Raw genomic sequence first — 225,803 nt, 5'->3', positions numbered from 1 at the left:
GGCTGCCGCCAGGGTCTGGTTGTCTGCCTGCAGGGCGCGTGCCTTTACCATGGATACACTGATCTGCTGCTCGACAGGCAGCTCGCTCAGGTGTTCGAAGCCAGGCTGTTGGAGTGCTTTCAGAGCCTCCTTTGGCTGATTTTCCGCTAAAGCAATTTCACCTCTCAGGGTGCCGGCATATACCTGCGGTATAGGCTTCAATTGCTGCAGTTGAATGCTGCCCAGTATCTGCTTGGCCTGCGTGAAGTTTTGCTGCTTGTAGGCAATCTCGGCAGCGGAGAGGCGCAGCATGTTGGCCTTCTCTGATGTATCACTACCTGCCTGCTCAAGCAATTGCTGTATGTTGGCCTGGGGGATACGAGGCAGCTCACCCAATGTGTTGGAAGGCGAGCTTGCACAGGCGGCAAGTAGGCTAATAAGTGGAACGCTAACTAGCGTACGCAGGCGAACAGTCATGGCGTAATTCCTGGCGCAAAACAATTAATTGGCTGGATTGTAGCGAGTGCTGGTGAGCGGCGCGAATAGCGATTCCTCGAAACGCGTACAATGGAGGCCTTTATTGATACAAGAGTTTCATTATGAGCACTCCCGGCACGCTTTATATCGTCGCGACCCCCATAGGTAATCTGGAGGACATCAGTGCTCGGGCGCTTCGCATTCTGAAAGAAGTGTCGTTGATTGCCGCTGAAGATACGCGCCATTCTTCGCGCTTGTTGCAGCATTTCGGGATCAATACCCCTCTGGCCGCTTGTCATGATCATAATGAGCGCGAGCAGGGTGGGCGGTTCATCAACCGTTTGCTCGAAGGGGGAAGTGTTGCTCTGGTCTCCGATGCAGGAACACCCCTGATTTCCGATCCGGGTTTCCATCTGGTGCGACAGGCGCGTGCTGCGCAAATCCCTGTTGTGCCGGTTCCGGGAGCCAGTGCTGTCATCGCGGCACTATCAGCGGCCGGGCTCCCATCTGACCGGTTTATTTTCGAGGGCTTTCTGCCTGCAAAGGCCACGGCGCGACGAAGCCGCCTGGATGCCTTGAAGCAGGAAGAGCGGACCTTGATTTTCTACGAGGCGCCCCATCGGTTGCTGGAAAGTGTTGAAGATCTTGCTGCAATCATGGGAGGCGAGCGCATCGCTGTATTGGCCCGTGAATTGACCAAGACGTTTGAAACCATCAAGGACGCACCGCTTGGTGAACTGGTCGAGTGGATCCGATCCGATTCCAATCAGCAGCGGGGTGAGTGCGTTTTACTGATCTCGGGTTATGAGTCGCCTGACAAGGATTCTCTGCCCCCCGAGGCTGTGCGGATTTTAAATATATTGCTCGCTGAAATGCCTCTCAAACGCGCGGCTGCGTTGGCCGCTGAAATCACGGGAGAGCGTAAGAACATGCTGTACCAATTTGCCTTGGAGCAACAGAACAAGCATTAGGAAAAGATCAAGGTTGTTATACGCCTGGCATCTAGGTACCCTTGCGCCCGGAGAGTCGATCGGACAGTCGCTGCTCCCGCTGCGCAAGCAGCAGGAGGGGAGGAAAGTCCGGGCTCCATAGGGCAAGGTGCCAGGTAACGCCTGGGAGGCGTGAGCCTACGGAAAGTGCCACAGAAAATAACCGCCTAAGCGCGCAAGCGCCGGTAAGGGTGAAAAGGTGCGGTAAGAGCGCACCGCACGGCTGGCAACAGTTCGTGGCTAGGTAAACCCCACCTGGAGCAAGACCAAATAGGAATCCATAGGCGTGGCCCGCGCTGGATTCGGGTAGGTTGCTTGAGGCAGTCAGTGATGGCTGTCCTAGAGGAATGACTGTTCTCGACAGAACCCGGCTTACAGATCGACTCTCCACTCACTCTCCCTTCTCCTGCTTCACATCCTTACTGATAACTCTATCTGAGAAATTACTTTAACTAGTCGAGGCAATTAGTTGAGTTAATTTCCGTTTGTCGGAAAAGTATGTTCGTCACCGTTTCGCTAAAAGCCCCATAATTTCTGTAACTCCCTAGTCTGCAAGCCTTTTTGTGCCATGGCCTCGCCTTGACGGTGGGGGGAGCGCGTCAATATAGTGTGCCCGGTGGTACGAAGTGGTTAAAAGTGGGATTTAATGGTAGGGAAAGCCAGCCAAAGGAAGAAGCAACTTGTTCCGTGGAGCGAATGCCATCAGCCTTGACGCCAAGGGGCGCCTTACGATGCCGAGCCGGTATCGTGATGAGCTTCTAGAGCGCTGTGCCGGCCAGCTCATCGTAACGATTGATGCCATTGATACTTGCCTTTGCGTTTATCCCCTTCCCGAATGGGAAATCATCGAAAGCAAACTCCGTGAACTTCCGTCTTTAAGAGAAGAAACACGTCGTTTGCAGCGTTTGCTAATCGGTAATGCGGTAGACCTTGAGCTGGATGGGAGCGGGCGCTTTTTAGTGCCGCCCCGCTTGAGGGATTATGCTCGTCTGGATAAGCGCGCTGTACTGGTAGGGCAGCTGAACAAATTTCAGCTGTGGGATGAGGATGCCTGGAATGGTCTGTGTGAAAGCGACCTCAAGGCAATCAAGGAACCCGGCGGTTTGCCGGAAGAACTGCGCGATTTAATCCTGTGAATATGACCACTACGTTCAGCCATGTCACTGTCTTGCTCGACGAAGCCGTCGAAGCCCTGGCTGTGCGTCCCGAAGGCCTCTATGTCGATGGCACATTTGGCCGCGGAGGGCATAGCCGTGCAATTCTTGCACGACTTAAAAGCGGAAGCCTGCTTGGTTTCGACAAGGATCCCCAAGCGATCCAGTCGGGACAAGCACTGGCGGCCGAAGATGGCCGCTTTGTCATTGTGCAGCGAAGCTTTGCCGACATAGGCGAAGAACTGTTGCAGCGCGCCTGGATGGGACGTACGGATGGCGTGCTTCTCGATTTAGGCGTGTCCTCTCCTCAACTGGATGATCCCGAGCGCGGGTTCAGCTTCATGCATGATGGTCCTCTGGATATGCGTATGGATCCCTCTCACGGTATAAGCGCCGCTGATTGGATTGCAACCGCACCGGAAGATGAAATCACTCGCGTATTCAAAGAGTACGGCGAAGAGCGATTCGCCAAGCGGATGGCCAGGGCTGTGGTACAGCGCAGGGACGTCACACCCTTTACGCGTACGGCTGATCTGGCCCAGGTATTGACTGACGCGAATCCTGCTTGGGAAAAAGGCAAGCATCCTGCCACGCGAGCGTTTCAGGGTATCCGGATTTTCATCAATAACGAGTTGGGCGATCTGGAAAGAGGTCTGGAAGCGGCCTTTGAAAGCCTGGCCATAGGCGGCCGGCTCGTGGTGATCAGTTTTCACTCTCTGGAAGACAGAATCGTCAAGCTCTTCATGCGTCGCCTGGCTAAGGGTGAGGCCGATAAGCTTCCACGAAATCTTCCTATTCGTACGCAGGCTTTTGAGCCCCGCGCCTTGCTGGTAGGCAAGCCTGTATATGCCTCCGAGGCTGAACTGTCCGTCAACCCTCGGTCCCGAAGTGCAGTCATGCGTATTGCGGAGAAGCTGCGATGAGTAGTCTCTTTGTAAAGCGTCTGCCCAAGGGCAGTACGACCATGTTGGTTCTATTCATAGCCGTCCTGCTGTCCGCTGTTGCTGTCGCTTACAGCGCCCACTGGAACCGGCAGTTGCTTAATACCCTGTATTCCGAGTTGAGCGTTCGAGACAAGGCCCAGGCGGAATGGGGGCGTCTGTTGCTTGAGCAAAGCACCTGGACGGCTCACAGCCGCATCGAGGCATTAGCCAGCGATCAACTCAAGATGCGCATTCCTGATCCTGAAGAGATCAAGATGGTGGCGCCATGATGAAGCTGGGGGGCATTCAACATCCATGGCGATTTCGCCTGGTTGTCATTGGCTTGGCAGGTATGGTCGCCGCTATTGGCTGGCGTGTCGTTGACCTGCACGTCATTGATCGTGCCTTCCTCAAGGGGCAGGGAGATGCCCGAAGCGTCAGAACCATTCCCATTGCCGCCCACCGTGGCCTGATCACGGATCGTAATGGTGAGCCGCTGGCTGTCAGTACGCCTGTCAGTACAATCTGGATAAACCCTAAGGAGCTGGCCGGCGCCAAGGAAAAATGGTCGATTCTGGCGGAGTCTGTAGGTCAGCCTTACGGCGATTTGGCAAAGCGTCTGGAGCAGAATTCCAATCGAGAGTTTCTTTACCTGGTTCGGGGAATAACACCGGAGCAGGGCGAAGCCGTCATGGCTACGGTCAAGCAGCACAAGATTCCTGGTGTTTATGACATCGAGGAATTTCGCCGTTTTTATCCGGCGGGTGAAGTGGCTGCACATGTCGTGGGGTTTACCGACATTGATGATCGCGGCCGTGAAGGCGTTGAGCTGGCGTTCAATGACTGGCTGGCTGGTGTCCCAGGCAAACGGCAGGTTCTGAAAGACCGGCGAGGTCGGGTCATCAAGGACGTTCAGGTTGCAAAAAACGCTAAGCCGGGCAATTCGATTGCCTTGTCCATTGATCTGCGCCTTCAGTACCTTGCAAATCGCGAATTGCGCAACGCACTCGCGCAGTTTGGCGCAGTGTCCGGTAGCCTGACGATGGTTGACGTCAAGACTGGCGAGATCCTCGCCATGGTTAACCAACCTACCTACAATCCGAACAACCGTCGCAATCTGAACCCGGCCAGCATGCGCAACCGGGCCATGATCGATGTGTTCGAGCCAGGATCCACCATGAAGCCGCTTTCGATGAGCGCTGCTCTTGAAAGTGGACGCTGGAAGCCATCGGACACGGTGAATGTTTATCCTGGTTATCTGCAGATCGGCCGTTACACGATCAAGGACGTGGCTCGCAGCCAGGGCCCCCTGGACCTAACAGGTATTCTGATCAAGTCCAGTAACGTGGGTATGAGCAAGATTGCTTTCGATATCGGCGGCGAAACCATTTACAACACCATGCGCCAGTTTGGCCTTGGGCAGGACACTGGTCTGGGCTTTCCCGGTGAGCGTGTAGGCAATCTACCCAACTACCGTAAGTGGCATCCAGCAGAAACAGCCACATTGTCATATGGCTATGGTCTTTCCATCACCGCTATCCAGCTGGCGCATGCCTACGCTACGTTAGCCAATGATGGAAGTTTTATCCCGTTGTCCCTGACACGTGTTGAACGTTCCCCTCAAGGCTCCCAGGTGGTTCCTCAACAGGTAGCCAAAACCCTTCAGGGAATGCTGCAGCAGGTAGTTGAAGCGCCTACCGGTGTGTTCCGTGCTCAGGTGCCGGGATATCACGTGGCTGGCAAAAGTGGTACCGCCCGTAAGGCCGCAGTGGGTGCCAAAGGATATACACAGAATTCCTACCGTTCCCTTTTTGCCGGCTTCGGGCCGACCAGCAATCCGCGTATTGCCATGGTGGTCGTCATTGATGAGCCCAGCAAGGGCGGATATTACGGCGGCGTGGTCTCTGCGCCTGTTTTCAGCCGAGTCATGGCGGGTGCTTTGCGACTCATGAATGTTTCCCCCGACAATGTCGCTCCGCTGCCAGAGCAGGAGCAAGCCAGCGCTACTGAAGTATCCAGTGGAGGGCGTGGCTGATGATCTCTCTCACCCGGTTGATACCGCAGGCCAGTAATGATGTTTCTGTAAAAGCACTTTGCCTGGACAGTCGACGTATCCAACCAGGATCCGTTTTTTTTGCAGTACCTGGCGGAGTGCGTGATGGGCGTTTACATATTTCCGAAGCGATTGCCAATGGTGCCTCGGCAATCGTCTATGAGGCAGATCAAGCCCCCGATTTGCCTCCCGCTTCGGTACCTCTTGTGCCAGTCAAAGAGCTTGGCGCCGAGCTTTCAGCCATTGCAGGGCGTTTTTATGGCGAGCCCAGCGCTGCTCTTACGCTGATAGGCGTTACCGGTACCAATGGTAAGACCAGCGTGACGCAGCTAATCGCCCAAGCCTGTGATCGCCTAGGGCAGCGCTGCGGCATCGTAGGCACATTGGGGACAGGGTTTTGGGGAGCACTTGAGGCCGGTCGGCATACCACGCCGGATCCCTTTGCGGTTCAGGCAGCGTTGGCTGCACTCAAGGAGCAGGGTGCTCAAGCTGTTGCAATGGAGGTTTCTTCTCATGGTCTGGAGCAGGGCCGTGTGGCGGCTGTGCAGTTTGATGTGGCCGTGTTCACCAACCTGTCTCGAGATCATCTTGATTATCATGGCACGATGGAGGCTTACGCCGCCGCAAAGGCCAAGCTTTTCCAGTGGCCGTCTTTACGGGCACGTGTAATCAATTTGGATGATGAGCAGGGCTGTCGCCTGGCTGAAGTTGAGCATGCCTCTCGGCTTATTACGTTCAGCCTGGAAAATCCCGCCGCTACGCTGTATTGCAAACACATCGCTTTTAGCGATGCGGGTATCGAGGCGAGCCTTGTAACGCCACAGGGAGAGGCCAGGCTGGTCAGCTCATTGATTGGTCGCTTCAATCTCAGCAACTTGCTCGCAGCGATAGGGGCTCTGCTGGGTATGGGGTTCACTCTCAGCCATATCCAGCGTGTAATGCCTGAGCTTCAGGGACCCGTCGGGCGAATGCAGCGTCTGGGAGGCGGTACGCAACCACTGGTCGTTGTCGATTATGCCCATACTCCTGACGCGCTTGAGCAGGTTCTGGTTGCCTTACGCCCTCATGCCAAGGGGCGATTGATCTGCGTGTTTGGCTGTGGTGGCGATCGAGACAGTGGCAAGCGCCCGCTGATGGCTCGCATTGCTGAGCGGCTGGCCGATGCCGTTATCGTTACCGATGACAATCCTCGTACCGAGTCCAGCGCTCGAATTATCGACGATATTCGTGCCGGCTTTAATGAACCGGCGCGTGCCACATTTATACCCGCTCGCGACGAAGCCATTGCGTATGCCATTGGAGAGGCTTCCCGTGACGACGTAGTGCTCATTGCTGGAAAAGGGCATGAGGACTATCAGGAGGTCAACGGGGTCAGGATGCCTTTCTCTGATCTGGAGCAGGCCGCTCGCGAGCTGGTTGCAAGGGATGAAAGCCATGCTTAAACCAATGTTTCTCCAGGATTTGACCGAACCGCTTTCAGCTTCCCTGAAAGGTGGAAATGTAAGTTTTACAGCGGTCTCTACGGACAGTCGTACACTTGAGGCTGGACAGCTCTTTGTTGCACTTACAGGGCCTCGGTTCGATGGTCACGCGTATCTATCCAGCGTAGCGGCGAAAGGCGCTGTCGCTGCATTGGTAGAAAAAGCGCAGCCTGACCTGAACATTCCTCAGCTGATCGTCAAAGACACCCGTGTCGCCCTGGGGCAGTTGGGTGAGCTTAACCGGCTCTCGTTTTCTGGCCCTGTGGTTGCCGTGACAGGGTCAAGCGGCAAGACCACAGTCAAGGAAATGCTGGCTGCCATTTTGAATACGCTGGGCTCGACACTGGCAACTCAAGGCAATCTGAACAACGACCTGGGTGCTCCGCTGACGCTATTGAGGCTGGAGCAGAGCCATCAGTATGCCGTTATCGAGCTGGGAGCCTCACGCCTAGGCGAGATCGCCTATACCGTAGGACTGACCCATCCCCACGTCTCGATCATTACCAATGCAGGACGAGCCCATGTAGGAGAATTTGGTGGCGTCGAAAAGATTATCGAAGCCAAGGGTGAAATCCTGGAGGGGTTGGCAGCAAACGGCACTGCCATATTGAATCGAGACGATCAGGCCTTCGAAATATGGAGAAAGCGTGCCAAGGGGCGCAACGTTATCAGCTTTGGCCTGAATGACACGGCTATGTTCCGGGCTGCGAATATTGTTCGTGATGCTCGTGGCTGCCCTTCCTTCACGCTGCTCAGCCCGGCGGGTTCTGCTGACATTCAGCTAAATCTGCTGGGCGAGCACAATGTTGTCAATGCACTGGCCGCGGCCGCGGCTGCCCATGTCCTGGGAGTGGAGCTTGCGCATATTGTCCAGGGGCTTGAGGCGTTGCAGCCGGTCAAGGGGCGGACGGTAAGCAAGCTGGGTATCAACGATTCACGTGTTATCGATGACAGCTATAACGCCAACCCCGGCTCCATGAAAGCTGCTGTCGATGTACTGACAGGGTTTTCTGGCCGTACCGTTCTTGTCTTGGGCGATATGGGTGAATTGGGCGAATGGGCCGAATCTGCTCACCGCGAAGTCGGCGAGTATGCGAAAGGTAAGGTATCCGCTTTCTACGCCGTAGGTCCTTTCATGAAGCATGCCGCTGAGGCATTTGGGGCCGATGCACGGCATTTCGATGATCGGGCTGCGTTAATCGAGGCATTGCTTCTCGAGGCGGCTCCTGAATCCACATTTTTGATCAAAGGTTCGCGTAGTGCGGCGATGGATAACGTCGTTTTCGCGCTGTGCAATAAAGATGTTGAGGAGAAACACTGATGTTGCTGCTGTTGGCGGAGTTCCTGCAACAGTTTTACAAGGGCTTCGCGGTCTTTCAGTACCTGACCCTACGCGGCATTTTTGGCGTGTTGACAGCGCTCGTGCTTTCGCTTGCTTTGGGGCCGTGGATGATCCGTACCTTGCAGATACGGCAGATTGGTCAGGCAGTACGTAACGATGGCCCGCAGTCGCACCTTTCGAAGTCGGGTACGCCTACGATGGGGGGCGCGCTGATCCTGACGTCGATTGGTATCAGCACGCTGCTTTGGGCTGATCTTTCCAACCGATATGTATGGACCGTGCTAGCTGTTACATTCTTGTTCGGTGCCATTGGTTGGGTGGATGACTATCGCAAGGTAATCGAAAAAAATTCTCGAGGCTTACCCAGTCGGTGGAAATATTTCTGGCAATCGGTCTTCGGCTTGGGAGCAGCAATCTTCCTTTATGTGACAGCCAAGACACCTATCGAGACGACATTCATTGTCCCGCTGCTGAAAAACATCGAAATCCCGCTTGGGATTTTCTTCGTTGTGCTGACCTACTTTGTGATCGTCGGATCCAGTAACGCCGTTAACCTGACTGATGGCCTGGACGGTCTGGCCATTATGCCGACCGTAATGGTAGGTGGTGCCCTGGGTATCTTTTGCTACCTATCCGGTAACGTAAAGTTTGCTGATTATTTGCTGATTCCCTACGTAGAAGGCTCTGGTGAGCTAATCGTCTTTTGTGGCGCACTGATCGGAGCCGGACTGGGCTTTCTATGGTTCAACACCTATCCCGCCATGGTCTTCATGGGGGATGTGGGCGCACTGGCGCTGGGTGCGGCACTGGGCACCATTGCGGTCATCGTCAGACAGGAAATTGTGCTCTTCATCATGGGTGGGGTGTTTGTGATGGAGACCTTGTCAGTAATGATTCAGGTTGCCTCCTTCAAACTCACCGGTCGTCGTGTTTTTCGCATGGCACCGATACACCACCATTTTGAACTTAAAGGCTGGCCTGAGCCGCGCGTTATCGTCCGATTCTGGATCATCACTGTAATTCTGGTGCTGATCGGCCTGGCTACGTTGAAGCTGAGGTAAGACAACCATGAGCCTGATCGCTTCCGACCAGTTCCGCATTGTTGTAGGCCTTGGCAAGAGTGGCATGTCGCTGGTTCGCCATTTGGCGCGCCAAGGTGTTCCATTCGCTGTGGTGGACACGCGGCAAAACCCGCCTGAGCTGGAAACACTGCGCACCCACTATCCTCAGGTGGAGGTGCGCTGTGGTGAGTTGGATGCTGATTTTTTGAGCCGCGCCAGTGAGCTTTATGTCAGCCCCGGCTTGTCATTGCAGACGCCTGCAATTCAGAGGGCGGCGGAGCAGGGCGTCAGGCTCTCCGGTGACATTGAATTGTTTGCCCGTCTGGCCAAGGCGCCCATCGTTGCGATTACTGGGTCTAATGCTAAAAGTACCGTAACGACCCTTGTTGGTGAAATGGCTTGCAAGGCGGGCAAGCACGTCGGCGTAGGCGGAAACCTTGGCACGCCGGCGTTGGATCTATTGGACGACAATGTCGACCTTTATGTGCTTGAGCTGTCCAGTTTTCAATTGGAAACCTGTGAGCGGTTGAACGCTGAGGTGGCCACGGTATTGAACGTCAGTGAAGATCACATGGATCGCTACAGTGGTATGGCTGCTTACCATCTGGCCAAGCACCGGATCTTCAGAGGCGCACGTCAGGTGGTCGTCAATCGGGATGATCCCTTGTCTCGCCCGTTGGTGTCCGAGCAAGTCCCATGTTGGACATTTGGTTGTGGTCAGCCGGATTTCAACGGCTTCGGCCTGCGTGAGCACGACGGTGAGAAGTGGCTGGCTTTTCAGTTCGATCCGCTCATGCCTGTAAAGGACCTAAAGATTCGTGGCGCCCATAATCAGGCCAATGCCTTGGCTGCGTTAGCCTTGGGACATGCTGCCGGATTGCCTTTCGAGCCGATGCTGGAAGCACTTCGCGAGTTTTCAGGTTTGGCTCACCGTTGCCAGTGGGTAGGTGAGAAGGCTGGTGTGCACTATTACAATGATTCAAAAGCTACCAACGTAGGTGCTGCGTTGGCTGCTATCGAAGGATTGGGAAGCGATATCGCAGGCAAACTGGTGCTTTTGGCTGGCGGCGATGGCAAAGGAGCCGATTTCGAACCGCTCCGCAAACCGATAAGTGCTTTCTGCCGCGCAGTCGTTCTGCTTGGACGGGACGCTGAACGCTTGGCTGAATCCTTGAATACCGATATCACGATCGTTCATGTCTCCACACTAGAGCAAGCCGTCGAGAGAGCCGCAGCGTTAGCCGAGCCTGGTGATGCTGTTCTCTTGTCTCCAGCGTGCGCAAGCCTGGACATGTTCCGTAATTTTGAAGAGCGTGGGCGGTTGTTTGCTCAGGCCGTGGAGGCGCTTAATTGATGTTTTCCTTGCTGCGCCCTTATCCTTCGCCGCTCATCAGCCGGAACGGTGTTGATCTTGACTTTCCTTTGCTGGCTGGCTGTCTGGCCTTGCTCGGTTTGGGCTTGGTCATGATCACTTCCGCATCGTCGGAAGTAGCAGCCGCTCAGGCTGGAAACCCCCTCTATTACATGATTCGACACCTGATCTATCTGGCTATAGGTATCGTGGGTTGCGGAGCCACGCTCATGATCCCAATGGCTACCTGGCAGCGTTTTGGTGGAACTCTGCTAATTGCCGCATTCGCCTTGCTGATTATGGTGTTGATTCCCGGAATTGGCCGTGAAGTAAATGGATCGCTGCGCTGGATCGGCTTCGGCTTGTTTAACGTTCAGCCTTCCGAAATAGCCAAGGTATTCGTTGTGATTTACCTGGCCGGCTATCTGGTGCGGCGAGAGCAGGAAGTGCGACGTAGCTGGGCCGGTTTTTTCAAACCTTTCATTGTGTTGCTTCCGCTGGCCATGCTTCTGCTGCGTGAGCCAGACTTCGGGGCAACGGTTGTCATGATGGGTGCAGCCGCTGTCATGCTGTTTCTGGGTGGCGTAGGGTTGTTCCGTTTCATTCTGATGGTGGCCCTGGCTGTTCTGGCGGTGTTTATCCTGGTTCAGACCCAGGAGTACCGTATGCAGCGTCTCATCACCTTTACCGACCCTTGGGCTGATCAGTTTGGGTCGGGCTACCAGCTCACTCAGGCATTAATCGCTTTTGGCCGAGGAGGCTGGTTCGGGCTTGGCTTGGGTAACAGCATCCAGAAGCAGTTCTACCTGCCAGAGGCTCACACTGACTTTGTATTTGCCGTTCTGGCAGAAGAGTTGGGGCTTGTCGGAGCCTTGGCCACCGTCGGGTTGTTTCTCTTTGTATGCGTACGCGGCCTTTACATTGGCTATTGGGCAGAGCAGGCCAAACAGTATTTTGCAGCCTATATGGCGTATGGACTTTCCATGCTCTGGATTGGCCAGTTCCTGATCAATATCGGCGTAAATGTCGGGCTATTGCCTACCAAGGGACTGACACTGCCATTTTTAAGCTATGGCGGAAGTTCGCTGATCATCTGCTGCATCAGCATGGCATTGTTGCTTAGGATCGAGTGGGAAAGACGGACACTCATGAACGACGAGGAAGTTGAGTTTTCGGAAGAGGATTTTGCTGATGTCCGGTAATGTCCTCATCATGGCAGGCGGTACTGGGGGACACGTTTTTCCCGCGCTGGCCTGCGCCAGGGAGTTTGAAAGTCGGGGGTATACCGTTCATTGGCTGGGTACGCCTCGTGGTATTGAAAATGATGTCGTCCCGCAAGCAGGTCTTCCCTTACACCGTATTACCGTTACCGGACTGCGTGGTAAGGGTATGCAGTCACTGCTGAAAGCTCCCTTTCAGCTCAGCGGAGCCCTAATGCAGGCGCTCGGCATCATGCGTACTCTCAAGCCTGTCTGTGTGCTGGGTATGGGTGGCTTCGTCACGGGGCCTGGCGGTATGGCGGCTCGTCTGTCTGGCGTTCCTCTTATTATTCACGAGCAGAATGCAGTTGCCGGTACTGCAAACCGCTTGCTTGCGCCTATCGCAAAAAAAGTATGCGAAGGTTTTCCTGCCACGTTCGCCGCGTCTCCCAAGCGGTTAAGTACAGGTAACCCTGTTCGCAAGGAGCTTTTCCTGCAAACCGTACGGCCTTCTTTTGAAGGGCGTAGGGCCAATCTGCTGATTTTGGGTGGCAGCCTTGGTGCAGAGCCTATCAATAAACTTGTGCCTGAAGCGCTTGCTCAGGTATCCGCCGGCCTGCGTCCTAACGTGAAACACCAGGCAGGGCGGCAGCATGCTGAAGTAACACTGCAGCGCTATAGCTCCTCGAATCTTGATGCAGAGGTGATGCCATTCATCTCGGATATGGCTCAGGCTTATGCCTGGGCTGACCTTGTGATCTGCCGCGCAGGTGCACTGACGGTAAGTGAGCTTACGGCCGCAGGCTTGCCGGCATTTCTGATCCCACTGCCTCATGCCATTGATGATCACCAGACACGCAATGCTGAATTTTTGGTGAACGAGGGCGCAGCCCTTTTGTTCCCGCAGAAAATGACTGATGCGACGGCGATTGCCGCACAGCTAACTGAGGTTTTGATGCAACCCGAACGATTGACTGCCATGGCCACTCGTAGCCATGCCCTGGCTAAGCCTGATGCAACCCGAGCCGTGGTAGATGCCTGCCTGGAGGTGGCCAATGGTTAAATCCCAGAGCGCAATCCAGGCAGAAGTGCGTCGTATGCGTAGCATTCGGCGAATTCATTTTGTAGGAATCGGCGGCGTAGGCATGTGTGGAATTGCCGAGGTTCTGCTCAATCTGGGGTACGAAGTATCCGGCTCCGACCTCCGGGCTTCTCCTGTTACCGAGCGCTTGCAGCAATTTGGTGCCAAGATTTATATAGGTCATAGCGCCGAAAACCTTGAGCGCGTGGACGTACTAGTCGTTTCCAGCGCTATCAACAAGTCCAACCCTGAAGTGGCAGCCGCCCTGGAAAACCGTATTCCTGTGGTTCCTCGCGCTGAAATGCTGGCTGAGCTAATGCGGTACCGGCATGGAATTGCAGTAGCAGGTACTCATGGGAAAACCACAACGACAAGTCTGATTGCTTCCGTGCTGGCGGCCGAAGGCCTCGATCCTACCTTTGTCATCGGTGGTCGCCTGAATGCAGCGGGGACTAATGCTCAACTTGGAACCAGTCGTTATCTCGTTGCCGAGGCTGATGAAAGTGATGCGAGCTTTCTGCATCTTCAGCCTATGGTGGCGGTAGTAACCAATATCGACGCCGATCACATGGATACGTATGAAGGGGACTTCAGTCGGCTGAAGAAAACCTTTATCGATTTTCTGCATAATCTGCCCTTCTATGGACTGGCTGTATTGTGCGTTGACGATCCGGTCGTGCGTGAGATTATTCCTCAGGTTGCGCGTCCCACGGTGACTTACGGCACCAGCGAGGATGCAGACGTACGCGCAGTCGATATCCGTCAAAAAGGCATGCGTACCTATTTCACCGTACTTCGCAATGGTCGTGAACCCTTGGCGGTGTCTGTGAACATGCCAGGAGTACACAATGTACTCAACGCCCTGGCGACTATCGCCATTGCAACAGATGAAGGGCTTAGCGATGACGCCATCGTGGCGGGCCTGTCTGAATTCCAGGGAGTAGGTCGTCGCTTTCAGGTATACGGTGAACTGCCTGTCGAAAATGGCAGTGTGATGCTGGTAGATGATTATGGTCATCATCCCCGTGAAGTGGCTGCGGTAATAAAGGCCGTTCGTGGTGGTTGGCCTGAGCGCCGCCTGGTCATGGTTTATCAGCCCCATCGCTATAGCCGTACACGTGATTTGTACGATGATTTCGTGCAGGTCCTGGCTGATGCCAATGTATTGTTGTTGATGGAAGTCTATCCGGCAGGTGAAGAGCCGATTCCAGGTGCCGACAGCCGCCGTCTCTGTCATAGTATCCGTCAACGTGGTCAGCTAGACCCAATCTACATCGAGCGTGGTACCGAGCTTGCTCCTCTTATCAAGCCTCTCCTGAAGGCTGGGGATATTCTCCTCTGCCAAGGTGCTGGTGATATCGGCACTCTGGCTCCGCAATTGATAAAAAGCCCCTTGTTCAATTCTGACTTTCTGAGGAAGTCGCTATGAGCGCCATCCTTGATCCAATGTCGATCCAGCCAGCCGATTACGGTCGTGTTGCCGTGTTGTATGGTGGCAAGAGTGCCGAGCGCGAAGTTTCCCTTAATTCAGGGAAAATGGTGCTGGCTGCGCTGCAGGCTGCGGGCGTTGATGCGTTCGGTATCGATGTTGGTCAGGACCTGCTGCAGCGTTTGAACACTGAACAGGTAGACCGTGCCTTTATCGTCCTGCATGGACGGGGTGGGGAAGACGGTAGCATGCAAGGGCTGTTGGAGTGCCTGGGTATACCCTATACAGGAAGTGGGGTGCTGGCTTCCGCATTGGCCATGGATAAGCTGAAAACAAAACACCTCTGGTTGAGCCAGGGTCTGTCCACGCCTAAATACGCCGTTTTGTGCTGTGAGTCTGATTGTCGGAAGGCTGCTGAGGAACTCGGGTTTCCACTTATCGTCAAACCCGCCCATGAAGGTTCCAGCATTGGTATGGCCAAGGTGAACAGTGTTAATGAGCTGATCACTGCTTGGCAGTCCGCCTCGACGTACGATTCGCAAGTTCTTGTCGAACAATGGATTAGCGGTCCTGAGTTTACTGTCGCCCTGTTGGGCGATCAGGTACTGCCGCCTATTCGTCTGGGTACTACCCACGACTTCTATGACTATGACGCCAAATACCTGGCATCCGACACTCGCTATCAGGTTCCGTGTGGCCTTGATGAGGAGCGTGAGTTGGAACTCAAGGTATTGGCTCGTCATGCCTGTGAGGTCGTGGGGACTGCTGGCTGGGCGCGCGTTGATGTCATGCAGGATAAAGAGGGTCGGTTCTGGCTGCTGGAAGTCAATACAGTCCCCGGCATGACGGACCATAGCCTTGTTCCCATGGCAGCCAAGGCCGCAGGCCTTGATTATCAACAACTTGTCCTGACGGTTCTGGCAGGCACAATGGAGTCGAGGGGCTAACATGGTCACGACACTTCGTCATACACAACCTGGATTGGGTCGCACTCCACTTCGTGGCAAGGTACCACCGCGTGGTGCAAGCCGCCTGGTGGAAAAGGAGCCTGTCTCGGCTCGGCTGCCAAAGCCCAGCTTCAATCTCTTTAAGCGTGTGGCCTGGCCACTTCTGCTGGTAGGGCTTGGCTTCGGCACATATGAGCTGTCTCAACAGCTGCTGCCTTATGCGGATCGTCCAATCACAAAGGTGAATGTCGAAGGTGACCTGAGCTACATCAGCCGAGAGGCTGTGCAGCAACGTATCGCGCCCTATGCTGACGGGACATTCTTCTCAATCGATCTGGCCAATATGCGTCAGGCACTTGAGCAGATGCCCTGGATTGCCCATGCAGAGGTTCGCCGTGTTTGGCCGGATGAAGTCGCCATCCATCTTGAGGAGCAGCTCCCTGTTGCGCGCTGGGGGGACGAAGCCCTGCTGAATAACCAGGGCGAGGCCTTTGCACCTAAGGATCTGGCACATTACGACAACCTGCCACGCCTCTATGGGCCGCAACGTGCGCAGCAGCAGGTAATGCAGCAGTATCAATTGTTCAGTCAGATGCTGCGTCCACTTGGATTCACGGTTACGCGGCTGGAAATGCATGATCGGGGGAGTTGGTTCCTGACTACGGGTCAGGGCGTTGAATTGATTTTTGGTCGTGATGACCTCGTGGACAAGATGCGGCGCTTCGTCAAGATGTATGACCAAGTACTCAAGGATCAGATGGCCAATATTGCTCGCATCGACTTGCGTTATCCAAACGGGCTGGCGGTGGCGTGGCGTGAGCCGGTAGCTCCCACAACTGTAGCGTCAGCCCGTGCCGAATAAAGAATTGAGGAGAATTCAATAAACATGGCGAACGTGCAGAGCGGCAAGATGATCGTCGGACTGGACATCGGAACCTCAAAGGTTGTGGCCTTGGTGGGTGAGGTGTCTTCCGATGGTCAGGTCGAGATTGTGGGCATCGGCACGCATCCTTCCCGCGGTTTGAAAAAAGGCGTAGTGGTCAATATCGAATCCACGGTCCAGTCGATTCAGCGCGCAGTAGAAGAGGCCCAGCTCATGGCGGGCTGCCGTATTCATTCGGCATTTGTAGGCATTGCAGGCAACCATATCCGTAGCCTGAATTCCCACGGTATCGTGGCTATTCGTGATCGGGAGGTCAGCCCTGCTGATATCGATCGTGTTCTTGACGCAGCTCAAGCTGTGGCGATACCAGCTGATCAACGGGTCTTGCACACTTTGGCTCAAGACTATGTCATCGACAACCAGGAAGGTGTACGTGAGCCGCTTGGTATGTCCGGTGTTCGTCTGGAGGCTAAAGTCCACGTAGTGACCTGTGCCGTTAATGCTGCCCAAAATATCGAGAAATGTGTTCGTCGTTGCGGACTGGAGGTCGACGACATCATTCTTGAGCAACTGGCTTCTGCATATTCCGTTCTGACGGATGATGAGAAGGAGCTGGGCGTATGCCTGGTGGATATTGGTGGCGGAACGACTGATATAGCCATTTTTACAGAGGGCGCCATTCGTCATACGGCGGTTATTCCCATTGCAGGCGATCAGGTCACAAATGACATCGCCATGGCTTTGCGAACGCCTACACAATATGCGGAAGAGATCAAGATTCGGTATGCTTGTGCTCTGGCAAAGCTGGCGGGGGCTGGGGAGACCATCAAGGTGCCCAGTGTGGGAGAAAGGCCGCCTCGCGAACTTTCGCGTCAGGCATTGGCTGAGGTAGTAGAGCCGCGTTACGATGAGCTCTTCACGCTTGTTCAGGCAGAGTTGCGCCGCAGCGGATATGAAGACTTGATTCCGGCAGGGATCGTATTAACCGGCGGTACTGCAAAAATGGAAGGGGCAGTTGAACTTGCCGAGGAGATTTTCCATATGCCGGTGCGTCTTGGCGTACCGCAGACGGTCAAGGGGCTGACCGATGTTGTACGTAACCCAATTTATTCAACAGGTGTAGGCCTGTTGCTCTATGGGTTGCAGAAGCAATCCGACAATGTGCCGGTTGTCACCGGCGGATACAGCAGTGACGAACCCAAGAATTCAGTCCTGGAGCGTATAAAGCGCTGGGTCCAGGGCAATTTGTAATCTAATTCAATCGCGGCAGCAGTAGGCGAAAACCGAGAGGAAGAGAGGGGATTATGTTCGAGCTCGTAGACAATATTCCACAGAGCGCAGTCATTAAGGTCATCGGTGTAGGTGGTGGTGGCGGTAACGCCGTTAACCACATGGTGAAGAGCGGCGTGGAAGGCGTCGAATTCATCTGTGCCAACACGGATGCCCAGGCGCTAAAAAATGTGAGCTCTCGTACAGTGCTGCAACTTGGCCCAGGGGTAACGAAGGGCTTGGGCGCAGGTACGAACCCTGAGATTGGCCGTCAGGCAGCCATGGAAGATCGCGAGCGTATCGCGGAAGTTCTAGAAGGCGCCGATATGGTTTTCATCACTACCGGTATGGGTGGTGGTACAGGTACGGGTGCCGCCCCGATTATTGCTGAAGTTGCCAAGGAGATGGGTATCCTCACCGTCGCCGTGGTAACTCGCCCGTTCCCCTTTGAAGGTCGCAAGCGCATGCAGGTGGCTGATGAGGGTATTCGCTCCCTTTCCGAATGCGTCGACTCTCTCATTACCATCCCCAATGAGAAACTGCTGACCATTCTCGGCAAGGATGCCAGTCTGCTGGCCGCTTTCGCCAAGGCTGACGATGTATTGGCTGGCGCGGTTCGTGGTATCTCGGACATCATGCAGCGTCCTGGCTTGATGAACGTTGACTTTGCTGACGTCAAGACGGTTATGGGTGAGATGGGCATGGCCATGATGGGAACTGGTCATGCCAGCGGCCCGAACCGTGCACGTGAAGCGACTGAGGCCGCTATCCGTAATCCACTTCTGGAAGACGTCAACCTGCATGGGGCTCGCGGTATTCTGGTCAACATCACTGCAGGCCTGGATCTATCCCTGGGTGAGTACGCTGCAGTGGGCGAAATCATTGAAGACTTCGCTTCTGAGCATGCAACCGTCAAGGTCGGTGCAGTAATCGACCCGGAAATGCGCGATGAACTCCACGTTACCGTGGTTGCTACCGGTTTAGGCGCCCGTCTTGAAAAGCCGGTCAAGGTGGTCGATAACTCTACTCAGCAGGCTAACGTTGCGCCGCGTCAGGAGCATGCTGCCGTCAACTATCGTGATCTGGATCGCCCGACCGTCATGCGTAGTCAGAACCATACAAGCTCTGCTGCTGCAGCCAAGATGAATCCAAACGATGATCTGGATTATCTTGATATTCCGGCGTTCCTGCGTCGTCAGGCTGATTGAATAGATTAATCGATGCAATCTGTGTGATTGGTGGGAATTAATGGGTCGTTCTGTTATGATCGACCCATTATTGACAACTATTCGCGATCAGCGATGAACGGCAACTGTCATGATTAGACAACGCACATTAAAGAACACTATTCGCGCTACAGGCGTTGGCCTGCATTCGGGGGAGAAGGTATATCTCACTCTGAAGCCAGCGCCCGTAGACACCGGAATCGTGTTTCGCCGCATTGATCTGGACCCGGTCGTGGAAATCCGCGCCTGGGCTGAGTATGTAGGCGAAACCACGATGTCGACCAATCTCATTCAGGGTGGTGTCAAGGTCGGCACTGTGGAGCATTTGTTGTCTGCACTGGCAGGTCTGGGCATCGACAATGCGTATGTAGAACTGTCCGCCGCTGAAGTTCCAATTATGGATGGAAGCGCCGGTCCGTTCGTGTTCTTGATCCAGTCCGCTGGCATCGAAGAACAGGAATCTGCAAAGCAGTTCATTCGTATCAAGCGTGAAGTCAGCGTCGTAGACGGTGATAAGCGTGCGACGTTTGTACCGTTTGACGGGTTCAAGGTCAGCTTTGAGATCGATTTCGACCATCCAGTGGTCAGCGGTCGTACTCAGAAGGCTTCCGTAGATTTTTCCAGCACCTCCTTCCTCAAGGAAGTCAGCCGGGCTCGTACCTTTGGCTTTATGCGGGATCTGGAATTCCTGCGCTCTCATAACTTGGCTCTGGGCGGAAGCGTTGAAAACGCTATCGTTGTTGATGAGCACGGTGTACTCAACGAAGACGGTCTTCGTTATGAGGATGAGTTTGTAAAGCACAAGATACTAGACGCCATTGGCGATCTTTATCTGCTAGGCAAAAGCTTGATTGGCGAGTACCGGGGCTATAAGTCCGGGCATGCCATGAACAACCGCTTGCTACGTGCATTAATTGCTCAGCCTGATGCGTGGGAAGTTGTAACGTTCGAAGGCTCTAGCGATGCTCCTATTTCTTACATGCGGCCAGCTGCTGCGGTGTAAGGAACGCGTGTTAAAAAAGCCACCTTTAAGGTGGCTTTTTTATTCTTCTGTCTTTTTCGGCTGCGCTCTACTGGCCAGTCGCTCAAGCGCGGCGCGCAGTGAAGGGTCTGAGATACCTTCAGCCGTGGATAGCAGGCTTTCTGCAGCGACATTGGAAAGCTCGCGTCGCGGGCCTGGCTTTCGATTTGGATCAGGGTTGGGTTTGACCTTGAACAGTATCTTTTGAAGAGCTGTAAATTCTGAAGACTGCTGAAGCTGTCGAAGCAAGCGGCGCTGCTGGTAACGCAAACGTGTAGCCCAATGTCCATCCGTAATAATGAGCAGAAGACACCCGTCCTGCCAGGTTGCGACTTTACAGTGCTCGCGTGCTGCAGGTTGTAGCTGTGCATCGACTAGGCGTTGTAGGCGTTCGAGACGCTCTGCCTGATATAGTAGTGGTTTCAAGGGTTTGGCCTGCCGAAGCAAGGTGGCAGGCGCTACGGCAACAATAGGACGAAAAACCATGTGTGCGCACTCCAGACAGGGGTTGGCATGTTAACAGATGAACCTCATGAGTCGGATAAACCTATTCAGAAATCCGACCTTTGAGTGATGTCAACCTTTTCTCGTCGGCGTTTCCGAGTAGAATGCCCCATTGTCTTTTTGACGGCGCGGGCGATGGCACCGATCCGCCGCCCCCCATTTCTCCGAGTGGAAGACCCAAGTCGATATGTTTGCGCCTTTGTTAAAGAAACTCTTTGGAAGTAAAAACGAGCGAGAAGTAAAGCGCATGAGCAAGGCCGTACAGGCCGTTAATGCGTTGGAACAGCAGATTATTGGGTTGTCTGACGAGCAATTGCGTGCCAAGACGTTCGAGTTCAAAGAGCGCTTGGCGAAAGGCGAGACACTGGACGATATCCTGCCTGAAGCCTTTGCCGTAACTCGCGAAGCAGGCAAGCGCGTAATGGGTATGCGCCATTTCGACGTCCAGCTCATCGGCGGTATGACGCTTCACGAGGGCAAGATTGCCGAGATGCGTACCGGTGAAGGTAAGACATTGGTAGGAACGCTGCCGGTATATCTGAATGCCTTGTCTGGTAAAGGCGTCCACGTAGTCACCGTGAACGATTATCTGGCTCGCCGTGACGCGAACTGGATGCGCCCGCTGTATGAGTTTTTAGGGCTGACGGTAGGCATTGTCATGCCTTTCCAGCCGCCGGAGGAAAAGCGTGCGGCTTACGCAGCGGATATCACCTACGGTACCAACAATGAATTCGGCTTTGATTATCTGCGCGATAACATGGCGTTCAGTATCGAGGAGAAATATCAGCGTGAGCTGAATTTTGCCGTTGTCGACGAAGTAGACTCCATTCTTATCGACGAGGCGCGTACGCCACTGATTATTTCTGGTCAGGCGGAAGACAGCTCACAGCTGTACATCCAGATCAATAAGCTCATTCCTCGTCTTCAGCAGCACGTTGAGGCTGTGGAGGGAGAGGAGGAGAAGGAAGGCCATTACACCATTGACGAAAAAACACGTCAGGTGGAAATAACCGAGCAGGGGCACCAGTTCATTGAGGAACTGCTTACCCAGGCGGGTCTGCTGGCTGAAGGTGAAAGCCTGTACTCAGCGCATAATCTTTCTCTTCTCACTCACGTCTACGCAGCGCTTCGTGCACACAAGCTGTTCCACCGTAACGTGGAATATATTGTTCAGGACAACCAGGTCCTGCTCATTGATGAGCATACCGGCCGCACGATGCCCGGACGTCGTCTGTCCGAGGGCCTGCATCAGGCGATCGAAGCGAAAGAAGGTCTGCCTATCCAGGCTGAAAGCCAGACATTGGCTTCTACTACCTTCCAGAACTATTTCCGCCTGTATAACAAGTTGGCTGGCATGACCGGTACGGCGGACACCGAGGCGTTTGAATTCCGTCAGATCTATGGTCTGGACGTTATTGTGATTCCAACCCACAGACCGCTGGCACGTAAGGATTTCAACGACCTGGTGTATCTGACCCAGGAAGAGAAATATGCGGCGATTATCGCTGACGTCAAGCAATGCCAGGAGGCAGGTCGTCCGGTACTGGTAGGTACCGCGTCGATTGAAAGCTCCGAATACCTGTCTCATCTGCTGCAAAAGGAAGGTATTGAACACAAGGTATTGAACGCCAAATACCACGATCGTGAGGCTGAGATCATTGCTCAGGCGGGGCGTCCTGGCATGGTAACGATTGCTACCAACATGGCTGGCCGTGGTACAGACATCCTCTTGGGGGGTAACTGGGAAGCTGAAGTTGCAGCCCTTGAGAATCCTACTGAAGAGCAGATCGCTCAGATAAAGGCCGAGTGGCAGAAGCGTCACCAGCAGGTCATCGAGTCGGGTGGCCTGCATGTGATTGCCTCCGAACGCCACGAATCGCGCCGTATCGATAACCAGCTGCGTGGTCGTGCAGGCCGTCAGGGCGACCCGGGCTCCAGCCGTTTCTACCTGTCCCTTGAAGATAACCTGATGCGTATCTTCGCGTCTGATCGCGTGAAGAATTTCATGAAGGCGTTGGGCATGGAAGCAGGCGAGGCCATCGAGCACCGCATGGTAACCAATGCCATCGAGAAAGCTCAGCGCAAAGTGGAAGGTCGGAACTTCGATATTCGTAAGCAGCTGCTCGAATATGATGATGTCGCCAATGAACAGCGTAAGGTGATCTATCACATGCGTAACACCCTGCTGGAATCGCAGGATGTGGGTGAGACGATCAACGAGTTCCGCCGTGATGCGTTGGCGCAAACATTCAGCGCCCATATTCCACCGCAATCCTTGCCTGAGCAGTGGGATGTGGCAGGGCTTGAAGAAGCGATCTATAACGACTTCGGACTCAAGCTACCGATTCAGCAGTGGCTGGATGAAGACGACAAGCTGTACGAGGAAACACTTCGCGAGAAAATTCTCGAAACGCTGGTGGCGGCCTACCACGAGAAGGAAGAGATGGCAGGTGCCGAGGCTCTGCGCAGCTTCGAGAAGCAGATGCTGCTGCGTGTCATGGACGATCTTTGGAAAGATCACCTGACTACAATGGACCATCTGCGTCACGGTATTCACCTGCGTGGCTATGCGCAAAAGAACCCGAAGCAAGAGTACAAGCGCGAGTCCTTCAACCTGTTCCAGGAACTTCTGGAAAGCGTCAAGCGTGACACGATTCGTGTACTCTCTCACGTTCAGGTTCGTCGTGAAGACGCTGCCGAAGAAGAGGCGCGCATGCGTCATGAGGCCGAGGAGCTGGCCAAGCGTATGCAATTCCAGCATGCCGAAGCGCCTTCCATTGCGCAGCCTGAGGTACAGGTACCGGAAGAGGGCGAAGACACAGTCGTACCCCTTGAGCCTGCACGCAACGAGCAGAAAATAGGCCGTAACGAGCCTTGCCCGTGCGGATCCGGTAAAAAGTACAAGCATTGCCACGGCAAGCTGGACTAATGCCTGGCTGACGTGCACACGTTATGACCCTATCGCCGCGACCGGCTCAGCCGCTCGCGGCGTTTCATTGTTAGCTACAGGAGAAACCTCATGGCTGTTGGTCTCGGCCCGTTATCTACGTTACATCCTGTTCCAGGATTCGAGCTTGGTATTGCATCTGCCGGCATCAAGCGTCCTGGACGCAAGGATGTGGTTGTAATGCGTTGTGAAGAGGGTGCGCGGGTCGCTGGGGTTTTTACGACCAATGCATTTTGTGCCGCTCCGGTTGTTTTGGCGCGTAAACGATTTGCAGGTGATGTGCGTTATCTGCTGACCAACACAGGTAACGCCAATGCAGGTACCGGCGAGCCTGGAATGGCCGCTGCGGAACGTACCTGTCAAGCGCTTGCCGATTTGGCCGGAGTGGAAGCCTCAACCATTCTGCCGTTTTCAACAGGAGTGATTGGCGAGCCGTTGCCTGTCGAGAAGATCGAAGCTGCCCTGCCTGCAGCGCTGGCTGATCTTAAGGCAGACAATTGGGCCCAAGCGGCCAGCGGTATCATGACGACTGATACCCTGCCCAAGGGGGCGAGCCGGCAGTTTACCTTTGACGGGCAAACCGTCACCGTGACGGGCATCAGCAAGGGCGCCGGGATGATTCGTCCCAACATGGCTACCATGCTGGGCTACATTGCGACGGATGCAAAGGTGGCTCAACCCGTTCTGCAGGATTTGTTGCGTGACGCTTCCAATAAATCCTTCAATCGCATCACCATCGATGGCGATACCTCCACCAATGACTGCTGCATGCTGATCGCTACCGGCAAGTCATTGCTCCCCGAGATTGATAGAGCCGAAGGCGAACTGTTCGCACAGCTCAAACGAGCGATTTTCGAGGTGTCCATGGAGCTTGCCCAAGCCATCGTTCGAGACGGCGAGGGTGCAACCAAGTTTGTAACGGTGGAAGTTAACGGCGGCAAGAATCATCAGGAATGCCTGGACGTAGCCTATGCTGTGGCACATTCCCCACTGATCAAGACAGCATTGTTTGCCTCTGACCCCAATTGGGGACGCATTCTGGCTGCAGTTGGCCGGGCAGGCGTTCCGGAGTTGGATGTCAGGCTGATCGATGTTTTCCTTGGTGATGTCTGTATTGCTCAAAAAGGCGGTCGCGCCGCGACCTATACCGAGGCGCAAGGCGCTGAAGTCATGAGCAAAGAGGAAATTGGCATTCGTATTGAATTGGGTCGTGGACATTGCAGTGAGACGATCTGGACAACGGATCTGTCCCATGAATACGTGAAGATCAACGCGGAATACCGCACCTGACGCGAAACATTCCCGATTTATTGAGGAATCGTTTCATAACGCGCCTCTCTTGTGCTCCTATAGATGCATGATTGTGGATAAGGAGAGGCGCGTGTCTCTTACCCTGGTTATCGGTAACAAAAATTACTCGTCTTGGTCGCTTAGAGCCTGGCTGGTCATGGAGCTGTCCGGTGCTACCTATGACGAGCTCCAAATTCCGCTCTACACACCAGACAGCCGTGCGCGACTTAGACAGCACTCTCCTACCGGTAAGGTACCTGTCCTGAAGACCCCGGAAGGCGTCATTTGGGATTCTCTGGCAATTGCCGAGTATATGGCCGAAAACTACTCGCAAGCAGGACTGTGGCCGTCTGACGCTGCCGCGCGGGCAATGGCCCGTTCATTGTGTGCTGAAATGCACAGCGGTTTTTCAGCGTTGCGTAATCACCTGCCCATGGACCTGAAGCGCCGCCAACGGCTCGCGACAATACCTGCCGAAGCTGAAAATGACATCAAGCGTATCTGTTCCTTATGGGCAGAGTGCCGTGAGCGTTTTGGTGCAGAGGGGCCGTTCCTGTTTGGTCGTGCCAGTATTGCTGACGCTTTTTATGCCCCTGTCGCTACACGCCTGAGAAGTTATTCTGTGCCTCTTGCATCCGATGCTGATGGATATGTAGATGCCATTTACGCATGGCCTGCATTCCAACGCTGGTATGAGGAGGCATTGAAAGAGAAAGAGGTTATTTCATGAGTCGAGTTCACGTCGCAGCAGCGGTTATTCGCAATCCTCAAAGTGAAATCCTGATAGCAAAGCGATCAAAGGAGCAGCACCAGGGTGGTTTGTGGGAGTTTCCAGGTGGAAAGGTCGAGCCTGGCGAGGATGTTCAGGTCGCCCTGGCTCGTGAGCTGAGCGAAGAGTTAGGTATTCAGGTAGAGGCCTGCCGTCCATTGATCCAGGTTTGCCATGACTATACGGATAAGTCGGTTCTACTCGACGTATGGGAGGTCACTTCATTTGCAGGGGAGGCCAAAGGACTCGAAGGTCAACCGTTGGCTTGGGTACGGCCACGTGACTTGCCCGACTATGAATTTCCCGAGGCAAACATTCCTATCGTCAAGGCTGCCCGGCTACCACGCACCTATCTGATCACGCCAGGGGATCTTGAGCCGAAGGCGTTGCTTAATGGGCTTGCCAGAGCATTGGATGCAGGTATCGAGCTGGTTCAGCTGCGCACGCCTGCCTCATTCGATCCTCAATACCGTGACCTTGCAGTGGATGCGCAAGGACTCTGTGCTGGCCGTGCTCAGCTCATGCTCAAGGGGCCATTGGAATGGTTGGGTGACTTTCCGGCTGCCGGATGGCATATAACCAGCCAGCAGCTGCGCCGTTACGCTGACAATGGGCGACCTTTTCCTGAGCACCGTTGGCTGGCAGCGTCTTGTCATAATGCTGAGGAGCTTGAGCTTGCCAGGCAGATGGGAGTGGACTTCGTAACGCTTTCTCCTGTTCAACCTACCGAGTCTCACCCAGGAGCGCCGACGCTGGGATGGGGAGCCGCGGAAGCGCTTTTGAAGGCATTTAACCATCCTGCATATCTGCTAGGCGGCCTAGGGCCGGCTGACTTGTCCCGTGCCTGGGCGTCGGGTGCCCAGGGGGTAGCGGGTATCCGCGCTTTTTGGCCTGCGGACTGAACGTTGAGTTCCGGTGCTGATACGGTCACCGGAATCTATCTAACGAGGTCTGTCTGGCCCCGTTAGCTGAGAGGAGTCAGCCAGCGGGGTGGGCAGCAGTAGTTCACCCAGCTCGCTAGCTCGGCGAGCAATAACCTTTTGCTTGAATACTTCAAGAATTTCGACCAGTACTTCATCAAGATCCGTTTGTCCTCGAGGCAGAATTTCATCGAAGCTACGATCAGCAATACGGCTGGCCAACGCCTTAAAGTCTCTTGACTGCAGACCAACAACCGCCTCACGGATCAGGCGATTGACGATATCGGCAAGCGTATTGTCGAGAGACTTGGCGAGGCGATCGCCCATGGGAAGTCGCTTCAGGGATTTGATGTCCTCGTTTTCGGCTACTGCCGAGCTGATCAATTCGCTGACATAGCGATGCAGCGTAGCCTGGTTATGAGCATAGCTTTCATTGATCATGCGTTGTAACCGCGAGGCGGCCGCATCTATCAGCTGCTGTTTGCGTGGTCGAATGACATCGTCGATAACGCGGCTGGAAAAGTCGTCCTGCGTACGAAGCTCTTCCTGTATCTCGCCGAAGATTTTAATCATGACGCGATCGGAGATTTCCTCCATCAAGAGCTGATAGTAGTGATTAAGAAACTCGTAGAGGCGCCAATGACGAATGTCGATGAGGCCCAGCCGTTGCAGACGAATAAGCAGGGAGGCGACGCGCAAGGCTCTCAGGAGGCGGAAGCCACTCAGCGGAATGCAACCTAGAACGTCATACCAGTGAATAAAAGGGTAGTACCACCACTTGCCATGACACCGCTCTGCAATGGCAATCGCCCAGCTCAGCAGTACATCCAGAATGAAAAAAGCAACAAAGCAGAGATCGATTGTCTGGAAGTGTGCATGCACATAATGCGCATACCAGCCATGTGCAGTGGGGCTGGCCAGCTCAACCAGACGATTCAACGGGCCAATTGAATAAAGGCTATCAAACAGAATCAACGCCAGATTGGCGCATACCAATACGAGAATGAATCCATCCCAGGCGGCATGGAGTCCTTCGCGGCGACGTGTCGGTGGAATGGCGGTGGGATCAGCCATCATGATGTCCCGCTTTCTGAGCCGGCTTCCACAAGTGCTCGGCAATACCCTGACGCCTACCAATGATACGTGCGACAACAAACAGCAAGTCCGAAAGGCGGTTGAGATAAGCCATCCCTACACCTTCGAGCGGCTCGCTTAGGTTTAACGTCTGGCAACGCCGCTCGGCACGTCGAGCGATGCTGCGTGCGGTATGAGCCAACGCAACGGCGCGTGAACCGCCGGGCAGGATGAAGTTCTCCAGGGGCCCCAGCTCTTCATTCCAGGTATCGATCGCCTGCTCCAGTCGTTCGATCTCATCGTAGTCCAGCGCGCGATAATCTGGCATGGCCAACTCACCACCCAGATCGAACAGGCGATGCTGGCAGGGCGTCAGGACGTCAATGACGGAGGCAAGCTCGGGGATGTGAGCCTGCTGATCCTCCAGCTCTGCAAGCAGAACGCCTAGCATGCTATTGAGTTCGTCCACATCACCAATGGCCTCGATACGAGGATGATCCTTGCGGACGCGGCTGCCGTCTGCCAGACCTGTTTCGCCTGTGTCACCGGTTCGGGTGTAGATTTTTGACAGGCGATAGCCCATGTACAAGCTCCTTGGTATCAGTTGTTGCCTGCCTCCGGCTGATTGAGCGGCAAGCGCAGGGTAAAGCAGGTGCCTTCACCAGGTCTGGAATGGACCTCCATTTGACCCTTGTGGTTGTTGGTAATGATGAAATAAGACACGGACAAACCCAGTCCGGTCCCTTGTCCCACTTCCTTGGTGGTAAAGAAGGGTTCGAAGATCCGTTTGCAAATTGATTCCGGAATCCCGATCCCATTGTCCTCAACCTGAATTTCTGCCCAATCGCCTCGGCGGTATGTACGCAGCACCACACGGCCCGTTTCGCCTTCTTCTTCATCATCCCGTTGATGAATGGCCTGGGCCGCGTTCTTCAACAGATTGAGGAGAACCTGCTCAAGTTCATTGGCAATAACCGGTACGGGCCCCAGATCCGGATCAAATTCACATTGGATATTGAGTGCGCGGAAGTCGAAACCTTCTGCCAGGTCAAAATCATTGCCAGCAATTTCGATGGCCTGGTCGATCAGGGAGGGCAGGTCGCAGGCGACCATCTTGCGGTTGCTTCGACGACTGAAAGCCAGCATGTGACTGACGATTTTGGCGGCACGGCTTCCAGCCTGATGAATCCCATCAAGAAGGCGGGGGATTTCCCGTCCCTCCAGGTAGCAGTTCACATCCTCCAGTCCCACGCCGCACTCTGCTGCCTGATCGATATTCTTGGGAAGCTCTGGCGAAAGTCGGCGGCGGATATTCTGGACGTTATGCAGGATGGCACCGAGCGGATTATTAATTTCATGCGCCATGCCCGCAGCCAAGCCACCGACCGAGAGCATTTTTTCGGACTGCACCATCAGCTCTTCCATGTTCAGGCGCTGGGTGATGTCATCGATTCGGATGACGACTCCGCGTCCGGCACCGCCCATGAGTGGATAAAAGGTCAGCGTGTAATGTCGGGGAGCGTCAATCAGCGCCCAGGTGACACGCTCTACTTTTTCCACACGCATATGTTCGGCCGCGCGACTTAGCTGGGGAAGAAACGGTTTGATTGAGGGGAAGGCCAGAAAAATAGGTTGATTCAACGCCTCATCCAGATTGGTGCCTGAGAGGTTGGTTGCCTCCTGGTTCCACTGCGTCACATAGAACTGCTCATCGACAGCAATCAGTGCCGATGGCATCGAGTCGATGATGCTGTTGAGGTAATTTTGAAAGCCAGTGAGCTTTTTCTCGATCTTGCCCCGTACCTGAACTTCCAGTTCGAGCTTTCGGTTCGAGCGCCGTGTTTCTTCGGCCAAGGTTTGAGCCTGAAGCACTGCGGACTGGGCGTCATCACGGGCGCGTTTGAGCTGTTGCTCTCGGCCCTCGATGCGGGTCAGCATTGTATTGAAAGCATCTGCCAGCCGACCTATTTCGTCGTCACTACCCTTGCCAGCGCGCAGCGAGTAGTTTTCCTCGCGGGTAACCTGGCGAGACAGCTCTTCCAGCTGAAGGATCGGCCGGGTGATCAACAGACGAATCTGTCTGGCCACAACAAACCAGAGCAGGAGACTGAACACCAGAATGGCGATACTGGCGGTCAGCGTTCCGGTATAGAAGGCTCCGGGTAACTCGCTGCTGGCGACCAGCAGCAAATGGCCGGAGCGGCCATCTTCTTGAGGAAGCTCGATCAGCACATTCGTACGAAACTCACGCAAGCGCCAGTTTTCAAGGCTTGTGTAATGCGTAGGCAGCTTTAGCAACGTGCCATTTTGTATTTCGGCAAGTAGATGCCCGTCCTGGTTGTAAATGGCGGCCAGGCGGAGCGGGCTGTAATTGTCGAGTCGATGCAGAAGCGCTTCAGCCCGCTCCTTGGAGCTCAGCGCCTCCTGGCTCAGCGTGGGGATTGCCAGCAGCCTGCCAACCGTTTGCAACGCCTGGGGCGTCATGTTTTCCTGGGAAATCCAGTAGGCTGCAGAGATGAAGGTAATGTTAGCTACCAGCAACACAGCGCTTAACAGTACAAGAAGCGCAGCCAACAACTTCTGGCCAACCGGAAGATTTCTGAGTCGCTCGCGCAGAATCATGGCTTACATCGCTGCAATAGGATCGGAAAGGGTAGCCTGCGCTTAGTCTACCGGCAATCCATGGGTCTCCAGATGATCGATCAAGTGGCGATGGAGTTGCTCAAGGGCGCCCAGCTTGAGTCCATGGCGCTGGGCCTCTTGCAGTGCATGGCCAAGCAAAAAACTGATTTCCGTACGACGCCCATGAGCAACGTCCTGAAGCATCGATGAGGTGTTGTCGGCAGTCGCATCAATTACAGCCAGCACCGCTTCCTGAAGGCCAGGGGCAAGGTTTCCGTGCCCGACTGCCTCTAATAACGCGCCCAGCTCAAGGGTGAGGGCTTTGATCTCGCTAGCGTAGGCGTTGAGCTCACCATTACGGCATTTATGGAGCACCGTTAAAGGGTTGATGGCACAGTTGATGGCAAGTTTGCGCCAGAGTTGCCCCATGATTTCTATTGACCACTGGACCGGTATGCCCGCCTCGTTGAGCTCATCCAGCCACTCCGGTACATGATCGGGATGAGCCGGATCACCCAGCCAAGTGTGGCCTTTCCCAGCCTGGACGATGCTGAAATCGGACTCACGGAAGGCGCCTTCCGTGCTGCTTGCAAGTATGCAGCGAGCCCGCGGTATACGCTCGACTACGCGTTCCTGGCTGCCAATGCCGTTCTGCAGCAGAACCACTTCAGCGCCAGGAATGAGGCGGGATGCCACGGCTGCGACGGCGTCCTCCGCATCGTAAGCCTTGCAGGCCACCAGCAGGCGTCGGATGGGGGAGGTCTCTTGAGGTGTTTCGGCAGGTAATGGGTAAAGGCTGTCCTGCTCACCCTCACGTAAGGAGAGTCCACCGGCTGCCCGGTATTGGGCCAGGCGCAAGCGGTCTTTGAAGATCAGGCGTACCGGGATGCCTGCGCGAAACAAGCGCGCTGCCCATAACCCTCCCAGACTTCCAGCTCCCAGAATGTGCCAGCTCATGACGTTATACCTCGTTAGCAAAAATAGAAGGAACCCATGTTTCACGTCCGGGCAGGATGGAATTCCGGGTAATCGACCACAGTCGTTATAATGGCTGCCCCTTTTTGATCGTCAAGCCAGTCGCATCAAGTCAAGCGCCTGGCCTACATGGAGATATGACATGCCTTCTTTTGATGTAGTGTCCGAACTGGATAAACATGAAGTGACCAATGCGGTTGAAAATGCCATGAAGGAACTGGACCGCCGCTATGACCTACGCGGAAAGGGCTCCTTTGAATTCAAAGAGCTTACCGTCACGCTAACGGCGGAAGCGGATTTTCAACTTGAGCAGATGTTGGAGATCCTGAAAATGAATTTAGCCAAGCGCAAGATCGATGTGCAGTGTCTGGAAGTTAAGGATGCCTATGCCTCTGGCAAAAGTGTCAAGCAGGAAGTTGTACTGCGTGAAGGCATCGATAAGGAGCTTGCCAAAAAAATCGTTGCCACCATCAAGGACAGCAAGATCAAGGTTCAGGCCGCAATCCAGGGCGAGCAGGTCCGCGTGACTGGCAAGAAGCGCGATGAGCTTCAGGAAACCATTGCCATGTTGCGCGGCCAAGAATTGGGCATGCCGCTCCAGTTCAACAACTTCCGTGATTGATTCCAGCTTCTTTATGTAGTTTGTCTCAACGGAATCTTCGAAGTACCGGTACGTCGTACATGGCGTGACTAACGGCTATTGGCCGGTCATTTCCATTGATTTAAGGAGAATCCCACGATGGATTTCAGTGCGCAGTTTGATCGTCTACTCAGAGCTTCCGAAGCATGGTTGCCGATCCTGCTGCAGTATACTGGGCAGTTGCTGCTGGCCTTGCTGACCTTGGCCATTGGCTGGTGGGTTATCAACAAGATCACCGACAACATGGCCCGCCTTCTGAAGGCGCGCCGTGTTGACGCCGAACTGCTTGGCTTCGTTGGCAGCCTGGCCAATATCGTACTCAAGGTGCTGCTTGCTGTCAGCGTAGCCTCCATGATCGGTATTGCTACTACCTCATTCGTCGCTGTGATTGGTGCAGCAGGATTGGCTGTGGGGCTGGCCTTGCAGGGTAGCCTTGCGAATTTTGCCGGCGGCGTCTTGATTCTCATGTTCCGGCCTTACCGCGTCGGTGAATTCATCGAGGCGCAGGGCGTTATGGGTACTGTCGAATCGGTCCAGATCTTCCATACGATTCTGCTGACAGGCGACAACAAGACTGTAACCATCCCCAACGGCACACTATCCAACGGGATCATTACCAACTATTCGCGCCAGCCCAAGCGTAAAGTCATTTTCAACGTGGGTGTCGACTACGAAGCCAACTTGCAGAAGGGGCGGGAAATGCTGCTCAAGCTGGCCGAGGACGCTCGTGTCCATCAGGACCCTGCCCCTGAGGTCGTTGTCTCTGAGTTGGGTGATAGCGCCATTACCTTGTCGCTACGTTTTTGGACCAACAGCGGCGATTACTGGCCACTTATGTTCATGCTCAACGAGCGTGCTCGCGATCAGCTGGCTGAGGTCGGAATTGGCATTCCGTTCCCACAGCGAGTGGTCCATATGGTGTCGGAAAAGCCTGCCACCACCTGATAACAAAAAGCCCGCTTCTACGCGGGCTTTTTGTTATCCATTACGGCGTCGTGGGCTCCCCGGTGGGTTGTTGGCTCGATGTCTTGCGCTGCTGCAACCAGAGCACAACGATCAGCACAAGGGTGGGAATTCCTAATAGGGTTGTAATCATGAAAAAGGATACATACCCGACATGCTCAACCACGCTGCCCGAGTATCCACCCAGCAAGCGAGGCAGCAGCAACATCAACGAGCTAAGCAGCGCATATTGGGTGGCTGAAAAGCGTAGGTTCGTAAGGCTGGACAGGTAAGCGATAAAGGCCGAGGAGGCGAGGCCTGCACTGAAGTTATCGCAGCAGATGGCAACAACCAGAAGCATGGTATTGGCACCTGTTGTGGCAATCAGCGCAAAAAGCAGGTTAGTCAATGCAGAGGCCAGTCCGCCGAGAAAGAGGATCGGTAGAATGCTGATTCGAGCCGTCAGGACGCCTCCTGCTGCTGCGCCCAATAACGTCATCACCACGCCAAATACCTTGCTGACCATGGCAATCGTTTCCTTGCTATAGCCAACATCGATATAGAACACACCCGCCATGACGCCCATGACGGTATCGGACAGGCGATAGGTCGAGATCAACCCCAGCAGCATGAGCGCTTGCCAGCGATAGCGTTGGATGAATTCGCTGACCGGTGTCAGAACCGGGCCCATGAGCTTGCGGCCTGAGCTGGACAGGCACAGGGAGGCAATCAGCAGATACATAAGTCCACGGGGCCAGTAGCCACCAAAGAACGCCTGGCAGCCACCGGTTACAGCAATACACAGTACGATCAGCACGATGACCGAGACCGCCTGATGAGCAAAGTCAAAGCGGGGAACTTCGTTTTCGTTACTCGCACTCAGATGCAGGTCCATAGGCTGCCGAATCTTTTCCAGCAAATCCTTGATGGGCTCATAGATACGGCGTCCCCAAGGGGACACGCAGCCAATGATGAACAAAGCGTACAACATTGCACGAGGCCAGGCGAAATCGATGATGGCGTTGATCATAGCGGGAATCGAAATCAGCATGACCAAGACCAGGGCAACCGACAGCAGTTGATGGTTGAAGCCAAAGCGTGAATCGGCCAGGCCCATGGGAGCCGCCAGTAAAGGTTCACGAATCAGAAGGCTGGTCAGCAGACCCGGCAGTACCAGCAATGCAAAAAGCATATAAGTCGTCGCCCAGGCGGACTGGCTGTAATTCATCAGGCTGGACCCAAGCATTTCGGCCAGGAATAGTGCACCTGCACTCGCCAGAAGAGAGGCGATTCGGTAGCCGGTCATATAACAGGCAGCCAGAGCCGCCTGCCGGGAATCCTCTGCTATCTCCAGCCGGTAGGCATCTACTGCGATGTCCTGCGTGGCTGATGCAAAGGCCACCACAACGGCCAGGGCAATCATGGCACTCAAATGATATTGCGGGTTACACAACGCCATGCCCAGCAAACCCAGACCTATTAGGATCTGCGATAAGACCAGCCAGGAGCGTCGACGACCCAGACTGCCAATGACCGGCAGGCGCCACTGATCGAGCATGGGCGACCATACCCATTTGAAGGCGTAGGCAAGACCGATCCAGCTGGCATACCCGATGGTTTCACGCGAGACGCCAGCCTCCCTCAACCAGACGGACAGGGTCGAGAAAACCAGCATCGTCGGAAGGCCTGCGGCAAACCCCATCAGCAGCAAGGCCAGACAGGCAGGGGACTTGTACGTGGCGAGGGCTTCTCGCCAGAAGTTTCTGATCATGCGAACCGGTATTTACAAAAACACACACTCTACTCGCAAGCCTGAAGTGGATTCCACCTGTGCCGACGCATGTCCACCCGATCATTGTGAAAAATGATGCCTTCAGCCCGTAATCGCTGTCGTTGCTCGATACCCGAAAGGGAATCGGACGGTAAGCTGATTCGACCATCTGCCCCGATCACTCGATGCCAGGGAAGGGTGGTCCCTTCCGGCAGACGGGAAAGTGTCCGTCCCACCCATCGAGCCGCACGGCCCAAGCCAGCCAGTTCAGCTAACTGACCGTAGCTGACGACCTTTCCAGGCGGTATTTCTGCCATGACGCCGAAAAGCGCTGCCTGGCGAGTCTCGGGTGTGTCTGAATGTTGGAAAAGGGAGTGAGGCATAGGACTGAACTCGACGTATTTCAAAAAACAAGCAAAGAAATGCTGGGCCAGTGGAATTTGCTAATGAAAATCAGTCATATGCGCTTGGCGTGAAAAGGTTGCTCAACCTCACCCGCGATTATTTCTGCTTTCTTAACAAGGGCCGGACAAACATAACCGGTTCATATCTCTACAACGGCGTCTTTTATGTTGTCACGAACTCTCTTTTGCCTTGCCGCTTTTTCAGCCCTTTCCAGTACCGCTTTTGCGGACACGGTATGGCTGAAAAATGGTGACCGCTTGACCGGGACGATCAAGCTTTTAGACAGCAAGAAGCTATTGTTGCAGACCGATTACGGTGGCTCCATTCCCTTATCCTGGGACAAGGTGGCTACGCTGCAGCGCGATCAGCCCGTGCTGGTGCAGCGTGGTGAATACGAGGAGGATGTCGAGGTCAAGAGCCTCAAGCCTGCCGGCCAGGGTCAGGTCATTGTCGAAACGGCAGAGCAGGGCGCGCAGACCGTACCGCTGGCGAGCATCAGCCAGATTGTGCCACCAAAGCCGCTCCTGCATGACTTTACCTGGAAGGGCAACATCGATGCGGCATTGAATTACAAGCGTGCCGACAAGGATACAGACGACTACGACATCGACTTCAAGACTCAGGCTCGGCACGGCATGTGGCGTCATAATGCCCAGGGCAGTTACGACCGTGAAAAGAAGGACGGAGCGGTATCCACGGATAACTGGTCGCTTCAGTACGCGCTGGATCGTTTCTTCAATGAAAAGTTTTTCTGGCAGGGGCGGCTGTCTTACGACAGGGACAAAGTCGAAGACATCGCTCGCCAGCGTCACGTTGGTACAGGCCCGGGCTATCAGCTCTGGGATAACGAGCTGGGATCCTTCTCCCTGACAGCGCTGCTGGATCGCGCCGACTATCAATACCGCGATGGTGACAAGGACAGCTTCTACTCGGTATCCATGAAGTGGGACTACAACCGTTACGTATACGGACAGACGGTTCAGCTATTCACTACTGGTGAAGTAGGACGCCCGCTGGACAATACCGCAGACTTCAGCCTGGATACGGATTTAGGGCTGCGCTACAAGGTCACCAACTGGGCGTCTCTTAACCTGAAGGCGTCAAAGCAGCTGGTTAGCGGGGCCAAGGGAAGTCTCAACGAAACCCAATACAGCGCAGGGATCGGCGTAACGTGGTAACTGCTTGTGCTAGGGCGCCCCTGTGGCGCCTTAGCCAGCCAGTAGTCAGCTGACTCCTCATCAATCCATACCTTGTAACACTCCTTTCTATTGCGCAGAAGCCCGTGTCGCCTGGCCTTGAGTGTCTATTGATAGCGTGATTCCACACGCAAGGGTTGAATTAATCCCTGGTCAACGCCACCTTGGAGTTTTGGTAGGTTCGGCCTTGGAGGCCCCAAAGGACACTGCGATGCGCAAATTCCTGTTTCTGTTTTTACTGTTTCCCCTGTTGGAACTGGCAGTCATGATCAAGATTGGCAGTTCCATTGGAGTCGGTTGGACGTTGATCCTGCTGGTCCTGAGCACTCTCATTGGTATTGGCATGCTTCGGGTGGCCGGCTTCACGACGCTTTGGCGGGCTCGTATACGTATTGCCATGGGTGAAGTGCCTGAGAAAGAGATCATGCAGGGACTGACGATGGCCGTCAGCGGCTCCTTGTTTGTCCTGCCCGGCTTTATCAGTGATGTGCTGGCGCTGCTGGTGCTGTTACCCATTACACGCAAGTTGCTGATAGGGTCTGTAATGGCGCGGATCAATGTGCGCGGAGGCGGGCAGACTTATCAGCACAGACCGGGTGATTTTCATCAGAATCATCAGCGCCCCGAGGCCCCTCGCGTGATCGAAGGTGAGTACGAGCGGCGAGATGATAAGAAGCCGTTTAATCACTGAATTAGAAAAATTTTTTTGCTCTGCCCCTTGAAATGATTTTCTACAACCTCATGTAGCGGACACCGTAAGGTTCTTGCCATTGGCAGGCTGAATTCGCACCTTGCATTGCAGGGTGCACCCGGCGAAGCCGGTTAAAACAAAACAGCCGGTGGTCTTCACCGGTAATTGGAAACGCTTACATATTAGGAGATACGACTATGAAGCTTCGTCCTCTGCATGATCGCGTCGTGATCCGTCGCAGCGAAGAAGAAACCAAGACTGCTGGCGGCATCGTGCTGCCGGGCTCGGCTGCCGAAAAGCCGAATCGTGGTGAAGTCGTTGCGGTAGGAACCGGTCGCGTTCTGGATAACGGCGAAGTTCGCGCTCCAGCTGTAAAGGTTGGCGACAAAGTAGTATTTGGTCCCTATTCCGGCAGCAACGCCATCAAGGTTGATGGTGAAGAACTGCTGATCATGGCTGAGTCCGAGATCCTGGCTGTACTGGAAGGCTGATTGCCGATCCCTGTTTCCACCGAATTCGTTTAGAGGAAAAAGAACATGGCTGCTAAAGAAGTCAAATTCGGCGACTCCGCCCGCAAGAAAATGCTGGTCGGCGTAAACGTTCTGGCTGACGCTGTAAAGGCAACACTGGGCCCGAAAGGTCGTAACGTTGTTCTGGACAAGAGCTTTGGCGCTCCGACCATCACCAAAGATGGCGTTTCCGTTGCCAAAGAAATCGAGCTGAAAGACAAGTTCGAAAACATGGGTGCTCAGCTGGTCAAGGACGTTGCGTCCAAGGCTAACGATGCAGCTGGTGACGGTACTACCACTGCTACCGTTCTGGCTCAGTCCATCGTGAACGAAGGCCTGAAGGCTGTTGCTGCCGGCATGAACCCAATGGATCTGAAGCGCGGCATCGACAAGGCAACCATCGCCATCGTTGCTCAGCTGAAAGAACTGTCCAAGCCTTGCGCCGATTTCCGTGCCATCGCTCAGGTAGGTACCATTTCCGCCAACTCCGACGAATCCATTGGCAGCATCATTGCTGAAGCCATGGAAAAAGTAGGCAAGGAAGGCGTGATCACTGTTGAAGAAGGTTCCGGCCTGGAAAACGAACTGTCTGTCGTAGAAGGCATGCAGTTTGACCGTGGCTACCTGTCTCCTTACTTCATCAACAAGCCGGACACCATGTCCGCCGAGCTGGACAACCCGCTGCTGCTGTTGGTTGACAAGAAGATCTCCAACATTCGCGAAATGCTGCCGGTGCTGGAATCCGTTGCCAAGGCTGGCCGTCCGCTGCTGATCGTTGCTGAAGACGTTGAAGGCGAAGCGCTGGCTACTCTGGTCGTCAACAACATGCGTGGCATCGTCAAGGTTGCTGCTGTCAAGGCGCCTGGCTTCGGTGATCGCCGCAAAGCCATGCTGCAGGATATTGCCATCCTGACTGGCGGCACTGTGATCTCTGAAGAAGTAGGCCTGAGCCTGGAAAGCACCACTCTGGAGCACCTGGGTCAAGCCAAGCGCGTTGTTATCAACAAGGAAAACACCACTGTTATCGACGGTGCTGGCGTTCAGGTTGATATCGAAGCTCGCGTCAAGCAGATCCGTGCTCAGATCGAAGAGACTTCTTCCGATTACGACCGTGAAAAACTGCAAGAGCGTCTGGCCAAGCTGGCTGGCGGTGTTGCCGTGATCAAGGTAGGTGCGGCAACTGAAGTTGAAATGAAAGAGAAGAAGGCGCGCGTTGAAGACGCCCTGCACGCAACTCGTGCAGCCGTTGAAGAAGGCGTGGTGCCTGGCGGTGGCGTAGCCCTGGTTCGTTCCCTGCAGGCCATCGAAGGTCTGAAAGGCGACAACGAAGATCAGAACGTAGGTATCGCTCTGCTGCGTCGTGCTGTTGAAGCACCTCTGCGCCAGATCGTTGCCAACGCGGGTGGCGAGCCAAGCGTCGTGGTTGACAAGGTCAAGGCCGGTGAAGGCAACTACGGCTTCAACGCTGCGACCGGCGAATACGGCGACATGATCGAGATGGGTATTCTTGACCCCGCTAAAGTGACTCGTAGCGCCCTGCAGGCTGCTGCCTCTATTGGCGGCCTGATGGTAACTACCGAAGCCATGGTTGCTGATATCCCAGAAGACAAGGCTGCTCCGGCAATGCCTGACATGGGCGGCATGGGCGGTATGGGCGGCATGATGTAAGCCACCCAGCTACCTAGCTGAAAAAGCCCGGCCTAATGGTCGGGCTTTTTTATGGGCAATACTTAAAGCGCAGACGGGGCGGGAGCAGTCTTTTCTGGTGAAGTGGTCGGGCGGTAAAGCATTAATCGGTAAAAAGCCAGACACACCAACCAATCAAAAAGTGCCGTCCATATGTTATGGGAAAGAAAGTGAGCCCCTTGCATCATCCTTCCGATGGAAAAGATGCAGCCCAGCGCGAAGGCCGCAGCTAATGCGCCGCGTGCCAGCCGTGCACGGCGATCGCGCAAAAAGAAATAGAATGCAAACAAGGTAAAACCACTGGAAGCATGGCCGCCGGGCCAGCACAGATTGTTCTTGTTGGTCGCAGGGCGCTCTGACAATAACGGGGAGTAAACCTGGTCACCGCCATATTGAACCAGACTCCAGGGGCAGGGGACGTCGGTCAGCTTTTTCAGTGGCATGACAAGCGCTGTACACGTACCCATTGCAAGCACCAAGTATCCCAACGACTTGCGCCAGGGTTTCAGAGGTGTCCAGAAAAAGCTCAGGATCGAGCCTGCAATGGCAATAATACCGATCAGGATAACCAGCTGTTTGGCCCGATCATGCAGAACATCCTCAAGAAAGGCACTGTGTCGCCCAATAAACCCTGTGCCTGGATTATAGAATGCATCGGCCAGTGCAAAGTCGAGGCGTGTGGGCTCAACACTCAATAAAAGAATCATTACTGCCAAAGGCAGACCCAGAGCCCAGAAAAAGTTGAGCGGGCGAGAGTAAGCAGAAGCGTTCATGGGTATCCTAGAAGGAGAGAGGCAATTGTTTACAGGGAAGGCAGTTTCTATCTGAGCAGATGAAACAGGGCGCTCCTGTACAGTGCGCTGTGCCTTGTCATGCCCAGGTGAATGGGTAGTGAAAAAAATGTTAAACAGGCCTGCTGCGACCGCGCGAGGCTATGAGGTGAGTTCATGCGTATTCTGGTGGTTGAAGATAACCGCGATATCTTGAGTAATCTGATGGATTACTTGAGTCTCAAGGGATATACAGTCGACTGTGCCCAGGATGGGCTCTCAGGCCTGCACCTGGCGGCAACCGAGCATTATGATCTGTTGATTCTCGATATCATGTTGCCGGGAATCGATGGGTACACGTTATGCCAGCGCTTGCGTGAGGATGCCCGGCGCGATACTCCGGTTATCATGCTAACGGCGCGAGATCAGTTGGATGACCGTCTCAAGGGGTTTCGCTCTGGCGCAGACGATTACCTGATCAAGCCTTTCGCCTTGTCGGAGTTGGCTGCTCGGATCGAAGCGGTGATGCGCAGGACGCGTGGAGGAGGCAGGCGGCAGCTCCAGGTGGCTGATCTTGTTTATGATCTCGACACGCTGGAAGTTAGCCGTGGGGGTAAATCGCTCAAGCTAAATCCCATCGGTCTCAAGCTGCTTGCGGCGCTCATGCAAAAAAGTCCGCATGTGATTCGGCGAGAAGTCCTGGAAGAGACGCTTTGGGGAGATGACTGCCCTGACAGCGATAGTCTGCGCAGTCATATTCACCAGCTCCGCCAAGTTATAGACAAACCCTTTGAAACGTCCTTGCTCCATACGGTACATGGTGTGGGCTACCGCCTGACGAATGATAGCAATGGAGTATAAGCAGAGCCTTTTACGCCGGATCATCATTGCATTTGTGCTGATGACCGTAGTGGTGGGTGGCCTGTTCTCCTTTGGTATTGTCGAGGTCGTACACCTGGTTGAAGAACAGCTGATCTCCGAAGACATGAGCAACGAGCTGAATCGCATGTTGCGACGAGACATGCGAAACGGTGGTCAGCCGGTACTGGATCCAGGCATGAAGCTCTACTACGCGCCGGAAAATGAGCCACAGTCATTGCCGCCGGATTTGGTGGGGCTCAAGCAGGGCTTCAGTGAGGTTAAGGAGGGCGGTCGGTACTACTATGCCTGGGTTCGGTTCCAGGATGGGCGGCACTACATCCTTTTGCAGGATCAAAGTGATTTTGAGCGACGGGAAAAGGCTCTTTACCGGGTCGTGCTCAAGGGGTTTTTGCTCAGTGTGGCGTTGTCAGGCCTTCTCGGCTGGTTGCTGGCACGCCGAGTCATTGCTCCGGTCAGTCGTCTGGCTCGTCAGGTTCGGCATCGTGACCAGATGCTGCTGATGGCTCCCCCGTTGGCTCCGGATTATGCCAATGATGAAGTAGGGGAATTGGCAGCGGCGTTTGACGATGCATTAGGTCAGTTGCGTGATGCGCTTACCCGAGAGCAGTTGTTCACCAGTGATGTGAGCCATGAGTTGCGAACACCACTGATGGTAATTGCCACATCATGTGAGTTGCTGGCCGAGGATCCAGGTCTTGGTCCTAGAGGTAAGGCGCAGCTACAGCGAATGGTGAGCGCTACTGAGGAAATGCGGGATCTGGTGCAAACCTTTCTCCAGTTGGCCAGGGCACAGCGCGACGGGGCGGTCATTGCGCCTCGCAGTTCGCTCAGAACGATTGCCGATGAGCTGGTGCTGCAGTGGCAGGGAGCAATCGAGGCCAAGGGGCTAACCTTGAGGTATGAACCTAGGGGTTATGAACATCAGCAGACCTACAACGCCCCATTCCTGCGGTCTGTCATGAGTAATCTGCTGCGTAACGCACTTCATTACACGGATGCGGGTGAAATTCGCCTGACGTTGGAGGAGGCTGCTTTTACGGTGGAAGACACGGGCAGCGGCATTCCTGAAGCTCAACATGATGAGGTCTTCAAGCCCTTTGTACGAGGTAGTGCAAGACGTGGCGAGGGGTTAGGGCTTGGCCTCTCACTGGTCCATCGTATCTGCCAGTTGCAGGGATGGAAGGTTGCATTGACTAATCGTCAGCCAAACGGCTGCTGTTTCCGGGTTGAGTTGGCATTGCTTGAAAGCGGCAAAAACGATTGACGTAATTTTCACATGACCTTGACCCTGATTTAACGGTGCGCTCCATAAGGTGGCTTCATCTGACTTATGGAGTGCCGCCATGAAATCCACGATTGAGCTTCCCTTCTCCGAGAAATATGACCGCGCGCATGCCGAGCAGTACTTCAAGAAACACCAGGATGGCATGGCTCGCCGCTTGTCTCATTGGCGAGATGAGCAACTTGCCCGCCGCGCCCTGAGGTTGGCGGGACAGCCCAATTTAGTCCTGGATCTACCATGCGGCGCCGGTCGTTTCTGGCCGCTACTCGCGGAAAAACAGAATCGGGTCATTATTGGTGCTGATAACTCAGCGGATATGCTGGCCGTGGCATGTGCCTCCCAGCCCAAAGAGATAGTCCAGCGTGTGCGTACCTTGCAAACATCCGCTTTTGCTATCGATCTTCCTGATAACGCAGTAGACAGTATTTTCTGCATGCGCCTAGTGCATCACATTGCTGATGGTGCAGACCGTTTGGAAATGTTCAAGGAATTCAATCGTGTAACACGCGATACAGTCATTCTGTCATTATGGGTGGACGGTAATTTCAAGGCATGGCGCCGCAAGCAGCTAGAAGCCAGGCGGCAGCTCCGCAACAAAAGTACGGGTTATCAAAATCGCATTGTTCTAAATGCCGAGCAGGTCGAGCACGAATTCGTACAGGCTGGTTTCAAAGTCGAAAAGCATCTTGATTTCTTGCCGCATTACTCGATGTGGCGTGTTTATATTCTAAGAAAGGTCTGATTATGTCCGATATGTCTTTCCCACTGGGTACAACGTCGTCCAAGGGTACAGAGCGTTCCTTTGAAAACTGGTGGGGCATGTCGGGGGAGTGGGTCGAGGCGCCTAACGAGCGGCGGGGTGGAGAAAGCGGCGTCCAACGCATCCAGATCAATGACGGTACCATTGCCTATGTCAAGCGTCAGGTAGGGCATATCTATCGAAGTCTGCGTCATCCGTTTGGGCGGCCAACGGCCCTGCGTGAGCGAGATGCCTTGACTTCTATCGCTGCGCTGGGCGTGGGCGTACCGGAGCTCTTGTTTTGCGAGGCTCGACGGGATGAGCAAGGCTGGCGTGCGCTGCTGGTAAGTGCCGAACTCGATGGGTATATCTCGCTGGAAGATTGGTACGCCAGCGGTGCCCAGACGCGGTATGACCAGGCGACCCGCGATATATTCCTGAAACAACTCGGCGCTATGCTGGCTCGGCTGCATAAGGCGCGCTGGCAGCATGGTTGCCTGTATGACAAGCATGTGTTCTTGCGCGTCCGTGAAACACTAGGCGAGGTTGAGTTCGATGTTGCATTACTGGATCTCGAAAAATGCCGCCGTCGTTTCTCAGCGCGTCGTGCCGCTCGGCGGGATCTTCTGCAACTTAAGCGCCATTCGTCGCTCAGTCATGCGGACTGGCGGACCTTGGTCTACGGTTACCAAGCAGTATTTGGCAGGGTCATCAAAGGGTTGCAGCCATGAACTTAACAATCACAAGAACTTTGCTTTTAGTGGGTGCCCTCGGCGTTACAACAGTGGCGTTTTCGGCTTGGCACGAGCCGGGTGCAACGGTAGTCCAAGGGCATGAAGGAATCTCCTATTGCCAGACTCCGGCCAACGCACGAATGGTTAAAGCGGTTCCGTCCGATGAAAACCTCATGCTGTTCTTGTATGGGATGACCCAGCGCGCGGCAGGCGCTCATTGATATTTAACGCTGCGAAGTACGGGAAAAGGGTTTTTATTCATTCAGAGCTCGGGCATGCTGTGGATGTTTGATTTGATTACCTCGAGCGAAACCTATGGCTGATGGTATTTTTTCCCGGTGCAGCGTTCAAAGCCTTCTGGATACGGACTTTTATAAGCTCACTATGATGCAGGCTGTCCTGCATAACTATCCCAATGCGGAAGTCGAGTGGGCATTTAAATGCCGAAACAATGAAGATCTTCGACCCTACGAGGCCGAGATTCGCGCCGAGATCGAACGGCTTGCCGATATCAGTATCAGTGATGAGCAGTTGGCGTTCCTCGAGCGTATCCCTTTCATCAAGCCCGACTTTATCCGCTTTCTTCGCCTGTTCCGCTTCAATCCGCGCTATGTGCATATTGGTGTTGAGAACGGTGCGTTCAGCCTGCGCCTGCGAGGCCCGTGGCTGCATCTGATCCTTTTTGAAGTGCCGATCCTTGCGTTGATAAGCGAGGTGCGCAACCGCAATCGCTACCCTGAGCAGACCTTGGAGCAAGCCCGTGAGCAGCTCTATCGTAAATTTGAGTGGCTGAAGCAGGAAGCCAGTCCGGCCGAGTTGGCCGATTTCAAAATGGCGGACTTCGGGACGCGCAGACGCTTCTCGTTTCCGGTTCAGGAGATGGTGGTCAAGGCGCTGCGAGATGATTTTCCCGGGCGTTTCGTAGGGACCAGCAACGTGCATCTGGCCCTTAGCCTGGGCGTAACCCCCCTGGGTACCATGGCGCATGAGTGGTTCATGGCACACCAGCAACTAGGGCCAAGACTGATCGACAGTCAGATCGCTGCACTGGACTGCTGGGTGCGTGAATATCGTGGGCTTTTGGGTATTGCCCTGACCGACACTGTGACCATGGATGCCTTCCTTCGCGATTTCGATCTGTATTTTGCGAAGCTGTTCGACGGCCTGCGCCACGACTCTGGTGATCCACTGACATGGGCCGAAAAAGCGATCAGGCATTACGAAAGCCTGGGCATCGACCCGATGAACAAGACCTTAGTGTTCTCCGACTCGTTAAACTTGGAAAAGGCGCTGAATCTTTACCGTGCCTTGAAGGGCCGAATCAAGGTGAGCTTTGGTATAGGCACCAACTTCACGTGTGATTTGCCGGGCGTTGCGCCAATGAATATTGTGCTCAAAATGACATCCTGCAATGGTCAGCCCGTCGCCAAGATCTCTGATGTGCCTGGCAAAACCCAAAGTGAAGATCAGGATTTTGTTTATTACCTGAAGCACGTTTTTCGGGTTGCTTCCTGAGTGAAAGGCTTGATGGGTACGCAGTACCCATCAATGCAACAGCAAATGGTTATCCCACAGGCCGGAAGGCAGTTCGAGTGGCTTCATCACGATCTGTGTCTGTCTGCAGTCATAATGGCGGCAGCGGCCCTGACCTGAAGTCACGACAAACCCGCTTGCCGCTGCGCCTACGCCTGCACAATCTGGTAGAGGTGCGTCCAGCCGCAGCATGCCACTGTCCAGCTCCCAGATAAAAAAACGATTGCCTCGAGGGGCTGTCAGGGCAACCAGTCTCAATTCGTCATGTACCGCTACGCTTGCCGTGTATTGGACCATGGATTGACGCTGCGTCTCTGCCACCGGAAAGGCTTTGAAGGCTTCTCCGGGACGCTTGATTCCGAGCATGGCGGCTGCGTCGGTGGCTGCGCCCATATATTGCTGACAGGCCAGAATGGTGCCGTCCTTTGCAATGGCCAAGTGGCGAACGCTGTTCATCTGCAGGTCCAACGTCTCCTTGGAAAGGAGCTCACCTGAGCGGCTCATCAAGACCAGGCTGGGTTCCATGGCATCCAGGTTCATTTCTACCCGGCTTTCAGCCTCGGTGCGAATTCCCCCGTTGGCAACAACAAACGTCTCTCCATCCGGCATCCAGGCTACTTCATGGGGGCCCAGACCATGGGTGCTTAGCTCATGGGAGCGAATCAGGGCTCCATCACTGAAGCGATAGGCACTTAGCAGGCCACGGCCAGGGTCCGTCGTGTCGTTCTCGGTAGCGTAGAACCACGTGCCTTCTGCGTGGAAAACCCCGTGCCCATAGAAATGACGATTTGCAGGCGAGTCGAGCGTCTGGACAAGTTTTCCATCGCGCAGGTCGATTACATAGCTCTGCGTACCTGGGCGGCGAGCCACGAAGACAGCAAAGGGCTCGCTGGGGTGCGTGACGATGGCATGGCATCGTTGCGTAACCTCGGTAACGAAAACAGGCTTGCCGTTGAGGCGATAGCCCACGGCAAAGTGGCGGCCATCTACATCGTCCCGGGCAGAAAGCAGCAAGGGTTCCTGGGACCCTGACGTAAACGTCCAGCGACCCAGGCGTTGCAGGTTATGGAACAGACTACTCAACAGAGTGGACATGACGGATACCCAATGTCGTTACTCAATCACCGTCGTTGGCGTTGAACCCTAACTGGATGCCAAGGGCCTTGGCCAGCTCGCCTTCATGTAGACGATGTACGGTATTGAGGCTGTCATAAAAGGCGTTCAGTTTGGCGACGCCCGCCTCGTTACTAAGCCAGGACTTCAGCGGCTGTTGTTGCAGCTCTGCCAGCTGTTTGCTGCTCTCGGCATAAGCGGTATCGATTTTATCAGCCAAGGGTTTTTGTTCCTTGGGCAACAAGGCACGTAGCCCTTTACCGTCTACGCCATTCCACAGCGCCTGGGCGCCAGCAAGGCTCGCGGCAATACTGAGAAGCGACGATTCGCTACGCCAGGCTTCAGCCTGGTATGGCTGTGGAATACCTTTGCTTTGTCTACCCAGCGGAACGCCCAGCTTTTTCTTCAGGCTGTCTAGCGCTGTGACCTGTACCCGCAAAAGGTCGGCAATAGCTTCCTGAGCATCGGCATAGCGTTGATTCGGAAACTTGGAGAGCTGCGCCAGCATGCCATCCGTTTCCTTCCAGCGGGTAAGGATACGCTGTGCCAGCTCCTGCTGGTGCTCGGCAATGGCTGTCAGAAGCGGACAGTAGCGTGCCCTCTGTTCTGCATTAGCCAGTTCGATATTGCTGTCGAACAGAATGTATTCATACGCCGTCAGTCCCTGGACGACAACGCTGGCTTTGTCCAAGGTGGCCTTATCAACCTGAGGATTACTCTTGAGCAGCTGTTCCACCTGGCGGGCGACCAGGTTTTTCTTGTCGGGGTAGAACTGCACTTGCCAAGCCGTATTATTTTCGGCCAGCGGGCCGATCAACAATGGTTGCAGTTCGGCCCAGGCCTTTTGTGCGTTGAAAAAGGCTTCACGAGCCTTGCCAAGCTCTTCCTTGCCGGAGCAGAAGGCTACAGCGCTGCTCGCCAATGCCCGATCGGTCTCCACCCAGCGAGCGTATGCTGGTAGCAGGACCTGCTCGGCCAGGGCGGCGCTGGTCTGGGCCTGTTGATTCTGTGGCGAGCAGGCACCGAGTGCCAGGGCAAGCCCGGTTAGCAAAAGCCGAGGGCGGAACATGCAACGCTCCTTATAGCGAATTCAGAAACTCAAGCAGGGCAGCACGCTCTTCGGCGTTGAGCCCCAATACGTTTTGCTTGGCCGCCTCGGCTTCTCCGCCATGCCAGAGAATGGCTTCAAGCAGGTTGCGAGCACGACCATCATGTAAAAATTGCGTATGACCACTGACTTTTTGTGTCAGGCCTATTCCCCACAAGGGGGGAGTACGCCACTCACGACCACTGGCCAGAAATTCGGAGCGATTGTCGGCGAGTCCTTCGCCCATGTCATGCAATAAAAGATCGCTGTAGGGGTGAATGGTCTGATTGGCCAGTTCAGGGACCGCAGCGTTGGCAGCCGTCTGGAAGGTGGATATGTGACAGGCAGGACATCCCGATGCGTAAAACAGGGTCTTGCCTTGCAGCACGGAAGGCTTGTCGACTCCGCGTCTGACGGGAACCGCAAGGTTGCGCGTATAAAAGAGCACCATGCGGCGAATATTGTCGCTGACTTCCGGATCTCCCCCATTGGGTGCCTGCTTGCAGGCTGTCTGAGCCTCTGTGCAATCGTCATTGGGGACCAGGCTGGTCGTCAGACCCATATCGCCGGAAAACGCCGTGGCGTTCTGTTGGTCAAGTGTGGGCTGGCCTGCCTTCCAGCCGAAGCGGCCCAGCATGGTCTTCTGTTCAGCAAAGCTCCAGACCCAGTTGGCACGCCCGGAGATACCATCCCTGTTGTCATCATTGGGGTCAGCATTCTTGAGGATGTCACTTTCCGATATGGCTTCCAGAAGACCCAAACCAATCATGGGTGGCGCTACACGTGCGGAGAACTGGGCTTGTGGATGAAACGGACCGTACCCGAGACGTTCTATGCGCAGCGTAGGCTTTCGCAGGGTGATGACGGTGCCATCCTTGAATGTGACCGGTACGTCCGCGTAATCGAACCTGACCTTGCCCTCTGGCGGAACGCCAGGAATGGCATTGTCCTGTAGCTGTCCGCCATAGGTGGGTTCGGGTACAACGCCCAGTCTTTTCAGGGTCTCTTGGTCCTGCGGTCCGCCGGGTATGGATAGTCTGACCAACATGGTGAAGGCATTGGTTGCGTGTGGCCCCGGCGGATGACCGCGACCGTCGCTCAGGTGGCAGCTCTGACAGGCGTTGATATTGAACAACGGCCCCAGACCATCTCGTGCTGTTGTGGAGGAGGGCGCGATGACCCACGGATTGCGAAAAAAACTGTTACCTACGCTGAAATCCAGACGCTGAGCGGGCGTTAGGTTGTTAGAGGGAAACGAGAAGGCATTGGCGCTCTGGTCATTGACGCTGGTTGTACCCGCCGACAAGGCCTCGCCCGGTTCTGCGTGGGTAAAGTGCGGTGAGTCATCACAGGCACTGAGAAGCGAGACGAGAAGCGCCAGGGGGGGCAAACGAAGGGAAGCTAGTGTCATCAGAGCCAAACGGTACCGTTAAATGATCGACCTGAACGTATCGAAGCCACGGCAGGTAGGGCCTGCCGTGGCTTCGTAAAAACGCCGTGCCCTTGGGGCGGATCAGAATTCGTGATCGGCGTTATCGGGCTTCAGATCTTGGATGCCCAGCTTGGCCGCGGCCTGTTCGATGGCGCCGGTCTGCTTGACCAGGGCCTGAATGGCGTCACGGATCTTTTGCTGGTCGGCGGTGTTATCTGGAGCGATCATCTGGTCGTAATGAACACCGTCCTTCTCGGCACGATCAACAATGGCCTGCATCTTGGCCTGGGTATCGTCGAGATCAGCCTTGAGCGTGGCATCGGCTTGCGGGTCAGCCTTGGCAACCAGTTCGGAAAGGCTTGGGCCTTTCACCTCTGTACCGTCGATACGCTTGTACTGGCCCAGATAAACATTGCGAATGCCCAGTGCATCGTAATAAAGGGTGTGATGGGTATCGTCGCTGAAGCAGTCATGCTCGTCTTCAGTCGAGTTGGCTTCCAGAGATACCTTCATACGCTCGCCGGCCAGTTCTCCCAGCGACAGACTGCCCATGCCGAACAGCATCTTGCGAATACCGGAGTCTGCACTTTCCTGCTCCAGCGTCGCGCGGTAGTTATCAGGTACGCCCGGTTTCCACTGGCCAGCCATGTACTCAAGGTCGCTAACCAGGAGATCAGTTACCGCTTTCAGGTACGCGCGACGGCGATCGCAGTGACCACCCGTGCAGCCATCCCCTGCAAGATAATCCGTTGCGGGGCGGTTGCCTGCACCGGGGCCTGTCCCGTTAAGGTCCTGACCCCACAGCAGAAATTCGATTGCATGGTAACCCGTCGCTACGTTGGCTTCCGAGCCGGCCAGCTCATTCAGACTGGCCAGCTTTTCACCAGTAATGTCCTTGACGTCAACCTTGTCTTCACCAATCTGAATCTCTTCGTTGGCAATGATGTTGGCAGTAGCAGCCGGGTTACCGGTCGCATGTTGATAATCGGATGCAACATAGTCGATCAGGCCTTCATCTAGAGGCCATGCGTTGAGCTGACCTTCCCAGTCATCCACAACAGGGTTGCCAAAGCGGAAGGCTTCTGACTGGGAATAGGGCGTGCGCGCTGCCATCCAGGCCTCTCGAGCCGCCTTTAGTGTGGCGTCGGAAGGGGAGGCCAGGAAGGCATCGACGGCTTTCTGCAGATTCTGACCCGCTGTAAAGGCGTCGCTGAACACAGCCTCGGCAATGTCAGCGTAATTCTTGATCACGGCCTTGGCCGCGGCTTCATCCGGTTTCGCCGCCTGTGACGTTGTCGCTGAGGTGGCTGCAGGGGCTGCTGCTTGATTGGCGGGTGCCTGTTCTTTCTTGTCGTCACCACAGCCTGCCAGGGAAATGGCGATAGCGAGGAGGCTTACGCTCGCCCAATGCATACGGGTCATTCCGGAATCCTTTTCTAAAATAGGGTGCTCATTACATGAGCCTGGAGAAAAGCCGGATAATAATGCGAAAGATTTTCATTTTTGAAAACCCTTTTCGCCAGGGGTCAGTGCTTTACTGGCATAACCCGTGAAATAGGCAGGCCTTGAGTACGCGCCTCGATAAACGCGGGGATCTGATCGGCGGGAATTGGCCTGCTGTAGAAGTAACCCTGACCCTCGTCACAGCCTTGCTCCACAATGTAGGCCTCCTGCAGGTCGGTTTCCACACCTTCGGCGATAAGCTCTTTGTTGAGGCTTTTGCCCAGTTGGATGATGGCGCGTACTAGGGGAGCGTCGTCTTTTTCGTCGCTCAGATCCTGCACGAAACTCTTGTCGATCTTGATTTTGTCCAGAGGCAGTCGCTTCAGATAAGCCAGAGAGCTATAACCGGTGCCGAAATCATCCAGTGCTATCAGCGCGCCGACTTCTCTGAGACGACGCAGCGTTTGCACGGCAGTGTCCACATCTTCCATCAGTGCCGTTTCAGTAACCTCAAGCTCCAGCCGCTTGGGCGGAATCCCGTGGCGTAACAGGAGCGATTGTATAAACGCAGGCAGATTTTCCTGTTGTAGCTGCACAGCTGACAGGTTGATGGCCATGCGTAGGGAGGTGTAACCGCTTGCGTACCAGGTATGCAGTTGACTGCAGGCCTGCTCAAGCACCCATTCTCCGAGAGCTACGATGCTGCCAGTGCGCTCGGCCAGGGGAATGAATACATCGGGTGGAATGAATCCGTGGGCAGGATGATTCCAGCGCAATAGGGCTTCCACTCCACTGATCCGTTGGCTCGCATAGTCAATCTGAGGTTGGTAGACCAGATAAAGCTCCTGGCGTCTCAGGGCTTCACGAAGGTCCTTTGCCAACCCGCGCCTGAAGCGGATGTCCTGATCCACACTGGCCACGTAGAACTTGTAGCCGCTATGACCCTGGGTTTTTACCAGGGCCATCGTCTGCTCGGCACGCTGCATCAACTGGTCGGCGGTCTGGCCATCCTCCGGATATAGCGTGATGCCGATCGAAGCGCTCAGGTGGGCTTGATACTGTTCGACACTGAATGGCGAATCGAGTGCATCCAGAGCAGCATGGGCCAGTTCAGCGGCTTCGTCGGGTTGCCTGATCAGTTTGATGAGCGCAAAGCGATCCCCTCCCAGCCGCCCAAAACCGTCTACTCCCGGGCAGCCCGCCCGCAGCCGGGTTACCAGTTTGAGCAGAAGCCTGTCGCCTACCTGATAACCGTATTGCTCGTTAATGCTTTTGAAATCATCAAGGCCCAGGCACAGCACGGCTACGCTCAGGTTTTGTCGATCCGCCTCGGAAAGGGTCCACTCAAGCTGACCATGAAAGGCTTGTCGATTGGAAAGGCCGGTCAGCAGGTCATGCTGACTGATCCGTTGAAGGTTGCTGATGGCCTCTTCACGAAGCGCTGTGTTTTGCTCGATCGAGGCAAGTAGCTGGTTGGCAGTGTTTATCCAGCGGCCCAGTTCGTTCTGCTCATGTCCTTTGAGGAGGGGGAGAGGTTTGTGGCCTGGCAGACCGGGTTTGATCGCCGCCAGATGGTTGAGCAGTCGGGAAAGGGGGCGCGTCAGAACCCAGTGATAGACCAGATAAAGCGCCAGCACCAGAATCAGGACGCGAACCAGTAACGAGACGAGAATAAAGGCTGAGTTCTTTAAAAATTTCTGCCCGTAAGGGGCTGTGTCCACAGCGATGCGCAAGTCGCCATAATACTCTTCAACCGGTGGCTCGCCTGTAAGACGGATGCTGAAGCGCTGCTCTTTGTCAAAGAGCCTATCAGTAAGCAGGCGTGTCGAGCCGCTGAGCAGTGGGCGAGCGTGCTCTGATAAGGGCTGCTCGCCGGGAGTGCCAATGTAAGCCTCACGAATGGAGGGATGCTTGAACAAGCCACGGGTAACATGCTCGGCCATGGTGTCATCCAGGCGATACATGGCCTGGGTGGCAGGGTCCCTGAACATGGACAGCGTCTGGCGTGCGTCCGTCTGAATCTGATCACGTACCTGTCTGGCCTCATAGGCAATCTGTACGATGCCTAACAGCAGTCCGACGAGCAAGGCCGTTGGTAATGCTACAAGCAGCAGCTTCAACGACAGGCTATGCCGAATGCTCAGTTTCACTCCGTGCTCCTTTCCATGGATGGCTTTGCCATCCTATGTCTACTACAGGATGAAATGTGTAATAACCGAGTCTAGCTGTCTCTTCGCAAAAGTAGGCATGACTTAAAAACAAAACCCGGCGAAAAGCCGGGTTTTGTCGAGAGATACCAGGATCAGGCGGCGAAGTTTTTCGCTACGAAGTCCCAATTCACCGTGTTCCAGAAGGACTCGAGGTACTTTGGACGCAGGTTGCGATAATCGATGTAGTAGGCATGTTCCCACACGTCGATGGTCAGCAAGGGCTTATCACCCGAAGTGATGGGGTTGCCAGCACCGATGGTGCTGGCCAGCGCCAGGGAACCATCCGCCTTCTTGACCAGCCAGGCCCAGCCGGAACCAAATGTGCCGATGGCCGTCTTGGTCAGCTCTTCCTTGAATTTGTCAAAGGAACCAAATGCCGTTGCGATGGCATCTGCCAGGGCGCCCGTAGGCTGGCCGCCACCGTTAGGCGTCATGCAGTTCCAGTAGAACGTGTGGTTCCATACCTGGGCAGCGTTGTTGAAGATGGCGCCAGAGGACGTCTTGATGATGTCTTCCAGGCTTTTGCCTTCGTACTCAGTGCCGGGCACCAGGTTGTTCAGTGCGGTGACATAGGTCTGGTGGTGCTTGCCGTGATGGAACTCCAGCGTCTCGGCGGAAATATGCGGCTCGAGGGCGTTCTTCTCATAGGGCAGCGGCGGCAATTCGAAAGCCATGGTTATCTCTCCATAATGTTTCGTCAGGGCATTGCACGGCAATGGTCGACCGATCAGGCGCCGGTCTAACCTGCGGTAAGGCATTAGGCTCAATACCGCGGCGGGGGATCATAGCACTCGCTTCGTTAGCTCGCCATGTAACAAACCCGACAGAAGGTCTTATGGCTTGTAAAGGATGAGCTGTATGGCCGTGATCAGCATGACGGTTCCAATCGCCATATCGATCATGCGCCATACGCGCGGTCGGGTCAGGTAGGGTGCCAGCTGCGCCGAGCCGATTGCCAATGTGAAGAACCAGAGAGCAGACGCGCAGCCTGCACCGACCGTAAAAGCCAGTGGTGCCGGTTGCTGGTTGCCTAATGCTCCGAGAACCAGAACGGTATCCAGATAAACATGAGGATTCAGGAGCGTAACGGCCAGTGCAATGCCTAGCGTCTTGCCCAATGAGCGGGGTGCCGCCGCTGCGCTATGCAGTGACTGTGATGTGAGTGCTCGTCTGTAGGCGCAGGCGCTGTAATAGATCAGAAAGATAATACCAGCCCATTTGAAGGTGCTCATTAGCCAGGCATTCCCGGCCAGTAAGGTGGCCAGGCCAAACACGCCAATGGTTACCAGGCTGATATCGAAGAACAGACAAAGCGCGGCCACAGGCAGGTGATGTTCCCTGCGCAATCCTTGGGCAAGGATGAATGTGTTCTGCGCACCGATGGCTATGATCAGACCGCCCATGGTCATGAGTCCTGTCAGATAGCTCTGCCACATCTTATTGGCCCGCCAGCGTGAGTAGGGCAGCCATGGCGCGTGCTTGGTCCGCCTCTGCGACGAAGAGGTGATCATGGTAAAAGCCGGCGACTACATTGCAGCTGATGCCCTGCTGTGCCAAGGCGTTCGAAAACGCGGCAGTCAAACCAACAGCCTCCAGTGCGGAGTGAACGTTCAGGGTAATCCAGGCAGCTACGTAGGTATAGGAGAGCGCCAGGCGGTCAGCATCTTGCCTGGTCAGGACAACGGTCAGGCCTTCCTGCTCCCTGAAGGTTGCCAAGGGGATTACGTCCTGAGGCAACGTCTGTTCATGTAACGAACAAAACACGTATTGGCCTGGATTGAGCACAGGCTGCATTTGGCTCAGCAAAAGCGAAAGATCATGAATGGCGTGAGACATCAGTGTTCTCCAGAAAGGGATGGCCAGTCTGGAGAGAAAGCATGTATAAGAAAAACAAATAGTGCTGATCAGTCATTAGGAAAACTGATGTTTGATTATAAACTTTTGGCTGCGCTTGCCGCTGTCGTAGAGCAGGGCGGTTTTGAGCGCGCGGCACATGTACTGGGATTGTCCCAATCTGCCGTCTCACAGCGAATCAAGCTGCTGGAAGCCCGCATTGGGCAGCCTGTCATTGTGCGTACATCGCCACCCACCTCTACTGATGTAGGGCAAAGGCTTCTAAACCATGTTCAGCAGGTGCGATTGCTTGAACGCGACCTCCATAGTCAGGTGCCGGGGCTTGATGAAGCCAGGACGGTGGAGCGTTTGCGGGTCGCCATCAATGCCGACAGTCTGGCTACTTGGTGGGCGGCCAGTATCGGCCCCTTCTGTACCAGACAGGGGATCCTGCTGGATCTGGTTGTCGAGGATCAGGAGGTGGGACTCAAGCGTATGCAGGCCGGGGAGGTAGCCGCCTGCGTCTGTGCCAGTGCACGTCCGGTCGCCGGTGCCCGGGCGGTATTGCTGGGCGCCATGCGTTACCGGGCAGTCGCCAGCCCCGCCTTTCATGCACATTACTTGTCCGAGGACGTAACGGCTGAGCGCCTCGCTCAGGTGCCTGCAGTCGTCTATGGGCCGGATGATCAGCTTCAGCATCATTTCCTGGCACGGCTGGGCTTTACTGGTCATTTCGATCATCATCTATGTCCTTCTTCGGAGGGCTTCGTGAAAATGGTCGCCAACGGGCTTGGCTGGGGGTTGCTTCCCGAGCTGCAAACCCAGGCGGAGCGCGAGCGAGGCGAATTAATTGATCTGGTGCCGGGGCAGGTGATCGATGTGCCGCTGTACTGGCATTCCTGGCGTAACGGTGGTGATTTGCTGACGGCCTTGACTCGACATCTGGAGAGCCAGGCAGCCTGTTGGCTGGTAGCGACTTGACGGGGAGATCTGATGCGAATTCTGGTGACGGGCGCGAGTGACTACATTGGTGCACGCCTCGCCCTGGATCTATTGGCGGACAAGCATTTGGTGCGTATTCACGGTCAGCCGGGAGCTATGCTCGATGCCTTGGTAAAGCAGGGCGCTGAATATATCCCGGGGACCCTGACCGACACGGAGCAGGCGCGGCGCCTGTGTGATGATATCGATGCCGTTGCACATTGTACCGATGGCGTAGGCGATCTTTCGGCGCAGGCCATGGACGCCAGTTTTTCCTTTATCGAGGCCTGCCTGCATATGCGGGTCTCGCGCCTGGTCTATCTATCTTCCAGCCATGTTTACGAAGCGGGAGGGGAGGCGCTCAAGGAGGATGCCGTACCTGCCGAGCCGCGGACAGTCGAGGCGCAGCGGCGCTTGCAGATCGAGCGCCTGGTTTTTACAGCAGCAGAGTTCGGGTTGGACGTCATTGTGTTGCGCCCTGCCCAGATTATTGGGCTGCCTGATAACGCTTGGGCGCCAAAGCTTGTTCAGCTCAACCGTCAAAAACGTCTGCGTCAATTGGGTAACGGTCTCAATCGCTGGGACTTCACCAGCATGAACAGCCTTTGCACAGCCTTGGGTGTTGCACTTATGACCGAGCACCCAGACGCGCTGAACAAGGCTTTCAACTTGAGCGAGGGGCAATCTCAGCCGGTATGGGACGTGGTGAATTATCTTATGCGCCGTCTGAAACTACCGGTTCTGGGGCAGGCCACGGCTCGCATTCAGCCAAAGGTTCTGCTGCAAGATATGCTTGCTGCAATCAAATCCGCCAGAAAAGAACGTGAACCCGATCCTCTATACCTGATGGATCGCAATTTTACACTGGATATCAATCGGGCCTGCGATATCCTGGGTTTTCAACCCCAGACCACGGTCTGGAAAGCTTTGGATGAATATATTGAAAACCGCTCCGCAAGGCGATAACGCCAGACTGCCAGCGCTGTGATGGCATTTGTATACTAGCTTTTTGAGAGCAAGCCCCGTGCCTGTCGGCTCATGCTTTTTTCACCAATGAAGGTCCGCCATGCGAAACGATTCATTTGATGAACTCGACAATGTACCCAGCCTGACGCCTGATAAGGACCTTAGCGAAGACTTTGGGCATGCCAGCCACGGTCGGCATCATCGCCATGCGCCTGTGGAACAGGGGCGGGAAGTCGAGGCCCATGTCGCGGCTAATCCCCAAGAGCCATTACGGGCTTCGCGTGGAGCCAAACCGGCCCGCGTTCCGAGCACAGGTCCTCTATGGGCATTGATTGCGGCCATGATCATTGCGTTGGCGGGGCTGGGTTGGTGGAGCCATCAGCAAATTCAGCTCATGCAGGAGCAGGTCGTCGCGACCCAGGAGAACTTTGCACGAATCAGTGAGGAAGCTGCCGGTCGGCTTCAGGATATCTCGGGCAAGCTGGTTGCCAGCGAGTCAAATGGGACGTCCAGTCGAGAGTCCTTGTTGTTGCGGCTGAAAAATATCGAGACCAAGGTAGCAGACGTAGCCCGCCAGCAACAGGCGGCAGTGGATGCGCAAAGTGCCCTGGACAAGCGAATCGACCAGCTGGCCGCTGACTTCAAGACGCAGCAGGGCAACGCCTCAGATCTGAATGGCCGCGTAGCGGCGTTGGCTGATGAGCAGGCTGGCCTGAAAGCGGCGCAAGGGGATTTGAAACGTTTCAGTGATCAGATCGATTCGCTCACGGCGCAAAACAAGAGTTTGCAGGCAGATATCGCCGCGCTCAAGAAACGGGGCGACCCTTCTGGTGCTATCGAAAATCTGCAGCAGGATCTTCTTGTACTGCGCAGTGAGCTGGACTCACGTAGCAACAACAGTGGACCGGATTCCGCTTCGTTCGATGCGTTCAGGGCCCAGACCGTGCGCAATATCAGTACGATTCAGACCCAGCTGCAGAACCTTCAGCAGCAGATTAACACCCGCCGCTGACATTCTTCAGACATGAAAAGCCCCGCCAGAGCGGGGCTTTTTTTATTACAGCCGAGGGTAATCGATATAACCTACAGGGCTAGGCACGTAGAAGGTTTCCGGGTGAGGCTCGTTCAACATGGCCTGACGGGCAAAGCGCTCCGGCAGGTCAGGGTTGGCGATAAACGGAACACCAAACGCCACAGCGTCGGCGGTTCCACTTTCCAGCCAGGCATTGGCGCTGTCATGGGTGAAGCGTTCATTGGCGATAAAAACGCCGCCAAAAGCGTCCTTAAGTTGTGGACTAAGGCTGTCATCAGCTTCAGCCTCACGGGCGCAGATAAAGGCAATGCCGCGCTTGCCCAGTTCACGGGCCAGATAGCCGAAGGTCTCGGCCGGATTTTCGTCGCCCATGTCATGCAAGTCACACCGAGGCGAAAGGTGAACGCCTACACGATCGGCGCCCCAGACATCGATACAGGCATCGGTCACTTCAAGCATCAGGCGAGCCCGGTTTTCAATGGAGCCACCATATTGATCGGTACGCTGGTTGGTGCTGGTTTGCAGAAACTGGTCTAGCAGATAGCCATTGGCTCCGTGAACTTCTACGCCATCGAAACCCGCTTTTCTGGCGTTCTCGGCACCCTTGCGGTAAGCCTCGACGATACCGGCAATCTCTTTGGTTTCCAGGGCGCGCGGGACGACGTATTCCTGCTTGGGACGGACCAGGCTCACATGACCGTTGGCGGCGATGGCGCTTGGAGCCACCGGCTTTTCGCCCTGGAGGTAAAGCGGTGCGGAAATACGACCTACGTGCCAGAGTTGCAGCATGATGCGACCGCCTGACTTGTGCACGGCTGAAGTGATCTTTTTCCAGCCCTCCACTTGTTCGTCGGACCAGATGCCCGGGGTATTTGGATAACCCACGCCCATTGGATCGACGGAGGTGGCCTCGCTTAAAATCAGACCAGCCGACGCACGCTGCGCGTAGTACTCGGCCATAAGGTCGGTAGGGACGCGATTATCATCTGCGCGACAACGGGTCAGCGGTGCCATAACGAAGCGGTTCGGCAATTCCAGTGCGCCGATTTTGATCGGATCAAACAGGTTGGGCATGGTAACGACTCCGTAGGTGAATCATTGGCTGACAGCCAAGCCGCTTTTCCGGGCATGGCTAAAGGTCAACAGGGTCAGAATCAAGGCAATCAGGGCCAGTCCCCCGGCAGCCAGCGGAACGCTGGTCAGGCCCAGTCCATGGGCGATAACGCTTCCTCCCACCCAGGCGCCCAGCGCGTTGCCGACGTTGAAAGCGCCAATGTTCAAGGTGGAAACGAGGTTGGGTGCGTCCTTGCCAAAGGTGACCACGTTGATTTGAAGTGCGGGAACCGCTGCAAAGGCGCAGGCTGCCCACAGGAACAGGGTGATCTCGGTAGCGACCATGCTATGACTGGTCCAGGCCAAAAGGGATGACACGACGGCCATCGCGATGAAGATACCTATGAGCGTTGTGGACAGACGCCAGTCTGCAAGGCGTCCACCCAGGATGTTGCCGAGGGTAAGGCCTACACCGATCAATAGCAGCGTGCTGGTTACGCCATACTCTGACAGACCTGTTACATCAGTAAGCAGCGGTGTGATGTAGGTGAAGAGGGCAAACATCGAGGCAGAGAACATCACTGTCATCGAGAGGGACAGCCAGAAACCGGCCCCCTTCAGCGCCGCCAACTCACGGCGCAGGTCGGTTTTTTCCTGTGGCGCCTTGCCGGGCAGAACAAGCCAGAGACCTGCCAGCGCGAGGACACCGATGAGGGATACGGCCGCAAAGGTTGAACGCCAACCGGTTGCCTGTCCTAGTGCTGTACCTAGCGGTACGCCAAGAACGTTCGCCAGCGTAAGGCCTGTGAACATGAGCGCGACGGCAGAGGCCCGGCGGTTCGCTGGCACCAGACTGGCCGCTACCACCGAGCCGATACCAAAGAATGCGCCGTGGCAGAGCGCCGTGATGACGCGAGCCAGCATCAGGACGTTGTAGTCTCCGGCTAAGGCGCAGAGCACATTGCCAATGATAAAGATGCCCATCAGCACGAGCAGGGCCATCTTGCGTGGCCAGTTGGCCGTCACCATCGCCATGAAGGGCGCACCGATTGCAACACCTAATGCATACCCACTGACGAGCCAGCCAGCTGATGGGATGCTGACATGAAGGTCATTAGCTACATTGGGCAAAAGCCCCATGATCACAAACTCGGTGGTGCCGATGGCAAAGGCGCTAAGCGCCAGCACTAACAATGAAGCGGGCATCGCATCTCTCTATGGTAAGGCGGAAAAATCAGAGCTCTCGGCCCAGCTGCTCGACGAAGGCATTGATCACTGCTTCGTTACGCTTGTAGAAGACCCATTGGCCAACACGCCGGGTTGTAACGAGGCCGGCACGCTGAAGCGTGGCTAGATGAGCCGAGACTGTGGATTGGGAAAGTCCCGTTTTCTGATCGATAAGGCCTGCGCACACGCCAATCTCCAACGGGTGGTCCTGTTGGATGAAGTGTTTTTCCGGTTCACGCAGCCAGGCCAGAATGTCTCGTCGGACGGGGCTGGCTATCGCCTTGATCAGATCATCGATATCCATAATGTTCACATATCGGTTTATCGGGATAAGGCGAACCTTATATCGAAATGACACGATATACAATGTTGTTTAGCTACCTAATGTCTGATGCAGATACGCTGATTGTTCAAGAAGGTGCGTCGGCATCTGGTCGTACACTACCGTTTAGCGGTTTCGTCCAGAGAGGGGCACGTTTATCGACTAGTCTTGTGCGGTCGTTCAGCCGTTTCGCTGAAGCGAATTGATTATTCGTCCTGATACCGGTAAACCGCTCTTTCGCCATGGGTTCATTAGGACTTTCATGCGAAAGCATGACTGCTCATGGCTATTCTTTCTGTGAAAAGAGCTGTTTTCACAGGTCCGTTAGAAGTTGGAGAAGTTCATGGCGTCTATGAAGCGTCCTTTGATTCTGGCACTGGCCGGTGCGCTACTTGCAGGGTGTGCATCCAGTAGTCCTTACGAAAACCAAGGCGGTAGTGGCGGATCCCGTACCGCGACCTATGGCGGCCTGGGCGCATTGGCGGGTGCTGTCGCCGGCGCAGCCATCGATCATAACCATCGTGGCAAGGGCGCTTTGATTGGCGCAGCGGCGGTAGGCGCAGCGGCAGCGGGCTATGGTTACTATGCGGATCGTCAGGAAGCCGAGCTGCGTCGTCAAATGCAGAACACTGGCGTAGAAGTACAGCGCCAGGGTGATGACATCAAGCTGATCATGCCGGGCAACATCACGTTTGCAACGGATTCGGCCGATATCGCTGGCAATTTCTACAAGCCGTTAAACGATCTGGCGACATCCTTTAAGCAGTTCGATCAGAACAGTGTCGAAATTGTGGGCTATACCGATAGTACAGGTAGCCGTGCGCACAACATGGATCTGTCCAATCGACGTGCCCAGAGTGTAGCGAACTACCTCGTCGCTCAGGGTGTCGATGCTTCACGTGTTAGTACGCGTGGTGCCGGGCCGGATCAACCGATCGCGACCAATGCGACCGCTGATGGTCGTGCTCAGAACCGTCGTGTCGAGGTCAATCTAAGGCCGTTGCCTGGTGCAGTGACCCAGTAAATGCACCCTCCGTGATGCTACCGTTTAGCGGAATCTGGTAGCGTCACGGTTTGGTCAAGAAAATGGCGCTGTATTTTTGTTGTTCTGGATAATAACCTTATCGCCAAACCTCGGTTCTATTAGTGGCATGCAGTAGAGCCTTGCCGAGTGCTCGAAGGGAGGAGTTGTATTCAGTGCAGTACGAACTGAAAGGAGGCGACACGGAAAGTCCAGTTCCTAGTATCAATCAGGGGCCTGTACTGCTCGTTGTCGATGACCGGGTAGAAAACCTCATGGCCATGCAGGCACTGCTTGAAATAGAGGACTGGCGTGTCTTGACCGCCAACTCGGGTGAGCGTGCCTTGAGATACTTGCTCGATGAGCCTATAGATCTCGTACTGCTGGATGTGCAAATGCCCATCATGGACGGCTTCGAAGTCGCTCGGATGATACGCGGCAATCTGCGCACCCGCTTTACACCAATCATATTCGTCTCTGCCGAGGCTCACTCTTACGAGGCTGTTCTACGAGGCTATGCTACCGGTGCGGTGGATTACCTGCTCAAGCCGGTCGATCCCAACATTCTGCGGCACAAGGTGCGCTCCCTTCTCGAACATGAGCGCAATCGTCGCGAACTCCTGCAGCTGAGTCAGCAGCTGGAGCTTGCCAAGGCATTCAGTGACTCCCTGCTCGATAATGCGGCAGAAGGCATTCTGGTCGTTAATGAGCATGGCCTGATCACATTTGCCAATGCGGCGATTGCCCGCATGCTCAAGCGTCATATCAGCGATCTCGTGAATTCCGAGTTCATGGCTCACTTGAGCAATCCTGATTTAGGGGATAGCTGGGCCGACTCGACGTTCATGGAGCACTATGAAAGACGTGAAACCTATCGCCTGCATGATGCCAGTCTGTGCACATCCCGAGGCGGCATATTGCCGGTGACTCTTTCCTGTGCGCCCCTGCCGCGGATGCAGCGCGCCATGGTGATGATTGCACTCGACATGTCCATGATGCGCGAGCTGCAGGATCAACTGGAATCGCAGGCGGTTACCGATGCCTTGACCGGTTTGCTCAACCGGCGGGGCTTCAACCAGACCCTGGAGGCAGCACTGGCTCGTACGGGGCGTAACGGCAAGCGCATGGCCGTTCTCTACATTGATCTGGATGGCTTCAAGAAGGTGAACGACTCGCTTGGTCATGAGGCTGGCGACCGTGTGTTGTGCATGATTGCCGAACAGCTTAAAACCTGTATGCGTCCTTACGATGTACTGGCGCGTATGGGCGGTGACGAATTCACCGCATTGCTTGATACCCTGGATCATCCCGAGGATGCCGCCCGGGTCGCCGAAAAGCTGCTTGAGCTGATGACTAAAACGCACACTGTTGACGGTGTAGAGGTCAGCTTGGGCGCAAGCATTGGGATCGCGAGCTATCCCGAGTGTGGTCATAGTGTCGACGGATTGCTGCGCTCGGCCGATATCGCCATGTATGAAGCCAAGCGGGGTGGACGCCAGCAATACCGCTTCTTCTCGCCGGAGATGAATGGCCGTGCACGCTCGCGCCTCATGTTGGAGGAGAGCGTCCGCAATGCCATCGATAACAAGGATTTCGTGCTGGCTTATCAGCCTCAGGTATACCTGAAAAACGGCAAGCTGCGCGGCTTTGAGGCCTTGTTGCGGTGGGAGCACAACGTGGCGGGCAAGGTTTCACCGAACGTCTTTATCCCGCTGCTGGAAGAGACTCGGCTGATCAATCGCATCGGTGATTGGATCTTTCGCGAAGGCGCTATGAAGCTGCAAAGCCTGTCCGAAGTCTACGGCAACGGGCTTTTGCTGAGCATCAATTTGAGTCCTGTCCAGTTCGGCATGCCGCAGTTGGCTGAAAGCCTTCGGCAGATCATCGACAGTTATGGTTTGCGACCCGATCAGCTCGAGATTGAGGTAACCGAGACGGCTCTGATGCATGACATTGATTACACCCGTGCTCAACTGGCACAACTGCGCGCGCTTGGTGTTCGAACAGCCGTGGATGATTTTGGTACGGGGTATTCTTCACTGGCCTACCTGCGTCACTTCGAGCTCGATACCTTGAAGATCGACCAGTTGTTCATTGCCAATATGCTCGACTCGCCACGCGATGCTGCGATCGTCAGCACTATTCTTGAGCTGGGACGTAACCTGGGGCTTGAGGTCGTGGCAGAGGGTGTCGAAACACTGGAACAGCGGGAGTGGTTGCTTGAGCACGGTTGCGAGATCATGCAGGGCTTTCTGGTTTCCAAGCCGCTCAATTCCGATGTGACCCAGCATTTTCCTGATCGCGTGGACTGGAGCAGTCGTCGTCCCGACTACTCGCTATAGAAGTGTCCTTGCTCACACTCCTCATGTGGGCAGGGAACTCGCCGTTGTGATGGGTGCCGTATAAGCCATACCGTGATTGGATCAGGTCCGGTCGGGTCTATCGCTGCTCAGTCTTTTGGATAGAAGGCGCTCGCAAGAGGCTCATGTCAATACTGTGCGGCAAGGTCCTGGTGAGCCGGGCAAACTCTCAGGAGAGCTCATGCGCGCATTTATCCTAGCCCTCACAGTGGCCTTCAGTCCTTTTGTCTTCGCGGATTGGCAGGTTGAGTCAAGCTACTCTCGTGTCAGCTTTGTAACCGTGAAGCGCGGCAACATGGCTGACGTTCAATTTTTTTCCACCGTAACGGGCGTGATCGATCAGCATGGTAGTGCTCGATTGGCGCTTCCATACGAGTCACTGGACAACACCCTGGCGCTACAAACCGAGCGGATGAGAGAAACTCTGTTCAAGGCAGATCAGTATCCGGAAGCGGTCATTACCAGTCAGATCGATCTGCCTACCTGGGAGCAAATGCCGGTAGGAAGCATTCGCCAGGAAAAGCTGGACTTCGAGCTTGAAATCAACGGCCAGAAGCAGCGCTTGAAAGCGGATGTTTCGGTTACCCGAATCGGGGAAACATTGGTTCAGGTCAGTACTTTGCAGCCGGTGTTGATCAAGGCGATTGACTTCAGCCTGTTGGAAGGGCTGGACAAGCTCAAGGAAATAGCCAGTGTCCCCTCGATTACACCTGAGGTGCCCGTTTCTGTGCTGTTAACCCTTCGCCACGTGCCTACCCCTACCTGAGTGGCGGGCTTTTCAGGAGCGTCATCATGCCAGGTGCGGTGTATCCATGGCGCGAACAAAATGAATATGAGCTGCTGGTTGATGGCGGGTGTTTTTTTCCTGCCATGCTGGAAGCCATATCCAAAGCCCGGTATAGCATCGACATCGAACTCTATCTGGTAGAAAAGGGCTCGTGTGCAACTGCCCTGATGGAGGCCTTGATTGAGGCGGCGCATCGGGGAATACAGGTGCGTTGTCTTTTCGATGGTTTTGGTACGCTCAAGATGGACGACATGCACCGGACCCAGTTGAGCGAAGCAGGCGGTCAGGTACGTATCTATAATCCGGTAGGCCTCTGGCGTGGCTGGCGCAACTTGTACCGTGACCATCGCAAGCTCCTGATTGTGGACGAGTCGCAGGCCTTTGTGGGTGGAAGCGGGGCAACCAATGACTTCTGGACGCCAGGGGAGGAGCTTTGCCAGTGGCATGAAGTGATGGTGAGCATACGCGGGCCGTTGGTGTCCGACTGGATGAGCCTGTTCCAGCGCCAATGGCAAGCCTGCCATCAGCGGCATGCTTGGAAGCCCGAGGCCAGCCGTGGTCGTATTCTGGTTCCAAGACCGCCGCAGGCAACTTCGGGTCTTGGGCGGGTGGCCTATGCTGATGCTCGCCAGCATCGGGACATTGTACTGTCCCTGGTTCGAGCCCTGATTGTTGCCAAGAAGCGTATCTGGTTTGCTACGCCATATTTTCTACCGTCGTGGCGGGTCAGGCGAGCCTTGCGCAAGGCCGCTCAGCGAGGCGTCGACGTGAGGCTGATTCTGACGGGCCGGCATACGGATAATCCCCCCGTCCGTTTTGCCGGGCAGCGCTATTATCCGCGCTTGCTCCGGGCAGGCGTGAAGATCTATGAATATCAGCCGCGGTTTTCCCACCTCAAGATGGTTCAGGTCGATGACTGGGTCAGCGTAGGCTCATGCAATTTTGATTACTGGAATCTTCGGTTCAACCTTGACGCCAACCTGGAAGCCATTGACCCGACGCTGAGTCAGGCCGTCAGTGAGTGCTTTCTAGCGGACTTCCAGCAAAGCCGCGAAATCACGCTAAAGGATTGGCGCAACCGCCCTTGGTGGAAACGCCTGCGTGAGCGTCTCTGGGGTACGCTGGACCGTCTGGTGCTGACCGTTGTGAGCAAGCGTAAGTCTTGAGTAAAGCAAGCATTGCATTTTTTTAAAGCGATACACTACGCGCCTTGCAGTAAGGAGTGAGCGTAATGCTCAAAATAGAAAAACAACGATTCATTGGGCTTGAGTGGCTTCGCTTCCTGATGGGTCTTTATGTGGTCATCTACCACACCATTCATTTTTATCCCGAACGCAAAACCGTTCCGTTGCTGGACGAACTGACCAGTATGGGTTTTTTTGCGACCAGCACCTTCTTTGTACTTTCCGGGTTCCTGCTGGCGCATGTCTATCTCACTGATAACCAGATGCGAGAGCCTGCCAAGAGTTTCTGGGTTAAGCGATTCTCCAATCTGTATCCTATCCATATTTTCGCGCTGCTGTTTTCCATAGTCGTCGTAACCTGGATCGGCTTCATGGCCATACCGCCTGATGGAGCCAAGGCCAGCGTCCGGTTCGTGGTTTACGACACCAACGAGGTGCTGGCCCGAACCAATCCGGAACTGTTCCAGCACTACATGACCAATCTGGAGCTTGCATTCAATGGGCTGCTGCAGATTACGATGCTGCAGGCCTGGAATCCCTACTACCTCACCTTCAATGCGCCGCTCTGGTCCATCTCGGCGTTATTCTTTTTTTATCTGGTCTTTCCCTATGCGGCGCCGCGCCTGATGCGTGCGCGCAACAAATGGGGTGTGCTTGCCATCATAGGCCTGTGCTACCTGATTCCTCCTGTTCTGGTGATCTGGAACCAGGATTACGGTATGCCGTATACCGGCTTGCTACAACGAGTCCCGCTGCTGCGCCTGCCGGAGTTTCTGGCTGGCATCGTGGCGTATGGCCTCTTCCGTCAGCAAAGTGAGCGAGGCGCGCAGCCAAGCCGGACCATCCGCCTGGTGATGACCGGCTATCTGCTATTGAGTTTTGCAGTGGCCACCGCGCTGTTTACCCATGGCCCTAAATTCTGGTACTTCTTGCTTCATAACGGTCTGTTACTGCCGTCTCAATTGATACTGGTCTATCTCAGCGCATTGGCGCAGGAACCAAAGAGCGAATGGCTTAAACACTGGTCGCCTCGGCTGGGTGCGGCGTCACTGTCCATGTTCGCACTGCATGTGCCATTGTCAGGACTGTTCATGACGCTCGAGAAATGGATTATGGGTGACTTCCCGCTGTGCTTTAGCAACTGGAGCGCGTGTATCGAGGCTGCCGGTCACGTAGAGAACGCCATCGAGGTTTACGGACTCTTCCTGCTGTTTGTGATTTTCATCTGTGTGATTTTCCAGGAGCAGGCCGTGGCACCTACCCGGCGATGGTTGATCAGGCATTTGTTGCCCAAGGTAGAAAAGACCAGGCAACTGCCTACATAGCGCACAGGAAACTTTCAGGCGCCGGGTCTGCCAGGGAACTGCGGGTGGACCCTCTGCTCGAAGAACAGTCGAACCCACCTTTGGAAGGAGACTGCTATGGCGGCAAAGAAAATTCTCATGCTGGTAGGTGACTTCATCGAAGACTATGAAGTGATGGTGCCTTTCCAGGCGCTACAGATTGCCGGACACCAGGTGGATGCTGTCTGTCCAGGCAAGGCACCCGGCGATACTGTGCAAACCGCCATTCATGACTTCACAGGTGAGCAGACCTACAGTGAAAAGCCGGGCCATCGTTTTACGCTCAATGGGGACTTTGCCAAGGCACGTGTAGACGACTATGACGCTCTGGTCATTCCTGGAGGGCGGGCACCCGAGTATTTGCGCGTCAACGAACAGGTGCTTGAGCTGGTAAGGGGATTTTTCAAGGCTGACAAGCCCGTTGCTGCACTGTGTCATGGCCCCCTGATCCTGGCAGCGGCCGGCGTGCTCAGGGATGGCGTTGAGTGCAATGCCTATCCGGCGTGTGCGCCTGATGTCAAAGGGGGCGGTGGGACCTATATTGAATTACCCATGGACGGTGCTCATGTCAGCGGTAAGCTGGTAACCGGTCCGGTGTGGACCGCTCATGTGGAGTGGTTGCGCAAGTTTCTGGAGGTGCTCGGTACACGTATCGAGCCTTGAGTCAGTGGTGCAGATGCAATAAAGCCCGGATTTACCGGGCTTTATTGTTCATCCTAAAGGCTTAGGAGACTTCAACCGCCAGACTTTCAGCGATTTTCTTCTGCCAGATTTGCGGGCCGGTGTTATGCACGGACTCACCATTGCTATCGACCGCAACGGTGACCGGCATGTCCTTGACCTCGAACTCGTAGATCGCTTCCATGCCCAGCTCCGGGAAGGCCAGGGTCTTGGAGGCCTTGATCGCCTGGGCCACCAGATACGCTGCACCGCCTACTGCCATAAGGTAAACCGCCTTGTTGTCCTTGATCGCTTCAATGGCGATTGGGCCGCGCTCGGATTTGCCGATCATGCCGAGTAGACCCGTTTGCTCAAGAATCTGACGGGTGAACTTGTCCATGCGGGTAGCCGTGGTGGGGCCTGCCGGACCTACGACTTCGTCGCCAACCGGGTCGACCGGGCCAACGTAGTAAATGAAGCGACCCTTGAGGTCTACGGGGAGCGTCTCGCCCTTGTTCAACATATCGACCATGCGCTTATGCGCAGCATCGCGGCCGGTCAGCATCTTGCCGTTGAGCAACAAGGTCTCGCCTGGTTTCCAGGTCAATACTTCTTCCGGGGTTACCGTATCCAGGTTGACGCGACGTGCAGAAGGGCCGGCTTCCCAGACAATTTCCGGATAGGCATCCAGCGGCGGAGCTTCCAGGGCAGCGGGGCCAGAGCCATCCAGAATGAAATGGGCATGGCGTGTCGCTGCACAGTTCGGAATCATGCACACCGGCAGCGAGGCCGCGTGAGTCGGATAGTCCTTGATCTTGACGTCCAGGACTGTGGTCAAGCCGCCCAGGCCCTGAGCGCCAATACCCAGCTGGTTGACCTTTTCGAATAGCTCCAGGCGCAGCTCTTCGATACGGTTCTGCGGGCCGCGGGCTTTCAGCTCATGGATATCGATTTCCTCCATGAGCGATTCCTTGGCCAGAACCGCTGCCTTTTCGGCCGTACCACCGATGCCGATACCCAGCATGCCGGGCGGGCACCAGCCTGCACCCATGGTCGGAACGGTTTTCAAAACCCAGTCGACGATAGAGTCGGACGGGTTGAGCATGGCCATCTTGGACTTGTTTTCGGAGCCGCCGCCCTTGGCTGCAACATCAACCTCAACCTTGTCACCAGGAACGATGCTGTAGTGGATGACAGCTGGGGTGTTGTCCTTGGTGTTTTTGCGCGCACCGGCCGGGTCGGCCAGGATGGATGCACGCAGGACGTTTTCCGGCAGGTTATAGGCGCGGCGAACGCCTTCGTTGATCATGTCGTCCAGGCTCATTGTGGCGCCGTCCCAGCGCACGTCCATGCCAACCTTGACGAATACGGTCACGATACCCGTGTCCTGGCAGATCGGACGGTGGCCGGTCGCACACATGCGCGAGTTGATCAGGATCTGGGCCATGGAGTCGCGTGCGGCAGGGGATTCCTCACGCAGGTAGGCCTCATGCATGGCCTGGATGAAATCCACGGGATGGTAATAGGAGATGAACTGCAGGGCATCAGCAACGCTCTGGATCAGGTCATCCTGCTTGATCACGGTCATGTACGCGCTCCTTATTAGGCTATCAGTACTGCGCGGTTCTCGTGTCTCGTCCGTGGCGTCGTTTTGGAAGCAGGCGAAAGTCGTCTGATCACGAAAAGCAGCGTCCGGGCGCGCAGGTCCGGCTTCCAACACTGAGAAAAGAAGTCCAGACACCACGTCTAGGGTGTAGCCGACACGACAAAGGCGGGGCAGTATAGCGCTATGAGACGCTTGAGCGAAGCCGACCAGCTGATAAGGAAATACGTCACAGAAACAGGGTAAACTGCTGGCTAATTGCTATGCCATGGATCAGGTGTCGTCACCATGCGGGATCTTACTGTCACGCGCAGCATCAATGCGTTTGTCATTGGTCATCAGGTATTGCCTCTAGCCGTGGTTGTGCTGGCGTTGCTTCCGCTGCTGTTATCTACGGCTGCGGGGTTCTATTCATTTTCGATCAGCTCTTTTTTTGCCGACACGCTGGGCTTTCTGGCGGGAGTCGCCGTGATGACGGGGGTGATTGTCTGGGCCGGTGGCAAGCATCTGAAGGCCTTGCCGCTTGAGCCCTATATTATCGTCTCGATTCTGTTTCTGACGTATTCCCTGACCCATATCGTGCATTTGCGCGGTACCTTTCTGGTGTCTTATGTACTCGTATTGATGCTGGGTATTTTTCAGATACGACTGGGGGCGTTTGTACGCTGTGCGCTGCTGGCCTACGGTGCCTATGTAGGGTTGTGCTTATGGATAAACCTTGAGCCACAGGACAGCCGGACCGTCAGAATGATGATTGTCCAGAGCATCATATTAGCCATTGTTCTGGTTTCCATGGTGCTGTTTGCTCGCTACCACCACCGTATCCGCTACCAGCTCAACGCTCGGCGGGACGATCTGGAGCGGCATCAGGACAACCTGCGCCATGTGATGCGTCAGTTGGAAGCTCAGGTGATTACGGACGAGCTGACGGGGCTGCGTAATCGCCGTTATTTTCTGCAAATAGCCAGTGAGGCGCTTCATCGGTTGGGGCATGGCCGAATGCACGGGCTGGCATTGATCGACATGGATTTTTTCAAGCAGATCAATGATCAGTTTGGGCACGGAATAGGCGATCTGGTGCTTAAAACGTTTGCCGAGGTAGGCGAGGCCTGCTTGCGAGAGCAGGACGTCCTGGCGCGTTATGGCGGAGAAGAGTTCGTCCTCCTGCTGCCCTTTAGCGATCCGCAGCAGCTGGTAGTCTGCTGTGAGCGTTTACGTGAAGCCTTTTCAAGGACGGTTTTCGAGCACGCTGATCTGGGCACCCTGACCGTTTCGATCGGCATGAGCCTCATCATGACCGGACGTACCCTTGAAGAGTCGTTACTGCTGGCTGATCAGGCGTTGTATCGTGCCAAGCGTAATGGGCGTAATCGCTGTGAGGTTTCATGGGAGAGCTGACGTGCCTAAGCTTGAGGTAGGAGCATCGGTCTGGACAGTCGAGTCGGATCGCACTCTGCTCGACAGCCTGCTCGACGTAGGCCTGGCAGTGCCTTTCAGCTGTCGGGCGGGCAGTTGCCATGCATGTCTGGTTCGGTGTCTTGAGGGGCATGTTGCAGACGCGCAGCCGGAAGCGCTGCCTCCTGAACGGCGGGCCGAAGGATGGCGGCTGGCCTGCCAGTGCCGTATTGTAGGTGATGTTCGGGTATCGATCTTCAACCCTGAGGAAGATGGGATTCCTGCGACGCTGACGGCTGTCGATTGGCTAAGTGCAGATGTGGTTCGCCTACGTATGCAGCCGGAGCGGTATGTACGTTATCGACCGGGGCAGTCCGTAGTGCTCTGGCTCAACGGTATTGCTCGCTCCTATTCCATAGCCAGTTTGCCTGGCGAGGCACCTTGGCTTGAGTTTCACATCGATTGCAGCCGTCCGGGCCAGTTCAGCACTGCCGCACGCCGAATGAAACCAGGTGATCAATTGTGCCTGGGTGTATTAAATCCCAGTGCGCTGCACTATCCGGCGGAACAACCCGATTCTCCGTTGCTGCTGCTGGGCTCCGGCTCAGGATTGGCGCCACTTTGGGGCATTCTTCGTGAAGCGCTGGATCAGGAGCATGCTGGGCCGATCACGGTAGTACACCGCGCGCGTGAGGCGTCTGGGCATTACTTGAGGCCAGCATTGGATAGATTGGCCGCCGAGCAACGCACTCTGAATGTCGAGTACTTGGATGAAAAGGGGTGGGAGCCGTGGCTCAAGGCGTTGCGGCTATCCAGTCGGCGTACGGTCGCGCTGGCTTGTGGCAGTCCGGCATTTGTTGAGGCTGTGTCTCGTCGATTATTCATGGCAGGGCTTCCGCGGGGACAACTGCTGACAGAGACCTTTGTGTCCAAGGCTCTCTAGCATTAAAAAGCCGCCCGAAGGCGGCTTTTTTGTGAGCAATAATCAGACGAGCAGATCACCGACACGGTACATCTTCATGGTGTTGGTGCCGTCACGCTTGGTGTAGCTGTCGCCCTTGGTCAGGATGACCCAATCGCCACGCTCCACAATGCCGCGCTTGAGCAGTTCGTCTACGGCATTCTGGCTGACTTTGTCAGCCGGCATCGACTTGGGATCGAACGGAATGGTATAGACGTTGCGGAATAGTACGGTGCGCGCCTGTGTTATGCGGGATGAAGCAAACGAGAAGATTGGAACGGAGGATCGTAGGCGAGACATGATCAACGGGGTATAACCGCTGTCGGTCAGGCTGATGATGGCCTTCACGCCCGGGAAGTGGTTAGCCACATAGATGGACGCCAGCGCGATACTTTCGTCCCAACGGGTAAAGGTTTGCCCCAGGCGATGGCTGGACAGCTTGCTGGTAGGCTGCTTTTCTGCACCGATACAGATGCGGGCCATCGCCTTGACGGCCTCAACCGGGTACGCACCGGCAGCCGTCTCGGCGGACAGCATCACGGCGTCGGTGTTGTCGAGTACGGCGTTGGCAACGTCAGACACTTCGGCGCGTGTCGGCATCGGGTTGGTAATCATCGACTCCATCATTTGCGTAGCCGTGATAACCGCTTTGTTGAAGCGGCGCGCATGGGAAATGATGCGTTTCTGGATGCCTACGAGTTCGGCATCGCCGATCTCGACGCCCAGGTCACCACGGGCCACCATGACTGCGTCACTGGCCTGAATCAGACCGTCCAGTGCTTCGTCATTGGCTACAGCTTCGGCGCGCTCGATCTTGGCCACCAGCCAGGCCTTGCCACCGGCTTCTTCCAGCAGGCGACGGGCTTCATGCATATCTGCCGCATCACGTGGGAAGGACACCGCCAGATAGTCCACTTCCATGGAGCTGGCAAGCTTGATGTCTTCGCGATCCTTGTCGGTCAGGGCCGGTGCGGTCAGACCGCCGCCGCGACGGTTGATGCCCTTGTGGTCCGACAGCGGGCCGCCGATCAAAACGACGGTATGCAGTTCATTGGCCGTTACGCCTTCGACGCGTAGTACCACGCGGCCGTCATCGAGCAGCAGCTCATCGCCGACATGGCAATCGGTCACGAGGCCCGGATAGTCGATACCAACGACCTCCTGGGTACCGGCATCACGTGGATGGGCCGTGGACAGACGGAAGGTGTCGCCTTCCTTGAGCTGGATGCGCTTGTCAGTGAATTTGGCGATACGGATCTTGGGCCCCTGAAGATCGCCCAGCAAGGCCACATGGCGGCCATGCTTGGCAGCCAGTTCGCGTACCAGCTGACCCCGTGCACGGTGTTCATCCGGGGTTCCGTGAGAAAAGTTCAGGCGGGCCACATCGATACCGGCAATGATGAGCTGCTCGAGCACCTCAGGCGAATTGCTGGCTGGGCCAAGGGTGGCAACGATTTTGGTACGGCGATAAATCATTCAGGTTTTCCTTTCAGATGGTTTCAACCGTGATCGGCAATGAAACGGGCCGAATCTGACGTTTGGCTTCAAAGGCTACTGTGCATTGTAGCCTTGCTGAGCGTCCAGGCACATGAAAGGTTTCATCTCCGTGCAGCAATCCTGAAAAAGTAATGCTTGAATTAACCGGTGAGCTGCGCTTCAGGCCTGGACGAGCCTGCCGATAACCCGGCAACGGAGGATCAATCATGCGTCATATCTTATTTTCGCTCGTCGTCGTGTCGCTGGCCGGCTGTACGGGTGCGTCCATGAATCGTCATATGGACAAGGCTTACGATGCCTATACTGAAGGTGACTGCGATCAAGTCATGCTGGAGCTGTCCCAGGCCGAACGCAAGAGCCGGGCTCGCCCGTGGGTTCAGCCGGAGATTTCCATGCTGCGTGGTCAATGCCTTGAGCGGCAGCGTTTGTATGTCGATGCGGTGGAAACCTATCGCTTCATCGAGAGGCGTTACCCCAGCAGCGAGTATGCGTACCGGGCTCGGGCCAGAATCGATACGCTCACCCAGCTGGGGCTCGATGGTTCCAGACCGGTAATCGTTCAGCCGCAGCCGCTCAAGCCGGTGCTGGCCAAGTAAAGATGCCCTTTCGCATGCTTCTGGTTATGCTTGTGGTCTGATGGGTGCCGACTGGAGCGGCATCAGACTGCAATGACTTCCGGGATGGGTCCATGAAACAGAATCGTCATATCGAGCGCCATCAGTTACCGTACTTTCTGAAGGTGTTCAATCGTTTCACTGACAGGCCCATGGGCTATCTGGGTAATATTTCCCTGGACGGGATGTTGCTCATTAGCCAGCTACCGCTGCTGGTTGGGGCCAGATTCGAATTGCGTTTGAAGGTGCCGGGTCAGGACGGGCAGTTGCACTTCATTGACTTCGATGCCAACTGTCAGTGGAGCCGGGAAGACGTAACGCCAGGATATTACGATTCAGGCTTCTCGATCTCGGCGCCACCGCATGAGTTCACCGAGCTGGTGGAATCGCTGCGTAACTATTTCAGCTTTCACCCCATGCAGCAGTCCGTTTAGGCAGACGAACGCTGCAAGGCTTAGTCAGAGGGTTCCGGCACGTTTCCAGGTGAGATACTGATTGACCAGTTCAGGGCCTAGGGCGGCCGGACGTGTATCGATGAGCGCAACACCTTGGGCCGACAGGCGCTCGTGCAGCGACTCCCTGGCCTGGCGGTAATCCATGGCCCCACAATATTCCAGCGCATCCTCGTAGGTTTCTATCACCTGCTGCATCTTCGTATCCAGGATATCTTCACGCAGGCTGGCAATCAGCATGCGGTGCTGGCGACCGAGATGGCCAAGGGCAAGCCTTAGATCATCGTCATCTTCATCACGCAGGTTGGTGACCAGAACGATCAGTGCACGGCGACGCTGGCGGCTGAGAAGCTGCTGGGCGGCTGAACTGTAATCGGCAGGGGTCAGTGTAGGCTTGAGGTCATAGACGGCATTGAGCAGTCGGCCCAGCTGCCCATGGCCTTTGGCAGGCGCCACGTGCCGTGGTTGCTCATGAGCAAAGGTGCTGATACCTACGGCATCGCCCTGGCGAAGGGCAACGTGGGCCAGAAGCAGGCACGCATCCAGAGCCTGGTCGAAATGCGACAGCTCACCGTCCTGGCTACGCATACGCCTGCCGCAGTCCAGGAGCAGCAGGATCTGCTGGTCCCGTTCCTCCTGATATTCGCGGGCGATGGGCATTTTCTTGCGTGCCGTGGCTTTCCAGTCCATCTGCCGCAACGTATCGCCCTGGCGAAACTCTCGCAGCTGATGGAACTCGAGCCCCAGGCCTCGTCGAGGTTTCTGCCTGACACCCAGTTGACCCAGCCATTGCTCGCCTGCCAGAGGCGATGAGCTATAAAGGCGGGCAAAGTCCGGGTAGACCCGTGCGTCTCCAGGGTGCTCCAGCCGGTAACGGCGCTGCCAGAATCCCAGTGGGCTGGGCAGGATACAATCACAGGCCGGAAAGCGGATATGCCCTCGCTCCAGAGGCCTGATCCGGTAGTGCGCCTCGGTCTGCTGGCCGGGCTTTAGAGTCATCTCCAACGGTAGATGCTCGTGGGCCATGGAGGCGGGGATATGGTCGAACAGCGTGACGCAGCATTCGCGGGGATAGGAATGATGCAGCGTAAGCTGAACGTCGCTCCAGCGTCCCAATGATAACTGCCCGGGTAGCGTACGCTTCAGAATGGGAGGGGCTCGTCGATAGGCACTGACAGCATCGCCCCCGGCTATCAGCAAAAGCGCCAGCAAAGCGCCCCACCAGACAGCATGTAGCGTGTCAGCCACGGAGAGGCCCAGCGCCTCGAGCGTACCGAGGAACAGTGCTATCCCAAGCAGTCCGGTCAGGATCAGCAGAAAACGTCTGGAGGGCTTCATAAAGGCGCGAATCAGAGGCGAGGGGCTGGGGATTGATCAATGATCTGCCGCAGCACCTGATCAACTGTAATGCCGTCGATTTCAAGTTCTGCCGACAGTCTAATCCGGTGGCGCAAAACGGGCAGGGCACACTGCTTCACGTCATCGGGCAGAACGAACTCGCCACCCCGCAGCAGGGCTCGCGCACGCGCGCCGCGGAGCAGGGCGATAGAGGCACGAGGCCCGGCGCCCAGCATGATGCCGGGCCAGTTACGGGTTGAGCGTGCCAGCCGCACGGCATAATCCAGCACTTGATCGTCCACCGGCAGGTCCGCTGCAATTTTTTGCATGGCCATGATTTCCTTGGCTTGCAGTATTGGGCGCAGAGGCGTGACATCCAGCATGTCGCTGCGTGTGGAGCGAGTGACCTGTCTGACCAGGGCACGTTCGTCTTCTTCGCCGGGATAGTCGATATAGAGCTTGAACATGAAACGGTCCAGTTCCGCCTCTGGCAGCGGATAAGTGCCTTCCTGCTCTATCGGGTTTTGGGTGGCTAATACCATGAAGGGTTGAGGAACCGGCAGCGCTCGGCCTTCCAATGTAATTTGCCGCTCCTGCATGACTTCCAGCAGTGCCGCCTGGGTTTTTGCTGGCGCACGGTTGATCTCGTCGGCCAGCAAAAGGTTGGTAAAGGCAGGTCCCTTGCGTAGCTTGAACTGCTCCGTCGCCAGGTCATAGATGGCATGACCTGTGATGTCGCTGGGCATGAGGTCCGGTGTGAACTGAATACGTGCAAAACTGCCTTCGAAACAGCGAGCCAGCGCGCGAACCAGCAGGGTTTTGCCCAGTCCGGGTGCACCCTCGATCAAGACATGTCCTCCAGCCAGCAGGGCGGTCAGAACATCATCAATTACTGTGCTCTGGCCTATCAATGCCTTGTTGAGGGCTTGCCGCAGCGATTGAGCGAGGCTGCTGGCGCGTTGACGCTGTGCCGTATGATCAGGGGGCGTGGGAGTCGCAGTAGGCTCGGTCATGGCGTATTTCCTTGAGTAGGCCGCGAGGGGAGTGCACCGCGAGTCATAGTGCCTTCCTAATGCGTTGCAAATGTGCAACGCGGCGCGTGAAGTCGATTGGAGACAGTTTCTCTGATGTCAGCGGACGCATGCTCTGGCTGATCTCATGCGCAGACAAACGAGCCAGGCGGCCTAGAAGCTGCCATTGCTCGGCAACAGGGAGGCGTTCGAAGCCGGGATGACGGCGTCGGGCGTGCTGCTGAATATCTTTCTGCAGCAACGTGATCAGGCTGGCCAGCCCAGCATGTCGGCGAATGAATTCGGCGCTGGCCCGCAGGTGCTCACTCAGCTGACGGCGCCCGGTGGCGGGACTTGGTAGCAGGGGTCCCAGGCGCTGCGCTGACTGCCATAGCCAGAGCGCCAGAAGCAGGGCTGCGGCGGCCAGCGTTTCAGGAAAGTAGCGTGCCATGAGCGTAACAAGGCTTTCCTTGTCGGCGCGGTATAGCAGCGTGACGTCACTGTCCTGGGTGATATACCAGAGCAGCCAGGCATTGTCATATTCGCCTATATGGGCGTTTTGCCAGATCCAGGGGTCCGTCATGACGGTAATCAAACCGTTGCCCCATGGCAGCTGCATCATGTGCGTAGCGGCTTCGCTGTTGGCCCAGGACTGGGCCAGATTCCTGGAGTCGTACAGATGAAACTCATCATCGAAACCGATATAGGCTGGCTCCTTTTCGTTTTCCAGATAAAGCTTGGTCAACGGAGCCCATTTTTCGGCAGGAGCGGGTTCAGCGTCCTGCTGATCCGTCTCCTCATCCTCCAGGTCGCGCGTCAGCAACTGCTGCACACCGATGGCGTCAAGCAGGAAGTCGCCGCTTTTTTTGCTCTGCTCATCCCACAGCTGCTCGGCTACGAAAACGACATGTCCACCTCGGCTGGCCCAGTCCAGGACCTGCTGACTCTGGGCGGGTGACATACGGTCTCGTTCTGCAAGCAGCAGCAACGTATGGCCTATCGAAGGCAGCCCATTCAGCACCGTAAAAGAGTCACTGTGTTGAATGGTAATGGACCGCTCCTTCAGAAAGCGCTCGGCAGCCAGATAGGGGTTGTTCCGGGCCTCTGGACTGGGCCCTGCATCTTTCAGCGTCTCTGTCAGGGTGATGTACTTCCAGGCCCACAACCCGGTCAGCAGCAGGACGGCCACCATCAGAATAATCCACAGCGAATGCCGACGCGTCATGCAGACACCTGCGGACCAAACAGATGACGCCATTGGTGACAGAGCGCCTGAAGCGTTTCCTGGGAAGGCATGCGATGGCCATAGGCAAGCGCCTGCCATTGGGTCGTCACACCGTGCAGATAACCGACCACATCGGCGTTGGGTATTGATCTGCCAAGTTCAAGGATTTCGCCTTCGGTATGCGCCTCCTTCAAGGGCAGATGAAAGTCATGCAAAAGACGGCTCAGCAGGCCGCGATAAAGCAACCCCAGTGCGCTGCGAGGGTCGTGTTGCCAGAGACGCTCGGCTTCGCCAGGGATATCGGAAGGTAAACTGGTCGGGGCGACTTCCAGACCAAACAGCTGACGAGGCGTGTCGACAGGTCTGGCAGGTTTGGTGGCGATTCGCCGGGTAAAGAGGGTTAGCCAGACGCGGTAACGCCAGAGCAGCACGCCAAGCCCTGCAATCAGTAACGTCCATAACAGGATCTCAATGAAGCGGTCCGCATGGGCAATAAGTGTTTCGAGGTCCCGCCAGTGGAGGCCATTGGATGACGTCACCGAGGCCTTGTTTTTGTCCTGCTGGCCGACGTGCCATTCCAACTGGGTGCGCTCATTCCTGAAGGGCGGGCTCGCCAGTATGACGCCGATGTGCTGCCGGGCAACCTGACTGTTCAAGGGCTGGTTCAGCAGGCGAGGCGCATCCGGGCCGGCTGCTTCCTGAGGTGGCAGTGGGCAGATCGCTGCAGCTGACGGCTCATCTGCCAGGACGGGCGGCGGCGAAAGCAAAGCGCTCATGGCTCCGATCACAAGCAGCATGGGTATCGCACCTGTCAGGCGCTGGCGCAGGCGTCGAAAGGCCAGCTCAATGTCCCAGGCTTCCAGCGCTGTACGCCGGTTCAGATAAAGACTGAAGCCGCACGCCACATACACGGGCTCCCATACAAGCAGAACCAGTGCATATAGCAAATTTGTAAGGTGCTCCACCCAGAGCAGGCCATGAGCCTCGACATCGATCAGTTTGAACCAATCGAGTTGCTCGACGATCTGCGAGGGAATGAAGAGATAAATCAGGCCCAGAAGACCGAGATAAAGGGCCATTTCAATGTGCGCACCGGTAAGGGTCAACCAGAAGGCGGCCTGTGTATCTTGTTGCGTCAGGACCCGAACACGAGCCTGACGTGATGCGCCGGACAGGCCTTCAAGCTGCTGTACGGGTAATAGAAAGCTGCGCTTGGGCGTAAAACGTCTCCATAGAAGGCTGGGCAACAGCTGTACGCTCAGCAACCGTGGATAAGCCATCAGCGCTTGTCTGGCCGTAATCGTTTCGCCAAAGAGCGCTCGGGACAAAATATGCAGGGGTAGCCGCTCGAACAGTGGCTTCAACCACCAGAAAACCAGCATGGCGATGGAAGGATAATTCCAGAGGGCGGCGCTCAACAGGGCCAGAACAGGAAGGGTGAGCAGTGCCCAGCTGGTCATCAAGATATGCAGGTGTTCACGGGCGAGTCTCACGCCAAGATCCAGAGCTTCCCAAGGGCTACGGGGGCGGATAACCGCCTGGCTTTCACTCAGGCGCATGTCGATTTCTTCCTGCCAGCCCGAAATAACCTCCAACGGCCAGCCACAACAGCGCACCTGCGCTGTACTTGAGAGTAGGGCTGAGTGCAGCGCTTGAGGACCAATAGGCCTCGACAAAGGCGGCCAGCGTTAACAGTACAAAGACACCGGCAATCATGCCAACACAGGGTTTGGCGGCATGTCGCAGGGCATCGCTGCGGCGCAGCCGGCCCGGCGCCACCAGCGCCCAGCCCAGCTTCAGGCCTGCCGAGCCGGCCAGCGTAATCGCTGTCAGCTCAAATGCGCCGTGCCCTACCACGAAGGGCCAGAAGGTAGAGCCTGAGCCCAGTTGCGTCAGGTAACCTGCCACCGCACCGATGTTAAGCCCATTGAACAGCAGAAAGAACAGTGTCCCCAGGCCATACAGCAACCCGCCTGCAAATGTCTGAAAGGCGATTCCTATATTGTTGCGAATGTAATAGCCGAACATTTGCCAGTCCTGACTGCTGGCCCGCTCGGGCAAGGCTCCTATGCGCTCGGCATCCGGCCTGTACATACTTTCCATGTTGGCAACCTGGGCGGGGTCCAGCAGGCTGTAGACTAGATCAGGTATGTAATAGACCAGTAAACCCATTATGAGAAGGCTGCCATAGAAGAGGGCGCTTGCTACAGCGACCAGGCGCCATTCTGTCCGGACCAGTCGAGGAAAGTCTGCCAGCAGGAAGCCGAGCAATCGCTGCCGAATATTGCCCGGATGGCGATAGATGAGCTGGTGGCCACGCAGCGTCAGTTGATGCAGGTGCTCAATCAGCTGGGGGCTGTAGCCACGTGCCTGAGCAAGTGCCAAGTGCTGGCACAGACGACGGTAGCTAGCAATAAATGCCTTGCTGTGTTCCAGCGTTGAAGTCGGGGTGCGTTTTTCCAGCGCAGACAACTGCTCACTGAAGCGAGCCCACTCAGCCTGGTAGCGCTGTTCGAAAGGCGCCTGCCTCATCCGTGAGCCCCTAGCAGGGCTTGTGCAATTCGGTTCAGGCGCTCAGTGGCTTCGCTGCGGTCTACCCCCAGAGGCTCTGCCAGTAGTGCGGCCAGCTCGTCTCGACGGGATAGAGACAACTCGTTCTGACGCTCGGCAAACGAGAGAATGGCCTGCTGCTCTATTAACCCCAGCGCAAACGGGGGGGACAATGGAATGACGTCCTGTAAGGTAAAGCGCTCGTGTGGTTGCTCTTGGTGAACGACCAGGGTGCCTGCCACCAGATCTCCCAAGCGTTTGAAGCTGGGATGTAACAGGCTGCTCAGGATACCCATGGCATAGCCGAAGGGGAGAAGATCCACGACGCGCAACAGATTGCGTAGCAGCGAGCCGGACCAGCCCACCGGGGTGCCATCATCATTCAAAACGCGCAATTTCATGAGCTGCTTGCCTGGTGAGCGGCCCTGGTTGAGCACTTCAAACAGCACCATGTACCACCAGCTGATCAGAAATGTCAGCAGCGCGATCAAGCCAACCCCGACATGGCCCAGAAAGCCGAGCACAAGGTAGGCAAGCGCCATGATAGCGCCTCGAATAGCCAGGTCGATGGCATACGCCAGGGCGCGAGGTATGACGCTGGCTGGACGCAACATCAGGTCGATGGCTTCCGGGGTTTCGACGCGTAACAGCGTATCGAGTGGAAGTGGCATGGGTACAGATGAGCCTTCTCTAGTGTAGGTCGGCACAAGAGGTTGCTCGGCGTTCACATGGTGTCATTGGATGAGAACCCCTACGCAGACTGGAACGACAAAAATAACCAGTCGGCAGGCAAGCGCTTCAGCACATTATCACTCCTTTGATAAGGTCATCACCCACGCCTGGTGCGTCTGTGCACGTTAACGCAGCTTGGCTATCCTGACGCACGGCTTGGAATCCATGGGTATCATGAATTCAATGACATACATACGGTCGCAGCCTGCGACATGATAAGCCTAGCGACCCATCAGGCGTATAGGCAACTGAAAAATCCAGAGTGCTCGACTCGAGGCGCTGATAGCTAGGAGAGCTTTGTCGTGAGCCGCACCATATTCTGGTATGACTTCGAAACCACAGGAACCAATCCACGCTGCGATCGCCCACTACAGGTGGCCGGCTTGCGAACGGATGAGGACCTTAACATTGTTGGCGAGCCGCTCAACCTGTATTGCCGCTTGGGCGACGATATCCTGCCGCATCCGGCTGCCTGCCTGATTACCGGCATTACGCCTGAGCGCCTCGAACGCGAGGGGCTTCCCGAGGCCACCTTCATGGCCCACCTGCATGCTCATATAAGCCAGCCGGGTACATGTACGGCTGGTTACAACACGCTGCGCTTTGATGATGAAGTGACACGGCATAGCCTGTATCGAAATTTCTACGATCCGTATGCGCGGGAATGGCAGGGCGGGAATACCCGCTGGGATCTGATCGATTTGCTACGTGCGGCTTATGCCTTGCGGCCGGAGGGCATTGAGTGGCCTCAGGATGAGGGGCGGGTGACCTTGAAGCTTGAGCGTCTTTCCCAGGCCAACGACCTGGAGCATGGTCAAGCACATGATGCTCTGTCGGATGTACACGCCACAATACAGCTCGCTCGGCTGGTGCGTGACCGGCAGCCACGGCTGTATCATTTCTTGTATCAGCTCAGACACAAACGTTCAGTGTTGGAGCACATTACGTTACTTAAACCGCTAGTCCATGTTTCTGGACGGTTTTCAGCCGAGCGTAATTTTCTTTCCATTGTACTGCCGCTTTGCTGGCATCCTCATAACCGTAATGCGTTAGTTGTCTGTGATCTTCACTTTGACCCAAGCCCTATATTAGAGCTGGACGTTCAAACGCTACATCAAAAACTCTATACCCGGCGTGAGGACTTGTTAGCCAATGACGAACTGCCAGTACCGCTTAAACTTATCCAGATAAACCGATGCCCGGTGTTGGCACCTTTGGCTGTTCTAAGAGAGCAGGATCAGGAAAGACTGCAAATAAATATGCAGATGTACAAGCAACGTGCGGCTCTTTTACAAAGTAAGGCAAAAATATGGCGAGACAAATTGTCGCAGCTTTATCAAATAAAGGCTGAGAACGCAGTCTTTGATCCTGAACAGCAGCTGTACAATGGCTTTATATGTGAGAGCGATAGACGCTTATGTGATGAGATTCGAAGCTGTGACCCTATTAAGTTGGTAGATAAAAGGTGGTTATTCACAGACGAACGTTTGCCTGAACTTTACTTCCGTTATCGGGCCCGTAACTTTTCCCATACTTTGACGGCTGAGGAGCAAGGGCGTTGGCATTCATTCTGCCGTGATCGTTTGATCAATAGTGAATTGGGCGCACCCAATACACTATTCTCTTTTGAGGAAGCCTTGCATGCACTGGTGCAGACCGCCAGCGAATCACAGCAAGCCCTGCTAAATACATGGCGAGTACATGCGCAGCAGTTGAGAACTCGGTTCGGAGTTTAAAACCTTTAACTACTCATAAAAAACGCCAGCAATGCTGGCGTTTTTTATCTAACTGACGGATATCAGTCGAGCAGGGTGGCCCAGCTCTCGACATCATCGGCGCCCCACTTGGCTTTCCACTCTTTCAGAGTTTTGTGGTTGCCGCCTTTGGTTTCGATAACTTCCCCTGTATGCGGGTTCTTGTATTGCTTTACTTTACGTGCACGCTTGGTGCCGCTGCCTTGAGTGCTCTTGGCATTACCGCGAGTGCCACGAGTGTTTTTGGCATCAGTGTCAAGAATAGCGATGATGTCACGCAGGGACTTGGAGTATTCACCCATCAATGCGCGCAGCTTTTCTTCGAATTCCAGTTCTTTTTTCAGTTTATCGTCTTGGGAAAGATTACGCAGGCGCTCCTGCAGCTCTTTAATAGCTTCTTCAGTGGCACGGTATTCATTGATAAGGGACATACATTTACCTGCAATGCAAGGGCTGGTCTTTTTTAATGATAGTGTTGGCGTAACAACAAGTAAACCTACTATTAACTTTTTGCAAGCATAAAACAAGTTAATAAGGTTGATAATGTTCAACTAACATTAAAACTCAGGCGCGAGATTCGTCGCCGCAAGTCGATGGAAGCTGAAGTTTTCCGTGCGCAAGGCTAGAATGGCGGCCTCCGTTTTTTCGAGGTTGTTCTATGCGCACTTTTCGTCTGGTGATTGCCTGCCCGGACGGCGTAGGTATAGTAGCCAAGGTAAGTAACTTCCTGGCGACTTACAATGGTTGGATCAGTGAAGCCAGCCACCACTCCGATACCGAAAGTGGCTGGTTCTTTATGCGTCATGAAATACGCGCCGATTCTTTACCCTTCGATTTAAAGGGTTTTTATCAGGCGTTTGCGCCAATAGCCAAAGAGTTCTCCATGCAGTGGCGCATTACTGACTCTGCAGTTAAAAAGCGTGTAGTACTAATGGCCAGCCGCGAATCCCATTGTTTGGCGGACTTGCTTCATCGCTGGCACAGTGGCGAACTGGATTGTGAAATTCCTTGTGTCATTTCCAATCATGATGCATTGCGCAGCATGGTCGAATGGCATGGTATTCCTTATTTCCATGTGCCGGTCGACCCGACTGACAAGCAGCCCGCCTTTGCCGAGGTCTCCCGGCTGATCGATGAGCATCAGGCCGATACTGTGGTGCTGGCGCGTTACATGCAGATCCTGCCGCCGGATCTTTGCCAGCGCTATGCGCATCAGGTCATCAATATCCATCACAGCTTTCTGCCGTCCTTCGTGGGGGCCAAGCCTTACCACCAGGCCGCCAAGCGGGGCGTAAAACTGATCGGGGCAACCTGTCACTTCGTGACCGAGGAGCTGGATGCTGGTCCGATCATCGAGCAAGATGTGGTGCGTATCACCCATCGTGACAATGTCGAGGACATGGTGCGTCTGGGCAAGGATGTTGAAAAGATGGTGCTGTCGCGTGGTCTGCGCTACCACCTGGAAGACCGTGTGCTGGTACATGGCAACAAGACGGTCGTCTTCAACTGATAGGTCCTGAGGTCTTATGAGCGATCCTTTCGAGCGTGCAGTGGCTTTTCCTCCTCCCGTCCTGGGGGAGGGATGTACGCAGCGCTACGACCCGGATGCGCTCAACGAAGACAGCGGCACCGATTTTCCGGGTGCCGCTGAGCTCTGGCAGAATCTCTTGGCTGGCTCTACGTCTGGCGAAAGCGAATCAAGCGATTAAGCAAGGGACGTCCCGCCAGGTGAATGAACACCGGGGCGCCTGCTATGAGATAGAAGTAGTACGTCACGGCTCGCCAGATCAGAATAGCTGCCGCTGCTGTCGACTTGCCCACCATGGGTGTAAGCAGCGCACCTGATGCCAACTCTGCGCCTCCAGCGCCGCCGGGCAGCAGGCTTGCCTGTCCAGCGGTCAGGGCCAGCATCTGTATCAGAAAGGTCCACGCCCAAGGAATGACGGCTCCCAGACCGACCAGCGTGATATACAAGATGCTGTTACGTAGCAACCAATGCAGGGCTGTCAGGCCAAACACCGCCGCCAGAGTGGAGTGAGGCATCCGCAAGCTTTCCTTCAAGGCATTGCGGAAGCGCAGTACCTTGCGTCCCCAGCGCAGGCGTCGTGACTGTTTTACGCCCAGGCGCTTCATGATTCGTCCATTGCTGCGCAAAACGGCGCGATGAAAGCGTGCCAATCCGAACAGCAGGACGATAATTCCTGTCATCAGGGCAGCCGTGCCTCCCAGCAGCAAACCTACGTGGGGATTCAGCGCATGGAAGAGGGCATAAATCAGGATGCCGATCAGCGCACAGACGAAAAACAGCAGATCGCTGATATGGTCCACTGCAAAGACTGCGGTGGCTTGTGCCGGTCGTACGCCGCGGCGTGCAAGAAGCGCCATCATGGTAAACGGACCGCCTGCACCGCCAGGCGTGGCGCAAATGGCAAATTCGGTTGCCATCACAATGCCCAGGGAGCGAAGGTGAGTGGTGCGATGCAGGCGTCTGAGTAGCAGGCGCAGGCGAACCGCATTGACGTTCCAGCACAGCACTATCATGCCCAGCATGAGCAGCAGTAGATCAAGTGGAAAGTCCCATAGCTTGCCTAGTAGCCCGGTGCCGCCTAATAGAAGGGGAATGAGTGCTGCTGCCAGCAATGCACTGAGCAGCAGCCATACACCACGGCTCATGCCGCGAGACGCTCGTTGAAATAATGCCGGTTGAGCCAGTCGATTTTATTGATGGGGGTGCGTCCTTCTGCCATCAGGCGTTTAAGTAGCCCCAGCCAATAGTCTCTGGAAAATTCATGTCGCATATCGACAGGGTGTAGCCCCAGGCGAAGCAGGGGCGCTGATCGATGACGGCGAGCGGCTTGCTCGCTCATAAGCCAGGACATGCCTCTTCGCCATGGGCTTCTGGCACTCCATACCAACCCAGGCGCTTCTACCTGGCGATGGTCAGGTAGCAGATAAAAATGCTGAGGATCGCTGGTATACCGCAAGTCGGTCTGGCTCAGGGCACGACGTGTTCCTTCGCTCATCAACCAGGCTGGCGCCACAAACCCATGCAGAGGCCAGCCAAAGCGCTCAAACAGCGCAATGCCTTTCTCAAGACGCTCGCGGGCCTGTGCTTCATCAAGGGTGTAGAACTCACCCTCGTAGGTGTAAACCCTGCGCATGAACCAGTCACGCGGATTCGTGGGCGCTGGGGCATCATCACAGTGGAAGTAGCCATGAAGCGCCAGTTCATCGCCGCGAGCCAGACGCTGGTCCATGAGCTTGATGAAGGCTGGATGCTGATCGAGCGGGTTACGATGATGGAAATCGGGAACGACCAACAGCGTCATGGGCACATTGCCCAATGCGTCTACCGCCTCCACAAAGGGCTGATAATCTTTCCAGGTTTCTGGTGCCACATCATGTAGCACCAGCATGACATTGCGTTCAACCATGTGCAGCTACCGGCATTTCAGACGTACCCAGCACGGCATGATAGTGGGAGAGCAGGCCCGCAACTACTGTATCCCAGGCATGATGCGCCTCTACATGTTGGCGGGCCTGACGGCCCACGAGACGGGCATCGTCCTCGAAGAGCTCGCGTACGGTGGCCGCCATGGAAACTGGATCATGAGGTTGGCAAAGGCGTCCGGTATTGAAGGGAACGATTTCTGCCAGGGCGCCTGCCTTGACGGCAACAACCGGAATACCACAGGCCATGGCCTCGAGCGCCACCAAGCCAAACGTCTCCTGATGCCCTGCGTGCAGCAGCACGTCGCAACTGGCGACCAGGCGTGCAACTTCGGATGCCGGGCGAAAGCCATTCATGACCGTAACGTTGTCCGGTACATGGCTGGGCATATTCGAGCCCACTAACAGCAGGTGATAGGGCTTGCCCAACTGACGAGCAGTTTCCAGCAGGATGGGCAGATTCTTTTCCCGTGAACCGCGACCGGCAAACACCATCAGACGAGTAGACTCATCCAATCCGAGCTCGCGCTTGAAATGTGGGTCCCGCAAGGATGGATGGAACGTTTCAAGATCCACCCCTAACGGCTGCACATATACATTGCTCACGCCCATGCGCTCAAGCTTTTCGACCATGACCTTGCTCGGTGCCAGGACACGATCAAAGCTGCGGTACAGGCGTGCGATGTAGGTGCTCATGTTGCTGCCGAACCAGGTACCGAGCCGGTTGCTGGCCAGAAGCGGAAGGTCGGAGTGATAGAAACCGATAACGGGCACGTCCAGCCGGCGACCTGCGTCCAGTGCTGCCCAGGCCGTCATGTAAGGATCGCCCACTTCAATCAGATCAGGTTGCAGCTCGTGCAGTACGTTGCGCCACGGGCCGCGTCGGACTGGAAAGCGGTAGCCCTTTCCAAAGGGTAGGGGGGGCGATGGAATCTCGTAGATTCCGCCGTTTTGTCGATAGCTTTCTCCTGGAACAAGCACACTGTGCTGAACCCCAGGATAACGACGTAGACGGCGGTGTTTGGCATCAATATATGTGCGCACACCGCCGCTGGCAGGTGCATAAAACATGGTCATATCAGCAATATGCACGATGGAGCTTCCTCCGTTCGGCTTCTTATAAGAACCGTCTGAAACTACCGACATGAGCATTGTGGGTAAAAAGGATAATGCAGGCTCATGCGTTCAGATGTTCTCTCCCTGTGCCCATGAATGGACCATTACAGTAAAAAGACGTTCGCTAAGACCTTGTTCTAGAGCGAAAGCTTTCGCTTCGTTAGCTAAAGAACAAACACGACAGGGTCTCCCTGCGGCGCTACCGCAGGGAGACCTGAGCCAGAAAATAGAACGCGACGTCTTTCGAAGCGCCAAATATCAGTACGCGCTGGCGTGATCCAGCGTGCTGATATCCTCGGCGCTCAACTGAAGGCGGGTGGCCTCTGCCAACTCCTTGAGCTGGTCAAGCGAGGTGGCGCTGGCAATGGGGGCCGTGACGCTGGGACGTGCCATAAGCCAGGCAAGGGCCACACGAGCTGGGGTCGCATCATACTCCTCGGCCACTTCGTCCAGAGCCGACAGAATCGTAACGCCTCGCTCGGTCATGTATTTCTTCACGGAATCGCTGCGGGCACCCTTGATATCATCCTTGGTGCGGTACTTGCCGGTCAGAAAGCCGCTGGCCAATGAGTAGTAGCTGATCACACCCAGCCCTAATTCCTGTACCACAGGCTCAAGATTCTTTTCATAGTCCTCGCGCTCGTAGAGGTTGTAGTGAGGCTGAAGACTGATATAACCCGGAATCCCAAGACGCTGGGCGATCTGATGCGCTTCGCGTAGGCGCTCGGCACTGTAGTTGGATGCGCCGATAGCGCGGACCTTGCCTTGCTCGACCAGTTTGGCCAAGGCCTGCAGGGTTTCTTCCAGAGGCGTACCAGAATCGTCGATATGGGCCTGATACAGGTCGATATGATCGGTTTGCAGGCGCTTGAGGGAGTCCTCTACGGCCCGCTGAATATAGTCGGCGCGTAAACCTTTCTTACCGTCCCCCATATCCATACCGACCTTGGTAGCCAGAACGATCTGGTCGCGTTTACCGCTCTTCTTCAACCAGTTGCCAATGATGGTTTCCGACTCACCGCCCTGATTGCCGGGTACCCAGCGCTCGTAGACGTCAGCCGTATCGATGAAGTTGAGCCCGTGGTCGACCAGCCCATCAAGTAGAGTGAACGACTTGGCTTCATCAAGTGTCCAGCCGAATACGTTCCCACCCAAGGCAAGTGGAGAAACGTGCAGGCCGGATTGACCGAGTTGACGTGTGCTCATGGTGTTCTCCTTTTAACGACAATAGGACCGTCCGCTGCCAAGCGGCGAACAGACCTCAAAGGAGGTGTGACTAGAGTGAGCAGGGATCGTTCTGGACGCGGGCGTAAGGAAGGAGGCGCGAAGGGTGGGGCCCCGGTCATTGACCGGGGCCAAAGGCGCTACTGTGTCTGGGAGACGGCACGGTTGAGGGCACTAAAGAGGGCGCGGAAGCTGGCGGTTGTCAGGTTTTCATCAATGCCGATGCCATGCAACGGGCGGCCACCGTCCAGGCGAACCTCGATATAAGCCGCCGCCTTGGCATTGGCACCTGCACCAATAGCGTGCTCATGATAATCCATGACTTCGATCTGGACCGGTAGAGCTGACACCAGCGCCTCCAATGAGCCATTGCCGGTGCCTTGCCAATGCTGGGTTTCACCCTTGGCCATGACTTCAACGTTGACCGCACTGATACCGTTCTCTTCCTGCAAGCGGTGACGCTTGAGCTGGTAAGGCGAAACGGCCTTTAGGTACTCCTTATCAAGCAGGTCGTAAATCTGCTGTGCCGTCATTTCCAGTCCCAGGCGATCGGTTTCCTTCTGAACGACCTGGCTGAATTCGATCTGCATCCGACGCGGCAAGGTAATGCCATATTCCTGCTCAAGCAGATAGGTGATACCACCCTTGCCGGACTGGCTGTTAACCCGGATGACCGCCTCGTAGCTGCGACCAATGTCGGCGGGGTCGATCGGCAGGTAGGGCACTTCCCATAGGGTGTCCGGCTTCTGCTGGACGAAACCTTTGCGGATGGCATCCTGGTGTGAGCCCGAAAACGCGGTGTGCACCAGATCACCCACGTAGGGATGGCGGGGGTGAACCGGCAACTGATTGCATTCCTCGACCACCTTGCGTACGGCATCGATGTCGGAGAAATCCAGTTTGGGATCGACTCCCTGGGTATAAAGATTCAGAGCCAGTGTCACAAGGTCCACGTTGCCGGTGCGCTCGCCATTGCCGAACAGGCAGCCCTCGACACGATCAGCGCCTGCCATCAGGCCCAGCTCGCTGGCTGCAACGCCAGTACCGCGGTCGTTATGAGTATGGAGGCTGACAAGCACGCTGTCGCGACGATTGACATGACGGCAGAACCACTCGATCTGATCCGCATAGACATTTGGCGTGGCCGCCTCGATGGTGGCGGGCAGGTTGAGGATCAGGCGGTTCTGTGGGGTCGGCTGGAAAACGTCGATCACGGCATTGCATACTTCGACGGCAAAATCCGTTTCCGTGGAGCTGAATACCTCAGGTGAGTACTCGAAACGCCATTGCGTCTGCGGATTGGCATCAGCCAGGCGCTTGATGACACGACCAGCATTGACGGCAATCGCCTTGACGCCTTCCTTGTCCTGGTTGAAGACGATGCGACGGAAGCTGGGCGCGCAGGCATTGTAGTAGTGCACGATTGCCTGCTTGGCACCTTTCAACGACTCGAAGGTGCGCTCGATCAGGTCCTCCCGCGCCTGGGTCAATACCTGAATGGTAACGTCATCCGGAATGTGGCCGTTTTCGATCAGCTCACGGACAAAATCAAAATCGGTCTGCGAGGCTGATGGGAAGCCTACCTCGATTTCCTTTACGCCTACCTGCACCAGCGTCTTGAAGAAACGCATTTTCTTCTCGCTGTCCATTGGCTCGATCAGAGACTGGTTTCCATCACGCAGGTCCGAACTCAGCCAGATAGGCGCTTCGGTAATGGTCTTGGACGGCCAGGTGCGGTTGGGCAGGTCGATAGTGGGAAATGCACGGTATTTCTTGGACGGATCGTTGAGCATGGCCATGAGAATAATCCTTTAGTTCTTGTTTCTTTCCGCGACCGTAAGAGCGGCGCCATAGTTGAATTGCCGGTCTTTCATTGCTGGTGATGGCACTGGAAAGCACTGCGGCAAGTGAATTCGATGTGTGTCGAGTTCAGGGTCGCAGTCGCGGACTGACCAGACGCAGGCAGGCGTGTTGCCGTAGCAGGATGAGGGTATGTGAAGTAGTCATACCCTCAACACTAGTGAGGAATGCCTTGAATGGCAAGCATGTTTAAAAAATTGGTATAAATCATCGCCAGATGCTTTTTAAAGCAATAAAAAGTTAAAAACTAGGGCTTTGTTGGATTGTTTTTTGATGCGCGTAAAGGGTGTCCGAGCGATGGTTCGGATGTCTGGTCGCTTGGGAATATCAAACATGCGACCATAATGACTCACTGAGACTGGAAGCTGATACGTGATACCGCAGAGGCGCCCGCGACGTTTTGCCTGGCTTGGCTTGTTTGCCATGGCCATGGCCTTTGTCGCACCGGTGGTGTCCCAGGCTCTGGCAGCCCATCACGTCCACAGGCATGAGCATCATCACGATGGCATGACCCATTCTCTGGACAAGCAGCCGTCCGTATCGAATACCTCGCAGATTACACAGACGCCACACTGGGTGTATGTCTGGGAGAAATGTGGCTATTGCGATCTGTTGTTCAATAATCCGCCGCTTTCATCTGAATTCGTCATACGTCCGCCACGCACACTGTATGACAGCCCGGTGTACCTGGGCCTGGCTGCACGGGGCTTTGCGCGGCTGCCCGTTTTTATAGGGGCCATGACCCGGGCGCCGCCTGCATGTGTTTGAGCAACTCGATATTTTAGGTGCCTCGACGGCACGGTAATTCTGTTTTGTTCACGCTGGCGTCTGACGCCTGTAAGGTATTTTTATGCGTATTTTGTTGAGTCTTGTTGCTGCACTACTTCTCACGCCCTATGCCATGGCACATGAGTATGAAACGGGTCAGCTGCATATTGATCATCCTTGGTCACGCGCTACGCCTCCCGGGGCGCCCACCGGAGCGGTTTACTTTGTCGTGCACAATCATGGTAAGCAGGCGGATCGGCTGTTAAGCGCTGATTCGCCTGTCGCGGCTAGTGCTGAACTGCACACCACTATCAACAAGGATGGGATGATGGGTATGCGCCATATGGAGCAGGGGGCCGAGATCGTTTCCGGTGCCGAGTTGCGCCTGGAGCCTCAGGGTAATCACCTGATGTTGGTCGGGCTCAAGCAGCCTCTGGTTGCAGGGCAGCGTTTTCCGCTGACGCTGCATTTCGAGAAGGCAGGTAATGTTGAAGTGCAGGTAGCTGTTCAGGATGACGCGCCTGACGCCCATGAGCATCATCATCAGCACTGATTCTTTTCCTTCGAGTCTGCCTGGATAGCCCTGATAGGGAGTTCAGGCGGGTTAAAGGAAATAGAAATAGGTCGAGTAGCCGTCAGCTCCATTGGCGTGTCGGCAAAGGGATCAGTGTGAAGGCAGTGACAAAAGAGGCATGACAATGCCTCTTTTGTCATTAAGTGAGGTGATCACCTGACGGTGAGCGCCTTCGTAGTCTTGGTAGACAACAGGTGCCGGTCAGGCTTCCTGTTCGTGAACGTCCTGCTCGGAATGAGCTTTTTGTTCAGCGATCTTCTGCACTTCCGCTTCGTAGACCTTGTCCATGACGCTGGGACGTTTCCGCCAGGGTTTACGGTCAGGAGTCGATTGAGCCGCGTATGTGGTGATTTCACCACCATAGATGTTTTGAAAGCGCTGGGCCTGGCGTTCCAGTTCGGCGCGAAGTTCTTCTTTCGTCACTTTATTTAAATCTTCACTATTTGTTGTAGTCAAGGCGGTTGATACAAGCTCAGGGCGAGCGTGTATTGCTACTGACCGCACGAGTCGATGGCCAAGTTGAAAAGATTACTGAACGGCCATCAGGCTAAGCCCTATTTATATAAGGCCTAAACGGTCTTGTCACCTATTCTTAATGTATTGCGTTATTTGTCAGCCCCAATGAATGGGGCCTTTCGAAACACTTTTCAAGTATGGAAACGCTCCGAAACAGGGCCTTCCCGTCTGATCATGCCTGAAAGTGGTGCGCATCATCAGAGGAAGCAAGCGGTTAGAGCGCGAGCTAGAGCCCTTGTTCCCTGGTAGATGGAGAGTTGGCATTATTTTTTCTTGTCTATTTCACAAAGCATGGCGATGTGCCTGTAAGCCTTGACTCTTTATGCGCCCCGATGCGCCCGGGTAACGAAGCCTGAACACGTGTTTCACGACACCTGTTCGGGCTTTTTTTTTGGAGCGAAAAAATGCACGGTAAGGTGGTATCGATTGGCGCTTTATTCTCTACCGACGGCACTTACCGGCGTATGGGCCGGAATGCCCTAGCGGGTGCAGAGCATGCCATTGCCGAGCTTAATGGAAGCGGTCACCTGGACTTTGAGCTTCGCCTGCATCATTTCAACCCCGAAGGTAGACCAGAGCGCTACAGTGAAGGGCTGGCTGAGCTGCATGCACAGGGAGTTCGGCACATTTTCGGGCCTATCACTTCGGCTAGCCGTAAGGACATCATCCCTGATCTTGAGCAGCGCAACAGTCTGCTCTGGTTTCCATGCCCTTATGAAGGGTTCGAAAGCAGTGAAAATGTCTTATACCTTGGGGGCTGTCCTAACCAGACGTTGATTCCCCTGCTGCGTTTTGCCATCGAGGCATTTGGTGACCGAGCCATGCTGATTGGCTCCAATTACGTATGGGGCTGGGAAAGCAACCGTATTGCCCGCGAGATCATGGAGGCAGCGGGTGGCGTCACTTGCGGTGAGAAGTATTTCCACTTGGGCATCACTGCGTTCGGCGAGGTGATCGAGAGTTTACTCACCAGTCGGCCAACGTTCGTACTGAACAACTTGGTTGGCGAATCTTCTTATGCCTTTTTGCAGCAGCTGGACCAGGTGTGCGTCGAGCGTGATATGCGCCTGCCGGTGCTCAGCTGCAACTTTACCGAAGGGGAGCTGGCCGAGCTCGGACGCATGCAGGCCTTGCGGCTGTTTTCCTGCGGTCCTTACTTCGAGGCAGTGGACCCGGTGTTCAGCTTGCGCCAACGCCGTCGGCATGGGCCGCACCCTTATTCACACTATTACGCCTGTACCTACGCCGGAGTGTATCTGCTGGCGGAGGCCTGCCAGAGAGGCGGCAACGATAAACCAGCCGAAGTCTGTAAAGCCCTGTATGCCGCACCGGTGAAAACAGCGTTGGGCGACCTACAGGTATCGCCCCGCAATAACCACACCAGTCTGCCGTGCTACATCGCCGAGCTTGAAGACGAGCGATTCGTGATCCGGCATGTCGAGCCCGCATTGTGTGAGGCGGACCCGTACCTGACGGCAACTGACCTCAGCGTATTTCGTACCCGGCGGCATGCCGTACCGTCCCGCCATTTGAGGATCGTCAAATGACTCTGCTTAAGCGTCCCGATTTCGAGAATACCCGTTTGCTGCTGGTGGATTGTGATGAACGCGCCCAGGCGAGTCTGCAAAAAAGCCTGCAGCGTCTGGGTGTTGCGGCATCGGTCGTGGCGCAGGATGCCGAAACCGGCCTGAATGATGTATTGGCGCTGGTCGTGGAACTGGATCAGTTCGCCAGCCCCGTGCTGTTGGCCGAGGCGAATAGGCGCGCTCTGCCGATCATCGCACTGACCCAGCACGAGACGCTGTCACAGATTCAGCGTGCGCTGGAGTTAGGTGCGACTGCCATGTTGAACAAGCCCATCACGCAGGGCTCGGTTTACACCACGCTGATGATGGCCATCGGGCTGCGCGACCGGCTGCGTGATGAGCAGCAGAAAGTCGTAGGTCTGCAAGACAAGGTGGACAGCCGCCCTCTCGTGGCTCAGGCGCTGGCCTGGCTGATGGTCGAGCTGGAGATCACCGAAACCCAGGCCTACGAGCGTATCCGTCACCTTTCGATGCAAACCAACCGGAGCCTGGAAGAGATCTGCCTGGATCTGACTCAGGCGCATCGGCAGGATGCAAGGGAGGCTCGCTCATGACGGGCGTAGCCACTTTGTACCGTCGGCCCTCCGTCGTGATCGCATTGCTGTTCATTGTGGCAATCGTGCTGCTGGCTGTACTGGCACCCTGGGTGGCGCCCTATGATCCTTCTGAGCAGTTCATCGAGGGGCTGACCCTGGAAGGTGCGCCATTACCGCCGGACGCGACGTATCACCTGGGAACGGATCTGCTGGGCCGTGATCTGCTGTCGCGTCTGCTCTATGGCGCACGAACCTCGTTATTCATCGGCGTGCTGGCCAATGGAATCGCCGTATTGATCGGCACGCTGGTTGGTCTTGCGGCGGGCTTCATACGCGGTTGGCTCGGAACGACCCTGATGCGGTTTACCGACCTCATGATGGCCTTTCCAGCGTTACTGCTGGCCATCGCCTTGGCGGCCATCTTTCAGCCCAGCGTGTGGATTGTGGCGCTGGTCATCGCCATGGTGAACTGGGTGCAGATCGCCCGGGTGATCTATTCGGAAACCGTGGCGCTGTCTGCGCGGGATTTCGTTGAGGTCGAGCGTACCCTGGGTGCAAGCTCCATGCGCATTCTGTTCTCCCACCTATTGCCACATCTGGTACCTACGATTCTGGTCTGGGCCACGCTGGGCATCTCCACTACCGTATTGCTGGAAGCTACGTTGTCGTTTCTGGGGGTGGGGGTTCAACCGCCAACACCCAGCTGGGGCAACATCATTTTTGAAAGCCAGACCTACTTTACGTCAGCGCCCTGGCTGGTGCTGTTTCCCGGGGCGGCCATCGTACTGCTGTCGCTGTCGTTCAATCTGGTCGGTGACGCGTTGCGCGATGCCCTTGATCCGACGCTGAAGGGGAGAGGCTGATGTTGACCTTCATAACCCGCCGAGTGGCGTACGCATTGCTGATCCTGCTAGGGGTTACGCTGATTACCTATCTGCTCCTGTTCATGCTGCCAGCCGATCCGGCGCGACAGATCGCCGGGCGCAGCGCGACACCCGAGGTGGTCGAGAACATTCGCCATCAGTTGGGGCTGGATCTACCGTTCTACCAGCAATACTTCAACTACCTGAAAGGGCTGTTACACGGCGACCTGGGGCGCTCCTTTATCCAGCGCTCGGAGGTCTCTGAGCTGATCGGCTCACGTCTTGTGCCTTCGCTGCAGCTCATGGGGATGGGCATTCTGTTCGAGCTGATCATCGGGATCGGCCTGGGCATTATCGCCGCGCTCAAGCGGGATTCGTTTGCCGACCGCCTGCTCATGGCCTTTTCCTTCATAGGCGTGTCGTCCCCCCAATTCATCGCCGCCATGCTTTTTCTGTACTTCTTTGCTGTAAAGCTTGGCTGGTTTCCCATGGGCGGGTATGGCGAGTTCCGCCACATTCTGTTGCCTGCTCTGACGCTGGGGCTCCTGGGGAGCGGCTGGTACTCGCGGATGGTGCGTTCCTCCATGATCGAGGCCTTGCATCAGGACTTTATCCGGACGGCGCGGGCCAAGGGGCTGAGTCGTCTGCGCGTGGTGTTCCGCCATGTGCTGCCTAACGCCATCGTTCCAATCATTCCGATGATCGGGATCGACATCGGCATCTTCATGGGTGGGCTGGTGGTCGTGGAGTCCGTGTTCGGCTGGCCTGGCATCGGTCAGCTCGCCTGGCAGGCCATTCAGCAAGTGGACATTCCCGTCATTGTTGGCGTTACGACCGTTTCGGCCGTGGCGATTGTTGTGGGCAATCTGCTGGCTGATCTGGTGATTCCACTGGTTGATCCGCGTATCGATGTGAAAAAGCACTAACGACATCTAAAAAGAGGTAGGAGCATGAGAAGGAGCGCTTTATCCCTGGCCATTGCGGCTACGCTGTTCGCTGGCAATCTGCTGGCGGCCGAACCCAAGACGGGCGGCGAGGCGGTCATCACCTATCAGAACGATGTGGCGACACTGGATCCAGCCATTGGCTACGACTGGCAAAACTGGTCCATGATCAAAAGCCTGTTTGACAGGCTCGTCGACTACAAGCCCGGCACGACGGAGCTGGTCCCGTCACTGGCTGAACAGTACACCGTCTCCGATGACGGCACCGAATACACCTTTACGCTGAAGAAAGGCGTCAAATTCCATAATGGTCGCGACCTGAAGGCTGGCGACGTGAAATACTCGCTGGAGCGGGCCGTCAACCCGAAAACCCAGAGTCCGGGCGCCGGATTCTTCTCGTCCATCCAGGGTTATGAAGACATGACCTCTGGCAAGAGCCAGACGCTGAGCGGGGTCACGACGCCTGATGAATACACCGTCAAGATAAAGCTGAATCAGCCTAACGCTACCTTCCTGCACATCATGGCGATCAACTTCGCCTCGGTCGTTCCGAAAGAAGCGGTCGAACAGTGGGGCTCTGACTTCGGCAAGCATCCGGTAGGCTCCGGTGCCTTCGAGCTGGCCGAGTGGAAGCTGGGCCAGCAGCTGGTCTTCAAGAAGAACCCGAACTACTTCCATGCTGGCGTACCGTATCTGGATAGCATCAAGTTCGAGATCGGCCAGGACCCGACGGTCTCCCTGATGCGCCTGCAAAAGGGGGAAGTGGACATCGCCGGGGATGGTGTGCCCCCCGCGCAATTCCTGCAATTCAAGAATAACCCGCAGCAGAAGGAGCTGATGGTCATCGGTGACCAGTTACAAACGGGATACCTCACGCTGAAGACCACGCTGCCTCCGTTCGACAAACTTGAGGTTCGAAAGGCCGTAAACATGGCGATCAGCAAGGACCGGATCGTTCGCATCATCAATGGTCGCGCCAAGCCAGCCAACCAGCCACTGCCGCCTGCCATGCCTGGCTATGACGCTGCGTTCAAGGGCTATGCTTACGATGTGGAGGGCGCCAAGAAGCTCCTGGCCGATGCAGGCTTTCCCAACGGTTTCGATACCGAGCTGTATGTGATGAATACCGACCCGCAGCCACGTATCGCCCAGTCCATCCAGCAGGATTTGGCCAAGGTGGGTATTCGTGCACAGATCAAGTCCCTGGCGCAGGCCAACGTGATTGCGGCAGGTAGCGAGAAAGACAAGGCACCTATGGTGTGGTCGGGCGGTATGGCCTGGATCGCCGACTTCCCCGATCCATCGAATTTCTACGGCCCGATCCTAGGGTGCGAGGGGGCGGTAGCAGGTGGCTGGAACTGGGCCTTGTACTGCAACAAGGCGCTGGATGCCGAAGCGAAAAGGGCTGATTCGATGGCCAAACCCGAGCAGCAGGCCGAGCGGATTGCCTTATGGAAAAAGATCTTTACCGATGTCATGGCCGATGCGCCGTGGGTGCCGATCTTTAACGAGCAGCGCTTTACCGTGCGATCTGCTCGCATGGGAGGTGACGATGCGCTGTATGTCGACCCTGTCCACGTCCCCGTCAACTACGACTACATCTGGGTGAAGTGAATGTGCCAGAACTGCTTGGTTAAAACGATCCATAGCATCAACAGCCATTTTGGCTGGGACAACAGCTTCGAGCCAACGGCTCGGGTAGCGCCCGGAGCCGAACTGGAGTTTCAGTGCCATGACTCCTCTAACGGTTATTTCAATGCACAGTCGGTTGTCGCCGACGTATCTACGATGCCGTTCGACAACATCAATCCGGTTACCGGGCCGATTTTTGTCGAAGGGGCCCAGCCGGGTGATGTGCTCAAGGTGACGATCGACAGCTTCAAGCCTTGCGGCTTTGGCTGGACCGCGAACATTCCAGGCTTTGGCCTGTTGGCAGACCAGTTCAAGGAACCAGCGTTGGCCTTGTGGCACTACGACAAGGAGAGCCTGGCACCCGCTGCGTTCGGCCAGTTCGGCAAAGTCCCGCTCAAGCCGTTTGCAGGCACCCTTGGCGTTGCTCCGGCTGCGCCAGGGCCGCATTCGATCGTCCCGCCCCGTCGCGTGGGAGGCAACCTGGACATCCGCGATCTGGCCGCCGGCACTACCCTGTACCTGCCCGTGGAAGTGGAGGGGGCGTTGTTTTCAATAGGGGATACCCATGCAGCCCAAGGTGACGGTGAGGTCTGCGGGACGGCCATAGAGAGCGCCATGGACGTGGTGGTGAAGCTGGACCTTATCAAGTCCACTCCCTTGGCCGCACCGCGCTTCAGTACGCCAGGGCCGGTAACCCGTCACCTGGATGCCATGGGGTACGAGGCCTTTACCGGTGTCGCGTCTGACCTGATGGATGCGGCTCGTCAGGCGGTGAGTAGCACAATCGACTGGCTCTGCCGTGAACACGGCATGCCGGCCGAGCAAGCCTACATGCTGTGCTCGGTCTGCGGTGATTTGCGAATCAGTGAAGTGGTGGACATGCCGAACTGGGTGGTCTCGTTCTACTTCCCCAAAGTAGTCTTCAACTGAGGTAATGCCATGACTGCCGAGACACCCCGGCCTTTGCTGTCGGTCGAGCACCTGTCCATCGAGTTTGGCAGCAGGCGCGTCGTGAATGACCTCAGCTTTGCCCTGCACAGTGGCAAGACCCTGTGTATCGCCGGAGAGTCCGGCAGTGGTAAATCCCTCACCTCGCTGGCCATCATGGGGTTGCTGCCCAAGATGGCGCGATTGCCCAGCGGCGTTATCCTTTTCGAGGGACAGAATCTGCTGGATCTGCCCGAGCGGCAGATGCAGGCGCTCCGGGGTAAGGACATCGGCATGATCTTTCAGGAGCCCATGACGTCGCTCAACCCATTGATGACCGTCGGCCAGCAACTGGAGGAGACGGTACGTCGGCACGAGGCGGTGAGTCGTGGTCAGGCGCGGCAGCGTGCCCGTGAAATGCTCGACGCGGTGCGTGTACCCCAGGTGGAAAAGCGCCTTACGCAATATCCCCACGAGTTGTCCGGCGGGATGCGGCAACGGGTAATGATCGCCATGGCGATGCTCTGCCGTCCGCGGGTGCTGATTGCTGATGAGCCTACCACAGCCCTGGACGTCACCATTCAGGCCCAGATCCTTGAACTCATGCGCGAGTTACAGGACGAGTTTGGCACCACGCTGTTAATGATCACCCATGACATGGGCGTGGTGGCGGAAATGGCCGATGAGGTCGTGGTGATGAATCAGGGCGAGATGGAGGAGCGGGCACCGGTACGCGAGCTTTTCAGGACGCCCAAGGCGGCGTATACGCAAAAGCTTCTGGCGGCCGTGCCGGTACTGGGCACAGCCGCCAAACCTGAATCGCGAGCAACGCAGCCAGTAGTGCTGGAGGTTCAAGACCTCACCGTGCGTTTTCCGCTGCGGGGCGGCTGGTTCGAGGAAGCTCGCAACGTTCACGCGGTGGAAAACGTAAGCTTCAATCTGCACCAGGGCGAAACCTTGGGAATCGTAGGGGAGAGCGGCTGCGGCAAGTCCACGACCGGCAGAGCGCTCATGAACATGCTGAGTTACGAGGGCAGCGTGAAGCTCATGGGGCGGGAGTTGAATGGGCTTGTCGGCAATGCGCTCAAGCCGGTGCGGCAAGATATCCAGATGATCTTTCAGGATCCGTACGCCTCCCTCAATCCGCGCAAGACAATCCTGGATCTCGTAGGCGAGCCTTTGCTTATTCATGGACAAGGCGATCTTGCGGCCCGTAAGAGGCGTGTCGCCCAATTACTGGATCAGGTTGGCTTACCGGCTGAGGCAATGGAGCGCTACCCGCATATGTTTTCGGGCGGACAGCGGCAGCGTATCTGTATTGCCCGTGCGCTGGCGCTCAACCCTAAGGTCATCATTGCGGATGAGTCCGTATCGGCGCTCGATGTGTCCGTACAAGCACAGGTGCTCGATCTGCTGGAGCGCTTGCAGAGGGAATATCAGCTGAGCTACGTCTTTATTTCCCACGACATGGCAGTGGTCGAGCGTATCTGTCATCGTGTGGCGGTCATGTTTTGCGGTCAGATCGTTGAAATCGGTCAGCGTGATCAGGTGCTTGGAAATCCGCAACATGCTTATACGCGGCGGCTATTGGCTGCTGTGCCCATGCCGGATGTGGATCACCGCAAGGACTTTAAAAGCCTGCTCAAGGAAGTCGAAACGCCTGACCCTATCAAGCCACGTGGTTATCAGGCTCCCTTGCAACGTTATCGCGCGGTAGATCTGGATCATTGGGTTGCGGTTTAAGTCTTTGATTGACCTGAGGTTGCTGCTCTGGTGTCTGTACGCATATACAGTTATCTGGGTCATCAGGTATGTCGATTACCGTACTAGGGCGAAGCGAGCGGCTTCGCCATTTATTGCCCGAGGCGGACTCTCTGCGGATCAGCGGCTTTCAGTCTGCGGCGGGTCAATGGGAAGAAAACGCCATCTCGCTGGATAGGCTGGTGGGGTTGGGCGAGTCACCAATCTGGGTGGTGATGGTGGATGATGAAAGCCTGCTTGAGTTCGGGATCTATCCGGGAGATCGGCTAATTATCGATCGGGCAGTAGAATGCCGACCGGGACATCTGGTTATCATGGATGTGAACGGCCAGTATGAAATACGCCGACTCACGCATGATAACCAGGGCGGTCGCCTGCTGTTGGGTGGGCATCGTCAGGCGCGCCCAATCAATTACGGTCGCGATGAGCCTCTGGATGCGTGTGGCGTCGTAACCTTTGTGCTTAGCTATGTGGCACAACCGGCAACGTAATCAGCGTCGGCGCTGCCGTTAATCCACTGCTTCAACGCGCCAGCCACTTTTCCAGTTCTGCCACATCGTTTCCGGCGCCGGCTGCCCGGTTTTCGGCCAAGCGCCAATAGAGTTGTGCCATGGCAAGGTACAGTGCCTCGCTGGGACGGTCTTTTTGCGCAAAGGCAGCGATCTCTTCCATTTCTGCTACCCAACGGTAGGCTTTGGGGTACATGTCGGGCAGTTTCTCGTTAGCCCACTCGTAAAGCATCGGCTGGCTGCATTTGAGTTCATCGCGCAATGCCTGGCCGGAACCACTGCGCTCGGCAGCCTGCACCATGGCAGCGATAAGGCCGGTCAGCCCCTTGGTAATACCGGCATAACTCATCTTAAGTCCTGACGCGGCACCGATGGGTGCTTCCAGTACCTTCACCGGAAGGCCATAGTCGTTGAGCTGGGCAAATCGCGCGGCATGCTCGCCTGAGGCATAGAACGAGGGGCACGTTCGTTCAGGCGAAGGAGGCGTGCCAAAGATGGCCGCGTCGACGAAGGCACATCCTGCATCGGTAAGGGTCTGACCGACCTGCTCGACGGTGGCTGGAGCAATAGCGTTACAGTCTACATAAACGGTCTTTTTCATGCGGCCCAATAGGGGGGCCAGCTCTTGCGCCAACGGCAAGGCTTCGGACGGCGGCACAATGGAGAGCAGAATATCGGCTTCACCCAGCTGTTCCTGTTCGACCTCACGCAACCCTGCCGCTGCGGCGCGCTCGCGGGTAGCCACGCTGCGGCCAGCCAGGGTGGTACAGACATCCAGGCCGTGATCGCGCAAATAGCGGCCCACAGCAGCGCCCATGGAGCCTGGGGCGATCAGGGCAACAGTCAGCGTCATGGTTCATCCTCGTGGGTTGTTGTTTTCATTCCTAGCTGATCGGCCAGATCCTGCAAGTCACTGGCAACCAGATCCCAGCTGTCGGCTGGCTGTTCGATCGGACCTTTTGGTCCTTTTTCCAGAGGGCGCTGAATAAAGGCCGTCCGCAGACCCAGCTCACTGGCTGCCTGAAGGTCATTGTTATGGGCCGCACACAGCATGACTCGTTCAGGTTCAAGGCCCAGCAGGGTGCAGGCGCCGAGGTAACATTCGGCATCAGGCTTGTAGTGATTGAACAGATCCGCGCCGAATACCATGTCCCAGGGAAGGCCGGCGTGGCGTGCCATATTGACCAGCATGGCAACGTTGCCATTGGACAAGGCGCTGATGCTATAGCCCTGCTTGAGTCGAGTCAGACCGGGAACGGCATCCGGCCAGGGATTGAGGTGATGCCAGAGGCGATGAATCCAGTCCACTTCAGCCTTGATCAGGCCAACCAGTCCGTATTGGGGCAGCAGTTCCTCAAGCGCCACACGGTGCAGGTCGTCAAGCGGCGTCCAGGGTAGCGTTCGCTCGCGAATCTCATCCATCAGCGGGCCGTAGGCCTCAGCTCGCCAGGAATCGGCAAGGGCAGGCCAGTCGGCTTTAAGGCCGTTTTTCTCCCCAAAGGACTCAAGTGAGGCGATTAAACTACCCCTCCAGTCGACTACGGTGCCGAACACATCGAACAAAAGTGCGTGTACTGTCGTCTTCATTGCGAACTCATCGCCTGCGTAAGAAGTACCTACTGTCTTGACGGAAAGAGGTGCGGCGCAGTTCCCCAATCTGTGACTTAGGAAGACCATGAACCTTTGTGACTACACCCATTGGGTATTTGATATGGACGGTACCTTGACGGTTGCCGTACATGATTTCGCAGCCATTCGGCGTGCCCTGGAGATACCACCTGAGGCTGATATCCTCCATTACCTGGCCGCCTTGCCCGAGGCGGACAGCAAGGCCAAGCATGCCTGGCTGCTCGAGCATGAGCGGGAGCTGGCGACGGGTTCCAAGCCTGCCCCGGGGGCGGTTGAGCTGATCAGGGCGTTATGCGCGCGCAACTGCCGGATCGGTATCCTGACCCGTAATGCTCAGGAGCTGGCCTACGTAACGCTGGAAGCTATTGGTATTGCCGAGTGTTTCAATCGGGCGGAAGTGCTTGGGCGAGACGAGGCGCCACCCAAGCCGCATCCAGGTGGGCTGCAGCATTTTATCGAGCGCTGGCAGGTGCAGCCGAGCGACGTGGTAATGGTCGGCGATCATCGAATTGATCTGGAGTGTGGCCGCGCAGCCGGTACGCGTACGGTATTGGTCAACGCACCGGAGAATACCTGGCCAGAGCTGGCTGATGATCATGCCGTGGACTGTTTCGCACTGGCGCAGCGCATCGCGCGGGCTTGAGAGAGGGGTACCGATCCGATCGATCGGGTACCCGCCTTTGCAAGGTTATAAACGAGACGCTGTAAACGTATCGCAGCGCTCTACCGCACCATTGTCGAATCCGGTCCTGAACCAGCGGGCCCGTTGTTCGGAGGTGCCGTGGGTAAACGAGTCGGGAACGGCGCGCCCTTGAGCCTGCTCCTGGAGACGGTCGTCACCAATGGCATGGGCTGCGTTGATGGCTTCTTCAAGATCACCGGGCTCCAGCCAGTGTAGGCGTTTCTGGGCATGATTTGCCCAAACGCCAGCATAACAGTCGGCTTGCAGTTCCAGGCGAACGGATAACCCCTGCGCACCTTGGGCAGGCATGCCACGGCGCTCAGCAGCCTGCATTTTTTCCGTAGTGCCGACCAAGTCCTGCACGTGGTGACCGATTTCATGGGCAATGACATAGGCGCGGGCGAAATCCCCGGCTGCCGAGAAGCGGCGCTCCATCTCGTCGAAGAAGGAAAGATCCAGATAAACCTGCTGGTCAGCCGGACAATAGAACGGGCCGGTTGCGGCACTGGCGGAGCCGCAGGCCGATTGCACATGACCGTTGAAGAGAATCAGCTTGGGCTGTTGATAGTGTTCTCCATGGGCCGCAAAGATTTCGCCCCATGTGTCTTCGGTGTCGCCCAGGATGGCGCGGACAAAATCCACCTGTTTGGAGTTGGCGTCCGGCGCCTGGGTTTGCTGGGCTACCTGCGCTCCGCCGCCTGAACCTGTCACCATGCTCAGGACCTGGAGCGGGTCCTGGCCTGTCACCAGGCTGAACACCACGACCAGCAGAACCCCGCCAACACCGAGGCCACCGCCGATTTGCAGCCCACGGCCACCACCACCGGTGGCCTGTTCAACGTTGTCGCTACGCCGCCCTTTACCCCAGTCCATCTCATCGCCTCGCTTGAACGCTTTGTGGGTGAGACCACAGGCGTTTGGCAGAGTGCGCCAAAATGTTACGAAACGTGGTGACTCGAGCCCTCAGCCGTTTGGCGAACTCGCAGTTCGACCACACACTCGGAGCGAGACAGTAGGTGAACATGTCCACCTACCCGTACGGCACCTTGTTCATCTACAGAAACATCCATCTGGCTGAGGCGCCCGGTGAAACCGCCTTGATGAATAACGAAGGGCTTTCCAGCGCCTTGGCAGCCATGGCGGACCAGATAGGCCGCTGCTGCACCCGCTGCACTACCTGTCGCAATGTCTTCTACCAGGCCGGCATTATCCCAGCTGCGACCTTCGCCACGTTCTACATCCAGCACATATACGAATGCCGCGCCAATACCGTGCAAACGCGCCTCCAGATCCTGCGCTGCGATCCGTGCACGGCCCAGTTGGCTACCTTTGACCGGCAGGATCAGATAGGGAAGCCCGGTACTGACAACCATGGGCGGGTAATCAGCATCAAGGTCTCGTAGTCGTAGTGAAAAGGCGTGGGCAAACCACTGGCTCTGCGCCTGATCCAAATGGCATCCCCACTGGGCAAGGCCTTGGTCCATCTCGGCGTAATAGCCTGTTGCGGCGCGGTGGGTCATCAGGGTGACCGTTTTTTCCGAAAGCTCGACCCGCCAGGTCTCCTGCTCGGCCTGCCCGTGCTGATGGTGGAGCAGGGCGGCGACCCCAATCAGCGGATGGCCGGCAAAAGGCAGCTCTTCCTCCATCGTGAAGATACGTGCACCAAAGGTATTTGCCTGCGCCCGTGGCTCAAGAAAGATGGACTCATACTGGCGCAGCTCCTGGGTAAGTTTCTGCTGCGTACTGACAGGCAGGCCCGAGGCATCCGGGAAGATGGCTAGCCCATTACCCGCGAGCGGACGATTCGCAAAAACATCCACATGCCAGTAAACCAATGGCGACATAGGGGCTCCTAACAAGGGTTGGTGAGTCCACAAGGCTACGTGTACGCGACGGCTCATGCCAAGCCAGTAGTCGGTAGGGCTCATCTTTGTTTCATGGGGATGCCCGGCATCTCCATCGTGGAGAATATTCATGTTGAAAGGTACAGCGCTCATTGTTGGTGTGACGGGAATTTCCGGCTACAACCTGGCCAATGTGTTGATATCCAGTGGCTGGACGGTGTATGGCCTGGCTCGCAAGCCCTCAAACCAGGAAGGTGTCATTCCTGTGACCGGTGATCTGCTGGATGAGCAGTCGCTGACCGCCGCGTTGAAGGATCTCCCCATTACCCATGCCTTCTTCTGTACATGGACCCGCCGCGACACCGAGAAAGAGAATGTCGAGGCCAACGGTGCCATGATGCGCAACCTCTGCAAGGCGTTGGAAAACGCGCCTCTTCAGCATATGGCGCTGGTAACAGGAACCAAGCACTACCTGGGCCCATTCGAAAGCTATGGTCAGAATGCCGCCGAGACGCCATTCCGCGAGGAGCACCCCCGTCTGCCGGGTGAGAACTTTTATTACACGCTGGAAGACATCCTTTTTGAACATGCCAAGCGCCGCGGCTTCAGCTGGAGCGTGCACCGTTCTCACAGCATGATCGGCATGGCGCGTGGCAGTAATGCCATGAACATGGGTGTGACCCTGGCTATCTATGCAAGCATCTGCAAAGAGACCGGACGTCCCTTCGTATTCCCAGGCTCGAAGGTGCAATGGAATGGCCTGACGGATATCACCGATGCCGGCCTTTTGGCGCGCCAGATGGAGTGGGCAGCGTTGTCGCCCAGCGGACAGAACCAGGCGCTCAATACCGTCAATGGCGATGTATTCCGCTGGCGCTGGATGTGGACACAGATCGCGGACTTTTTCGGGCTGGAGGCCACGCCCTGCCGGGACGAGCGTCAACCGCTGGAAGAGCAGATGAAGGACATCGGACCGGTATGGGAGGAGATGGCGCGTCGCTATGAGCTCGTTGAGTCCGACGTAGGCAAGTTGGCTTCCTGGTGGCACAGCGATGCAGACCTGGGACGTGAAATCGAGTGCCTGAACGACATGACCAAGAGCCGAGATTTGGGCTTCCTGGGATACCACGACAGCCGAGCATCCTTCATCGACCTGTTTAATCGCCTGCGGGCCGAGCGGATCATTCCCTAACCGCTGGTCGCTGCACTTGCACCTCCCGAGTCTCCTGGTGCCAAACCCTAGGCACACACATACAAGAGCCAGGAGGTGCCCGATGAACAAGAAACTCGCTATAGCGGCGTTGGCAGGTCTGCTTTCCACGTCTGCCTTTGCTCAAACCGGCCCGACCGATCCGACATCCCCGACCGAGCCGGTAACACCCGGCCCCAGCGTGAACAGCAATGATGTGACACCAGGTGCCGACTCAGGCAGTTCACCCAACAATGGCAAAGGCGCGAGGACCACAACACCGGATGGCATGAACCATAGCACCGGCTCGAAGACAGGGCCTGACACGATGGATCATGGCACGCACCGTAGCCAGGGCAGCCATACCGGCACCGGAGCGGGCATGGGAATGGACAGCAACACTAACGGCACAGGTGCAGGCTCAACGCCGGGCATGGGGCCGGCTGCCAACACGGGCAAAAATCCCTGATGATAGCGTTGCGCCGATAAAGCCCGCCTGACGCGGGCTTTATCATAAGAGGGCTCAGGTGGTCAGGCGTATTGCCTCAAAGTGCTCGCTTGGGGACATGATCTGATCGCGTGCTGCGATCAAGGGCAGGTCGCGGCTACCCGGTGTAGTGCGGGCCACCAGGGCATAAAGCGTACTAACGGCATTGGCTACGGCTTCAGGCGTACTGACCCCACCCAGCAGATGCCCCAGCAGTACGGACGAAAACACATCGCCCATGCCATTAGGCAGTGGCTGCAGCTCAACGTAGGGGGTCTGTACCATCCATGCACTTCGAGCGGTCACCGCCAGTGTGCTGAGCTTGTCGAGTGGAAGATCCGGCGTTCGCAGACTCGTTATAACAATGGTGTCCGGGCCTGGGCATTCAGGCGTGCCGAGTAACTCGCGAGCGGCCTGGATAGCATGTTCTGTCGACGCCAGCGATGCTCCATACAGCAGCTCGAACTCGTAATGGTTGGGTGTAATCAGGCTGGCCTGCTCAATGGCCCGTCGACGCAAAAACTCAGGAATCCCCGGTCGTACGAAGACGCCGCGGCCCACGTCGCCCATTACCGGGTCGCAAAGGTAGTGCACGCCCGGCTTGTTCTTTCGGATCTCCTGTACCACGGACAGGATAACCTCACCAATGGCGGCGTCGCCCAGATAGCCCGACAGGACCGCATCACAGCGCGCGAGAATGCCGCGTGCTCTCAGCCCGTCAAGCACATCATGGATATGCTCAGGGGGAAAGACCTGCCCCTTGAACTCGCCATACCCCGTATGGTTGGAAAACTGCACGGTGTTGACGACGACCGGTTGAATGCCGAGCAATTGTAGCGGCAGGGTTGCCGCCGCATTGCCCACATGGCCATAGGCAACATGGGACTGGATGGAAAGTACCAGAGGAGGAGAGCCGAGCGTCTCAGAAGCCATAGGGTTGCAGATCCTTATCCAATAAAGGAGGCGTTGTACTGTTTATGAAAGGGACATGGGCCGTTAGTGCCGTGACACCACTTCATCCTTGCCATCCGTTTTGAGCCCCAGCACTTCATAGGCGTCCTTCCGATTACCTATCTCCATACCGGGAGAACCCAGGGGCATGCCGGGTACGGCTACGCCAAGCAGGTCAGGGCGCTGGCGAAGAGTCAGAATGTCGTGGGCTGGTACGTGTCCTTCAACAAACTTTCCGTCGATCACACCAGTATGGCAGGACGAAAATCGTGGCGGTACACCCAGCCGGGCCTTGAGTTCGCTCATGTTGGGTTCCATGTGATCGTGAACGGCAAAGCCGTTTGCCTCCAGATGCTTGATCCACTGGCTACAGCAGCCACAGTTGGGATCGCGGTATACGTCAATCGTCAAGGGTTCGGCTGCGTGAACTGTGCTGCCGAGCAAAGCGGCGAGTAGAACTAGGCGGCGCATGTAAAGGTCTCTTTCGGGTTGGCATACAGGCAGCATAAACTCACGGCCGCTCGAAGAGCAGGAGGCATTGGGTCTTTCGCTGTGCAAAGTGCTTCCACTTGTTAAGGACTGTTCAAAAGGCTCGTTGCTCTCTGGCTTTTTGAATGGATCTGTCTGGTTTGGCCCATGCGGCTACACCCCAAGGGAGAACAGGGGATGTTTTACACGCGTTTTGCTCGTGCGGTTCTGATCGTTCAGACACTGGTCTGGGCCGGTCTGGCGCTGGCCTATTGGTTCAGGCCCTATGAAATGACCAATGCCAGCGGAGTGCTGCTCATGGACTCCGCCTCGGTTACCGAAACCCAGGTCTTCTATGGCGGCCTGCAATTCGGTCTGGCATTGTTCACCGGCTTTGCAGTGTTCCGCCCTCAACTGGTACGGGCTGCCTTGCTGTTAATCGTCTTTTTGCAGTTGTCGACTGCCAGCGTTCGGCTTATTGGCGCCCTGTTGGCAGATGCGGGCGAGGCCAACTTCGACTGGTACAGCCAGCTTTACAAGATTGTCATCGCCATCCTGGCGATTGTAGCGCTGCGCCTTTTGGATCGCTGGAATCGCATGCTGGACGAGCGCTACGGAGATTACGAAGACGATTGAAACTCAGCTGGCGGAAGGCTGCGTTGCGGCCTGAGGGGCTGGTTGCAGCATCAGCCCTCCGGCCACGATCAGTCCGGCACCCGCCATCCAGAGTGCCGGGCCAAGCCCACCACTGAAATGGCTGCTGACAGCCGCCAGCAGAGGGCCCAATAGTTGGCCGCCTGCGAACGCAGCGGTTAGTAGACCGGCATTGCGGTGAGGCGTTTCTGGAGCCAGCTCACGGCTATGCTGCATCACCAGTTGCATGGAGGCCAGGAACGGTCCCCCACACAGCAGCACACCCAGAAACAGTGCGCTCATGCCGGGCAGCAGGCATAGCAAGACGCCAGCGGCCTGCAGCCACAGAGTCGCGATGAGCCAACGTCTTGTGGCACCGGGCCGCTGGCGACGAAAGCTGGCCAGCACCACACCCAGTGCGGCCGCCAAACCGAAGGCAGGCCAGAACAGATCAGCTACCCATTCGCCGTGGAAGCGCGCCGTAGCCATCTGGGAAAGAAATGTAGCCGGAACGATATAGCCCATGCCAACCAGGGCATAGGCGGCTGTCAGGCGGACCATGCGTGGCGAGATCGGCTTGGTTGATGTAACTGCATGAGCAGTAGTCGCCCGCGGCAGGGCTGGCAGTACAGCGATGGTCATCACCAGCGCCACCGCTGCATAGATCAGCCACAGGGTTGCCGAACCCTGGCCGTTCAGATTGGTGACCAGGGCCAGCAGGCCGCTCAGTACGATCCCTACGCCAGGACCAGCAAAGACCAGTGCGCCCAGTTTCGGCATGTTTGCCTGTGCCGCTACGCCCTGGCTGAGCCCGGTAACCATCACCAGCACCCAGGCACTGGCCAGGCCTGCGCCAAAGCGAAGCAGGGCATGGGGCCAGAACCCTTCGGCCCACACCGAGAGAAGGGTCAGCCCTACACATAACCACAGGCCGGCAACGAGCCGAAAGCGGGTCTGGCGAGCAAAGAAGGCGTCCAATGCACCTACCAGATAACCCAGGTAATTGGCAGCAGCCAGCAGGCCTGCGGCTGTCAGGTCTATCTGGCCTTCCGCAATCAAGTGCGGAAGCTGAGGCGTCAATGCGAAGCGGCCAATGCCCATCGCAACGGACAGGGCGACCAGGCAGGCAAGCAGGCGGTGCAGGGCGGTCATGAGTGGTCCCTATGTAGGTTCTTGATTGATGTATATAGGGTAGGGCTTGTTAAGTTTCTCTAAAACTGAATAAATAAGAATGGGTTGTTCACTTAAAGAGAATGGTTATGGAACTGGCTGAACTGCGCATTTTTCAGGCGGTGGCTGAAACAGGATCCATTGCCCGTGCAGCAGAGCTGTTAAATCGGGTGCCTTCCAATCTGTCGACGCGCCTGCGTCAGCTTGAAGACAAGCTGGGCGTGGATTTGTTTGAGCGCGAGCGTCAGCGGCTGCATTTGTCTCCGGCAGGTACGGTGCTGTTGGGATACAGCCAGCGATTATTCGCCTTGGCGGACGAGGCCCGAGCGGCCGTGCAGGATGGTGCACCGGCAGGCGCCTTTGTGTTGGGGTCGATGTACAGTACTGCCGCTATTCATCTTCCGGCCATGATTGCGGCCTACCATCAGCAGTATCCCAGTGTAGAGCTGCAACTGCAGACGGGTCCCAGCGGCGAGCTCATCGATGGATTGCTGCAAGGACGGCTGGATGCTGCGTTGGTTGACGGGCCTGCCCGGCATGACGGCCTGGAAGGCGTTCCGCTGTTCGAGGAGCCCATGGTGCTCGTGACCGGAGCTGATCATCCTCCGGTACATTCAGCAGCCGATGTGGCCGGGCGTCCTGTATTTACGTTCCGAACCGGTTGCTCTTACCGGTTGAGGCTGGAGGCCTGGTTTGCGGCGACAGGCGGTGCCATGGGGCCTATCATGGAAATCGAGTCCTATCACAGCATGCTGGCCTGCGTGATTGCCGGTGGCGTTGCCATGATGCCCAAGGCCATGCTGGATAGCTTGCCCGGGCGCGACCGCGTTGCGTGCCATCCGCTCGAGGCCCGTTTCGCCACGGCCACTACATGGCTCATGTGGCGCAAGGGACGCCAGGGTGCAAATCTCAAAGCGTGGATTGCCTTGCAGAGTGACGTGTCAAATGTGGCGGTTAAGTCTTTTGGTGCTTGAAATTCGTATGACGAATGCGAAACTGCACAGGCCGTGAACAAGAATAAAGGCGCGCTTTCTCATGCGCTTTGAAAAAAGGATTGAGAAAATCATATGATCAAAATCGCCATCGTCGGATTCGGCAAGATTGCCCAGGATCAACACCTGCCTGCCTTGCAAAAAAATCCTGACTATCAGCTCGTTGCTGTCGCCAGCCGTAATGCTTCTCTTGATGGCGTAGCTCACTACAAGACCCTTGAAGAGCTGCTCGACGCCGTGCCGGATTTGGACGCCGTCTCCCTCTGCGCACCGCCAGCCGTACGCTATGCACAGGCTCAACTGGCCCTTGCCCATGGCAAGCATGTATTTCTTGAAAAGCCGCCAGGGGCAACCCTCAGTGAGGTCGAGGCACTGTCGGAGCAGGCCAAGGCCGCGGGTAAGACCCTGTTTGCCAGCTGGCACTCCCGTTATGCTCAAGGAGTGGCACCGGCCAAAGCCTGGCTGGCCGACAAAACCATCAAAGCCGTGCAGGTCAACTGGAAAGAAGATGTACGCGTCTGGCACCCGGGGCAAACCTGGATTTGGGAGCCGGGTGGTATGGGCATTTTTGACCCGGCCATCAATGCCTTGTCCATCGTAACCGAAATTCTGCCCAGGCCGTTCTTTCTCAAACAGGCAGCGCTGCAGGTTCCAGAGAATTGCCAGACGCCGATTCGTGCGCAGCTGGAGTTCAATTATGAGCGCGGTGCAGCCATTCAGGCGGACCTGGACTTCCTGCAAACGGGGCCGCAGACATGGGACATTCATGTCGAGACCGATCAAGGCAAACTGACCCTGTCCAAGGGTGGCAGCCAACTCTACATTGACGATCAGCTTGAAAAAGAAGGTCCGGATGAAGAGTATCCCGGCCTGTATGCCCGCTTTGCCGAGCTGGTCAAAAGCGGTCAGTCCGATGTGGACGTCGCGCCGTTGCGGCATGTGGCGGATGCATTCATGTACGGCCGACGTGAGACCATCGAGCCGTTCCACGAAGATAAGCAGTGATAGTAGCCGGGCGGAGTAACCGCCCGGTCAAACCTTAGCGGCGCTCAAGCAGGACGCCGCTTTCCATGTGATGCGTCCAGGGAAATTGATCGAACAGGGCGCAATGCACAATACGGTGAGTATCCTGTAGCTGGGCGATGTTCTGAGCCAGCGTTTCCGGATTGCAGGAGATATAGAGGATACGGTCGAAGCGACGTGTTAGCTCGCAGGTGTCCGGGTCCATCCCCGCACGAGGCGGATCTACAAACACGCTTCCAAAGGCGTAGCTTTTAAGATCAACACCCGCCAAGCGACGGAACGGACGCACCTCATTGAGGGCCTGGGTCAGCTCTTCGGCAGACAGGCGCACGAGGGTCACGTTGTCGATGCCATTATCTGCCAAGTTTGCCAGTGCAGCATTCACCGATGACTTGCTGATCTCGGTGGCCAGTACTTTGCGAACGCGGGTAGACAGCGGCAGGGTGAAGTTACCGTTCCCACAGTACAGCTCAAGCAGATCATCGTCCCGCTCGCCAAGTACATCGTAGGCCCAGCCCAGCATCTTCTGATTTACCGTCCCATTGGGTTGAGTGAAGGCACCCTCTGGCTGGCGATAGTGATATTCGCGACCTGCAATAGTCAGCGTTTCGTTGACGTAATCCCGCCCGACCACGATCCGTTTGCCACGGGAACGCCCGACGATATTGACGTTCAGCTCGGCGGCCAAGCATTCCGCAGCAGTTTCCCAGGCATCGTCCAATGGCCGATGGTAGGCCAGGGTGATGAGCGCCTCCCCGGACAGAGTAGTCAGGAACTCCACCTGAAACAGCTTGAACGACAACGTCTCGCTCGCCTGCCAGGCAGCCTTAAGGCGTGGCATAAGCTCATTGATGAGCGGGCTTGCGATAGGGAAGTTTTCAATCAGGATAGGCGTGTGCTTGTCGCCCTGTTCGAACATGGCGTAGTGCCGTTCGCCTTCTTCACGCCATAGACGAAACTCGGCGCGCAGTCGGTAATTCGCAAGGGGCGAGTCGAATACTTCAGGTTCAGGTGCATCGAATGGAGCCAGCAGTTCGATGAGGCGATTCTTTTTCGCCATTAACTGCGTTGCGTAATCCGCAGGCTCGAAGGAGGGAACATTCATGGTCAGCTCAGTGAACGTAGTGGGCTTTTCAGCTAGGGTGGAGGCAAAGGCTGCTATTCAGCCATTGCCATTAGTCTGAGAATTTTCTCGGGCCGAAACCATAGGGAAAAATCCTAGGGCAACGGCTTGTCGCTACGCATCGTCCAGACTGATCAGGCAGTACCACTGCCTCACAGCGTAAAAAAGGGTGGGCCAGGCCCACCCTCATGCTCAACATCAGGCGTTGAACCAGCCTAATTTGATGACGAAGAGAATGGATAGGATGACCAAGGCAATGTTCAGGTCACGTGTGCGACCCGACAATAGCTTGATAACTGTCCAGGAGATGAAGCCGAACGCGATGCCATTGGCAATGGAATACGTCAACGGCATGGCCAGCGCCGTGATCAGAACGGGCGCAGCAGTGGTCAGATCATCCCATTCAATCTCGGCCAACCCCGAGGCCATCAGCACGGCGATGAAGAACAGCGCTGGTGCAGTCGCAAAGGCCGGAACGCTGCCTGCCAGCGGTGCAAAGAACAGGGCGAGCAGGAACAGACCGGCTACCACGACCGCCGTCAGACCTGTACGACCGCCAGCGCTGACGCCTGCAGCCGATTCGATGTAGCTGGTTGTCGTAGAGGTGCCCAGCAACGAGCCAAACATGGCCGCGCTGCTGTCCGCGATCAGAGCGCGACCCATCTTGGGCAGATGACCATCCGGGCCCATTAGACCGGCGCGCTTGGCCACTCCGATCAAGGTGCCGGAGTTGTCAAACAAGTCTACGAACAGGAAGGCGAATATCACGCTCACCAGACCGATATCCAGCGCGCCCTTGATATCCAGCTGTAGGAAGGTTGGCGCCAGCGAGGGCGGCATGGACAGCACGCCGCCAAACGGCGTCGCACCAATACCGATAGCCACGAGCGTGACGGCCAGAATACCGATCAGGACGGCACCTGTGACCCCACGGGCTTCCAGCGCCACGATCAGGAAGAAGCCCAGGACCGCCAGGATCGGACCGGGTTTCGTCAGATCACCCAGGCCTACCAGGGTGGCAGGGTTATCTACAACGATACCCGCACCTTGAAGGGCGATCAGTGCCAGGAACAGGCCAATACCGGCTGCAATTCCTGAGCGTAGCGCCAGTGGGATGCTGTTGATGATCCATTCGCGGATGCGAAAGACCGACAGGATGAAAAACATCAGTGCAGACAGGAATACCGCCCCCAGTGCTGCCTGCCAGGTATGCCCCATGTGAAGCACGACGGTATAGGTAAAGAAGGCGTTGAGGCCCATCCCTGGCGCCAGGGCGATGGGATAGTTGGCAATCATGCCCATGATGGCCGAGCCAATGGCGGCTGCCAGGCAGGTCGCAACAAATACCGCGCCTTTATCCATGCCGGTCTCGCCGAGGATGCTCGGGTTGACGAACAGGATATAGGCCATGGCTAGAAAGGTTGTAACCCCTGCCAGCAGTTCCGTACGCACATTCGTGCCATGGGCCTTGAGTTGGAAGAGTTTTTCCAGCATGGGAAAAGGCTCCGAATAAGTTGAAGTCAGCGAAGGGCGCGCATGATAGCAGGTCCCCAAGCCGATGTTTCCGTTCATGATCTTTCTGAAAGCGATAAGCAGACGAAGCCGCACTGGCGTGAACGCTTGATAATCATTATCATTTCACGAAATTTTGACATTTGTGAAAATAACGTGAAAAAAGGGCTCGTCATGCGAGAAAGAGATACTTCGGTAATCGGCCTTCCCTACAAGACGTCCATTGGCTTGGCCCTGGCGTCCTTATCGGGGCTGACTCATGGACAAACCGCAGAGCAGGCACCGCAGGAGCTGGACAGTCTGACCGTCACAGCTGATGCCGAAGGGGAGTACCAGACGCAAACGCTGTCCTCCGACAAGTACACGCAACCCTTGCGTGACGTCCCACAAAGCATCACGGTCGTGCCGCAGGCGGTTATCGAGCAGCAGAACGCCCAAACGCTTGAGCAGGTGCTCTCCAATGTGCCTGGTATTACGTTCAGCTCCGGTGAAGGCGCAGGTGGCGTAGGGGACAGCATCAATATCCGCGGCTTCAATAGCGGCAACTACGGTGGGTCGAACGTCTATCTGGATGGCGTGCGTGACTCTGCCTTTTACACCCGCTCCGAAATGTTCAATACCGAGCAGGTTGAAGTCGTCAAGGGCTCCAGCTCCTCGGCCTGGGGCGCGGGCGTCATTGGGGGCGCGATCAACATGGTCACCAAGACCCCCAGCCTTCATGAGTTCAACCGCGTAACGGCGGGTGTTGGAACAGCGGATTACAAGCGGCTTACCCTAGATAACAACCATGTACTCGACGAGGAGAGCGGCACTGCGTTCCGGTTGAATCTGGTTGGGCATGAGTCAGGTATCAACGGGCGTGACTGGATCGAGCGGGATCGGTGGGGGATTGCACCTTCGCTTGCTTTTGGTCTCAATACCGACACGCGCAATATCTTCACGTATGAACATCTGGAAGACACCGGTAATTACGATTACGGAATTCCAACGCTGCACGACGGAAAGAACCCCCGGCAGAGTGGCGGTCACCCAAGCCGGGTTCCGGGCGTCAAGTGGGATGGATATTTTGGCTACCGCAACCTGGATAAGGAAGACAACCGCATCGATCGCGCGACCTGGCGATTCGAGCATGACATCAACAGCAACGTCTCCTTCAGTAACCAGCTCTCGTTCAACCAGCTCCAGCGTAGTTACGTGGTAACGACTCCAGGAGGCGACCTATCGCTTCAAGCTGGCGGAAATGGCTCCCTGCGTCGTTTGCGCGGTCCGGCGCGGCATACCGACAACCAGACACTGAGTGACCAGGCGAACGTGACTTGGCGCTTCGATACGGCGGGTATCGAGCATACTCTCGTCACAGGCCTGGAATACACGCGGGAAGACCTTCGGTACAAGACGGGCAGCCTGCGCTATGGTGCCCAGGGCAACACCTTTGCCGTTGATCCGGCCAACCCGCCGTCCAAGTTCGTTGGTTCTCGTGAGGTCGCCTACACCGGCGAGATCAACGCCGAGTCGGAAACCAAAGCCTATTACCTGATTGATACCCTGAAGTTCTCACCGCAATGGCAGTTGGATGTTTCGGCCCGTCAGGATCACTGGAAGGCACGTACCACGCGTGACCGCACTCGCACCCTGAACACGACTACCGGTACGCTGAGCAACTGGACGGACGCAGCAAATGTCAGCCAGAAGGAAAAGCTCTTCAGCTACCGTGGCGCTCTGAGCTACAAGCCCGTGGATAACGGGACGTTCTACGTCAGCTATGGCAATGCCAAGCAGCCCGGTTCTATTCAGATTGCCGCAACTGGAAGCTTGGGAGAGGAGGGGCTTTCACCTACCAAGGGCAAGACGTATGAGGTAGGGACCAAGTGGGATCTGATGCACGAGCGATTGTCACTGACGGCCGCCCTGTTCCGTACGGATCTGGAAAGCACGCAATATGACAGTGACGACGAGCTGGGTAATGTCTTCAGCTCAAAATATCGCGTTGATGGTCTTGAGCTGGGTGCTTCCGGCAACATCACAGACAAGTGGTCGGTGTTCGGTGGATACGCGTATATGAAGAGCAAGATCCGCAGCTACAGCTCGGTTAACAGTAGCACCGACTTTGCCAACCCCAACGCCAGTGAGGAGGGAATTTCGCTGCCCAACACGCCGCGCCATTCAGCCAGCCTCTGGACCAGCTATGCTCTGCCGCATGACGTGACGATCAGCTATGGCGTCAACTATGTAGGGGAGCGCTACATTGCCTTGGGCCGTGCGCAGGCGATTACCAGCGAACAGCGTGTAAAGGTGCCGGATTATGTGGTGCATAACGCGGCGGTGGACTGGCAGGCGACCTCTGATCTGGCCCTGCGCCTCAACATCGTCAACCTGTTCGACAAGCACTACTGGCGTCAGTACAACGGCCGTGGCTTCGGTGTTCCAGGGGAAGGACGCGGTGCTCAGTTAACAGCCGAGTACAGCTTTTGACAGGGCGGCACCCCTCATTGGGCACTGACTCCCTGCTGCGTTACGGGCTGGAGGATCCGCGGCGACTTGCTCGGTTCCTCCTGCAGGGGGCCGAACGTGGTTTGCCCGAGGCGCAGGCGCGTCTCGGGCAGATCCTGCTTGATGGTAACGGCATTCAGCGCGACCAGGCGTTGGCGTTGCGGTGGTTCCGTATTGCAGCCCACCATGGTCATGCGGATGCCATGAACATGGTGGGGCGTTGTCTGGAACATGGCTGGGGGACGGCTGTAGATCTGGCAGCTGCCGCACGGGCGTATGCCCAAGCCGCGCAGCTTGGGCTCGACTGGGGATTCTACAATTATGCCAACCTGCTGGCGCAGGGGCGTGGTGTACCCAGGGATCGCGCCGCCGCATTGGAGCTGTACCGCCAGGCAGCCAGACAAGGCCACGCCAAATCAATGAACCTGGTGGGACGCTTTTATGAAGAAGGCTGGGGCGTACCCGTGGACATGGAAGAGGCTGCACGCTGGTATCTGTCTGCCGCACAGGCTGGCGACTTTCGAGGACAGTGCAGTCATGCAGCCCTACTGACCCGACAGGGGCGGGTGGATGAAGCGGTATCGTGGCTAAGGCAGGCCATGCGAACGGCCACACCCGGCTTTCTACAAAAAATAGCCGAGGCACTGGCGGTCTCCGACAGTGAGCCATTGCGTGCGCTGGCAGCTGAAATCAATAGCCGCTACGCCCGAATGCAGGAACCTTTGCCAGCGATGTCTTCCGGCAAGAAAGGCTTTTCATCGTCACCCTCGCTGTGCCCTGACATCTAAAGGAAGATTTTATGCTCGTACATATCCCCGGCGTATTTTCGCCCGAAGAGGCATGTGACATCGAACATGTGTTGCGGCAGGCGAAATGGGGAGACGGAAAGGTAACGGCAGGTCATCAGTCCGCCAGAGCCAAGCACAATATTCAATTACCCGAGGATGACCCGGTCTCTATCGAGCTGGGCAATCAGATCGTTCAGCGTCTGAGCCACCACCCTGTTTTCGTGTCGGCAGTCTTGCCACGAAAGGTGTTTCCTCCGTTGTTCAACTGTTATAGAGAAGGCGGGTCTTTCGGATTTCATATCGATAACGCCATCCGCGCATTGAAAGGGCATCCTGAGCGGGTCCGTACGGATGTCTCTGCGACACTTTTCTTCTCTTCGCCCGATACCTACGATGGCGGTGAGCTGATTATTCAGGACACCTATGGCGAGCAGCAGGTCAAGCTTCCTGCAGGTGACATGGTCATCTATCCTGCTACGAGTCTTCATCGGGTTGCGCCGGTGACATGCGGCGCACGTATCGCCAGTTTTTTCTGGACTCAAAGCCTAGTGCGTGATGATGGTCATCGCCGCTTGTTGTATGACCTGGATCAGGCCATACAGCGTCTTACCCGCGATGTGCCTGATCACGAGGCCCTGCTTGCACTGACCGGAACCTATCACAACCTGCTCCGGCAATGGGCCGACGTCTAACGCCTGTTCAGCGGACGTGGCGTGGTTGATGTCCCGTAACGGCATTCCCTGCATTGCGGGCCAGTCCAAGGCTGTCTATCACGCTTAACAAGCCTATTACGCCAATGACGATGAAGGCCGTGTGGAAATCGGTAAGCTGCGCTGTGGCATGATCGTTCCACTCCATGGAGGCCCTGAGCGCCAATGCGCCAATAGCCACGCCAATACCGGTCGAGAGTTGAAATACCGTACTGAACAGGGTGGAGGCGTCGCTCATCCTGGGCTTGGGGACGTCGGCAAAGGCAAGTGTATTGTTGGCGGTAAATTGCAGTGAGCGTGCCATGCCGCTTACGAATAGCAGGGTCAGAATAGCGGGCAGGGGCCAGCGCTCGGACAGCAGAGCGCAGAGCAGAAGCGTCACGGCGCAAACCAGACCGTTGACGATCAGGGTTCGCCGCAGACCGAACAGACGCATGACCGGTGTGGTAAACACCTTCATGAACAGGTTTCCGGCAAACAGCGCTAGTAGAATCAGACCAGCATGAAACGCATTGAAGCCAAAGCACAGCTGGAACATCAATGGCAGCAGAAAGGGTGCGGTGTTGATGCTGATACGAAACAGAGTGCCGCCATACAGCGACACGCGGTAGGTCTGAATGCCGAGGTTCGAAAGGTCGATCAGTGGATGTTCCTGCTGGCGCATATGCCAGACGGCCAATCCACCCAGCATGAGGCCTGCCAGTATCCATACCAGATTACTGCCCAGCGTATCGTGACCTTGACCGATTTGCTCCATGCCGAACATAAGCGTAAGGCAGGCACCGCTTACTAATAGAAAGCCAAACCAATCAAGTGGTGCCCGGCGCGTTTCGGTGCCGGTCGGAATCATTCGTAGGGCCAGAATAAGGGCGATCAGCCCCAGGGGCAGGTTAAGGTAGAAAATCCAGCGCCAAGACGTATAGGTGGTAATCAGTCCACCTAGCGGAGGGCCTAGTACAGGTGCGATCAAGCCAGGCCAGGTAATAAAGGCAATGGCTCTGACCAGATCCTTCTTTTCAGTGATGCGCAACACTACCAGACGGCCTACGGGCACCATCATGGCACCGCCAATGCCTTGCAACACCCGGGCGGCAATGAATTGCTCAAGTGTCTGAGCAATGCCGCATAGCAGCGAGGCCAGTGTGAAGAAGCCTATAGCGCTCGCAAAGACACGGCGGGCACCAAAGCGGTCCGCAATCCATCCGCTGATAGGAATGAACACAGCAAGCGCCAGAATGTAGGCACTGATCCCAACGTTAAGATCGACAGCCGAACGCCGAAAGGACTCTCCCATTTGTGGAAGTGCCGTTGCGATCACGGTAGCGTCCAGGTTTTCCATGAAAAAGGTGGCAGCTACCAGCAGGGCTACAGAAGTCGACTGGCGTTTGGAATAAGACATGAGAAAGGCATCAGGAAATGGATCAACAGCATCCTACAGATATCGTTAAGGACGGGGTATAGCCAATAAGATTGGAAAAGAAGAGAAAACGGTTAATTTCAGCGAAGCGGCTGATAAGTGTTAATGAAATTCCGAGAAAATATAGCTATCTGTTTGATTTCAAATGCCTCTTTTTCGGTTTGTTTGCTCGTTTATTCAACTGGGGTTGTCAGGAGGGCTGGAGGCCGCGCCATTGCTGAGGTTTTGCCCTTCAAAAACAGGTGCATTTGGTCGGGTTTTGATTTGTCAAGGAGGAGTTTTGAGTTACTGTATGTGTGTACAGTATCAAGGGTGTTCGTAATGCAGAATGATCTTTTCCACTCTGATGAAATCCTGCTTGAACTGAACCTGCGCCAGGAAAATGAACTGCTGCGTAAAGAGCTTGAGCAGCAGAAGCACACTATCGAAGGACTGAACGAGTCATACGCTGAGGCGCTGGCACGTATCGAGCAACTTCAGGCGCGTCTGGGGCTATGGTCGCCCAGCTTGCGTGGTCGTAAAACATCCAGAACGCTGCATCAAGCCGGCGTTTAAGTGACCTTGTAACCTACAGGGTCACCATAAATAACCAACTTACCTGTTGAACTGGGGCGTCACGGCAGAGCCTACGACGCCTTTTCTCTTAAAGCAAAGTAATACCAGCCCATAATATTAAGGCACAATGATATTCACAAACTTTGCTTATGACAGGCGAGCAGGAAGGAGTATGTCGTTGCAGTGGGCCGACTTATCTTGCGAGTAGTACAAACAAGGCTCGACTTTTGCCGGACGCTCTGGAATGGCGAGTTTAGCTGCATTATGAATGGCAGCGATTGATTCCATTCCTGCCGATCTCCTCAACGAAGGTAACAAACTGAACCGTTTGTTGTTTTTAGAACCTATGCTTTGCACTAAGGTATGCGTGTCTGACAGCAGGAGGTTCCATGATTCGCGCTTTGCTTGCCGTTGCGGACGGTAATGAGGATATCGAAACCGTTACGCTGATCGATGTACTGCGTCGTGCTGGCATCGAGGTACTGGTAACCAGTATCGAGGCGCGTCGCCAGATTACGCTGGCCAAAGGTACCCGCTTGATGAGCGATGTGACCTTACTGGAAGTGCAGGCCATGAGCTTTGATCTTATTGTCTTGCCTGGTGGCATGCCAGGCGCTCAACGGTTGGCCGACTGCACGGCGCTGCGCCATTTCATGCGACGGCATGTAGAACAGGGCAGACTCTACGGAGCGATTTGCGCTGCGCCTGCTGTCATTCTCGAACCCTGGGGGTTGGTCGAGGGTAAGCGTATAACCTGCTACCCAAGCTTTATCGAGCAACTCGAGCAAGGGCAATATGTCAACGAGCCCGTCGTAGTGGATGGCCGTTGTGTCACTAGCCAAGGCCCCGGTACAGCCCAGCTGTTTGCTCTTGAACTGGTCAATCAGCTTGTGGGTAAGGAACAACGCGACACCGTTGCAGAGGCGTTGCTGACACCCTTTTGATAGCACGTTCCGTGCGCCGTCGTGGGTCAACGGCGCACCTAGGCAGTGCCATCGGAAGCCGCACCTTGCCGGCCAATTGATGGCGTAAGTGCCTGATCATTGGCCGGCTCCGAAAGCGCTTTCATCACCGAGATCCCTTGGCCTGCGTCAATGGCCAGCCCAAACCGTATGGTGTCGATTACGCGCTGAACCCTTGCCGGGTCTGCCAGTTGTTCCGCTGTGATGATTCGGCGGATTTTCGAGCCTTTCTGGTCGGTCAGTACCAGCGTGACGCTGCCTTCCAGATTTTCGATCAGAAAATTGATACTGAAATCCGCCTCGAACGCTTGTGCAATGGATTGCAAGGGACTCATTGCCATAGTGCTTTTCCTCACTGCCTTCACGTACCGCTCAAACACCATGAAGGCTGTGCAAAAACCGAGCCTTCAGGCGAAGCCTTTTATATCTGTAGTGAATAACGGTTTCTGGTCGAGCATCGCACTGAGTCCTCCATCACATCTTGCCATGGGTTTGTGCTGAACCCTTGACGGAAGCTTTCAGTCGTATTCCTGAAATAGACATCCAATCGATGCCTTTCATGAAAAAAAGAGTGACCTCAGATCACTCCCCTTTACGACCGTGAGGCCTTTATGAATGCGACTCCTGCTCGCCAGCTTCGGCCCGACGCCGGTGCTGATACCCATACGATTTCCCTGATCATCAACGGTAAACAGCATGAGCTGGCCGTCGAGCCCTGGACGACATTGCTTGATCTGCTACGCGAACACCTGGACATGACCGGTACGAAGAAAGGATGCGACCATGGACAGTGTGGTGCCTGTACCCTGTTGGTCAACGGAACCCGCATCAACTCCTGCCTGAGTCTGGCCGTCATGCAGGACGGCGCTGAAATCACAACTATCGAAGGCCTGGCCAACGGCGATGAGTTACATCCCATGCAGGCAGCCTTCGTTGAGCAAGATGCCTTCCAGTGCGGTTATTGCACACCGGGGCAGATCTGTTCTGCCATTGGCATGATCAAGGAAGGCAAGGCGCAGACGCGTGATGAGATTCGTGAGCAAATGAGCGGAAACCTGTGCCGTTGCGGTGCTTACAACAACATTCTGGCGGCTATCGAGCAGGCCATGCCTGCCTGCAAGGGAGGGCCACGGGAATGAATCGCTTCAGTTATTCAAAACCCCAGCAAGTCACCGATGCCATCCAGCAGTTAAGTGACACGGGGCGGTTCATCGCCGGTGGGACCAACCTGCTCGACCTGATGAAGGAAAACGTGGCACGCCCTGACCAGCTGGTCGATATCAATGCGTTGCCCTTGCGCGAGATCGAAACGACGCAGGCCGGGGGCTTGCATATCGGGGCGTTGGTCAAGAACTCGACGGTTGCCTACCATCCTGATGTCGAGCGAGTGTATCCCTTGCTCTCTCAAGCCATTCTGGCGGGTGCCTCGGCCCAGCTGCGCAACATGGCGTCCACCGGGGGCAATCTGCTGCAGCGCACGCGTTGTTATTACTTCTACGATATCGGCACGCCCTGCAATAAGCGCGAGCCGGGCTCAGGCTGCGGGGCACTCAAGGGCCAGAACCGCATCCATGCCGTTCTGGGGCACAGCGATCAGTGTATCGCCGTCCATCCATCCGACATGGCCGTTGCGTTGGCTGCGTTGGAGGCCTCGGTTCATGTGTCAGGGCCTGAGGGTGATCGCGTGATTCCGATGAGCGAGTTTCACCGTTTGCCTGGTGATACACCGCATCTGGACATCAATCTGGGGCAGCATGAACTCATTACTGCTGTCGAGCTGCCTCCCAGAGGATTTGCCGAGAACTACGCCTACGTCAAGATCCGTGACCGAGCGTCCTATGCTTTTGCGCTTGTCTCGGTTGCAGCGGCGCTGGAACTCAACGGCGGCAACGTAGGCACAGCCCGTATTGCCTTGGGAGGTGTGGCCCATAAACCCTGGCGTAAACCTGAGGCTGAAGCATTGCTGGCAGGCAAGCCGGCTACCGAAGAGAACTTTCGGGCAGCTGCAGAATTGCTCATGCAGGGAGCCCAGGGGTTCGAGCACAACAGCTTCAAGATCGAATTGGCCAAGCGCGCCATTGTGCGTGCCTTGAGCGAGGCTGCTTCAGGAGTAAATGCCAAATGACAGCTTATCTAGGAAAGGCCGTTTCTCGGGTCGATGGGCCACTCAAGGTAACTGGCAAAGCCCTTTATGCCGGTGAGTTCGGTACAGCCGACCTCTGCACCGGTTATGTCGTCAACAGCTCGGTAGCCAAGGGCCGCATCCTGAGCATCGATACCCAGGCAGCGCTCAGTGTTCCGGGTGTTCTGGATGTCATTACCCATGAAAACCGTCCCGAGGTGGCATCGTATAACGAAAGCTACACCGATATGGACGCCGCAGATGGCAAGCACTTTCGTCCTCTCTATAACGACCGAGTCCTGTTCAACATGCAGCCGGTTGCGCTGGTGGTGGCAGAAAGCTTCGAAACTGCTCGCTATGCGGCTTCGCTGATTCGAGTGGATTACGATACCGAGCCGCATCAGGCTGACATCTACGCTCAGCGTGGCAATGCCCATAAGGCGCCTACGCCCATGCCGCCAGATCGAGGCGATGCCGATAGCGCCTGGGCGAGTGCACCAGTGAAGATCGAGGCGGAATACCATTCGGCCGCCGAGTTTCATAATCCGATGGAGATGCATGCCTCTACGGTCATTTACAACACGGATGGCAAGTTGACCGTCCATGACAAGACGCAGGGCGTACAGAACAGCGCTCAGTTCATTTCCAACATCTTCGGCCTGCCTGATGGAGATGTACGTGTCGTAACACCCTTTGTGGGTGGCGCCTTTGGTTCTGGTTTGCGTCCACAGTATCAACTGGTACTGGCGACCATGGCGGCGCTTAAGCTCAAGCGTTCCGTTCGTGTAGTGCTGTCCCGCGAGCAAATGTTCTCGTTCGGTCATCGCCCGGAAACCATCCAGCATTTCCGGCTGGCGTGTGATCAGGAAGGCAAGCTGGTTTCGACTATCCACGAAGTAGTAGGCGAGACTTCAAGCTTTGAAGACTTCACTGAGATGGTCGTGGTCTGGTCCGCTTCGCTCTATGGATGCCCCAACGTGCGACTGGATTACAAGCTGGCTCCCCTTGACCTCTATACACCGCTGGACATGCGTGCACCGGGCGCTGTGCTAGGTGTCTATGGCCTTGAATCCGCGATGGACGAGCTGGCCTACGCGGCCAACATTGATCCATTGGAGTTTCGTATTCGCAACTTCACGGATGTCGATCCTGCCTCCAACAAGCCTTACTCAAGCAAGGAGTTGCTCGAATGCTACCGCCAGGGTGCCGAACGGTTTGGCTGGTCCAAGCGTAGTCACGAACCACGCTCAATGCGCGATGGCAAGCAGCTGGTAGGGTGGGGAATGGCAACCGGTGTCTGGGAGGCCATGCAGAATCCCGCCAGTGCCAAGGCAGTGATCAACATCGACGGTAGCTTGGTCGTCTCCAGCGCTACAGCTGATATCGGTACGGGTACCTATACCGTCATGAGCCAGATCGCAGCGGAACTTTTCGGCCTGCCTCTGGAAAAGGTCACATTCAGATTGGGCGACTCGACTTTGCCCAAGGCGCCTCTGGAAGGGGGATCGTTTACCGTTTCTTCTGTTGGCTCTGCCGTTAAGCAGGCATGCGAAACCCTTCAACAGCAACTGCTCGATCAAGCCAAGGAAGAGGATCAATCGCCTTTCAGCAACCTTGAGTTGACCGACGTCGTTTTCGAAAATGGTGAAATTTGCATCAAGTCCGCACCTGCCGAGCGAATCAAGATCGCTGATCTCTTGAAAAAGGGGGGGACGCCAAGCATGGAGGCTTCCGCCAGTGCCTCGCCTAAGAAGGAGCGGGACGATTACACAACGGCTACCCACTCTGCAGTGTTTGTGGAGGTCAAGGTTGACGAAGACTTCGGTACGATTCAGGTCAGCCGGATGGTCAGTGCCATTGCAGCGGGGCGCGTCTTGAGTCTCAAGCCAGGACGAAACCAGATCCTGGGCGGAATGGTCTGGGGGATTGGCATGGCCATGCAGGAAGAGGGGATGCTTGATAAGGATCTGGCTCGCTGGATGAACCACAACATTGCCGAATACCATTTTCCGGTAAACGCCGATGTGCATGATCTGGATGTCATCTTTGTCGAAGAGCACGACGAGATTGTCAATCCGCTCGGCGCAAAAGGGATAGGCGAGATCGGTATTGTAGGGGTTGCGGCGGCCATCGCCAACGCGGTTTATCACGCAACAGGCAAGCGTATTCGCGATCTGCCAATTACCCTGGATAAGGTTTTCGAATAAAACGACTGATCAAAAAAGCCCGCCTCTGACAGGCGGGCTTTTTTATGGATACTGCTTTAAATCAACGCTGACTTTCTTCTTCGATCTGCGCTTTATACGCGACCGCATCGGCCTCGGAATGATAAATACCGACTAAATGGCCTTCCTGGTGAACGTCCCAGACAGATAAACCCAGTGAACGGGCTTCTTGAGACATATGGTTTTCGTCGCGTTCAGTCACTGTAACGGTCATTGTCTTTCTCCTTGGTTAAAAGGGCACGCAAGGCAGCTAACAACTCGATCATTGATCAATCAGGAAAAGAGACCAAGCTGATTGTTTGCAATAATCTGTTACATTTATAGCGACAATATGTCGCAGGTTCAACAGGCGGCACGTTCTTTTGCAAAAACACAGGCAATAAAAAACGCGTCTTACCTCTCGATAAGACGCGTTTTAGAGGTACCAGGCGATTTAGCCTTGCTGACCTTTTACCGGCTTGCCATCAACAGAGCCGTCTTCCAGCATGATCTGGTATTCCTTGCCATCGGTTTCCATCTGATACAGGCGGACCAGCAGGTAATCCCAGTTCTTCGCAAACCACAGTTCAGTCTTACGGTTGCTCTTGGTGGGATCTCGAACACGCTCGACCTTGATGGCATCAACCAGACCCACCTTGGTGCGCACGCGCTCCTCGCCAATTACGCGAAAGTCGTAAGTATCGATCTCATCACCATCGACCACCTGGTAGCTCATGCTTTTCTTGCCGTCTGCCACATCATGCTGCAAGAGCAGCTGGTAAGTGGACTTGTCCACCAGACCACGGTCCAGCGGCAGGTTGACCGAGTCGCCTTTTTCAGTGCCGGTGACTTTCTTCGCGGTCCAGTCAAAGGTCAGCTTGCTTTCACGGCTTTTACCCAGGCCATGGCGTGAATAGCTATAGCTCGTGGGCAGGAACGTGTCGCCTTCATAGCGGAACGTACTGGCTTCGGTCAGGCCCGCCACCAGCATGGAGGCACTGAATTCAAGTTTCCAATTGCCATCCTGCTGTTTTGTCAGGTGCCGCTCAGCTGAGCCACTCATGGGCATTTGCTTCCAGTCGGCGGTATAGCTGGCATCAAAGGGTTTAAGGTCGAACGCATGGGCGGGCAGGGCCAGCGCAAATGCGATCAGGCACAACAATCGTCGCATGGGATATTTCTCCTAGGATCGAATGACATGTCCGGTAGCCGGCAACGGCTGGGCATCCAGTTCAGCGCCTCGCTCAGTCAGCCGTAAGCGCCCTTGGGCGAACCAGCTGACAGCCAGAGGATAAATTACGTGTTCCTGTCCGTGAACGCGCTGGGCCAGGGTTTCCGCTGTGTCACCAGGATGAATGGGAACGACGGCCTGTACAACAACCGGGCCGCCATCAAGCTCTTCCGTAACAAAGTGAACACTGCAGCCATGCTCCAGATCGCCTGCATCCAGCGCACGTTGATGCGTACGCAGACCGGTATAGCGTGGCAACAGGGAAGGGTGAATATTGAGCAGCCGGCCTCGGTAATGGGTCACGAAGCGCTCCGTCAGGATACGCATGAAGCCGGCCAGGACCAAGAGGTCTGGTTCAAAGCGATCAACCAGCTCGACGAGGGCAGCGTCGAACGCCTCCCGATCAGCGAACTGTGTATGGTCAAGGACCTGCGCCTCGATGCCCGCTTGGCGAGCACGCTCCAATCCGTAGGCATCCGCCCGGTTGGAAACCACCGCGCGGATCTGGATGGGCGCCTCCGGGCTGGTCGAGGCATCGATCAGTGCCTGCAGGTTGCTACCGGCACCTGAGATCAATACCACGACATTACAACGTGCAGGCATCAATGTGTCTTCAGGTTGTTCAGTACAACGCGAGGAGCGCTTTCATCGCAGGCGGCGATCTGACCGATTACCCAAGGCTGCTCGCCCGCATCGCGCAACGTGTTCAGCGCCTTCTCAACGTGCTCCTGCGCGACGCAGATGACCATGCCAACACCGCAATTCAGCACGCGATGCATTTCTGTCTCGTCAACGTTGCCCTGCTGTTGCAGCCAGTCGAATACAACCGGACGTGTCCAGCTCTCCACGTCGATGACTGCCTGCGCGTTTTCAGGCAGAACGCGCGGAATGTTTTCAAGCAGGCCGCCACCAGTAATGTGGGCCATCGCTTTCACGGCGCCGGTGCCCTTGATCAGCTTGAGCAGGGGTTTGACATAGATACGCGTCGGCGCCATCAGAAGGTCGGTCAAAGGTTTGCCGTCGAGCTGGATGCTTTCGATATCCGCGCCTGCAACTTCGATGATTTTGCGGATCAGGGAGTAACCATTGGAGTGCGGGCCGGAGGAGGGCAGCGCGATCAGCGCATCGCCGGTCGATACCTTGGAGCCGTCGATGATCTCGGCCTTTTCCACCACGCCTACGCAGAAACCAGCCAGATCGTAGTCTTCACCCTCGTACATGCCGGGCATTTCGGCGGTCTCACCCCCTACCAGCGAGCATCCGGCCTGTTCACAGCCTTCGCCGATACCGGTCACTACCTGAGCCGCGACATCAACGTTCAGTTTGCCGGTGGCATAGTAGTCCAGGAAGAAGAGTGGCTCGGCGCCACAGACAACCAGGTCATTTACACACATGGCAACAAGGTCGATACCAATGCTGTCATGCTTTTTCAGATTCATTGCCAGACGAAGCTTGGTGCCGACACCGTCCGTACCTGAAACCAGAACCGGCTGCTTGTAACCGGCCGGGATTTCACAGAGGGCGCCAAAACCACCGAGGCCGCCCATGACTTCCGGGCGGGCAGTACGCTTGGCGACGCCTTTGATACGTTCAACCAGGGCTTCGCCTGCGTCGATATCCACTCCGGCGTCCTTGTAGCTCAACGAGGGTTGCTTGCTCATGAATCCAGGCCTTTTAAAAATGCTGCGAAACAGGCTATGCCGCGGGCACAGCTTTTGAGAGGCGGCGATTTTACCAGAAGCAATCGGGAAACGGCGCTTCCTGACGAGGCACTGTTGGTCATCGAATGGCCTTGTCAGGCTTATTCAGCTTTTATTCAGTCATAAAGGAGCCTTTTGGCATAAAGCGCGGTCTGATTTCACCGTGATGCTGCACATAACCTGCCCTCAGGCTTGCCGACGGGCAGGGCGCCTTTTAAGGTATGCCTCTTCGTTCCTGCTTGCCGAGACTCTACATGCGTCGTTTTGCCTTTCTGCTTACGCTCTGCCTACCCTTGCTGAGCCAGTCTGCTTCAGCAGCCTTGGTGGAAGGCCTTTATCAGGTGCGCGAGCCCGTTGCCTCCCAGCAGCCCTCAGAGCGCGACGCTGCGCTGGGGCGTGCCCTGCAGGATCTGGTGGTTCGTTTGACTGGCGATGCGAATGCCGCTCAGAGCCCTGCCTTATCCGAGTCGGTAAAAAGCCCTCAGCAACTAATTACCCAGTACAGTTACGATGCCGGCCCGCCAGCCGTGCTGGTCGTCAATTTCGATCCTGCATCCGTCAACCGTACCCTGACGCAGGCGGGGCTGCCTATCTGGGGAGCCAATCGCCCCTCTGTGATGACGTGGTGGTTGAACGATTCTGATGGTGGTAGTGCCCTGGTGGGTGACAGCCAACCAGCGGCAGCTCCTTTGCAAAGGGCCGCTCAGGACAGTGGCCTGCCGCTCGTCCTGCCCTTGGCAGACCTCAGTGAACAGCTGGTCGGTACTGCCGAAAATATTGATTCTGGCAAGCCAGATGCCCTGCGTGAGGCTTCTAAGCGTTATAGCAGTGATGTATTGCTGGCGGTTCATGCCAGGCAATCGGGTAGTTCCTGGCAGGCTCAATGGCGGATGTGGCAGGGGACCAACTCGGCCCAGGGCAATGCGCAGGGAGCCGATCTGGATGCCCTGGCCAATACCATCATGCATGAGCTAAGTACACGTCTGGCCAAGCAGTTCATTACCAAGCCAGGTTCTACACAAGCACTGACACTGGTAGTAGATGGGGCCAATTTCGAGCGCTACTCTCAGCTGCAAAAGCTGCTGGAGCCCATGGGTGCTCGGTTGCTCAAGGCAGAGAATGGACAGCTTCGCTATCAGCTGACCGCTAACCCGGATCAACTTCATGCACAGTTAGGCCTGGCCGATCTGGAGCAATCTTCTGCACCGGTCGATGCCAACGCGCCCGTTGCGGCACCGGACACCCAAGCTGCACCAGGCGCTTCACAGCCGCCCGCACCTGCGCCAGCACAACAGGTACTCTATTATCGCTGGCGTTGATCGGGTCCGCTAAAGAGAGACCTTACCGCAGGCCGATCATCAGACACTCCCAAGCCGCCTGGCCTTCGCCTAGCGGCTTTCTTTATGCACAAATTATTTAGCGAGAAACGAACATGACGACACGCCGCTGGTATGTCATTGGCGGACTGGCCGTTTTGCTGTGGCTGCTGCACTCGGTGCAGCCTATTCTGTCTCCCTTTCTGATCAGCATGTTACTGGCCTACCTGGGTGATCCATTGGTAGATCGGCTGGAGCGACTGGGGCTCTCCCGCACATTGGCCGTGCTTACGGTATATCTGGCCTTCCTGCTGGTTCTGCTGGGCATGCTGCTTGTCATCGTGCCCATGCTGGTCAGGCAGTTCATCCGTCTCTACGAGTTGATGCCTGCCATACTCGACTGGCTCCAGTTCACCGCATTGCCATGGATTCAGATCAAATTCGGTCTTGCAGACAGCTTCTGGCGCTTCGATCGTATCAAGGCGGTGCTGACCAGCCATCTGGATCGTACCGGTGATATCGTCGGTATCGTTCTTGCCCAGGCAACGTCTTCCAGTCTTGCTTTACTGGCCTGGATCGGAAACACGTTGTTGATCCCGGTCGTAAGCTTTTATCTGTTACGCGACTGGGATGTCATGGTTGGCAAGCTCAGGGGCCTGCTCCCGCGTCGACACGAAGGTTTGGTGGCTCGGCTGCTGGGTGACTGTCATGAGGTGCTGGGCGCCTTCCTGCGCGGGCAGTTGATGGTCATGCTTGGCCTTGGAATCATCTATGCCGGTGGGCTGATGCTGGTAGGGCTTGAGCTGGGCCTGTTGATTGGTCTGCTGGCGGGACTGGCCAGCATTGTCCCGTATATGGGATTTGCGGTTGGCATCACGGCAGCCATGGCTGCTGGATTCTTCCAGTTTGGCCTTGATTGGTATCCGCTGCTGGGCATTCTCGCGGTATTTGTCTTCGGACAAATGATCGAAGGCATGGTGCTGACACCGCTTCTGGTGGGTGATCGTATTGGCCTGCATCCCGTTGCGGTCATCTTTGCCGTTCTGGCGGGTGGTCAACTGTTTGGTTTCAGCGGTATTCTTCTCGCATTACCCGTAGCCGCCGTCTTGATGGTTCTGCTGCGTCATATCCATGATTTGTATAAACTTTCCGACCTTTACTCCAAACCCGGTCGACCTGAATCCAGCGAGCCGCCAGACACGGCATGAAACCGATACAGTTACCCTTGGGTGTGCGTCTACGCGATGACGCTACCTTTGCCAATTATTATCCCGGTGCAAATGCGGCGGCGCTGGGTTATGTCGAGCGCCTATGCGAGCTGGACGCAGGTTGGGCTGAAAGCCTTATCTACCTCTGGGGAACGGAAGGCGCCGGGCGTAGCCATTTGATGCAGGCTGCCTGCCTGCGGTTTTATCAGATGGGTGAGCAAGCCGTTTATCTGCCAATGGCCGAGCTTTCCGGGTATGGAACCGCACTGTTTGAAAATCTCGAACAGTGCGAGCTGGTTTGCCTGGATGATCTGGATGCCCTGGCAGGCAAGCGAGAATGGGAAGAGGCGATGTTTCATCTCTTCAATCGTGTGCGGGATGCTGGAAAGCGGCTCTTGCTGTCTGGCTCCAAGCCTCCACGGTCATTGCCTATCAAGCTTCCGGATCTCAAATCACGGCTTACCATGGCATTGGTCTTCCAGCTTCAGCCGCTGTCTGATGAAGACAAGCTGCGCGCGCTGCAGCTGCGCGCCTCTCGACGGGGTCTGCATCTGAACGAAGAAGTGGGACGCTATATCCTGACGCGTGGCTCACGGAGCATGAACTCCTTGTTTGATGTGCTTGAGCGTCTGGATCACGCCTCCTTGCAGGCGCGGCGCAAGCTCACCATTCCGTTCGTCAAGGAAATCATGGATTGGTGAGCCGCTACCTGTTTACGGCGCTGTAGCTAAGCACTTCAGCGGCGCGACTCCAGTTGCAGGGCTGTGGTTGCAAGGCGCTTGCCTAGCGCACGGCACAGCGTGATTTCATGTTCATCCAAGGCCCGCTTGCCATCGGTTCCGGCAAAGTGGCTGGCACCATAAGGTGTGCCGCCACCTTTGGTTTCAAGCAGGGCGCTTTCGCTGTACGGCAATCCGGTTACCAGCATGCCGTGATGGAGCAGAGGCAGCAGCATGGAGAGCAGCGTGCTTTCCTGACCACCGTGCAGACTTGCAGTGGAAGTAAAGACCGCGGCCGGCTTTCCTACCAATTCGCCTGTCAGCCATAAGCTGTTTGTGCCATCCAAAAAGTACTTCAGCGCCGCCGCCATGTTGCCGTACCGCGTAGGGCTGCCCAAGGCCAGGCCGCTACAATGCCGCAGATCATCAAGGCTGGCATATAGCGCGCCTTCCTCTGGGATTTCTGGTGCGGTTGCCTCACATACTGTCGACACACTCGGAACGGTCCTGATACGTGCCTCCAGGCCACCCATTTCTACACCTCGGGCAATCTGCTGAGCCATCTGGGCTGTAGCACCATGTCGGCTGTAATAAAGCACCAGGATATAGGAAGCACTCATGGCAGTATCTCCAGAACCTTTTCTGGCGGACGGCCAATGACCGCCTTGTCGCCTACGATGAAAATGGGGCGTTCAATCAGTTTCGGATGACTCGCCATGGCTTCAATCAGTCTGTCTTCAGAAAGAGTTTCATCCGCCAGGCCTAGCGCTTTGTATTCCTCTTCGCCGGTACGCAGAAGCTGACGAGCCGGGATGCCCAGTTTAAGCAGAATATCCTTGAGGTCTGCGGCGGTAGGGGGCGTTTCAAGGTAGCGAACCACATGCAGGTCCAGCTTTTTTTCCTGCAGCAATTCGAGTGCGCTGCGGGACTTGGAGCAACGAGGATTGTGGAAGAGTATCGATTCGCTCATTGAAAAGGTCGCATCGTTGTGGAGGTGACAGCTATTCTAACGGGCCTCCGGTGGTCTGAACGAGCATTGTGCCGGGTAATTGGATTCAAGACGATTCACGCATGGTTGAGGAAATAGAATGCGTCAGCGCCTGAGCGACACATTTGAATGGGGCCGTTTCCTGGTCAAACGCTTTCTTGGCGATCGAGCGCCCAACAACGCGGCGGCCTTGACCTACACCACCCTGTTTGCCGTTGTTCCCATCATGACGGTGACCTTTGCCATGCTCTCTGCCATTCCCGCCTTTCAGGGAACAGAAGAGCAGATTCAGATATTCATCTTTCATAACTTCGTCCCTTCGACCGGCGAGACCTTGGAGGAGCACCTGCGTGGATTTATCGAGCAGGCCCGCCACTTGACATGGCTAGGCGTCGCGCTGCTGGCAGTAACGTCCCTCACCATGCTGGTGACCATTGAAAAAACCTTCAATGACATCTGGCGGGTTTCCCAACCTCGTCGAGGCATGTCCAGTTTTCTCCTGTATTGGGCAATCCTCAGTCTGGGGCCTCTTTTGTTAGGCGCAGGCTTTGCAATCAGTACGTATATCGCGTCGCTGTCCATGATGTCCGGTCGGTATGCGGTCATGGGAACGGCCGTGCTGCTCAAGTTCATGCCGCTCTTCTTCAGCATGGCTGCCTTCACTTTGCTCTATGCCGCAGTACCAAACACGCGTGTTCCGCTCAAGCATGCGTTGGTTGGGGGTATCTTTACGTCAGTGCTATTCGAGGCGGCCAAGTCATTGTTTGGCTTGTATGTCATGTTTTTTCCGGGCTACAAGCTGATCTACGGCGCTTTTGCGACCATTCCGCTTTTTCTGGTCTGGATTTACGTCTCCTGGCTGATCGTTCTTTTTGGCGCTGAGTTGGTGTGCAACCTTTCTTCCTCCAAGCAGTGGCGCCGACAGCCAATCCCTACGTTTCTTGTCTTGCTGGGCGTGCTTCGTGTCTTTCTGGATCGGCAACAGACAGGCGCCTCGCTCGATCTTGTCGAGCTCCAGAAAAGCGGCTGGAAGTTGCCTGAGGATCAATGGCAACCCATTCTGGACTTTCTCAAGAAAGAGAAACTGGTGTGCCACACCAGTAGTGGAAGATGGGTGCTCTGCCGGGATCTCAACACATTCACCCTGACGCAATTGATGGAAAAGAGCCCATGGCATCTACCAGAAATCGATCGTCTTCCTGAGGTCGAGCGCTGTACAGGTGACTGGTATCCTCCTCTGATTGAAGCGCTTAAACAGCTTCATGAGCAACGTGAGCAACTTCTGGGCGGCAGTCTCGCCAAGTGGCTGAAACCTGAAGCCAAACCAGTATCTTCCATGGAGTCAACATGATTACTAAAGCGTTACGTGGCGGCCTGCTTGCCGTCAGTTTCTTGTTGGCAGCCTGTACGCCGGATTACGGAAATGACCAGTATGGCCATAAAATCGATAACGCTCAGCTGGACGGGCGGTGGTTGGTCATTAATTATTGGGCAGAGTGGTGCGGACCCTGTCACAAGGAAATCCCCCAGCTCAATGCCTTGGCCAAAGCCAATGCTGAGATAAGGGTGCTAGGCGTTAACTACGATCACCAGCAGGACGATGCACTGCGTAAGAGTGCAGAAACGATGGGTATTCAATACGCCGTCTTCCAAAAGGATCCTGCCAAGCATTTCGATCTGCCGGTCAGCAACGTCCTGCCAGCCACCTATCTTGTTGACCCCCAAGGCCGTTTCAGGGAAAGGCTTGTAGGGGAGCAAACGGCTGCGGTCATACAGGCACGTATCGCTGAGCTGGAGAAGCAGTCACCATGAGCAGTCAGGCAAGGCATATCCACGTCGACGGACGGGTACAGGGCGTCCGTTATCGAGAAAGTGCCCGGGAAGAGGCAGAGCGCCTAGGTATCACAGGGTGGGTAAGAAACCTGGACGATGGGCGTGTCGAGATAAAATGTGAAGGCGAGCCAGAAGCGCTGGAGCAGTTTCTGGCATGGCTTCGTCATGGCCCCGCACAGGCGAATGTCAATCAAGTCCTGGTTCAGGATCATGCGCTATTGGGGCTTGGTAACTTTACAGTATGGCGCTAACAGCCATATAGATGCTTACTGGCTGATGGTCTTGGGTGTTCCGGTTGCTTTGGCTAATGCAGTGACAAACTCATTTTGCAGCTCCGGATCATTGTGGGTCAGCTCGATCAGGTTCTGTTCCAGTTCGCTGGATTCTTCCTCCAGGCCTAGTTCAGACAAGCGCTTTACACGATGAACCCAGCGAGTCACATCGTCCTCTTCAAGATCATCGTAAATAAGCTCATGGGCCTCCAGAAGTTTGCTACGCAGGCTGCGGCTTACCGTTAACGTGCGCTCGGCTTTGGTCTGGTCTTCAGGGTCGATAACCGTGATGTCCAGCTTGCCAATGCCGCTGATGTCATGACCTGCAAAAGGGTCTTCCAGCAGGTTCAGACGCAAAAAGCCGTTTTGGTCGGTCAGCAGCTCATATCGAGCCTTGCCCGCCTTGACTTCAACGGGGCGCTCAGCCCAGGGAAGGCTGGTGTATTCGACGCGTTTATCGAGCTGCTTTTCATCAATGCTGGCCAGGTTCTGCTCGGAGCGCCCATTGGACGCCACGTTCATGAACGGGTTAAGGCCGTCCAGCCCATAGACGACCAGTCCATGGGTTGCGCTTTCAGGAAGACTGCCAAGAAGAGGCACATTGAGAATATTGGCGCCTATGCCTGCCACGAGTGTTACAGCTCCCAGCGGAACCTCATAAAGCTCCCGCCAGGGCTGATAAGGCGTATACCGATCGTAATGACGTGTTACTTCGAAATCAGTCACTTCATAACGATGTTGATCGAGTACCTTGATTCGTCGCTGTGGCAGTTCGAGCACTTCTTTTTCGCCAGCATTGATCTGCAGGCTGTGTTCGATCAATTTGCGATCGACACGCTCCTCATGCTCGCTGCGCTGCGGTAAATGATTAGCGCAACCAGAAAGCACCGTCACGCTGGCAAGCGTGACGGAAAGGAGAAAAAAAGGGCTTTTTACAGGCATGGCTTGGCTCAACGATTAATGCGTGCTTTCAAAAATGGCAGCAATTCATTGATCGGCACATTCTGGTTGTCCTGCTCGCGGCGTCCTTTGTACTCGTAAGTACCTTCAGCAAGGCCGCGATCACCTACTACGATCCGGTGAGGAATGCCGATCAACTCCATATCTGCAAATTTGACGCCGGGACTTGTCTTTTTGTCACGATCATCCAACAGGACTTCATAACCGGCAGCAGTTAACGCCTGATACAGTTGATCCGTTGCTTCCCGTACGCGCTCGTTTTCATACTTCAGAGGCACCAGTGCAATGTGGAAGGGAGTAAGCGCATCGGGCCACAGGATGCCGCGTTCATCATGATTCTGCTCGATGGCTGCCGCGACGACACGAGACACGCCGATACCATAGCAGCCCATAGTGAGCTTGACGGGCTTTCCTTGTTCGCTCAGGACGGTCAGGTTCATTGCTTCACTGTACTTGGTGCCAAGCTGGAAAATATGACCGACCTCGATGCCGCGTTTGATGACCAGGTTGCCCTTGCCGTCGGGGCTGGGATCGCCTGCCACCACATTGCGCAGATCAGCGACCTCAGGCAGCGGCAGGTCACGCTCCCAGTTCACTCCAAAATAGTGTTTGTCATCAATATTTGCACCTGCTGCGAAGTCGCTCATCATGGCAACCGAGCGATCGATGACGCAAGGCATCGGAAGGTTCAGCGGGCCTAGGGAGCCAGGGCCTGCGCCAATGGCTGCACGAACTTCCGCCTCAGTAGCAAATTCGAGAGGGGAGGCAACAAGTTCGAGATTGGAGGCCTTGATTTCGTTCAGCTCATGATCGCCACGAATGATGAGCGCAACGAGCGTGCCTTCTTCCACGCCATGTACGATCAATGTCTTGATCGTCTTCTCAATCGGCAGATTGAAGTTCTTTACCAGCGCCGCGATAGTTTTGGTGTCTGGTGTATCAACCAGGCGAAGCTCTTCAATAGCCGCGCCGCGTGAAGTTTCACGGGATAGCGCTTCAGCCTTTTCAATGTTGGCTGCGTAATCGGAGCTGTCACTGAAAACGATATCGTCTTCGCCGGAGCTGGCCAGTACATGGAATTCATGGGAGCCGCTGCCGCCAATGGAGCCGTTATCAGCCTGAACAGGACGGAAGTTCAACCCGAGTCGGGTGAATACGTTGCAGTAGGCCTGATACATCCGATCATAGGTCTCCTGTAGCGATTCCTGAGTCATATGAAAGGAATAGGCATCCTTCATGACGAATTCACGTCCACGCATCAGGCCAAATCGAGGGCGAATCTCATCGCGAAACTTGGTCTGTATCTGGTACATGTTGATTGGAAGCTGCTTATAGCTGTTGAGCTCGTTGCGCGCCAGATCTGTAATCACTTCCTCATGGGTTGGGCCTACGCAAAAGTCGCGCTCATGACGATCCTTGAGGCGGAGCAGTTCGGGGCCATATTGTTCCCAGCGGCCTGATTCCTGCCACAGCTCGGCGGGCTGAATGGCTGGCATGAGTACTTCCAGAGCGCCGGCCGCATTCATCTCTTCGCGTACAACAGTCTCGACCTTGCGTAATACACGCAGGCCCAGTGGCAGCCAGGTATAGAGGCCGGACGCCAGCTTGCGGATCATGCCGGCGCGTAGCAGGAGTTGATGACTGATGACAGTGGCATCAGAAGGCGTTTCTTTCAGGGTAGAGAGAAGATACTGACTAGTACGCATGAGGGCAGGTCTTTTCTGATCAGCGAAAACTGCATTGTACGGTGGGCTTTCTTAGCCGTACAGGCGAGAGGGGCAAGCACTAGAGAGAAGTAGATGTGACGGGAAAAGTAAAATGCCCGGCATGGCCGGGCATTTTAGGTATTGCTAATGAGTTCTGTATTACAGAATGCTCAGCGGGTACTCCACCATCAGGCGGAACTGGTTGGTATCACCGTCAGCATAATCGCTGTTGCCACGATGGAAGGCCTGACGCGCACGGATGGAAAGATCTTTAGCGGGGCCGCTTTGAACAACATACTTGGCCTCCAAGTCCCATTCGTGGTGCTTGCCGTCAGATCCATACAGTGAGCTATAGCTACCATCCTCGTTTCGAGTTCTATAACCAGTATCGTTGATATCGACATGGGAGCCATCTGCTCCCCAGCCTCTAGCATATCGAGTCATAAAGCTTAGACCTGGAACGCCATAGGAGGCTATGTTTATGTCGTAGCGGGCCTGCCACGACTTTTCACCAGGGCCGTTAAAGTCGGATACATGGATAGAGTTCGCCAGGAAAATCGAGTCCCCGCCACTGTTTTCCTCGCCAACACCTACGTAGTCAAACGGGGTGTCACCATGTACCTTCTGATAGGCCAGCGTAAATGTGTGGGCGCCCAAGGAATAGGCAGCAGCCAATGACCAGGTAGTGTTGTTGATAGCGCCGGCTTCTGCACGACCCTCATCCAGGGTGCGATAGATATTGAAATCAAATGTCAGTGCCTGCTGATCGCTCAACGGGAGCGCGTAGTTCAAATTACCGTAGTACTGACGCCAGATATCTTCAAATTCGGAGCCGTACAGGCTGGCAGTCAAGCCATCAGCCAGGTCATAACTGCCGCCAAGGTAGTCAACGCTATTAGCATCAAGACCTGTGTAAGCCGTTCTTAGAGGCTCGCGATTGCTTTGGCCGCGAGGTCCCGTGCCGGAAGTGAAGTGTCCCGCCTCAAGCTTCAGCCCTTCGATTTCACTGCTCAGCAGGTTAAAGCCTGTGGCTGTTTGCGGGAAAATACGTGAGCCACCAATAGCAAATACCGGAGAGGTAGGTGCCATCTGGCCATATTTCAATACAGTGTTGGATACACGCAGCTTAACCGCCCCGCCTACGTGCTCCCAATCGTCAGGTGATTTGCCGTCGTCGTGAACCGGAACGTTACCAGCTCCACCAAAGCGCTTGTCGAGTTTCAAACCAATATTGGCGAAGAGATCGACACCAAAGCCGACTGTGCCCTGTGTAAAGCCAGATTGGAAGTTGGTCAAAAGTGCATGTGACCAGTCACGGCCATCGCCCGCGCCGTTCTTGCCGTCATGATTGAAGTAGTAGTTGCGGTTGGTCAGCGTCAGGCTGCTGTCTTCTATAAAGCCTTTGGATTCTGACTGCTGACTGGCGAATGCCATCTGGGTCGTCCCTGCCGCTACGGCGAGGGCGATGACGCTCCACTTCATCACTTGCATTATGATTGCTCCTTTGGATTGAAATATCAGTCATCGTTAAACGTGACTGGTTGTTCTTGTTGGTGCCAACTTATAGCACTCTAGTGTCAGGCTTGAAAGTTCCCATCGAGTTTTTATGGGCGCTTTCTATAATTTTTTAGAATCAGAAAGATGCCTTATCAACCTCATCCGGATTGATAAGAGTTCCCCCTGATAAGATGCTCGAACGCTAAGCAAAGAGTGTGCACAAAGTGCCATCAGCACGTTATCGGGTAGATAATCAATGACTTGCACTCGGTACATGCACACTTTTGAGGCGCGCTCTTTCAGATGAAAGGCGTAGCTGAACTGCTTTGGTGCAAGGGCGTCAATGTCCGTCCCGTTTTTAGTTAGGAAGGTAACTATGTTTGATCTTGATGAGCGCCTTGGGGCGGATACTGTAGAGGTAAGCGATTTACCGTTGTGCAAGTTGCTTTTAATGAAGGATGCCAACTATCCATGGCTGATCCTTGTACCCCGGCGATCCAATATCAGCGAAGTATTTGAACTGTCGTTAGAGGATCAGATGCAACTGATAAAAGAGTCGTCATACGTTGCACAGCGTCTGAAAGACTACACCCATGCGGCAAAGATAAATGTCGCCACATTGGGAAACATAGTTAAGCAACTTCATATTCATGTAGTGGCTCGTTTTGAAGAGGATTTAGCGTGGCCGGGCCCTGTATGGGGTAAAAGGCCTGCAAAAGCCTATAGTGAAAGCGAGCTTGAAAAATGCCTGAGTGACCTCAAGTCCCTTTTTGCCGAAAAGTGGGAGGGTGACAAGCATGACGGTTGAAGAACGAATCAACGAGTTGGAAATGCGACAAGCGTTTCAGGATGATCTGATCCAGACCTTGAACGATATTATTGTCGAGCAGCAGAGAGTGCTGGATCGAATGAAGCTGCAGATCGAAGAGCTTGCGAGAAGGCAGGCTGAAATCGCGGTTTCGCAAGGAGCGGTCGAGGACGATGCTCCGCCACCTCATTATTGATGTTGATAAAGGCGGCTCCCAAAGGAGCCGCCTTTGAAGGGGTTAACGTGCAAACGATACTGTCACGTCTTCTGCCTGAAGCCCCTTGTCACGCTGAATAACAGAAAACTCGACACGCTGGCCTTCTACCAGGACGCGATGACCTTCGCCCCGAATAGCTCGAAAGTGAACGAAAATATCGTCCCCCTGATCACGTGAAATGAACCCGAATCCCTTCGAGGTGTTGAACCACTTTACAGTGCCTATTTCACGGCCCTCTGCAGGAAGTGCATCCTGAGCGTTGTGTCGTGTCTTCCTGTGCTTGTTATAGCTGCCTGTTTTGGACGATTTAAAGGCTGCAAACAGCTTGACTAGCGTTGCAATCATCGCAATCGGCAGGCTGATGCTGACCAGGGGCGGTAGGCCAGGAAAGGCATCAGGAACCAAAAGTTCTAGGGCTTGAAGGCATGCAGCTGCCATCAGCAGCGTTGAGGTGATAGTTTGCGTAGCTCCCTTATTTTTGCTGCTGACGGAAGGGGTCGTAATCAGCAAGAGAAGACCAAGAAAAGCCATGTGCAAGGCTTCATGATGATGAAAAAAGCTGGGTTTATCTGCTTGTAAAGAGGAAACCACGGCTATCGAAAGTGCAATCGCACCAGACGCAATGTGAACAAGTGTAAGCGTATTCAATGATATCACCTTGGAGAAATAGCAAGTCGATCGCTGTTGTTGCCTGAAACGCGTGGCTATGAATGATCGACCTATGCGCAGATACGCACAGCGTTATTTAACCGTAAAGGTGAAGGCTACTCAATCAATGGCCCGATGATGCCATCAGAATGAGAGGAAAAAATGAAAAAGCCCGGCGTCTGCCGGGCTTCTATCAGTTGGCCAGGAGGCTGCGTAGCATCCAGGCTGTCTTCTCATGCGTTTGCATGCGTTGAGTCAGCAGATCGGCTGTCGGCTCGTCGCTGACCTTATCTACAATCGGGAAAATTCCACGAGCGGTACGAACGACTGCTTCCTGGCCTTGTACGAGCAGGCGAATCATCTCCTGCGCCTCTGGAATGCCTTCCTCTTCCTTGATACTGGATAGCTTGGCATAGGCCGAGTAGGTGCCTGGTGCAGCGAATCCCAATGCGCGGATGCGCTCGGCAATATCATCAACTGCGGTAGCCAGTTCGGTGTACTGGGTTTCGAACATGGTATGCAGGGTGTTGAACATCGGCCCTGTCACGTTCCAGTGAAAATTATGGGTCTTCAAATACAGCGTGTAGGTATCTGCGAGCAGACGAGAAAGCCCATCTGCAATGGCCGCACGATCTTGCTCAGCAATTCCGATATTGATTTCCATACCGCTCTCCTTTGGCAGTGATGTTTATTTGAAACGGAGCCTAACACAGGCCCTTGGAAATGGAATGCTCGCAAGCACCGGTCAAGGAGGGCCTGATCGCTTGGGTTCTATAAAAGTCAGTCTAGGCTCTTAAAAGGCAGTCGGCTTGTCATAGGTCGGCTGCGTCAGGCTTGGTAATTGTTATAGAATCGCCTACTGACCAAGAGAAACCAGATGGGAATACAGTCTTTGGCTGGCTTTACGTTGCAGCAGTTCTGCGAGACGTGCCTGTGAATGATGCTTGCTCCCCATCTCTTAATTCCGGACTCAAGAGAAGCGAAACACAACCATGATGCGCAGCCATTATTGCGGCCAATTGAACGAGAGCCTGGACGGCCAGGAAATCACCCTTTGCGGCTGGGTTCACCGCCGTCGCGACCATGGAGGTGTTATCTTCCTGGATATACGCGACCGTGAAGGCCTCGCTCAGGTCGTGTTCGACCCGGATCGGGCAGAGACGTTTGCCAAGGCCGACCGTGTACGCAGTGAATATGTCGTCAAGGTAACGGGTAAGGTCCGTTTGCGTCCTGCGGGTGCGGTCAACCCGAATATGGCCTCAGGGGCTATCGAGGTGCTGGGTTATGATCTTGAAGTGCTGAACCAGGCCGAGACGCCGCCGTTCCCGCTGGACGAATATTCCGATGTGGGTGAAGAAACACGCCTGCGCTACCGTTTCATTGATCTGCGCCGCCCCGAGATGGCTGCCAAGCTCAAGCTGCGTTCGCGCATAACTTCCAGCATTCGCCGTTATCTGGACGAGCAGGGCTTCATGGATGTGGAAACGCCTATCCTGACCCGTGCGACACCCGAAGGCGCTCGTGACTATCTGGTGCCTAGCCGTACCCATCCTGGCAGCTTTTTTGCTCTGCCGCAGTCACCCCAGCTGTTCAAGCAGCTGTTGATGGTGGCGGGCTTTGATCGCTATTACCAAATTGCCAAGTGCTTCCGCGACGAAGACCTGCGTGCAGACCGTCAGCCCGAATTTACCCAGATCGACATCGAGACCAGCTTCCTCGATGAGAAAGACATCATGGGTATCACCGAGGGCATGATCCGTTCCTTGTTCAAGGAAGTGCTGGATCTGGAGTTCGGCGAGTTCCCGCACATGACCTTCGAGGAGGCCATGCGCCGTTATGGTTCAGACAAGCCGGACCTGCGCATTCCGCTGGAGCTGGTGGATGTAGCTGATCTGCTCAAGGATGTCGATTTCAAGGTGTTTGCCGGCCCGGCTAACGATCCCAAGTGCCGTGTAACTGCACTGCGCGTGCCGGGTGGTGCCAGCATGCCCCGTAAGCAGATCGATGATTACACCAAGTATGTGGGTATCTTTGGCGCTAAGGGCCTGGCCTATATCAAGGTCAACAACCGCGCCCAGGGTGCTGAAGGCTTGCAGTCACCTATCGTCAAAAACATTGCTGAGCCGAACCTCAACGCTATCCTTGATCGCGTGGGTGCGGTAGACGGCGATATCGTCTTCTTTGGCGCAGACAAGGCCAAGATCGTCAGTGATGCGTTGGGCGGTCTGCGTATCAAGCTGGGGCACGATCTGAACCTGCTGACCTGTGAGTGGGCGCCGCTCTGGGTCGTTGACTTCCCGATGTTCGAAGAAAATGATGATGGCAGTTTCTCTGCGCTGCATCACCCCTTCACATCGCCTAAGTGCACACCGGAAGAGCTCGAGGCGAATCCGGCGAATGCATTGTCTCGCGCCTATGACATGGTCCTCAACGGCACCGAGCTGGGTGGTGGTTCCATCCGTATCCACCGCAAGGAAATGCAGCAGGCCGTGTTCCGCTTGCTAGGCATTGACGCGGCGGAACAGGAAGAGAAGTTCGGCTTCCTGCTCGACGCACTCAAGTTTGGCGCGCCACCGCATGGTGGTTTGGCCTTCGGCCTGGATCGTCTGGTAATGCTGATGACCGGCGCGCAGTCTATTCGTGAAGTTATTGCCTTCCCGAAAACCCAGAGCGCTGCCGATGTCATGACTCAGGCACCTGGCGCAGTGGATGCCAAGGCGTTGCGCGAGCTGCACATTCGTTTGCGTGAGCAGCCAAAAGCTGAGTAATTGATCAACCGGGCAGCCGCAAGGCTGCCCTTTGTCAAAAAGTGATTTGGAGTTCGTTATGGCGGGTCATTCCAAATGGGCCAACATTAAGCACCGCAAAGAGCGACAGGACGCCAAGAAGGGTAAGATCTTTACCAAGATCATCCGTGAGCTGACCGTAGCTGCCCGTCAGGGTGGTGGCGTTCCGGCGGATAACCCGCGTCTTCGCCTGGCAGTGGATAAGGCGCTTACTGCCAATATGACACGTGACACCATCGATCGCGCCATTGCACGAGGGGCGGGCGCCAACGAAGGGGATAACGTTGAAGAGCTGACCTATGAGGGCTATGCCCCGAGTGGTGTCGCCTTGATCGTAGAGGCCATGACGGATAACCGCAACCGTACGGCCGCTGAGGTGCGTCATGCCTTTAGCAAGTGCGGCGGTAACCTGGGTACTGATGGCTCGGTAGCGTACATGTTCGAGCGCAAGGGACAGATCAGCTTTGCACCGGGCGTTGACGAAGATGCACTCATGGAAGCGGCGCTTGAAGCAGGTGCTGATGATGTAGTCACCAATGATGATGGGTCTGTTGACGTCTTTACCTCATTTAGCGACTTTATTGCCGTAAACGAGGCATTGACGGAAGCTGGCTTCAAATCCGAAGCTGCCGAGATTTCCATGATTCCGTCTACTACAACGCCGCTGGATCTGGATACGGCCCAGAAAGTGCTCAAGCTTATCGATATGCTGGAGGATCTGGATGATGTCCAGAATGTGTACTCCAATGCGGAAATTCCAGATGATGTCATGGCGCAGCTAGGCTAAAGGGCCTGATACCCCTATAGTGTCAGCGCGCAACAGGGGTGGCTGCTACTGGAAAGGTACAAGCCTCCTTAAAGCAGTCACCTTTCTCCCGCCTGGTCTGGGAAGGATATAGAGATGACCCTGGTACTAGGCATTGACCCTGGTTCGCGAATCACTGGATTCGGCGTAATCCGGGACACGGGTAAAGGGTGCGAATACGTAGCCTCTGGCTGTATTCGTACGGGTAATGGCCCTTTGTATGAGCGTTTGCAAATCGTCTACAGAGGGGTGCGGGAAGTCATTGGGCTTTATGAGCCAGTCACCATGGGCATTGAACAGGTATTCATGGCGCGCAATGCCGATTCTGCTTTAAAGCTGGGACAAGCTCGAGGTGCAGCCATTGTGGCCTGTGCCGAAGCGGGGCTTGAAATAGCTGAATACACAGCTACCCAGGTCAAACAAGCCATCGTGGGCTCAGGTGCTGCCGATAAGCAACAGGTCATGATGATGGTCATGCACTTGTTGAAACTAAAGGAGAAGCCCCAGATAGATGCTTCCGACGCCCTCGGGATTGCTATTTGTCATGCGCATACGCGGCAAAGTCTGACCCCTCATGGGCTTCTAGGGGCTCGCCGGCGCGGTGGTCGCCTGCGTCTTTAATAGGTATTTCTGTGATTGGACGTCTCCGCGGTTCTCTGGCTGAAAAACAGCCGCCGCATGTAATCATCGATGTCAATGGCGTGGGCTACGAGCTGGAAGTCCCCATGACAACGTTGTATCGCCTTCCGTCGTTGGGTGAGCCAGTTACCTTGCATACGCATCTGGTCGTGCGTGAGGATGCTCATCTGCTTTACGGCTTTTTTGAAAAGCGCGAGCGAGAACTCTTCCGTGAGTTGATTCGCTTGAATGGAGTAGGGCCAAAGCTGGCACTGGCGCTGATGTCTGGCTTTGAGGTGGACGAGCTGGTGCGCTGCGTACAGGCCCAGGATGCGTCTGCGCTGGTTAAGATTCCCGGCGTCGGCAAAAAGACGGCTGAACGTCTGCTGGTCGAGCTCAAGGATCGCTTCAAGGCATGGGAAAGCCTTCCGTCTATCGCACCGCTCATGATGGAAACGGCTGCCGGCAAGCCTGTCGTAACAGCTGAAACTGATGCAGTCAGTGCGTTAGTGTCGCTCGGATTCAAGCCGCAGGAAGCCAGTCGTGCAGTATCTGCCATCGCTGAAGAAGGCCTCAGTAGTGAAGACCTTATTCGTCGTGCCCTAAAAGGCATGGTGTAACCATGATTGAACCGGATCGTTTGATTTCTGCCGCGGGCCGAGATCGTGAAGAGCAGCAAGATCGTGCTATCCGTCCTCTGAGACTGGCCGAGTACATTGGCCAGCCGGTCGTGCGCGAGCAGATGAGTCTTTTCATCCAGGCGGCAAAGGGGCGGGGCGAGGCGCTAGACCATACGCTTATTTTCGGGCCGCCAGGGCTAGGCAAAACCACGCTCGCCAATATCATTGCCGAGGAAATGGGTGTTGCCATCAAAAGCACATCTGGGCCGGTAATTGAGCGGCCAGGAGATCTTGCTGCTCTGCTGACCAGTCTCGAGGCTGGAGACGTTCTTTTCGTAGACGAAATCCATCGCCTTTCGCCGGTTGTAGAAGAGGTCCTCTATCCAGCGATGGAGGACTATCAGCTCGATATTATGATCGGAGAAGGCCCTGCCGCGCGATCAATCAAGCTGGATTTGCCACCGTTTACATTGGTAGGCGCCACTACGCGTGCCGGAATGCTGACGAACCCATTAAGGGACCGATTCGGAATTATTCAGCGGCTTGAGTTTTATAGCGTAGAGGACCTTGCCAGCATCGTTACGCGTTCTGCCAAAATCCTGAATCTGACAATTGAGGCCGAAGGCGCTGTGGAAATCGCTCGCCGTGCCCGCGGTACTCCCCGTATTGCGAACCGGTTGTTAAGACGTGTACGCGATTTTGCAGAGGTGAGAGGGCAGGGACGAATCAGTCATACGATTGCAAGCCAGGCTCTGGATCTGCTGGATGTGGATGCACGCGGCTTTGATCACCTGGACCGAAGACTTCTACTGACGCTCATCGACAAGTTCGACGGCGGGCCGGTAGGGGTAGATAGCCTGGCTGCTGCAATCAGTGAGGAGCGTCACACCATTGAAGATGTCTTGGAACCGTATTTGATTCAGCAGGGCTATATCATGCGTACGCCAAGGGGTCGGATGGTAACCCGCCATGCTTATCTTCACTTTGGTTTGAACGTGCCCAAGCGTATGGGGCCAGGAACCGTGCCTGATCTTTTTGAGGAAGATAATAATTAATTGCAACTGCAAGTATTTCTGATTGGCAAATTGAAGGCTTGGTTCTAGAGTATGCGCGCGCAACATGTGACTCAGCCGTATTCGCTGCGGTGTCGAGTGTATTACGAAGACACCGACGCAGGAGGCATCGTCTACTACGTCAACTATCTCAAATTCATGGAACGTGCTCGTACCGAACGGTTGCGGGCGTTAGGCTTTGTTCAATCTCGCCTGGCGGAAGAAAACATCCTATTTGTCGTGCATTCATGTGAGGCACGTTACCATGCACCGGCTCGGTTGGATAACGAGTTGGAGGTCAGCGCTCGGGTTATTGAACTGAACCGGGCCAGCCTGCGCTTTCATCAGCAGGTGACTCGGCGAGACGATGGTGTTCTGTTATGCGAAGGGTATGTGACGGTTGCGTGTGTACGTTCAGACAACTTCAGGCCCAGGGCCATTCCTGAGGCCATGCGAACAGTATTCGCGAGCGATTCGGACTCAATTTAAGCAGGAGATTTAGCGTGGAACCAACTGTCGACCATTCCTCCATGTGGAGCCTTGTGAGCAATGCCAGCCTGGTAGTTCAGCTGGTCATGCTGACGCTGGTAGCGGCTTCGGTAACATCATGGGTCATGATTATCCAGCGTGCCAATGCCATCCGTGCAGCCAAACGTGCACTGGAGACTTTCGAGGAGCGTTTCTGGTCGGGTATCGACCTGTCCAAGCTTTACCGTCAGGCAGGCAGCAATCCTGACCCCGATTCAGGTGTCGAGCAGATCTTCCGTGCTGGCTTCAAAGAGTTTTCCAGGCTGCGTCAGCAGGCGGGGGTAGACCCTGACGCGGTGATGGAAGGCGTACAGCGTGCCATGCGGGTCGCCATTTCTCGCGAAGAAGAGAAGCTTGAGCAAAGCCTGCCGTTCCTGGCTACCGTCGGCTCCACCAGTCCGTATGTAGGTCTGTTCGGTACCGTATGGGGCATCATGAACTCGTTCCGCGGTCTGGCTACGGTACAGCAGGCTACGCTGGCTACCGTTGCGCCTGGTATTGCAGAAGCATTGATTGCAACCGCTATCGGTTTGTTTGCAGCGATTCCGGCCGTAGTGGCGTACAACCGGTTTGCTGCGCGCTCAGAGACACTGATCGGACGTTATTACACCTTTGCTGATGAGTTCCAGTCCATCCTGCATCGCAAAGTCCACACCAGCGACGAGTAATAGGTATCAACCATGTCCTCCAGGGGTAGACATAAGCGTAAGCCGGTTGCCGAAATGAACGTCGTACCTTACATCGATGTGATGCTGGTACTGCTGGTCATTTTCATGGTAACTGCGCCAATGATTAATCAAGGGGTCAAGGTCGACTTGCCTAATGCGGACAGCCAGCCCATGCCGCAGGATAACAACAAGCAGATCCTGACTATTTCTATCAAGGCGGACGGTACTTACTACTGGAATACAGGTAAGGAAGTCGAGACGGACCAGCAGCGTGACAGTGCCAGCGCTGTTGCCCTGCCTCAGTTGACGGAGCAGGTTACCAAGATCATGCGTGCAAGACCTGATACCCAGGTTTTCATCCGGGGTGACAAGGCTGTTAACTATGGGATAGTGGCAGCAGCCATGGGCGGCCTGCAGCAGGCAGGTGTACCCAATGTCGGGTTGATCACCGAGGCGCCTTGATGCAAGACCGTGAGCGTTCTCCTTCAGAGAGCTATTTCTGGCCTATCGTTTGGGCTGTGGCTCTCCATGTTGTCATTTTTGCTGCTCTGTTTGTGAGCTGGGCAATGGCACCGGAGCTGCCACAGTCCAAGCCAATTGTTCAGGCGACTCTGGTCCAGTTGAAATCCAAAAGCCCTGCTCAGGTGCAGACAGAGCAGAAGCTGGCTGGAGAGGCCAAAAAAACGTCTTCTCGCCAGTATGAAGTCGAGCAGATGGAGCAGAAGAAAGCAGAGCAGCAGGCCCAGGCCGCTGCTGCGGCGGCGGCAGCCGCCAAAGCTGCGGAACAAAAGAAAGCTGAGGACGCTCGAAAGGCGCAGCAGGTAGAAGCTGCCCAGAAAGCCGCTGAAGCCAAGGCCGAAGCGGCAAAAGCTGAGGCCGCAGCAAAGGCTGAAAAGGCAGCGCAGGAAAAAGCCGCCGCAGAGCAGCAGCGCAAATCTGAATTGGCAAAAAAACAGGCTGAGGAGGCTGCTCAGAAAAAGGCAGCCGCTGAAGAAGCTAAGAAGAAAGCAGCTGAAGAGGCCAAGAAAAAAGCGGCTGAAGCGGCAGAGAAAAAAGCAGCCGCTGAAGAAGCTAAAAAGAAAGCAGCTGAAGAGGCCAAGAAAAAAGCGGCCGAGCAGGCGAAAGCCAAAGCTGCTGAGGACGCCAAGAAAAAGGCAGCTCAGGCTGCCGCACGCAAGGCAGCAGAGGATAAGAAAGCACAGGCGTTGGCTGAGCTTCTTTCCGATGACACGCAGCGACAGCAGGCAATGGCTGATGAGGTAGGCGATGAGGTAGCGTCGAACTTTGATGACCTTATCGTGCGTCTGGTCAGTGAGCAATGGCGCCGCCCGCCATCTGCCCGCAACGGTATGAGTGTGGAAGTGCAAATTGAAATGCTACCTGACGGAACGGTAACCAATGCCAGTGTGACCCGGTCTAGCGGTGATTCTGCTTTCGATAGCTCGGCAGTGGCTGCCGTGCGCAACGTAGGACGCATACCTGAAATGCAACAGCTTGATCGCGCGACGTTCGACCAGCTTTATCGCAAGCGTCGCATTATCTTCAAACCGGAGGATTTGAGTCTGTGAATAACCTGATTCGTATCGTTCTGCTGGGATTCATGTTCCTGGTAGGCGCTGCCCATGCTGCCGACCCCCTGGTGGTATCCAGTGGCAATGACAAAGCCATCCCGATTGCAGTCGTGCCTTTTGGCTGGCAGGGTGGTCAACCACTGCCTGATGATATGGCCAATATCATTGGTAACGATCTGCGTAATTCCGGCTCTTTTGCTCCCATCGACCGGCAGAACATGCTTAGCCTGCCGACTCAGGCAAGCGAAGTGTCCTACAAGGATTGGCAGGCACTAGGGGTCAGCTATGTGCTGATCGGCAATATCGTGCCCAGTGGTGGTCGTCTGCAAATCCAATATGCACTGTTTAACATCGCTACACAGCAGCAGGTCATGACGGGTAGCGTAGGCGGGGGTACTGATCAGCTGCGCGACATGGCTCACTATATTTCCGATCAGTCATTCGAAAAGCTGACCGGTATCAAGGGCGCGTTCTCTACGAAGCTCCTGTACGTCACTGCCGAGCGTTTTTCCCAGAACAACACTCGTTATACCCTGCAGCGTGCAGACTATGACGGTGCTCGTTCCGTGACACTCCTACAGTCTCGTGAACCAATCCTGTCGCCTCGTTTTGCTCCTGATGGCAAGCGTATCGCCTATGTTTCCTTTGAACAGCAGCGTCCACGTATCTTTCTGCAGTACGTAGATACAGGTCGTCGTGAGCAGCTCACCAATTTCGAAGGATTGAATGGCGCTCCGGCTTTTTCTCCGGACGGTAACCGCCTGGCGTTCGTGCTGTCGCGCGATGGAAACCCTGAGATTTATGTGATGGACCTGAATTCGCGTCAGATTCGTCGCGTTACCAACGACTCTGCGATTGATACCGAGCCGTTCTGGGGGCGTGATGGGCAGACTATCTATTTCACTTCAGACCGTTCCGGAAAACCACAGATCTATAAAACCAATGTTAGCGGCGGTGGGGCAGAGCGCGTTACATTCGTAGGCAACTACAATGCGAACCCTAAACTATCTGCCGATGAAAAAACGCTGGTAATGGTGCATCGTCAGGAAGGTTTCACCAACTTCCAGATTGGTGCCCAGGATCTTCAGCGTGGCAGCGTCCGGGTGCTCTCCAACACCAGTCTTAACGATTCGCCTACTGTTGCGCCAAATGGCACCATGGTAATCTACGCGTCCCGCCAGCAGGACCGAGGCGTACTGATGCTTGTATCCATCAACGGACGTGTGCGTATTACGCTACCCACCACCCAAGGCGATGTTCGCGAGCCTTCTTGGTCCCCTTACCTGAACTGACGGCAATATAATCTGTTCTATACAAAACACTTTGCGGTTCTTTAGGAGTTAACGATGGAAATGCTGAAATTCGGCAAGTTCGCTGCTCTGGCTTTGGCCATGGCCGTTGCAGTAGGTTGTTCTTCCAAGGGTGGTGATGCTTCTGGTGAAGGTGCTGGCGCTGGCGCCGGTGCTGTCGATCCAAACGCAGGCTATGGCGCTAACGCCGGTGCCGTTGATGGCAGCATGAGCGACGAAGCCGCTCTGCGTGCTATCACTACATTCTATTTCGAATACGACAGCTCCGATCTGAAGCCGGAAGCCATGCGCGCTCTGGACGTTCATGCTCGTGACCTGAAAACTAGTGGTCAGCGTGTTGTACTGGAAGGCCATACTGACGAGCGCGGTACTCGTGAGTACAACCTGGCTCTGGGCGAGCGTCGTGCCAAGGCTGTTCAGCGTTACCTCGTACTGCAGGGCGTTTCTCCGGCTCAGCTGGAACTCGTTTCCTATGGTAAAGAGCGTCCTGCTGCTATCGGTCATGACGAGCAGTCCTGGGCTCAGAACCGTCGCGTTGAGCTGAAGAAGTAAGATCTATGCCGAAGCGCCTGTTTGTACTGACATCGTTGGCTCTGTGCACTTCCGTTGTATGGGCACAGGTACCGGTTCAGGAAGGGGGATATGGTGGGAGCGGTTCTACTCCCGGCTATAGCACCCAAGGCGCTGCCTATGCAGGGGATGGGGGCGCTAGCGCCCCTGTCTCTGCACAGGGGCAGCTCTTCATGCAATTGCAGCAGATGCAGGATGATATAGCGCGCCTGCGTGGTCAGGTTGAAGAGCAGCAAAATGAAATCAATCAGCTAAAACAGCAAGGACTGGAACGTTACCAGGACCTTGATCGCCGAATTTCTGCAAGTGCTTCTTCTGGAGCGCCAGCGAATGCCACTGGTGGTAATGATGCTGGTTCGTCTGCAGGGGCTATCAATGCGAACGCCGCACCTGTTCCGCCAGCTTCTCAGGCCAACAGCGAGCCTGGTGATCCCGCAAAGGAAAAGCTGTATTACGATGCGGCCTTTGATCTGATCAAGGCAAAGGATTTTGCCAAGGCAAGCCAAGCCTTTACAGCGTTTCTGCGTAAGTATCCCAATAGCCAGTATGCGGGAAATGCCCAATATTGGTTAGGCGAAGTCAATATGGCTTCCGGGGATTTACAAGCCGCAGGACAGGCGTTTGCACGCGTAAGTCAGGCTTACCCAAATCATCCCAAGGTTCCAGACTCTCTTTACAAGCTGGCTGGTGTTGAGCAGCGGCTTGGAAATCGAGACAAGGCTAAAGCAATGTACCAACAGGTCATTGCGCAGTATCCTGGATCGTCTGCCGCACAATTAGCCCAGCGTGATCTCAAAAACCTGCCCTAACGGCAGGTTTTTTCGTTAGAATTCGCCTCCCTTTTTTCGCAACGGAGGCGGACGGCCTGTATCGCTGTCACGCCCGTGGCCTACATGCAACAAAACACTCTGCGTATTACCGAGATTTTCTACTCGCTGCAGGGGGAAACACGAACAGCTGGCTTGCCAACTGTTTTCGTGCGCCTTACAGGCTGTCCCTTGCGTTGCCAATATTGCGATACGGCTTATGCCTTCAGCGGCGGCCAGATCATGTCGCTGGACGAAATCGTTGAGCGTGTCGCTCAGTATAAGCCTCGCTATGTGTGTGTAACAGGAGGCGAGCCGCTTGCCCAGCCAAACTGCTTACCCCTGCTAGAGCGCCTATGTGACGCTGGCTATGAGGTGTCACTTGAAACCAGTGGTGCGCTCGACGTCGCGCCTGTAGATCGGCGAGTCGTCAAGGTCGTCGATCTGAAGACGCCCGGCTCTGCTGAAGTCTCTCGCAATCTGTACGACAACATTGATCATCTTACGCCAAACGATCAGGTGAAGTTCGTAATTTGCTCACGTGAAGATTACGAGTGGGCTGTGTTTAAGCTGATTCAGTATCGCCTTGATGAGCGGGTGGATGAGGTGTTGTTTTCCCCTAGCCATCAGCAGGTTACCCCGCGTCAGTTGGCTGAGTGGATTGTAGAAGACAATCTGCCGGTACGCTTTCAGTTGCAGCTGCATAAAATTCTTTGGAATGACGAGCCAGGACATTGATATGAACCAGAAAAAAGCCGTTATCTTGCTGTCTGGTGGTCTGGATTCTGCCACGGTTGTCGCCATGGCTCGGGCTGAGGGCTTTGCCTGCTACACCATGAGCTTTGATTATGGGCAACGTCATAGAGCCGAGCTCAAGGCCGCTGAACGTGTGGCAACTCAGTTGGGTGTGGTCGAACACAAAGTGATCGGTCTGAACCTGAATGGTATTGGCGGCTCGGCGTTGACCGATAGCACTATCGATGTGCCGGAAGCACCTACCGAGGGTATTCCTGTCACCTATGTACCTGCCCGTAATACCGTTTTTCTTTCGCTTGCCTTGGGTTGGGCTGAGGTGCTCGAGGCTCAGCATATCTTTATTGGTGTTAATGCGGTGGATTACTCAGGCTATCCAGATTGCCGCCCTGAATTTGTTGAGTCCTTTGAGCGTATGGCTAATCTTGCCACCAAGGCGGGCGTTGAGGGCAATGGCTTTAAAATCATAGCACCGCTCCAGTTCATGTCGAAGGCTGAGATTATCCAGTGGGGCGTCGCGAATGGGGTGGACTACTCCCTAACCGTCTCCTGCTACAAGGCTGACGACGAAGGGCGTGCCTGTGGGCGATGTGACAGTTGCCGCTTGCGTGCGGAAGGATTCCGTGCGGCACACCTTGAAGACCCAACGCGATATTTTTAAAAAACTTGCGCTAGGGTATTGATTATCCAGAAGAAATCATTATTATAGCACTCGCTTTCGGGGTCGTTAGCTCAGTCGGTAGAGCAGTTGGCTTTTAACCAATTGGTCGTAGGTTCGAATCCTACACGACCCACCATTTTCCTCCCCTTGTTGTTTCCTTAGGTCGCCGCTTCCTGGCGATACACTCCTTCTGTCCCTTTAGCGTTTGGGTGTAGCGAGCATGTCGCAAATCTCGGAACGACTTCTGGTTCAAGCCCATCTCGCGGCTAAGCAGCCTAAAATTTTAAGTGCAGCTGAAACAGAGCATTTTAGCCATGCCATTGCGGCTGAGCTCAAGGCGCGTGACGCTGTTCTACTTGCGCATTACTACACCGATCCCATTCTGCAAGCGCTTGCCGAGGAAACGGGCGGGTGCGTGGCAGACTCGCTCGAAATGGCACGCTTTGGTAACCAGCATAAGGCCTCTACCGTCGTGGTGGCAGGGGTGCGTTTCATGGGAGAAACTGCCAAGATTCTCAATCCCGAGAAGCGAGTGCTCATGCCTACGCTGGAGGCTACTTGTTCGCTGGATATCGGGTGCGGAGCTCAGGAGTTCGCTGCGTTCTGCGATAAGCATCCCGAGCGGACGGTAGTAGTTTATGCCAATACTTCAGCTGCCGTAAAAGCCAGGGCAGATTGGGTTGTAACCTCTGGCTGTGCCCTGGATATCGTTGAGCACCTGATGGATAACGGCGAACCTATTCTTTGGGCACCGGACCGTCATCTAGGCCGCTACATTCAGCGGGAAACAGGTGCCGATATGCTGCTTTGGGATGGCGCCTGCATCGTTCATGAGGAGTTCAAGTCTTCTCAGCTGACTGATATCAAATCGCTCTATCCTGATGCTGCGGTTCTGGTGCATCCCGAATCTCCTGAGGCTGTGATCGAGCTGGCAGACATGGTTGGTTCAACCAGTCAAATGATCAAGGCTGCACAGACGATGCCCAACTCGACGTTTATTGTCGCAACGGATAAAGGCATTTTTTACAAAATGCAGCAGTTGTGTCCTGACAAAGTATTCATTGAGGCGCCTACGGCGGGTAATGGTGCTGCTTGTCGTAGTTGTGCGCATTGCCCTTGGATGGCCATGAATACCTTGGAGCGTACGCTGGCCTGTTTGCAGGAGGGTAGCGGTGAGGTTCTGGTTGATCCTTCCCTGATACCTAGGGCAGTAAAACCACTCAAGCGCATGCTGGACTTTACCCAGGCAGCAAGATTAAGGCAGACAGGAAACGCCTGATGGGCGTTTCCTGTCCTGTTTCCTATCACATAATTTCTTCAGCAGTTCGCTTTTGCGTAATTATTTCCTGCTGACGTGCATCTATCCGCGCCGCTAACTGAAAATTATTTGAAGCACGCTGTTTTGCAAATCCCAGCTGCTGTATGGCCTGATCATAATCACCTGTCAGGGCAAAGTATTCGGCACGGGCCTGATGGACCTCTATCAGCTGACCCGCTTGGCCGCGCACCTCTGCAGCCCGGTACCATACATCAGGGTCCAGTGGGCGCGCTTTGATTACCTTGTCCAGTAAAGCGCTGGCATCCTTGGGCTTATCGAGCTTAACCAGTAGATCGGCTTGTAGCATGTTGACCGCGAAGTTATCGGGGTACATTTCCATCATTCTCGCTACGCGCTTTTGTGCGTCAGGCAGCCGGTTATTGGTAATGTCGAGCTCGATCTGGGCCAGGTTGTATGTGACATCGTTTGGAGAGGCATCCAGCAAAGGCTTAAGCGTTTCGCGTGCTTCATTGAGCTGGCCGAGGCGAGTCAAGCCAACAGCAAGGCCGTAACGTGCTGCTTCCAACTTTGGGTTTTCATCCAACATGGCACGAAAGCGCTTGACGGCTATGCCTGGAGTTTCCTCGAAAAGCAGCTGAACCCTTGCGCGCATCAGTTGATACTGCAGGCTGTCTTCTCGTCCTCCTGCGGGATACTGATCTGCACGGTTACGAGTATCTGCAACGCGATCCTCTGTTACCGGGTGGGTAAGGAGAAACTCGGGTGGTCGCTGATCGTAACGGTATTGCCTAGCCAATCGGCTGAACATATTGGGCATGCCTCGTGGGTCATAGCCAGCCTTAGCCAAGTTGATCAGGCCTACCCGGTCCGCTTCCTGCTCGTTCTGACGAGAGAAGCGGAGCTGACTTTGTATGGCGGCTGCCTGTGTAGAGGCAATCGCTGCGATACCGGCATCACCACCGCCAGCAGCAGCGGCCACAATGCCGGCCAGCATGGCTGCCATCAACGGTAGTTGCATGCGCTTCTGATTTTCGACGCCTCGTGCAAAGTGCCGCTGGCTCAGGTGGGCTAATTCGTGCGCGAGGACGCCTGCATACTCGGCTTCGGTCTGGGCATACAGGAATAGCCCCCCATTGACGCCTACGACCCCACCGGGGGCAGCAAATGCGTTAATTTGTGGGTCTTTGATCAGGATGAATACGAGGCGATGATCTTGAATCTGGCTCGTCTCGGCCAGTCTATAAACACTGCTTTCCACGAACTGCTTGAGTTGTGGGTCGGTCAATGTCGTGACTTGCCCCCTGAGCATACTCAACCAGGTGCGGCCAAGCTGAAACTCCTGTTCAGGAGAGACAACTGAAGAGCTTGCATCCCCTAGCGACGGTAGATCAGTGGCTGCGGGAGCGGGTACAGCTATCAGGCAGGACAGACCAAGAAGGGCAGGGCGCAAAAATTTCATAGGGGCGCTCATGACTGCAAAACCCTTACTTTATCTGTCCCCACAGCTGCTGCCTAGCGATGAAAGGCTGTGAACGTTATCCTTGGGATTTATGGAGTTTTCTTATGAATGAATCCAGTACTTATACAGGGCCGTGTGATGCGGAGCTGGATGCCAGTGGATTAAGTTGCCCACTGCCATTGCTGAAAGCCAAAATGGAACTGAACCGCTTGGCCTCTGGCTCGATATTGAAGGTCACGGCAACGGATGCCGGCTCGCAGCGTGATTTCAGGACCTTTGCCCAGTTGTCAGGGCATGCATTGATCGGCGAGCAGGCCCAGGAAAACGTATTTCATTATTGGTTGCGCAAGGCATGAAGTGCAGGGAGGCAGAAGCCTCCCTTGGAAATCAACTATTCAGAGCCTGGGCCTCTGCTAGAACGTCTTCCACGTGTCCCGGGACCTTTACCCCACGCCATTCCCGGCGAAGAATCCCTTCCTTGTCGATCAGGAAGGTACTGCGGTCGACTCCCATATACTCCTTGCCGTACAGCTTCTTCAATTTGATCACATCAAATAGCGTGCACAGCGCTTCTGATTTGTCACTGATCAGATCGAATGGAAATGCCTGCTTGGCTTTGAAGTTTTCATGGGACTTGATGCCGTCGCGGGAGACACCGATTATCACGGTATTGGCAGCCTGGAATGCCTCGTAATGATCGCGAAACCCCTGGCCTTGGGTTGTGCAGCCCGGCGTGCTGTCTTTGGGATAAAAATACAATACAACCTGCCGACCCCTGAACGTGTCGAGCGACAGGTCCTTTCCGCCAGTAGCAGCCGCTATGAAATCGGGAACGGGTTGATCAACGGTAACTGTCATGTTCGTTTCTTCGCTTAGCTTACTGGATTACGGGTTCTGAGGTCGCCAGGGCTCGATCAGCGCGTCAAGGTTCAGTGCGTCCGCAAAGTCCAGGAATTGATCCCGTAACCAACTGATCTGAGTACCGGCTGGCAGAATGACCGTAATGGTCGCTGTCAGCATGGTGCCGCCTGTCTGGGGCGCCTGATAGGTATCGCAAACCAGGCTTTCTACCTCTATGCGATGGTCGGTAAAGAACTGGCAGAGTTCGTTGAGAATATCCGAGCGATAGGCCGCACTGACATAAACGACGTACGGTAGGGCTTGCGCTCGGTTTTCCAACGCTGCGCTACGTGTTACACCAATCGTGAAACCTTGTCGCTTTGCCAGAGCAGGTAAACTGGACTCCAGTCGAGCCAGGCCGTCCCAGTTGCCGGACACTTGAAGGATCAGTGCGCTGAATTCGCCGTGTCGGCTTAGGCGGCTGCTGACGACCGCGCAGCGGCTTTCCAAACACGTGCGATAGAGCACATTGGTTAGCTCCATAGGGTTGGAGCCCAGCGCACTGATAACTAGAAATTGCTCACGAGGCGGTGGTGTAGCAGACATTCAGTGTTTCCTGATGATGAAACCGGTAGACCGGCCAAAACCGAAGGGTAGCGAAAAGCGCGTTGTTGGGGAATGCCTTACCGGAGCTTGGCTTGTGCAAGGCTGGTAGCGTCAGTACCATTACGGCTCTCTTTTCTCGGCAGGAGCGGTTGCATGATCACAGGCAGTATGGTGGCGCTGGTCACGCCCATGGATGCACAGGGGCATCTGGACTGGTCCAGCCTGACCAAGCTGGTTGATTTTCATCTGACCGAAGGCACCAATGCCATCGTTGCGGTTGGAACAACTGGCGAGTCCGCCACTCTGGATGTAGAAGAACACACCGAGGTCATTCGCCGTGTAGTCAAACAGGTGGCTGGCCGTATTCCCGTCATTGCAGGGACGGGTGGCAATTCCACGCGTGAGGCGGTTGATCTGACGCAGGCGGCCAAGGATGCAGGTGCGGACGCTTGCCTGCTGGTTACGCCTTACTACAACAAGCCTACCCAGGAAGGCCTGTATCAGCATTTCCGGCATATCGCCGAATCCGTAGCGATTCCTCAGATCCTTTACAATGTGCCCGGGCGTACGGCCTGTGACATGTTGGCCGAGACGGTAGAACGGCTTTCGACAGTGCCGAATATCGTTGGTATCAAGGAAGCGACAGGCGATTTGCAGCGCGCCCGTGACATTCTGGATCGTGTGAGCAGCGATTTCATGCTGTACTCCGGTGATGATGCCACGGCTGTTGAACTGATGTTGATGGGCGGCAAAGGCAATATCTCTGTTACAGCCAACGTGGCGCCCCGTGACATGAGCGAACTTTGCGCGGCTGCCCTGCGTGGCGACGCCGAGACTGCTCGTGCGCTTAATGAAAAATTGATGCCTCTGCACAAGAACCTGTTCATCGAGTCCAATCCGATCCCGGTCAAGTGGGCGTTGCATGAAATGGGAATGATGCCTGAGGGTATCCGTCTTCCTCTGACCTGGTTGAGTCCGCGCTGTCATGAGCCGCTTCGCCAGGCAATGCGTCAGTCCGGTGTGCTGGCCTGATGGAGAATTTACGCATGAAGCGACTGGCTGGACTAACAACCCTTGCCGTAGTAATCAGCACGACCAGTGGGTGTGGCTGGCTATGGGGCGAGCACGGGTATTTTCGTGATCGCAGTAATGATTATCTGGAGTCGCGTCAAACGGCTCCGATGCAGGTTCCGACTGATGTTCAGGCCAAGTCCTTGCAGCCCCTGCTACCCATTCCCGCTAACGTAGCGGATACCCAGGACCATCCTGCAGAGTTCGAGGCTCCACGGCCTCAAGCACTGGCTGTCCAGGCTGATACGGGTAGCTATAGCCTGCAGCGCAATGGTAAGGCCCGCTGGATCGTCGCTCAAAAGCAGCCTGCCGAGATCTGGCCGGTGGCCAATCAGTTCTTTACCGATAATGGCTTCGTGATTGGTGAGGCACGTCCGCAGACCGGTGAGTTCACGACACGCTGGCAACCTTTGACCGACCTGACGACACCGTTGGCTCGCAGCTTGAGCACAGGTGGTGATATCGAGCCGGGCTCCGAAACACGTATTCGGGTGCGGATCGAGCCAGGGGTTTCCAGCAACACCAGTGAAATCTTTGTACAAAGCCAGATGCGCAAGACTGGCAGCAGCAGTGAGCCGAACTGGTCTTCTCGCTCTGATACATCGGCCTTCGATGCAGCCCTGCTGAATGAAATGGTAACCAGTCTGGCAAGTGCCGATACCCAAGGTGGTTCAGTATCTCTGTTGGCTGCTGGTTCCTACGATACGCCTGAGCGGGTCTCCTATACGAGAGATGGCAATGGCGACCCGATGCTGAGCCTGACGAGCGACTTTGATCGTGCCTGGTCCAGTGTCGGTCGTGCCCTGGAAGGCGCTAACATACGCGTTGACGATATGGACCGTAGCTTGGGGGTGTACTACATCAATCTGGCTGAGGGTGCACGCAAGCCCAACGAGGACAAACCTGGGTTCTTCAAGCGCCTGTTTGGTCATGAGCCCTCCAAGGAAGAAGAAAACGCTCGTGCCGAGCGTTATCAGGTTCGTCTGACCAATGTAGGCGATGCTGTTCAAGTCACGCTGGATAAAGACATCAACACCGTAGCGCCAGCCGATATGGCCGAGACGGTGCTGAAAAAGCTACAGACGAGCATGCAATATGCGCTTCGCGGTCCTGGGCAGCGGGAGTCGGGGGAATTCAACCCTGGTTCACAGCCATAACACCTACATACTGATCGATTGCGGTTTTCCGCTACGTGAAACGATAAGACGCCTGGCTCGCCTGGGCGTCGAACCTACACAACTCGATGCCATTCTCGTTACCCATGAGCATTCCGACCATGTTCATGGGGTCGAACTGTTATCGCGTCGTTATGGGATTCCGGTTTATCTGACCGAGGGTACAGTGCGCGGCTTACGCAAGCCTATTTCTGCTACAACGGTACTGGCAGCAGGCGATACGCTCGAGTTAGAAGCCATTGAGATCAAAAGCGTTCCTGTGTCTCATGATGCATACGATCCGACACAGTTCGTCTTCTTTGATGGCCGGCGTCGCTTGGGTGTGCTTACCGATCTGGGCGAGGCTACAACGACAGTACTGGAGTGTTATCGTGATCTGGACGCCCTGGTGATCGAGGCGAACCACGACCGGCAGATGCTGGATGAAGGTTTGTACCCCTATTTTCTGAAAGCGCGGGTCAGTGGATCACACGGTCATTTAAGTAATCAGCAGGCGGCCTCGCTGGTTTGCCGCTTGCAATGCGATGCCCTGCAGCATCTTGTGTTGGCGCATCTGAGTGAAAAGAACAATCGGCCGCATCTGGCTCGGCAAACGTTCGTCGACACCCTGGGGTGCGATGCGGACTGGCTGCAGGTCGCCGATCAGCACGAAGGTCTTGGTTGGCAGCTCATTGCCTGAGCCTTCGATTATTTAAAAGCGGAGCCATCATGGAAAAACGCACCGAACTCTACCGCGGCAAAGCCAAGTCTGTGTTCACGACGGACAACCCGGACCGTCTCATTCTTCTCTTTCGCAATGATACGTCTGCGTTCGACGGTCAAAAGGTAGAGCAGCTTGATCGTAAAGGCATGGTGAACAACAAGTTCAACGCCTTCATCATGCAAAAGCTTGAGGCAGCAGGGATTCCAACCCAATTCGATGCGTTGCTTGCGGACAATGAATGTCTGGTTAAAAAGCTCGACATGATTCCTGTGGAGTGTGTGGTTCGTAACTATGCTGCTGGTAGCCTAGTGCGTCGCCTGGGTGTTGAGGAAGGGCTGGAGCTTTCCCCGCCTACGTTTGAACTGTTCCTCAAGAATGATGCATTGCACGATCCCTTTATCAACGAAACCCATGTCTATGCATTTGGCTGGGCTACGCCTGAACAGCTGTCTCGCATGAAAGAGCTGACGTTCCAGGTGAACGACGTGCTGAAAAAGCTGTTCGATGACGCAGGGCTGCTGCTGGTGGATTTCAAGCTGGAGTTTGGTGTGCACCATGGCCAGATTGTGCTGGGCGATGAGTTCAGCCCTGATGGCTGCCGTCTATGGGATAAGGAAACCCGTAAGAAGATGGACAAGGATCGCTTTCGCCAAGGGTTGGGTGACGTTATCGAGGCCTATGAAGAGGTGGCTAACCGCTTAGGCGTACCGCTCTAAGGTTGGCAGGCGACTTTTGCAAACGCCTGATAATGGTAGAAATTTTGCATTCAAGGCTTCGCCTGACGCATTTCAGCTGTTATCATGCGCTGCATTGGAGAGGTGCCGGAGTGGCCGAACGGGACGGATTCGAAATCCGTTGAGTCAGCAATGGCTCCTAGGGTTCAAATCCCTATCTCTCCGCCATATTAAAAAGCCCCGCAGTTATGCTGCGGGGCTTTTTTATTTCTATACAGCTCAAATCAAATTATTTTCTTTTTTCCACGCCTCGAAGTGTTCGAGCTCAAGACGTATGTCTTCTCCTTTTTCAAGGGATTCTTGCATTGAGCGGATACGGATCAGGCGTTCATGCATGGCCTCCGGGATATCGAGACCTTCCTCCTGATGCGCTTTGATTTCATTTACACCTTCGTCCAATGCATTAGAAAGGTGTTGTTTCAGGTCAGCGATATTGTGGGAAGTCGTGTCGATCATGGGCGCTCCGGTAACGGGGTGTATTGCTCAGCCTAGGCGATAGGAACGAAAGCTGTGAAAAGCCAGGACGTCCATGCCTAGCGAGGCAGCCAAAGGGCAAAGAGATAGACTTGCCCTCTGGTTAATGGTGTCAAGGTTGCGCATTAGCTGGTGGTTGCTGATAGAGATCGAGTAGTTTCAGCGTGACACCGTTGGTCCAGCCAAAGCCATCCTGCAGTTTGTACTCACCACCGCCACCTCCCTGGCTTGAACCCTCCACATCATATTTCTCGACCAATTTGTGCTCTTTGGTGAACAGCGTCTGCACCTGATCAAGGAAACCCTGGCCGATGGTTCTGGCTAGATCCTGCTGGTCATAGCGGCGCAAGCCTTCTACGGCGATCCATTGAAGCGGAGCCCAGCCATTGGGAGAGTCCCACTGCTGTCCGTTATGGATTTGCGTAGTGACAAGCCCACCGGTTTTGACCAGATTCTTTTCAACAGTCAATGCGGTTTGCCGGGCTCTATCGGAATTGGCGATCCCTGCATAAAGAGGATAGAGCGTAGCGGCTGTGATCTGATCGCTGAGTTGATTCTTCTGCCAATCGTAGTCAGCGTAATAGCCCTTGTTGTTCCACAGGTGTTTCTCTATGGCAGCCTTTCGCGCTTCTGCACGCTGGCTGTAGCGTTGCGTACAAGTCGACATGGCGTTCTTTTCACAAGCAAGTGCAATTGTGGTTTCCAGATGATAGAGAAGGCTGTTGAGGTCTACCGGAACGATAGCGGTTGTACGGATAGTCGCGAGAGTTTTCCCATCACCCAGCCAGCGTGACGTGTAGTCCCAGCCACTTTCTGCCCCGGCTCGCAGGTCTTGGTAAACCTCATTGACCGGGCGATCAGCAGCCTTGGCTGCCGTTTCCTTGTCTTGCATGTAGGATTCCTGGCGAGGTGTATCGCTGGCATCCCAGTAGCGGTTGAATAGCGTACCGTCAGCCAGACGAACAACGTGCTGGGCAGCCTCGCCGGGCTTTAGTGTTTGCGAACCTTCCATCCAATAAGCGTATTCCTTTTGCAATTGCGGAAGGTAACGGCGATAGACTTCATCCCCCTCCGTCTTTGCCTCCAGCTCAACCATATAAGAGAAGAAGGGTGGCTGGGAGCGGCTCAGATAGTAGGTGCGATTGCCATTGGGGATATGGCCATAGGTATCGATCAGGTAGGCGAAGTTATCCAGCATCTGACGCGCCAACTTCGTTTGTCCACTCTCTACCAGGCCAAGCATGGTGAAGTAGGAGTCCCAATAGTACAGCTCGCGAAAGCGACCCCCCGGAACAACATAGGGGTAGGGTAGCGGCAGCATACTGCTATATGCCGGTACCTTCTCATAATGTCGCGTGAGTACAGGCCAGAGGTTATCGATATGTTCACGGATATCGGTACCTGTCTGAGGCTTTTGGGTTTCAGCAGCTCCTGATGGCTCGAAGTTGTCCGCCACAAAGCGTCTGAGATCAAAGCCAGGGTTGGCTCGTTGCGCCAAGTAGTCCGCCCGGATAGTGGCGGGAGGCCTTAGCGGTAGGGCATCGACAAAATGCTTTTGATCGTCGAACAACCATTGCTGCTGTACGGCTGCAAATAATTCCGGGTACGCCTGGTCTGGTGGGAGCGCCTGATGCTGTTGGGCATTTTGATAGCTCCACATCTCGGATCTGTCTGTAGCAGTGGCACAGGCACCCAACAGAACAACCGAAGCGGAAAAGGCCAGAAGCCGAGTGGATCGATAAGCGTGGCGGACGAGAGGAAATGTCATGGAAAACCCATTCTGATCATTCTCAACCATCGACCAGCTGATTATCCGGCAAGTTCGTCCAGTCAAGCTTTGTTTTTGTTCGGCTATTGAAAACGGTCAGGTTCATTTTGAAGTTTTGCCCGCAAATAGCCTTTTTCTTTTGCGGAGATTTACGCTTTTTTGATAAATGGCCAATTGCTATCAGGTAAGATAAGAAACCTTGTCTTTCGGTGTGCTTGACCGATGCATTTCTCTACTGTGAGTTATCGCTATTTGAAGGCCGGTACTATTTACCAGGTAGAAATTGACTCGCCTGCTTCTGGTCGCACTCAGGATATTTACGAGGCTGTTTTTCGTCATTTGGTCAATTTTGAAAGCGAGCCAATCATTGTGGCCATGATGCTCAACAATGGTGGGAAGGCTGTTATCCAGAACAAGCGCTTCGATCCTGAGATCAAGACGACTCATATGGTCTCAACTATCGAGACACTTGAAATCTGCATGGATTATGAAAACTGGGTAGAAGTCATTCTGTTGCCCTTGCCTAGGGACTGACTGCACCCATCACTTTCTACCCCTCTACTACCTGTCTTGTCGGGTATGGCTCGGACGTTATGTTGACGTCATGGGTTTGTTATATGGCATCCTCTGGCCTTCCAACCTTGCCGGGATGTGCCGATGAGTTCTACAGGTATCGTAATCGCTGCTGCACAGATCACGCCGGTTGGTCATGACATTCAAGCCAATGTCGAGCGCCATGTCCGTGTAATCGAACAGGCTGCTCGGCAAGGCGTCGACTTTCTTGTCTTTCCTGAACTGTCACTGACAGGGTATGAGCGGAAGACGGCTAGCCAGAATGCGCTGTTGCCCAACGACTCTCGCTTGGTGCCGTTGCGTAAGGTTACTGCTCAGACAGGCATATCAATCCTGGCAGGCATGCCGTTAAGTTCGACAGGGAAGCCGCTTATTGCGGCGCTGGTAATAGGTGCGGGGCGGGACGACGTGTTATATACCAAGCGATACCTGCACGAAGGTGAAGACCAGGCATTTCAGGCGGGAAGCGGTGGGCCACTGCTACTTCTTGAGAACGAGCGCATAGCCCTGGCCATATGTGCCGACACAAGTCACCCTGAGCATGCTGCGAGTGCGGCTCAGGCAGGTGCTTCTCTTTATGTCACCAGCGCCCTGATTACGCCAGGTGGTTTTGAAGCGGATACTGCGCAGCTAAGGTCGTATGCGCAGATTCATGGCTTTCCTGTCCTGTTGGCTAACCATGTAGGCGAAACCGGTGGCTGGCTTGCGACCGGACGTAGTACGTTCTGGCTGCCTGACGGTGAAATTGTTATCCAGGCGCCACATGACCGTGAAGCGCTCGTAATCGCGTCCCGTAATGGTTCTACCTGGCAGGGGCGGGTGGTACTGCTGAGTTGAGACTACACCGTTACGGATTGTTGAAATACTGTGAGGTAGCCGCTCAGTACGAGCTGCATGAGCAATTTAGCGACAGACGAAGACCTTGTTGCCAAGCATGAAGGAGCTTCCATGCGTATCTCTTTGTCCATTCTTGCGATTGTCACAAGCCTGGGTATGACACATTACACCTACGCTGATGAGGTGAAATGTCCCTATGATAAGCCTGTGATATTTGCAGGTCTCAACTGGGAGAGCGGTATGTTCGCCACTGAAGTGCTGCGCTTTCTGGTGGAAAAGGGCTATGGCTGCAAGACCGATGCGATTCCCGGCAATACAGTAACGATGGAAAATGCGCTGGCGCAAAACGATATTCAGGTAACAGGCGAGCAGTGGGCTGGCCGTAGCCCGTTTTGGCGTGAGGCGGAGAAGGCCGGCAAGGTGTTCTCGGTTGGAGAAACGGTCAAGGGTGCTACGGAGGGATGGTGGGTTCCAGAATATCTGGTTAAGGGCGATTCGGCTCGTGGGATTGAGGCCAAGGCGCCTGAGCTGAGGTCTGTAACGGATTTGTCGCGATACAAGGATCTGTTCAAGGATCCTGAATCACCCGACAAAGGCCGTTTCTATAATTGCCCGACTGGCTGGACCTGTGAAATCGTCAATACGCAAAAGCTCAAGGCCTACAAGTTAACTGACAGTTTTACGAATTTCCGTACTGGAACCGGTCCAGCCCTAGACGCAGCCATCAGTACGGCTATCCGCAGAGGCGAGCCGATCGTGTTTTACTACTGGTCGCCTACGCCGTTGATGGGCCGCTTCAAGCTGATACAGCTTGAGGAGCCACCGTTCAGTCAGCAAGCCTGGGAAACACTTTCCGACTCCAAGAATCCCAGCCCTCTACCGTCCCGCTCGCTCCCTGCGAAGATTACGATCGGCATCTCGAAAGATCTGCATGACCAGGCACCTGAGCTTGTACAGCTGTTTGAAAAGGTGCAAATACCGCTTCCATTATTCAACAACATATTGGCCGAAATGTCGGAGAAACATAAGGATGCCGATGCGATGAGCCTGGCGTTCTTCAAGGAACATCGTGATATATGGTCTGCCTGGCTTTCGGCTGATGCCGCGGCGCGGGTGGATGCCGCCTTGAACGCACAGTGAGTATTTATCCGTGACATCGTTAGCTACATGGCCCATGTACGTTACGCCTGAACCGGTACGCGAGGCCGGTCAGATCTTTATCGAGCGGGTCCTGGCGCATCTGGGTATTCAACAATGTGAGGAAGCGCCCGCTGATCTCATGGCGCAATGGTCATCACCGAGCCTGTTGTTATCTCAGAGCTGCGGCTATCCGGTGATGACGCGCCTGCGCGACAAGGTTCAGATCGTAGCAACGCCTTGTTATGAGCTGAGCGGCTGTGAAGGTGCTCAGCACCGCAGTTTTATCGTGGTCCACGCAGATGATGAGCGCAGTACCCTGGAGGCCTTTCGAGGTGCGCGTGTGGTCATCAACGCGCTGGACTCCAATAGCGGCATGAATTTATTAAGGGTGACAGTCGCGCCCATGGCTGAAAAGGGGCGATTCTTTGGTGAGGTCAAGGCCAGCGGTGCCCATGTGACAAGCCTGGGGTTACTCAGCCGCGGCGAGACGGAATTGACAGCTATTGATTGCGTCACCTGGGGGTACCTTGAGCGTTATGCGCCTGACACGTTAGCTCGCACACGAGTTCTTGCCCGCACGGAGCTGACGCCTGCGTTGCCGATCATTACCGCAGCGTCACGTAGTCTGGAAGAGGTACAGCAGATGCAGCACGTGCTGAACGAAATCCTGCAGGAGCAGCCTGCGCTGGCTGAAACACTGGCTATTCGCTCGTTTGTACCGGCCTCCCTTGACGATTATCGAATGATTCTTGCCCAGCGTGATCGAGCAATGGCCGCTGGATATCCCATTATCGCATGAGTAGCCGGACAGGCTTTTTCCTGTTTCGCTGTAGTTTTTATGAAACTGCAAAGGGCATCCAGGCTCAAAACAGCCGCTTCGATAGGTAACGACTTTTCGCGCCGGGCAGGCGTATGGATGCTAAGGACGCAGATCATGAACGCAAGAAATGGCCTGGCGGTAGGCCTTTTGGCGCTGGGGCTGGTTATAGGCAACGCGCAGGCAGCCGGTTGGTGTGAGTCTGGTAAGCCAGTCAAGTTCGCCGGTGTGAACTGGGAAAGCGGGATGCTTCTCACCGAGCTGATGTCGACAGTCTTGAGGGAAGGCTACGGCTGTAAGACCGATAGTATTCCAGGTAACTCGATTACGTTGGAGGCTGCACTTTCCTCTAATGATATTCAGGTTTTTGCTGAAGAGTGGATCGGTCGTAGTGACGTCTGGAATAAAGCCGCTGATGCAGGCAAGGTAGTAGGCGTTGGTACACCCATCAAAGGTGCGACGGAAGGCTGGTACGTGCCGCGCTATCTGGTGGAAGGCAAGAATGCCAAGGCTCCAGATCTCAAGTCCATCAGTGATCTGCCTAAATACGCCAAGCTGTTTCGCGATCCAGAGGAGCCTGGGAAAGGTCGATTTTATAATTGCCCAGCCGGCTGGACATGCGAGCTGGAAAATACCGAGATGCTCGAACGCTATGGATTGGCCGACACATTTACCAATTTTCGCCCTGGCACAGGGCCGGCACTGGATGCCGCAATCCTATCGGCCGTGAAGCGCAAGCAGCCCATCTTGACCTATTACTGGTCGCCTACGCCACTATTGGGGCGAGCGGATCTCATCAAGCTGGCCAGCAAGCCGGGAGATGAGAAAGCTATAACGGTGCAGGCTGGATTGTCCAAACCTTTTTATGAAAACGCCCCGGAGCTTGTTGCCGTTCTGGAAAAGGTCAACGTGCCGATTGACCTGTTGAATAAGGCGTTGGCAGAGCAGGCCGAGCATAAGCAGGACGCGCCTACCGCTGCCAGAGCTTTTCTGAAGGCGCACCCCGATGTCTGGCATGAATGGGTTGATGCTGCCGCTGCACAAAAAATCGAGGCCTCTTTGTAGGCTTTCGCAGGTCATGTGAGGGTAGGCCCTGTTTGAAGGGCCTACCTTTACCAAACGGGCATGTCTATGTTTCCTGACAATCTCACGTTTTCTATTGCTGACTGGGTCAATGGCTGGGTAGACGCTCTGGTCGCCAATTATGGCGATGTGTTCCGCCAGATCTCCGATGTGCTTCTACTGGCAATCGTCCGGCTTGAAGGCGCTCTCCGGACAACACCGTGGTGGTTGATTCTGCTGGTCGTGGCTGTTGTGTCCTACCACGCCACGCGACGTGTGATACCGGCTGCGGTCATTACCGGGCTGCTATTTCTCGTGGGCGCCATGGGGTTATGGGACAAGCTCATGCAGACCTTGGCGCTGATGCTGGTCGCGACACTGATTGCGGTACTGATCGGCATTCCCTTGGGCATTCTGTGTGCACGCAGTAACCGGCTGCGTACGGTGTTGCTGCCACTGCTGGACATCATGCAGACCATGCCTAGCTTTGTGTATCTCATTCCTGTCCTGATGCTGTTTGGTTTGGGTAAAGTGCCGGCTATCTTTGCCACTGTCATTTATGCAGCGCCACCGCTGATTCGTCTGACCGATCTGGGAATCCGACAGGTCGACAAGGAAATCATGGAGGCCGTCAATGCTTTTGGTGCCAATCGCTGGCAACAGCTGTTTGGCGTACAGCTCCCATTGGCCTTGCCTAGCATCATGGCAGGTATCAACCAGACCACTATGATGGCATTGTCTATGGTTGTAATCGCTTCGATGATCGGTGCACGTGGCTTGGGTGAAGAAGTGCTGGTCGGTATCCAGACGCTCAACGTAGGCAAGGGGCTCGAAGCAGGTCTGGCGATTGTTATCCTGGCGGTCGTGATTGATCGCATTACTCAGGCGTATGGTCGTTCACGCTATGAGGGCGAGCGATGAAAATTCAGCTCGATAACGTCTATAAGATATTCGGCCGTCGCGAAGCCGCAGCGCTTGAGCTGGTCCGCCAGGGCCGGGATAAGGATCAGGTGCTGGCGGAAACCGGGTGTGTCGTCGGAGTCAATGGGCTATCGCTGTCCATCGAAGCGGGCGAAATATTTGTGATTATGGGGCTGTCAGGCTCGGGCAAATCAACGCTGGTTCGGCATTTGAATCGCCTGATTGATCCCACCAGCGGTTCTATCCGAGTCGATGGCGAGAACATACTGGCCTATGACATGCAGCAGCTCAGGCATTTCCGGCGCCACAAGATCAGCATGGTTTTCCAGGGCTTCGGGCTGTTACCCCATAAAACCGTACTGGGTAATGTGGCCTACGGCTTGAAACTGCGTGGCGAAAGCCGGACTGCACGAGAAACGCATGCACAGCACTGGATTGAAGCGGTAGGGCTCAAAGGGTATGAGCGCAAATGGCCCCATCAGCTGTCAGGCGGTATGCGCCAGCGAGTCGGGCTGGCCAGGGCGTTAGCAGCTGACACAGAAATCATCCTCATGGACGAAGCGTTCTCGGCGCTCGATCCACTGATTCGTGCCGAGATGCAAGATCAGTTGCTGGAGTTACAGCAGCGCCTGCACAAGACCATCGTGTTCATTACCCACGATCTGGACGAGGCGGTCAGGCTGGGAAACCGGATTGCAATCATGCGGGACGGCCAGCTGATTCAAGTGGGAAGCTCGCAGCACATTCTCAACGAACCGGCAGACGAATATGTTGATCGTTTCGTTCGACGATATCGAAACCGGAGTATCTCCGGGGCAAATGTCTAGCTCAATGATTTGAAACAAAAACAAATCAGCGATACGACAAAAATTTCACATCTTTCTTTTGGCTATAGTTCAGGGTAACCGGGTGCCTTTGGTAACTCATAGGCGCCTTAACTCTCCTATTTTCTGAGAAAAAGGTTCATGGATTACCTCCAGCAGTTGATTTCGGATCCTACCGCCTGGGTTGCCTTGGCAACGCTGATCGCCATGGAAGTGGTGCTTGGTATTGATAACCTTATCTTTATTTCCATTCTGACCAACAAGCTGCCCGAGCAGCATCGGCAAAAGGCCAGGCGTATCGGAATAGGCCTGGCGCTGGTCATGCGACTGGGCCTTTTGGGAACGGTTGCCTGGATCGTTCAGCTCACCGAGCCGGTGATCGAACTCTTTGGCAAGGGCTTCTCATGGAAAGATATCATCCTGATAGCAGGTGGTCTCTTCCTGCTCTGGAAGGCAACCAAGGAGATCCATCACAACGTGGATCCTGACCCGGAAGGCGACCTATTCGAAGGTAAAAGCGGTGAAAAGGCCGTTACCCTTGGGTTTGCCTCGGCCATCGTCCAGATTCTCATGCTCGATCTGGTTTTCTCCATCGACAGCATTATTACGGCTGTCGGAATGACCGAGCATGTGCCCATCATGATCATCGCCGTTATCGTCGCGGTGACCGTCATGTTGGTTGCCGCTGATCCGCTGGCGCGCTTCATCAATAACAATCCCACGGTTGTCATGCTGGCGCTGGGCTTTCTGATCATGATCGGCATGACCCTGATCGCTGAAGGCTTTGGCGCTCATGTGCCCAAGGGATATATCTATGCTGCCATGGCATTCTCGGCCGTTATCGAAGGCCTGAACATGCTGGCTCGCCGCGCAAAGCGCAAGCGTTAGATCCTGTAGAACCGCGCGAGAGTTTCCTCGTCTTCCCGTAGTGCGTCTGTGACCGCTACGGGTTTTTTGTGCCTGCCGGAAGGGAGGGTTCCGCTGGCACGCATGCACCGTTGCACGCTGCCTGTCAGGCGCGTGTCGGGCATCGTATTAGGAAAAGTAAGGCGGGAATGGATCAGGCGCTGATGGCTTTGCGTGCACGTTCAATAACGGACTGCAGACGAGTCGGGCAGCTGTATTCCTCACGGTAAAGTCGCTGAGTATGGCGCGCAACGCCGAATTCATTGACGATGATGAATGAAAAGCCTTTCTTGCTGGGCGCAGCGATTACACAATCGAACGGAGCGAAAGCAGAGGAAAGCATTTGGATTGCGGTTTGAGTTTGCTGATGTGTATTCATAATCTTCTTTTAGTTGAATCACGTGACGCGCTTATGACAGCAGCGGCGTCAATTTGCTGCATTGATAACCTGCTTTAGCAAGTTTTTTGCCAACTTTTCCCATTAAGCTAAGTCGCTGAATGGAAAATGTCTCTTTTTCATGTGCTTCAAATTACTTCAGCACAGTGTTGTGTTTGCCGCTGCAGTGAACCATTTCAAGGCAAAGCTAAAGGACAATGAGCCGCTTTTGTGCGTTGGCCTCTTGTTTAGCACCTTCCTGCCGCAGTCATTGGGTTGCACCAGAGCGTTACAGCGTTTGGCATGCGCTTCGCACTTGCTCTCAGGTCCATGACCAAGCGGGAATAGCGAAATGAGCGAGACGAACGCAAGCGCGAACGACTATCCGTTAAGTGAAGTGCCTATGTCAGCCCGTCGGGGCATCTGGTCGACAACGTTGGTGCTGCTGGGCTTTACCTTCTTTACCGCGACGATGTTTGCAGGCGGTAAGATCGGCACGGCGTTCGATTTCAAGACCCTGCTGAGCGTGATTATGGTAGGTAATCTGCTGCTTGGTCTTTATGCCGCCTTGCTGGGATATATCGCGTATCGAAGCGGCCTTAATTCTGTTCTGATGGGCCGGTTCTGCTTTGGCGAAGTAGGAAGCAAGTTGTCTGATCTGGTGTTGGGATTCACGCAGATTGGCTGGTATGCCTGGGGCACGGCGACGGCGGCAGTCGTGCTGGGTAAGTTTCTGGGATTGCCCGAAGGCATTGTGCTGTTGCTGATGGTGATCTTCGGTTTTGGCTTTTGTGCCACAGCCTATATTGGCTACCGAGGCTTGGAGATCCTGTCTTATGTTGCTGTACCCGCCATGTGTGGCCTACTGGCATTATCCATGTGGGTTGCAACACGAAAGATCGGTGGGCTGGAAGGCCTGCTGGCCATACAACCAGTCAACACGATGGAGTATAGCACAGCGCTGACATTAGTGTTTGGCACATTTGTCAGCGGGGCGACACAGGCTACCAATTGGACACGTTTTGCTCGGACTGGGAGAGTTGCCATTCTGGCCAGCCTGGCTGGTTTTTTTATCGGCAATGGCCTGATGGTGCTGATCGGCGCCTATGGCGCCATTGTGTACCAGCAACCGGACGTGGTGGAGGTCTTGCTGCTTCAGGGTTTCTCGCTGGCAGCGATAGCCATGCTCATGCTTAATCTTTGGAGCACGCAGGACAATACTATCTATAACTTCGCTGTGGCGGGTTGTAATCTGGTTCGAACAGATCGCCGGCGAACCGTTACGCTGGTTGGCGCAGCAATAGGTACATTGCTGGCAGTGCTGGGCATGTACGATCTGCTGGTCCCCTACCTGATTATATTGGGAACCATTATCCCTCCTATCGGCGGCGTGATTGCAGCTGATTTCTTTTATCGTCATAGAGGGCGTTACCCCCTCTTAGCGACTGTTCATTTACCTAAATTCAATTGGGTTGGGCTTGCGGCCTATGGCCTGGGTGTTCTGGCAGCCTTTTTCTCCCCTTGGTTGGCGCCTCTTGTCGGCGTTGGTACTGCCGCGCTGGGGTACGTAATGCTGTGTGGCCTGGTGGGGGCCCGGCTATCGGTTGTCGCTCGCGCAGAGGCATAGGCTGGAATGTTCCAGATCACCTACTGTTATAAAGAATAAGTAGTCCTTTGCTTGAGGAGTCTGTCGATGAATGTCATCAATGCGCGGCTGCGTGGTCAGGAAGGGCTGTTTACTGTGCGTTTGCAAGGCGACCGGATCGCTGCAATCGAATCACAGGTCGCTTTTGTGAGCCCAACCAGCGCTGAAATACTGGATGCGCGAGGCAATCTGGTTATTCCGCCTTTCGTCGAGCCGCATATCCATCTGGATGCCACCCTGACAGCTGGGGAACCGCGGTGGAACATGAGCGGCACGTTATTCGAAGGCATTGAGTGCTGGGGAGAGCGAAAGGCGACTATTACCCACGAAGATACCAAGGCGCGGGCCAAGCAGACCATTAATGCCCTGGCGGTCCACGGTATCCAGCATGTTCGTACCCATGTGGATGTAACCGATGCCAGTCTGGCGGCTTTGAAGGCCATGTTGGAAATTCGGGAAGAAACAAGCCATTTAGTTGACATGCAAATTGTGGCGTTTCCCCAGGAAGGAATCGAATCCTATCCTCAGGGCCGAGAACTGATGGAGGAGGCCATTCGGCTGGGAGCCGACGTGGTTGGCGGAATCCCTCACTTCGAATATACCCGTGAGCAAGGGGTCGGTTCCGTCAAATTTCTGATGGATCTGGCCGAGCGCACAGGTTGTCTGGTGGATGTTCACTGCGATGAGACAGACGATCCCCATTCCCGCTTTCTGGAAGTGTTGGCAGAGGAGGCGCGTAGTCGTGGCATGGGCTCACGTGTCACTGCCAGCCATACTACTGCCATGGGTTCTTATGACAATGCTTACTGTTCAAAGCTGTTTCGTCTGCTGAGTCGTTCGGGTATCAGCTTTATATCGTGCCCCACCGAGAGTATTCACCTGCAAGGTCGCTTCGACACCTTTCCCAAACGGCGTGGCGTAACGCGTGTGAACGAACTGCTGGAGGCCGGTATGAATGTGTGCTTCGGGCAGGACTCCATTGTTGATCCATGGTATCCGCTGGGTAACGGCAACATTCTCAGGGTACTGGAGGCCGGCCTGCATATCTGTCACATGCTCGGTTATGAGCGCCTGCAGCATGCCTTGGATCTGGTGACGGTAAATAGCGCCAACGCCATGCAGCTGGGTGACCGATATGGGCTGGAAGTAGGGCGCCCGGCCAATCTGCTGATCCTGTCAGCCGATTCGGACTATGAAATGATAAGAAGCCAGGGGCTTCCACTGTTTTCTATCCGTGAGGGCAGGGTGTTAATGAGTCGTCGTCCTGCCGAGGTCAGTCTGGCAGAGTGATAAAACATGCGAATTCACTACATTTTCTAGCTCAGGCGAAGGGCTATGCTCAAAAATACACCCTGAGTCAAGGGGCAATGTTCAGGACTTGTGCACAAGCACTAATACGCTTGTCAAGCGCTTCGCTTAACCAGGCATAAAAATATTTAAAACGGTTATTTAGGTATAAATATATGATTTATAAGGATTTTTTTGATTGGTTAAAAAATGGACAGTTTAACGGAACCCCCCATTTCATCTAGCTTACAGGACATTTCCACCAACTTTTCTACAGAGTTATCCACAGGTTCTGTGGATTAACCCTGTAGACCGCATCACGCTTGGCTTCATCAAAATGCAAGAATTTTTTTGCATTATTTCGATTGGGTTTTTATGACCTATCGACACGGTCGCCGCCAAGTCATCTTAAATTCAGATAACGGCTAAGCAATGCGCGTAAGGCGGCTGGCTTTACGGGTTTAGGTAGAAAATCCAGCCCAGCCGAATGCACTTCACTGACACGATCCTGATGTGCATCTGCACTGATCACGATGCCAGGCAACGGCTTATCAAGCCGCGTGCGAAGCCATGCCATTAGTTGAGGTCCGGTATTGCCGTCATCCAGATGGAAATCCACCAGCGCTATCTGTGGCTGAATGCCTTGTGCCAGTAACGCCTCGCACTCCTGCTGATTGCGTGCCGTATGAACCTCGCAGCCCCAGCGGCTAAGAAGGCTCTGCATACCCGTCAGGATGCTTTCCTCGTTATCAACGCAAAATACCGGTGCGCCTCGAAGCGGTTCGCTGGTGTGTGCTCGTGTAGGCTGCAGGACAGGCTCAGATAGAGTTTGAGTCGCGACGGGCACCGAGACGCTGAATACACTGCCTTTACCTGGCCAGGAGCGTACCTCGATACGATGGCCCAGTACCTTGCAAAGACGATCAGCAATAGCCAGTCCCAGGCCCAATCCCTTCTCTGCGCGCGTCTGATGGCTGTCGAGTCGCTTGAACTCCTCAAAAATGACCTGACGCTTATCTTCCGGGATACCTGGGCCACGGTCCCATACCTCCAGTGTCACATGATCACCATGGCGGCGGACACCTAGCAATACATGCCCTCTGGCATAGCGGAAAGCATTGGTCAGGAAGTTTTGCAGGACTCGACGCAGAAGCTTGACGTCGCTTTCTACTCTCAGGCAACTTCCGCTCAGGTGGAAATCTATGCCTTGTTCTCGCGCCAGGGCACGAAACTCTACGCCCAGCGTATCGAATAGCGTGTTAATTGCGAACGTGCCAACTTCCGTATGAACCCGTCCGCTCTCCAGGCGCGAGATATCCAGCAGGTCGGCAATCAGGTCTTCCACGGAGCGCAGGGACGAATCCATGTTGTTAACCAGCTCGCGAGCATCCTTGGGTAACGCATCGTGGTGGGCGAGGGCGGCCGTAAACAGGCGGGCTGCGTTTAGCGGTTGCATCAGATCATGGCTGACGGCAGCGAGAAAGCGTGTTTTGGACTGGTTTGCTGCTTCTGCATGGGCTTTGGCCTCTGTCAGCGCCTGGTTAAGCTGGGAGAGCTCCCGGGTTCGCTCTTCCACGCGCTGCTCCAGCCCTTCGTTGGCTTCACGAAGGGCGCGCTCTGCTTCGCGAAACGCGGTGATGTCGGTAAAGCTCATGACAAAGCCGCGTCCCGGCATGGGTTTGCCACTGAGCTCGATTACCCGGCCATTGGGGAATTGTCGCTCAGATGTGTGGGCAATCCCTTGCCGCATTCGATCGACACGTCGTGCTACGTGCTCGTCAGGATCGCCTGGGCCACAGAGGCCCCGTTCTGCGTTATAGCGAATGATTTCGGCGATTGGACGCCCGACCTGGATCATGCCGTCCGGGTAGTCAAACAACTCCAGGTAACGTTGGTTCCAGGCCACCAGCCGAAGGGATTGGTCGACAACGCTGATACCTTGAGAAATATTTTCGATAGCGCCCTGCAAAAGCGCGCGGTTGAATTCAAGTACTTCGGACGCTTCGTCGGCAATGCGTACGACATCCTCCACATGCATGTCACGGCCTTCGATGGCAGCCTTTACCACCGCCCGCGCAGAGGAGGCACCAATCACACCGGCTAACAGACGCTCGGTATGGGCAATCCATTCTCCGTTGGCATTCTGGGCCGGATGAAAGGTCAGGCCCGTCTGGTCAGCGAAGCGAATAAAGCTCTGCCGAGCACGTTCATCGCCTACGAAGCGGGCAGCGAGTGCGCGAAGATCCTCTAGCTGCACTGCCAATAGCGACCGGGTATTCAGGCGCGCCGAGGTCATTTGCCCAATGAAACGGCCGGCCTGCCAGTGCTCGGATACTCGTGTCCTGGCCTGATTGGAAACCAGAAAGAAGAGGAGAAAATTTCCTGCTAAGGACAGCAGTACGCCTTGAGTCAGGGGTTTGAAGGGCAGGCCAAACGGATTGGCCGCCAGCCAGGCTAGCCCAGGAAAACGGTCGAGTGGCCAGCTCAGACTTTCTGCCATGACTGGCAGAACCAGGGTATAAGCCCAAAGAAAGGCGCCCGCTGCAAGTCCTGCAAATACACCTCTCCGGTTCGCCTGCTTCCAGTAGAGTGCTCCTACCATGGCCGGGCCCAGTTGAGCGATAGCTGCAAAGGCGATCTGCCCGATGGTAGCCAGGCTTGCCGTAGAGCCCAGCAGGCGATAGCAGAGATACGCCAACAGCAGGATCGCCACGATCGCAACACGCCGAATGGTTACCAGCCAGTGGCTGAACACCTCATAGGGGCGCTCTACCTTCTGCTTACGGAATAAGAGGGGCAGCAAAATATCATTGGATAGCATGGTGGATAAGGCCACGCTGGCGACGATCACCATACTGGTAGCGGCCGAAGCGCCACCAATGAAAGCCAGGAGCGCCAGGCCGGGATGCGCCTGTGCCATGGGCAGGCTTATAACAAAGGAGTCAGGTACGACCCCTTTGGGCAGATGCATCTGTCCTGCCAGGGCGATGGGAACAACAAACAGCGCCGCCAAGGCCAAGTAGCAAGGAAATACCCAGCGGGCCAGGTTCAGGTCACGCGCATCCGTATTTTCAACCACCGTGACATGAAACTGTCGTGGCAGACACATGACGGCCGTGAACGCTACTCCGGTTTGCACCAGCAGTGCGGGCCAGTCGAAGGTTTCCTGCCAGTATTTGGACAGCTCGGGCGCAATGCGTGCCTGATCGAAGAGGTCATCGAATCCATCATAAAGTCCATAGGTCACAAAAATCCCTACGGACAGAAATGCCAGGAGTTTGATCAGCGACTCAAAGGCAATTGCGAGCATCATGCCCCGGTGATGCTCGGTAACATCAAGGTTGCGAGTGCCGAACAGGATGGTAAATACCGCTAATGCCAGCGAGACGATCAAGGCGGTGTCCTGTGCACGCATGCCTATTGACTCGGCCCCTACACCGGTCAGCAGATTGACGCCCATGACAATGCCTTTGAGCTGCAGGGAGATATAAGGCAGCACGCCTACCAGGCAGATCAGCGTAACCACAACCGCCAGCGCCCGCGATTTTCCATAGCGGGAGGCAATGAAGTCGGCAATGGAAGTGATGTTTTCCTGCTTGCTGATCATGATCATTTTCTTGATCAGACGTGGCATGAATAGCAGGAGCAGGATAGGCCCTAGGTAAATCGGCAGAAAGGACCAGAGTTGGTCGGCCGCCTGTCCAACGGCGCCAAAGAATGTCCAGCTGGTGCAATATACCGCAAGCGACAGGCTGTAAACCCAGGCGCGTAACTTGGGGGGCAACGGCGTTTTACGTCTGTCGCCATAAAAGGCAATCGCAAAGAGCACCGCCATGTACAGCAGAGCAACGGCGGCGATCAGTCCGCTGGATAGGGTCATGCGAACTCCTGTGGAATTTTGTTGTGCAGGGCCTTTATAGGTGATTGGCCCTAGGCCTTCCGCTGCCAGATAGATTAGAAAGAGCTCGTCTCGAGTAGTGGGAATAACCTAGGGACTATTCTAATGCGCTCGTTGGGGAGCATGGCAGGCTTTATAAGTGTCTCATCAAAGCGACTGCTCCAAGGTCACTGAGACCAATGTCGCAGGTTTGGTTGAGCCAAGGGCTTCAGCCTGTTAGCGTGTCGCAGTGTTATCAAGGAGAGTGGCGCCATGTTCGAAGCGCATCCCATTACCTTGCAGCGAGGTGCTCTTCGTTTAGAGCCTATGGTGGAAAGCGACGTACTGGAACTGGTCAGCTTGGCTGATCTCAACCGGGACGAGTTGCATTACCTGAGCGGTCCACTACGACCGGACTGGTATAGGCACGCCATTGCCGAGCAGCGTGAAGGCAAAACTATCCCTTTTACCATCAGGCTGGCTGACAAGCTGGTGGGTACCACTCGCTTTTCAGAGTTTTTGCCTGCGCTACCTGCCGCTGAAATTGGCTGGACCTGGCTGGATCGGGAGCAGCATGGCAGTGGATTGAATGCCAACATCAAATACCTCCTGCTGCGTCATGCGTTCGAGAACTGGCATCTGGTACGTGTACAACTCAAGACAGCAGCCAGTAATCTGCGTGCGCAACGCGCTATTGAAAAGCTAGGGGCTGTACGTGAAGGACTGTTACGTAACCACCGACGGTTGGCCGACGGTCGGCTTGATGATACCGTCATGTACAGTATTACCGACCGTGAGTGGCCGACGGTAAAAGCCAGTCTGGAAGCTTCTTTTTCCTGAGGCTATCCGGATATAACGATGTTTGACTGACGTACGATGTAACGCGGTTGTTATCTTGGGCTGCAAGGATGGCTGTGGCCCGTTCCGGTTTCCCTTCTTCGAATAGGACCTCGTTCGATGTCCTCACAGTTCGCTCTATTGAAAAAACAGCGCTTCCTACCGTTTTTCGTAACACAGTCCCTTAGCGCCTTTAATGACAACGTCTATAAGCAGTCATTGATTCTGGCGGTGCTGTTTCACTTGAGCGTTACCGGTGACAGGCTGTTGCTGGTCAACCTGTGCGCCTTGCTGTTTATTCTTCCGTTCCTGCTGTTTTCAGCGTTAGGCGGACAATTAGGCGAAAAATATGACAAGGCGCGGCTCATGCGATGGCTGAAAGGCTCGGAAATCGTCATGTTGCTGTTAGGCAGTCTAGGCTTTTGGCTTAACAGCCTGCCACTGTTGTTATTTGTCCTGTTTGCCATGGGTACACGCTCGGCGCTCTTCGGACCTTCCAAGTACTCAATTTTGCCCCAGCATCTCGAGTCTCGAGAGTTAATGGGCGGTAACGCGTTGGTGGAGATGGGCACATTCCTGGCCATTTTGGGCGGGACGATAGGGGCAGGGGCCTTGCTCTCTCTCCCGGATTATTCCCAGGCCGTAGCCATAAGCGTCGTATTGATCGCTCTGGCTGGTTTTCTGGCCAGCCTGGGTATTCCATCCGCGCCGGCCGTCATCTCGCACCTGAGGTTGGACTGGAACATTTTCCGGCAAACATGGGTGATCTTACGTATGGGGCTGGGGCAGGCACCCTCGGTCTCTCGTTCTCTGCTGGGCAATTCCTGGTTCTGGTTTGTGGGTGCGGTATACCTTACCCAGATACCAGCCTATGCCAAGGACTACCTGCACGGTCAGGAAAGCATGGTTTCGCTGATCCTTACCTTGTTCTCGGTAGGCATTGCGCTGGGCTCTCTTCTATGTGGCCGGTTGTCCAAGGGGCATGTTGAGGCAGGTATTGTTCCGCTGGGTGCGCTGGGGTTATCTGTCTTCAGCGTCTTGCTCTATGCCGTCACGCCTGACATGGCCACTATCGCAGGGTCTTATGGCGGATGGGCAGCGCTGAAAGAATTTTCCATGTGGCCAGCGCTTGGGTGCATTCTGGGACTGGGGATCTCTGGCGGATTTTATATCGTTCCGCTCTATGCGCTGATTCAGGCACGCACGCCGCAGGAGGAGCGCTCTCGGGTTATCGCTGCCACCAATATTCTCAATGCGCTCCTAATGGTCTGCTCGGCCCTTATCACTATGCTGCTTTTGTCTGTACTCGAGATGACAGTTCCGGAGCTGTTTCTGGCGGTTGCGTTGATGAATATAGGCGTCAATGCCTTCCTGTTTGCAAGCGTGCCAGAATTCCTGATGCGCTTTCGCGCCGTGATAGGCGGTGGAGACCCTACGCGCAGCATCCGCGACTAGGCCCTAATGGCTCAGTTTAAGCCCGATCAAGCCACATAAAATAAGCAGCACACTGAGCAGCCGGATCGGACTGACGCTTTCGCCAAATAGAATGATGCCAGCAATCACCGTTCCTACTGCGCCAATACCCGTCCATATGGCATAGGCTGTACCAAGAGGAAGCTGCTTAACGGCCATGCCCAAGAGGCTTATGCTGGTCAGCATGGCGGCTGCCGTCAGGACAGTAGGAAGAGGGCGGGTAAAGCCTTCGGTGTATTTGAGGCCTATAGCCCAGCCTATTTCAAACAAGCCAGCCAGAAAAAGAATAATCCAGGACATAAAGATTCCAGGGTTGGTAAAGCGGGGCCGTCCCCGGATAGTTTCAGGCGATGAGGTCGTCCCCTTCGCGAACCGATGCGCTCTTGCCAAGCCCGAGCGCGCCGGTTTCGTTACATGCTCACTCTTTTGCAGAGGACTCGTCATTCAAGCGACGGAACCATGTGGCCAGCAGCGCTCCAGAAATATTATGCCAGACGCTGAACAAGGCACTGGGCACAGCCGCAAGAGGGGAGAAATGTGCTGTTGCCAGTGCTGCGCCCAGTCCCGAATTCTGCATACCGACCTCGATAGCCAACGTCTTGCGCTGCGCCAGAGGTAGCCCAAACACTTTTCCGGCCAGATAGCCAAGCATCAGTCCCAATGTGTTGTGCAGTACGACCACAGCCATAATCAAAAATCCTGACTCTGCAATTTTCGCCTGGCTGACAGCCACAACGGCCGCCACAATCAGCACGATGCTGATAACCGAGACCAGGGGCAACACCTCAACCGCTGCCCGTACCTTTGATCCCAGGAAGCGTTGGGCAACTAGCCCCAGCACAATCGGGAGGATAACGACCTGGACGATGGATAGAAAAAGGGCTGAGAACTTGACTGGTAGCCAGGCTGAAGCCAATAGCCAGATCAATGTAGGGGTCACCAACGGGGCCAGAAGGGTAGTGACGGCAGTGATGCCAACAGACAGTGCGACGTCCCCGCGTGAAAACCAGGTGATGACATTGGACGCCGTACCGCCAGGGCAACAACCCACAAGAATAACGCCTACCGCAATTTCCGGCGGCAATTGCATGACAAGACAAAGCAGCCACGCCATGCCGGGCATAATGATAAATTGAGCGATTACACCTAGAAGAACCCTAAGAGGTTTGCGAAAGACCTCCTTGAAATCCTCAGCTTTGAGCGTGAGCCCCATGCCGAACATGATCAGGCCCAGTAAGGGGACGATAGCTGGCGTTAAGGAACGAAACCCTTCAGGCCATATAAAGGCTAGAACAGCCGCCAGCAGGACCCACAAGGCAAAGGTATTGCCTGCAAAGCGGCTTAAAGCTGCGAGAGCGCCCATGATTATCCTTATAAAAATATGAGCCTTGGAAGTTGGGCGGCGCCCCGAGGCGCCGCACCTGATTAGAGCCCCTGCGGAATTTCTTCTCCACCCAGCGCTTCGACCAGCGACGGAATAAATTCGGCAAAGGTCATCATCATTAGAGTAAAGGTAGCATCCAGCTGCGCCATGGCATCATCGCCGCCATCCTGCTCGGCCTGCTCTTGAAGCAAGTCCTCAAAGCGCAGACGCTTGAGCGCGACCTTGTCATCGATCAACAGCGACAGCTTGTCCTGCCAAGCCAGGGCCAGCTTGGTCACCAGCTTGCCTGCGCCCAGGTGATTCTGAATTTCCTCACTGGTCAAGTCTTGCCCTTTACAGCGGACAACACCGCCATCCTCGTGACTATCGCGTAGCTCGCACTCATCCAGCAGATGGAAATCATTTGTGGCTGCTTGAGACTTGACCCAATCTGTAAAGGTTGCAGTCGGTGCCTGCTTGACCGACATCGGACGGACCGGAAGGGAGCCCAGCGCTTCACGAAGGGTGGAAAGCAAATCTTCTGCGCGCTTTGCACTGGAGGCATCTACCAGAATCCAGCCCTGCTTGGGCGCGATTGCTGCAAAGGTAGTCTGGCGGCGAATGAAGGCCCGTGGCAGCAGACTCATGACAATTTCGTCCTTTATCTGGTCACGCTCCTTTTTGTAAACCTTGCGCATCTGCTGCGCTTCGATTTCATCAACTTTTTCCTGCACGGCGTCTTTTACTACGCTGCCGGGCAGAATGCGCTCTTCCTTGCGAGCTGCGATCAGAAAGAAATCCTGGCTGACATGTACCAGAGGAGCGTCTTCTCCCTTGCCAAAAGGAGCAACGAAACCGTAAGTGGTCAGTTCCTGGCTGGCGCAGGGACGTGCAGGTTTGCTGGCCAACGCGGTTTCCAGGGCATCGGCTTCGAGTGATAAATCCTGGGTAAGACGATAGATAAGAAGATTACGAAACCACATGGCGTGACGATTCCCCAAAAAACGAAGCGCGCATTATTCCGCTGCCATGCTTCCAAGGCCAACCCCCAATTGATCATTGGCAACGATTAAAGGGCTTTAATGACAAACAGGCCGCTTTTTTGGGCGTAACGATACGGTCCTGCCTGCAAGGGCAGACCCGGGAAATGATCCAAAGGCTTGGAAATAAAGGAAAAGAACCTAAGCCTTTGGATCATTTGAAATTTTTTTCACTTGGGGGCTTGCCAGTCTCTAAAACCGTCCGTAGAATGCGCCCCACTTCGAGAGCAAACGCTTACGAAAGTTAAGTGGGTGATTAGCTCAGCTGGGAGAGCATCTGCCTTACAAGCAGAGGGTCGGCGGTTCGATCCCGTCATCACCCACCACTCTTGAAGTTACGCGCAGCGGTAGTTCAGTCGGTTAGAATACCGGCCTGTCACGCCGGGGGTCGCGGGTTCGAGTCCCGTCCGCTGCGCCATTTTTGCTTCATCTTGGGTTGCTTGATTGGGTTTTAAATCCTCTTGATGAACCCAGGAAGAACACTAGCGAAAGCTACGTGGGTGATTAGCTCAGCTGGGAGAGCATCTGCCTTACAAGCAGAGGGTCGGCGGTTCGATCCCGTCATCACCCACCATTTTGCGATATACGCAGCGGTAGTTCAGTCGGTTAGAATACCGGCCTGTCACGCCGGGGGTCGCGGGTTCGAGTCCCGTCCGCTGCGCCATATTAAGTTTATCGGGCCCACTGAACTCCCGATAAATTACGAAAAAGCGGCCTTGCGCCGCTTTTTTCGTTTCTACAGGTTTAGTCCCTTTCTAGCGGCTGTTTTCTGCTTCTATTAAGCATTCTTTGCTGGAAGTTCTTTGTACAGTTAGTTTCTTTTTAAAGATGTCTAGTCCGTATGTTCAGGGTTGTTTGATACGTCACGGACACAGACTGCTTTGTATTCAGTCACTATTCAGCGCTGAACTTATAAGCTACTAACTATTCTTATCATGCCGTAGCCAGTGGCAGTTAGGCCCTGATAAGCTCGCGGTTTTATCGAACGCGCTTCGCGCACGGACAAGGAAACAGCATGAAACAGCACCGGTTGGCAGCAGCAGTGGCCCTCGTTGGCCTGGTTCTCAGCGGCTGCGACTCACAATCACAATCCAAGGTTAATCTTGAAACTCCAGCTCAGAAAGCGTCCTACGGCATCGGCTTGAACATGGGTAAAAGCCTTGCTCAGGAAGGCATCGATGACCTGGATTCAAAAGCAGTGGCTTTGGGTATTGAAGATGCTGTGGGCAAGAAAGAGCAGAAGCTTACCGATGATCAGCTAAGAGATGCGTTTGCCGATCTGCAGAAGCGTGCAGAAGAGCGCATGACCAAGCTCAGCGAAGACAATGCCAAAGCAGGCAAGGATTTCCTGGAAAAAAATGGCAAGCGCGAGGGTGTTGTCACAACGGCTTCCGGTTTGCAGTATGAAGTGGTCAAGAAGGCAGATGGTCCGCAGCCCAAGCCGAATGATGTAGTCACAGTTCACTACGAAGGCCGTCTTGTTGACGGTACTGTATTCGACAGTTCCATCAAGCGTGGCAGCCCGATTGATTTGCCGGTGAGTGGCGTGATTCCGGGTTGGGTTGAAGCGCTTCAGCTCATGCATGTAGGTGAAAAGTACAAGCTGTACATTCCCAGCGAACTGGCCTACGGCGCGCAGAGCCCAAGCCCTGCCATTCCTGCCAACTCCGTGCTTGTCTTTGACCTGGAGCTGCTAGGTATCAAGGATCCAAGCGCTCAGGGCGACAATGGCCTGACGCAAGAGCCATCCGACGAGTCGGACGCTGCACAAGAGCAGGATACTTCCAAGAAGTAACATGCCGTTCTATTAAAAAGCCCCGTTCATACGGGGCTTTTTTGTTTTAGGAAACCTGTTTGTGAGGACGATGCTCTAATCTGGGTAATTATTTACCTATTCGCCAAACGCTCTATCAGACTGCCTTTGCGAGGCGGGGAGATCTCATGAAGCCACCCGTTGGATTTGATCGTTATCTGAGGCTTGCCCAACGTTTTCTTGTTCGGGGGCGCTTACCGGCATTGTTATTGGCCGTCGGGCGTAAGCTGGCCAAGCGAGATTTTCGGTTGGGTGCCGCCAAGGATACCTTGGGGCTCTTCCATTCCCTGCTACTGGCCTGGTGGCGTGGAGAATATCGGGGTATCAGTCGGCAGGCACTCTTGTCGGTAGTCGCAGCACTTGCTTATTTCCTTTCGCCTGTTGATCTGATCCCTGACTGGATGCTTACCTTTGGCTTCATTGATGATCTGGCAGTGCTGGCGTGGGTAAGCAAAACCTGGCAGAGCGAGCTTGATGCCTTTCGCGCCTGGAGAGATGCCCAGCCCGTAGCGGTGCAAAAGTCGCTATCGGCTCCGCCGCTTCCCAATGAGAAACCCGCTGAGGGCGTTATAGTGGTTGAGCGGGCATGAGCCTGGATGGCGAGAGGTGCTTGCACATCGGAACAGGATAAGCTGTGCTGTTATAGTAACCTTTCGTTGAATTCAGGTTTGTATTGTGGCGTTACAGATCAGTCGTACCCATTGGCAGGCGTTGCTGGCCGAGTTGGAAGAAGCTCGTTGCCAGCGGCACTTGGTAACCTATCGCTCGCTGATCGAGCGTCTACAGTTACCGACGCCCGCCATGGCGACACTGACTGCTGCCCTTGAACACCTGATAGCGCTGGATGCCCGTGAGGGTGTGCCGTTGCGCAGCGCATTGGTGGTCAGCCAGGGTGCGAGCCGGCTGCCGCGTCCTGGTTTCTTTGAATGCGCCCAGCGAGTCGGGCGTTTCAACGGCGAGGTGGATGGTATAGAGGCGGCTGCCTGGCATGCATCTGAAGTCACGCGCGTATTCGAGTACAACTTTTCCTCAGATAGGTAACTCAGGCCGTTTCGGCCATCAGGTGCAAGCTATAGCCGGGAATGGTTTTGGCCTGAGCCTTGGCGCTTTCCGCCAGTTTAAGCAGTTGGCGAGCATCGCGTGACGTTCGACTTTCTGCCGTAACCCTTACAACCCCAAGAGATAGAGAGAGCAGCGGATACTCGCGTCGGTAGCCTTCATGATCTTCTGCTATCAGGCAGCCTGCATCCAGGTGCTCCGGTGCGTAAAAGCGACGGCAGCGACTCTGGAAAGTCTCCATGAGTCGAGTCAGCCGTGCTCGCCAGTCCATGGAGCGCAGGACGATTATAAAGTTGTCATCGCCGTAGTGACCGATGAAGTCCTGGGTGCGATCCATGCTTTCTGCCAAGGCCTGTGCCAGGCACAGCAGTACTTCGTCTCCCTTGGCATATCCATAAATCTCATTGAAGGGCGTAAAGCTGTCGATATCAAGGTGACACAGGGTGGCGTTTTGGTTGCGCTCCAGTAACTGGCTTAGACAATGATGAATCGGCACGCTGCCGGGCAGGCCTGTCAGAGGATTGGCATGCCGTGCTTCCTGAATCTTCTGCTCAGTAATCAGTTGGAGAAGATCAACCACACGACCCATGCCGACATATTGGCCTTGATCAACAATAATGAAGTCTTCTTCTACCCGCTGCTTGGCGCGCTGGGTGAGTAGTCGGCTGACGTGAAGAGGAGATTGGCTCTTCTCCACACATAGAAAATCCAGATGCATAAGTCGCGTAATGGGCTTGCGACCAAACAGGTCCGGCGCAAAGGGCTTACGCAGGGCTTCTGCAAGGGCATAATGGTGGACGATGCCGACAGGCGCACCGTGTTCATCAAGCACGGCCAAGGAGTTAAAGCTGGGTTTGTCGTGGAAAAGCTGCATGACGGCAGGTATCAGCGTCTGCTCCTGGATGGCAGGCCGCTCAAGTAACATGGATGTCAGGCCTGTACCGCCCTCTGTAAGGCTTTTGGGGCGTGTCTCCAGGCGAGGCATGATCTCGCGTGCTTCCCGCGGGGGATTTGCTTCAGGACGACTCAGAAGGTAGCCCTGAACTAGATCAATGCCCATTTCGGCCAGCACGACCAGTTCCTCATGCAGCTCAATGCCTTCAGCAACCACCACGGCGTTGGACGCCTTGGCCATTTGAAGGATGGAGCCTACAAACTCCCGTTTGACGCCATCACGATGGATACCATCGATGAAATGACGATCGATCTTCACGTAGTCCGGGCGCAGCTCGGACCACAGGCGCAGGCTGGAATAGCCGGCCCCCAGGTCATCCAGAGCAATCGAAAAGCCCATTGCGCGATAGTAGTGCAAGGCGGTATCAAGCAGGCCCAGATCGTCGGTTGGGGCCTGTTCGGTCAGCTCGATGACGATTCGGTTAGCAGGGATACCCAGACGCTGTAGCAGTTTCAGGGTGCGGCCCTGCTCGTGACTGTTCTCAAGAAGTGATTCGGGGGAAATGTTAAGGAAGAGCTTACCTTCAAGGCCTAGATCACGGAAACCGGTGCATGCCTGGGTGCGACACGCCATTTCCAGCTCGGACAGACGCTGTGCCGTACGAGCAATGGCGAACAGGGGAAGCGGGGAGTGCAGAGGACTGTTGGAAGGCCCACGGCTAAGTGCTTCATAGCCAATGATGCGGCGTTCGCTCAAGGAAACGATAGGTTGGAAAAGGCTGTGTATATCACTTCGAGCCAGTATCTGCTCAAGCGCGCTCAACTGTTCGTTGACGGTCATCTATCTTGGTCCTGAATAAACAAAGCCAGCGATAAGCTGGCCTTGTTCATTTCACGACAGTTCGATGACTATTTGATGACGGCAATCAGTGAGACGGACCGCCGTGACTCAAGTCCAGATAGTCGAGCAGGATCTGACCACTCTCCATCAGGTAGGCATCGTCTTGAGGTTTGGTCTTTTCGTCGTTGTTGGCGGCAGCAATAGCGTCGTCATCAACTTTTTTCAATTCCTTGAGGGGCTCCTCACCTTTAGCTACCCGACGCTCGTTCTCGATTGCCAGCTGGCGCTTGTCGAGGGCGTCCTGCTCGGCGCGACGCTTCTGCTCGTTCAGGCTGACCGTCGTATCCTTCATGACATCCTGTGCAAACTGAAGGCGTTCACGAGCAAAGACAAAGTCCGGGTTGGTCTTGGTGCGGGTATCGTGACGGTTGATCAGCTCAGGCAGATACGGCTTGAACGGATTGTTCTCTACCTCAAGAACCGGACGGATCGTATCCCATGGCATGGAGTTGGGTAGCGCACTTTCGCCGATCTCCTTGTTATCTACGATATCCGGATAGCTGATATCCGGGATAACGCCCTGATGCTGGGTACTTTGTCCTGAAACGCGATAAAACTTGGCCAGGGTCAGCTTCAGTTCCCCGTGATTTAAAGGCTGTATGGTTTGAACAGTGCCTTTGCCGAAGGTCTGTCCGCCCACGATCAAGGCACGGTGATAATCCTGCATGGCACCCGCAAAGATTTCCGAAGCCGAGGCCGAGAGGCGGTTGACCAGCACGGTCATGGGGCCTGTGTAGAAAGCATCGCCTTCATCGTCAGCCAACACGTCTACCTTGCCGTCGCTGTTACGCACCAACACCGTTGGGCCTTGATCGATGAAGAGCCCAGTCAGTTCGGTTGCTTCCTGCAGGGAGCCTCCACCATTGTTGCGTAGGTCGATGACAATACCGTCGACTTTCTCGTTTTTCAGCTCACCGATCAGCTTGCGCACGTCACGGGTAGTGCTCTTGTAATTTGGGTCGCCGGCGCGATACGCCTTGAAGTCCAAGTAGAAAGCGGGCACATCGACTACACCCAGCTTGTAGGTCTTGCCGTTGTGAGGCACGTCAATGATGTGTTTCTGGGCTGCCTGTTCTTCAAGCTTTACCGCTTCACGTGTAATCGAGACGACCTTTGTGGTCTGATCATTCGGCGGATTGCTCGAAGGGATAACCTCTAGGCGAACAACGGAGCCCTTGGCGCCGCGGATCTTCTTGACGACCTCGTCCAGACGCCAGCCGACGACGTCGACCATTTCGCCGTCTTTGCCTTGCGCTACCCCCACGATCTTGTCAGCGGGTGCGAGCTGCTTGCTCTTGTCGGCGGGACCGGCCGGTACCAGACGAATGATCTGTACGTAATCGTTATCGCTCTGCAGTACCGCACCGATGCCTTCAAGGGAAAGGCTCATGTTGATATCGAAGTTCTCTGCGCTTTCAGGCGAGAGGTACTGCGTGTGCGGATCGTATGTTTGGGCGAAGGCGTTGATGTAAGCCTGGAAGATGTCTTCGCTGCGAGTCTGTTTCAGGCGCGCCAACTGATTGCGATAGCGCTTCTGCAGCTGCTCCTTGATGGCAGCATCGTCCTTGCCACCCAGTTTCAGACGCAGCACTTCATCTTTGAGCTTCTTGTGCCACAGATCATCCAGTGCGGCAGTATTGGTCGGCCAGGGCGCCTTTTCGCGGTTGACGTCAAACGTTTCGTCTGCCGCAAAATTCAGCTGGGGAATGCCTTTGTCCAGTAGGCCTAGTGTGTAGTCCAGGCGTTCCTTTACACGATCCAGATAACGTTTGTAGATGGTAAAGCCTGGATTCAGGTCGCCCTGCTTGAGCAGATCGTCGAAGCGAGTCCGCCATGCGTCAAACTCGGCGATATCGGCTGCGTTGAAATACAGTCGATTGGGATCAAGCATCTTGAGATAGCTGTCATAGATCTTTATCGAGCGTTCATCGTTAAGCGGCGGCTTGCTGTAGTGATGGCGCTTGAGCAGCTCTACCACATTGAGACTTGCCACGACTTGATCGCGGTCTGGTTTGAGACCGTCCCAGACGTTTGGGCTCACTGTTTTGGCTGCCAGCGGAAGAGCGCTGACACCGAGGATGAACAGGAGGGCGGTACGGGGGAGGAGCTGCTTCATGCTTGATTCGACTAGAGTACGGGTAATAACGCTATAGGCCGTACTTGACCGTTCCGGTTCCCCGCAACAGTCAAGTACGCTGTTAAAGGTCAAAAGCTAGCTCACTATGGAGGCACCGTGAACGCATTGCAAGGTATTGAAGGTCAGCTTGAGTGGCAACAGCTGACAAGTCCTGCTCTTTCCGCAGGTGAAATTCGTATCCAGGTCGCCGCGGCCGGGCTTAATCGCGCCGATCTTCTTCAATTGGCCGGTAACTATCCGCCACCGCCTGGAGCGCCGCAAACCCTGGGTCTGGAGTGTTCCGGTGTTGTGGTCGAAGTTGGTGAGGGAGCCAATTGGAACGTCGGGGATCGTGTCTGTGCTCTGCTGGCCGGTGGTGGTATGGCCAGCGAAGTCGTGGTGAATGCTCAGCATGCGATTCCGGTTCCCGAAGGGCTGTCGATGGCTGAGGCAGCAGCGTTACCTGAGGTCTGGGCAACGGCCTGGTGCAATCTTTTCGAATTGGCAGCCTTGCGCCCTGGCGAGAAAGTACTCTTGCACGCAGGAGCCAGCGGCGTAGGTTCTGCCGCCATTCAACTCTGTAAGGCTTTTGGTAATCCTTGCTGGGTCAGCGTAGGTTCGGCCGAGCGGCTGGACTATTGCATTTCGCTGGGTGCCGAAGGGGGCGTTGATCGGCACCAGGGGCTGGAAGGACTGCGTGACTTCGGGCCATTCGACGTGATCCTTGATCCGGTAGGCGCAAGCTACGCCGACCTTAATCTGGATGTGCTGCGCCGTGACGGGCGGTGGGTACTGATTGGCCTGATGAGTGGTCGAGAGGCGCAGTTCGATCTGGCAAAGGTGTTGAGCAAGCGCATTAGCCTGATCGGTTCTACGCTGCGTAACCGCGATACGGCGTTCAAAGCCCGATTGATGGCAGAGCTGGCTGCACGGGTCTGGCCGTTGTTTACAGAAGGCAAGCTCAAGCCGAACCTGGAGCGGAAATTTGCTGCCAAGGATGCCGAGGCGGCGTTTGCGGCACTGTCGAGCAACAAGGTGAACGGTAAGGTCGTGATGATCCTCGATGACAGCCTGATCTGATGTCGAGGCTGGCCATACCGGCATGGCCAGCCTTTGTTTGGCTATTTCCACTCAAGGATTGGCCAACTCCGCCGACTGGCCTGCTCGCGCAGATAGGGATCGGGATTCACGGCGTGCGGATGCCCAACGCGTTCTAGCAAGGGTAGATCGTTACGTGAGTCAGAGTAGAAACTGGCATCTGCAAGCTCGACCTCCTGATGATCTATCAGCTCGAGAAGGCGCGTCAGCTTGCCTTCTCGATAGGTCAGAACACCTTGAGTACGGCCAGTGTAGACCCCATGGGCCAGTTCCAGGTCGATGGCCAGTATTTCGCTGATCCCCAGCCTACCGGCAATCGGTTCGACCAGATGAGCACCGGACGCCGAAATCAATACGATCCGGTCGCCTCTGGCGCGATGTTCCGCAATGCAGCGGCAGGCATCGCTGAAGATCAGAGGCTCGATCACGTCTTCGACATAGGCGTCGATCTCCGGCTCCAGCTCCTCAGGCGCTCGACCTATGAGCGGCTCCAGGGCGAATGCCATGTATTCTTCCATGGCTAGGGCGCCTTCGGCATATGCCTTCATCAGGGCGGCATCACGCTGGATGAAGGACTCGTCAACCCAGCCGAGTTGGGCCATTCGCTGGCACCACAAGCTGGAGCAGTCACCGTCGATCAGGGTTTCGTCAAGGTCGAAAATAGCGAGGGTCATGCGACTTCTCTTGCGGCTGATGAATCGATCCCCAATGTGACGCGTGAGCCGCACGGGTGCAAGGCAGAGGCATCCTGATTGAGGACATCTACCAGTAATTCGATCCCCAATGTCTGCACGCGATAGCGAATGACATTGCCTAGCAGCGTATGTCCGACAATCTCGGCACTGGGGCCTTCCGATGCGTTGATCCTGATCGATTCAGGGCGGATCGCCACCTGTTGAGTGAAGTTTCGCCCTAACAGGGTAGAAGCCTGAGCAGGATCTAGAATGTTGTAGTTACCCATGAAGCCTGCTGCAAACAGCGTGGCTGGCGCAGTATAGAGGGTTTCCGCATCGCCACTTTGTACGATGCGGCCCGCTTGCATCAACACGATGCGGTCGGAAATTATCAAGGCTTCTTCCTGATCATGCGTGACAAACAGGGTAGTCAGGTTGAGCGCTTGCTGAAGGCTCCGTATCTGTTCTCGTAAATGCTTGCGGATGCGCGCATCCAGTGCCGATAGCGGCTCGTCGAGCAGCAGCAGACGTGGACGAGTGACCAGTGATCGCGCCAAGGCGACACGCTGACATTGCCCTCCCGACAGCTGATGAGGGTAGCGGTCTTCGAACCCCTTGAGTTCTACCAGTTCGATCACTTCGGCGGTGCGCAGGTGTAAAGTTTGGCGATCCACTTTTTGCATCTTCAGGCCGAACGCTACATTTTGCGCGACCGTCATGTTAGGAAACAGCGCATAGCTCTGAAACACCATGGCAATGCCGCGCTTTTGCGGCGGCAGGGTCGCAATATCCTGACCGTCGAGCAGGATGCGTCCACCGTTTACCGAGGTTAAGCCTGCCAGGCAGCGTAGCAAGGTGGATTTGCCGCAGCCGGAAGGTCCTAAAAGCGTAACCAGCTCACCTTGTTCTGCAGAGAAATCGATGTCCTGAAAGATCATGTTCGAGCCGTAGCTCTTGTGCAGATGTTCAACGCTTAGAAAGCTCATGATTTATCCCGGCTCAAACCACTGGCGGCCCACGTTACGGTCAGGACGACCAGAAAGTACGAGATGACTAGTGCGCTCGTGAAATGGCCGCTGCCATTGCGCATGTTGTACAGATAGACCTGCAAGGTTTCGTAACGCGCTCCAACAAGAATGTTGGCAAAAACGAATTCGCCAATCAGAAACGAAAATGACAGAAACAGCGCCACCATAAGACCCTTGCGCAGGTTGGGCAGTACCACCAGGAGGGCCGCCCGGAAGGTGCTGGCGCCCAGCAGGTGAGCCGCATCCATCAGGTCATGAATATTCAGTGCCTGCAGATTATTGCTGATGGCTCGGTACATGAACGGCAGGGCGATGGTGAAATAACAGCCGATCAGAATCCATGGTGTGCCTATCAACGGCAAGGGGCCGCCAGCATAGAGTTGCAGCAATCCTACGGAAGACACCACAGGCGGCACGGCGAACGGCAGCAGGATGAACACGTTCATGAGTGCATCGAGCCTGGGGAAGTGGTAGGCGATGACGAACATGAGAGGAAGTACGAGGAAGACGGCCAGTAACAGCGCGCCCACGCAGACGATCAATGAATGCCCGAAGGCGATGAGAAAGCGTGAGTCGCTCCAGAGCGCTACGTACCACTTCAAGGTCAGCCCGCTGGGAAGAAGCGTGGCGGACCATTGTGTTGCCAATGAATACAGCAGGGTGGCAGCGAGCGGCAGTAGAAGAATCAGAAAGAGCAGCCAGACGACCAGGCGATGGTAGAGTGAAATCGACCGGTTAGCGTTTGACATGGTAGCTCCGGCGTAGCAGCCATTGGTGAGCAACGGTAATCACGGCCATGAGCATCACCAGCAGCATGGCAAGGGCGCTTGCGAGGTTCGGATCGAGAAAGATGTCGCCAGAGACCAATGCCGCTATACGGACCGGGACCACATTGAAATTGCCCGTCGTCAGGGCATATACGGTTGCGTAGGCCCCCAGCGCATTGGCCAGTAGAATGATGAATGTACCTAACAGCGCCGGAGTCAGCACCGGCAGCCCAATATGACGCCAGAAATGCCAGGTATTGGCGCCAAGCAGTGAGGCAGCTTCATGCCAGTCTTCGCGCAGGGCATCAAAGGCAGGGTAGAGCAACAGAACGCCTAGCGGGATCTGGAAGTAGGTATAGATCAGGATCAATCCGCTTTTGGAGTACAGGTTAAAGTCCTCGATCAGCCCGGTCTGCTTGAGCAGCAGGGTCAGGCACCCATTGATGCCAAGCAGGATGATGAAGGCGAACGCCAGGGGAACACCGGCAAAATTGCTCGTCATGTTGGCAAAGGCTGTCACGAAATCTCTTAGCTTCGAGTCGACCTGGCGTAGCGAGTAACTGCCCAGAATGGCGATTAGCAGGCCTAACAGGCTGGACCAGACCGAAATCTCCAGTGAAAAGCGTATAGCCTGGCGATAGAAGGGTGATTCAAGGATTTCGGTGAAGTTACCCAGGCCCCAGCCATCCAGATGCTGGAGGCTGTTGATAGCGATCCAGATCAATGGGGCTATCTGAAATGCACAAAAGAAAACTAGAAAGGGCAGAAGGCACAATGCGGCGAGCCATTTGCCTTTCATGCCAGGAGTTCCCGACAAACCGGCTTGTCATGGGCGACACCTAAAAGCTCACAAAGCGTACCGCATAGGTCAGTTTGTACAGGGCTTGCCTCTTGCAGGCTGAAGCCTGTCCCGAACACGAATAACGGGACTTCACGCTCTTCAGGCAGCAGCCCCCCATGGCTGCGATCATCATTCATGCCATGATCGGCTGTCACCATCACCTGATAGCCCGCCTCCAGCCATACCGGTAAATGGCCGGACAGGCATATATCTGCCACACGTGCGGCGTTTCGATATTGGCTGCTGGAAAGTCCGTATTTGTGGCCAGCATCATCGATATTCATCGAGTGAGCCAGCAGAAAATCAGGGGAATGACGTTGTCTCAAGCTTTCGGCGTCGTCGAAGAGGTGAGAGTCTGGATAGTGATCGGCGTAATAGAAATGGCCGTACTGGATAGGCAGGTCCGGGGCACAGATATGACGGTCCCGTGCGGCATCAAAGGGCGAACGGTTATAAAGTTCGCTGATCCAGTGATAGGCCGCAGCCGCCGTCGTGAGGTAGGCCTCGCGCGCATAATGAAACACGCTGCGCTGGTTCGAAAGCCGAACGACCTGATTGTGCGTAATGCCGCTGTCGACGGGGCGTACCCCTGTGAGAATGCACTCGTAGAGCGGGCGGGAAAGTGACGGCAATTCACACTGCATGGTATAGAGCCGTCCGCGCCCTGCCTGACAGATACCTTGGAGGTAGCCCATGCAGTCACGGGCGACTCCATAGGCCAGACCGTCCAGCACAACCAGGATCGTCTTCATTGGATCACTGCTTCATCTGCATGATCACGTTTTCCTGCCAGAGACGTGGCAGACGCTTGGCTGTTTCTTCCCAGGCCTTGGCATCCGCGATGGGCTTGGCACTGGCATATTGCTCGCTTGGTAACAGTTTAGCTTTTACATCCTCGGGTAGCTGGATATGGTCAGCACGGATGGGGCGGGCATAACCGCGAGCCAAGTTGATCTGGCCAGCATCGGAAAGAATGTATTCACGTGCCAGCTTGGCTGCATTCGGATGCTTGGCATACTTGTTCAGAATCGTGGTGTAGCCGGACGTAATCGAGCCGTCTGAAGGGATGAGCACTTCAAAGCGTGAAGTATCGATCTGATCGCGATAGTTCAATCCGTTGAAGTCCCAAACGATACCCACTTCGACTTCGCCTTTCTCCAGGGTCGAGACGACCGGGTTGGTCATGGACAAACGGCCCTGCTGCGCCAGCTTGCCAAAGTATTCCAGGCCGGGCTTGATGTTCTTTTCGTCACCGCCGTTAGCGTAGGTAGCCGCCAGGACCCCACTCACTGCCTGTGAGGCAGCGCTTACATCACCAATGGCAACCTTGTATTTGCCCTGCAGCAGGTCAGCCCAGCTATGGGGTACATCAGCTACCAGCTGCTTGTTGACGATAAACGCGATGGTGCCGGTATACGCCAGCATCCAATGACCATCTTTGTCCTTGGCCCAACCGGGAATCTGCTCCCAGGTGGTGGGCTTGTACGGTTGGGTCACGCCTTTCTCCACGGCAATGGGGCCAAACGAGGCGCCCACGTCACCCATATCGGCGGTGGCGTTTTCACCCTCGGCTGCGAATTTGGCTATTTCCTGAGCTGAGCTCATGTCTGTATCCATGTGCTTGAGGCCGTACTTTTTCTGCAGATCGGCCCAAGTGTCCTTCCAGTTGGCCCAGGTATCAGGCATGCCTACGCTATCAACCTGGCCTTCCTGGCGGGCAGCCTGCTCGAGTGTGTTCATATCCGTGGCGGCCAGGGCCAGGGTGCCATTCAGCGCAAGTGCGCTACCCAACAGTGAAGCAAGCAAGCGTTTCATTGAGCGCTCCTTCGAGGCGTGGTCGATTGGCTGGTCTAGAGCAGCAAGACGCAAGCCAATCTACCGCCGAAGGATGACGATTTGATTTCCACCTTGATGGCATCTATGCAGAGGGTTGCCCTAACGACGAATCATGAGCTAACTCGCAGCTTAACGGGGCGGTCATCTAGATAATCTAAGCTGCCACTATTTCTTTCTGGCTCATGCATCCCTGAGCTTTACCGGCTGGACTAGTCCAAATGAGAGCAAGCCCGCACGATGACGCACCAAAAACCGTCACAGCCATCTGCCGCTCATTGGAGGAGCAGATTATGTGTGGTGCGCTTGCGCCCTCCACCAAGCTGCCTGCAGAACGACGTTTGAGCGAGTCGTTTTCAACGACCCGGATTACATTGCGTGAAGCGCTTGGGCAGTTGGAGTCGCAGGGGCTGATTTATCGGGAAGAGCGACGTGGCTGGTTTGTTTCGCCCCCCAGAGTGGCCTACAACCCGCTAGTACGCTCGCATTTTCATGCCATGGTGGCAGGGCAGGGCCGTGTTCCGGCTACCGAAGTCCTCTCGGCTCGGTTGGTGTCTGCTAATGCAACGGTGTGTGGGCTTCTCGAGCTTCCCGAGCGTACAGGCGTCTATCAGATACGGCGAGCCAGGCGTATCGACGGCCGTCTGGTGCTCTATGTGGAGCACTATCTCAACCCGATCTATTTTCCCAATATCCTGCAATTTGACCTGACCCATTCGCTAACCGATCTCTATGCCAGTGAATACGGTATCCGGTATGGGCGTGTTCGTTTCGAAATGCGGCCTACAGCGTTGCATGCGGACGCTGCGCAGGCACTTAAGGTCAGCATGGGAAGCCCGGCGCTGCATATCACACGTATCAACCGCGATCAGCAGGGGCGTCTGATCGATTGCGATCTGGAATACTGGCGGCACGACGCCATTCATGTCAGCGTAGACGTGCCAGAGTAAGGTGAGTGCGGCGCCATGGTTGGCACCGCCTCCGAATGGTTAAGTCAGGCGTAGTTTTCCGGGTTCAACTTACGCTCGATCAGCTCCATAAGGATATGGATGACCTTGATATGCAGCTCCTGGATACGATCGGCATAGTGGCCGCCAGGCGCACAGATGCAGACATCGGCCATGGTTTCGAGCAGGGAGCCTGGTTTGCCGGTTAGTGCAATGACCTTGATACCCAACGCTTTTGCTGCCTCAGCGGCCTTGAGCACATTGGGACTCTTGCCGCTGGTGCTGATGGCCAGCAAGACATCTCCTTCGCGCCCATGGGACTCGATATAGCGAGAAAAAATGTAGTCGTAGCCAAAGTCATTTGCCACACAGCTGATGTGGCTGGCGTCGCTTATGGAGACGGCAGCAATGCCCGGGCGGTTTTTGCGGTAACGGCCGGTCAGCTCTTCAGCGAAATGCATGGCGTCACACATGGAGCCGCCGTTACCACAGGAGAAGGCCTTGCCCTTGTGCTCGAAGCTTTCAACCAGCAGTTCTGCCGCACGCTCGATATTCCGTAGCGCCTGTTCGTCAGCCAAAAAGTTGTCCAGTGCTGTCTTGGCTTCAAGCAGACTGTTGCGGATATGCGTGATCATCGTGCGGTTCCCTCTGCCTTATGGCAGTACATGGCTGGAATAGAAGGCTTTAAGGACTTTCACCAGATAATTCAGGTCATGGCTGCCAGCGAGTTCGCGGATCGAATGCATGGCAAACGTCGGCAGGCCGATATCGACTGTGCGAACGCCCAGTTGGCTGGCAGTAATCGGGCCGATAGTCGAGCCACAACCCATATCGCTGCGGGTCACAAAGCTTTGAACCGGTATTTCATTTTCCAGGCAGAGATGACGGAAAAATCCACCGGTTTCGCTGTTGGTCGCGTAGCGCTGATTGTTATTGATCTTGATGACCGGCCCGGCATTGAGTTTAGGGCCATGATTGCCATCATGCTTCTCGGCATAGTTCGGGTGTACACCATGAGCATTGTCGGCCGAGATCAACAGTGAACGGGCGATGATCCGGGTAAAGTCCTCACCTTCCGGCAGGGCACGGCGCATAACTTGCTCAAGGAACGGGCCGTCCGCGCCACAGTGAGAGCTCGAGCCCACCTCTTCGTGGTCTGTGCATACCAGCACGCAGCTTTCATTGCCATCTGCCGACAGCAGCGCTTCCAGACCGGCATAACAGGACAGCAGGTTATCCAGGCGGGCGCCGGCAATGAAGTCTTCATCCAGACCCACCACAGCGGCTTTCTGCACGTCATAGAACGATAGTTCGAAGTCCAGTACCGACTCGGCCAGGATGCCATGCTCCCGCTCCAGTTGCTCGGTCAGCAGCGCACGGAAATCGCGTCGCTCACTGGCCGGTACCTGCGCCACAATGGGGGGAAGCTCGTTCTGGGCATTAATGGGCCAGCCTTGATTGGCCTCACGATTCAAATGAATAGCCAGATTCGGAATGATAGCGATCGGACGTTTGAAGTCGATCAGGCGGCTATGCTGAGTGCCGGTCTGGCGAAAGGTGACACGACCTGCCAGGGACAGATCCCGATCGAACCAGGGCGCCATCAGCATACCGCCGTAAACTTCCACACCCAGTTGCCAAAACCCTTGCTTGTAGAGCTCTGGGTTGGGCTTTACGCGCAGGCAGGGGCTATCAGTATGAGCGCCGACCATCCGCAGGCCGTTGCGTAGCGGATCATCACCCAGGCGAAATGCGATCAATGAGGAGTCATTACGTGTAACGTAGTAACGTCCACCCGGACGAAGATGCCAGGTATCCCGCTCATCCAGCCGCTGGAAGCCGGCCTGCTCAAGACGGCGACTCATCGTGGCGGTAGCATGAAAAGGGGTAGGGGACGAAGCGAGAAAGTCGATCAAACCTTGATTGAGTGTGTCGCGCATGCGGTACTCCTTACGATATGCCCCTAGTCTATCCATTTATGCTGTTAGGGGGCTAACTCAGTTAGTCGATTAACGCGCCACAAGGTCGAAAAGGTGCCAATGCTTGTTGGCTCCCTTTGCCGTTTTCCCGGCCCCCTCAGTTTCGTCAAAATGAATCAACGTCCAATCCGAGGGCAGCGCCAGAACAGAGGCTCTGCCTAGCACTGTGATACCTCAGGCAGCCCAACTGTCTCTCGGTCCGAACAATTGACCGGCGAACAGCCCGTTTGGCCGTAACGCCGTGGAAATTGAGTGCCATAAGGTGAAGGACGAGGGCTCGCAAAAGGGAAGCGAGAAACTCGCATTGATCAACTGACATTTGGGCAGCTCCAGTGTCTCGAAGCGCGGTTGCAGCAGTGTAATTCCGGGAAACGAATGCTCAGGCGCTCAGCGCCTCTGCCTGTGCATCAACGGCAATGACATCCCAGCCGCGCGCCAGGAGCTCGAGCGTGTCACGAGCTGTACCACAGCCAAGATCAAGCGCTGCTCCAGTGGGACCGTTCCAATGGTCCAGCGCACGCAGTAGTGTAGAGCGGGCCGGCTCGTCACCTACGGCATCGTAATAGCCGGTCCATTTGGACATTTTTAAAATGGTGCTGCGCTTTCAAAGCGCATGCGCTCACCTGTTTTGGGATGGGTCAGTGCCAGAAGGCTGGCATGCAGGCACAACCGGGGATGCGCATTCAAGGCGTCTTCATGAGCATAAAGCCGATCACCTAATAGCGGATGACCAATGGACAACATGTGCACACGGAGCTGGTGGGAGCGTCCCGTAATAGGCGTCAACTCGACCCGGCTGTAATGACCGCAACGTTCCAGGACGCGCCAGAAAGTCAGCGCGTGGCGCCCCAACTCGTGATCGACGACATGCCGTGGCTTGGTCGGTGGGTCATACCGCAGCGGTAATTCGATGCGGCCACTGTCGGCCTCAGGCTCACCCCAGCAAAGCGCGGTATAGGCCTTTTCAGTCTCGCGGTCATGGAACTGGCGAGAGAGTTCACGGTGGCTGTCTGCGTCGCGCGCAAGCACCATGATCCCGGAGGTTTCCCAATCCAGGCGGTGCACAATACGTGCCTCGGGGTAGCCGTTCTCCTGGAGGCGGGTTACCAGGCAATCCCTGTTATCTTCGGCTCGACCGGGAACCGAGAGCAGCAGGGTCGGCTTGTCTACTACCAGTAACGCATCGTCCTGGTGGATGAAACGGATATTTGAGAGAGGCATGTCACGTTCAGAAAAGAGCCCATCGGCGGTATGAGCCGCCGATGAATGACCAGCCAGGGATCAACGATCCCGGTCTGGCAGAGTGATGTTCAGTTCCAGAATCGAGCAGCTACCCTGGTTTTCCAATTCCACCTGGATCTGGTCCTGCTCGATCGGTACATATTTGCGGATGACTTCCAGCAGATCTTTCTGCAGCTGAGGCAGGTAGTCAGGCTGGGAGTGACGTCCGCGTTCGTGAGCGACGATGATCTGCAGCCGCTCTTTGGCGATGGAAGCGCTGTTTTGCTTCCTCCGATCGCGAAAGAAAGCAAAGAGGCTCATTCACTCCCCCCAAATAGTCGTTGTAGGAAGCCTTTCTTCTTCACGTCGAGGAAGCGATGAGGCATTTCCTTGCCCAGCAGCCGCTCTACCGCGTCGCTGTAGGCCTGGCCGGCGTCGCTCTGTTCGTCGAGAATGACCGGAATACCCTGGTTCGATGCCTTCAGGACAGCCTGCGACTCAGGAATGACGCCGAGTAGACGGATAGCCAGAATCTCTTCCACGTCCTCTACGCCCAACATTTCACCCTTGTTGACGCGCTCTGGGTTGTAGCGGGTCAGAAGCAGGTGCTCCTTGATCGCATCCTCGCCGTTCTCGGCGCGCTTGGATTTGCTGGCGAGCAGGCCAAGCATACGATCCGAGTCACGTACGGAAGAGACTTCCGGGTTGGTCACGACAATGGCTTCATCGGCGTAGTACATGGCCAGATGGGCGCCTTTCTCGATCCCGGCAGGGGAGTCGCAGACAATATATTCGAAGTTACCCTTAAGTTCTTCGATTACCTTGCCGACACCTTCCAGCGTAAGGGCATCCTTGTCACGCGTCTGGCTGGCTGCCAGCACATACAGATTCTCGAGACGCTTGTCTTTGATAAGCGCCTGGGTGAGCGTGGCTTCGTTGTTGATGACGTTTACAAAGTCATACACAACACGACGCTCGCACCCCATGATCAGATCAAGGTTACGTAAACCCACGTCGAAGTCGACGATAACGGTCTTATGCCCGCGCAGGGCCAGACCAGTGCCGATGGCCGCGCTTGTGGTTGTTTTGCCGACACCGCCTTTACCGGAGGTGACTACGAGTACTTTGGCCAAGCTGATTCACCCTAAATTCGAAATAAGCTCACGGAATGAACGGCTGGAGTACCAAAAAATGGCCGCCGGAACACTACACAATACTCGGCTGGACTCCAGACGCCATTCGGGTCTGAAAGCGGTATCGATGACACTACCGCTTCGTAAAAAATTCGCGGCAGTATCCGTTAAAGACGTGTGATGTTCAACACATCTCCAGACAGACTGATCTGAACAGGATTTCCCCACTGGGGATGTCTGCGCAAGTCTTCCGCTACTTTGTATTGTCCAGCAATCGAGACCAGTTCGGCGGTGAGTTGCTGGCAAAAAATTCTTGCTTTTGTGTCGCCCTTCACACCTGCAAGGGCACGACCTCGCATTGGCCCATACACATGAATATTGCCGTCTGCGAGCAATTCAGCTCCCGGACTGACCGAGGATAACACCACCAGGTCACCACCGGGTGCATAAAGCTGCATGCCGCCGCGTACGGGTGCCGTAATGACTTTGGTAGGGTTCACGGCAGGTTCGGCAGGCTTCTCCGGTTCAGGTGCAGGGTCTGCCGCTTTTGCCGGTTCCCGCTCGCGCAGCTCAAGGGCACGCTCGCGCCCTGCACCGCTTGCCGGAGGAAGCACCGGCAGATCGAAATCGTTGGCGGCCCGGATGTCCAGAGGCCGCCTGGCTCGAAGCGCCAGGGTTCGCAGGCCATGGCGGCGACAGAGATCGAGCAGGGCACCCAGGTCAAGCACCTCATCGTCTTCCTCGAGCTTGTCGAGCGATAGAATGAGCGGGGTGTCGTGAAAGAAATTGGGCGCCTGTGCCACCTTCTGTGCCAATTGGCGGTCGAGGCGTGAAAGATCGTTGCGGGAGAGTTCCAGCACGGTAACGGCAAGCATGTTGCCCTTTAGCTGGAATACGGAATCGTTATCGAGAAGATCAACCTGGCTCATGTTGGGACCGCGTGCGTCAGATGCCGAGGACTTATAACGAGATGACAAGCATGTCGCAAGCATGGCTGCTTGCTAACGGTCAGGAATGTAGAATGTACCGTTTAATGTTTACCAGGATGTTTGATGGAACGCCCTCGTTTTCGACCTGCTTTTCTTCATCCCCGTTATTGGCTGCTCTGGCTGGGATTGGGCGTACTCTGGCTGATCGTCCAGCTACCCTATTGCGTACTGCTTCGTCTGGGTCGTGCAATAGGCTGGGTCATACTGCACGTTTCTGCCAGTCGACGCCATATTGCGATGCGCAATCTCGAGTTGTGCTTTCCTCAATGGAGCGAGGCCGAACGTAAGCGTGTGCTCAGAGAAAATTTCGCATCGAACGGTATCGCCTTGATCGAGATGGCCATGAGCTGGTGGTGGCCCAGATCACGCCTGAGTCGGCTCGCTCATATCGAGGGAATCGAGCACCTCCAGCGAGCCCAACAAGAGGGCAAGGGGGTCATCCTGATGGCGTTGCATTTTACGACGCTCGAAATCGGCGCTGCGCTGCTTGGGCAGCGGCATACCATCGACGGAATGTACCGCGAACACAAAAACGCAGTGTTCGATTACGTGCAGCGCAAGGGGCGTGAGCGACATAATCTGGATGCCACTGCCATCGAGCGCGAAGATGTACGGGCCATGTTGAAGGTGCTCAGAGGCGGCCGCGCCATCTGGTACGCACCTGATCAGGACTATGGCGCCAAGCAAAGTATCTTCGTGCCGTTATTCGGAATTCAGGCCGCTACGGTTACTGCTACCACCAAATTTGCGCGCCTGGGCCGGGCACTTGTCATGCCCTTTACTCAAGAGCGGCTGGCCGATGGGTCAGGGTACCGCCTGGTTATCCATCCGCCGCTGGAGGACTTCCCGGGTGAGACAGAGGAGACTGACTGCCTAAGAATCAACCAGTGGGTGGAAAAAGAGGTCAGTAAGCTGCCTGAGCAGTACTTATGGGCACACCGGCGCTTCAAGACGCGGCCAGCTGGCGAACCCAAACTGTACGCCAAAAGCGACTGAGTTCCGTCTCGCACCCATGACACGCTATGCTCAAGGCGATGTGTTTAACCTCGGACTCAAGGAAAGGGTGTTGGACGTTACTTCGGCTGTTCCTGTTACAGGATTGATCCTGTCCGGCGGTGGCGCGCGGGCGGCGTATCAGGTAGGGGTGCTTTCTGCCATTGCGGAGCTGCTGCCTGCGGGTGCGCGCAATCCTTTTCCTGTCATCGTGGGAACATCGGCGGGTGCCATCAATGCAACGGTATTAGCCTGTGGTGCGCTGCAGTTCCAACTGGCCTGTCAGCGCCTGACCCAGGTCTGGCAGAATTTTCATATTGATCAGGTCTACCGCAGTGACTGGCCCGGCGTGATCCGGCAGGCCAGTCACTTCATAGGACAAAATGTCTTTGGTATACGTGGCAAAACGCCGGCGGCATTGCTGGATAATGCACCGTTACGCGCACTGCTAACTCGGGAGCTGGACTTTTCAGGTATTACAGCCGCAGTTAAGGCCCGGCATCTGCGGGCCATAGCCATTACTGCATTTGGGTATGACTCCGGCCACTCGATGACCTTTTACCAGGGGCACGGTGCGATTGATCCCTGGCTGCGTCATCGCCGGGTTGGGTTTCCCACTCGTCTGAATGTCGAGCATCTAATGGCTAGTTCGGCCATTCCGCTTATCTTCCCGGCAGTCAAACTGGGGCGTGAATACCTGGGCGATGGCTCGGTGCGTCAGGCGGCACCTATCAGTCCGGCATTGCACCTGGGGGCTAACCGGGTATTGATCGTGGGCGTCAGCAACAACCCTCACGCCGATGCCTCCCGTTCGGAGGACGCCTCTGCCGCAACCGGTAAGGCGCCTACACTGGCGCAGATTGGCGGGCATCTGCTGAACAGTACGTTTATCGATAGTCTGGAAAGCGACACCGAGGTGCTTGAGCGTATCAACTTGATGAGCCGAATGATTCCGCCCTCGGAGCAGCAGAAGCGTCTTGGTGTAAAACCGGTTGAAACGCTGGTGATCGCACCGAGCGAGCCCTTGGCTGAGATTGCGGCCCGCTTTCGACATGAGATGCCAGCGTCCCTGCGTTTGTTTCTTCGTGGGCCTGGTGCAACAAAGAAAAGCGGGTCTGCCGTATTGAGCTACCTGCTGTTCGAGGCAGGTTACTGTTCTGAGTTGATCGCACTTGGGCGGCGGGATGCCTTGGCCCAGCGTGATCAACTCATTCAGTTTCTAGGGCTGGAACTGGCCGCTGCTCACTGACCGAACTCGCCGCGCTGATAGTCACGCAAGGCTTGTTCAATCTGTTCACGTGTATTCATCACGAAGGGGCCATATTGAACAATGGGCTCATTCAGCGGCGCGCCTGCAATCAACAACACGCGAGCACCTTGGGCGGATCGAATCCGCAGCTGCCCTTCATCGCTCAGGCGAACCAGCCGATTGGTCGTTACAGGCGCCACGGTATCGCCTTCGACTTCAATCTGTCCTTCATACACATAGAGTAGGGCGCGATGCCCTTCGGGAAGGCGCGGACTGATAGCGCTTTGTGCCGGCATGATGAGGTCGAAATAATAAGGGTTCGTATCCGGCCGCTGCACGGCGCCCAGCTGCTGGTGTTCCCCGTCATCAAAATGGCCGGCAAGCACGACAACTTCAACACCCTGTGAGGTAGTCAGGCGAGGTACTTCTGCAGGCTCATAGTCACGGTAGCTGGCGGGTCCCATTTTGGTTTTGCCGGGCAGGTTCAGCCACAACTGGAAGCCTCGCATCAGGCCTTCCTGTTGCTCGGGCATTTCGCTGTGAATGATACCGCGAGCAGCCGTCATCCACTGCAGGCCACCAGGCTTCAGAAGACCTTGGTTGCCCAGGTGATCCTCGTGGCGCATACGACCTTCGAGCATGTAGGTGACGGTCTCGAAGCCGCGGTGAGGGTGGGCTGGAAAACCACCGATATAGTCATCTGCATTGGCTGTATCAAACTGGTCCAGCATGAGAAAAGGATCGAAGCGCTCAACGCCCTGGCCGGCAAATACTCGCGTCATGCGTACGCCCGCGCCATCAGAGGCGGGCTGGCCTGTATGCAATTCAAGAACGTTGCGGTACATGATTCGTGCTCTCCAAGCGGCCAGACAAGGTGTCTGATCTCTAGATGAGATCATAATACTTCATTTATTTTAATATATTTATCCATATTATATGTATTTCATATCTAATAATATGATGCTTTTGGTTGGAAAGAAGCCGGCATGAGGCCGGCTTCTTTCTTATTCCTTTATTTGAAGCTTACGTGCTTCGGTATAGACGTAACGGACCTTCTCGTACTCAAACGGCGAGTTGAGCTGCCCATACCGGAAGTTGGTGATGTAACGTAGGTTGATACCGCGTAACAGTAGAATCTCCGGGTGACGGCCGCTTTCCTCATTTACATTCAGATAGTTGATCTGATTCTCGGCCAAGGTATCTACCGCAAAACCGCTGGCATCACGCAGATTGGACGGACCCAGTAACGGCAATACCAGATAAGGGCCGCTGGGAACACCATAAAAACCCAGCGTCTGGCCAAAGTCTTCGGATTGCTTGGCTAGTCCCATGCGCGTAGCGGGGTCCCACAGGCCAAAGACGCCGATAGTAGTATTTAGCAGCAGACGCCCCGTGGTATTCAGAGCCCTTTTACCCTTGAGTTGCAGCGTGCTGTTCAGCAGATTGCTGATGTCACCCAGGTTGCTGAAGAAATTGCTAACGCCACTTCGCACGAAGCCCGGCGTGACCCGACGATAGCCATTGACGACAGGTAACAGTACCCATTCATCCAGGCGGTAGTTGAAGTGGTAGACGCGGCGGTTCCAGGACTCCAGTGGGTCATAGACATCCAGCGCATTGAGCGACGCCCGCTCGAACTCGCGCTGATCCAGGCCTGGGTTGAATTTCAGCGTGGACAAGGGGTTGGTAAACCCGTCTGCGCCTACGGGTGAAGGTGATAAAGTTGACGAATCCGTATCGGCGAAAGCGTAAGCGCTAGCCAGTAAGGGAAGCAGGCAGAGGAATTTAGCCACGGGCGAAGAACTCCAGCATGGCGTCGGCGTTGACGCGATAATTGAGATTGCCGCAATGCCCGCCCAGCGGGTAAAGGGTCAGGCGATTACCGAACGTACGACGTAGGAAGCCGATATCACCAGGACCAAGAATCAAGTCATCTGCGTTGTGCATCACGCCGATCTTGTCGCTCTCCTTGAGATAGCCTTCCAATGCCGTCAGGCTGGATTGCCTGGCCAGTTCAGCCAGGCTGGTGCCCTTGGTCGTCCGTTCCCAGAAGGGTAAGAGCTGGTCATACATGTAGCAGTCAAAATCGCATTGCAGGGCGCGAGCAAAGAAGCGCGACAGGCTGGTCCCCTGATCGATCGGGTAGTCGGGCGGTGTGATCAAGCCACGACGGTTGATCAAATCGGATGTAAAGGCAATGTCTGCCGCTGAAAAGCGGAACGATGTACCAATCAGCATCGCCATTTCTTCATTGCTCAAGCGTTGGGGCGACTGCTGAAAATCGAAAAGCAGGGCTTCATTGAGATCAACATGGCCTTTCTGCTGGAAGTAACGGGTCAACTTTGCCAGGACTAGCTCGTAAAACGTCCGGTTGTTGGTTATCCCATTGACCTGGGTCTGAACCAGTCGATCGAGGTTGCGCACCGAGGTCAACAGATTGACCGGCGGATTGAGCAGCAAGACACGAGAGAAGTTGAAGCTGCGCTGGCTCTCGTCGAGCTTGCTGACGAACGCTGCATCCAGTGCGCCCAGGCTGTAACCGGTAAGAAAGTACTTGGTTACAGGCAGTTTGGGGTGCTGCGCGCGAACGGCCTGCATGACGCGATAGAGGTCTTCTGCATCGCCAGGGGTGTAGCCGGGCGTAGCCTGCCGGGAAGCCGCTGCCATAAAGTCGTAGCTGGTGGGTGAGGAAAGCTGAACGACATGGTAACCCGCGCTGTAATACAGGCGCTTGAGGTACTCCGGTGTGCTGGATGAGTAGTTGGCGCCGGTTCCGGCAATGATGAAGATCAGCGGCGCCGGATGATCCTGCATCGCCAGACGATAGTGCAGCTTCTTGACCGGCCAGAAGTTATCCGGAAGTTCGTACTCCCGTTCAGGCCGCAAGTTGATGCTGTAGTCTTTCTGGTCGATTTCCAGATCAGTAGGCAGCAGTGGCTGCAATTCCAGCGGCGTGGAGGTGATAGTGGCTTCGAAGGGGTTGGTCAATGGGTAGCCATAGGTGGCAGCGTCAATATCAGCTGCGACACCACGACCGGAAAGACCAAGCAAGAGCGCACCCAGGAGAGCTGTGATGCGCAACGGGCTAAGCATAAGGAGAGTCCTTTCGCAGGGTTGCTTATTGGAATAAGCCTATGACCACAGCCTGATAATAAGGTGCGCTGTGCTTGTTGGCTCTCTATCAAATTGTGCGTTCGGCCAGATTGGTTAGGGTTTCGCCTGTTACTCGATTGACTGTCCATTCATCCATTGAGATGGCGCCCAGGCTGCGATAGAACTGGATCGCAGGCTCGTTCCAGTCCAGCACGGACCATTCCAGACGCCCGCAATTACGCTCTACTGCCAGCCGTGCCAGGCTGATAAGCAGTGCCTTTCCGAGGCCTTCACCACGCGCGGCAGGGCTGACATAGAGATCTTCCAGATAGATACCTGGCTTGGCGAGCCATGTTGAGTAATTGTGAAAGAACAGGGCAAAGCCGGCAGGCGTCCCGTCTATTTCTCCAATAAGCACCTCGGCGTAACGGCGCTCACCAAACAGTGTCGCGCGCAAGCTGTCTTCAGTCGCCATGACCTGCTCAGGCATTTTCTCGTAGTCGGCCAGCTCTTTGATGAACGTCAGGATGTGCGAAACGTCAGCGTCAGTAGCTGGGCGGATATTCAGGCGGGACATGTGAAAACCTCGACATCGAAAGCGCTAAGCATGCCGAGGCTATTTCCTGGAGGCAATAGAGGTGCCATTTCATTGCGGGTGTCGCATATGGCGGTTGCTCAGGTCGCTCTCAGGGCAGTCCCGTTTTCGTCGCCCTTGAAGATAAGGATGGCGCAGTGATGCCGTTTTCAAAAAGGGGACAGAGGATGCGAATGTTTCGAAAGGTAGTAGGCCTGGGTATGGTGCTCTTCCTGTCGGCAATGGCCAATCTGGCTATGGCGGCCAAGCCAACGGTAACTATTGGCTATGTGGATGGATGGGCCGACAGCGTTGCGACCACCTTCACGGCGGCCGAAGTCATTCGTCAGCAGCTGGGGTACGAAGTCAAGCTGATGCCGGTTGCAGCAGGGATCATGTGGCAAGGCGTTGCACGGGGCAAGCTGGACGCCATGCTCTCGGCATGGTTGCCTGGGACCCATGGTTCCTATTATGAAAAGATGAAGAATGATGTTGCCGACCTGAACGTGAACACACCGGACGCCAAGATCGGCCTGATCGTTCCTGAGTACGTAAAAGCCTCCAGTATTGCCGATCTGGCCGCCCAGAAAAGCGATTTTGGTGGGCGCATCGTAGGCATTGATGCCGGGGCGGGCGTCATGATCAAGACCGAGAAGGCGATCAAGGCCTATGATCTGGATTACAAGCTGGTGGCAAGCTCCGGCAGTGGAATGATTGCCGAGCTGATACGGGCGGAGCGAGACCAGAAGCCGGTTGCAGTCACGGGCTGGATTCCTCATTGGATGTTTGCCAAGTGGAAGCTCAAGTTTCTGGATGACCCCAAGGGCGTTTATGGCGGCTCCGAGCAGGTACGTACCATGGCTAATCCAGGACTGGAAAAAAAGGCCAAGCCGGTATGGGATTTCCTGAAAAAATTCTCCTGGCAGCCGGGAGAGGTCAATGAAGTCATGCTGGCCATTGAGGAGGGAAAAAAGCCTGAGCAGGCTGCAAAAGACTGGTTGAAAGCCCATCCTGACCGGGTCAAGAGCTGGCTCTAGACGATAAGGTAAAAGCCCCGCGTTTGCGGGGCTTTTCATTTAGCCAATGGTTACTGGCGGAAGCGTACTCAATTCGATGCTCAATGCTTTCTTGGGGGCGAGCACCTCAGCTTCCCCATCAACCACTTGCTCATCGTTCTGATTGAAGACACGTGTAGCCAGGCGCACTCGATTTTTCGGCAGCTTTTCCAGCACCTCGATCTCGACCTTTAGCGTGTCGCCTAACTTGACCGGCTTGTTAAAGCTCAAGGTTTGTCCTAGATAAATGGAACCTGGCCCGGGCAGTTCACAGGCAATGGCAGCGCTGATCAGCGCACCGCTCAACATGCCATGGGCAATCTGCTCACGAAAGACACTCTTGGCGGCATACTCGGCGTCCAGGTGTACTGGATTTCGGTCACCGGAAACCTCGGCAAATAAGAGCAGGTCACGCTCTTCGATGGTACGGCTGACAGAGGCTTTCTGGCCTACCTCCAAGGCTTCGTATGGGATATTGTCGGTCATGCTTGAAAGAGATCTCGTATTCTATTGTTACGGTAAGGGGCGGCCGATGCTAATGGGACCGGCGCCCAATGTTAAATTCAAGGACGCCAGGTTACGACGATACGGCACGTTCTCTGCTATTTCAGCAGGTTATGACGGAGTATTATGAGTTTGTCTAAATACCTATCGTGACCATAAATCCTTTTTTAGTCATTTTCGTTACCAAGAGTCCGCTTTTCGGTGCTGGTGGAGACCTGTCAAAGCTGATAATCTCGGCTCGCCTTCATCGTATGAGTAGGCGATACAATCACAACAAGATCACGTTGTCGCTTAGGAGTGGGCTTCCATGACCCCGAATTTCTGGAAGGACAAATATCCGGACGGTATCGCTTCCGAGATCGACCCTGATCGTTATCCTAATGTCCAGACGGTCCTCAGGGAGTCCTGCGAGCGTTTCGCCGACAAGATTGCCTTCAGTAATTTAGGGCAGACCCTCACGTATCGTGAGCTGTATAGCCTGTCTGGGCAGTTTGCGGCTTATCTTCAGAATCATACTGATCTCAGGCCGGGCGACAGGATCGCCATACAGCTTCCCAATGTTCTGCAATACCCGATTGCCGTCTTTGGTGCTATGCGTGCGGGGCTGATCGTCGTCAATACGAACCCGCTGTATACCGCGCGTGAGATGCAGCACCAATTCAAGGACGCCGGTGCGCTGGCGCTGGTGTGTCTGGCCAACATGGCTCACCTTGCCGAGCAGGTCTTGCCCAATACGCAGATTCGCCATGTCATCATTACGGAAGTAGGTGACATGCTGCCTCCGCTCAAGCGCCTGGTGGTCAATAGCGTAGTCAAATACGTAAAGAAAATGGTCCCGGCCTACCGGTTGCCTCAGGCTGTGAAGTTCACGACTGCACTTGCCAAGGGGCGCCAGGGTGCTCTCAAGGAAAGCCAGCCGCACGGAGATGATGTCGCTGTGCTGCAATACACCGGAGGTACTACAGGTATTGCCAAAGGCGCCATGCTGACGCACCGGAACCTGCTGGCCAATATGCTGCAGTGTCAGGTTCTGATGGCCTCGAATATGAAAGAAGGCCGCGAGATTGTAATCGCGCCGCTGCCGCTGTATCACATCTATGCGTTCACTTTTCATTGCATGGCGATGATGCTTCTGGGCAACCACAACGTGCTGATCACTAATCCACGTGACTTGCCTACAATGATCAAGGACCTGTCCAAGTGGAAGTTCACGGGGTTCGTCGGGCTCAATACGCTATTTGTGGCGTTGTGTAATAATGAGGCCTTCCGCGCCTTGGATTTTTCTGCTCTGAAGGTAACGCTTTCTGGCGGTATGGCCTTGCAGCACGCGGTTGCCGAGCGCTGGGAGCAGGTAACCGGATGTGGCGTCTGTGAAGGGTACGGCATGACCGAGACCAGTCCTGTCGTCAGTGTAAACCCTATCCAGCATCGACGCATTGGCACCATCGGTATCCCGGTACCCTCTACGGACTGTAAGGTAGTGGATGAGGATGGCGTTGCCCAGCCGTTCGGGCAGCCTGGTGAGCTCTGTGTCCAGGGCCCTCAGGTCATGAAGGGGTACTGGAACCGCCCCGAGGCGACTGCCGAGGTATTGAGTCCGGAAGGTTGGCTGCGTACCGGTGATATCGCAGTAATCGATCCAGACGGATATATCCGAATCGTGGATCGTAAAAAGGATATGATTCTGGTTTCCGGATTCAACGTGTATCCGAACGAACTGGAGGATGTACTGGCTCAGCTACCAGGCGTCCTGCAGTGTGCAGCGATTGGCGTGCCGGATGAAAAGGCGGGCGAGCAGATCAAGGTATTCGTTGTACCTAAGCCTGGTGCCTCCCTGACGACCGAGCAGGTGCTCAAGCACATGCACGATAATTTGACAGGCTATAAACGACCCAGGCAGGTCGAGTTCCGAGACAGTCTGCCTACGACAAATGTCGGCAAGATTCTGCGCCGCGAATTGCGTGATGCCGAGCTGAAAAAGCTCAAGGCCTGATCGGCTTTTCCTGCACAGAGCCCCGACTTTCGGGGCTTTGTCGTTTTCGTTTGGGCAAACCTGCGACAATGCCCATCTCTCTTTTTATAAGGTGCCTGAACTGGCGAACCGAGCCAGCCTTTCAGGTTCCTACTTGAAATGGTTGCCATATAGCATTCAATGACTGAGCAAACATCGTCTTTCGAACAACTTTCCAAGCGTCTGAACCAAGCCCTTACTGCCGATCGGCACCGCTTGCGTCGCCAATTGGGTGACCTACGCAAGAAGCCTGATGATGCCCGGCTTGCACAGTGGACAGAGCGCTTTCAGGCCTCCTGCGCCAAAGTGGAGGCGCGTCGTGCCAGTGTGCCGATCATGCGCTATGACGACAACCTGCCCATCGCCGCCAAGCGCGAAGAGATCAAGGCGGCGCTTGAAAAGCATCAAGTAGTCGTGATCGCCGGTGAAACCGGCTCAGGCAAGACCACGCAGTTGCCCAAGATCTGTCTGGAGATCGGCCGAGGTATACACGGCCTGATCGGCCATACTCAGCCGCGTCGCCTGGCGGCGCGTAGTGTAGCCAGCCGTGTTGCTGAAGAAATCGGTACTCCCTTGGGGGAGCTGGTAGGTTATCAGGTGCGCTTTGAGGATCAGTCCAATGAGCGCAGCCTGATAAAGCTGATGACTGACGGCATTCTCCTGGCTGAAACCCAGCATGACCGTTACCTTGAGCGCTATGACACGATCATTGTCGATGAGGCGCATGAGCGCAGTCTGAACATCGATTTTCTGCTGGGCTTTCTGAAGACCCTGCTGCCGCGGCGCCCGGATCTCAAGCTGATCATCACGTCAGCGACCATTGATCTGGAGCGCTTCTCCAAACATTTCGGCGATGCCCCCATCGTCGAAGTGTCGGGACGGACCTATCCGGTCGAGACTTGGTATCGTCCTTTGGCCGCAGAAACGGATGAAGATGGCGAACGCCTGGAAGACGATCTGAGCGTTGATCAGGGCATCCTGGCGGCGCTGGATGAGTTAGAGGCCTATGAGCGCAGTGAGCATAAGCGTCCTGGTGACGTACTGGTCTTTTTGCCAGGAGAGCGTGAAATCCGTGATGCGGCCGAGGTGCTGCGTAAAGCCAACCTCAAGCATACGGAAATCTTGCCACTGTATGCTCGACTGACACCCGCCGAGCAGCAGAAAATCTTTCAATCTCACCCCGGACGGCGTGTCGTGCTGGCTACCAACGTGGCAGAAACATCATTGACCGTCCCGGGCATTCGTTACGTGATCGACAGCGGCACGGCTCGTATCAGCCGCTACAGCTATAGAGCGAAGGTTCAGCGGCTGCCTATCGAGGCGGTCTCCCAAGCCAGTGCCAATCAGCGCAAGGGGCGTTGCGGACGGGTGGAGCCCGGTATCTGCATTCGTTTGTATAGCGAAGAAGACTTTCTTTCGCGTCCAGCTTTTACGGACCCTGAGATTCTGCGGACCAATCTGGCCGCGGTCATTCTTCAGATGCTGCACCTGCGGCTCGGTCGGATTGAGGACTTTCCCTTCATCGAGCCACCGGATGGCAAGGCGATCAAGGATGGTTTTACGCTGCTTCAAGAGCTGTCGGCGGTAACGAATCAGGGACAACTGACAGCATTAGGACGGCAACTGGCGCGCCTGCCAATCGATCCTCGCCTAGGCCGCATGCTGCTGGAGGCGGCAGAGCAGGGCAGTCTTTCCGACGTTCTGATTGTAGCCAGTGCATTGTCTGTGCAGGATCCCCGTGATCGCCCGGCGGAGCGTCAGCAGGCTGCCGATCAGGCTCATGCCCAGTGGAAAGATCCAGACTCGGACTTCGGTGCGCTAATCAAGCTGTGGCATGGCTTCGAGGAGCAGCGCCAGGCGCTCGGCTCGAATGCGCTTCGTAGCTGGTGTCGCAGAAATTTTCTCAATTACTTGCGCCTGCGTGAGTGGCGAGATGCGCACCGTCAGCTGACCTTGATCTGCCGGGAGCTCAAGCTCAAGAGTAAGCCTGCTGACGCACAGCCTGTTGTTCAGACGCCTGTAATCGAAGAAAGCTCGCCTTCGACTGACAAGAAAGTCAACACCAAAGCTGCCCTGCAGGCCGAAGCGGCCGAGGCTGCACAGCGGGCGAAAAGTTATGCCTCGGTGCACAAGGCCATTCTGTCAGGTCTCTTAAGCCAAATTGGTAACAAGACTGAAGAGGGCGACTTTCAGGGGGCCCGCCAGCGACGCTTCTGGATTCATCCATCCAGCGTTATTGGCCGCAAGAAGCCAAACTGGGTAATGGCGGCCGAGCTGGTTGAAACGACCAAACTGTTTGCGCGCATGGTAGCCAAGATCGATGCGGATTGGATCGAGCCGCTGGCGCGCCATCTCACCAAGGCTAATTACTTCGAACCACATTGGGAGAAGCGTCGAGGACAGGTAATCGCCTACGAGCAGATTACGCTGTATGGGCTGATCATTGTAGCCAAACGGCCCGTGCATTATGGGCCTATCGACCCTGCCGTTTCTCGTGAGTTGTTTATCCGCGAAGGCTTGGTGAGAGGCGAGATCCAGTCGCGCGCGAAGTGCCTGAGCGCCAATCGCCAACTGCTGGAACGACTTGATGAATTGGAGGCCAAAGCGCGTCGGCGTGACATTCTTGCCGATGAAGAGACGCTGTTCGAGTATTACTCGGCTCGTTTGCCTGCCGATATTTACCAGACAGCAACCTTTGACAGCTGGTACAAGCGGGAAAGCGCTAAGAACCCGCAGCTGCTGATCATGCGCGAGGAGGATGTGCTGGCCCGTGAGGCCAGCGAGGTTACCGCAGCGCAGTATCCAGATACGTTACATATCGGCGATCTGCAGCTACCGCTGACTTACGAGTTTGACCCCGCCCAGCCACGCGATGGCGTTACCCTGCGTGTACCGGCGCCCCTGTTGTCACAATTGCCACCGGAGCGACTGGAATGGCTCGTGCCAGGGTTGTTATACGACAAGGCCGTTGCGTTGGTGCGCAACCTGCCCAAGGCAATTCGCAAGAATTTTGTTCCGGTTCCGGATTTCGTCAAGGCAGCATTGAGCAAGATCACCTTTGGACAAGGATCGTTATACGAAAGCCTGGGACGTGAGCTGTTACGCATGACCGGAGCGCGGATACCTGAAGATGCCTGGCCGGAGGCTGCCAATCTGCTTGATCGGCATCTTCGAATGAACATCGAGGTTGTCGATGCCAGCGGCAAGTACTTGGGTGAAGGCCGTGACCTCACAGAGCTGACAGCCCGCTTTGCCGAAGCCAGCCAGGCCGCTCTGGCCGTTCCTCAGCAAAAGGCCGAACAGCAAAAGCCTGTTGAGGCTAAAGCCTTTGCAGTCGTCCCACAGCAGGCCCAGCAAAAGATCGCAGGTCTCTCCATGACAGTGTATCCGGCGCTGGTGGAGGAGAACGGTGTAGTCAAGGAGGGCCGGTTCTCTACCCAGTCGGAAGCGGAGTTCCAGCATCGTCGGGCACTACAGCGGCTTTTGTTGCAGCAGCTGAGCGATCAGGTCAAGTTCCTGCGCAATAAGCTGCCTGGGCTGACAGAGCTAGGATTGCTTTATCGAGACCTGGGACGTATCGACTCACTGGTTGAGGATATCCTTCTGGCCAGCCTTGATAGCTGCATTCTGGACGGTGAACAGCCGTTGCCTCGAGAGGGGGCTGCTTTGGCTTCGCTGGCCGAGAAAAAGCGAGGCGGGCTGACCGAGCATGCCGAGCGTACGGCACGATTGGTGTTGGAGATTCTCAAGCAGTGGCATGCCCTGCAGAAGCGATTCAAAGGCAAGATCGATCTGGCTCAGGCCATGGCGCTCAACGATATCAAGCAACAGCTCAGTGCTCTGGTTTACCCCGGATTTGTTCGTGAAACGCCTCTGCAATGGCTTAAGGAGTATCCGCGCTATCTCAAGGCTGTCGATCAGCGTCTGGACAAGGTGGGGTCTCAGGTTCAGCGGGATCGGGTCTGGACGAGCGAATTAGCGGGTTACTGGGAGCAATACAAGGCTAGGGCAATCAAGCATGCTCAAGAGGGCAAGCATGATGAGAATCTGGTCTTGTATCGATGGATGCTGGAGGAGTATCGAGTGTCGCTGTTTGCTCAACAGCTGGGTACGCAGATGCCTGTCTCCGACAAGCGCCTCAGCAAGCAATGGCAGTCCGTAGAGGCGTAAGGGCTTACGGTAAGAGTAGGGTTGAGCTGCTCAACCCTGCCTGCCTGTTACTGGCGGTAAATCCATTCAAGTCCGGGATAATCCGCGAATGCCTGAGGAAAAAGATAGTCACCTCGGAAAACTGGGACATCCAGACTTGTCCAGCGGGGCGCGAAAGAGGGTAGTTGAGTAGCAATCGCTTCAGCCAATAGTGTTGTGCAATAAAGATGGGGCTTGTCGCGCGGTTCGAGCACAAAGGTTCGTCCCAAAGTACTTTTCAGATACTGCGCAATGCGTTCCTTTTGTTCAGGATTCAAAAAAGTCGGCCGCGCTACTGCGAAATGCCTTGCCATGTCTGGCTTTAGAAACTCATCTAAAGGCGTAAGCAGGACTTGGTTTGGATGTGCAGGATCATCGTCTGTTGTGGCATGAACGATCAGGACCGTAGGTGTTGTGGCGACAACCATGCCTACGTGGGAAAACCTGCTACCACTCACCTGTTCTACGATTCGACTGTCTGTTGATGTTCCCAGTCGAAACAGCCAGTCGCCAACTGCCAGTGACGACGGGCTCAGGCGCTGCCCAGGTAGGGTAGGTAATGCCTGAGGCTGACGGCCTTCGTAGGACGTTATTGCCAGACCCATGCACAGCAGGGCTGTTAGAGCCCAACGATACAAACTGTTCATCTGCCGAATAGCAAAAGGCTTTATCCGATGTGGACAAAGCCCTCGTCCAATCAGATCTTGATCTTCCAGTCGCCGTCGCTCTGAATTAGATGAGTGTGTTCAGTACGGGTTTCGCCGTCTTTTTTGAAAGTAACCGTTACGCTGACATCGGCGCGTGTCTTGTCATCGTTATAGGTTGTTTTTTCGGCTTTTATACTCTTGACGCCACCCAGTGATTCGGCCTGTTTAGCCCTTTCCGTAAGCAGCATCTGAAACTTGCCACGTACAAAGTCCTTTGCGTTCGCATCCGCATCCTTGGGTACATCGATCAGATCCATCATGGTATCAAGGTCTTGGGTGTAAGCCGCTTTTATGAAGCGCTCCGCAACGCTTTCCGGGGTGTTGGCACCAGAGCAGGCGATCAGGAGGGAGGCAACAAAAATCAGGGCGAACCATTTCTTGATAAGAAACATATGAAATCCTTTTCGTAGATCAGTAGCTGGAAATCTAGGGCGGCGGATTTTACTTAATCACACCTCTATTAGGTGAGAGCTAATCGTGATTTAGCCGTGCTCTACCAATGTGTGGATACATAAAAAGCGATTTGCGGACAATCAAGGCTGCCAGCCTGCTCACTCGTCGCTGCTCGAGAGACGTAGAATGTACCTTAGCCAATAACAGGAGTATGGCTATGGAGAAGGTGGCAATAGGGATCGTTGGGGCAGGTACCGCAGGTTTGGCTACGGCTACTTTCCTGGCCCGCAGGGGTTACCAGGTCAGGCTGTTCGAACGTGTACCTAAATTGCGGACGGTTGGTGCAGGCATTCTATTGCAACCTTCGGGGTTGGCAGTACTACACACGTTGGGCGTACTGACCGAATGTACTGCTCTAGGTGCGCCAGTCAACCGCCTCTACGGAACATCCATGCAGGGCAAACGCGTCGTTCTGGATACCCGTTATGATGCTTGGAGGCCAGGTAGTTTTGGATTGGGTATTCACCGCGGCGTCCTGATGACTTCCTTACTGAACGCTGCGCGATATGCAGGCGTCAGTATAGAAACCAGCAGTGACATCACCCGTTTTCATCAAACACCAAGTCACGTCCAGCTTTTTCATCGAGACGCACAGGGCAACGAGAGCTTGTTAGGCGATTTTGCTGCGTTGATTCTGGCAGACGGAACACGTTCTGCATTACGTGGGCAGATGGCTGTTAAACAACATGTCAAACCCTACCCATGGGGTGCGTTGTGGAGCATGGTCTCGACGCCAGCACACGCGGACTCTACAGAGTTACGCCAATGGTACAGACACTGTTCTGAGATGTTCGGAATCATGCCTACAGGCTGTACGCATCAAAAACGCGATGCCCAGCTGAGCAGCCTGTTCTGGAGTCTGCCCGTCATCGATTATCCCCAATGGCAGGCGGCGGGTCTGGATAGCTGGAAAAGGCAGGTTGTGAAATTGGCTGGCGAAACCGCAAGGCCTTTCCTGCAACACATTAATCAATCAGAGCAACTAGCATTTGCCGCTTACGCAGATGTCTGGATGCAACGCTGGAGTGATGGGCGAGTACTGGCTATCGGTGATTGCGCACATGCAATGAGTCCTCAATTGGGTCAGGGTGCAAACATGGCGTTGGTCGATGCCGCTGCGCTGGCCGATGCCGTAGATATGTCGGTGTCCTCCCGGGACCACTGGCCAACTGTCTTTGAGGGCTACAGTGTCGCCCGCCGTGAGCATTTACGTTATTACCGGCAAGCCAGCCGTTTTCTAACTCCACTGTTTCAGTCGCATAGCAAGGCCCTTGGTTGGTTGCGTGACAGTGCCTTGTTTTTAGCCCGTCACAACGTATTTGGACGCAGGCATGCGGTTACTACCTTGGTAGGCGCTCGAACAGGATGGCTACTGTCGACTAGACGAGAAGAGACGCTTTATCACTGGGACGGCCAGCAAGATAAGACTTGGGGCTGGAGTAACAATGAAATATCCGGCTCTGAATTGATTCACTAAGTCTTCAGTAGAAGGGTAATTTTATTCAATACCACATGAGGCTGGCGAAATATGGTGTCTGTTCCTTGAATACATGAGCAGACATCAATGGACGTGTTGTTTTCCATGGCCGGCTTCGCCCTGGCTTCTTCTATTTCACCTGGTCCCGTCAATCTTGTAGCCCTAAGTTCGGGAGCCTGTTATGGCTTTCGTAAGAGCCTTAGGCACGTCACAGGAGCAACGACCGGCTTTACAGCACTTCTTTTGCTTATTGGTCTGGGATTGTACGAAGTGCTGGCCCGCATCCCGGAACTGATCAAGCTCATTCAATGGAGTGGTGTTGCCTTTCTTTTTTATATGGCCTACCAGCTTGCAATGGATGATGGGGTGCTGGATATAAAAGAGGAAGGTTCTGGCCCCTCAATGATGCGCGGCGCGCTGATGCAATGGCTGAACCCTAAAGCCTGGCTGGCCTCGTTGGCAGGTATGGGGCTTTTCGTTGCCGATGGCAATACGGTCATGGTCTGGACGTTTGCCATCCTATACTTCGTGGTTTGCTATGGCTCGGTTGCCTGCTGGGCATTTACCGGTAGTTTTCTGCGCCGTTATGTGCAAAGACCAAGTCGTGTTCAGTTCCTGAATCGGATGATGGCAGGGTTGCTGGTCGCCAGTGCCTTATACCTTTTACAAGATTAGTGAGGAAGGCAAATGTCAGCCGCGATAGTGCCCAGGCGTAGCAGCCAAGTGCCGTTTGAAAGTGCGCTGGAAGTGAGCCTGGTCAGCGAAACCGGTTGCCATCGCCACGTCAGCAAGACTGTGTCCTTGCCGAAGCCATTGGCGGCTGAGCTGGATACGTCGGTTGATCAAGTAGGCATGGGGCGTCAAGCCATAGTGATCCTTGAACGCCCTGATGAGATAGGACGCCGATAATTCCGCCGCGGTGGCGATGTCATCCAGGGTCAGCGGTTCAGCGCAGTGCTCACGGATAAAGTCGGCGGCTCGCTTAAGGTGTACATGGGGTATTTCTGGAGCTTTAGCGGGGCGCGTCGAAAGCGATCGTTGCAGCTGGAGAAAAAAGTCGAGGGTTGCGCTGTGCTTGTAAAGCCTGTCGTTACATGGTGATGTCAGTATTTCATGCAGCCTGACGAGTCCTGTGTGTAGGGCAGGTACGCGCGTATGGATGACATCAAACGGCACGAATGAGTCCTGCGTGCTATATCCCGACTCCGTCTGTAGCCTGCCCAGCCACTGCGTATCGATATAAAACATCTGATAGGCCCAGTGTTCGCCCTTGACGGGATTACAGGCATGTACCGTCTCAGGATTCACTATCACAACGGAGCCCTGGCTTATCTGGGTTTGGCTTCGGGCATTGAGGTAGTGACTTCGACCCGCCGTAATGGCCCCGATGGAGAAGGTGTCATGCGTATGCTTGGCATGACTTACCTGACGACCATCATTGACTGTACGAATCTCGATGAACGGCAGTGCGTCGTCGCGCCAGAATCGGGAATTTAGGCATTGTGCGGCTGCAAAATTCACGCGGGACCTCAGGCGGTAGTCGGTAGCTTATGACTATAGCGCTTCTGGTAATGCTATGAGGTTCTGTTAGAGCAACTAAAGAACTTTATTCTGTCGGCTGTACTGCCGAGCATTAAGCATCGGAGGCGCCTAATCGCTCTATAGAGGTATGGCAGTTTAATCCAGGAGTCGTTATGAGCACACTGGAGCAAGAAATCGAACGCAGGATTGCGCGAGAGGTGGCAGCCTGGCAGAAACAGGTGAAGGGCAAGGGCGAGCCAACCAAAATCGATGAAGGATGGCTACAAACACCTGAAGGGCTTCGAATGCCGTTTCGTGTCCTGAAGAATGCGGGCATTCCCCCTCAAGAGATTGAGCTCTTTAATCAGCGTGCCCGTTTGAAGGAGGAAATCAGCAATACCCAGGATGCAGCCCTGCGAACGCAACTATTAAAAAAGCTCAGTGCATTGGAGCAGGTGCTTGCCTTTCGCCTGGAAAAGCTCAGGCAAATGGGAAGAGGTTGAAGTCTCCAGAGACTGTGGAGCAGGCCGGCCGATAGCGTACTGCTCCACAATATTTTAGGCGTCAGGCTTGGCCAGCCAATGATCTACGGTTTTCTGATATTCACCAGTTGCTTTGTAGAGGTGAAGCCACTGATCGATATAGGCTTTCCAGGCGACATCATCCCTGGGCAGCAGAAAAGCCTTTTCACTGTACTGCATGGGCTTATCTGGATTAACTGCGCACAGGGATGGGTAGCGTTTCTGTTGAAACAATGCCTCCGAGGCGTCAGTAATCATGACGTCGACTTCTTTGCTGACAAGTTTTTCAAAAATCGTGACGTTATCCTTGAAGAGGCTCAGCTGGGCTTGCGGTAGCTCGCGGTGAGCAAACGCTTCGTTGGTACCACCTGGCGGCTCTATCAAGCGGACCGAGGGCTGGTTGATCTGCTCAATGGTTTCAAAGCGTTTGGCATCATCACAGCGAACCAGAGGGATCTTTCCATCCACTGTAATGGCGTTACTGAAAAAGGCTTTTTTCTGACGCTCGAGGGAAATCGATACGCCTCCTACCGATATATCGCAGCGGCCCTCCAGAAAGTCCGGCATTAACGTCTTCCAACTGGTTTTTACCCACTCGACGTCAGCGCCAAGGCTTTTGGCCAGTGCCTCGGCCATCGTGATCTCAATTCCTTCGTATACGCCGTCGTCACGGAGAAAGGTGTACGGCTTGTAGTCGCCTGTGGTGCAAACGCGAAGTGTCTTTTTTTGTATAACCGTATCAAGGTGCGAGGTGCTGTCTGCTGCGTAGACGCTGGTGGCCGCCACAAGCAGTCCTGCTACCGCAAATGCCTTCATGGTCACGATCCTTTTTATTGTCGTTTTTGATACCGCTCACGCTACCCGAGCGACAAACCGTTTCACAAGGGGTTCCTGTGTCGAACTGGCCGGTATGAGGCAGGTCCACCGTTGGTAGGCATACTTATGAGGACATGACCATGCATCTTATTGAGTCAAATGTATTCGCAACACGCGCCATGCCTTTTCACTTCGCCGGAAAGGAAGACGGCACCTCGATAGAAAATGTGCCTGGTGGCAGTTATGACGTGGATGAAGATTTCATCGAGTCAGTGGGCGATGAAAGTCAAATGGACGAGAGTGAGGAAGAGCGCTAAAGCCCATCGTCCTCAACATTTCGAGTCGAGCTGTTGAGGACGTTTCGCACAGTCTTCAGTTTCTTTTCTTATAAGGGCCACTATCAAATGCATGGGTCATTACGATAAGGCCAGCTTTTTGCATCGTGATTGGCAGACGGTTATCGACTAGGGATCGGAACGGTCTGCTTAATCATTGGGGAGCTTTTTGTCGCGACAGGCCTCGGGTAAACAAGACCAAAACGGTCACAAAAGAAAAATAAATGTCAGTGAACAGATTTTGGATCTTTTATGCCGATTACCCATCCTTGCGTAATAAGAAACATGCCCCTTTCACGGAGTTAGAAGGGAAGACTATGTTCAAGTTTGTCGCTACGACACTGTTTGCGGCATCACTCGCTGTTGCTTATGTCACTCCGGCAGTAGCCGAAGAGCCCATTGTTATCAAATTTTCGCATGTCGTAACGGACGACACGCCTAAAGGGAAGGGTGCTCGTCTATTCCAGAAGCTTGTTCAGGAGCGTCTGGCAGGCAAAGTGAAAATCGAGGTCTATCCGAACTCGACATTGTACGGCGATGCCGATGAGCTCGACGCCCTGCAGCGTAACGAAGTTCAGATGCTGGCGCCTTCGGTCTCCAAATTCGACCAGTACACCAAGCAGCTCGAAATTTTTGATATGCCGTTCCTGTTCGATGACCTTGAGGCCGTCAAGCGCTTCGAGAAGCGGGACAAAAGTCGTGAGCTTCTAGGCTCCATGGCCGGCCAGGGCATTTATGGACTGGCGTTCTGGAATAACGGCATGAAGCAGTTTTCTGCCAATCGCGAGCTGCGTAAGCCAGCAGACGCGCACGGACTGGCGTTCCGAATTCAGGCTTCCAATCTGCTGGAGGATCAGTTCAAGCAGATCGGAGCATCGGCACTGAAATTGCCATTCAGCCAGTCCTTCAAGGCTCTCCAGAGTGGGCAGGTACAGGGTACGGAAAACACTTGGTCTAACCTTCACAGCCAAAAGCTCAACACCGTTCAGCCATACATTACTGAAAGCAATCATGGCGTGCTGGTGTATATGCTGATCACTAACTCGAAGTTCTGGAACTCGCTGCCCTTTGGCGTCCGCACTCAGCTTGAGCAGATTTCTGACGAAGTGACGCAGTTTGTTAATAAGGAAGCTGAGGCGATTAATAATAAGGATCGTGACAACATTTTGGGCTCAGGTACCAGCAAGCTGGTTACGTTGACGCCATCCGAGCGGCACAGCTCGTTAATCGGTGACACCCGACACATAGTTGGCTGTATCTCCCAACCTTGCGCCAGGCAGGGTTGGGAGACTTCAAAAATGAACAGTGCGCTCACTTCGGTGCCCAAACGTATAGGTCCTTATGGGGAAACACTATGCGTAAAATCATTTCGTTCGTTTTTGCTGCCTCGATAATGCCGGCAGTGTGCCTGGCTCAAGGCCTTGAGCTTGACCAGGATGTAGGGGATCTCAATATTCTAGCTGAGTCTTCCAGTCAGGAATTACCTAATGATGCGCCTCAGGCCATCACGTTAACCAATAACGAAAAGACGCCAGTCAAATGCTGGTTACAGGCGCATGGGCCCAAGGATAGCGAACAGGAAGAGCCTGTAATTGAGCCGGGCAAGTCGGCGATACTGCGTATGCCGGGCAAGTCAGCCGAGACGCCGACCAAGGCCAAGCTGGTATGTCGCACGCAGTAATATAAAAAGCAAGCGCCATTTTCAGGCGCTTGTTTGCTACGAAAAGCCAGAAGCTGATGGCTTAGAACTTGGCTTCAAGATCCAATTGCAAGGTATCAACGTCAGCATCACGCTTGGTGCGGCTGGCAAAGTCAGACTTGGCCATGTAGTAGGTCGCGCCAAGACCAAAGTTCTTGTCGATATCGTAGCTGACCTTGAACTTGTGCCCACGAGAGCCGACATAGCCATTGGCAAAATCGGAGTCAGTAAACGCACCCACTACGGCGTTACGCTGAACGTCGCGATAGTTGTAATCGAAGCCAATACCGTAAGCTTTGGTTTTCAGGCCTGCCAACCAGGCGGTGTCGTTATCGTCGGCCTCGCTGTTAACAACATACTGGCCGTATAGCGACAATGGAATGGCCAAGCCACCAATATCGACTTGACCAAAGCCTTCATACAGGTTGAATTCGTTGGTCGTGTTGCCGTTCGCTTGCAGGGCACAGGGCGTCGTTGTGCTGTTGCCGCACGTGCTGTCCTTGTCCTTGTCGTAACCGTAGATACTCCCACCAACAGTTACCTTCAGGTTGTCGGTAGGCGCAAAGCGGGCACCCAGCTGACCGGCATACAGGCGCAAATCATGCTTGAACTCGTACCCTTCGCCATCAACGTTATCTTTCAGGACGTAGTAGCCGGCGCTGCCAAACAGCTCGGTTGATCCACCCAGGGGATACTTGTAGGTTGCGGCCAAGCCTTCAGGGTTGATGTCACCATCCCAGATGACATCACCCATGCTTACCCAGGGCTGGAGCATCTTGCCACCAATGACGTGCAGATTGGGGACAGCTGTGGGATGAAAGTCGATATACGCCAGGTCCATCCAGATCTGCTTCTTGTTGAAGTAGTTAGTCATGTCCTGGTTTGTGGAGCGTGCATCATCGCCACCGCCTGATGCTACGCGAATACCAGCATCGACCTGAGGATTGATCTGGCTGTAGACACCAAGTCGAGCGCGGATTCGCTGACGATCCCGATCACGACCATTGTCCGGTTCGCCATCGATATCGATATTCTCGTGACGTACGCGTACGTCGCCTTTGATCTGGGTTTTCGCTGCCCAGGCCAGTTTTTCTTCAAACGAGGATAGTTTCTGCTGCTGAGCAACCTTCGCCTGTTCTGCGCGCGTCTCGTTATCCAGATCGGCTTTCAATTCAGTGTACTGAGCCGGAGTAATCGAGCCGTTGGCTCTTAACATATCCAGTAGCTTGGCGTCAACCGCCGCATGGGCAGGAATGCTCATAGCCAATAGAAGGCCGCCACAAAGACCTGAGGCTGTTCCTACTGAAAAAAGACGCATATCTCAATCTCCGTATTTTATAAGGGCGACGTGCGTCACCGCTGAACGAGTCGGCTTTCAAGGCCGCTCCAGTGATCGACTCAGGTCGATTCGAAAGCGGCGCCAGTATTACCGCCGCTCATGACGGGTCGGTTACAGATTGGTTTTAGAGCGATGAAGAAAAAATGAAAAACTAAATATCGTTAGCGTTCTTCATGTTCTCTCTGGTGAGGAAGCCGACTTGTGAGGGAGATAGGCGCTGAGGCGGAAAGTCAGCAAAAAACATCTATCCAGGCAGCCTGATAAGCCAATAGGGTTTGGCCTGGATTTGCGGCACAATAGTGGCTTATTTTATAAAAATCAGAGGAATGATCGTGCATCAGGCAGTCATTAGCGGTACCGGCCTGTATACCCCGCCGAACAGCATCTCCAATGACGAGTTGGTCGCTTCCTTCAATGCCTATGTTCATCAGTACAATACGGAACATGCCGACGCGATAGCACGAGGCGAGCAAGAGGCCAAGCAGGAATCCAGCTCGGCCTTTATTGAAAAGGCGTCAGGAATCAAGAGCCGTTATGTCATTGACAAGGATGGGATTCTAGATCCTGCCCGCATGGTGCCTCGTATTCCTGAGCGCAGTAATGATCAATGGTCTGTACTGTGTGAGATGAGCGTGAGCGCGGCGCGGGAAGCCTTGGAGCGAGCAGGGAAGACGCCAGCAGACATTGATGGGGTTATCGTAGCCTGCTCCAACCTGCAACGACCTTATCCTGCGGTCGCCATTGAAGTGCAGGCGGCGCTTGGCATCAATGGATTTGGTTTTGATATGAACGTGGCATGCTCATCGGCTACGTTTGGACTGCAGGCAGCTGCCAATAGCGTACAACTCGGGCAGGCTCGCGCGATTTTGCTGGTGGATCCCGAAATCTGTACCGGTCATTTGAATTTCAGAGACCGAGATAGTCACTTCATTTTTGGCGATGCGGCTACCGCCATGATCATCGAGCGGGCTGATCTGGCAGCGTCTCCTCATCAGTTCGATATTCTGGGGACCAAGCTGTTGACTCAGTTCTCCAACAATATCCGTAACAATTTTGGTTTTCTCAACCGCGCTGCGGAAGAGGGGATGAGTAATCCAGATAAGTTGTTTGTTCAGGAAGGGCGCAAGGTATTCAAGGAAGTATGCCCCATGGTGGCCGATTTGATCGCCGAGCATCTGGCCGAACTGAACATTCCGGTCGAGCAGGTGCGGCGGTTTTGGTTACACCAGGCCAATCTGAATATGAATCAGTTGATCGTTCGAAAGCTGCTTGGGCGTGACGCTAAGCCAGATGAAGCGCCTGTCATTCTGGATACCTATGCCAATACCAGCTCTGCGGGCTCGGTGATTGCGCTTCACCTGAATCAGGATGACCTGACGGCAGGTGACCTTGGGGTACTCAGCTCCTTCGGCGCTGGTTACTCCATTGGCTCCGTGGTGCTACGCAAGCGCTGAGCATCAGCGCGGCATGCGGCGTCATCAGCCTGTCATGCAGCTGAGGTAAATAGCTCACCTGACTGTCAGCGCGCTGCTGACGGGCTAGCGCAAGTTCATTAGTTCTTTTTGCCCCGCTTGTCGGGGCTTTTTTATGAGCTAAAGAAATGCCGTTTCTGTCCGATCTATATGGATATACGCATAGACAGGGCGAGCTTCGTAAAGAGCCGGTTCGATCATAAGTATTTGTGTATTCAGCAAAATATTTTAAAAGAATGCATAAATATCGTTGACACAAACACCGAGGCCTCTTAAGATTCGCACCGTCTTAGCGACGGGGCTATAGCTCAGCTGGGAGAGCGCTTGCATGGCATGCAAGAGGTCGACGGTTCGATCCCGTCTAGCTCCACCAAATTCCCAGAATCAGCCAATGGCTGGTTTTAATCGAAGGTTTC

Annotated in this window: 220 protein-coding genes, 7 tRNA genes, 1 other RNA gene and 1 pseudogene (1 of these 229 running past the window's edge); 137 read left to right on the top strand and 92 right to left on the bottom strand. The window is 55.2% G+C overall.

What is annotated here, in order from left to right; all coding sequences use genetic code 11:
* A protein-coding gene (locus PLU01S_RS07800; protein WP_074824806.1) for a penicillin-binding protein activator crosses the window boundary here: on the bottom strand, window positions 1-456 show its start. 1,299 nt of this gene lie to the left of the window's left edge; only the first 456 of its 1,755 coding nucleotides appear in the window; it begins with the start codon at window positions 454-456; its stop codon lies beyond the left edge, outside the window.
* Window positions 457-578: 122 nt separating this feature from the next.
* Here PLU01S_RS07800 and rsmI point away from each other — a divergent pair, with 122 nt between their 5' ends.
* The 18 genes from rsmI to lpxC all read left to right on the top strand — a co-directional run bounded on the left by rsmI (window position 579) and on the right by lpxC (window position 19,847).
* Complete coding sequence (rsmI, locus tag PLU01S_RS07795; RefSeq protein ID WP_074824803.1) at window positions 579-1,427, top strand: 16S rRNA (cytidine(1402)-2'-O)-methyltransferase; 849 nt, start codon at window positions 579-581, stop codon at window positions 1,425-1,427.
* Between the two features lie 51 nt (window positions 1,428-1,478).
* Window positions 1,479-1,836: RNase P RNA component class A (rnpB, locus tag PLU01S_RS07790), an RNA gene on the top strand.
* A gap of 289 nt (window positions 1,837-2,125) precedes the next feature.
* Window positions 2,126-2,581: a division/cell wall cluster transcriptional repressor MraZ gene (mraZ, locus tag PLU01S_RS07785; protein WP_074824801.1), complete on the top strand. Its 456-nt coding sequence runs from the start codon at window positions 2,126-2,128 to the stop codon at window positions 2,579-2,581.
* Window positions 2,582-2,583: 2 nt separating this feature from the next.
* Complete coding sequence (rsmH, locus tag PLU01S_RS07780) at window positions 2,584-3,522, top strand: 16S rRNA (cytosine(1402)-N(4))-methyltransferase RsmH (RefSeq protein ID WP_162493722.1); 939 nt, start codon at window positions 2,584-2,586, stop codon at window positions 3,520-3,522.
* Complete coding sequence (ftsL, locus tag PLU01S_RS07775) at window positions 3,519-3,812, top strand: cell division protein FtsL (protein WP_010795323.1); 294 nt, start codon at window positions 3,519-3,521, stop codon at window positions 3,810-3,812. The genes rsmH and ftsL overlap by 4 nt, the downstream gene beginning before the upstream one ends.
* Window positions 3,809-5,557, top strand: a complete 1,749-nt coding sequence (locus PLU01S_RS07770) for a peptidoglycan D,D-transpeptidase FtsI family protein (RefSeq protein ID WP_010795322.1) — start codon at window positions 3,809-3,811, stop codon at window positions 5,555-5,557. The genes ftsL and PLU01S_RS07770 overlap by 4 nt, the downstream gene beginning before the upstream one ends.
* Window positions 5,554-7,017 (top strand): UDP-N-acetylmuramoyl-L-alanyl-D-glutamate--2,6-diaminopimelate ligase, encoded by a 1,464-nt coding sequence (locus PLU01S_RS07765; RefSeq protein WP_074824795.1) that lies wholly within the window; start codon window positions 5,554-5,556, stop codon window positions 7,015-7,017. The genes PLU01S_RS07770 and PLU01S_RS07765 overlap by 4 nt, the downstream gene beginning before the upstream one ends.
* Window positions 7,010-8,377, top strand: a complete 1,368-nt coding sequence (locus PLU01S_RS07760; RefSeq protein ID WP_074825175.1) for a UDP-N-acetylmuramoyl-tripeptide--D-alanyl-D-alanine ligase — start codon at window positions 7,010-7,012, stop codon at window positions 8,375-8,377. Before PLU01S_RS07765 ends, PLU01S_RS07760 begins: the two co-directional genes overlap by 8 nt.
* Window positions 8,377-9,459 (top strand): phospho-N-acetylmuramoyl-pentapeptide-transferase, encoded by a 1,083-nt coding sequence (mraY, locus tag PLU01S_RS07755; RefSeq protein ID WP_019366777.1) that lies wholly within the window; start codon window positions 8,377-8,379, stop codon window positions 9,457-9,459. Before PLU01S_RS07760 ends, mraY begins: the two co-directional genes overlap by 1 nt.
* Before the next feature lie 7 nt (window positions 9,460-9,466).
* Complete coding sequence (murD, locus tag PLU01S_RS07750; protein WP_074824793.1) at window positions 9,467-10,813, top strand: UDP-N-acetylmuramoyl-L-alanine--D-glutamate ligase; 1,347 nt, start codon at window positions 9,467-9,469, stop codon at window positions 10,811-10,813.
* Entirely contained in the window at window positions 10,813-12,012 is a 1,200-nt protein-coding gene (gene ftsW, locus PLU01S_RS07745; RefSeq protein WP_010795317.1) for a putative lipid II flippase FtsW, read from the top strand. The genes murD and ftsW overlap by 1 nt, the downstream gene beginning before the upstream one ends.
* Complete coding sequence (murG, locus tag PLU01S_RS07740) at window positions 12,002-13,072, top strand: undecaprenyldiphospho-muramoylpentapeptide beta-N-acetylglucosaminyltransferase (protein WP_019366774.1); 1,071 nt, start codon at window positions 12,002-12,004, stop codon at window positions 13,070-13,072. The genes ftsW and murG overlap by 11 nt, the downstream gene beginning before the upstream one ends.
* Window positions 13,065-14,519 carry a UDP-N-acetylmuramate--L-alanine ligase gene (gene murC / locus PLU01S_RS07735; protein WP_010795315.1) on the top strand — a complete coding sequence of 485 codons (1,455 nt, stop codon included), beginning with the start codon at window positions 13,065-13,067 and terminating at the stop codon, window positions 14,517-14,519. The genes murG and murC overlap by 8 nt, the downstream gene beginning before the upstream one ends.
* Window positions 14,516-15,466: a D-alanine--D-alanine ligase gene (locus PLU01S_RS07730; RefSeq protein WP_019366773.1), complete on the top strand. Its 951-nt coding sequence runs from the start codon at window positions 14,516-14,518 to the stop codon at window positions 15,464-15,466. Before murC ends, PLU01S_RS07730 begins: the two co-directional genes overlap by 4 nt.
* Window position 15,467: 1 nt before the next feature.
* On the top strand, window positions 15,468-16,328 hold the full coding sequence (locus PLU01S_RS07725) for a cell division protein FtsQ/DivIB (protein ID WP_010795313.1): 861 nt from the start codon (window positions 15,468-15,470) through the stop codon (window positions 16,326-16,328).
* A 24-nt stretch (window positions 16,329-16,352) separates the two neighbouring features.
* A complete protein-coding gene (gene ftsA / locus PLU01S_RS07720; RefSeq protein ID WP_010795312.1) occupies window positions 16,353-17,600 on the top strand; it encodes a cell division protein FtsA in 1,248 nt (415 codons plus the stop codon).
* A gap of 53 nt (window positions 17,601-17,653) precedes the next feature.
* Window positions 17,654-18,826 (top strand): cell division protein FtsZ, encoded by a 1,173-nt coding sequence (ftsZ, locus tag PLU01S_RS07715; RefSeq protein ID WP_010795311.1) that lies wholly within the window; start codon window positions 17,654-17,656, stop codon window positions 18,824-18,826.
* A gap of 109 nt (window positions 18,827-18,935) precedes the next feature.
* The gene (gene lpxC / locus PLU01S_RS07710) at window positions 18,936-19,847 is read left to right on the top strand and encodes a UDP-3-O-acyl-N-acetylglucosamine deacetylase (RefSeq protein WP_010795310.1); all 912 of its coding nucleotides are present in this window, start codon (window positions 18,936-18,938) and stop codon (window positions 19,845-19,847) included.
* A 39-nt stretch (window positions 19,848-19,886) separates the two neighbouring features.
* Here the strand turns inward: lpxC and PLU01S_RS07705 are convergent, their stop codons facing one another.
* Window positions 19,887-20,351, bottom strand: a complete 465-nt coding sequence (locus PLU01S_RS07705) for a DciA family protein (RefSeq protein WP_010795309.1) — start codon at window positions 20,349-20,351, stop codon at window positions 19,887-19,889.
* Between the two features lie 205 nt (window positions 20,352-20,556).
* Here PLU01S_RS07705 and secA point away from each other — a divergent pair, with 205 nt between their 5' ends.
* The 4 genes from secA (at window position 20,557) to PLU01S_RS07685 (ending at window position 26,277) form a co-directional block, all read left to right on the top strand.
* Window positions 20,557-23,298, top strand: a complete 2,742-nt coding sequence (secA, locus tag PLU01S_RS07700) for a preprotein translocase subunit SecA (protein WP_019366770.1) — start codon at window positions 20,557-20,559, stop codon at window positions 23,296-23,298.
* 90 nt (window positions 23,299-23,388) lie between these two features.
* Window positions 23,389-24,606, top strand: a complete 1,218-nt coding sequence (gene argJ, locus PLU01S_RS07695) for a bifunctional glutamate N-acetyltransferase/amino-acid acetyltransferase ArgJ (RefSeq protein WP_074824788.1) — start codon at window positions 23,389-23,391, stop codon at window positions 24,604-24,606.
* Between the two features lie 91 nt (window positions 24,607-24,697).
* The gene (locus PLU01S_RS07690) at window positions 24,698-25,336 is read left to right on the top strand and encodes a glutathione S-transferase family protein (RefSeq protein ID WP_019366768.1); all 639 of its coding nucleotides are present in this window, start codon (window positions 24,698-24,700) and stop codon (window positions 25,334-25,336) included.
* Window positions 25,333-26,277, top strand: a complete 945-nt coding sequence (locus tag PLU01S_RS07685) for a Nudix family hydrolase (RefSeq protein WP_074824785.1) — start codon at window positions 25,333-25,335, stop codon at window positions 26,275-26,277. Before PLU01S_RS07690 ends, PLU01S_RS07685 begins: the two co-directional genes overlap by 4 nt.
* A gap of 39 nt (window positions 26,278-26,316) precedes the next feature.
* Here PLU01S_RS07685 and PLU01S_RS07680 read toward each other — a convergent pair whose 3' ends face one another.
* Genes PLU01S_RS07680 through PLU01S_RS07665 form a run of 4 tightly spaced genes read right to left on the bottom strand, consistent with a single transcriptional unit; the run spans window position 26,317 to window position 30,948 of the window.
* Entirely contained in the window at window positions 26,317-27,372 is a 1,056-nt protein-coding gene (locus PLU01S_RS07680) for a hypothetical protein (RefSeq protein WP_083397866.1), read from the bottom strand.
* Window positions 27,362-27,952 carry a cob(I)yrinic acid a,c-diamide adenosyltransferase gene (locus PLU01S_RS07675; protein WP_074824782.1) on the bottom strand — a complete coding sequence of 197 codons (591 nt, stop codon included), beginning with the start codon at window positions 27,950-27,952 and terminating at the stop codon, window positions 27,362-27,364. Before PLU01S_RS07675 ends, PLU01S_RS07680 begins: the two co-directional genes overlap by 11 nt.
* Window positions 27,953-27,969: 17 nt before the next feature.
* The gene (locus PLU01S_RS07670; RefSeq protein WP_019366764.1) at window positions 27,970-29,991 is read right to left on the bottom strand and encodes a sensor histidine kinase; all 2,022 of its coding nucleotides are present in this window, start codon (window positions 29,989-29,991) and stop codon (window positions 27,970-27,972) included.
* A 42-nt stretch (window positions 29,992-30,033) separates the two neighbouring features.
* A complete protein-coding gene (locus PLU01S_RS07665) occupies window positions 30,034-30,948 on the bottom strand; it encodes a putative 2-dehydropantoate 2-reductase (RefSeq protein WP_074824778.1) in 915 nt (304 codons plus the stop codon).
* A 160-nt stretch (window positions 30,949-31,108) separates the two neighbouring features.
* Here PLU01S_RS07665 and PLU01S_RS07660 point away from each other — a divergent pair, with 160 nt between their 5' ends.
* Window positions 31,109-31,588, top strand: a complete 480-nt coding sequence (locus PLU01S_RS07660) for a YajQ family cyclic di-GMP-binding protein (protein WP_010795300.1) — start codon at window positions 31,109-31,111, stop codon at window positions 31,586-31,588.
* A gap of 117 nt (window positions 31,589-31,705) precedes the next feature.
* Complete coding sequence (locus PLU01S_RS07655) at window positions 31,706-32,551, top strand: mechanosensitive ion channel family protein (RefSeq protein WP_074824775.1); 846 nt, start codon at window positions 31,706-31,708, stop codon at window positions 32,549-32,551.
* Between the two features lie 40 nt (window positions 32,552-32,591).
* Here the strand turns inward: PLU01S_RS07655 and PLU01S_RS07650 are convergent, their stop codons facing one another.
* Window positions 32,592-34,319 carry an AmpG family muropeptide MFS transporter gene (locus PLU01S_RS07650; RefSeq protein ID WP_074824772.1) on the bottom strand — a complete coding sequence of 576 codons (1,728 nt, stop codon included), beginning with the start codon at window positions 34,317-34,319 and terminating at the stop codon, window positions 32,592-32,594.
* Window positions 34,320-34,348: 29 nt separating this feature from the next.
* Entirely contained in the window at window positions 34,349-34,702 is a 354-nt protein-coding gene (locus PLU01S_RS07645; protein WP_074824768.1) for an MGMT family protein, read from the bottom strand.
* Window positions 34,703-34,888: 186 nt separating this feature from the next.
* Between PLU01S_RS07645 and PLU01S_RS07640 the strand changes: the two genes are divergently transcribed.
* The 4 genes from PLU01S_RS07640 to groL all read left to right on the top strand — a co-directional run bounded on the left by PLU01S_RS07640 (window position 34,889) and on the right by groL (window position 38,788).
* Window positions 34,889-35,902 carry a DUF481 domain-containing protein gene (locus tag PLU01S_RS07640; RefSeq protein WP_074824765.1) on the top strand — a complete coding sequence of 338 codons (1,014 nt, stop codon included), beginning with the start codon at window positions 34,889-34,891 and terminating at the stop codon, window positions 35,900-35,902.
* Between the two features lie 229 nt (window positions 35,903-36,131).
* Window positions 36,132-36,611, top strand: a complete 480-nt coding sequence (locus tag PLU01S_RS07635; protein WP_010795295.1) for an FxsA family protein — start codon at window positions 36,132-36,134, stop codon at window positions 36,609-36,611.
* A 197-nt stretch (window positions 36,612-36,808) separates the two neighbouring features.
* Window positions 36,809-37,102, top strand: coding sequence for a co-chaperone GroES (locus PLU01S_RS07630; RefSeq protein WP_010795294.1), 294 nt, complete (start codon window positions 36,809-36,811; stop codon window positions 37,100-37,102).
* Window positions 37,103-37,147: 45 nt separating this feature from the next.
* Window positions 37,148-38,788 carry a chaperonin GroEL gene (groL, locus tag PLU01S_RS07625; RefSeq protein ID WP_010795293.1) on the top strand — a complete coding sequence of 547 codons (1,641 nt, stop codon included), beginning with the start codon at window positions 37,148-37,150 and terminating at the stop codon, window positions 38,786-38,788.
* A 62-nt stretch (window positions 38,789-38,850) separates the two neighbouring features.
* Here the strand turns inward: groL and PLU01S_RS07620 are convergent, their stop codons facing one another.
* Window positions 38,851-39,579 carry a phosphatase PAP2 family protein gene (locus tag PLU01S_RS07620; protein ID WP_074824762.1) on the bottom strand — a complete coding sequence of 243 codons (729 nt, stop codon included), beginning with the start codon at window positions 39,577-39,579 and terminating at the stop codon, window positions 38,851-38,853.
* 174 nt (window positions 39,580-39,753) lie between these two features.
* On the opposite strand from PLU01S_RS07620, the gene PLU01S_RS07615 reads away from it, so the two are divergent.
* From PLU01S_RS07615 to pncB, 5 genes are all read left to right on the top strand, one after another.
* Complete coding sequence (locus PLU01S_RS07615) at window positions 39,754-40,437, top strand: response regulator transcription factor (protein ID WP_010795291.1); 684 nt, start codon at window positions 39,754-39,756, stop codon at window positions 40,435-40,437.
* On the top strand, window positions 40,427-41,722 hold the full coding sequence (locus PLU01S_RS07610; RefSeq protein ID WP_074824759.1) for a sensor histidine kinase: 1,296 nt from the start codon (window positions 40,427-40,429) through the stop codon (window positions 41,720-41,722). The genes PLU01S_RS07615 and PLU01S_RS07610 overlap by 11 nt, the downstream gene beginning before the upstream one ends.
* A gap of 79 nt (window positions 41,723-41,801) precedes the next feature.
* On the top strand, window positions 41,802-42,482 hold the full coding sequence (locus PLU01S_RS07605) for a class I SAM-dependent methyltransferase (RefSeq protein WP_074824755.1): 681 nt from the start codon (window positions 41,802-41,804) through the stop codon (window positions 42,480-42,482).
* A 2-nt stretch (window positions 42,483-42,484) separates the two neighbouring features.
* Window positions 42,485-43,210, top strand: a complete 726-nt coding sequence (locus PLU01S_RS07600; RefSeq protein ID WP_083397865.1) for a lipopolysaccharide kinase InaA family protein — start codon at window positions 42,485-42,487, stop codon at window positions 43,208-43,210.
* Window positions 43,211-43,528: 318 nt separating this feature from the next.
* Complete coding sequence (gene pncB, locus PLU01S_RS07590) at window positions 43,529-44,728, top strand: nicotinate phosphoribosyltransferase (RefSeq protein WP_010795286.1); 1,200 nt, start codon at window positions 43,529-43,531, stop codon at window positions 44,726-44,728.
* A gap of 30 nt (window positions 44,729-44,758) precedes the next feature.
* Here the strand turns inward: pncB and PLU01S_RS07585 are convergent, their stop codons facing one another.
* From PLU01S_RS07585 to PLU01S_RS07550, 8 genes are all read right to left on the bottom strand, one after another.
* Window positions 44,759-45,841, bottom strand: coding sequence for a DUF1513 domain-containing protein (locus tag PLU01S_RS07585; RefSeq protein WP_074824752.1), 1,083 nt, complete (start codon window positions 45,839-45,841; stop codon window positions 44,759-44,761).
* 22 nt (window positions 45,842-45,863) lie between these two features.
* A complete protein-coding gene (locus tag PLU01S_RS07580; RefSeq protein WP_010795284.1) occupies window positions 45,864-46,928 on the bottom strand; it encodes an imelysin family protein in 1,065 nt (354 codons plus the stop codon).
* Between the two features lie 10 nt (window positions 46,929-46,938).
* Entirely contained in the window at window positions 46,939-48,357 is a 1,419-nt protein-coding gene (locus PLU01S_RS07575; protein WP_074824749.1) for a di-heme oxidoreductase family protein, read from the bottom strand.
* Window positions 48,358-48,459: 102 nt separating this feature from the next.
* Window positions 48,460-49,800, bottom strand: coding sequence for an imelysin family protein (locus PLU01S_RS07570; RefSeq protein ID WP_074824748.1), 1,341 nt, complete (start codon window positions 49,798-49,800; stop codon window positions 48,460-48,462).
* Between the two features lie 104 nt (window positions 49,801-49,904).
* Window positions 49,905-51,971 carry a putative bifunctional diguanylate cyclase/phosphodiesterase gene (locus PLU01S_RS07565; protein WP_074824746.1) on the bottom strand — a complete coding sequence of 689 codons (2,067 nt, stop codon included), beginning with the start codon at window positions 51,969-51,971 and terminating at the stop codon, window positions 49,905-49,907.
* A 152-nt stretch (window positions 51,972-52,123) separates the two neighbouring features.
* Complete coding sequence (locus tag PLU01S_RS07560; protein ID WP_010795280.1) at window positions 52,124-52,705, bottom strand: superoxide dismutase; 582 nt, start codon at window positions 52,703-52,705, stop codon at window positions 52,124-52,126.
* 159 nt (window positions 52,706-52,864) lie between these two features.
* Window positions 52,865-53,467 (bottom strand): LysE/ArgO family amino acid transporter, encoded by a 603-nt coding sequence (locus tag PLU01S_RS07555; protein ID WP_074824742.1) that lies wholly within the window; start codon window positions 53,465-53,467, stop codon window positions 52,865-52,867.
* Window position 53,468: 1 nt separating this feature from the next.
* Window positions 53,469-53,867 carry an ACT domain-containing protein gene (locus PLU01S_RS07550; protein ID WP_074824740.1) on the bottom strand — a complete coding sequence of 133 codons (399 nt, stop codon included), beginning with the start codon at window positions 53,865-53,867 and terminating at the stop codon, window positions 53,469-53,471.
* A gap of 87 nt (window positions 53,868-53,954) precedes the next feature.
* On the opposite strand from PLU01S_RS07550, the gene PLU01S_RS07545 reads away from it, so the two are divergent.
* The 3 genes from PLU01S_RS07545 to PLU01S_RS07535 all read left to right on the top strand — a co-directional run bounded on the left by PLU01S_RS07545 (window position 53,955) and on the right by PLU01S_RS07535 (window position 56,823).
* A complete protein-coding gene (locus tag PLU01S_RS07545; RefSeq protein ID WP_074824738.1) occupies window positions 53,955-54,845 on the top strand; it encodes a LysR family transcriptional regulator ArgP in 891 nt (296 codons plus the stop codon).
* A gap of 12 nt (window positions 54,846-54,857) precedes the next feature.
* Window positions 54,858-55,811 carry an NAD-dependent epimerase/dehydratase family protein gene (locus PLU01S_RS07540; RefSeq protein WP_074824734.1) on the top strand — a complete coding sequence of 318 codons (954 nt, stop codon included), beginning with the start codon at window positions 54,858-54,860 and terminating at the stop codon, window positions 55,809-55,811.
* A gap of 100 nt (window positions 55,812-55,911) precedes the next feature.
* Window positions 55,912-56,823, top strand: coding sequence for an ATPase (locus PLU01S_RS07535; RefSeq protein WP_074824733.1), 912 nt, complete (start codon window positions 55,912-55,914; stop codon window positions 56,821-56,823).
* A gap of 45 nt (window positions 56,824-56,868) precedes the next feature.
* Here the strand turns inward: PLU01S_RS07535 and PLU01S_RS07530 are convergent, their stop codons facing one another.
* Genes PLU01S_RS07530 through PLU01S_RS07520 form a run of 3 tightly spaced genes read right to left on the bottom strand, consistent with a single transcriptional unit; the run spans window position 56,869 to window position 59,428 of the window.
* A complete protein-coding gene (locus PLU01S_RS07530) occupies window positions 56,869-57,918 on the bottom strand; it encodes an alkene reductase (RefSeq protein WP_074824732.1) in 1,050 nt (349 codons plus the stop codon).
* 21 nt (window positions 57,919-57,939) lie between these two features.
* Window positions 57,940-59,103, bottom strand: coding sequence for an MFS transporter (locus PLU01S_RS07525; RefSeq protein ID WP_074824730.1), 1,164 nt, complete (start codon window positions 59,101-59,103; stop codon window positions 57,940-57,942).
* A gap of 28 nt (window positions 59,104-59,131) precedes the next feature.
* Window positions 59,132-59,428 (bottom strand): ArsR/SmtB family transcription factor, encoded by a 297-nt coding sequence (locus PLU01S_RS07520; RefSeq protein WP_010795272.1) that lies wholly within the window; start codon window positions 59,426-59,428, stop codon window positions 59,132-59,134.
* A gap of 361 nt (window positions 59,429-59,789) precedes the next feature.
* On the opposite strand from PLU01S_RS07520, the gene PLU01S_RS07515 reads away from it, so the two are divergent.
* The 6 genes from PLU01S_RS07515 to PLU01S_RS07490 all read left to right on the top strand — a co-directional run bounded on the left by PLU01S_RS07515 (window position 59,790) and on the right by PLU01S_RS07490 (window position 66,804).
* Window positions 59,790-60,470 carry a YiaD family glycine zipper/OmpA-like lipoprotein gene (locus PLU01S_RS07515; RefSeq protein WP_074824728.1) on the top strand — a complete coding sequence of 227 codons (681 nt, stop codon included), beginning with the start codon at window positions 59,790-59,792 and terminating at the stop codon, window positions 60,468-60,470.
* Between the two features lie 173 nt (window positions 60,471-60,643).
* Entirely contained in the window at window positions 60,644-62,809 is a 2,166-nt protein-coding gene (locus PLU01S_RS07510; RefSeq protein ID WP_376738956.1) for a putative bifunctional diguanylate cyclase/phosphodiesterase, read from the top strand.
* A 199-nt stretch (window positions 62,810-63,008) separates the two neighbouring features.
* Entirely contained in the window at window positions 63,009-63,593 is a 585-nt protein-coding gene (locus PLU01S_RS07505; RefSeq protein ID WP_010795268.1) for a YceI family protein, read from the top strand.
* 26 nt (window positions 63,594-63,619) lie between these two features.
* Window positions 63,620-64,780, top strand: a complete 1,161-nt coding sequence (locus PLU01S_RS07500; protein ID WP_074824725.1) for a phospholipase D-like domain-containing protein — start codon at window positions 63,620-63,622, stop codon at window positions 64,778-64,780.
* 65 nt (window positions 64,781-64,845) lie between these two features.
* The gene (locus PLU01S_RS07495) at window positions 64,846-66,123 is read left to right on the top strand and encodes an acyltransferase family protein (RefSeq protein ID WP_074824716.1); all 1,278 of its coding nucleotides are present in this window, start codon (window positions 64,846-64,848) and stop codon (window positions 66,121-66,123) included.
* 96 nt (window positions 66,124-66,219) lie between these two features.
* Entirely contained in the window at window positions 66,220-66,804 is a 585-nt protein-coding gene (locus PLU01S_RS07490; RefSeq protein ID WP_010795265.1) for a DJ-1/PfpI family protein, read from the top strand.
* A 61-nt stretch (window positions 66,805-66,865) separates the two neighbouring features.
* On the opposite strand, the gene PLU01S_RS07485 is transcribed toward PLU01S_RS07490, so the two are convergent.
* Entirely contained in the window at window positions 66,866-68,389 is a 1,524-nt protein-coding gene (locus PLU01S_RS07485; RefSeq protein ID WP_010795264.1) for a fumarate hydratase, read from the bottom strand.
* Between the two features lie 303 nt (window positions 68,390-68,692).
* Here PLU01S_RS07485 and PLU01S_RS07480 point away from each other — a divergent pair, with 303 nt between their 5' ends.
* Entirely contained in the window at window positions 68,693-69,802 is a 1,110-nt protein-coding gene (locus PLU01S_RS07480) for a GGDEF domain-containing protein (RefSeq protein WP_083397864.1), read from the top strand.
* 1 nt (window position 69,803) lies between these two features.
* Window positions 69,804-70,742, top strand: a complete 939-nt coding sequence (locus tag PLU01S_RS07475) for an iron-sulfur-binding ferredoxin reductase (RefSeq protein ID WP_074824712.1) — start codon at window positions 69,804-69,806, stop codon at window positions 70,740-70,742.
* A gap of 42 nt (window positions 70,743-70,784) precedes the next feature.
* Here PLU01S_RS07475 and pyk read toward each other — a convergent pair whose 3' ends face one another.
* A complete protein-coding gene (gene pyk, locus PLU01S_RS07470; RefSeq protein WP_010795261.1) occupies window positions 70,785-72,236 on the bottom strand; it encodes a pyruvate kinase in 1,452 nt (483 codons plus the stop codon).
* Window positions 72,237-72,463: 227 nt separating this feature from the next.
* Between pyk and PLU01S_RS07460 the strand changes: the two genes are divergently transcribed.
* Window positions 72,464-72,853: a tetratricopeptide repeat protein gene (locus PLU01S_RS07460; RefSeq protein ID WP_010795260.1), complete on the top strand. Its 390-nt coding sequence runs from the start codon at window positions 72,464-72,466 to the stop codon at window positions 72,851-72,853.
* Between the two features lie 92 nt (window positions 72,854-72,945).
* Window positions 72,946-73,305 carry a PilZ domain-containing protein gene (locus PLU01S_RS07455; protein WP_010795259.1) on the top strand — a complete coding sequence of 120 codons (360 nt, stop codon included), beginning with the start codon at window positions 72,946-72,948 and terminating at the stop codon, window positions 73,303-73,305.
* Window positions 73,306-73,329: 24 nt separating this feature from the next.
* Here PLU01S_RS07455 and PLU01S_RS07450 read toward each other — a convergent pair whose 3' ends face one another.
* From PLU01S_RS07450 to PLU01S_RS07425, 6 genes are read right to left on the bottom strand one after another with little or no spacing between them, the layout of a single operon-like run.
* Window positions 73,330-74,661, bottom strand: coding sequence for a DUF58 domain-containing protein (locus PLU01S_RS07450; protein ID WP_074824707.1), 1,332 nt, complete (start codon window positions 74,659-74,661; stop codon window positions 73,330-73,332).
* Between the two features lie 11 nt (window positions 74,662-74,672).
* The gene (locus PLU01S_RS07445; protein WP_010795257.1) at window positions 74,673-75,674 is read right to left on the bottom strand and encodes an AAA family ATPase; all 1,002 of its coding nucleotides are present in this window, start codon (window positions 75,672-75,674) and stop codon (window positions 74,673-74,675) included.
* A gap of 43 nt (window positions 75,675-75,717) precedes the next feature.
* Window positions 75,718-76,896 carry a DUF4350 domain-containing protein gene (locus tag PLU01S_RS07440; protein ID WP_074824704.1) on the bottom strand — a complete coding sequence of 393 codons (1,179 nt, stop codon included), beginning with the start codon at window positions 76,894-76,896 and terminating at the stop codon, window positions 75,718-75,720.
* Window positions 76,893-78,455, bottom strand: a complete 1,563-nt coding sequence (locus PLU01S_RS07435; RefSeq protein WP_074825167.1) for a DUF4129 domain-containing protein — start codon at window positions 78,453-78,455, stop codon at window positions 76,893-76,895. The genes PLU01S_RS07440 and PLU01S_RS07435 overlap by 4 nt, the downstream gene beginning before the upstream one ends.
* Entirely contained in the window at window positions 78,442-79,428 is a 987-nt protein-coding gene (locus PLU01S_RS07430) for a stage II sporulation protein M (protein ID WP_074824701.1), read from the bottom strand. The genes PLU01S_RS07435 and PLU01S_RS07430 overlap by 14 nt, the downstream gene beginning before the upstream one ends.
* Entirely contained in the window at window positions 79,425-80,117 is a 693-nt protein-coding gene (locus PLU01S_RS07425; protein ID WP_074824698.1) for an RDD family protein, read from the bottom strand. The genes PLU01S_RS07430 and PLU01S_RS07425 overlap by 4 nt, the downstream gene beginning before the upstream one ends.
* Window positions 80,118-80,480: 363 nt before the next feature.
* On the opposite strand from PLU01S_RS07425, the gene sbcB reads away from it, so the two are divergent.
* Window positions 80,481-81,914 (top strand): exodeoxyribonuclease I, encoded by a 1,434-nt coding sequence (gene sbcB, locus PLU01S_RS07420; protein WP_074824695.1) that lies wholly within the window; start codon window positions 80,481-80,483, stop codon window positions 81,912-81,914.
* 62 nt (window positions 81,915-81,976) lie between these two features.
* Here the strand turns inward: sbcB and mvaT are convergent, their stop codons facing one another.
* Window positions 81,977-82,363: a histone-like nucleoid-structuring protein MvaT gene (mvaT, locus tag PLU01S_RS07415; protein ID WP_010795251.1), complete on the bottom strand. Its 387-nt coding sequence runs from the start codon at window positions 82,361-82,363 to the stop codon at window positions 81,977-81,979.
* Between the two features lie 227 nt (window positions 82,364-82,590).
* Between mvaT and purU the strand changes: the two genes are divergently transcribed.
* Together purU and PLU01S_RS07405 are read left to right on the top strand one after the other, a co-directional pair.
* Entirely contained in the window at window positions 82,591-83,442 is an 852-nt protein-coding gene (purU, locus tag PLU01S_RS07410; protein ID WP_010795250.1) for a formyltetrahydrofolate deformylase, read from the top strand.
* 16 nt (window positions 83,443-83,458) lie between these two features.
* The gene (locus PLU01S_RS07405; RefSeq protein WP_074824692.1) at window positions 83,459-83,641 is read left to right on the top strand and encodes a hypothetical protein; all 183 of its coding nucleotides are present in this window, start codon (window positions 83,459-83,461) and stop codon (window positions 83,639-83,641) included.
* Here the strand turns inward: PLU01S_RS07405 and gpgF are convergent.
* The 5 genes from gpgF to leuA form a co-directional block, all read right to left on the bottom strand.
* Window positions 83,610-84,605, bottom strand: coding sequence for a glucosaminyl phosphatidylglycerol flippase (gene gpgF, locus PLU01S_RS07400; RefSeq protein WP_074824689.1), 996 nt, complete (start codon window positions 84,603-84,605; stop codon window positions 83,610-83,612). The two genes, PLU01S_RS07405 and gpgF, sit on opposite strands and share 32 nt — an antisense overlap.
* Window positions 84,602-85,366, bottom strand: coding sequence for an N-acetylglucosaminyl phosphatidylglycerol deacetylase (gene gpgD / locus PLU01S_RS07395; protein ID WP_074824686.1), 765 nt, complete (start codon window positions 85,364-85,366; stop codon window positions 84,602-84,604). Before gpgD ends, gpgF begins: the two co-directional genes overlap by 4 nt.
* Entirely contained in the window at window positions 85,359-86,474 is a 1,116-nt protein-coding gene (gene gpgS, locus PLU01S_RS07390; RefSeq protein WP_074825166.1) for an N-acetylglucosaminyl phosphatidylglycerol synthase, read from the bottom strand. Before gpgS ends, gpgD begins: the two co-directional genes overlap by 8 nt.
* A gap of 282 nt (window positions 86,475-86,756) precedes the next feature.
* Window positions 86,757-87,704: an aldo/keto reductase gene (locus PLU01S_RS07385; RefSeq protein ID WP_074824685.1), complete on the bottom strand. Its 948-nt coding sequence runs from the start codon at window positions 87,702-87,704 to the stop codon at window positions 86,757-86,759.
* Between the two features lie 158 nt (window positions 87,705-87,862).
* On the bottom strand, window positions 87,863-89,521 hold the full coding sequence (gene leuA / locus PLU01S_RS07380) for a 2-isopropylmalate synthase (RefSeq protein WP_074824683.1): 1,659 nt from the start codon (window positions 89,519-89,521) through the stop codon (window positions 87,863-87,865).
* A 433-nt stretch (window positions 89,522-89,954) separates the two neighbouring features.
* On the opposite strand from leuA, the gene PLU01S_RS07375 reads away from it, so the two are divergent.
* Entirely contained in the window at window positions 89,955-90,350 is a 396-nt protein-coding gene (locus PLU01S_RS07375) for a DUF2946 domain-containing protein (RefSeq protein ID WP_083397863.1), read from the top strand.
* Between the two features lie 82 nt (window positions 90,351-90,432).
* Window positions 90,433-90,903, top strand: coding sequence for a copper chaperone PCu(A)C (locus PLU01S_RS07370; protein WP_074824681.1), 471 nt, complete (start codon window positions 90,433-90,435; stop codon window positions 90,901-90,903).
* 222 nt (window positions 90,904-91,125) lie between these two features.
* Here the strand turns inward: PLU01S_RS07370 and PLU01S_RS07365 are convergent, their stop codons facing one another.
* The gene (locus PLU01S_RS07365; protein WP_037029664.1) at window positions 91,126-91,347 is read right to left on the bottom strand and encodes a hypothetical protein; all 222 of its coding nucleotides are present in this window, start codon (window positions 91,345-91,347) and stop codon (window positions 91,126-91,128) included.
* A gap of 497 nt (window positions 91,348-91,844) precedes the next feature.
* On the opposite strand from PLU01S_RS07365, the gene PLU01S_RS07360 reads away from it, so the two are divergent.
* The 8 genes from PLU01S_RS07360 (at window position 91,845) to PLU01S_RS07325 (ending at window position 100,180) form a co-directional block, all read left to right on the top strand.
* Window positions 91,845-92,987 carry a transporter substrate-binding protein gene (locus PLU01S_RS07360; protein ID WP_074824670.1) on the top strand — a complete coding sequence of 381 codons (1,143 nt, stop codon included), beginning with the start codon at window positions 91,845-91,847 and terminating at the stop codon, window positions 92,985-92,987.
* Window positions 92,984-93,580, top strand: coding sequence for an ANTAR domain-containing response regulator (locus PLU01S_RS07355; RefSeq protein ID WP_010795239.1), 597 nt, complete (start codon window positions 92,984-92,986; stop codon window positions 93,578-93,580). The genes PLU01S_RS07360 and PLU01S_RS07355 overlap by 4 nt, the downstream gene beginning before the upstream one ends.
* A complete protein-coding gene (locus PLU01S_RS07350; RefSeq protein WP_010795238.1) occupies window positions 93,577-94,425 on the top strand; it encodes an ABC transporter permease in 849 nt (282 codons plus the stop codon). The genes PLU01S_RS07355 and PLU01S_RS07350 overlap by 4 nt, the downstream gene beginning before the upstream one ends.
* Window positions 94,425-95,351 (top strand): ABC transporter permease, encoded by a 927-nt coding sequence (locus PLU01S_RS07345; RefSeq protein WP_019366355.1) that lies wholly within the window; start codon window positions 94,425-94,427, stop codon window positions 95,349-95,351. Before PLU01S_RS07350 ends, PLU01S_RS07345 begins: the two co-directional genes overlap by 1 nt.
* Window positions 95,352-95,375: 24 nt before the next feature.
* Window positions 95,376-96,983 carry an ABC transporter substrate-binding protein gene (locus PLU01S_RS07340; protein ID WP_074824668.1) on the top strand — a complete coding sequence of 536 codons (1,608 nt, stop codon included), beginning with the start codon at window positions 95,376-95,378 and terminating at the stop codon, window positions 96,981-96,983.
* Window positions 96,984-97,931: an acetamidase/formamidase family protein gene (locus PLU01S_RS07335; RefSeq protein ID WP_074824665.1), complete on the top strand. Its 948-nt coding sequence runs from the start codon at window positions 96,984-96,986 to the stop codon at window positions 97,929-97,931.
* Between the two features lie 9 nt (window positions 97,932-97,940).
* A complete protein-coding gene (locus tag PLU01S_RS07330; protein ID WP_074824663.1) occupies window positions 97,941-99,671 on the top strand; it encodes an ABC transporter ATP-binding protein in 1,731 nt (576 codons plus the stop codon).
* Window positions 99,672-99,739: 68 nt separating this feature from the next.
* Entirely contained in the window at window positions 99,740-100,180 is a 441-nt protein-coding gene (locus tag PLU01S_RS07325; protein ID WP_010795233.1) for a S24 family peptidase, read from the top strand.
* A gap of 31 nt (window positions 100,181-100,211) precedes the next feature.
* On the opposite strand, the gene PLU01S_RS07320 is transcribed toward PLU01S_RS07325, so the two are convergent.
* Together PLU01S_RS07320 and PLU01S_RS07315 are read right to left on the bottom strand one after the other, a co-directional pair.
* Entirely contained in the window at window positions 100,212-101,051 is an 840-nt protein-coding gene (locus tag PLU01S_RS07320) for an NAD(P)-dependent oxidoreductase (RefSeq protein WP_010795232.1), read from the bottom strand.
* Window positions 101,048-101,785 (bottom strand): haloacid dehalogenase type II, encoded by a 738-nt coding sequence (locus PLU01S_RS07315; RefSeq protein ID WP_074824660.1) that lies wholly within the window; start codon window positions 101,783-101,785, stop codon window positions 101,048-101,050. The genes PLU01S_RS07320 and PLU01S_RS07315 overlap by 4 nt, the downstream gene beginning before the upstream one ends.
* A gap of 88 nt (window positions 101,786-101,873) precedes the next feature.
* Between PLU01S_RS07315 and PLU01S_RS07310 the strand changes: the two genes are divergently transcribed.
* The gene (locus PLU01S_RS07310) at window positions 101,874-102,470 is read left to right on the top strand and encodes an HAD family hydrolase (protein ID WP_074824657.1); all 597 of its coding nucleotides are present in this window, start codon (window positions 101,874-101,876) and stop codon (window positions 102,468-102,470) included.
* Between the two features lie 45 nt (window positions 102,471-102,515).
* Here the strand turns inward: PLU01S_RS07310 and ypfJ are convergent, their stop codons facing one another.
* Both ypfJ and PLU01S_RS07300 read right to left on the bottom strand, forming a co-directional pair.
* Window positions 102,516-103,382 (bottom strand): KPN_02809 family neutral zinc metallopeptidase, encoded by an 867-nt coding sequence (gene ypfJ / locus PLU01S_RS07305; protein ID WP_073449416.1) that lies wholly within the window; start codon window positions 103,380-103,382, stop codon window positions 102,516-102,518.
* 65 nt (window positions 103,383-103,447) lie between these two features.
* Complete coding sequence (locus PLU01S_RS07300) at window positions 103,448-104,353, bottom strand: PhzF family phenazine biosynthesis protein (protein WP_074824654.1); 906 nt, start codon at window positions 104,351-104,353, stop codon at window positions 103,448-103,450.
* A 133-nt stretch (window positions 104,354-104,486) separates the two neighbouring features.
* Between PLU01S_RS07300 and PLU01S_RS07295 the strand changes: the two genes are divergently transcribed.
* Window positions 104,487-105,545: an SDR family oxidoreductase gene (locus PLU01S_RS07295; protein ID WP_216822603.1), complete on the top strand. Its 1,059-nt coding sequence runs from the start codon at window positions 104,487-104,489 to the stop codon at window positions 105,543-105,545.
* Between the two features lie 82 nt (window positions 105,546-105,627).
* Window positions 105,628-106,011, top strand: coding sequence for a hypothetical protein (locus tag PLU01S_RS07290; protein ID WP_074824646.1), 384 nt, complete (start codon window positions 105,628-105,630; stop codon window positions 106,009-106,011).
* 54 nt (window positions 106,012-106,065) lie between these two features.
* Here PLU01S_RS07290 and pdxY read toward each other — a convergent pair whose 3' ends face one another.
* Both pdxY and PLU01S_RS07280 read right to left on the bottom strand, forming a co-directional pair.
* On the bottom strand, window positions 106,066-106,962 hold the full coding sequence (gene pdxY / locus PLU01S_RS07285; RefSeq protein ID WP_074824643.1) for a pyridoxal kinase PdxY: 897 nt from the start codon (window positions 106,960-106,962) through the stop codon (window positions 106,066-106,068).
* A 63-nt stretch (window positions 106,963-107,025) separates the two neighbouring features.
* Window positions 107,026-107,451 (bottom strand): DUF411 domain-containing protein, encoded by a 426-nt coding sequence (locus PLU01S_RS07280; RefSeq protein WP_074824640.1) that lies wholly within the window; start codon window positions 107,449-107,451, stop codon window positions 107,026-107,028.
* Between the two features lie 195 nt (window positions 107,452-107,646).
* Here PLU01S_RS07280 and PLU01S_RS07275 point away from each other — a divergent pair, with 195 nt between their 5' ends.
* A complete protein-coding gene (locus tag PLU01S_RS07275; protein WP_010795223.1) occupies window positions 107,647-108,084 on the top strand; it encodes a DUF4345 family protein in 438 nt (145 codons plus the stop codon).
* 3 nt (window positions 108,085-108,087) lie between these two features.
* On the opposite strand, the gene PLU01S_RS07270 is transcribed toward PLU01S_RS07275, so the two are convergent.
* Window positions 108,088-109,233, bottom strand: a complete 1,146-nt coding sequence (locus PLU01S_RS07270; protein ID WP_074824637.1) for a YbfB/YjiJ family MFS transporter — start codon at window positions 109,231-109,233, stop codon at window positions 108,088-108,090.
* 107 nt (window positions 109,234-109,340) lie between these two features.
* Here PLU01S_RS07270 and ptrR point away from each other — a divergent pair, with 107 nt between their 5' ends.
* Together ptrR and PLU01S_RS07260 are read left to right on the top strand one after the other, a co-directional pair.
* Window positions 109,341-110,225 (top strand): putrescine utilization regulator PtrR, encoded by an 885-nt coding sequence (ptrR, locus tag PLU01S_RS07265; RefSeq protein WP_010795221.1) that lies wholly within the window; start codon window positions 109,341-109,343, stop codon window positions 110,223-110,225.
* Window positions 110,226-110,318: 93 nt separating this feature from the next.
* On the top strand, window positions 110,319-111,248 hold the full coding sequence (locus tag PLU01S_RS07260; protein WP_074824634.1) for a Gfo/Idh/MocA family protein: 930 nt from the start codon (window positions 110,319-110,321) through the stop codon (window positions 111,246-111,248).
* A 34-nt stretch (window positions 111,249-111,282) separates the two neighbouring features.
* Here the strand turns inward: PLU01S_RS07260 and trmA are convergent, their stop codons facing one another.
* Both trmA and PLU01S_RS07250 read right to left on the bottom strand, forming a co-directional pair.
* Window positions 111,283-112,371 (bottom strand): tRNA (uridine(54)-C5)-methyltransferase TrmA, encoded by a 1,089-nt coding sequence (gene trmA, locus PLU01S_RS07255; RefSeq protein ID WP_074824631.1) that lies wholly within the window; start codon window positions 112,369-112,371, stop codon window positions 111,283-111,285.
* A gap of 216 nt (window positions 112,372-112,587) precedes the next feature.
* Window positions 112,588-113,883, bottom strand: coding sequence for an NCS2 family permease (locus tag PLU01S_RS07250; RefSeq protein ID WP_074824627.1), 1,296 nt, complete (start codon window positions 113,881-113,883; stop codon window positions 112,588-112,590).
* Window positions 113,884-114,075: 192 nt separating this feature from the next.
* On the opposite strand from PLU01S_RS07250, the gene PLU01S_RS07245 reads away from it, so the two are divergent.
* From PLU01S_RS07245 to PLU01S_RS07235, 3 genes are read left to right on the top strand one after another with little or no spacing between them, the layout of a single operon-like run.
* On the top strand, window positions 114,076-116,373 hold the full coding sequence (locus PLU01S_RS07245; RefSeq protein WP_074825163.1) for a TonB-dependent receptor: 2,298 nt from the start codon (window positions 114,076-114,078) through the stop codon (window positions 116,371-116,373).
* Window positions 116,374-116,390: 17 nt separating this feature from the next.
* Complete coding sequence (locus tag PLU01S_RS07240; RefSeq protein WP_074824625.1) at window positions 116,391-117,179, top strand: tetratricopeptide repeat protein; 789 nt, start codon at window positions 116,391-116,393, stop codon at window positions 117,177-117,179.
* A gap of 11 nt (window positions 117,180-117,190) precedes the next feature.
* On the top strand, window positions 117,191-117,871 hold the full coding sequence (locus PLU01S_RS07235) for a Fe2+-dependent dioxygenase (protein WP_074824623.1): 681 nt from the start codon (window positions 117,191-117,193) through the stop codon (window positions 117,869-117,871).
* A gap of 7 nt (window positions 117,872-117,878) precedes the next feature.
* On the opposite strand, the gene PLU01S_RS07230 is transcribed toward PLU01S_RS07235, so the two are convergent.
* Window positions 117,879-119,288: a DHA2 family efflux MFS transporter permease subunit gene (locus PLU01S_RS07230; RefSeq protein WP_074824621.1), complete on the bottom strand. Its 1,410-nt coding sequence runs from the start codon at window positions 119,286-119,288 to the stop codon at window positions 117,879-117,881.
* A gap of 339 nt (window positions 119,289-119,627) precedes the next feature.
* Here PLU01S_RS07230 and PLU01S_RS07225 point away from each other — a divergent pair, with 339 nt between their 5' ends.
* Window positions 119,628-119,861: a hypothetical protein gene (locus PLU01S_RS07225; RefSeq protein WP_010795213.1), complete on the top strand. Its 234-nt coding sequence runs from the start codon at window positions 119,628-119,630 to the stop codon at window positions 119,859-119,861.
* Window positions 119,862-120,250: 389 nt separating this feature from the next.
* Window positions 120,251-120,805, top strand: coding sequence for a DJ-1 family glyoxalase III (locus PLU01S_RS07220; RefSeq protein WP_074824618.1), 555 nt, complete (start codon window positions 120,251-120,253; stop codon window positions 120,803-120,805).
* Between the two features lie 38 nt (window positions 120,806-120,843).
* Here PLU01S_RS07220 and PLU01S_RS07215 read toward each other — a convergent pair whose 3' ends face one another.
* Window positions 120,844-121,164, bottom strand: coding sequence for a DUF3509 domain-containing protein (locus PLU01S_RS07215; RefSeq protein WP_010795211.1), 321 nt, complete (start codon window positions 121,162-121,164; stop codon window positions 120,844-120,846).
* Window positions 121,165-121,434: 270 nt separating this feature from the next.
* Between PLU01S_RS07215 and PLU01S_RS07210 the strand changes: the two genes are divergently transcribed.
* The 3 genes from PLU01S_RS07210 to PLU01S_RS07200 are packed head-to-tail and all read left to right on the top strand — an operon-like array spanning window position 121,435 to window position 125,152.
* Window positions 121,435-121,962 carry a (2Fe-2S)-binding protein gene (locus PLU01S_RS07210; RefSeq protein ID WP_074824615.1) on the top strand — a complete coding sequence of 176 codons (528 nt, stop codon included), beginning with the start codon at window positions 121,435-121,437 and terminating at the stop codon, window positions 121,960-121,962.
* Window positions 121,959-122,948 (top strand): FAD binding domain-containing protein, encoded by a 990-nt coding sequence (locus tag PLU01S_RS07205; protein WP_074824611.1) that lies wholly within the window; start codon window positions 121,959-121,961, stop codon window positions 122,946-122,948. Before PLU01S_RS07210 ends, PLU01S_RS07205 begins: the two co-directional genes overlap by 4 nt.
* A complete protein-coding gene (locus tag PLU01S_RS07200; protein WP_074824608.1) occupies window positions 122,945-125,152 on the top strand; it encodes a xanthine dehydrogenase family protein molybdopterin-binding subunit in 2,208 nt (735 codons plus the stop codon). The genes PLU01S_RS07205 and PLU01S_RS07200 overlap by 4 nt, the downstream gene beginning before the upstream one ends.
* Window positions 125,153-125,213: 61 nt before the next feature.
* On the opposite strand, the gene PLU01S_RS25660 is transcribed toward PLU01S_RS07200, so the two are convergent.
* The 4 genes from PLU01S_RS25660 to purM all read right to left on the bottom strand — a co-directional run bounded on the left by PLU01S_RS25660 (window position 125,214) and on the right by purM (window position 128,041).
* On the bottom strand, window positions 125,214-125,384 hold the full coding sequence (locus tag PLU01S_RS25660) for a hypothetical protein (protein ID WP_019366332.1): 171 nt from the start codon (window positions 125,382-125,384) through the stop codon (window positions 125,214-125,216).
* Window positions 125,385-125,603: 219 nt separating this feature from the next.
* On the bottom strand, window positions 125,604-126,320 hold the full coding sequence (locus PLU01S_RS07195; RefSeq protein ID WP_010795206.1) for a DUF3108 domain-containing protein: 717 nt from the start codon (window positions 126,318-126,320) through the stop codon (window positions 125,604-125,606).
* A 12-nt stretch (window positions 126,321-126,332) separates the two neighbouring features.
* Window positions 126,333-126,983, bottom strand: a complete 651-nt coding sequence (gene purN / locus PLU01S_RS07190) for a phosphoribosylglycinamide formyltransferase (protein WP_074824605.1) — start codon at window positions 126,981-126,983, stop codon at window positions 126,333-126,335.
* Window positions 126,983-128,041 (bottom strand): phosphoribosylformylglycinamidine cyclo-ligase, encoded by a 1,059-nt coding sequence (gene purM, locus PLU01S_RS07185; protein ID WP_074824604.1) that lies wholly within the window; start codon window positions 128,039-128,041, stop codon window positions 126,983-126,985. The genes purN and purM overlap by 1 nt, the downstream gene beginning before the upstream one ends.
* Window positions 128,042-128,334: 293 nt before the next feature.
* Between purM and PLU01S_RS07180 the strand changes: the two genes are divergently transcribed.
* The 3 genes from PLU01S_RS07180 (at window position 128,335) to hda (ending at window position 131,305) form a co-directional block, all read left to right on the top strand.
* Window positions 128,335-129,399, top strand: a complete 1,065-nt coding sequence (locus tag PLU01S_RS07180; protein ID WP_074824601.1) for a DUF2066 domain-containing protein — start codon at window positions 128,335-128,337, stop codon at window positions 129,397-129,399.
* 113 nt (window positions 129,400-129,512) lie between these two features.
* Window positions 129,513-130,604: an AI-2E family transporter gene (locus PLU01S_RS07175; protein WP_074824598.1), complete on the top strand. Its 1,092-nt coding sequence runs from the start codon at window positions 129,513-129,515 to the stop codon at window positions 130,602-130,604.
* Window positions 130,601-131,305 (top strand): DnaA regulatory inactivator Hda, encoded by a 705-nt coding sequence (gene hda, locus PLU01S_RS07170; protein WP_010795201.1) that lies wholly within the window; start codon window positions 130,601-130,603, stop codon window positions 131,303-131,305. The genes PLU01S_RS07175 and hda overlap by 4 nt, the downstream gene beginning before the upstream one ends.
* Before the next feature lie 35 nt (window positions 131,306-131,340).
* Here hda and wrbA read toward each other — a convergent pair whose 3' ends face one another.
* Both wrbA and arsC read right to left on the bottom strand, forming a co-directional pair.
* Window positions 131,341-131,943, bottom strand: coding sequence for an NAD(P)H:quinone oxidoreductase (gene wrbA, locus PLU01S_RS07165; RefSeq protein ID WP_074824597.1), 603 nt, complete (start codon window positions 131,941-131,943; stop codon window positions 131,341-131,343).
* Window positions 131,940-132,293: an arsenate reductase (glutaredoxin) gene (arsC, locus tag PLU01S_RS07160; RefSeq protein ID WP_074824594.1), complete on the bottom strand. Its 354-nt coding sequence runs from the start codon at window positions 132,291-132,293 to the stop codon at window positions 131,940-131,942. Before arsC ends, wrbA begins: the two co-directional genes overlap by 4 nt.
* A gap of 118 nt (window positions 132,294-132,411) precedes the next feature.
* Here arsC and PLU01S_RS07155 point away from each other — a divergent pair, with 118 nt between their 5' ends.
* Genes PLU01S_RS07155 through PLU01S_RS07145 form a run of 3 tightly spaced genes read left to right on the top strand, consistent with a single transcriptional unit; the run spans window position 132,412 to window position 134,395 of the window.
* The gene (locus PLU01S_RS07155) at window positions 132,412-133,662 is read left to right on the top strand and encodes a YihY family inner membrane protein (RefSeq protein ID WP_074824591.1); all 1,251 of its coding nucleotides are present in this window, start codon (window positions 132,412-132,414) and stop codon (window positions 133,660-133,662) included.
* Window positions 133,659-134,123, top strand: a complete 465-nt coding sequence (locus PLU01S_RS07150; protein WP_083397860.1) for a TlpA family protein disulfide reductase — start codon at window positions 133,659-133,661, stop codon at window positions 134,121-134,123. Before PLU01S_RS07155 ends, PLU01S_RS07150 begins: the two co-directional genes overlap by 4 nt.
* A complete protein-coding gene (locus PLU01S_RS07145) occupies window positions 134,120-134,395 on the top strand; it encodes an acylphosphatase (protein ID WP_074824588.1) in 276 nt (91 codons plus the stop codon). Before PLU01S_RS07150 ends, PLU01S_RS07145 begins: the two co-directional genes overlap by 4 nt.
* A 15-nt stretch (window positions 134,396-134,410) precedes the next feature.
* Here PLU01S_RS07145 and PLU01S_RS07140 read toward each other — a convergent pair whose 3' ends face one another.
* From PLU01S_RS07140 to PLU01S_RS07130, 3 genes are all read right to left on the bottom strand, one after another.
* Complete coding sequence (locus PLU01S_RS07140) at window positions 134,411-135,358, bottom strand: hypothetical protein (RefSeq protein ID WP_074824585.1); 948 nt, start codon at window positions 135,356-135,358, stop codon at window positions 134,411-134,413.
* Window positions 135,359-135,366: 8 nt separating this feature from the next.
* Window positions 135,367-137,082 (bottom strand): proline--tRNA ligase, encoded by a 1,716-nt coding sequence (locus tag PLU01S_RS07135; protein ID WP_074824582.1) that lies wholly within the window; start codon window positions 137,080-137,082, stop codon window positions 135,367-135,369.
* A 159-nt stretch (window positions 137,083-137,241) separates the two neighbouring features.
* Window positions 137,242-138,573: an OprD family porin gene (locus PLU01S_RS07130; RefSeq protein WP_074824580.1), complete on the bottom strand. Its 1,332-nt coding sequence runs from the start codon at window positions 138,571-138,573 to the stop codon at window positions 137,242-137,244.
* 382 nt (window positions 138,574-138,955) lie between these two features.
* Here PLU01S_RS07130 and PLU01S_RS07125 point away from each other — a divergent pair, with 382 nt between their 5' ends.
* Window positions 138,956-139,387 (top strand): HIT domain-containing protein, encoded by a 432-nt coding sequence (locus PLU01S_RS07125; RefSeq protein WP_074824579.1) that lies wholly within the window; start codon window positions 138,956-138,958, stop codon window positions 139,385-139,387.
* Window positions 139,377-139,583 carry a SlyX family protein gene (locus PLU01S_RS07120; RefSeq protein WP_010795191.1) on the top strand — a complete coding sequence of 69 codons (207 nt, stop codon included), beginning with the start codon at window positions 139,377-139,379 and terminating at the stop codon, window positions 139,581-139,583. The genes PLU01S_RS07125 and PLU01S_RS07120 overlap by 11 nt, the downstream gene beginning before the upstream one ends.
* A 42-nt stretch (window positions 139,584-139,625) precedes the next feature.
* On the opposite strand, the gene PLU01S_RS26545 is transcribed toward PLU01S_RS07120, so the two are convergent.
* Together PLU01S_RS26545 and PLU01S_RS07110 are read right to left on the bottom strand one after the other, a co-directional pair.
* A complete protein-coding gene (locus PLU01S_RS26545; protein WP_074824576.1) occupies window positions 139,626-140,252 on the bottom strand; it encodes a cold-shock protein in 627 nt (208 codons plus the stop codon).
* A gap of 193 nt (window positions 140,253-140,445) precedes the next feature.
* A complete protein-coding gene (locus tag PLU01S_RS07110; protein WP_010795189.1) occupies window positions 140,446-140,916 on the bottom strand; it encodes a Dps family protein in 471 nt (156 codons plus the stop codon).
* A gap of 328 nt (window positions 140,917-141,244) precedes the next feature.
* Between PLU01S_RS07110 and aspS the strand changes: the two genes are divergently transcribed.
* The 16 genes from aspS (at window position 141,245) to nadA (ending at window position 154,279) form a co-directional block, all read left to right on the top strand.
* Window positions 141,245-143,020 carry an aspartate--tRNA ligase gene (gene aspS, locus PLU01S_RS07105; RefSeq protein WP_074824573.1) on the top strand — a complete coding sequence of 592 codons (1,776 nt, stop codon included), beginning with the start codon at window positions 141,245-141,247 and terminating at the stop codon, window positions 143,018-143,020.
* 58 nt (window positions 143,021-143,078) lie between these two features.
* Window positions 143,079-143,825, top strand: a complete 747-nt coding sequence (locus PLU01S_RS07100; protein WP_010795187.1) for a YebC/PmpR family DNA-binding transcriptional regulator — start codon at window positions 143,079-143,081, stop codon at window positions 143,823-143,825.
* Window positions 143,826-143,939: 114 nt separating this feature from the next.
* Window positions 143,940-144,464: a crossover junction endodeoxyribonuclease RuvC gene (gene ruvC / locus PLU01S_RS07095; protein ID WP_010795186.1), complete on the top strand. Its 525-nt coding sequence runs from the start codon at window positions 143,940-143,942 to the stop codon at window positions 144,462-144,464.
* Window positions 144,465-144,475: 11 nt separating this feature from the next.
* The gene (gene ruvA, locus PLU01S_RS07090; protein WP_074824570.1) at window positions 144,476-145,081 is read left to right on the top strand and encodes a Holliday junction branch migration protein RuvA; all 606 of its coding nucleotides are present in this window, start codon (window positions 144,476-144,478) and stop codon (window positions 145,079-145,081) included.
* Window positions 145,082-145,083: 2 nt separating this feature from the next.
* The gene (ruvB, locus tag PLU01S_RS07085) at window positions 145,084-146,136 is read left to right on the top strand and encodes a Holliday junction branch migration DNA helicase RuvB (RefSeq protein ID WP_074824567.1); all 1,053 of its coding nucleotides are present in this window, start codon (window positions 145,084-145,086) and stop codon (window positions 146,134-146,136) included.
* Window positions 146,137-146,187: 51 nt separating this feature from the next.
* The gene (gene ybgC / locus PLU01S_RS07080; protein ID WP_074824563.1) at window positions 146,188-146,622 is read left to right on the top strand and encodes a tol-pal system-associated acyl-CoA thioesterase; all 435 of its coding nucleotides are present in this window, start codon (window positions 146,188-146,190) and stop codon (window positions 146,620-146,622) included.
* A gap of 14 nt (window positions 146,623-146,636) precedes the next feature.
* On the top strand, window positions 146,637-147,329 hold the full coding sequence (gene tolQ, locus PLU01S_RS07075) for a protein TolQ (protein WP_010795182.1): 693 nt from the start codon (window positions 146,637-146,639) through the stop codon (window positions 147,327-147,329).
* A gap of 12 nt (window positions 147,330-147,341) precedes the next feature.
* Window positions 147,342-147,791 carry a protein TolR gene (gene tolR / locus PLU01S_RS07070; protein ID WP_010795181.1) on the top strand — a complete coding sequence of 150 codons (450 nt, stop codon included), beginning with the start codon at window positions 147,342-147,344 and terminating at the stop codon, window positions 147,789-147,791.
* Window positions 147,788-148,897 (top strand): cell envelope integrity protein TolA, encoded by a 1,110-nt coding sequence (tolA, locus tag PLU01S_RS07065; protein WP_139208742.1) that lies wholly within the window; start codon window positions 147,788-147,790, stop codon window positions 148,895-148,897. The genes tolR and tolA overlap by 4 nt, the downstream gene beginning before the upstream one ends.
* Window positions 148,894-150,192: a Tol-Pal system beta propeller repeat protein TolB gene (tolB, locus tag PLU01S_RS07060; RefSeq protein ID WP_019366311.1), complete on the top strand. Its 1,299-nt coding sequence runs from the start codon at window positions 148,894-148,896 to the stop codon at window positions 150,190-150,192. The genes tolA and tolB overlap by 4 nt, the downstream gene beginning before the upstream one ends.
* Before the next feature lie 54 nt (window positions 150,193-150,246).
* The gene (gene pal, locus PLU01S_RS07055) at window positions 150,247-150,762 is read left to right on the top strand and encodes a peptidoglycan-associated lipoprotein Pal (protein WP_010795178.1); all 516 of its coding nucleotides are present in this window, start codon (window positions 150,247-150,249) and stop codon (window positions 150,760-150,762) included.
* Window positions 150,763-150,767: 5 nt separating this feature from the next.
* A complete protein-coding gene (gene ybgF / locus PLU01S_RS07050) occupies window positions 150,768-151,589 on the top strand; it encodes a tol-pal system protein YbgF (protein WP_074824557.1) in 822 nt (273 codons plus the stop codon).
* An 84-nt stretch (window positions 151,590-151,673) separates the two neighbouring features.
* The gene (gene queE / locus PLU01S_RS07045; RefSeq protein ID WP_074825156.1) at window positions 151,674-152,324 is read left to right on the top strand and encodes a 7-carboxy-7-deazaguanine synthase QueE; all 651 of its coding nucleotides are present in this window, start codon (window positions 151,674-151,676) and stop codon (window positions 152,322-152,324) included.
* Window position 152,325: 1 nt separating this feature from the next.
* On the top strand, window positions 152,326-153,000 hold the full coding sequence (queC, locus tag PLU01S_RS07040; RefSeq protein WP_074824550.1) for a 7-cyano-7-deazaguanine synthase QueC: 675 nt from the start codon (window positions 152,326-152,328) through the stop codon (window positions 152,998-153,000).
* A 60-nt stretch (window positions 153,001-153,060) separates the two neighbouring features.
* A tRNA-Lys gene (locus PLU01S_RS07035) sits at window positions 153,061-153,136 on the top strand.
* A gap of 84 nt (window positions 153,137-153,220) precedes the next feature.
* The gene (gene nadA, locus PLU01S_RS07030) at window positions 153,221-154,279 is read left to right on the top strand and encodes a quinolinate synthase NadA (protein WP_010795174.1); all 1,059 of its coding nucleotides are present in this window, start codon (window positions 153,221-153,223) and stop codon (window positions 154,277-154,279) included.
* A 25-nt stretch (window positions 154,280-154,304) separates the two neighbouring features.
* Here nadA and PLU01S_RS07025 read toward each other — a convergent pair whose 3' ends face one another.
* Complete coding sequence (locus PLU01S_RS07025; protein WP_010795173.1) at window positions 154,305-155,738, bottom strand: M48 family metalloprotease; 1,434 nt, start codon at window positions 155,736-155,738, stop codon at window positions 154,305-154,307.
* 104 nt (window positions 155,739-155,842) lie between these two features.
* Here PLU01S_RS07025 and PLU01S_RS07020 point away from each other — a divergent pair, with 104 nt between their 5' ends.
* Window positions 155,843-156,094 (top strand): sulfurtransferase TusA family protein, encoded by a 252-nt coding sequence (locus PLU01S_RS07020; protein WP_074824548.1) that lies wholly within the window; start codon window positions 155,843-155,845, stop codon window positions 156,092-156,094.
* Between the two features lie 31 nt (window positions 156,095-156,125).
* On the opposite strand, the gene PLU01S_RS07015 is transcribed toward PLU01S_RS07020, so the two are convergent.
* Window positions 156,126-156,596 carry a peroxiredoxin gene (locus PLU01S_RS07015; protein WP_010795171.1) on the bottom strand — a complete coding sequence of 157 codons (471 nt, stop codon included), beginning with the start codon at window positions 156,594-156,596 and terminating at the stop codon, window positions 156,126-156,128.
* A 27-nt stretch (window positions 156,597-156,623) separates the two neighbouring features.
* Window positions 156,624-157,184 carry a glycine cleavage system transcriptional repressor gene (locus tag PLU01S_RS07010; protein WP_010795170.1) on the bottom strand — a complete coding sequence of 187 codons (561 nt, stop codon included), beginning with the start codon at window positions 157,182-157,184 and terminating at the stop codon, window positions 156,624-156,626.
* Window positions 157,185-157,337: 153 nt separating this feature from the next.
* On the opposite strand from PLU01S_RS07010, the gene dapA reads away from it, so the two are divergent.
* The 5 genes from dapA (at window position 157,338) to PLU01S_RS06985 (ending at window position 161,035) form a co-directional block, all read left to right on the top strand.
* Entirely contained in the window at window positions 157,338-158,216 is an 879-nt protein-coding gene (gene dapA / locus PLU01S_RS07005) for a 4-hydroxy-tetrahydrodipicolinate synthase (protein ID WP_010795168.1), read from the top strand.
* Between the two features lie 14 nt (window positions 158,217-158,230).
* Window positions 158,231-159,412 carry an outer membrane protein assembly factor BamC gene (gene bamC / locus PLU01S_RS07000; RefSeq protein ID WP_074824546.1) on the top strand — a complete coding sequence of 394 codons (1,182 nt, stop codon included), beginning with the start codon at window positions 158,231-158,233 and terminating at the stop codon, window positions 159,410-159,412.
* Window positions 159,351-160,109, top strand: coding sequence for an MBL fold metallo-hydrolase (locus PLU01S_RS06995; protein WP_074824542.1), 759 nt, complete (start codon window positions 159,351-159,353; stop codon window positions 160,107-160,109). Before bamC ends, PLU01S_RS06995 begins: the two co-directional genes overlap by 62 nt.
* 29 nt (window positions 160,110-160,138) lie before the next feature.
* Window positions 160,139-160,849, top strand: coding sequence for a phosphoribosylaminoimidazolesuccinocarboxamide synthase (gene purC / locus PLU01S_RS06990; RefSeq protein ID WP_010795165.1), 711 nt, complete (start codon window positions 160,139-160,141; stop codon window positions 160,847-160,849).
* 96 nt (window positions 160,850-160,945) lie between these two features.
* Window positions 160,946-161,035 (top strand) — tRNA-Ser (locus PLU01S_RS06985).
* Window positions 161,036-161,086: 51 nt separating this feature from the next.
* Here PLU01S_RS06985 and PLU01S_RS06980 read toward each other — a convergent pair.
* Complete coding sequence (locus PLU01S_RS06980; RefSeq protein WP_010795164.1) at window positions 161,087-161,323, bottom strand: hypothetical protein; 237 nt, start codon at window positions 161,321-161,323, stop codon at window positions 161,087-161,089.
* A 130-nt stretch (window positions 161,324-161,453) separates the two neighbouring features.
* Window positions 161,454-163,109 (bottom strand): alpha,alpha-trehalase TreA, encoded by a 1,656-nt coding sequence (gene treA, locus PLU01S_RS06975; protein ID WP_074825153.1) that lies wholly within the window; start codon window positions 163,107-163,109, stop codon window positions 161,454-161,456.
* Window positions 163,110-163,331: 222 nt separating this feature from the next.
* Here treA and PLU01S_RS06970 point away from each other — a divergent pair, with 222 nt between their 5' ends.
* The 8 genes from PLU01S_RS06970 to PLU01S_RS06935 all read left to right on the top strand — a co-directional run bounded on the left by PLU01S_RS06970 (window position 163,332) and on the right by PLU01S_RS06935 (window position 170,171).
* Window positions 163,332-163,643, top strand: a complete 312-nt coding sequence (locus PLU01S_RS06970; protein ID WP_019367186.1) for a hypothetical protein — start codon at window positions 163,332-163,334, stop codon at window positions 163,641-163,643.
* Window positions 163,644-163,766: 123 nt separating this feature from the next.
* Window positions 163,767-164,519 (top strand): carbon-nitrogen hydrolase family protein, encoded by a 753-nt coding sequence (locus tag PLU01S_RS06965; protein WP_074824539.1) that lies wholly within the window; start codon window positions 163,767-163,769, stop codon window positions 164,517-164,519.
* A gap of 111 nt (window positions 164,520-164,630) precedes the next feature.
* Entirely contained in the window at window positions 164,631-165,659 is a 1,029-nt protein-coding gene (locus tag PLU01S_RS06960; RefSeq protein WP_010795160.1) for an ABC transporter substrate-binding protein, read from the top strand.
* Between the two features lie 10 nt (window positions 165,660-165,669).
* Entirely contained in the window at window positions 165,670-166,458 is a 789-nt protein-coding gene (locus tag PLU01S_RS06955; RefSeq protein WP_139208738.1) for a phosphate/phosphite/phosphonate ABC transporter substrate-binding protein, read from the top strand.
* 135 nt (window positions 166,459-166,593) lie between these two features.
* Window positions 166,594-167,541: an ABC transporter substrate-binding protein gene (locus PLU01S_RS06950; RefSeq protein ID WP_074824533.1), complete on the top strand. Its 948-nt coding sequence runs from the start codon at window positions 166,594-166,596 to the stop codon at window positions 167,539-167,541.
* A gap of 66 nt (window positions 167,542-167,607) precedes the next feature.
* A complete protein-coding gene (locus PLU01S_RS06945) occupies window positions 167,608-168,459 on the top strand; it encodes an ABC transporter permease (RefSeq protein ID WP_074824530.1) in 852 nt (283 codons plus the stop codon).
* Entirely contained in the window at window positions 168,456-169,286 is an 831-nt protein-coding gene (locus PLU01S_RS06940) for a quaternary amine ABC transporter ATP-binding protein (protein ID WP_074824527.1), read from the top strand. The genes PLU01S_RS06945 and PLU01S_RS06940 overlap by 4 nt, the downstream gene beginning before the upstream one ends.
* Window positions 169,287-169,424: 138 nt before the next feature.
* Window positions 169,425-170,171, top strand: a complete 747-nt coding sequence (locus tag PLU01S_RS06935) for a TerC family protein (protein ID WP_074824524.1) — start codon at window positions 169,425-169,427, stop codon at window positions 170,169-170,171.
* Between the two features lie 172 nt (window positions 170,172-170,343).
* Here PLU01S_RS06935 and PLU01S_RS06930 read toward each other — a convergent pair whose 3' ends face one another.
* Window positions 170,344-170,568, bottom strand: coding sequence for a hypothetical protein (locus PLU01S_RS06930; RefSeq protein ID WP_010795154.1), 225 nt, complete (start codon window positions 170,566-170,568; stop codon window positions 170,344-170,346).
* A 349-nt stretch (window positions 170,569-170,917) separates the two neighbouring features.
* Here PLU01S_RS06930 and codB point away from each other — a divergent pair, with 349 nt between their 5' ends.
* Window positions 170,918-172,192: a cytosine permease gene (gene codB / locus PLU01S_RS06925; RefSeq protein ID WP_073449380.1), complete on the top strand. Its 1,275-nt coding sequence runs from the start codon at window positions 170,918-170,920 to the stop codon at window positions 172,190-172,192.
* Window positions 172,193-172,258: 66 nt separating this feature from the next.
* On the top strand, window positions 172,259-173,500 hold the full coding sequence (gene codA, locus PLU01S_RS06920; protein ID WP_074824521.1) for a cytosine deaminase: 1,242 nt from the start codon (window positions 172,259-172,261) through the stop codon (window positions 173,498-173,500).
* A gap of 400 nt (window positions 173,501-173,900) precedes the next feature.
* Here codA and PLU01S_RS06915 read toward each other — a convergent pair whose 3' ends face one another.
* The gene (locus PLU01S_RS06915) at window positions 173,901-177,377 is read right to left on the bottom strand and encodes a PAS domain-containing hybrid sensor histidine kinase/response regulator (protein ID WP_074824518.1); all 3,477 of its coding nucleotides are present in this window, start codon (window positions 177,375-177,377) and stop codon (window positions 173,901-173,903) included.
* A 270-nt stretch (window positions 177,378-177,647) separates the two neighbouring features.
* Here PLU01S_RS06915 and PLU01S_RS06910 point away from each other — a divergent pair, with 270 nt between their 5' ends.
* Complete coding sequence (locus PLU01S_RS06910; RefSeq protein WP_010795150.1) at window positions 177,648-178,214, top strand: GNAT family N-acetyltransferase; 567 nt, start codon at window positions 177,648-177,650, stop codon at window positions 178,212-178,214.
* A 117-nt stretch (window positions 178,215-178,331) separates the two neighbouring features.
* A pseudogene (locus PLU01S_RS06905) lies at window positions 178,332-179,618 on the top strand (MFS transporter); the annotation flags it as partial.
* Between the two features lie 51 nt (window positions 179,619-179,669).
* On the opposite strand, the gene sugE reads toward PLU01S_RS06905, so the two are convergent.
* The 3 genes from sugE to rdgC form a co-directional block, all read right to left on the bottom strand.
* Window positions 179,670-179,984, bottom strand: a complete 315-nt coding sequence (sugE, locus tag PLU01S_RS06900) for a quaternary ammonium compound efflux SMR transporter SugE (RefSeq protein WP_010795148.1) — start codon at window positions 179,982-179,984, stop codon at window positions 179,670-179,672.
* Between the two features lie 118 nt (window positions 179,985-180,102).
* Window positions 180,103-181,047: a bile acid:sodium symporter family protein gene (locus PLU01S_RS06895; protein ID WP_010795147.1), complete on the bottom strand. Its 945-nt coding sequence runs from the start codon at window positions 181,045-181,047 to the stop codon at window positions 180,103-180,105.
* Between the two features lie 62 nt (window positions 181,048-181,109).
* Complete coding sequence (gene rdgC / locus PLU01S_RS06890) at window positions 181,110-182,030, bottom strand: recombination-associated protein RdgC (protein ID WP_074824512.1); 921 nt, start codon at window positions 182,028-182,030, stop codon at window positions 181,110-181,112.
* A gap of 307 nt (window positions 182,031-182,337) precedes the next feature.
* On the opposite strand from rdgC, the gene PLU01S_RS06885 reads away from it, so the two are divergent.
* From PLU01S_RS06885 to PLU01S_RS06855, 7 genes are all read left to right on the top strand, one after another.
* Window positions 182,338-182,413, top strand: a tRNA-Val gene (locus PLU01S_RS06885).
* 15 nt (window positions 182,414-182,428) lie between these two features.
* Window positions 182,429-182,505 (top strand) — tRNA-Asp (locus PLU01S_RS06880).
* Between the two features lie 80 nt (window positions 182,506-182,585).
* Window positions 182,586-182,661, top strand: a tRNA-Val gene (locus PLU01S_RS06875).
* A gap of 13 nt (window positions 182,662-182,674) precedes the next feature.
* Window positions 182,675-182,751 (top strand) — tRNA-Asp (locus tag PLU01S_RS06870).
* Between the two features lie 351 nt (window positions 182,752-183,102).
* Window positions 183,103-183,882, top strand: coding sequence for a BamJ family beta-barrel-assembly machinery protein (bamJ, locus tag PLU01S_RS06865; RefSeq protein WP_010795145.1), 780 nt, complete (start codon window positions 183,103-183,105; stop codon window positions 183,880-183,882).
* A 146-nt stretch (window positions 183,883-184,028) separates the two neighbouring features.
* On the top strand, window positions 184,029-184,490 hold the full coding sequence (locus tag PLU01S_RS06860) for a YkvA family protein (protein WP_010795144.1): 462 nt from the start codon (window positions 184,029-184,031) through the stop codon (window positions 184,488-184,490).
* 85 nt (window positions 184,491-184,575) lie between these two features.
* A complete protein-coding gene (locus PLU01S_RS06855) occupies window positions 184,576-184,941 on the top strand; it encodes a hypothetical protein (protein ID WP_019367163.1) in 366 nt (121 codons plus the stop codon).
* 1 nt (window position 184,942) lies between these two features.
* On the opposite strand, the gene PLU01S_RS06850 is transcribed toward PLU01S_RS06855, so the two are convergent.
* The gene (locus PLU01S_RS06850; RefSeq protein WP_074824504.1) at window positions 184,943-186,694 is read right to left on the bottom strand and encodes a bifunctional diguanylate cyclase/phosphodiesterase; all 1,752 of its coding nucleotides are present in this window, start codon (window positions 186,692-186,694) and stop codon (window positions 184,943-184,945) included.
* Window positions 186,695-186,779: 85 nt separating this feature from the next.
* Window positions 186,780-188,870, bottom strand: a complete 2,091-nt coding sequence (locus PLU01S_RS06845; protein ID WP_074824501.1) for a carboxy terminal-processing peptidase — start codon at window positions 188,868-188,870, stop codon at window positions 186,780-186,782.
* 117 nt (window positions 188,871-188,987) lie between these two features.
* Here PLU01S_RS06845 and PLU01S_RS06840 point away from each other — a divergent pair, with 117 nt between their 5' ends.
* Window positions 188,988-189,950 (top strand): NAD(P)H-quinone oxidoreductase, encoded by a 963-nt coding sequence (locus tag PLU01S_RS06840; protein WP_173869061.1) that lies wholly within the window; start codon window positions 188,988-188,990, stop codon window positions 189,948-189,950.
* 41 nt (window positions 189,951-189,991) lie between these two features.
* On the opposite strand, the gene PLU01S_RS06835 is transcribed toward PLU01S_RS06840, so the two are convergent.
* Genes PLU01S_RS06835 through PLU01S_RS06810 form a run of 6 tightly spaced genes read right to left on the bottom strand, consistent with a single transcriptional unit; the run spans window position 189,992 to window position 195,093 of the window.
* Complete coding sequence (locus PLU01S_RS06835; RefSeq protein WP_074824498.1) at window positions 189,992-190,642, bottom strand: HAD family hydrolase; 651 nt, start codon at window positions 190,640-190,642, stop codon at window positions 189,992-189,994.
* Complete coding sequence (locus PLU01S_RS06830) at window positions 190,639-191,628, bottom strand: ABC transporter ATP-binding protein (protein ID WP_074824496.1); 990 nt, start codon at window positions 191,626-191,628, stop codon at window positions 190,639-190,641. The genes PLU01S_RS06835 and PLU01S_RS06830 overlap by 4 nt, the downstream gene beginning before the upstream one ends.
* The gene (locus PLU01S_RS06825; protein ID WP_074824493.1) at window positions 191,625-192,419 is read right to left on the bottom strand and encodes an ABC transporter permease; all 795 of its coding nucleotides are present in this window, start codon (window positions 192,417-192,419) and stop codon (window positions 191,625-191,627) included. The genes PLU01S_RS06830 and PLU01S_RS06825 overlap by 4 nt, the downstream gene beginning before the upstream one ends.
* Window positions 192,406-193,236, bottom strand: a complete 831-nt coding sequence (locus PLU01S_RS06820) for an ABC transporter permease (protein WP_074824490.1) — start codon at window positions 193,234-193,236, stop codon at window positions 192,406-192,408. The genes PLU01S_RS06825 and PLU01S_RS06820 overlap by 14 nt, the downstream gene beginning before the upstream one ends.
* A complete protein-coding gene (locus PLU01S_RS06815; protein ID WP_074824487.1) occupies window positions 193,233-194,030 on the bottom strand; it encodes an alkaline phosphatase family protein in 798 nt (265 codons plus the stop codon). The genes PLU01S_RS06820 and PLU01S_RS06815 overlap by 4 nt, the downstream gene beginning before the upstream one ends.
* A 4-nt stretch (window positions 194,031-194,034) precedes the next feature.
* Complete coding sequence (locus tag PLU01S_RS06810; protein ID WP_074824484.1) at window positions 194,035-195,093, bottom strand: ABC transporter substrate-binding protein; 1,059 nt, start codon at window positions 195,091-195,093, stop codon at window positions 194,035-194,037.
* Window positions 195,094-195,332: 239 nt separating this feature from the next.
* On the opposite strand from PLU01S_RS06810, the gene PLU01S_RS06805 reads away from it, so the two are divergent.
* Window positions 195,333-196,061, top strand: a complete 729-nt coding sequence (locus PLU01S_RS06805) for a UTRA domain-containing protein (protein WP_037029642.1) — start codon at window positions 195,333-195,335, stop codon at window positions 196,059-196,061.
* A gap of 44 nt (window positions 196,062-196,105) precedes the next feature.
* On the opposite strand, the gene lpcA is transcribed toward PLU01S_RS06805, so the two are convergent.
* The 7 genes from lpcA to minC all read right to left on the bottom strand — a co-directional run bounded on the left by lpcA (window position 196,106) and on the right by minC (window position 201,320).
* Window positions 196,106-196,693 carry a D-sedoheptulose 7-phosphate isomerase gene (lpcA, locus tag PLU01S_RS06800; protein ID WP_010795132.1) on the bottom strand — a complete coding sequence of 196 codons (588 nt, stop codon included), beginning with the start codon at window positions 196,691-196,693 and terminating at the stop codon, window positions 196,106-196,108.
* A gap of 18 nt (window positions 196,694-196,711) precedes the next feature.
* Window positions 196,712-197,998 carry a M18 family aminopeptidase gene (locus PLU01S_RS06795; RefSeq protein WP_010795131.1) on the bottom strand — a complete coding sequence of 429 codons (1,287 nt, stop codon included), beginning with the start codon at window positions 197,996-197,998 and terminating at the stop codon, window positions 196,712-196,714.
* Window positions 197,999-198,416: 418 nt separating this feature from the next.
* Window positions 198,417-198,620, bottom strand: coding sequence for a class I SAM-dependent methyltransferase (locus PLU01S_RS26115; RefSeq protein WP_233432135.1), 204 nt, complete (start codon window positions 198,618-198,620; stop codon window positions 198,417-198,419).
* 2 nt (window positions 198,621-198,622) lie between these two features.
* Window positions 198,623-199,258: an RluA family pseudouridine synthase gene (locus tag PLU01S_RS06785; protein WP_074824480.1), complete on the bottom strand. Its 636-nt coding sequence runs from the start codon at window positions 199,256-199,258 to the stop codon at window positions 198,623-198,625.
* A gap of 60 nt (window positions 199,259-199,318) precedes the next feature.
* Entirely contained in the window at window positions 199,319-199,579 is a 261-nt protein-coding gene (minE, locus tag PLU01S_RS06780; RefSeq protein ID WP_010795129.1) for a cell division topological specificity factor MinE, read from the bottom strand.
* Window positions 199,576-200,391 carry a septum site-determining protein MinD gene (minD, locus tag PLU01S_RS06775; RefSeq protein WP_010795128.1) on the bottom strand — a complete coding sequence of 272 codons (816 nt, stop codon included), beginning with the start codon at window positions 200,389-200,391 and terminating at the stop codon, window positions 199,576-199,578. Before minD ends, minE begins: the two co-directional genes overlap by 4 nt.
* A gap of 167 nt (window positions 200,392-200,558) precedes the next feature.
* Window positions 200,559-201,320 carry a septum site-determining protein MinC gene (gene minC / locus PLU01S_RS06770; RefSeq protein ID WP_074824478.1) on the bottom strand — a complete coding sequence of 254 codons (762 nt, stop codon included), beginning with the start codon at window positions 201,318-201,320 and terminating at the stop codon, window positions 200,559-200,561.
* Window positions 201,321-201,443: 123 nt separating this feature from the next.
* Between minC and PLU01S_RS06765 the strand changes: the two genes are divergently transcribed.
* A complete protein-coding gene (locus PLU01S_RS06765) occupies window positions 201,444-202,376 on the top strand; it encodes a lipid A biosynthesis lauroyl acyltransferase (RefSeq protein WP_074824475.1) in 933 nt (310 codons plus the stop codon).
* Window positions 202,377-202,392: 16 nt separating this feature from the next.
* Window positions 202,393-203,622 carry a patatin-like phospholipase family protein gene (locus tag PLU01S_RS06760; protein WP_010795125.1) on the top strand — a complete coding sequence of 410 codons (1,230 nt, stop codon included), beginning with the start codon at window positions 202,393-202,395 and terminating at the stop codon, window positions 203,620-203,622.
* Here the strand turns inward: PLU01S_RS06760 and PLU01S_RS06755 are convergent.
* The 4 genes from PLU01S_RS06755 to PLU01S_RS06740 form a co-directional block, all read right to left on the bottom strand.
* Window positions 203,616-204,467, bottom strand: coding sequence for a pirin family protein (locus PLU01S_RS06755; RefSeq protein WP_074824471.1), 852 nt, complete (start codon window positions 204,465-204,467; stop codon window positions 203,616-203,618). The two genes, PLU01S_RS06760 and PLU01S_RS06755, sit on opposite strands and share 7 nt — an antisense overlap.
* 159 nt (window positions 204,468-204,626) lie before the next feature.
* Entirely contained in the window at window positions 204,627-205,415 is a 789-nt protein-coding gene (locus PLU01S_RS06750) for an MlaA family lipoprotein (RefSeq protein WP_010795123.1), read from the bottom strand.
* Window positions 205,408-206,715 (bottom strand): alpha/beta fold hydrolase family protein, encoded by a 1,308-nt coding sequence (locus tag PLU01S_RS06745; protein ID WP_074824467.1) that lies wholly within the window; start codon window positions 206,713-206,715, stop codon window positions 205,408-205,410. The genes PLU01S_RS06750 and PLU01S_RS06745 overlap by 8 nt, the downstream gene beginning before the upstream one ends.
* An 88-nt stretch (window positions 206,716-206,803) precedes the next feature.
* Window positions 206,804-207,292, bottom strand: coding sequence for a GNAT family N-acetyltransferase (locus PLU01S_RS06740; RefSeq protein ID WP_010795121.1), 489 nt, complete (start codon window positions 207,290-207,292; stop codon window positions 206,804-206,806).
* Between the two features lie 185 nt (window positions 207,293-207,477).
* Here PLU01S_RS06740 and PLU01S_RS06735 point away from each other — a divergent pair, with 185 nt between their 5' ends.
* Window positions 207,478-208,326: a glycine betaine ABC transporter substrate-binding protein gene (locus PLU01S_RS06735; RefSeq protein ID WP_074824465.1), complete on the top strand. Its 849-nt coding sequence runs from the start codon at window positions 207,478-207,480 to the stop codon at window positions 208,324-208,326.
* A 39-nt stretch (window positions 208,327-208,365) separates the two neighbouring features.
* On the opposite strand, the gene PLU01S_RS06730 is transcribed toward PLU01S_RS06735, so the two are convergent.
* On the bottom strand, window positions 208,366-208,830 hold the full coding sequence (locus tag PLU01S_RS06730) for a MaoC family dehydratase (RefSeq protein WP_074824462.1): 465 nt from the start codon (window positions 208,828-208,830) through the stop codon (window positions 208,366-208,368).
* A gap of 325 nt (window positions 208,831-209,155) precedes the next feature.
* Between PLU01S_RS06730 and fadD1 the strand changes: the two genes are divergently transcribed.
* Complete coding sequence (fadD1, locus tag PLU01S_RS06725) at window positions 209,156-210,841, top strand: long-chain-fatty-acid--CoA ligase FadD1 (RefSeq protein ID WP_074824460.1); 1,686 nt, start codon at window positions 209,156-209,158, stop codon at window positions 210,839-210,841.
* A gap of 159 nt (window positions 210,842-211,000) precedes the next feature.
* The gene (gene hrpA / locus PLU01S_RS06720; protein ID WP_074824458.1) at window positions 211,001-215,029 is read left to right on the top strand and encodes an ATP-dependent RNA helicase HrpA; all 4,029 of its coding nucleotides are present in this window, start codon (window positions 211,001-211,003) and stop codon (window positions 215,027-215,029) included.
* A 47-nt stretch (window positions 215,030-215,076) separates the two neighbouring features.
* Here the strand turns inward: hrpA and PLU01S_RS06715 are convergent, their stop codons facing one another.
* The gene (locus PLU01S_RS06715; protein WP_233432134.1) at window positions 215,077-215,694 is read right to left on the bottom strand and encodes a YiiX/YebB-like N1pC/P60 family cysteine hydrolase; all 618 of its coding nucleotides are present in this window, start codon (window positions 215,692-215,694) and stop codon (window positions 215,077-215,079) included.
* A 50-nt stretch (window positions 215,695-215,744) separates the two neighbouring features.
* On the bottom strand, window positions 215,745-216,146 hold the full coding sequence (locus PLU01S_RS06710) for a DUF4878 domain-containing protein (RefSeq protein ID WP_074824454.1): 402 nt from the start codon (window positions 216,144-216,146) through the stop codon (window positions 215,745-215,747).
* 218 nt (window positions 216,147-216,364) lie between these two features.
* Here PLU01S_RS06710 and PLU01S_RS06705 point away from each other — a divergent pair, with 218 nt between their 5' ends.
* Together PLU01S_RS06705 and PLU01S_RS06700 are read left to right on the top strand one after the other, a co-directional pair.
* Entirely contained in the window at window positions 216,365-217,684 is a 1,320-nt protein-coding gene (locus tag PLU01S_RS06705) for an FAD-dependent oxidoreductase (RefSeq protein ID WP_074824451.1), read from the top strand.
* 87 nt (window positions 217,685-217,771) lie between these two features.
* On the top strand, window positions 217,772-218,359 hold the full coding sequence (locus PLU01S_RS06700; RefSeq protein ID WP_074824448.1) for a LysE family translocator: 588 nt from the start codon (window positions 217,772-217,774) through the stop codon (window positions 218,357-218,359).
* A 15-nt stretch (window positions 218,360-218,374) separates the two neighbouring features.
* On the opposite strand, the gene PLU01S_RS06695 is transcribed toward PLU01S_RS06700, so the two are convergent.
* Window positions 218,375-219,205: an AraC family transcriptional regulator gene (locus tag PLU01S_RS06695; RefSeq protein ID WP_074824444.1), complete on the bottom strand. Its 831-nt coding sequence runs from the start codon at window positions 219,203-219,205 to the stop codon at window positions 218,375-218,377.
* Window positions 219,206-219,378: 173 nt separating this feature from the next.
* Between PLU01S_RS06695 and PLU01S_RS06690 the strand changes: the two genes are divergently transcribed.
* Complete coding sequence (locus tag PLU01S_RS06690) at window positions 219,379-219,708, top strand: DnaJ family domain-containing protein (RefSeq protein WP_074824441.1); 330 nt, start codon at window positions 219,379-219,381, stop codon at window positions 219,706-219,708.
* A 54-nt stretch (window positions 219,709-219,762) separates the two neighbouring features.
* Here the strand turns inward: PLU01S_RS06690 and PLU01S_RS06685 are convergent, their stop codons facing one another.
* Window positions 219,763-220,542 (bottom strand): transporter substrate-binding domain-containing protein, encoded by a 780-nt coding sequence (locus PLU01S_RS06685; protein ID WP_074824438.1) that lies wholly within the window; start codon window positions 220,540-220,542, stop codon window positions 219,763-219,765.
* A 140-nt stretch (window positions 220,543-220,682) separates the two neighbouring features.
* Between PLU01S_RS06685 and PLU01S_RS25655 the strand changes: the two genes are divergently transcribed.
* From PLU01S_RS25655 to PLU01S_RS06675, 3 genes are all read left to right on the top strand, one after another.
* On the top strand, window positions 220,683-220,859 hold the full coding sequence (locus tag PLU01S_RS25655) for a hypothetical protein (RefSeq protein ID WP_010795109.1): 177 nt from the start codon (window positions 220,683-220,685) through the stop codon (window positions 220,857-220,859).
* Between the two features lie 335 nt (window positions 220,860-221,194).
* Window positions 221,195-222,271, top strand: coding sequence for a DctP family TRAP transporter solute-binding subunit (locus tag PLU01S_RS06680; protein ID WP_233432133.1), 1,077 nt, complete (start codon window positions 221,195-221,197; stop codon window positions 222,269-222,271).
* Entirely contained in the window at window positions 222,232-222,558 is a 327-nt protein-coding gene (locus PLU01S_RS06675) for a hypothetical protein (RefSeq protein ID WP_139208736.1), read from the top strand. Before PLU01S_RS06680 ends, PLU01S_RS06675 begins: the two co-directional genes overlap by 40 nt.
* Window positions 222,559-222,619: 61 nt before the next feature.
* Here PLU01S_RS06675 and PLU01S_RS06670 read toward each other — a convergent pair whose 3' ends face one another.
* Window positions 222,620-223,894 carry a putative porin gene (locus PLU01S_RS06670; protein ID WP_074824429.1) on the bottom strand — a complete coding sequence of 425 codons (1,275 nt, stop codon included), beginning with the start codon at window positions 223,892-223,894 and terminating at the stop codon, window positions 222,620-222,622.
* A gap of 353 nt (window positions 223,895-224,247) precedes the next feature.
* Between PLU01S_RS06670 and PLU01S_RS06665 the strand changes: the two genes are divergently transcribed.
* Both PLU01S_RS06665 and PLU01S_RS06660 read left to right on the top strand, forming a co-directional pair.
* A complete protein-coding gene (locus PLU01S_RS06665) occupies window positions 224,248-225,369 on the top strand; it encodes a beta-ketoacyl-ACP synthase III (RefSeq protein ID WP_074825144.1) in 1,122 nt (373 codons plus the stop codon).
* A 315-nt stretch (window positions 225,370-225,684) separates the two neighbouring features.
* Window positions 225,685-225,760: transfer RNA gene (locus PLU01S_RS06660), tRNA-Ala, on the top strand.
* Window positions 225,761-225,803: the final 43 nt, after the last annotated feature.

Origin of the sequence: Pseudomonas luteola NBRC 103146 (assembly GCF_002091675.1) — a bacterium.
In the GTDB taxonomy this organism is placed as follows: domain Bacteria; phylum Pseudomonadota; class Gammaproteobacteria; order Pseudomonadales; family Pseudomonadaceae; genus Chryseomonas; species Chryseomonas luteola.
The sequence above is the reverse complement of the archived record's forward strand: the minus strand, read 5'-3'. Positions and strand labels throughout refer to the sequence as shown.

Coding starts and splice junctions, on each gene's coding strand:
- rsmI (WP_074824803.1), top strand. CDS start 579: ATGAGCACTCCCGGCACGCTTTATATCGTCGCGACCCCCATAGGTAAT.
- rsmH (WP_162493722.1), top strand. CDS start 2,584: ATGACCACTACGTTCAGCCATGTCACTGTCTTGCTCGACGAAGCCGTC.
- ftsL (WP_010795323.1), top strand. CDS start 3,519: ATGAGTAGTCTCTTTGTAAAGCGTCTGCCCAAGGGCAGTACGACCATG.
- PLU01S_RS07770 (WP_010795322.1), top strand. CDS start 3,809: ATGATGAAGCTGGGGGGCATTCAACATCCATGGCGATTTCGCCTGGTT.
- PLU01S_RS07760 (WP_074825175.1), top strand. CDS start 7,010: ATGCTTAAACCAATGTTTCTCCAGGATTTGACCGAACCGCTTTCAGCT.
- mraY (WP_019366777.1), top strand. CDS start 8,377: ATGTTGCTGCTGTTGGCGGAGTTCCTGCAACAGTTTTACAAGGGCTTC.
- murD (WP_074824793.1), top strand. CDS start 9,467: ATGAGCCTGATCGCTTCCGACCAGTTCCGCATTGTTGTAGGCCTTGGC.
- ftsW (WP_010795317.1), top strand. CDS start 10,813: ATGTTTTCCTTGCTGCGCCCTTATCCTTCGCCGCTCATCAGCCGGAAC.
- murG (WP_019366774.1), top strand. CDS start 12,002: ATGTCCGGTAATGTCCTCATCATGGCAGGCGGTACTGGGGGACACGTT.
- murC (WP_010795315.1), top strand. CDS start 13,065: ATGGTTAAATCCCAGAGCGCAATCCAGGCAGAAGTGCGTCGTATGCGT.
- PLU01S_RS07730 (WP_019366773.1), top strand. CDS start 14,516: ATGAGCGCCATCCTTGATCCAATGTCGATCCAGCCAGCCGATTACGGT.
- PLU01S_RS07725 (WP_010795313.1), top strand. CDS start 15,468: ATGGTCACGACACTTCGTCATACACAACCTGGATTGGGTCGCACTCCA.
- ftsA (WP_010795312.1), top strand. CDS start 16,353: ATGGCGAACGTGCAGAGCGGCAAGATGATCGTCGGACTGGACATCGGA.
- ftsZ (WP_010795311.1), top strand. CDS start 17,654: ATGTTCGAGCTCGTAGACAATATTCCACAGAGCGCAGTCATTAAGGTC.
- lpxC (WP_010795310.1), top strand. CDS start 18,936: ATGATTAGACAACGCACATTAAAGAACACTATTCGCGCTACAGGCGTT.
- PLU01S_RS07705 (WP_010795309.1), bottom strand. CDS start 20,351: ATGGTTTTTCGTCCTATTGTTGCCGTAGCGCCTGCCACCTTGCTTCGG.
- secA (WP_019366770.1), top strand. CDS start 20,557: ATGTTTGCGCCTTTGTTAAAGAAACTCTTTGGAAGTAAAAACGAGCGA.
- argJ (WP_074824788.1), top strand. CDS start 23,389: ATGGCTGTTGGTCTCGGCCCGTTATCTACGTTACATCCTGTTCCAGGA.
- PLU01S_RS07685 (WP_074824785.1), top strand. CDS start 25,333: ATGAGTCGAGTTCACGTCGCAGCAGCGGTTATTCGCAATCCTCAAAGT.
- PLU01S_RS07680 (WP_083397866.1), bottom strand. CDS start 27,372: ATGATGGCTGATCCCACCGCCATTCCACCGACACGTCGCCGCGAAGGA.
- PLU01S_RS07675 (WP_074824782.1), bottom strand. CDS start 27,952: ATGGGCTATCGCCTGTCAAAAATCTACACCCGAACCGGTGACACAGGC.
- PLU01S_RS07670 (WP_019366764.1), bottom strand. CDS start 29,991: ATGATTCTGCGCGAGCGACTCAGAAATCTTCCGGTTGGCCAGAAGTTG.
- PLU01S_RS07665 (WP_074824778.1), bottom strand. CDS start 30,948: ATGAGCTGGCACATTCTGGGAGCTGGAAGTCTGGGAGGGTTATGGGCA.
- PLU01S_RS07660 (WP_010795300.1), top strand. CDS start 31,109: ATGCCTTCTTTTGATGTAGTGTCCGAACTGGATAAACATGAAGTGACC.
- PLU01S_RS07655 (WP_074824775.1), top strand. CDS start 31,706: ATGGATTTCAGTGCGCAGTTTGATCGTCTACTCAGAGCTTCCGAAGCA.
- PLU01S_RS07650 (WP_074824772.1), bottom strand. CDS start 34,319: ATGATCAGAAACTTCTGGCGAGAAGCCCTCGCCACGTACAAGTCCCCT.
- PLU01S_RS07645 (WP_074824768.1), bottom strand. CDS start 34,702: ATGCCTCACTCCCTTTTCCAACATTCAGACACACCCGAGACTCGCCAG.
- PLU01S_RS07640 (WP_074824765.1), top strand. CDS start 34,889: ATGTTGTCACGAACTCTCTTTTGCCTTGCCGCTTTTTCAGCCCTTTCC.
- PLU01S_RS07635 (WP_010795295.1), top strand. CDS start 36,132: ATGCGCAAATTCCTGTTTCTGTTTTTACTGTTTCCCCTGTTGGAACTG.
- PLU01S_RS07630 (WP_010795294.1), top strand. CDS start 36,809: ATGAAGCTTCGTCCTCTGCATGATCGCGTCGTGATCCGTCGCAGCGAA.
- groL (WP_010795293.1), top strand. CDS start 37,148: ATGGCTGCTAAAGAAGTCAAATTCGGCGACTCCGCCCGCAAGAAAATG.
- PLU01S_RS07620 (WP_074824762.1), bottom strand. CDS start 39,579: ATGAACGCTTCTGCTTACTCTCGCCCGCTCAACTTTTTCTGGGCTCTG.
- PLU01S_RS07615 (WP_010795291.1), top strand. CDS start 39,754: ATGCGTATTCTGGTGGTTGAAGATAACCGCGATATCTTGAGTAATCTG.
- PLU01S_RS07610 (WP_074824759.1), top strand. CDS start 40,427: ATGGAGTATAAGCAGAGCCTTTTACGCCGGATCATCATTGCATTTGTG.
- PLU01S_RS07605 (WP_074824755.1), top strand. CDS start 41,802: ATGAAATCCACGATTGAGCTTCCCTTCTCCGAGAAATATGACCGCGCG.
- PLU01S_RS07600 (WP_083397865.1), top strand. CDS start 42,485: ATGTCCGATATGTCTTTCCCACTGGGTACAACGTCGTCCAAGGGTACA.
- pncB (WP_010795286.1), top strand. CDS start 43,529: ATGGCTGATGGTATTTTTTCCCGGTGCAGCGTTCAAAGCCTTCTGGAT.
- PLU01S_RS07585 (WP_074824752.1), bottom strand. CDS start 45,841: ATGTCCACTCTGTTGAGTAGTCTGTTCCATAACCTGCAACGCCTGGGT.
- PLU01S_RS07580 (WP_010795284.1), bottom strand. CDS start 46,928: ATGTTCCGCCCTCGGCTTTTGCTAACCGGGCTTGCCCTGGCACTCGGT.
- PLU01S_RS07575 (WP_074824749.1), bottom strand. CDS start 48,357: ATGACACTAGCTTCCCTTCGTTTGCCCCCCCTGGCGCTTCTCGTCTCG.
- PLU01S_RS07570 (WP_074824748.1), bottom strand. CDS start 49,800: ATGACCCGTATGCATTGGGCGAGCGTAAGCCTCCTCGCTATCGCCATT.
- PLU01S_RS07560 (WP_010795280.1), bottom strand. CDS start 52,705: ATGGCTTTCGAATTGCCGCCGCTGCCCTATGAGAAGAACGCCCTCGAG.
- PLU01S_RS07555 (WP_074824742.1), bottom strand. CDS start 53,467: ATGTGGCAGAGCTATCTGACAGGACTCATGACCATGGGCGGTCTGATC.
- PLU01S_RS07550 (WP_074824740.1), bottom strand. CDS start 53,867: ATGTCTCACGCCATTCATGATCTTTCGCTTTTGCTGAGCCAAATGCAG.
- PLU01S_RS07545 (WP_074824738.1), top strand. CDS start 53,955: ATGTTTGATTATAAACTTTTGGCTGCGCTTGCCGCTGTCGTAGAGCAG.
- PLU01S_RS07540 (WP_074824734.1), top strand. CDS start 54,858: ATGCGAATTCTGGTGACGGGCGCGAGTGACTACATTGGTGCACGCCTC.
- PLU01S_RS07535 (WP_074824733.1), top strand. CDS start 55,912: ATGCGAAACGATTCATTTGATGAACTCGACAATGTACCCAGCCTGACG.
- PLU01S_RS07530 (WP_074824732.1), bottom strand. CDS start 57,918: ATGCCCAACCTGTTTGATCCGATCAAAATCGGCGCACTGGAATTGCCG.
- PLU01S_RS07525 (WP_074824730.1), bottom strand. CDS start 59,103: ATGCCCGCTTCATTGTTAGTGCTGGCGCTTAGCGCCTTTGCCATCGGC.
- PLU01S_RS07520 (WP_010795272.1), bottom strand. CDS start 59,428: ATGGATATCGATGATCTGATCAAGGCGATAGCCAGCCCCGTCCGACGA.
- PLU01S_RS07515 (WP_074824728.1), top strand. CDS start 59,790: ATGGCGTCTATGAAGCGTCCTTTGATTCTGGCACTGGCCGGTGCGCTA.
- PLU01S_RS07505 (WP_010795268.1), top strand. CDS start 63,009: ATGCGCGCATTTATCCTAGCCCTCACAGTGGCCTTCAGTCCTTTTGTC.
- PLU01S_RS07500 (WP_074824725.1), top strand. CDS start 63,620: ATGCCAGGTGCGGTGTATCCATGGCGCGAACAAAATGAATATGAGCTG.
- PLU01S_RS07495 (WP_074824716.1), top strand. CDS start 64,846: ATGCTCAAAATAGAAAAACAACGATTCATTGGGCTTGAGTGGCTTCGC.
- PLU01S_RS07490 (WP_010795265.1), top strand. CDS start 66,220: ATGGCGGCAAAGAAAATTCTCATGCTGGTAGGTGACTTCATCGAAGAC.
- PLU01S_RS07485 (WP_010795264.1), bottom strand. CDS start 68,389: ATGACCGTGATCAAGCAGGATGACCTGATCCAGAGCGTTGCTGATGCC.
- PLU01S_RS07480 (WP_083397864.1), top strand. CDS start 68,693: ATGCGGGATCTTACTGTCACGCGCAGCATCAATGCGTTTGTCATTGGT.
- pyk (WP_010795261.1), bottom strand. CDS start 72,236: ATGATTTATCGCCGTACCAAAATCGTTGCCACCCTTGGCCCAGCCAGC.
- PLU01S_RS07460 (WP_010795260.1), top strand. CDS start 72,464: ATGCGTCATATCTTATTTTCGCTCGTCGTCGTGTCGCTGGCCGGCTGT.
- PLU01S_RS07455 (WP_010795259.1), top strand. CDS start 72,946: ATGAAACAGAATCGTCATATCGAGCGCCATCAGTTACCGTACTTTCTG.
- PLU01S_RS07450 (WP_074824707.1), bottom strand. CDS start 74,661: ATGAAGCCCTCCAGACGTTTTCTGCTGATCCTGACCGGACTGCTTGGG.
- PLU01S_RS07445 (WP_010795257.1), bottom strand. CDS start 75,674: ATGACCGAGCCTACTGCGACTCCCACGCCCCCTGATCATACGGCACAG.
- PLU01S_RS07440 (WP_074824704.1), bottom strand. CDS start 76,896: ATGACGCGTCGGCATTCGCTGTGGATTATTCTGATGGTGGCCGTCCTG.
- PLU01S_RS07435 (WP_074825167.1), bottom strand. CDS start 78,455: ATGCGCCTGAGTGAAAGCCAGGCGGTTATCCGCCCCCGTAGCCCTTGG.
- PLU01S_RS07430 (WP_074824701.1), bottom strand. CDS start 79,428: ATGAGGCAGGCGCCTTTCGAACAGCGCTACCAGGCTGAGTGGGCTCGC.
- PLU01S_RS07425 (WP_074824698.1), bottom strand. CDS start 80,117: ATGCCACTTCCACTCGATACGCTGTTACGCGTCGAAACCCCGGAAGCC.
- mvaT (WP_010795251.1), bottom strand. CDS start 82,363: ATGTCCCTTATCAATGAATACCGTGCCACTGAAGAAGCTATTAAAGAG.
- purU (WP_010795250.1), top strand. CDS start 82,591: ATGCGCACTTTTCGTCTGGTGATTGCCTGCCCGGACGGCGTAGGTATA.
- PLU01S_RS07405 (WP_074824692.1), top strand. CDS start 83,459: ATGAGCGATCCTTTCGAGCGTGCAGTGGCTTTTCCTCCTCCCGTCCTG.
- gpgF (WP_074824689.1), bottom strand. CDS start 84,605: ATGAGCCGTGGTGTATGGCTGCTGCTCAGTGCATTGCTGGCAGCAGCA.
- gpgD (WP_074824686.1), bottom strand. CDS start 85,366: ATGGTTGAACGCAATGTCATGCTGGTGCTACATGATGTGGCACCAGAA.
- PLU01S_RS07385 (WP_074824685.1), bottom strand. CDS start 87,704: ATGAGCACACGTCAACTCGGTCAATCCGGCCTGCACGTTTCTCCACTT.
- leuA (WP_074824683.1), bottom strand. CDS start 89,521: ATGGCCATGCTCAACGATCCGTCCAAGAAATACCGTGCATTTCCCACT.
- PLU01S_RS07370 (WP_074824681.1), top strand. CDS start 90,433: ATGCGTATTTTGTTGAGTCTTGTTGCTGCACTACTTCTCACGCCCTAT.
- PLU01S_RS07360 (WP_074824670.1), top strand. CDS start 91,845: ATGCACGGTAAGGTGGTATCGATTGGCGCTTTATTCTCTACCGACGGC.
- PLU01S_RS07355 (WP_010795239.1), top strand. CDS start 92,984: ATGACTCTGCTTAAGCGTCCCGATTTCGAGAATACCCGTTTGCTGCTG.
- PLU01S_RS07350 (WP_010795238.1), top strand. CDS start 93,577: ATGACGGGCGTAGCCACTTTGTACCGTCGGCCCTCCGTCGTGATCGCA.
- PLU01S_RS07345 (WP_019366355.1), top strand. CDS start 94,425: ATGTTGACCTTCATAACCCGCCGAGTGGCGTACGCATTGCTGATCCTG.
- PLU01S_RS07340 (WP_074824668.1), top strand. CDS start 95,376: ATGAGAAGGAGCGCTTTATCCCTGGCCATTGCGGCTACGCTGTTCGCT.
- PLU01S_RS07335 (WP_074824665.1), top strand. CDS start 96,984: ATGTGCCAGAACTGCTTGGTTAAAACGATCCATAGCATCAACAGCCAT.
- PLU01S_RS07330 (WP_074824663.1), top strand. CDS start 97,941: ATGACTGCCGAGACACCCCGGCCTTTGCTGTCGGTCGAGCACCTGTCC.
- PLU01S_RS07325 (WP_010795233.1), top strand. CDS start 99,740: ATGTCGATTACCGTACTAGGGCGAAGCGAGCGGCTTCGCCATTTATTG.
- PLU01S_RS07320 (WP_010795232.1), bottom strand. CDS start 101,051: ATGACGCTGACTGTTGCCCTGATCGCCCCAGGCTCCATGGGCGCTGCT.
- PLU01S_RS07315 (WP_074824660.1), bottom strand. CDS start 101,785: ATGAAGACGACAGTACACGCACTTTTGTTCGATGTGTTCGGCACCGTA.
- PLU01S_RS07310 (WP_074824657.1), top strand. CDS start 101,874: ATGAACCTTTGTGACTACACCCATTGGGTATTTGATATGGACGGTACC.
- ypfJ (WP_073449416.1), bottom strand. CDS start 103,382: ATGGACTGGGGTAAAGGGCGGCGTAGCGACAACGTTGAACAGGCCACC.
- PLU01S_RS07300 (WP_074824654.1), bottom strand. CDS start 104,353: ATGTCGCCATTGGTTTACTGGCATGTGGATGTTTTTGCGAATCGTCCG.
- PLU01S_RS07290 (WP_074824646.1), top strand. CDS start 105,628: ATGAACAAGAAACTCGCTATAGCGGCGTTGGCAGGTCTGCTTTCCACG.
- pdxY (WP_074824643.1), bottom strand. CDS start 106,962: ATGGCTTCTGAGACGCTCGGCTCTCCTCCTCTGGTACTTTCCATCCAG.
- PLU01S_RS07280 (WP_074824640.1), bottom strand. CDS start 107,451: ATGCGCCGCCTAGTTCTACTCGCCGCTTTGCTCGGCAGCACAGTTCAC.
- PLU01S_RS07275 (WP_010795223.1), top strand. CDS start 107,647: ATGTTTTACACGCGTTTTGCTCGTGCGGTTCTGATCGTTCAGACACTG.
- PLU01S_RS07270 (WP_074824637.1), bottom strand. CDS start 109,233: ATGACCGCCCTGCACCGCCTGCTTGCCTGCCTGGTCGCCCTGTCCGTT.
- ptrR (WP_010795221.1), top strand. CDS start 109,341: ATGGAACTGGCTGAACTGCGCATTTTTCAGGCGGTGGCTGAAACAGGA.
- PLU01S_RS07260 (WP_074824634.1), top strand. CDS start 110,319: ATGATCAAAATCGCCATCGTCGGATTCGGCAAGATTGCCCAGGATCAA.
- trmA (WP_074824631.1), bottom strand. CDS start 112,371: ATGAATGTTCCCTCCTTCGAGCCTGCGGATTACGCAACGCAGTTAATG.
- PLU01S_RS07250 (WP_074824627.1), bottom strand. CDS start 113,883: ATGCTGGAAAAACTCTTCCAACTCAAGGCCCATGGCACGAATGTGCGT.
- PLU01S_RS07245 (WP_074825163.1), top strand. CDS start 114,076: ATGCGAGAAAGAGATACTTCGGTAATCGGCCTTCCCTACAAGACGTCC.
- PLU01S_RS07235 (WP_074824623.1), top strand. CDS start 117,191: ATGCTCGTACATATCCCCGGCGTATTTTCGCCCGAAGAGGCATGTGAC.
- PLU01S_RS07230 (WP_074824621.1), bottom strand. CDS start 119,288: ATGTCTTATTCCAAACGCCAGTCGACTTCTGTAGCCCTGCTGGTAGCT.
- PLU01S_RS07225 (WP_010795213.1), top strand. CDS start 119,628: ATGCAGAATGATCTTTTCCACTCTGATGAAATCCTGCTTGAACTGAAC.
- PLU01S_RS07220 (WP_074824618.1), top strand. CDS start 120,251: ATGATTCGCGCTTTGCTTGCCGTTGCGGACGGTAATGAGGATATCGAA.
- PLU01S_RS07215 (WP_010795211.1), bottom strand. CDS start 121,164: ATGGCAATGAGTCCCTTGCAATCCATTGCACAAGCGTTCGAGGCGGAT.
- PLU01S_RS07210 (WP_074824615.1), top strand. CDS start 121,435: ATGAATGCGACTCCTGCTCGCCAGCTTCGGCCCGACGCCGGTGCTGAT.
- PLU01S_RS07205 (WP_074824611.1), top strand. CDS start 121,959: ATGAATCGCTTCAGTTATTCAAAACCCCAGCAAGTCACCGATGCCATC.
- PLU01S_RS07200 (WP_074824608.1), top strand. CDS start 122,945: ATGACAGCTTATCTAGGAAAGGCCGTTTCTCGGGTCGATGGGCCACTC.
- PLU01S_RS25660 (WP_019366332.1), bottom strand. CDS start 125,384: ATGACCGTTACAGTGACTGAACGCGACGAAAACCATATGTCTCAAGAA.
- PLU01S_RS07195 (WP_010795206.1), bottom strand. CDS start 126,320: ATGCGACGATTGTTGTGCCTGATCGCATTTGCGCTGGCCCTGCCCGCC.
- purN (WP_074824605.1), bottom strand. CDS start 126,983: ATGCCTGCACGTTGTAATGTCGTGGTATTGATCTCAGGTGCCGGTAGC.
- purM (WP_074824604.1), bottom strand. CDS start 128,041: ATGAGCAAGCAACCCTCGTTGAGCTACAAGGACGCCGGAGTGGATATC.
- PLU01S_RS07180 (WP_074824601.1), top strand. CDS start 128,335: ATGCGTCGTTTTGCCTTTCTGCTTACGCTCTGCCTACCCTTGCTGAGC.
- PLU01S_RS07175 (WP_074824598.1), top strand. CDS start 129,513: ATGACGACACGCCGCTGGTATGTCATTGGCGGACTGGCCGTTTTGCTG.
- hda (WP_010795201.1), top strand. CDS start 130,601: ATGAAACCGATACAGTTACCCTTGGGTGTGCGTCTACGCGATGACGCT.
- wrbA (WP_074824597.1), bottom strand. CDS start 131,943: ATGAGTGCTTCCTATATCCTGGTGCTTTATTACAGCCGACATGGTGCT.
- arsC (WP_074824594.1), bottom strand. CDS start 132,293: ATGAGCGAATCGATACTCTTCCACAATCCTCGTTGCTCCAAGTCCCGC.
- PLU01S_RS07155 (WP_074824591.1), top strand. CDS start 132,412: ATGCGTCAGCGCCTGAGCGACACATTTGAATGGGGCCGTTTCCTGGTC.
- PLU01S_RS07150 (WP_083397860.1), top strand. CDS start 133,659: ATGATTACTAAAGCGTTACGTGGCGGCCTGCTTGCCGTCAGTTTCTTG.
- PLU01S_RS07145 (WP_074824588.1), top strand. CDS start 134,120: ATGAGCAGTCAGGCAAGGCATATCCACGTCGACGGACGGGTACAGGGC.
- PLU01S_RS07140 (WP_074824585.1), bottom strand. CDS start 135,358: ATGCCTGTAAAAAGCCCTTTTTTTCTCCTTTCCGTCACGCTTGCCAGC.
- PLU01S_RS07135 (WP_074824582.1), bottom strand. CDS start 137,082: ATGCGTACTAGTCAGTATCTTCTCTCTACCCTGAAAGAAACGCCTTCT.
- PLU01S_RS07130 (WP_074824580.1), bottom strand. CDS start 138,573: ATGCAAGTGATGAAGTGGAGCGTCATCGCCCTCGCCGTAGCGGCAGGG.
- PLU01S_RS07125 (WP_074824579.1), top strand. CDS start 138,956: ATGTTTGATCTTGATGAGCGCCTTGGGGCGGATACTGTAGAGGTAAGC.
- PLU01S_RS07120 (WP_010795191.1), top strand. CDS start 139,377: ATGACGGTTGAAGAACGAATCAACGAGTTGGAAATGCGACAAGCGTTT.
- PLU01S_RS07110 (WP_010795189.1), bottom strand. CDS start 140,916: ATGGAAATCAATATCGGAATTGCTGAGCAAGATCGTGCGGCCATTGCA.
- aspS (WP_074824573.1), top strand. CDS start 141,245: ATGATGCGCAGCCATTATTGCGGCCAATTGAACGAGAGCCTGGACGGC.
- PLU01S_RS07100 (WP_010795187.1), top strand. CDS start 143,079: ATGGCGGGTCATTCCAAATGGGCCAACATTAAGCACCGCAAAGAGCGA.
- ruvC (WP_010795186.1), top strand. CDS start 143,940: ATGACCCTGGTACTAGGCATTGACCCTGGTTCGCGAATCACTGGATTC.
- ruvB (WP_074824567.1), top strand. CDS start 145,084: ATGATTGAACCGGATCGTTTGATTTCTGCCGCGGGCCGAGATCGTGAA.
- ybgC (WP_074824563.1), top strand. CDS start 146,188: ATGCGCGCGCAACATGTGACTCAGCCGTATTCGCTGCGGTGTCGAGTG.
- tolR (WP_010795181.1), top strand. CDS start 147,342: ATGTCCTCCAGGGGTAGACATAAGCGTAAGCCGGTTGCCGAAATGAAC.
- pal (WP_010795178.1), top strand. CDS start 150,247: ATGGAAATGCTGAAATTCGGCAAGTTCGCTGCTCTGGCTTTGGCCATG.
- ybgF (WP_074824557.1), top strand. CDS start 150,768: ATGCCGAAGCGCCTGTTTGTACTGACATCGTTGGCTCTGTGCACTTCC.
- queE (WP_074825156.1), top strand. CDS start 151,674: ATGCAACAAAACACTCTGCGTATTACCGAGATTTTCTACTCGCTGCAG.
- queC (WP_074824550.1), top strand. CDS start 152,326: ATGAACCAGAAAAAAGCCGTTATCTTGCTGTCTGGTGGTCTGGATTCT.
- nadA (WP_010795174.1), top strand. CDS start 153,221: ATGTCGCAAATCTCGGAACGACTTCTGGTTCAAGCCCATCTCGCGGCT.
- PLU01S_RS07025 (WP_010795173.1), bottom strand. CDS start 155,738: ATGAAATTTTTGCGCCCTGCCCTTCTTGGTCTGTCCTGCCTGATAGCT.
- PLU01S_RS07020 (WP_074824548.1), top strand. CDS start 155,843: ATGAATGAATCCAGTACTTATACAGGGCCGTGTGATGCGGAGCTGGAT.
- PLU01S_RS07015 (WP_010795171.1), bottom strand. CDS start 156,596: ATGACAGTTACCGTTGATCAACCCGTTCCCGATTTCATAGCGGCTGCT.
- PLU01S_RS07010 (WP_010795170.1), bottom strand. CDS start 157,184: ATGTCTGCTACACCACCGCCTCGTGAGCAATTTCTAGTTATCAGTGCG.
- dapA (WP_010795168.1), top strand. CDS start 157,338: ATGATCACAGGCAGTATGGTGGCGCTGGTCACGCCCATGGATGCACAG.
- bamC (WP_074824546.1), top strand. CDS start 158,231: ATGAAGCGACTGGCTGGACTAACAACCCTTGCCGTAGTAATCAGCACG.
- PLU01S_RS06995 (WP_074824542.1), top strand. CDS start 159,351: ATGCGCTTCGCGGTCCTGGGCAGCGGGAGTCGGGGGAATTCAACCCTG.
- purC (WP_010795165.1), top strand. CDS start 160,139: ATGGAAAAACGCACCGAACTCTACCGCGGCAAAGCCAAGTCTGTGTTC.
- PLU01S_RS06980 (WP_010795164.1), bottom strand. CDS start 161,323: ATGATCGACACGACTTCCCACAATATCGCTGACCTGAAACAACACCTT.
- treA (WP_074825153.1), bottom strand. CDS start 163,109: ATGACATTTCCTCTCGTCCGCCACGCTTATCGATCCACTCGGCTTCTG.
- PLU01S_RS06970 (WP_019367186.1), top strand. CDS start 163,332: ATGCATTTCTCTACTGTGAGTTATCGCTATTTGAAGGCCGGTACTATT.
- PLU01S_RS06965 (WP_074824539.1), top strand. CDS start 163,767: ATGAGTTCTACAGGTATCGTAATCGCTGCTGCACAGATCACGCCGGTT.
- PLU01S_RS06960 (WP_010795160.1), top strand. CDS start 164,631: ATGCGTATCTCTTTGTCCATTCTTGCGATTGTCACAAGCCTGGGTATG.
- PLU01S_RS06950 (WP_074824533.1), top strand. CDS start 166,594: ATGAACGCAAGAAATGGCCTGGCGGTAGGCCTTTTGGCGCTGGGGCTG.
- PLU01S_RS06945 (WP_074824530.1), top strand. CDS start 167,608: ATGTTTCCTGACAATCTCACGTTTTCTATTGCTGACTGGGTCAATGGC.
- PLU01S_RS06940 (WP_074824527.1), top strand. CDS start 168,456: ATGAAAATTCAGCTCGATAACGTCTATAAGATATTCGGCCGTCGCGAA.
- PLU01S_RS06935 (WP_074824524.1), top strand. CDS start 169,425: ATGGATTACCTCCAGCAGTTGATTTCGGATCCTACCGCCTGGGTTGCC.
- PLU01S_RS06930 (WP_010795154.1), bottom strand. CDS start 170,568: ATGAATACACATCAGCAAACTCAAACCGCAATCCAAATGCTTTCCTCT.
- codB (WP_073449380.1), top strand. CDS start 170,918: ATGAGCGAGACGAACGCAAGCGCGAACGACTATCCGTTAAGTGAAGTG.
- codA (WP_074824521.1), top strand. CDS start 172,259: ATGAATGTCATCAATGCGCGGCTGCGTGGTCAGGAAGGGCTGTTTACT.
- PLU01S_RS06915 (WP_074824518.1), bottom strand. CDS start 177,377: ATGACCCTATCCAGCGGACTGATCGCCGCCGTTGCTCTGCTGTACATG.
- PLU01S_RS06910 (WP_010795150.1), top strand. CDS start 177,648: ATGTTCGAAGCGCATCCCATTACCTTGCAGCGAGGTGCTCTTCGTTTA.
- sugE (WP_010795148.1), bottom strand. CDS start 179,984: ATGTCCTGGATTATTCTTTTTCTGGCTGGCTTGTTTGAAATAGGCTGG.
- PLU01S_RS06895 (WP_010795147.1), bottom strand. CDS start 181,047: ATGGGCGCTCTCGCAGCTTTAAGCCGCTTTGCAGGCAATACCTTTGCC.
- rdgC (WP_074824512.1), bottom strand. CDS start 182,030: ATGTGGTTTCGTAATCTTCTTATCTATCGTCTTACCCAGGATTTATCA.
- bamJ (WP_010795145.1), top strand. CDS start 183,103: ATGAAACAGCACCGGTTGGCAGCAGCAGTGGCCCTCGTTGGCCTGGTT.
- PLU01S_RS06860 (WP_010795144.1), top strand. CDS start 184,029: ATGAAGCCACCCGTTGGATTTGATCGTTATCTGAGGCTTGCCCAACGT.
- PLU01S_RS06850 (WP_074824504.1), bottom strand. CDS start 186,694: ATGACCGTCAACGAACAGTTGAGCGCGCTTGAGCAGATACTGGCTCGA.
- PLU01S_RS06845 (WP_074824501.1), bottom strand. CDS start 188,870: ATGAAGCAGCTCCTCCCCCGTACCGCCCTCCTGTTCATCCTCGGTGTC.
- PLU01S_RS06835 (WP_074824498.1), bottom strand. CDS start 190,642: ATGACCCTCGCTATTTTCGACCTTGACGAAACCCTGATCGACGGTGAC.
- PLU01S_RS06830 (WP_074824496.1), bottom strand. CDS start 191,628: ATGAGCTTTCTAAGCGTTGAACATCTGCACAAGAGCTACGGCTCGAAC.
- PLU01S_RS06825 (WP_074824493.1), bottom strand. CDS start 192,419: ATGTCAAACGCTAACCGGTCGATTTCACTCTACCATCGCCTGGTCGTC.
- PLU01S_RS06820 (WP_074824490.1), bottom strand. CDS start 193,236: ATGAAAGGCAAATGGCTCGCCGCATTGTGCCTTCTGCCCTTTCTAGTT.
- PLU01S_RS06815 (WP_074824487.1), bottom strand. CDS start 194,030: ATGAAGACGATCCTGGTTGTGCTGGACGGTCTGGCCTATGGAGTCGCC.
- PLU01S_RS06810 (WP_074824484.1), bottom strand. CDS start 195,093: ATGAAACGCTTGCTTGCTTCACTGTTGGGTAGCGCACTTGCGCTGAAT.
- PLU01S_RS06805 (WP_037029642.1), top strand. CDS start 195,333: ATGAGAGCAAGCCCGCACGATGACGCACCAAAAACCGTCACAGCCATC.
- lpcA (WP_010795132.1), bottom strand. CDS start 196,693: ATGATCACGCATATCCGCAACAGTCTGCTTGAAGCCAAGACAGCACTG.
- PLU01S_RS06795 (WP_010795131.1), bottom strand. CDS start 197,998: ATGCGCGACACACTCAATCAAGGTTTGATCGACTTTCTCGCTTCGTCC.
- PLU01S_RS26115 (WP_233432135.1), bottom strand. CDS start 198,620: ATGTCCAAATGGACCGGCTATTACGATGCCGTAGGTGACGAGCCGGCC.
- PLU01S_RS06785 (WP_074824480.1), bottom strand. CDS start 199,258: ATGCCTCTCTCAAATATCCGTTTCATCCACCAGGACGATGCGTTACTG.
- minE (WP_010795129.1), bottom strand. CDS start 199,579: ATGAGCCTCTTTGCTTTCTTTCGCGATCGGAGGAAGCAAAACAGCGCT.
- minC (WP_074824478.1), bottom strand. CDS start 201,320: ATGAGCCAGGTTGATCTTCTCGATAACGATTCCGTATTCCAGCTAAAG.
- PLU01S_RS06765 (WP_074824475.1), top strand. CDS start 201,444: ATGGAACGCCCTCGTTTTCGACCTGCTTTTCTTCATCCCCGTTATTGG.
- PLU01S_RS06760 (WP_010795125.1), top strand. CDS start 202,393: ATGACACGCTATGCTCAAGGCGATGTGTTTAACCTCGGACTCAAGGAA.
- PLU01S_RS06755 (WP_074824471.1), bottom strand. CDS start 204,467: ATGTACCGCAACGTTCTTGAATTGCATACAGGCCAGCCCGCCTCTGAT.
- PLU01S_RS06745 (WP_074824467.1), bottom strand. CDS start 206,715: ATGCTTAGCCCGTTGCGCATCACAGCTCTCCTGGGTGCGCTCTTGCTT.
- PLU01S_RS06740 (WP_010795121.1), bottom strand. CDS start 207,292: ATGTCCCGCCTGAATATCCGCCCAGCTACTGACGCTGACGTTTCGCAC.
- PLU01S_RS06735 (WP_074824465.1), top strand. CDS start 207,478: ATGCGAATGTTTCGAAAGGTAGTAGGCCTGGGTATGGTGCTCTTCCTG.
- PLU01S_RS06730 (WP_074824462.1), bottom strand. CDS start 208,830: ATGACCGACAATATCCCATACGAAGCCTTGGAGGTAGGCCAGAAAGCC.
- fadD1 (WP_074824460.1), top strand. CDS start 209,156: ATGACCCCGAATTTCTGGAAGGACAAATATCCGGACGGTATCGCTTCC.
- hrpA (WP_074824458.1), top strand. CDS start 211,001: ATGACTGAGCAAACATCGTCTTTCGAACAACTTTCCAAGCGTCTGAAC.
- PLU01S_RS06715 (WP_233432134.1), bottom strand. CDS start 215,694: ATGAACAGTTTGTATCGTTGGGCTCTAACAGCCCTGCTGTGCATGGGT.
- PLU01S_RS06710 (WP_074824454.1), bottom strand. CDS start 216,146: ATGTTTCTTATCAAGAAATGGTTCGCCCTGATTTTTGTTGCCTCCCTC.
- PLU01S_RS06705 (WP_074824451.1), top strand. CDS start 216,365: ATGGAGAAGGTGGCAATAGGGATCGTTGGGGCAGGTACCGCAGGTTTG.
- PLU01S_RS06700 (WP_074824448.1), top strand. CDS start 217,772: ATGGACGTGTTGTTTTCCATGGCCGGCTTCGCCCTGGCTTCTTCTATT.
- PLU01S_RS06690 (WP_074824441.1), top strand. CDS start 219,379: ATGAGCACACTGGAGCAAGAAATCGAACGCAGGATTGCGCGAGAGGTG.
- PLU01S_RS06685 (WP_074824438.1), bottom strand. CDS start 220,542: ATGAAGGCATTTGCGGTAGCAGGACTGCTTGTGGCGGCCACCAGCGTC.
- PLU01S_RS25655 (WP_010795109.1), top strand. CDS start 220,683: ATGCATCTTATTGAGTCAAATGTATTCGCAACACGCGCCATGCCTTTT.
- PLU01S_RS06680 (WP_233432133.1), top strand. CDS start 221,195: ATGTTCAAGTTTGTCGCTACGACACTGTTTGCGGCATCACTCGCTGTT.
- PLU01S_RS06675 (WP_139208736.1), top strand. CDS start 222,232: ATGCGTAAAATCATTTCGTTCGTTTTTGCTGCCTCGATAATGCCGGCA.
- PLU01S_RS06670 (WP_074824429.1), bottom strand. CDS start 223,894: ATGCGTCTTTTTTCAGTAGGAACAGCCTCAGGTCTTTGTGGCGGCCTT.